The organism is Bacillus sp. FDAARGOS_1420 (assembly GCF_019344915.1).
GTDB classification, from domain to species: Bacteria; Bacillota; Bacilli; order Bacillales; family Bacillaceae_G; genus Bacillus_A; species Bacillus_A mycoides.
This window is the reverse complement of the sequence record NZ_JAHWJB010000002.1, coordinates 1095759-1326444: the sequence shown is the minus strand read 5'-3', so window position 1 is coordinate 1326444 and position 230686 is coordinate 1095759. Positions and strand designations below refer to the sequence as shown.

Here is a 230686-nt window from a genome sequence, read left to right as displayed (position 1 = left end):
AGTTGTTCTATTCTATCTTTCGGTATAAACGTAATAGCTAAACAATCTGTATAACGATATTTTTCTTGCAACTTATCATATTCCACAAGAATCGGTTCCAAGAAATTCGGATCTTGAATATAAAAAGCTTGCAGTACATCGTCATAACCAGAAAGCACTTGTACATGGGAAGCGTGCTCAATATCTATACTTAATAAAACGGGAATACCTTGATTGAGTAATCTCTTATAATTTTCCTCATTCCCTTGAAAATAACGATATTCGTAACCTTGCTCTTCTATATATGTAACTGTATCTGAAAACTTAGAACCTGTTACATCAAAAATATGTTGTGCAATTTCATCTTGCGTACGTTTTTCTCCCCATACCCCTAACATCATTTCCAAACTTGTCGGAACGCAATAGTTATCCTTTTGTACAACCGGAACTATCGGTAAACGAACCTTTTTTCCATCAGGATTTTTTTCTATATGATGATATAGAGAATTTTTCAAACTCTTTTCACTTTTCAATAGCGCTTGCAAATCGTGAATATTATTCATTTTATAAAATGCTTCTGCACGTAAATGTATAAAATAAGTTGTATATGCATGATGCGGAAGCATATGATTAATTTTATCTATTACCGCTAACATTTCTTCATAGCGCTCTAAATCTAATAAATATTTTACTTTTTCAAAATAGAAATATGGTACTTGAGGAAACTTTGCAATCGCATCATTAATGAGTTGTAACGCTCGCTGCTGTTCACCTTTATATGCATATAATTGCGCCAATAAGTACGTAGCTAACTCTTCACAATCTTTATGCTGCTGACCGGATAAAAGTTGTTCCTCTGCCTTCTCCCACTCACCAGTCTGTATATATAAGTAGCCCCATTTATCAAAAACTGCACGTGTACTATACTTTTCCGCCTTTTGCATATAGGCATAGGCCTCTTCATTTCGCTTCATATCTAACAAACATCTAACTAACGTAAAATATGCTTTCGTTAAAACATCCGCATCAGTTTCCTCTTCATTTACCTTTTCCAAAGAATCTTTTAACAATTGTTCAGCATCAAGAATTTTACGTTCATCAATTAATTCATCACAATATAAAGAGAGCGTTCTCATATTTGGGAACTTTTTATATGTATAACGAATTAAAAAGGAGCTATATTGATGCATCAAACCTTCATCAGCGAGACGAATTAATGTATCAAACTCCTTAGCTGACGAGACGTTAGAAAGCCATTTCTTCACGTATGATAACTTATTCGTTTCTTTTATATGCGCAATTTCATTATTTATCTCATGTAATCCATCTACGAATCTCTTTTCTTTCAAACAAATCTCTAATTGCTTAAAATCTAGCATGCATTCACCTCAAATTATTATTTATACTGCCATTTGCAAGCAGTATTCTAACCTACTTGCTTAGATTTTACACATCATATAGTATGCATTCAACTAAAACCTCATATAATGAACGATATTATTTAATATTATTCAAGTTTATAACTAAATATCTTAAAAACGATACTTTTTCTCGTTATTTTGTTTAATTTGATGAAATAATATGTATTATTCAAAGATGAGTTTTATCTTCTTTTTTGAGGCTTCATTCAGTGGATGAAATTATATTAACGATTTCCTGAATATATATTGTAACTTACAATAGATCAACGATTTGATAAGATATATCGATTTACCGAAAAAAATGACAATCATCCTATCTTTTATTTCACTTATCAAATTTTAAATCCATAAAAACACCGTAATGATCACTTGGAAATACGTGTGATGAAGTTAATGCTAAATCTCCAAATACAGATACATTTTCTATATTTAGAGATTCAAACGAATCCTTCTCTTGTATCAAAATCCAATCATATCGTTCTTCTTGCTTTTCATCCCCTATTAAATTTGTATTCTTTCCATAATCTAAAGTTGGCTGAGCAAGAATGTTATCTTGATTTTCTTTAAGCTGAGCCACGTCTATCCATTGATTACTTATTAAGTATTGATGCACCCCTGAATGTGGTTCATCATTAAAATCACCACATAATAATTCGTAGCCACTAACTCTGTTTTTAATCCAATTATTCACCGTATCCAATTGCTCTTGTCTTACCTTACTAGATTTCCAATTTAAATGAACATTCGTTATCCCGATCTTATACTCTTTATATTTTAACATGATTCGAATGGCACAATAATTCGATTCCTCTATATCTGTTTCCCAAATAGCTTCTTCAGCTAAGATAGGAACTTTACTTAAAAAAGCTAGCCCTTCATCTGGAGCATCTGGATACTCTTTAAATACACAAACCGGATATCCAGTTTGATCTGCTATATACTGCGCAACATTTTTCTTGGGTCCATAAGTAACACAACTTCTAACTTCCTGTAGAGCAAGAATATGCGGGGAAATATTGCGAACCTCCTCACAAATGGCTTCTAATCTCTCAAACCAAAAACTCTCGTGATTCCATATATTGAAAGTAGCAATTCGAATTACATCACTACAATTTAACATTTTATTTCACCAAATGTAATTTTCATATTCGGAGCATATACTAAAAATGCATGTATATGAAACACTTCAAAAAATCGTAGTTCTGCTTCATATTGAGCAAGCGCTTCAGCAAATGTTAATCCCCGACTCATTAAACGTTCTATAAATTGCTGTTTATCACCCGGATTGCCTGCAATCCCCTCTTCTTTTAGAGAATTATATAATCCTTGCTTATCATTTTGATTTAAATTAGAGTCTAAAAAATTCACTTTATCACTTACTCTACATTCAATATTTTTAACACCTAATTCACTTAAATACATAGGTATTTTCATACCGATATTTCCATCTTTACCGTTTCTCTGTGTGTCCCTTTCAAATAATTTCTGCAAAATACCTATCTGGATAATTTCCGATTGATTCTCTCCATCTAATACGTATGAAGACATATTTGACATCCAATGTGGTTCAAAACAGATTATTTTACCACCTTGTTTAATTGAATGTATCATCTTCTCTAGCATCGTTTTTGGGGAACTCATATGTAATAAGAAAGCATGACTGACAGCTATATCATATTTATTTTCCAATTCAATTTCTGTAGCATCTCCTTCAATAAATTCTGATTCATATGGAAGCGAATGAAACAACTCTCTCGCTTCAGCTATTAATGCTTCCCCGCTATCAATGCCTGTATACTTTGATCCCTTTGGAAGCAATGGCAACAAAACTAAGCCTAAATAACCATACCCACAACCGTAATCAACAATATGTACCGGTTCAGAAATCTTCCAAACTGTATTTACTAAAAAACTTAAATAATCGTCATTGTAATATAAATCTCTCGTATTTCTTAAATACGCTAGCTTATTATTCCAATCATACTCTTTCAGGTCCAGCACCTCCTTTTATATACAAAACTAAAGTTCTCCATTTAATAGTCACATTCCTACACTTCTAATAAAAAAAGCTAGTATACCTTAAATGATACACTAACTTTTCCACTCACATAATTTAACAATTACAATCAGTATAATCGGTACAAGCTAATGTACTGCAATCACAGTTTCTATGTTCGTCATTTCTTTTTAGGTGAAAATAGAGTAACACAATAAATATTGTACAAATAACAAAAGCAATTATTGCTTCTATATTTCTTTCATAAATGAGAAAACTAATCCCGCTTCCTCCTGAAATAAGAATTAAAACTAAGTAGATCCAAAACATGTAAAGTTCTCCTTCCGTTAATATATGCTTTTAGATGTTATCCATATAATGCTAGAGGCAATAAATAGCCCCATACCATTACCGCTTAATAAACCAGTCGTTACTCTTAGTAAATTTGTGCTGCTTCTCCATTTCCATTTTTGGGTGAATCCATCAATAAGTAACGGAATTTGAGCGGAAAATGATAGTATTATTGCAGGCAGAAACGAAGGTGTCATATAAAAATAAATTGGAAACATTAAAATACCGATAAACATGCCTGTACAACGCGCACATAAAGGTATGTACTTTTGTAGTTTAAGAAAACTTCTTTCCGGTAGTCTATGACAAGGAATATGTAAAATGAAAGCTCGAATCAATACGGACCATCCTCTCTACAAATATTTTAATTGATTTCGCAACATAATTATAGAGTTCTTACACTTCGCAGCGTATAACTCTTTATAGATAAGAGTTTATTTAAGAAAATACAAAAAGACAAGACAGGCTAACAATCGCCTGTTTTGTCTTTTTGTTACTCTATATTACGCTTTAATTTGATTTGTAGTTTATTAGTAAAGTAATGTGAATATTTCTCTCGGCGCATAAGCACAAAATTTTCATTTTACATCTCCTCAGGTGCCTCCACCCCAAGTAAACGTAATCCCTCTTTTAATACAACCGTCACAGCGTAAGCTAATGCGAGTCTACTCTCTTTCTCTTCGTTCTCTTCTAATATACGAACATTTCCATAATATTTATTGAACGCTTGTGCTACATCTAATACGTATTTTGAAATAATAGATGGCTCATTTTTGTTGAAGGCCGCCTCAATTACTTGCGGGAATTTATTAAGTAATTTTACGACACTCCAGCTATAATCATCTTTTAATGCAAACGTACAAGTTTCAAATTCTACACTTTCTTTTCTTAAAATTGAACAAGCACGCGCATGTGTGTACTGTACATATGGTCCTGTTTCCCCTTCAAATTTCAACATATTTTCTAATGAGAATTCGATATTATGCATACGCTCATTTTTTAAATCGTGGAAGATAACTGCTCCAACACCGACTTGTTTTGCCACTTCTTCTTTTTGTTTTAAATTCGGATTTTTCTCTTCAATATTTCGTTCCGCAAGCGCAACAGCTTCTTCTAACACTTCTTCTAATAAAATAATTCTGCCCTTACGTGTCGACATTTTCTTACCATCTTTTAATATGAACCCGAACGGTACATGTTCCATACCATCAACCCAAGTATAGCCTAGCTTTTTTAATACAGTGAAAAATTGATTGAAATGTAAGCTTTGTTCTGGGCCAACTACATATAGCGCTTTATCAAATTCGTATGTGTTTTGACGATACAATGCCGCTGTTAAATCACGCGTTGCGTAAATGGTAGCACCATCTGATTTTCTAATTAAGCAAGGCGGCATACCTTCTTTTTCTAAATTAACGACTAATGCGCCTTCTGATTCTTCAAGTAAATCGTGCTCTTCTAAAATCCCAATAAAGTCTTCCATTTTATCGTTATAGAAAGCTTCTCCTTGAAAGTTTGTAAATTCCACACCGAGAAGTTCATAAATACGAGAAAATTCTTTTAAAGACTCATGACGGAACCAATTCCAAAGTTCGACTGCTTCTTCATTTCCTTCTTCCAGTTTTTTAAACCATGAGCGTCCTTCTTCTTCTAGTTCTTTGTTCTCTTTTGCTTCTTCATGAAACTGAACATATAACTTAAATAACTCACGAATTGGATCCTCTTTAACTAATGCTTCATTTCCCCATTTTTTATATGCAGTAATTAACTTCCCAAACTGCGTGCCCCAATCGCCAATATAATTGATTCCGACAACTTCATAGCCACATTTTTCGGCGATATATTTCAGCGAATTACCAATCATTGTAGAACGTAAATGCCCCATTGAAAAAGGTTTCGCGATATTAGGAGAGGAATAATCGATAACTACCGTTTTTTCACATCCAAAGTGATTTTGACCGTACTCTTCTTTCTCCGCTAAAATTATTTTTAATACTTCATCACTTACTGTTTCACGATTAAAAAATACATTTACATAAGGACCAACAGCCTCTACTTTCGTAAAGAACGGATCATTTAATTTCTCCGCCAATTCCTTCGCTATAATAGCTGGTGATTTTTTATATTGCTTCGCTAGTGAAAAGCATGGGAACGCTGCATCTCCGAATTCATCTTGTTTTGGTGTTTCGATTAAATCTAAAATTTGATTTTGCGTTAATTCATTCGTAAAAATATTCGATAAACTTTTCGCAAACTGCGTTTTATAATTCATACTATAACCTCCTTATTTTTTAAAACACAAAAAACTCGTCTCTAAAAAAGAGACGAGTTTTAACCCGTGGTACCACCCTTGTTGTTCATTTCGAACCACTTTCCCGTTTATAACGAGGACAGGGGGCCTCGGCTTACTCTACTATTCATTCAAGAAGCATCTCCGAAGTGCGTTTCATCTTTTTCTTCCGCGCTAGGCTCACACCATCCCCAGCTCGCTTTCCTTCTGAAAAAGACTACTCTCTTCATCACAGATAGTATATTTAATTAATTATTGCTTATTATACATCTTTTCAAACAATTAGCAAGGGTCAATTACACCAAAGTGAAACTTAGCACTTTTTCTTTTGTATACGTGAAAATTATGTTTTTCAAATCTAGAACTACGAAAATGATCTTTCAGAACGACACGCTTTCTCGCCACACGCTTCGCTTCCGCAATTGTTTCGTCAGTAATATCATGATACAAAGCGAAGTGTTTTAATCCTTTTATTCCATCTGATTCTATGACCGTTTCTTCAAACATCGGATCAAGGTAAACGACATCATAACTATTATCTTCACATTGTGTTAAAAATGCGTAATGCTCCGTTTGCTTCACATCGATTCGTTGCATTGCCTCATCAATTTCAGAAACAGATGAAGACCATGTTTTCAAACCATTTTCCATAATATAAGCCATATACTCATTGCCTTCAAGTCCCGTTACTTTTCCGCTTTCACCAACAATATAACTAGCTACAATACTATCTGATGCCATACCGAGCGTACAATCTAATACTGTCATTCCGCTCTCTAATTGCGTGGCTTGTACAAACGGATCGTGTTCTCCGCGCATTAATCTTTTCACACGAAACATCGCTGAGTTTGGATGAAAGAAAAACGACTCTTCCGTTCCTCTCGGATAAATAGCTAATCGATTTTTTCCTACAACAAGTACATCTTGTTCATATTGCTCATGTAGTTTATGTACTGGTATGTCATTACGTTTAACGAAAGAACGATTTAATTCTGCTGCTACCTTGCTTGCATAATCTGTCATTTCTTTGTTCGTTCTTCCTGCTGTTGTTACTATCATTTTTTCACCTCTATATAAAGAAAAGAGGGAGATTTACTCTCCCCCTTCTTTAGCAATTCTTTTCAAAAGCTTGTTCTAAGTTTGTAATAATTTCGTCCATTGTTGCGCCTTCAATTTCATGACGGTGAATGAAGTGAACAACTTCTTTTCCTTTTAGTAATGCCATAGATGGTGAAGATGGAGGAATTTCTCCGAAGTATTCACGCATTTTCACAGTAGCATCTTTATCTTGACCTGCAAATACAGTTACAAGATGATCAGGTTGTTTTTCAGCACGTACAACCGCTTGACCTGCTGATGGGCGTGCTAAACCAGCTGCACAACCACAAACAGAGTTTACAACTACTAAAGTTGTACCTGATGCATTCTCCATAAATTTTGTTACAGCTTCTTCTGTAGTTAACTCTTCAAATCCAGAACGCACTAACTCTTGGCGCATTGGAATTACCATTTGACGCATGTATTCTTCATATGCATTTGACATCTTGTATCTCTCCTTCAACTTTCATTCCAAATTTATCATATCACGCTCTATTAATAGGTGCAAAAGAAAGATAACGATGATCTCATTTTTTTGTAGGGATTTCACAAACCCCTTCACGACAGTGTCCAACTGGGACAAGTTTTCTATTGTTGGCAATATAATCGTATACTTTACTTCCAAATCCAAGTACGATAGATAGTTTTATAAAAGGTACTGCAAACCAATAAGATGGAACGGCCTTTGCTAATACGTTAATGCTATGAATTCCGTCATACCACTTATTATTTTTCAAAATATACAATCTTTGCTCCATCTTACTTTGTAATTCTTGAGAAAGTTCATACTTCTCAACTACATCTTCCTCTCGAAATGAAACAAATTTCATCTTACCCTTTTTATCTAATCTTTTCGTACGTTCTGCAACCGCCGTACACATCGGGCACCAACTATCATAGAAAACAATCATAAACTATTCCCCTTTACGAGACTCCGTCATTTGCTTCCATACTGATCCTTTTGCTTCTTCGCCGCCTTCAATACGTTCTAAAGCTAAACGTGCTTGCATCGCCACTTCAAACTCCGGATCATCTTCTGCTGCTTTTAGTGCCGGAATTGCACTTTCATCACCAAGTTCAAATAAGAACATTGCTGCACGCCAGCGTACTAATTTACTTGAATCTTTCAGAGATTTAATCATAACGAACATCGCTGCTGGATCACCTACATCTGATAAACAATCTCCTGCTGTACGACGAACACTTACTGAACGATCTAATAACGCTTTATATAATAACGGCAATACTCCATCACCTTTTACCATACCTAAATAAGCTGTTGCTAAACGGCGGATAGATACTTTCTCATCATCTAATGCCATTTTCAATACCATCATATCTTCTTCCGTTGGATCCATTTGTTCTAAAGCTGCAAAACGGTTTTTCCAGTCAGAATCTTTCATCATCGCTTCTGTTACTTTATATGGCTCACGCTTTTGAATCGTTACTTCAACAGCACCTGCTTGATTTAATAATTCTTTAACCGTTTCATTTACACGTTCTTCTGAATAAGCAGCAACAATTTCTTCTACTACTTCTTTCCCAATTTCTTCAAAATTACCGTAACGTGTACTTTGTTCTACCCATTTGCGCTCTTTCACAACGTTAGGTGCAGACATTTGCACTTTCATAATTGATTCTTTAAAACGATCTGGTAAGCCAACACGCTCTTCTGAGGTTCCATCTGTTAACTTCACTTGCATCGGAATTGTAAAGAACATTTGAACAAACACTTTCACTTCTCCAAAATGAGAAAGTTGTTGTTCTTCACTTTCTTCTACTACCTCTTCGCCGAAAACAGCACGAACTTGTTGTAATAAAACTTTCCAGTCATACTTCGCATTTCGCTCCACTGCTAAAAAGTCGGCTACATGATATACACCTTTAATGCCTTCAATTTTCAAAATTTCTTGCACTTGCATTGGTGCTTGTTCTTTATTTTCATTTGTATAATTATTACGCGCTCCTGATGGTAATACTTCATTCAAAATAACTTTCATTGTATTTGGACTTGGCGTCGGTTCAATTGCTTTGATCTTCACGTAAAAAACTCTCCTTTATTGCGTGTTCTTAGCTGTATTGTAACATGTTACCCCTCTATACTCCTACTCGGATGCTTAATTTTACTAATTCCTCTTCTACATTTTTAGAATTTCAATTATTTCTATTTTCACCTAATCGTTCCGGAACTATAGTTAAAAGTCTAATTGACAATAACAAAAAAAGGTATTAATCTCAACTCATAAAATGACCATGGTCATTTTATGAGTTGAGTCACTTAATTGTGGAGGGATAACAAATGAATAATGTCATGATTATAGGTGGTGGTATTGCTGGTCTTTGCGCAGCAATTTCCTTACAAAAAATAGGCTTAGATGTAAAAGTATATGACAAAAATATTGAAACTACTGTTGCTGGTGCAGGTATTATCATTGCCCCAAATGCGATGCAAGCACTTGAACCATATGGAATTTCTGAGCAAATAAAAAAATTTGGCAACGAAAGTGACGGTTTTAACCTTGTATCCGAAAAAGGAACTATATTTAGTAAATTGACCATTCCAGCTTGTTATCCAAAAATGTACTCCATTCATAGAAAAGATTTACATCAATTGCTACTTTCCGAACTACAAGAAGGTACTGTTGAATGGGGAAAAGAGTGCGTAAAAATAGAACAAAATGAAGAAAACGCCTTAAAAATATTATTTCAAGATGGTAGTGAAGCACTCGGCAATATACTCATTGCTGCAGATGGTATTCATTCTGTCGTTCGAAAACAAGTAACACAAAGTGACGGTTATCGTTATGCCGGTTATACGTGTTGGCGCGGCGTAACTCCAGCTCATAGTCTATCTTTAACAAACGATTTTATTGAAACTTGGGAAACAAACGGTAGATTTGGTATCGTCCCTCTCCCAAACAACGAAGTATACTGGTATGCGCTCATAAACGCTAAAGCTAGAGATCCCAAATACAAGGATTACACAACAGCAGATTTGTATAATCATTTCAAAACTTACCATAACCCCATCCCATCTATTTTAAATAACGCCTCTGACGTTGATATGATTCATCGTGATATTGTAGACATTATTCCAATGAAACAGTTTTTTGACAAACGCATCGTCTTTATTGGGGATGCTGCCCATGCACTTACACCTAATTTAGGCCAAGGAGCTTGTCAGGCAATTGAAGATGCTATTATTCTTGCTGAATGCATCAAAAATAATGCCCACTATCGCCAAGCATTTATAGAATACGAACAAAAAAGACGAGAAAGAATTGAAAAAATCTCAAACACTGCGTGGAAAGTTGGAAAAATGGCGCAAATAGAAAGTAAACCTTTAACTATACTAAGAAACCAAGCAATGAAACATATTCCGAAATGGATTTCTAATAGGCAAGCACATGAACTATACAGTTTTCATTTATGACAAACTCCAACGAAAAGTATGAACGGAATTCTCTCTATCCTTCTTTCAATTGTATTAAACAGTAAAATTAGGAGGCATGAAATAAGATTTCATTTGAGATACTCTAATAAACAGATATAATTGTTTGTATTAGGAGTCGATTATATGCTTAGAGAAACGAGAAAAAAAGAATTAAAAGAACTTATATTCCTAAAAGCAGTACAGCTCTTTCAAGAACGTGGGTACGAAAATGTAACGGTTCAAGATATTACTACTGCATGCGGGATTGCAAAAGGAACTTTCTTCAACTACTTTCCGAAAAAAGAAAACATATTATTATTTTTAGGTGATTCTCAAATTGAACTATGGAATGAAAGTTTAAAAACGTATGAAAATGTGGAACATCCAAAAGAACGAATCAAACTTGTTTTAGGAGACTTACTAGATCGCTTTACTGGACATGGAGAATTAATGAAGCATGCTGTTTTTGAAATTATTAAATCTAACTACTTAGTAGAAAATGAATTAAAAAGTATACAACAGCTACAAGAAAGTTTGTCTTCAATTATTACAGCAGCGAAAGAAACAGGAAAATTAAACAGTCAATGGGATATAAATATTATCACTTCTACTATTATGAGTACTTATTTTTATACACTCATGTCCCAATCCCTATTAAATTCTAATGAAACAAATCCGAAAAATATACTCAATCAACAGTTAGATGTTGTTTGGGAAGGTATCAATCAAAAATAATAGAGGGCTATGCTACAAAGCCCTCTTAACTTTTAATACTCTTTACATCTTATTGCGATGCCCCCTCCCTCCTTCTCTCCAGAAATGTAATGCTCTCAATCAGAACTTCAGTTCTATATACTCTCTTTCCTTGTTCATCATCGTAATTACTCGTATGAATACGCCCTGTAATCCCAACAAGTGAGCCTTTCGTACAATATTCTGTTACATTTTCAGCCGACCTTCTCCATACAACACAATTAATAAAATCTACTTGTTGCTCACCTAAACTATTTCGAAAACCTCTATTCACCGCAACACATATTCGTGCATAAGCGACACCTTGTTTTGTGTAGTATAATTCTGGCTCCTTTGTCAATCTACCGATTAATACAACTCGATTCATCATAAGTTATACCACCTCACATATTTTTCTTCATTGTAAAGAAAAATGTTGGAAGGGTAAAAAGCGCAAAATGATATGTTTGTAAGCAAAAATTATTACTTTATATCTTACAAATCAAAAAAAGAAACCCTACATAGTTTAAACATGTAAGGTTTCCAAAAATATTATACTTCACTGCAAGATATGTAATATCCTCCGCGGGCCATCTTTATTTCAGCGCGGTACATTACATTTTCTAAGTAGAAAGTAATCGGTTTAACTTTACTCTCAAATTTCAATTGTTCATTACATTCTGTCGCATGTCCTTCAATAGCTGAACGAATGACTTCTGCTGACGGATATGTTAAAGCGTTATCTAGTTCTATGAAAAAACTTTTAGAAAATAGTTTTTTCATAATCCCTTTTTTCTCTTTCATCATATTCCATCCCCCTTCAATTTAAGTCGCCAACATCCATATTTTCAATTTATTTTTAAAAACAAAAAAACCTGCACATTTCATGCAGGATTTTTTTATTAGTCATTTTTCGTAAAGTAAGAAACGAAACGAAGAATTTCTAAGTATAACCATACTAGCGTCATCATTAGACCCATTGCACTGTACCACTCCATATATTTTGGAGCTTGACTACGTGCGCCACTTTCGATTAAATCGAAATCTAGTAATAGATTTAATGCAGCAACTACAATAATAACTGCACTAATGATAATACCGATTGTACCGCCCTGGTGAATATATGGAACTGTAACACCGAACATGTTTAGTAAGAATACAATTAAATACATAACCATAATTCCCATTGTCGCTGCGATTACACCTGTGCGGAATTTATCAGTTACTTTTACTACGCGTGTTGCATACAACACTAGCATTGCAAATAGAATTGAAACTGTTAGTAAGACAGCGTTTAAAACGATAGTATCGCCAAATTTCATTGTATAAATCGCTGAAATACTCCCTAATACAACCCCTTCTACCGTTGCATAGATTGGCGCACCGATAGGTGAAATGCGCGGGAAGAATATAGACGCAAATGCGACGATTGCCGCAATAACTAAAGCGCCAATTAATACTGGCATCTTCATCGTACCTTGCGTCATCTGTATGTATGAATAGACAGACGTTGCAAGCAGCAAGATAAGCATGATAAACGTTTTGCCTACTGTTCCGCCAATAGTCATCGCAGAAGTATTTGCTCCCTCTTTACGGAATGCCTCTTTTTTCAACATTGGATTAGATGTTCTCATTTTTTCCCTCCTAAAATAGGTTCTACCAATAGTGTAAAGTTTTTCTCTTTACTTTTCAATATATGCAGCTTGTTTTTATTTTAATCCTTCAACGATGTCGGATAGTTCACTCCATCGTTCCATCGTTTTTTCTAGCTCTTCTTCTATCTTCTGCCCTGCTTCAGATAATTCTTGGGCCTTTGTGAAGTCAGATCCAACATTCGTAAGTTCTTCTCCAATTGATTCAAGTTTCTCTTCTAGTTGTGCAATTGTATCTTCAATTGTTTCCCATTCACGCTGCTCATTGTAAGAAAGTTTACGTTTACGTTGTTGTTTCGGAGCCTCTTCTACTACTTTTTTCTCCTTTTGAACTTCTGCTTTCTCAATGAGTTCTCTCGTTTTTTCCATTTCTAAATACTCTGTATAACTACCTAGGAATTCACGCACTTCGCCTTCGCCAGTAAAGATGAACAATTCATCTACTACTTTATCTAAGAAGTAACGGTCATGCGATACAGTTAAAACGACACCTGGGAAATCTTCTAAATAATCTTCTAGCACTGTTAATGTTTGTGTGTCTAAATCATTCGTAGGCTCATCAAGTAATAGTACGTTTGGTTCTCCCATTAAAATACGCAATAAATATAACCGTCTTCTTTCGCCACCAGATAGTTTACCAAGCGTTGTTCCATGTGAATGCGGTAGGAATAAGAAACGTTCTAGCATTTGAGATGCGCCAATTACTTTTCCGTCTGTCGTATGAATAACTTCCGCAATTTCTTTAATGTATTCAATCATACGCTGGTTTAAATTCATCTCTTCATTTTCTTGCGTATAATAGGCAACTTTTACAGTTTGTCCTACTTCAATTTCACCACTATCAGGAGAGAATTTTCCTGCAAGCATATTTAATAGTGATGATTTTCCGCTTCCATTTGCTCCGATGATTCCGATACGATCACCAGGCTTCACAATATGATTAAAGTTATGTAATACTGTTTTATCACCAAATTTTTTCGTTACATCTTTTAATTCAAGTACTTTCTTTCCTAAACGACTTCCACTTAGTGCAATATCAACTGATTGCTTCGCTGCTGGTCCTTCTTGTCCCTTCAGCTCATCAAAACGCTGAATGCGCGCCTTTTGTTTCGTAGAACGGGCTTTTGCACCACGGCGAATCCAAGCAAGTTCACGACGATATAAATTTTGGCGTTTTGATTCTTGTGCCGATTCTTGCTCTTCACGAAGTGCTTTCGCTTCTAAAAATGTACTGTAGTTTCCTTCGTAGCTATACAGTTTACCGTTATCTAATTCAAAAATACGGTTTGTCACACGATCTAAGAAATAACGATCATGGGTTACAAGTAATACCGCACCTGTATATCTTGCTAAATATTCTTCTAACCATTCAACTGTCTCATGGTCAAGATGGTTCGTAGGCTCATCCAAAATTAATAAATCAGGTGTTTCAATAAAACATTGCGCCATTGCAATACGCTTTTTTTGTCCACCAGATAGGTTTCCAACAGTTGCTGTAAAATCAGTAATTCCTAATTTCGTTAATAACGATTTTGCATTCGCATTTGCTTCCCATGCACTCATCGCATCCATACGTTGCTGCACTGCAAATAATTGTTCCTGTACTTTTTCATTACTTGGATCTTTTTCGATATTTAATAACGATTGTTCATAATCACGAAGAAGACGAATTAAAGGTGTATCACCATGGAACACTTGCTCTAATACTGTTAGTTTTTCATCAAACTCTGGTTGCTGTGATAAATAACTAATTGTATATCCGCGTGAATGCGTCATATCACCTGTATCAGGAGTTTCTAATCCTGCAATAATTTTTAATAACGTTGATTTACCAGTACCGTTTACACCGATAATTCCGACACGTTGTCCTTCTGTAATACTACATGATAATCCATCAAATAACGGTTTTTCTCCGTATGATTTCGATAAGTTCTCCACAGTTAACATTTTCATATTTGTGCATTCCACTCTTTCATAAATTGTTCAATAAACTGTTCCATATAACGATGACGAACTTCAGCCTCTTGTTTTGCTGCGTTCGTGTTCATTAAATCTTTTAGTTTTAAAAGCTTTTCATAAAAATGATTTAAAGATGGATCATTATTTTTTCTATATTCATCTTTCGTCATCACTTCTCGAGGAGGGATAGTTGGATCATACATTAATCTCCCTTTCGCTCCTCCGTATGCAAACGTTCGAGCTATTCCAATTGCACCAAGAGCATCTAAACGATCCGCATCTTGAACAATTCTACCTTCAAGTGACTCAACTGTGCCACCATGACCGCCCTTATAAGACATATTGGCGATGATACGAAGAACATGCCTACTTTCCTCTTCTTCAACACGTAACTCTTCTAACCAATCAGAAACTTTTTTCATTCCTGCTTCTTCACTCTCATTTAACTTCTCATCTGCTACATCGTGAAGTAATGCTGCCATTTCAATTATAAAACGATCTCCCCCTTCTTGCTCGGATAAAGAAATCGCCAATTTATGTACGCGTTCAATATGATACCAATCATGCCCACTCGCATCTTTTTCTAAAATATGCTTTACGAAAGTTATTGTTTTTTGTATTTTTTCTTGTTTTATCATTTTATCTTCACCCAGTTACTTATTGTAACACGCCCGCATTTTTTCATCACATATTTTCTTGTCCGCCCATACACTAGGTGGTAGGCATCATTATGAAGGAGGAATAAAAATGTTCTATAATAACCAACCGCCTTACCCACAACAACCTCTTTATCCTCAACATCAGGAACAAAGATATGCTGAACAATATGAGGAGCAAGAGACACAACATCAAGAGCCACAATACGAACAAAATCCATACGCAACACCGCAAAATCAAGAAACTGAATATCCTCAAAACCCTTATGACACACGTCCAAATTATGAATATCCTCAAAATCCATATGCATCACCACAAAATCAAGAACAACAATATCAGCAAAATCCATATACAGCACCGCAAAATCAAGAACAACAATATCCTCAAAATCCATATACAGCACCGCAAAATCAAGAACAACAATATCCATATCCAACTCAGCCACAACAACCACAATACCAACAACAAATGTATCAACCCAACTACGACGCACGTGTCTCACCACCTAAACCACCAACAATTGATCCGACGCAACCACAAATTTTACCACCTGGGCCGACTTTAGATATTACACAACCACAAATTTTACCACCTGGACCTATTACAGAACCAACGCAACAACAAATCCAACAAGTTGTCGGTACACAGTTTTTACCTTTAAAGAAACCTGTACTTGATTTCGTAAAACCTTGGGTAGATTACGGCTTGAATGAAGCGAAACATACATCACACAAACATGCTTTAACAGAAGTTGCTGCGATTATGTTCTTAGTTGGTAAAGGATTCAACCCAACGATTGCTCATTATATTGTAGAATCTTGGGAGAAGAATGAGCAGTTTTAGAATTGTTGATTTTAAAAAACATAAAAACCTCAAAAATGCCAAATCCCTTATGTCACAAAGGATTTGGCATTTTTAAGTTTCTAGAAAAACCCGCTAAATATAAAGAGGAATTAAAAGTCATAAATCCGGTCCAATACTGTATCCACGCCTAAGGAACTGTCAAATGAAATAACGTGTCTAACTTTTTGGAGTCTATTGACCTTTTCAAATCCCCTTATATTAATGCTCACTATTAAGACCTTCTCCTTCTAGGACCTACAATTAATTTGATTGCTGTTCTTTCTTGATTATCGATAGTAACCTCTTGAAACGCTGGAACAAGCACCAAGTCAATGCCACTTGGAGCTACAAAACCTCTTGCAATCGCAATTGCTTTAATCGCTTGATTTAAAGAACCAGCTCCAATCACTTGGATTTCTACTTTGCCACTTGCTCTTAGTACACCGGCTATTGCACCTGCCACTGAATTCGGACTTGATTTTGAGGATACCTTTAATATATTTTCCATGTACGTTGCTCCCTCTATTATTTAATCTCTCTTTTCTTACTGTTTGAAATATAACTAACGTATCTTTAACTACTATTCAAAATAAATACAAACAATTCTGTATAATTACATTCATTCGATATTTTTTGCCTTCTTCCTGCACAACTACATAAATAAAAAGCGACGACTAAGTTAAAAACTTAATCATCGCTTTATCCATTTCTCTGTTTCACTAAAATGCTGTCCTTTAAATACTTCTCTTCTTTACTTTGGCGATATACTATCTTAAAGTTTAAATACTTCAACATTTTAAAACCTTGGATAGAGTTATCTGCTAAATATTCATCCTTTTTCTTTTCCAAAATTTATCACATAGAATATTCTAACTCCATTTTTTTGAAAACTATATCCCCTCATTAGAGTACTTTATATTATGCCAGTTTTTTATCCTAAATCTATTACCTTATATATGGACAAGTATACACGCCAATTGCTTTTCGATTGCATAAACTACTATGTGTTATACATTTATTAATAATAGGAGGTAATATATTGGGTTCATACTATCATTCTTCAAGTTCGTATAAAAGATCTTCATGCCACTCTTCTTCTAGTTCATATAAAAAATGTTCGTGCCATCAATCTTCCAGTTCGTATAAAAAATGTTCATGCGACCATTCACATAAATCATCTAAGCCTGCTTACGGCACTTTTTGGCAAACTGAGTTTATAACTGTTCCTTTTGGCGGTTCTTTTCCGTTTAATCACGTTGGCCCTTTAGCAGGAGGAGTTTCCTTATTAAATCCGACTACTATACAATTTAGTAAAGCTGGTGATTATAGAATTTCTTTCATTTCAAGTATTAACACTACGTTAAATCCTGTATTTCCCCATATTCCAGTCATAACTATATTTTTAAATAATAATCCACTTGCTAATAGTCAAGGTGATTTCGCTTTTCAAATGAATACTTCATCAAATAACGAATGCCTTCAACTAGTTGGCGAAACTATTGTTACGGTGCCTGCTAATTCAACTCTTCAACTTAGAAATAATAGTGGTTTCAATCATCAAAGTATTGTAACTTGTGATAATGGTATAAATTCAGTTGAATTAACAGTTACAAAACTAAGTTAATACTATTCCCTCACATTCAGATACTAATTTAGTATCTTTTTTTATTGCATAACGTTTTTTTGATTCCTATCGTCCTCTTATACAACATAAACTCCCATTTCACTTTTCTATTCATCTAATAAACATGAAAAAGTGCCGAAATCCTTCTGCCACAAGAATTCGGCACTTTTTTTATTAAAACCGATTCATTCTTTCCTACTTCTCCACATAAACCGATTTAACTATCGTACGATTATAAGGTTGTCCTTCCTTATTCATTCCTTTTATATCAATTGTAACGTTATATACACCCGGCTGTTCTATATTTTTCAAAGCACCTGTAAATGTAGTTGTATTAATGTTTTTCGATTCATTTGATTCAGAAACTAATTTTCCATCTTTATTAATTACTCGTACTGTTACTGAAAGATCGCCTTTCATTTCTGGAGCTACAGGTGATTTTTTGAGTTTATACTCTGCTTTATTTACTTTAACCTTTGCCGGCATTTGAAGGACAAACGGAGCATCTTTTTTGTAATCGGTCACGATTAAATATGCATCTTTCTGCTGCTTCGCCATCATTTTAACTTGCCATTCTCCTTCTTCCATTTTATCAAATTTAAATGTTCTTATAGTCGCTCCTTTAAAGAAAGATTCACCTTCACCAGTAGATACAGCACTATCTTTATTTGTATAAACTTTTCCTTTTGGAGATATTAGTTGTATTTCTACATCCGAAGAAGCTGTTAAAACAGAAATTACCCCTTCTGCCTTTTTATCAACTGCGATAGTTTGCCCTACCCACTCATTTTGTGACAACTCTCCTCCTAAAATAGATTGATTAGAAGTTGTGTTTAATTGTTCTACCTTATCCTCTGAACTATTACTCGGGGCTAATAAAGCTGGTACTGGTACATTTACTGTCCGTAAATATGGTTCAATTCGTGCGAAAACAGCTGAACCTTTTCGGATATTATCATGATCAAACCGTGAATCTGTAAATAAATGTGTTCCATATGGTAACTTAGCACTCCATTCATTCACTAACCCATCATTAGAACCGTATGATGACAAATACAACCCGCCCATAGATAATGCTGAAAAAACAGGTCCCCAGCTTGTCCCAGTAGCCGTATAGTAACGGTTTAATTTAGCTGCAGGATTATTATCTATTGTAGAACGAAACTTTGCCATTTCACCTATTTGTAATGAATATGTCCCATCATCTTTTTGTCCTAATATAGAGGCAAGCCATCCTGCCCACCAACTATATGATAAATCTGCTAAATTGGATCCGTAATGCGGAGTGGCAAGCGTAATAACATTTCCAACAAATCGATTCGCTCCATATCCAACTAACGCAGCTTGTGTATCAATACCACCTTTACTGTGAGCTACAATATTTACTTTTTTGCCAAAATGATTATAAATCTCTTCAAGCTTTTGTGCTAACAATTTTCCATTGTCCCATTGGCTAGCTGATCCTTTCCCCGCGGCATCATATAATTGAATAAATACAGTTTGATAGCCTGCTTTCAAAGCATAATCGTACATATCATTCATCTCATGATATACTGTCTTTCCATACCAACTATCCGCATTACCATTTCTTCCTTGTACAAAGAGAATTGGTGGTTTATTCTCATCATAATTAGCAGGCTTCTGGCCTAAAAACCATTCTCCAGGAGTAAATACTTCTTGATTTGGAAAGCCAGTCTTAAGCTCTGTTACAACCTCCGCGTGTACATTTGCACTAAAAACCAGCGGACTCATAAAACAAAGTACAATAAATAATGCGATACTCCTTTTCATAATTCCCATTAACATCCCCCTTTTTCTCCTGAAAGAAAACGCTACCATTCCGTTGAACACCAATTGTTTTAAATTCCATTTAATCAATTACTTTTACGTTACAATATAATAAGAAATTAATAGCCGCATTCCTTTCTTATCAAACGTTATTCTCTCAACATTTCTTCATTCCTTTTTACAATAAGCGTTTTGAATATTTCTCAATAAAGCTTTCTCTTTACAAAAAAACTGCGTATAAAAGGTCTCTTTAATAACCTTTTATACGCAGCTTCTTTGTTTAAAACTCGATGATATACTCATCATCATATTTATCGTATTGCAAACCCGCTCCTATTTTGAATTCTGTAACTTGATCTCTTAGAAATGGTGCATCTTCTATTTTACTAGTTGCTATTTCAATCCCATATTTTTTTGTTAAATGCGCTAATTCTATTAAAAACCATTCTCTTCGTAATACGACTGGAATATCATACGTTCGTCTTTTCATATATACTAGCACCTCTTTTATTTTCATTATTGAAAAGAATATCACTTCTACTTTCGATACACTTTTTAAAACTATCGTTCATCATCAAAGGCCAATGAAACATTATAGTATATGCATGTCCGTTTTAAACGTGCTATGGCAAAAATAATATTAAAAAACTCATTTAGTTTACATAAAAAAATTATGTAATAGTAAAAGGATAAGGCTTGTCCCTCATCCTTTTACTATCAAAAGCTAAATTAAGAACATCTTGGTACACCTAAAGCTAAGAATAAACCTGCTACTCCTGCTGTAATTGGCACTTTCAACGTAATAACATCATCTACTTTTGTTACTAAAAAGTAAGCATTCCCTTCTTGTAACACGCAATTCACTAATAATTGAAATTCCATACAAATCTCCTCCTTTCAATCGATATACTATAATTTATGAAATCTCTTTCAAAAAGTAATAGTAAATACATCTATTTTTTCCTTATATATAAAATAAATGTTTATATGTCTATTAAAATATTAATTTTCTAAATTAATATAAAACGTGTAATATCCAATAAATTCCTATATAATCTATAGAGAAAATCTTACAAATGGAGGTATTAAAATGGCAGTTTTGAGTAATATTGGTGCAGCTTTATTTTTTATTGCTATCATTCTTTTAATTTTATGTATCATTTCATTCTTTAAGAAAAATGGAAAAGCAAAACAGTATGGTCGTCCTACTGTTATTCTTTTTATGATTTCATTTCTCTTAATAGGAATGGGCACTACAAAATCTGAACACCCAGTCATCGATTTCTTTGCTACTTTAAGTTTGATTTTATTTATTTTTTTCCTTGTTCTAGCAATCTTATCCGTAATTAAAAAGACAGGTGTAGCAAAAAAACAATTTATTATCACAGCTATTTTATTTGTCATTTTTGTTGCGCTATCAGGTATTTCAAGTCCTTCTTCTGCAAAAACGACAGCAACGAATAAACAAGTCGCTTCTAATAGTGAAGAGAAAAAAGATGACGAAAAGAAAAAGGAATTAGAAAAGAAAGAGGCGGACGAAAAAACTCGTAAGCAAGAAGAGGAGAAACGCCAAGCTGAAGAACTAGCTCGTAAGCAAGAGGATGAGAAACGCCAAACTGAGGAACTAGCTCGTAAGCAAGAAGAGGAGAAACGCCAAGCTGAGGAACTAGCTCGTAAGCAAGAGGATGAGAAACGCCAAGCTGAAGAACAAGCCCGTAAACAACAAGAAGAGCAACAGCGTCAAGCTGATGAGCAGGCTCGTAAACAACAAGAAGAACAACAACGCCAAGCTGCTGAGCAAGCTCGGAAACAGCAAGAAGAGCAACAACGTCAAGCTGATGAGCAGGCTCGCGTACAACAGGAACAACAAAAAGCACAGCAAACTCAAACAAAACCTGCTTCAGGAAATACAAGTAACGCATATTACAAAAATTGTGATGCAGTTAGAGCTGCTGGGAAAGCTCCTTTATATAGGGATCAACCTGGCTATAGCTCTAAACTTGATCGTGATGGCGATGGAATTGCATGTGAAAAATAGTAGTAAAAAAGAAGCTTCTAGTAAGCTTCTTTTTTATTATGAGAAACTATTACGACAAATCCCCCTCCTCTTCCTTTTATAAAACTCATTTTTTTATTCTCAAAAATGACACATAAAAAGTGATTTCAATCACCTCATTATTTTTCATTTATCGCTATTCTTAATTTAGATATTACATTTAAACTTTATGGAGGCATTCATATGGAACATACATTTACTGAAACTTCAATTGTTGGTGAGATTGTTACGCAATTCCCGAAAGCTAGCGACCTTTTTAAGTCATATAGAATAGATTTTTGCTGTGGTGGTAATAGACCACTTATTGATGCAATTAATGAAAGAACTTTATCAGCTTCTGAAGTAATTACAGAGTTAAATACGCTTTATCATAATACGAAACTATTAAATGAATCTGAAATTGATTGGAAAAATGCTTCTTATCGCGAATTGATTGATTATGTAATTAATAAGCATCATCGCTATTTAAATGAAGAGTTGCCACAGCTAAGTCCATATGTAACGAAGGTATTACGTGTTCATGGGGCAAATCAGCCTCATTTAGCTCAAATTCATAAGCTATTTCATGAACTTAAAATGGAATTAGAACAACATTTAATTAAAGAAGAAACGGAAGATTTCCCGTTAATTTTAGAATTCGAACAAAATCCAACTGATGAAAACTATGCAAAGTTACGTAAAGTAGTAGACGAGTTGGAGAATGAACATAACCACGCTGGCAATATTATTAAAGAACTTCGTAAGGTGACAAATGATTTTACTCCACCAGAAGGCGCTTGCGGCACTTATCGACTTGTTTACCAACGTCTTGAAGCGCTAGAGTCTGATTTATTTGAGCACATTCATTTAGAAAATAATATTTTATTTCCACGTGCAATTTCAAGAGCATAAATAAAGTGCAGGACATGAGTATAAATGCTCATGTCCTGCTTTTTCATTGCGTGAAAAATATTCATGCTTCCCCTCTACCCTATAACCATATTCCCTTTCGCTTCTCCCTTCACATAAATCCGAATTTTAACAATTTGTGAACCATTATAAAAATGTGATAAATATCACATCTCCCTCTTTTTTAATTTTCTATAATAGAAATATAATCCTTTGTTCAATATTTCACATAAAAAGGGGAAACGAAAATGAAAAAACGTTTAGTTATGATCGGAAATGGTATGGCTGGCATACGCTGTATGGAAGAAATATTAAAACATGATAGTGATTCATATGAGATTACTATTTTTGGAGATGAACCACATCCAAACTACAATCGCATTATGCTCTCTCATGTTCTACAAGGCAAAACAAATATGCAAGATATCATTATGAACGAACATAGTTGGTACGAAGAAAACGAAATAACTTTATATACAAACGAGAGAGTTCAAAGTATTAACCGCGAGGAAAAGGTCATTGTCACAGAAAAAAATCGTACTCTTACATACGACAAACTCATTATCGCAACAGGTTCTAGTGCTTTTATTTTACCAGTTGAAGGTTCCACCCTTCCTGGTGTAACAGGATTTCGAACAATTGAAGATACACAATTTATGATGGATACCGCTAAAGAAAAGAAAAAGGCCGTTGTCATTGGTGGTGGATTACTCGGTTTAGAAGCCGCAAGAGGTCTTATTGACTTAGGAATGGACGTACATGTTGTTCATTTAATGCCTAGCTTAATGGAGCAACAACTAGATACGAAAGCAGCTTCCCTATTGCGTGAAGATTTAGAAGCGCAAGGCATGAAGTTTCTAATGGAAAAGAAAACTGTAAAGATACTTGGTACAAATCATGTTGAGGGTATTCAGTTTGAAGATGGTGAAATTGTAAATTGTGATTTAATCGTGATGGCTGTTGGAATACGCCCGAATACCCATTTAGCAAAAGATGCTAGTTTACTTGTAAATCGCGGCATTGTAGTCAACGACTATATGCAAACAAATGATGAATCCATTTATGCTGTTGGAGAATGTGCGGAACATGGCGGTATCGCATATGGACTTGTTGCCCCTCTTTATGAACAAGGCGTAATATTAGCAAAACATATAACGAATTTACAAACTAATGGATATGCGGGCAGCATCGTCGGTACGCAATTAAAAGTTGCAGGTTGTGATTTATTCTCTGCTGGTCAAATTTATGAAGATGATCAAACGAAAGCAATTTCAATCTTTGATGAATGTAAACGTTCCTATAAAAAAGTATTAATTCGTGACAATAAAGTCGTCGGTATCGTTTTATATGGTGATACTGCTGATGGTACACGCCTCTTTAGCATGTTAAAGAAAGAAGAAGATATACAAGAATATACAGCCGCTTCCCTTCTTCACAAAGCTGGTGAGGAAAGTGAACTTAACGTTGCTACAATGAGTGCCGATGACACTGTGTGCGGTTGTAACGGTGTTACAAAAGGTGCAATTGTTCATGCCATTTTAGAACAAGACTTAACAACTTTTGATGAAGTAAAAGGATGTACGAAAGCCGCAGGATCTTGTGGTAAATGTCGTCCTCTTGTTGAACAAATTTTATCTCATACACTTGGAGATGCTTTTGATGCCTCAGCACAATCTACCGGTATGTGTGGATGTACAACTTTATCACGTGATGAAGTCGTAGCGGCCATTCACGAGAAAGGTTTAAAATCGCCAAAAGAAGTACGAAATGTTCTTGGTTTTGCCCATGAAGACGGCTGTTCAAAATGTCGTCCTGCTTTAAATTACTATTTACGTATGGCGATTCCGGAAGAATATGCAGATGATAAATCATCCCGTTACGTTAATGAAAGAATGAATGGTAACATCCAGCATGATGGTACATTTTCTGTTATTCCACGTATGTACGGAGGCGTTACAACCGCAGATGATTTAATGAAAATTGCTGAAGTCGCAAAAAAATATGACGTTCCTCTCGTAAAAATTACAGGTGCGAGCCGAATCGGCTTATATGGTGTTAAGAAACAAGATTTACCTAACGTATGGGCTGACTTAAATATGACTTCTGGATATGCGTACTCAAAATCACTTCGTAATGTAAAATCATGTGTTGGTTCTCGCTTCTGCCGATTCGGTACGAAAGATTCATTAGGACTTGGTATGCTACTTGAACAATCATTAGAAATGGTAGATACACCTCATAAAATGAAGATGGGTGTAACGGGTTGTCCACGTAACTGTGCGGAAGTACTGACGAAAGATTTTGGCGTTGTTTGTGTCGAAAATGGATATCAACTATATATCGGCGGAAATGGTGGTACGGAAGTACGTGAAGCTGATTTTGTAATGATCGTCCCTACTGAAGACGATGTTCTTCGCATCGCTACAGCTTACATGCAGTATTATCGTGAAACTGGTATTTACGGAGAGCGTACTGCCTACTGGACAGAACGTTTAGGCTTCGATCACATAAAAGAAATACTACAAGATGCAAGTATGGTTACTACGCTAAATGAACGTTTCCAAACAGCTCGTAGCACATATACGGAAGCTTGGGGACAAGCACTAGAAACGAAGTCTTTAAAAGCGATGTATGAAGTAGAAACTGTGAAATAAGGAGCTGTGATCTATATGATACAAACGAAAGAAAAAATAAAAGTTATGCGTGCGGAAGACCTTCCTATTCAAATCGGTAAAGAGGTACAAATGAAAGGTATGTCTATCGCCCTATTCCGCCTTTCAAATGGTGATATTCGAGCTGTAGAAAATCGGTGCCCTCATAAAAATGGACCGTTAGCGGAAGGAATTGTATCTGGGGAATTCGTCTTTTGCCCACTACATGATTGGAAAATTTCATTACTAACAGGTGAAGTCCAAAAACCTGATGACGGCTGTATCCAAACGTACGAAGTAGAAGTTATTGATGGTGACATTTATATAAACATGTAATTTACGAAAGGAAGCCTCCTCTGGCTTCCTTTTAAATAAAAAATGATGAGGTGCGATTATGAACGGATATGTATATTTAGTTGGTGCAGGACCAGGTGATGAAGGGCTTATTACAAAGAAAGCGATAAATTGCTTAAAACGTGCAGATATTGTCTTATATGACCGCTTATTGAACCCTAACTTTCTTAGCTATACAAAGCCAACTTGTGAACTTATTTATTGCGGTAAAATGCCAAAGAATCATACTATGCGTCAAGAAATGATTAACGCCCACCTCCTTCAATTTGCGAAAGAAGGAAAAATCGTTGTCCGCTTAAAGGGCGGAGATCCATCTATTTTTGGCCGTGTTGGTGAAGAAGCAGAAACTTTAGCAGCAGCGGACATTCCATACGAGATTGTGCCAGGTATTACAGCTAGCATCGCCGCTAGTAGTTATGCAGGTATCCCCCTCACCCACCGTGACTATAGTAATAGTGTAACTTTACTAACTGGACATTCGAAAGGTCCTTTAACCGATCATGGAAAATATAACTCATCCCACAATAGCGACACAATTGCCTACTACATGGGTATAAAAAACTTACCTACAATTTGTGAAAACTTACTACAAGCAGGAAAACAAGAAAATACACCCGTAGCAGTCATTGAGTGGGGTACAACTGGAAAGCAACGCGTTGTCACAGGAACACTTTCAACCATTGTTCCTATCGTCAAAAACGAAAATATTTCTAACCCTTCCATGACAATTGTTGGTGATGTCGTTTCCTTACGGGATCAAATCGCTTGGAAAGAACGTAAACCATTGCATGGTAAAAAAGTTTTATTTGCATCCGCAACAAATAAAACCAGTTTCATGAAGCAAAAGTTACAAGAATGCGGTGCAGAAACATATCAAATTCCAACTTTCAAAAGGGAAGAATACACATTAACATCTGAACAAATCAATGAAATTTTTAACGTTGATCGCCTTGTATTTTGTTCAGATGAAAGTGTAGAAATCTTGATGCGATCATGTAGTAAACACCAGAAAGATATTCGTTCCTTACAAGCAAAACTGCAGTATATGAACGTTGCCACTCAAGAAAAACTGATGCAATATGGGCTACTAAGTAAACAAGCAGAGTTCTCTTCCGATACTACTGTTTATTTAGGCAGAAATATTAATCGGATTGCTTTTATTCAAGAGAAAATTGGTGCTGGCTCCTATATGATGACTCATGAGTATACAATTGATCATCGTTTCGATGAAGTCCATTCTCGTATGCTTTCTGAATTCTCATGGGATAGCATTGTGTTTGAAGGGCGTGCCTCAATTGATACATTTTTATCAGAAATAAAACGACTTGGCTTTATCGATATTCTTACTCTTCCATTCTCGTATACCGACGTTCCAACTTTACACTATGCAAATAAAGTCGGGTTTCATAACATCGATCATCAATTACAAAATATTATTATGAAGAAAGACATGGTGGTACGATGAAAGGAATTGTATATGTTGGACACGGTAGCCGACTACAAGAAGGTAAAGAACAATTCATTCACTTTATTCAATCTGTTATGAAAGAACGTAACGAAAGAATTCAAAAAATAGCTTTTCTTGAACTAACAACTCCTACCATTCAGGATGCGGTTACAGAAGCAATAATACAGGGGGCAACTGAAATAATGATTGTACCTGTTTTATTATTTGCGGCAGCTCACTATAAACGTGATATTCCTTTTGAAATAGAGCAACTACAAAAGAAATATCCACATATAACATTTTCAGTTGCACCACCTTTTAGTACGCATCCAAATATGGTGGAACTTGTAGTGAAAAGAATACGTGAAACTATGCCAAAGCAAGGTAGTAGCGTTTTACTCGTAGGACGAGGTAGTAGTGATCCACAGCCGATACATGAGTTACAACACATCGGAGCAGTTGTCGAACAAAAACTCGGTATGCCAGTATGTTGTTCCTTTTTAACGAAAGGAACTCCCTCTTTTACCGCTGAGCTCAAGACTATAACATCGACTGCGTCCCATGTATATGTCATGCCGTATCTTCTCTTTACTGGATTGTTGCTTCAAAAAATTAAGTTGCATACAAAAAAATATGATCACGTTACGACTTGCAACTGTCTTCAGTTTGATACATATATGAAGTTAACATTATTAGAACGAATGGAGGAATGTGTGTATGTATAACATGTGCCCTCTTATGTTTAATTTAGATAAAAAAGTAGTTGTTATAGTTGGTGGTGGTAAAATCGCATATCGGAAAGCGTCTGGATTAAAAGATACAGGCGCTTTTGTCACCGTTATCAGCCCAGAGATTTGCGAGGAAATGAAGGAACTTCCTTATATTACTTGGAAGCAAAAAACTTTTAGTAATGATGATATTAAAGATGCTCACCTTATTTATGCAGCTACAAATCAACATGATGTCAATATGATGGTCAAACAAGCCGCACATGATTTCCAATGGGTTAACGTTGTAAGTGATGGCGCAGCATCATCCTTTCACACACCTGGTGTCATCCGAAATGATGAATATATTGTAACGATTTCAACTTCCGGTAAGGATCCATCGTTTACGAAGCGGATGAAGCAAGAATTAACTTCTGTCCTTCCTAAACTTATAAAAAGGCTTTCTTGTACACATAAATCGTAATCTAGCTCTTATCTAACTATGAATTTACTTCGGACAAACGTTTTTTAGAGACGTTTGTTCTTTTTATTATTAAACAAATAATTGACACTCCTATCTCTATGACTAACGTCAATGGAAGTCCTTTTCAAGTACCCTAGACATGTAAGAGGCGGAGTGCCTTTATCTAATCGTTCCTTTAAAGTTCTCGATTGTGGAATTAGATTTAAGTTCATAGATTTATCTCTTAATATCTTTATCTGTAGGCAAAACAATTGCAGCTATTATATAAAGTAACACCGTAAATCCACTAGTAAAAAAGGCTGATAATGCAGTTACTATTCGAAGGATACTAACATCAATTCCATATTTATCGCTTAAGCCACCTAATACACCTGATACTTGTTTATCTTGAGTGGACTTATATAATTTTTTCATCTAAACACCCCGATCCAATTAAGTATTTGTATGCTAAAAATTAGTTCTATCTTCGGAAGAGATTTAAACTTTCTTTAACTAACCCTTTAATTGAATAACATCTGATATCTATATTTTAACATAAAATTCCACAAAACTTCTGTTTTTCATTTTTAAACCACATTATTTTAGAATACAAGTGTTTGTTAAGTTAGCAATAAAAAACATATCGAAGCCTATTACTAAAAGAACCCTCCTAGATTACTTTAGGAGGGTTCTTTTTCTTTATTAATGATTCTTTAACATCACTAACAGCTTCTCTTGGCTATACATCCATACTGTAATGATTAAACAAGCAAGAGCGACTTCTGATAACGCCATAAATCCAATTGCATAATGACCTGTTAGTTGGAATAGTAACGTTAAAATTAATGGTGGGAAGAACCCTCCTAATCCACCTAAAGCTGACACAACCCCATTTACAATCCCTGCTTGCTCAGAGAAGTACATTGGAACAAGCTTAAAGATTGTACCATTTCCAATACCTGCACAGAATGCGACTAGTAAGCAACCAAATGTATACACGTTCATACTAGGCATGAATGATAAAACAATACCAGATAGTGTTAAGCCGATAAATACGAAGATTAATATTTTAAATGGATTAAATTTATCACCGAGCCAACCACCAATCGGGCGCATCATTGTTGCTAATACGATGAATCCAGCTGTCCGCATGCCTGCATCTACTTTCTCTAATCCGAAGTGAGATACTAAAAAGTTTGGTAAATATACTGTAAATGCAACAAATGATCCAAATGTTAAAAAGTAAAAGATACATAGAAACCAAAGTTTTTCATTTTTATATACACCTTTTATTTGTTCCATTAATGGTGTATTCACCTTTTTTTCCTTACGATCGCCTAATAAAAAGTTCATAAGTGCAAATGCTGCAAGTAAAACTAAATAACACTGTACTGTTGTTCTCCAGCCAACTGATGTCGCAATTACAGGTGCTAAAAATGAAGTAATTGCTGTTCCAGCGTTACCCACACCGTAAATACCATTTACAAAACCGTGACTCTCTTTCGGGAAGTATTTCGGTAGAGAAGTTACTCCTACAGAGAATACAGCACCACCAATCCCTACAAATAATCCACCAATAATTAAATCCATCATAGAATTGGCAACACTAATGTAAAAGACAGGGAATAATAAAAGTATAAAACTAATAAAGAACAATTTCCTTGCTCCGTAACGATTTGTCCAATAACCAATTGGAATGCGAAGAATAGAACCTAAAATAACCGGTACTGCTGTGACCATAGAAATTTGTCCCGCAGTTAATGGAATATCCGCTTTAATATATGGCATTAATGATGATAAGATAACCCATACCATAAAACCGATAACTAGATTAGAAGTTTGTAAACTTAATTGAAAATTAGGACTTTTCATCCTGTTCCCTCCTATGTATGCATAGTTATATTCATTCTCTCCAGCCTAATCACGTCCTAACATGATTAGGCTGAAAAGAATCAACCACCACTTACTGGCGGAATCATTGCTACTACATCGCCAGTTTGAATAATGTCATCCTCATTTGCATACTCTTCATTTACGGCGACCATTATCTCGTTTGAAATCGCTACGCTGTATTTCTTAATGAGAACTTCCTTTACTTCAGCAACCGTAATATTTTCACAATCTATGTACAAGGCCGGCTTACTTGCTTCTTCTTGCAAATGTGCAAATAATAGTACTTCAATCATGTTCTCATCCCCCTTTCAGGCTCACCATTTGCATATGCTATTTTCTCTAACTGATCACCTATCCATGACTCACCATCTTCCCAAAACTCTTTCTTCCAAATCGGAACAATTTGTTTTATACGCTCCATAATATATTCGTTCGCCTCATAGGCTGCTTTCCGGTGTGGTGTTGAAACGGCGACAACAACAGCAAAATCAGAAATTTCCAATGTACCAATGCGATGTGTAATTGCTACATATGTCCCAGGCCACTTCTCTTCTACTTCATTACCAATTTTCTCAAGCTGTTTTTCCGCCATTGTTTTATATGCTACATACTCTAAATATAGCGTACGACGTCCTTTCGTAAATTCTCTGACGGTACCAATGAAAGTAGTAACCGCACCACACTCACACCGAATTACTTTGTTTGTAACTTCTTCAATTGAAATAGGTGTATCAATTACTTCATAATACGTATGTGTCATTTTGCACCTCTTACCTTTGTATAAGTTAGCAATCTATTTTTCTATTACTTGTATGATCGAAGTGGTTCTTTCCACGGCCACTCACTTCCTATGTTCGATTCCAATAATAATACCGAAACAATTATTCCTGCTTCAAATCCTCTCGTTCCTCCCGGCAGAACGATAAATGCATTCGCCTCTGCAAGTGAAGAAATTGCACTAGATTTATCTAAACCAACTGGTGTAGCTTGCAATTGGCCATCTACAATTTCTACTCTCCCTCTTACAAAACGAGTAAATGGGTTTACTTTTGGAAAGTCTTTCTGTAAAATTGCTTCTGCTCGATATACGTGCGGATCTTTTCTATGCAAATATGTTCCAATGACTGGCCGAACATATAATTCACATCCGACATAACAAGCTGAAGGATTACCAGATAGACCAAATAATAGTTTTCCTTCTAGCTCAGCTACAGTTGTCACACTTCCTGGTCGCATCGCTATTTTGTTGAAAAGTACATTAGCTCGTAATCTCTCATAAATAGCAGGTAAATAGTCATAGTCTCCTACCGAAACGCCACCAGTTGTAATTAAAATATCGACTTCTTTTATTGCTCTTTTTACGGTCTCATAACACGTCTCTAAATCGTCAGCAAATTGTCCATAATAGCGTACAATTCCACCTGCTCGCTCAATTTGAGCAGCAATCATATAGGAATTACTATTTCGAATCTTCCCCGGTTTAAGCTGTTCATGTACTTCTAAAAGTTCACTTCCTGTCGCTACAATTCCAATAACCGGCTGTTTTACAACATGTACGGAACTATAACCAAACGTAGCAAGAAGCGCTGCTACTCCAGGTTTAATAGAAGTCCCTTTTTTCACAAGTATGGCATTTTGTTTTACATCTTCTCCTTTAAAAGAAATGTTATCACCAGCAGCGAAAGAGCGTTTTAATTTCATATAAGTCTTTTCTTTTTCTTCAAATCCTTCCGTTAGCTCTAACATAACAACCGCATTACATCCTGCTGGAATTGCAGCTCCTGTCATAATACGGACAGCTTGAAATGCTTTCACCTCTTCTCTAAAAACAGAACCTGCCCCGATCTCACCAATCACTTCAAACTGAATCGGGTTACTGCTATTTGCTTTTTTTGTATCTTCCGCTCGAATCGCAAATCCGTCGTACGGAGAGCGATCGAAATGCGGGACATCATGATCTGCAATAACATCTTCTCCAAGCATTCTACCGTAGCTGTCTATAAGAGAAACCTTTTCTATTTCACCTTGATGAGCATACTCCATTATGCGTGCAACTGCTTCTGCTACTGGAATTGGTTTACGTTTTTCTAGCATTCTTTTTTCGCCTCGTTTTGATAAGGATAAACTCTCTTTCTGTTCATCCTATATATTTTGCGTATAATCGTTTTGCCATTTTCATATCATTAGTCCCATGAATAAACGCTCTGCCGTCTGTAAATAAAACAACACGATATTCATCTACTAGAAACGATAGTAAATATGGAGTTTCTTTGACACTCCTGCTTTTTTGTAAGCGCTTTTGAATTTCTTCTAAATTAAGAACTCGCTTTATCCCTGGACGGATTTGAACCGTATTCCTTCCGCATAGCACTTCTATTTTTATTTGTGCTTCAAATGTTAAGCTTGGATACGTTCGTGATTTCCCACAAGATGGACATGTACTTTTTTTCTGCCTGTTTACTTTTAATGAGATACATTGATTGTTCCAAATATCAAATGATAACATTGTTCCTCGCAACGCCTTATAATCGTCCACCAATATTTTCATCGCTTCTGTCACTTGGTGAGCAACGACCATTTGTACAGCCGGCTGAATGATTCCTGTTGTATCACATGTTGCACCGCCCATAGGATGATCCATTAGACAGCGAAAGCATGGTGTTTCCCCCGGAAGAATTGTATACGTTACACCGTAACTTCCAATGCATCCACCGTATATCCAAGGTATATTTTCTTTTTGCGACATGTCATTTATAAGTAGGCGCGTATCGAAATTGTCAGTCGCATCCAATATAAGATCCACTTCTTTTGTTAACTCTTCTATTTCTTGCATTGTGACATCCGTTACAATTGGTACAATTTCTACTTCAGAATTAATCTTTCTTAAATGTTCTGCCGCTGCAATTGCTTTTGGTTTACACTGCTGTGCATCTTCTTCTATATATAACTGTTGCCGCTGTAAATTACTCCATTCGACGTAGTCACGGTCAGCAATTGTCAACTTCCCAATCCCCATCCTAACGAGCGCTTCCGCATTTGCAGCTCCTAGTGCACCCGCACCGATTAGGAGCACATGTTTTTTTCTTATTTTTCTTTGTCCCATTTCACCAATTCCAGAAAACAATACTTGCCTTGAATATCGCTCTTGCATAGGGAATCCTCCTTTCGCTATCCACCAATATAAGACATTTCAACTTTTGGACGTTTATTTGTACTTTCAGCCGTTCTTTCATCCGAATACCGATCTGTTCTGCACTCCCATGTATGTTGGAGAATTTTTAATAGTGATGCATCAGAAATATTTTCTCGAAGAAGCGTTCGCAAATCAGTTCCTTTCGTTCCAAATAAGCACGTAAAAAACTTACCGTCTGCCGATATACGAGCTCTCGTACAAGAGGAACAAAAAGATTCAAAAACAGAAGTAATAAATCCAACTTCTGCATCGCTCCCTACATATCGATACAATTTCGCAACTTCTCCAAAGTAACGAGGTTTAACAGGCTCAATCGGATATACACGATTAATTTTCTCTATTAATTGTTCCTTCGTAATAACTTGTTCAAAGTTCCATCCGTTCGTACTGCCCACATCCATAAATTCGATAAAACGAAGCTGAATTTCTTGTTCTTTAAAATAACGAGCCATAAGAAGAATTTGACTATCATTCATCCCTTTTTTTACGACCATATTTACTTTTACTTCTAATCCAGCTGCCTTTGCTGCTTCAATTCCTTTCAATACAGGTTTTGTACTTACATTTCGTCCATTAATTTTTCGGAAGACATGATCTTCTATCGCATCTAAACTAATGTTTACACGTTTTAATCCCGCTTCTTTTAATGCCCTTGCCTGTTTTGCTAAATGAATACCGTTTGTTGTGAGTCCAATATCCTTTAAGCCTTCTAGCTTTGCAAGCCTTGCAATTAACTTCGGTAAATCTTTACGCAATAAAGGTTCACCGCCAGTAAGTCTAATTTTATTAACACCCATACTTATAAATAATCTCGCTAACCTTTCTATTTCATCGAACGTTAATAAAAACTCTTCCTGTAAAAAAGCATAATCAGGTCCGAACACTTCAGCTGGCATACAGTACGTGCACCTAAAATTACAACGGTCAATAACTGAAATACGTAAATCTTGAAGTGGCCGCTCTAAAGAATCTTTCATCTTCTCGTGCATATATATCCCTTCTTTTCTACTGCAATCATTAGTAAGCTTTCAAATTTTTTATTTGCCTTCATTATAAAAAAGAAGCTACATATTCAATGTGACTTTTCTCACATTACTCTCCCCATTCAAAAATTCTTCACAAATCTGTTCGCATTTTGTTCACATCTTCAGTCCCTACTCCTTACGGTCATTGAAATTTTACAACAATTTTGAAATAGCTCTTGCATTTTCAGCATACTTACACTCAAAATAGGAAATGTATTGCTTATAAGAAGAAAGGTGATTGCTGTGACAAACAGTATGAAATTATCTCAAGATTTAAAGGAATTACTTGCATCTGTTGAATATAAAATGCAAATTAAAAAAGGAAGTTTTATTTTTCAAGAAGGTATGGAGGCAACCGAACTCTATATCATCCACTCCGGAAAAGTACAAATTAGTAAACTAAGTGCTGATGGGCAAGAGTTGACACTCCGTATTTGTTCGGCATATGACATTATTGGAGAATTAACATTGTTCACGGACGATGCGAAGTATTTATTAAATTCAAAATGCCTTGAAGATGTTGAAGTAGGCGTTATAAAGCGTGAAGCGTTAGAAAGAGAATTACTCCAAAAGCCCGCACTTGTATTTGAATTTATGAAATGGATTAGTGAACATTTAAGAAGAATGCAAACGAAGTTCCGAGATCTAGTATTACACGGCAAAAAAGGTGCCTTGTATTCTACTCTCATTCGAATGACAAATAGTTATGGTGTGTTAAAAGAAAATGGGATTCTCATCGATTTACCATTAACGAATCAAGAACTTGCAAACTTTTGTGCAACTTCGCGTGAAAGTGTAAATCGAATGTTAAATGATTTGAAAAAAAAAGGTACGATTTCTATTCATAAAGGAAAGATTACAATCCATGATTTACAATTTTTAAAATATGAAATTGCTTGTGAAGATTGTTCTGCCTCTGTTTGTAGCATAGAGTAGCATCGTATTTAGATGCTACTCTTTTTTTCATATTAAGCTACTTATTAATTTTCACGTACACGGTCACCCCTCTATATAAACAAAGACGAGACCTTCCATATTAGGCCTCGCTTCATTTTAGCCGCTAGCTCTTATCCGTTTACAGGGGCATTATTTTTTCAATTCATTAGGAATACGTCTTCTGTAAATCACATAACTACGGCTTAAGTATTTAATTGGGGCACTAAATACATGGACAAGTCTAGTAAATGGCCATACTGCGAATAGACCCATACCTGCAATTATATGAATTTTAAACCATACTGGTACTTCCATCATATATTCAACTTTCGGTTGGAAAATAAAGAGACTTCGGAACCACGGACCGATTGTTGTACGATAATCAAACCCCTTTGAGTCGATATTTAAAAAGGTTGAAGAAAGTCCCGCTAGCATTACGATTAATAATAAAATAAGCGCAATATAATCTCCCTTTGTACTCGTTGCAATGATGCGTTTTACTGTTACACGGCGGTACGTTAATATAATTAAACCGATGATAGAAGCAACACCTGCCGGAAGCCCGAAACTAATTGCTACTACATGATACATATGCTCAGAAATACCTATTGAACGGTATACGGACTCTGGAATTAAAATCCCCATAACATGACCGCCAATTACGAACATTATCCCAAAGTGGAATAATAGACTTCCGATCCGGAGCATTTTCTTCTCTAATAGCTCGCTAGATTTTGATGTCCAGCCAAATTGATCATAGTTGTATCTGAAAATATGTCCACCGATAAAGATTGCAAAAATGATATAGGGAAACAGCACCCATAAAAATTGATCCATCATTTTGACAACACTCCTTTCTAATTCGTCTGTACTCCCCATGCATCGATAGCTAGGAGAACGGCTGCAAGAATTGGTTCGTGCATACAGTTTGCTTCTTTTAATTGCACGTGCAGTGCTTGTATATTTTCTGTGTATTTACTCATAATTGGTTCACTATCTTTTTCGTTTGCATTTGCAAGAAACTCAAGTAAAAGTGGTAAATAATCAGGTAGTTCTTTATCTGTTACGTTAAAACCAGATTTTTGATAATGCTGTTTTAACTCTAATAATTCAATTCCACGCTCTCTTTGTTCACCTGTTTTCATGTAGGTAAGATACATATTTGTCTTCTTTCCAAAGTCGAATGTATAGACGTAAGAATCAATAAGTTGATTGTCTGTTTTATTTAGCGCTTCTTTTATAAATGTTGTAAGTGATGCTCTGATTTCTTCCTGTTCAATTTCTTGAATCTCTTCCTGTAATTCTAGTAAAGCTTCCCTCCAACCTAGTTCAGGATAGGAGAGAAGAAAAGAAGAACAAGAAAAAGCTGTTTGTAAACTTTGTTTCATAGTTTTCTGCCCCCTTTTTTTAAGAAATTGTCGTACAAGAGCCTGGCCCACCTGCGAAAGATAAACCACAACTTCCTTGCTCGCTATATAAATCTGCAACTTGTTCGCGGTGAGACGTCGGGATAACAAAGCGATCTTTATATTTCGCAATAGCAAGAAGACGATACATATCTTCTACATCTTCTTTCGTTAAACCGAGTTTTTTTAATACAGCTTCATTTGGTTCTTTATTAATTTGCAATGCTCTCATATGTGTTCGCATGACAGCCAATTTTTTCAATGTAAGACGAATATGTGATTCATCTCCTGCAGTGAGTAAATTCGCTAAATATTGAATTGGAATACGCATATTATCAATAGCAGGGAAAATCTCTTCTGCTTGCCAGTTACTACCTTTCCCCTCCACCATGTTCATAATTGGGCTAAGCGGCGGGATATACCAAACCATTGGCATTGTACGATACTCTGGATGAAGAGGTAGAGCGATTTTCCAATCGATAATCATTTTATAGATTGGCGACTGTTGTGCCGCTTTAATCCATTCTTCAGGAATCCCTTGTTTTTTCGCTTCAGCTGCTACTTCTGGATCATTTGGATCTAGGAAAACAGTAAGCTGAGATTCATATAAATCTTTTTCATTTTCAACAGAAGCCGCTTCTTTTACTTTGTCAGCGTTATATAGCATTACCCCAATATATCGAATACGTCCTACACAAGTTTCAGAACAAATTGTTGGCATACCAGCTTCAATACGAGGGAAACACATTGTACATTTTTCAGCTTTATTTGTTTGCCAGTTAAAATATACTTTTTTATACGGACAAGACGATACACAAAATCTCCATGCACGACATGCATTTTGATCCACAAGAACAATCCCATCTTCCTCACGTTTATACATCGCACCCGATGGACAAGAAGAAACGCAAGATGGATTCATACAATGTTCGCAAATACGTGGTAAATACATCATAAAGACATTTTCAAAATCCGTTTTAATTCCTTCTTCCATTTTCTTGACGTTCGGATCTTGTAACCCTGTTATATGTCCGCCTGCTAAATCATCTTCCCAGTTTGGACCCCATTCAATTTTGTCGATAAATTCACCCGTAATTGCTGATTTCGGACGAGCAACTGGTTGATGCTTACGCTGCGGGCTATTTGTTAATGTTTCATAATCATAATTCCAAGGTTCAAAGTAATCATCAATTGTTGGCTGATCTGGATTGTGGAAAATATTCATAAGACGCTTCATTTTCGAACCGGATTTCAGCTGAATTTCACCATTTTTCAATTCCCAGCCGCCTTTGTATTTCTCCTGATTTTCCCATTGTTTCGGATAACCAATTCCAGGTTTCGTTTCTACGTTATTGAAGTACATATATTCAGCACCTGGACGATTCGTCCAGGTGTTTTTGCATGTTACGCTACAAGTGTGGCAGCCGATGCATTTATCTAAGTTCATTACCATTCCGACTTGCGCTTTAATCTTCAAGCCAATCTACCTCCTTCAGTTTACGGATTACAACGTTTAAGTCACGCTGGTTCCCAGTCGGACCATAATAGTTAAATCCATAGCTTAATTGGCCATATCCACCAATCATGTGTGTTGGTTTAACGTGAATACGGGTTGGACTATTATGTGTTCCCCCGCGGGTGCTTGTTAATTTCGTACCAGGCACGTTAATGTGACGATCTTGCGCATGGTGCATAAATGCCATCCCCCTCGGTATACGGTGCGTTACAACAGCACGTGCTACGACTACGCCGTTACGGTTAAAGCATTCAATCCAATCATTATCAGCAACACCAGCTTCATTCGCATCATCTTTATTCATCCAAACAGTTGGACCACCTCTAAACAGCGTTAACATTGGCAATGAATCGAAGTACATACTATGAATCGACCACTTATTATGCGGTGTTAAATAGTTTAGTGTAATTTCTTTCCCTTCTACTTCAGGGCGTGATTTACGGAATGGTTTATGTTGCAGTATTGGTTTAAATGTTGCCATCGTTTCGCCAAATTCTTTCATCATGTCGTGATCTAAGTAGAAAGATTGTCGACCAGTTATCGTTCTCCAAGGGATGAGACGTTCAACATTTGTTGTAAATGGTGAGTAACGGCGTCCACCTTTTTCAGAACCAGTAAAGGCCGGAGAAGTAATTACTGTTTTAGGCTGCGCTGTAATTTGTTCAAATGTGAAGCATTCTTCTTCACGTTCTTCTGCTAAGTCACGTAGTTTTAAATCGGTTTGTTTTTCAAGCGCTTCCCATGCTTTTACCGCCATATGACCGTTTGTTGTAGAAGAAAGTGTTAATACCGCCTCAGCAGCATTAATTGCTTCTTTTATGTCTGGGCACCCCTTCGCAATAGAATCCGTTCGAACAACTCCTAATCGACTCTTTAATTGCTCATATTCTTTTTCTGCCGACCAAGAAATCCCTTTCGTACCAATCGGTTGTTTTCCGGTATTTGGTCCAAGCGCTGTCATTTTGTCATAAATCGTTTTATAATCTCGTTCGACAACATGAATTTGCGGCATTGTTTTACCTGGGATCGGTTCACACTCACCTTTGCTCCAGTCTTTAATCTTACCAAGTGGTTGCGCTAATTCTTGCGGTGTATCGTGAAGAAGTGGTGTTGCAACGACCTCTTTCATTGGTTCAAGATCGATTTTCTTCGCTAAATCTGACACAGCTTTAGAAAGAGCGGTGAAAATATCCCAGTCAGAGCGTGCTTCCCACGGTGAACCGATTGCTGGATTAAATGGATGCACAAATGGATGCATATCCGTACTGCTTAAATCATGTTTTTCATACCAAGTTGAAGCAGGTAAGACGATATCAGAATAAAGCGCCGTTCCAGCCATACGGAAATCTAAATTAATGAGTAAATCTAACTTCCCTTCAGGTGCATCTTCATGCCATTTAATTTCTTCTGGTCGTAATGAATCGCTATCATCATTCATTAATCCGTTTGTTGTACCTAATAAATGTTTTAAGAAATATTCGTGCCCTTTACCAGAACTTGAAATTAAGTTTGCACGCCATACGAATAAGTTGCGCGGGAAGTTATTTTTATTATCTGGATCTTCAATTGCAAATTTCAGCTCTTTTTCTTTTAATTTTTGTGCAACATATTTTCCGATTTCTTCTTGCGTTGTTGCACCAGCAGCAACAGCTTCTTTATATAATTCAATTCCATTCTTCTCGAATGTTGGATAAGAAGGTAACCAGCCAAGTCGTGCTGCTAATACGTTGTAATCACCGTGATGTTGATAACGAGAGTTGCCCTCAACTGGTGATGCTAAATGTCCAACAGGTGTATCTTCATAGCGCCATTGATCTGTTACGAAATAGAAGAAAGATGTACCGTTTTGTAATTTCGGTGGCCCCTGCCAATCTTTCGCCATCGCGATTGTTTGCCATCCTTCTGCTGGTCGTAATTTTTCTTGACCAACATAATGTGCCCAACCGCCGCCGTTTACACCTTGTGCCCCAACGAGAAGAACAAGATTTAAAACTGCACGATAAATCGTATCAGAGTTAAACCAATGGTTAATACCAGCTCCCATAATAATCATCGAGCGGCCATTCGTATCAACTGCATTTTGCGCGAACTCACGAGCAATTTGAATAATAAGCTCTCGCTTTACTCCGGTCATTTTCTCTTGCCATGCAGGTGTAAACGGTACATCATCATTGAAATCTTTCGGTTCTTGCCCGCCAAGACCTCGGTTCACACCGTAATTTGCTAACGTTAAGTCATATACAGTTGTAACGTACACTTCGCCTTCTTCTGTCATAACTTTTTTCACTGGAATTGTACGTTCTAATATTGTATTTCCATCATCAGAGAAGTACGGAATTTGCACTGTTTCAACACTATCTTCCATTCCAAGTAAAGAAAAACGCGGATCAATCGTTTCACCTGTCTGTTCATCTTCTAAACGCAAGTTCCATTTCTTCTCGTTATCCCAACGTGATCCCATTGTGCCGTGAGGTGTTGCAAAATCTTTCGTGTTATCGTTCCAAAGAACAGGCTTCCATTCTCCTAACTTTGTTTCACGTCCAATATCAGTAGCATTTAAGAAACGATCAGCGACGAATTGATCTCCTTTTTGTTTCAATGTGACAAAGAAAGGAAAATCAGTATATTGCTTCGCATACTTTGTGAAGTATTCCACTTGATTATCTACGTAAAATTCTTGTAAGATCACATGCCCCATTGCCATCGCAAGTGCACCATCTGTACCTTGTTTCACACTAATCCAATCATCTGCAAACTTTGTAGACTCGGCAAAGTCAGGACTTACAGAAACGACTTTCGTTCCTTTATATCGAACCTCTGCTAAAAAGTGAGCATCTGGCGTTCTCGTCATCGGTACGTTTGAGCCCCATGTCATAATGTAACCAGAGTTATACCAGTCACTACTTTCTGGTACATCAGTTTGATCACCCCAAATTTGCGGAGAAGCCGGTGGCAAATCAGCATACCAATCATAAAAGCTAAGCATCGGTCCACCCATAAGTTGCATGAAACGGCTACCTGCAGCGTGACTTAACATCGACATAGCTGGAATTGGCGAAAAACCAACATTGCGGTCTGGACCGTATTTAATTACTGTATAAAGTAAAGAAGCTGAAACAAGTTGTAATACTTCATCCCAATTCGCACGAATGAATCCCCCTTTACCACGCGCCTGCTTATACTTACGTGCCTTTTCAGGGTTTTCCACAATGCTTTTCCAAGCATCTAATGGTGACTCGTTATTTTGTAGTTCTTCTTGCCACATTTCCCAAAGCACACCACGTACATATGGATATTTCACACGAAGCGGACTATAAATGTACCAAGAAAAGCTCGCTCCACGCGGACATCCTCTTGGTTCAAAATCAGGCATATCAGGACCTGTAGTCGGATAGTTAAGCTCCTGCCCTTCCCATGTTACAATTCCATCTTTCACATAAATGTTCCAACTACAAGAACCAGTACAGTTCACGCCATGTGTAGAACGAATTACTTTATCATGCTGCCAACGCTTTCTATACACATTTTCCCATTCACGATCTTCATATGTTTCTTGTGTATGATTATCGTTATAACGATCTATTGGTGAAAAATATTTTAAACGTCTCATTAATGCTGAAGGTTTCTTCTTCATACTGTTCACTCCTTTAGTACGTCTCTCTTACATACCCTTACTATAAAAGAGGTTGTAAAATACAGATGTGACATTTCGCACAGTTCAAGAGATTGTCATAAATTCATTTGGAAATCGGTTTAAGGGGAAACATTTATAAGTAAAGATTACTTTGTTTTGTTGTGAAGATTTCGGTCAGCGGTGGGCTTATTAGGAGAATAGTATTTGGAGGATTCACCTTTTTCTGCATAAGAAAAAACGCAGGAGAAATTCCTACGTTTTTATATAAATATATTAAAAAGAGTTTTGATACTACTTCAATAATGCTATAAGGAATTTACTTTTCTGCAACGATACTATTATCAAGACATATTTTATATAAAGTGAAACTTTAATGAGCCCGCAAATAGAGGGATAAAACTACAAATCATTATTTACTGTATTGCCCTTAATTACGGAAACAATTATACTAGATGTTATCCGCATATATAATCTGAATATTCATAAAATTACGAGTAGGATTCCCTTTGGGGACATAGAAATTATAAAGTATATCACCATGATTTTTTAACATTTAAGTTTTTCCTATTTATATAAGTTCTCAATATGAACTTATATAAACCATTCCTACTTACCTCTTAGATTACTATTATACTGCATTAAAATGAAGGAACTCCTTTTCTTTAACATAAAAATGAATTAGAAAAGATAATAAAATTAGGAGGATTACGATGCCCCAGCTTGATTCATTACATCCCATAGTAGAAAAAATAATCACCAATATTGAAAAATTAATGGTCGGAAAACGACAAGAAACGCTCTTAGCTTTGACAGCTCTCTTAGCTGAAGGTCATGTACTATTAGAAGATGTTCCTGGCGTTGGGAAAACAATGCTAGTACGTGCTCTTTCTAAATCAATTGATGCTGATTACAAGCGTATTCAATTCACACCTGATTTACTGCCGTCAGATGTAACAGGTGTTTCTATTTATAATCCAAAAGAACTCCAATTTGAGTTCAAGCCTGGACCGATTATGGGGAATTTTGTACTTGCTGATGAAATTAATCGTACATCTCCAAAGACACAATCTGCCTTACTTGAAAGTATGGAAGAAGGCACTATCACAATAGATGGCATTACAAGATCGTTACCAAAACCTTTCTTTGTAATGGCTACACAAAATCCGGTCGAATATGAGGGAACATATCCTTTACCAGAAGCTCAGCTCGATCGTTTCTTGTTGAAGCTAAGAATGGGATATCCTACACCAGAAGAAGAATTTGAAATTTTAAACCGGATGGAAAAAACAAATCCACTCTCTCATTTACAAGCTATTACTACAATAAAAGAATTACTTTATTTACAACAAAGCGTACGGGAAGTAAGCATGGACAAAGCAATCAAGCATTACATTGTAAAACTTGTTACTCAGACGCGTTCTTATAGTTCTATACAGCTAGGTGCAAGTCCACGCGGCTCAATCGCTTTAATGAAAGCTTCACAAGCTTATGCATTCATCCATGGCAGAAATTATGTTATTCCAGACGATGTTAAATTTTTAGCTCCTTACGTTTTAGCTCACAGACTCATTCTAAAAATGGAAGCAAGATTTGAAGGAATAACAGGAGAACAAGTTATCGCCAAAATCGTTGCACGAACTACCGTGCCGACTCAAAGGACGAAAAACCTTTGATGAAACGACTACTACGAGCACTATATCACGTTACGAAGTTATTGCTAATACCTTTATGCCTAGTCTTAACATTTGTGTACGCTATGCTTCAAGGAGGATTTGTAAGTTGGTTTTTGTTTTACAGTACGATTCCTATTGGTCTTTATTCACTACTATTTCCCTTCTACGCTTTACGAGACGCTGAAGTAAAACGAATAACAAACAAAAACGAATATGTAGCCGGAGAACAACTTTTAAGCACTATTACAATAAAAAGAAAATTTCCTTTTCCCTTACTTTATTTAGTTATAGAAGATGAACTACCATCACAATTTACAAGTTGTAGACAAACAAAGATGAATAAGGTAATACTCTTTCCAGGATTAAAACGAAATATTTCGTTTCAATATGTGATTGACACAATCCCTAGAGGAGAGCACACTTTTTCAAGCGTACGTGTCAAAACTGGTGATCTATTCGGTATGATGGAGAAAGAAGTAACTTTTTCAGTTCCAGATACATTTTTAGTCTATCCCCAGTATGTAGATATAACGTATCGACAATTGGAAAATCATTTCGAACAAGGGGCACTTTCAGCAAATATAAATTTAGCAAAAGACTCTACAATCTCTGTCGGTGTCAGAGACTATAAACCTGGTGACCGCTTTTCATGGATTGATTGGAAAGCAACTGCCCGAACAAACAATATTATGACGAAAGAGTTTGAACAACAGCGCAGCCATAATATTATGATATTTATGAACAGAACTGAGTCCCCTCTATTCGAATCAGTCGTAACGTTTACTGCCTCTATTGTGAGGGCTGTCTTGAAGCAAAATTCACCAGCATCATTCGTGTCTGTCGGAAAAGAACAAACTATTTTCCCTTTAAACAATGGAGATACTCAGTTGCAACAAATCTTTTTTCATTTAGCAAAAGTACAAGCAGACAGTGTATTCCCGCTCTCCCGGAGTGTAGAAATGGAATTAAGAAAAATTTATGAGCCCGTAACGATTATACTCGTGACAAGCGATCTTTCTCCCGATATTCAAAAGGCGGCTAACTTTGCTGCTATAAAAAACAGAAAATTAATGGTGTTTGTCGTGAAAGAAAAAGCAAATCAACTCTCACATCGAGAACTAAGTATTCTAGAAACTCTACAAAAACGAAAAATATTTGTAAATGTGGTTTATGGGAACCGGTATACAAACGTGTTTTTTGAGGTGAGCAAATGATAACATTACAGGCAAAAAAACAATTGGATATGACTAGATTTTTCATGCATGCATGCGCATTTCTACTTTTACTAGAATGGCTAAGGCCCCTTATAGGTATTACAAACGTAGGTAGATTAGATATTTTTGTAATATTTATAGGAATTTGCTTCACTCTCTCTTTTTTTCAAACAAGGTGGCAGATTCCAATAAAGATCGTCACGATTTTATTCATCATTCATTTCCTGTATTATAAAAATGCTTTTATAAATCCATCTTGGCTAACGAAATTTTTTTCTGATATTTCTCGAAATTCCTCCCTGTTATTTCAAGGGAATTTGCTAGATATTTCTCCAGTTTTTCCAACCCTTTTATTTTTTTTATCATTTTGGTTTTTGAGTTCTTTCATCTCTTTTTGGATGATTCATAAAAAACACGGGTTGTTATTTCTTATATTGACTATTATTTATATCATAATTTTTCATAACTTACATTTATACAATGCAAACTACGCTATTATTCGTACTGTTGTCATCGGCTTTTTTATGCTTAGTCTTCTTCAAATAGAACGAATAAAAGAGATTGAACACTTACAAAATTATGCTAGAGTAATCTCAAAATTACTTAGACCTCTTACAATATTTATTGTATTGTCAGCAACCATCGCATACTTTGCTCCAAAATTTGGCCCTCAATGGCCAAACCCAATGGATTTTTCAAAATTCAACACATCTGAAGCAAGTAAAGAACAAGAAGTTTCTAAAATTGGATATGGTCTAGATGACTCGCAATTAGGCGGTCCTTTTAAGCCGGATAATACAATTATTTTTACAGCACAAACGCAAAACAAACAATATTGGAGAGTAGAAACAAAAGATTTTTATACAGGAAAAGGCTGGGAGGTTTCTGAAAACCCGGAAAAGGTTTCTTTTAAAAATAAAAACGACGTCGTGAGTTGGTACGAACAAAATACAAAAACGGAGACAACCGAAGCAACAATCACCATGCAAAAAAGTTATCCTCACCTTACCTATCCAGCAGGATTAGTATCAGTTGATGCTTCTTCTGATGTATCATACAGCGTTGACCCATTTTCAGAAAAAATCTATACGATGCACGGAGACTCTTCTACTACTTTAAACTCGTATAAAGTAACATATGAGATTCCGGAGTTTTCCATAGAAAATTTGAAATCTGTAAAAACGAATGAAGGTCATGAAACAAGTCCTTATTTCATGACAAAGTACACACAACTTCCCGAATCATTACCGCAGCGAGTAAAAGACTTGGCTGTTAATCTTACAAATGATAAAGGCAACCGATATGATAAAGTATTAGCTATTGAAAATTACTTCACAGACAACTCTTTTGTATACGAAACAATGAATGTCTTATTTCCTTCCAAAAACCAAGATTATGTAGATCAATTCCTTTTCGATACAAAAAGCGGATACTGTAATAATTTTTCGACTTCTATGATCGTCTTACTTCGTTCTGCCGGGATTCCCGCTCGCTGGGTAAAAGGCTATACAGAAGGAACTCTTGAGAATACACTTGCTAGTACAGAAGGTGAGAATATTTATAAAATCGAAAACAATAACGCACACTCTTGGGTCGAAGTATATTTCCCAGGATACGGATGGATTCCATTCGAACCAACAAAAGGATTTACCAATCCCTATAATTTCACAAATAATACTCCTGCTTCTACTTCACAAAATAACGAAGTAAATAATTCTAATAACGAGCCAATACACCAACGGAACAATGAAGCAAAGCTCAAAAATTTAATAGAAAATACACAAGAAGCCTCTACTAAAAAGATCGAAAATTCTAAAAACGAGTTTTCTTGGTGGTACGTATTCCTCTCTACGATGCCGATTAGTATCATCGGATACATTCTCTTCACCACTAGAATGAAATGGATTACATTTTTTATTATTCTTTTCTATAAATACCGAAAAGATGATGCTGTTTATCAAAAAGCTTACGGTGCACTTTTAAAACAATTTGCGAGAATCGGCATACCACGGGGTGAAAGTCAAACATTCCGAGAATACGCTCTCCACATCGATACACTTTACAATTCGGCCGATATGCAACAACTTACTTTCAGTTATGAGAACGCTATGTATCAAAAGGAACAGGCCGCAGCCGAATGGAAGACATCCGTACACTTATGGGAAGTGCTTATGAAAAAAGCAGCTTCTCTGCCTAAATCAAACGACTACGATAGAGTGATTTAATCTTGATAATGTGAGTTTAAAGAAAACACCTCAAAGAGCTACTTTGTTCTTTGAGGTGTTTTTTAGTAAACATAATAGATAGCTAACTCCTAATTATTCCCCAAGCACCTTCTCAATCTCAACCTCTAAATCCACCGGCTTCGTCTGCGGCGCAAAACGCCCTACTATTTTCCCGTCTTTTCCAATTAGAAACTTAGTAAAGTTCCATTTCACTGCTTTCATACCGAGTAAACCTGGTGCTTGTTCTGTCATGTATGTATAGAGGGGATGCGCTTTATCACCTTTCACATCAATCTTCGCAAACATTGGGAAGTTCACACCGTAGTTCAATTCACAAAAACTAGTAATATCAGCTTCTGTGCCTGGTTCTTGTCCCCCAAATTGATTACAAGGGAAACCGAGTATTTCTAGTCCTTGGTCTTTATATTTATCATATACTTCCTGTAACCCTTTATATTGTGGTGTAAATCCACATTTACTAGCTACATTTACAATAAGAAGTGCTTTTCCTTCGTAATCTTTTAACGATTTTTCTTCTCCTGTTATTGTTTTAGCTGAAAAATCATAAACTGTCATTGTTCATACCCCTCTCTTCACTATCATTCTATGTTTATACTATACTACATTCGTGAATATACAGCTCTTATTACGTATTCACATACCGTAATGATAGCGCTTTATTTTCGTTCGAAAGTTCGACACAATATACTAGACTTTTATGATGGAAAGTTTTACAATTAATTTGTGAACAAAATGTGACAGTTTATATTTCCATTATAATAGAAAAGGATGGTGTTCATTATGAAAACTGCACAACATGAAACGATTTCAAATCGCGAGTTTTATTTCGTACTATATATGATGTTATTGTATGTTATTGGCTGGGTAATCGATGTAAATGGTTTATTTTTAAGCTCCTACTTTAATTTAGCAGGAGAAATTATGCTTCCGATCGTTGGCGGCATTGTTGGACTGTTCGTTATGTCTATCAATAAAGAACAAACGAAATAACTACATTACAAAAGGGCAGAAGACGAGCTTTCGTTTTCTGTCTTTTTCTGTTTTTAGCGTATAATAGATACATACCGTATATAAGGAGTGGTAAGTATGAAAAAAGTAGAACAACTATCTTCTCATCTATATCTTATTGATGATTATGACTTACAACATATTGAACGAACAGGTACTTACGTTTTATTAGGTGACGATATTACTTTAATTGAAACTTGTGCAGCCCCTTCTCTTCCGTATATTTTAGACGGCTTACAACAATTACATATTAATTTAAATGATGTAAAAAACATTATCGTTACACATGTTCATTTAGATCACGCCGGGGCTGCTGGTTTAATGATGGAAAAGTGCCCAAATGCTACTTTATTTGTGCATTCTCGCGGTGCTCGTCATCTGATTGATCCAACAAAACTAATTCTTGGCGCAAAAGCTGTGTACAAAGAAGATTTTGATAAACTTTTTGATCCAATTCTTCCAATTGAAGAAGAACGTGTTCGTATTGTACAAAATGGTGATACGTTAAAAATTGCCGAAGACCGTACACTTACATTTTACGATACACCGGGACATGCTAAGCACCATATTAGCATTCACGATTCATTAACAAATGGCATTTTTACTGGCGATACAATAGGAATTTACTATAGAGAACTCGCAGACCTTGGTGTAGAACTATATTTACCATCAACGTCCCCTTCACAATTCCAACCAAATGCGATGATTGCTTCTAAAAACCATATTCAAAGTATGAATGTAGATACTATTTATTTCGGTCATTACGGCGCATCTGCTAATGTTACAGAAGTATATAACCAACTGGAACATTGGTTACCTATTTTCGTTCATACTGGAAAAGAGGTCTTTGAACAGTATAATGATTTCGATGAAGCGACTAAAGCTTTACAAACTGTATTAATGGATAAAATTTCTTCTCACCTTACAAAGTTAAACGTTCCATCAGATCATTCCGTTTATAACATTTTATATCTAGATATAGAAATTAGCGCAATGGGCATTATTGATTATTTCACGAAGCAAGAAAAGGCAAACTCCACTATTAACTAACAGTATAAGAAGAGATATACAACAGTAGTTATTGTATATCTCTTCTTTTTTTGAATATATTTTGAGTAAAGGATGGTGGAATGGAATGCAAAAAGTGATACTATACCTCTGCTTTACATTATTTATCGTCTTATTATTATTTGTCGGAGTAAAAATTCAATTTTATTTAGATACAGACGCGCAAGTGAATTTTAACGTTTATCCAAGATTATTCTACTTTACACTCTTCCCTCTTATAGTTGGCATTTTATTACGATTCCTTCAATCTATTAATCATTCAATGAATAAACAAAGCTGGAGCTTTCAACCGGATAAATTTATTGCTATTACAGTGCCTACACTATTCATTTCCTTTTCCCCTGCATTACTCTTTTCACCACTTGGCGAATACCTACCTTATTTAGCTAATATTATTCTCGTGAACACAACTTTCGTTACTATAATTAGCCTAATTGCGGGTTATTCACTATTAGATTGTTTTATACAAAAGGACAATGCAACTATGAAAAAATATAATTGATGACCAATTTTTTAAATGCCGTTGGTTATGGTGGTTTATTTATAAGTGCAATACTCCTTGTAAGAGTTGCTATACATACAGTAAGGAAATTTATGTAATAACAAAACGAGTATGAAATCGCATAGATTTTATACTCGTTTTTTATTGTTCATATATTTAATTGACAATAGGAAATTTATGTTAAACTTAAGAAAATCGTGCACTAAATCAAAATACATTTCAAACAAGGGAGACTTATTATGAAAGTAGGGACTTTCTCGTTTCTAACGTTTATCGCAAGTATATGTTCTTTCTTTATTTTAAGAGGACCTAATGCAAATTTAACTTTAATTATTGCGATTCTAGTTATACTTTCATTACTCGGTATTATTTTTGCGATCGCATCAAAGAATTGGCTATTTAAAATAGTTGGTACGGCATTAAATGGAGTCATACTAGTATTTGTATATTTCTTATCGCTAGCAAAAGGAATAGGTGGTTAATATATTTACGTTTCAATAAGAAAAGCTCACAGCTTAAGCTATGAGCTTTTTTACTTATCTCACCTTTCCATCTACATACTCCATAAACTGTTCTGCTTTAATAAATCTTTCTTTATACGCTTCAGGTACTTCTTCTACTGTTATCCCACCGCTCGATTTCGCTTTTACTAATATGGTTTGATATGACATTAACGCTTCCATATATTGTTCATACTCTTCTGAAGTTAATACTTCTTTACTAGATTTATGGCCATTTAATTTATCAAAATACGGCTGAAGCTCCATTTCTACCTTTTTCAATTCCTCTTTTTTAGCTGGTGATAATTGATCATAATCAATATTACCGTTCGAATCCCCGTACTCAAGCTTTGCATTCGTTAATTTCTTTAGTTCTTTTGTAAACTCTTCATATTCTTTTGCACCCATTTCATTTTCCGCTTGTGACAATTTCGCACTAAAGCGCATGTATCCTTCTAATGTTATAGCTCCGGCATGCTTCTTTAAGTTTTCAAAAGATCCGTATATACCATCTGCCATAATAGATTGATAAGCAAAACCAGTCGTCGGGATTAAAAATGCGGCTGCAAGCACTCCTGCGATAAGGCGCTTCTTCCTTTTGTTCCCCCCTCGCTTCATTTTTATTTGAACAATTACTTTTTCTTTTAACTCCGGCGGGGCAATAATCCCCTTCGCTTCTTCTTGTATAGATTCTCTAACTTTACAATCTAAGCTCATTTCACATTCCCTACCTCTCCTAAAAAGATTTTTTCTACTTGTTCTTTTTGGCGTAGTTTCTTTAATGCCGCATGAATTCTAGACTTCACGGTACCGATTGGAATATGTAATATTTGTGCTACTTCTTCTTGAGAGTAATCGTGTAAGTATCTTAAGATAATAACTTGTTTCAATTTATACGGTAACTTATGAATGAGTTCGATTAATTTTTGGTTTGATATTTTACTTACAACATCGCTAGAAAAATCAATTTGTACTGGTTTTCTTTGCTCTTCTGCTTTTCTTACAATTCGCAGTCGCATCCACCTCTTTCTTCTATAAGAATGGATTTGTTTAATCGCAAGTCCAATTAACCATGGACGAAATGGCTTCTCACTATCATATTTACGAAGCGATTCATATAGCTGTATGTATATTTCCTGAACGACATCATCTATATCTGCTTTATCCTCTATTAAAAAATGTGCTGTCTTATATATTTCTTGAATCGTTTTATCATACAATTCGCTATATGCTTCTTTATTACCTGATAAAGTTAATTGGATTAAATCTGAATACACTGTTTCACCCTTCATGTACCATCCCTCCTTTGTCCTACACTATATATTGGCAAGAAAACGATATTTCGTTCGATTTCTTTCAAAGTTTTTTCAAATAAATTAATATAATGATGCAATGACTTCATAAGCTTCACTTATAACCTTGCATAACAATTATATAATTTTCCAATTCCTAATGAAGATTTAAAATAATATATATAGTCAAATTTAGGAGGATGTATATGAAAGCTATCGTTGTAACGTCGTTCGGTAGTCCTGAAGTAATGAAATATACAGATGTGGATATGCCGGCTATTTCAGACAATCAAGTGTTAATTCGTGTTGTCGCTACTAGTGTTAATTTCGCCGATATTAAATCACGCTATGGCAAAAAAGGAAACAAAGCATTACCTTTTATTCCAGGTATAGATGTAGCTGGTATTGTAGAACACGTAGGTTCTCAAGTGAAAAATATTCATTCTGGACAACGTGTCATCGCTTTCCCTCAAAACGGATCTTACGCAGAATACGTTGTCGCAAACGAAAATCTTACTTTCGTTTTACCTGATGAAGTCGATTTTCAAGCTGCAGCTGCCTGCCCTATCGTATCTTTTACAAGCTACAATTTACTTGCAAATGTTGCAAGACTTCAACAAGGTGAATCTGTTCTAATTCATGCAGCTGCTGGAGGAATTGGTACTACAGCGATTCAACTTGCAAAACTATTAGGGGCTAAAAAAGTTATCGGTACTGTTGGAAGTGAAGCGAAAAGAAAAATTGCTTTAGATGCTGGCGCTGATTATGTTATTTGTCATCAAGATGAAGATTTTGTAGAGAGGGTAGATCAGCTTACAAACGGAGAAGGCGTTAATATTGTTTTAGATTCTATTTCTGGTACTGTGTCCGAAAGAAGTTTAGACTGCCTTGCTTATTACGGTCGCCTCGTCCATTTCGGCAATGCTAGCGGAGAAGTTGGTAGTTTTCAAACGAAAGATTTACACGCAAGTTGCCGTTCTATACTCGGTTTCAGCTTTGGCACTACACGGAAAAAACGTCCTGAATTGCTTCAAGAAACTGCGAATCAAGTTTTCCATTATTTACGCGATGGAAGTTTACAAATTAAAGCTACGAAATCTTTTCCCCTTCAAGATGCAGGGAAAGCACATGAATGGGTCGAAAGTAGACAAAGTACAGGGAAAGTAATACTACACGTTCAGACAGCTCCCTAAAATGAATACATGAAATAGAGGTGTTATTCATGGGATCACGAATTATGCATATCATTATCGCGAGCGGTATTGCTGAGAAACTTTCTATTCAAGATAAAACTTCTTTCTTACTTGGTGGTGTAGCTCCTGATGCTGTTCATTCAAAAGAAGAAAAAGGAGCTTCCCATTTTTACGCTGGTACAACGAAGAACTATACGAGAAGAATAGATTATGATTCATTTATTCATAAATACGAAGATCATATAGATTCCCCTTATATTTTAGGTTATTATACCCACCTCATTGCCGATGATAATTGGCTAAGCGGCTTTTTTCTACCTTGGCTTAAAAACAGAATAGAAAACGACGAAACTATCACACCTATGTACTATAACGATTTTAAATTATTGAACGCACAATTGTTGCATCATTACGATAAAGAACAGCAGCTCTTCACCCTACTTAATCAAGAGGCTAACATTGTGAATATAGAGGAGGTTTCTAGAGAGAATGTTTTAGCTTTTCGGCAATATATTTTTGAAGATATGCTATATCCTGAGCAACACTTGCACGAAAACTTACAAGTATTTTCATTTGATCAAATCGTTGGTTATATTGAGACTGCAATTGAAAAAGGAACATTTTTTATAGAACAACTCGTTAATAAAAAATTGACTTCAAATATTTAATCCCCCTCATTATTTACGAGGGGGATTTTCACATAACTATATAATTATTTTTTTCCATTACTGCAAAGTAATTCCCTTCACTATCAGCAAAGTTAAACACTTTACCAGAAGGCATAGTTACCATTTCGCCAACAGTAACATTTTTATTTGTTAAATCTGTATATAATTGGTCAAGATTTTCTGAGAAGAACATTAAAGATGGTGTACCAAGATTCAATTCTGGGCTCATTTTCGAAATAACTTCTTTATTATGTAGTATAATGCTCGTTTCTGCACCCTTAGTCGGAGCGATTTCAATCCATTTCATTCCTTGTTTGTTATCTTCCTCTGCAACTACATGAAACCCTACCTTTTCCGTCCAAAAATTTACTGCCTCATCTTGATTATTTACATACAACATAATTTGTCCGACTTTATGAATCATTTGTTTTCCCCCTAATGGTTTTTATATTCTATGTAGGTTTCTACAGGTGCTATTATTATTCCTTTTGAGTTTATATGTACTTCTTCACAAAATTTATCGACCTACTCATCCCATTCAGTTCGTCAAAATAATCATTTCTTTCAATCATGTTATATCCGTCGAATCCAATTTCATCTAATACCTTGAAGAATATATCGAAATCTACTTCACCATTTCCTACTGCTACTTCTATATACTTACTTGAACTATCACTTTTCACTCCTTTACAATCTTTAATATGAGTTTGTACTATATAATCTTTTAATAGTAATAAACCTTCTACCGGATTTTCATTTGCATCACTTATTAAATTTGCTGGGTCAAAGTTAACAGCTAGTCCTTTTGAATTTATAGTTTCTAAAAATCGTTTTAACACTAATGCTTTTTCAGACCCCGTCTCAATAGCGAAGACTCCTCCAAATTTGAATGCTAAATCCCCTATCTCGTAACAAACTCGTTCCATTTTATCATAGGACTCACTTTTTTCATTATCTGGAACTTTCCCGATATGAGCGGTTATTATCTTTGCTCCCAGATCCAAACCTCTGTCAGTAATGTATTTAAACTGCTCTATTGCACTGTCAACTTCCGTTCCTATAATTCCATTTTCTCCAAAGTTAATTGCTAATGATGGAACCTTTATTCCATTAAAAGATAACCTTTTCTTGAAAGTAGTCCATTTTGCCTTTGAAATATTAGCTAAATTGAAGTTCTTATTCATAGCATATAATTGAATATATTCTAAATCCCATTCCCTTGCTTTTTGTATTCCTTCGTTTACTTCAATATGTTTCGTATTCAAAAACATTCCTAATTTCCTATCCATATATGTACCTTCTTTTTATTATTTCGCATCAGTTTAATATTCGACTCTCTTTACATTACTTCCTTGTACAAACTAAATGAGAAATGATTCACCTTTATCGATATTTCTTATAAGATAGGTACATTTAAATTTCCTTTGTTATTCAATTACAAACAAAAAAGACGTAACTACAAATAGTTACGCCTTTCTCTTTATTTATCTAGGCTTTTTCTTTGGTGCCGGTGGTTTCGATTCTACAAATGTTCCTTTGAACATTTCTTGTTTCGTAAACACGATACCTAATTTTTTCGCAAATTGAAGTAATTTACGCTCTTCTTGTTCTGTTACAAGAGAAACAACTGTTCCTTCTTTGCCCATACGTCCAGTACGTCCTGAGCGGTGAATATATTGGTCTACTGTGTCTGGTAACTCTAAGTGGATTACGTGTGTTAAATCATCGATATCTAATCCACGTGCTGCAATATCAGTAGCAAGTAATATTTCTAATTTCCCGCTACGGAACGCGCGCATCGTTACTTCACGCTCTTGTTTGCTTGCCTCTGCATGAAGTGCTGCTGCTTTCATTTTACGGAACTTCAGTTTTTGAGTAATTTCATCTAAACGGAATGGATCATTTAAGAAGGCAACTGCTTTTACATTTCCCATATGCATAACCCTTCTAATATAATCATTTTTTTCACGACGCTCACAAACGATATACGTATGTTCAACTAGGCTCTGTGCCTCTGAACGTGTTACACGTACTAATTGTGGTTCAACTGTCAAATCACGTGCCGCATCTTCTGCAGCTTTTGTTATTGTCGCCGAGCAGAATACTAATTGACGATCGCGCATCGTTGATTTAATTACATCAAGTACAGCACCCATCATCTTTTGTTTTACAATTTGATCAAACTCATCAAATACAATCGTTTTCACTTCATGCATCTTTAATTTTTTCATACGAATCAATTCTAAAATACGTCCTGGTGAACCGACAATAACTCTCGGATGTTTCTTTAATTTTTCAACTTGGCGCTTAATATCCGCACCACCAATTAAAGACGCACCTGAAATATCAGTTCCCGCTGTAAACTTTTGAACCTCTTCATGAATTTGCATAACAAGTTCACGAGTTGGCGCTAAAATTACAACTTGCGGTTGTTTAACTTCAGGATTAATTTTATGTAAAAGTGGTAATAAGTACGCTAATGTTTTTCCTGTTCCAGTTGGAGATTCAGCAATAACGTCTTGTCCTTCTAAAATAGTTGGAATCGCTTGTTTTTGAATTTCAGTAAATTCTTTAAAACCAGCCTTCTCCCAAGCTTGTTGTAAAAATGGTTGCATATCTTTTATCATTTGTTTTTCTCCTTTATCTCTATTTTTGAAGAAAATGTTGTATTGTTCGCACCGTTTCTATCATGTGTGAAATAACAGCTATTAAATCATCAACATGGTCTTCTGTAATCGATTTTTGAAATAGAACCTCTACCTTATTATGATATGAAATCGCTTGCTTATTATATTCGTATGAAATTTTTTGCGTAATCATTCGCTCTTTTCCCCATATAGAATGCAATAAAGTTTCAATTTCTTCGCATCCTATCTCTGGTTGCTCCATTTCGAACGAAAATTCCAGCTTCATTTCACAACCTGGTATAAACTGAGGTACTTCTAATATTTCACCTGATAAATTCTTTGCATCAACAGATAGTGAAAATGTCGCCTCTACCATCGTTTTAAATGTTTCTGTTAGTTGAAATGAAATACTATACATACGACTTAATGAAGCAAGGTCCATCACATCTTTTCGATCCGTTACGAGAATATCACCGTGTAAATCGAAATCATAGACAGCTCCTTCCACAATTACCTTTAAATTTTCAAAAGCAGTTGGATCAAACATAATTCCCTCCAAAAAACAGGCGCCTTTCGATGGAAAGGCGCCACTTGATGTATATATAGTTTACAGATAAACGAGATGAATTACAACCTTTTAGAATAAACCTACTGCTTTTCCATCTTCATTTACATCCATTTGTAGTGCTGCTGGTTGTTTAGGAAGGCCTGGCATTGTTAACATTGTTCCTGTTAACGCAACGATAAACCCTGCACCGATAGATGGTTTTAATTCACGAATTGTAACGATAAAGTCAGATGGGCGACCTAATTTTGTTGCATCATCTGAAAGAGAGTATTGTGTTTTCGCCATACAAATCGGTAGGTTACTCCAACCTTCTCCTTCATATTGAGCTAATTGCTTACGTGCTTTCGGAGCAAATTCAATATCTTTTGCGCCGTACACTTTTTGAGCAATTGTACGGATTTTTTCTTCTAATGGTAATTCTAATTCATAAAGTGGTGCGTAGTTGTTTTCACCTTTTTCAATTTCTTTTAACACTTTCTCAGCAAGGTCAACTCCGCCTTGGCCACCTTTCTCCCAAACTTCCGTTAAGGATACTGCATAGCCACGCTCATTGCACCATTCTTGTAAGTATGCAACTTCTGCATCTGTATCAGTAATGAATTTGTTAATGGCAATTACGAAAGGAACACCAAAGCTTTGAATTGTTTCAACATGCTTCTGTAAGTTCTCCATACCTTTTGCTAACGCATCTACATTTTCTTCTTTTAATTGATCTCTCGCCACACCACCGTGCATTTTAAGCGCACGAATAGTCGCAACAATAACTACCGCTTCTGGTTTAATACCAGCTGCACGTGCTTTAATATCTAAAAACTTCTCGGCACCTAAATCTGCACCGAATCCAGCTTCTGTAATAACATAATCACCTAATTTTGCTGCCATTGTCGTAGCGATAACACTGTTACAACCGTGAGCGATATTCGCAAATGGTCCGCCATGAATGATAGCTGGTGTATTTTCTAATGTTTGTACTAAGTTCGGTTTTAATGCATCTTTTAATAGAAGCGTTAACGCACCTTCTACGCCTAAATCTTTAACTGTTACAGGTTGATTTGAAAAATTATAAGCGACAACAATGCGAGATAGACGAGCTTTTAAATCTTGAATATCTGTTGCAAGGCAGAATACGGCCATAATTTCAGATGCTACTGTAATATCAAAACCGTCTTCACGCGGTACGCCTTGAACCGGTCCACCAAGGCCAATTACTACATTACGAAGGGCACGATCATTTAAGTCAACACAGCGTTTCCAAACGATTTTACGCGTATCAATTCCAAGTGTGTTTCCTTGTTGGATATGATTATCAATGAACGCCGCTAATGCGTTATTGGCAGTTGTAATCGCATGAATATCTCCAGTAAAGTGAAGGTTAATATCTTCCATTGGTACTACTTGAGAATAACCGCCACCTGCTGCTCCGCCTTTTAATCCCATTGTTGGTCCAAGAGATGGTTCGCGAAGTGCAATTACTGTTTTCTTACCAATTTTATTAAAAGCTTGACCTAAACCAACTGTTACTGTTGATTTACCTTCTCCTGCTGGAGTTGGGTTAATTGCTGTTACTAAAACAACTTTACCGTCTTTCTCATCTTGTAAACGCTTAAAAATATCAAGAGATAACTTGCCTTTATAGTGTCCGTATGGCTCTAGTTCTTCTTCTAAAATATTTAAATCAGCTGCAATTTCTTGAATCTTCTTCATACTTGCTTCTTGTGCGATTTCAATATCAGATTTAACTGTTGTAGTAGTTGTCATGTACCCTAGTCCCCCTTTAATTGATTCTGATGATATTGTATCAGTTTTTTGTATTTTCTGCACTTATTTACCTCCTAAAACCCTTCAATTTTGTCATACGTTTTTTAACATAAATACCCATAAAAATGTTAACGCTTGTTGTAACTCTGTAGGTAGCTGACCTAACATCTTCTCATTTACTCCGCGCTTATATACGCCGGTACCATCTACAACTTCAAATCCTTGTTCTTTTGCTAACTGTTCAAATTCCCAAGGCATCATCGTATTGCAAACAACGTCTTTGCCATATAGGCGCGAATAACTGTTCTCTCTCGGTTTTGCTGTCGGTCCTAAAATTGCAATACATGCGTATCCATCTTTCTTTAAAACACGCTTTATTTCATTTAATGCTCGCAACGGCTCCTCGGTCCATTCTAAAGAATTAATTGCCATAATTGCTTCAAATTTCTCATTTTCAAATGGTAATGAAGAAAGATCACCTTTTATAAAAGATAAGTTTGGGCCTTCTCCGCGCTCCTTACCCTTTTGAATCATAACTTCCGATAAGTCCACCCCAACCGCTTTGTACCCAGTAAGACTTAATTTATATGTACCATACCCATCACCACAGCCAACATCTAACACTTGTACTTCCTTTTCCACGTACTGCTCAAAAAATGGAATGATTGTACTCCTGCTCCCGCTATCCCACATTTCTTGACTATTTTGATTCCAAAACTCTGCATTGTTATCCCATTTTTTCTCTGCCGATTCATGCCAATTAAACTTCGCCATACATTCCCCTACCTTCACGTATTATCATTCATTTCATTCTACATCATGTTCCAAAATCCCTGTTTATCTTCATAAGGAGATAAAGTGAAACTTTAATCAGTGGGGGTGTTTGTTCGTCCGCCACTGATTATTATTTGAACCAATCGGGCTTTTACGGGCAGCCCGACTCCCATCTAACTTCTTTGCTCCAGCCGAATTTTGAGGTGGGGGTCTTACTGCACGGCAAATAGCGGGATAAACAGGATACAACGGAATCTATTTTCTCCAATTTTTGCTTTACTTGGGTTTAACTCATACTCATGTTCTGCTTCTTATGAAAGATACTATAGATACACCCAATTGAAAGAGAGGGATGTACATGCGAAGAAAGAGAAATCATCATTTTAAAAGTGGTGAAAAAAACGAAGAGTATGCAGCTGAAATATCTCCAGCTGGTATTCCGATTAGACATGAGCGCAAAGAAATTGCAAATGAAATAGAAGGTACAAACACCGGTGCAATGATAGGCTATGTCGCATTATTTCTTTCGTTATTCTCCATTGCTTTTTATCCTGTTACACTCGGCTCCCTTGCTATTTTAGTTGGCTTGTTAGCTGTCAATTTTGGGGCAAGAACACTTGGATATACCGCAATTGGTTTTGGCAGTTTTTCTGTTTTATTCACTTTACTATATCCGCTTGCTTTATCAGCATTTTAAAAAAAACACACCAAGTTATACTTGGTGTGTTCATTCATGATACAACATGATATGACCGCATCCACAACAATGCTTCGCTGTAATTTCTTGAAAAACCGGATAATTTTCTTCATCTCTATGCTCAATAAACACCTTTTCAAATCGGTACATGTTTGGCGCATATGCCCAATCTTGTTTCGTACGTGCATATAATGTTGAAGAAAAAAACTCCTCACCACCACAAACGATACATCCCTTCTTCATCAATACCCCTCCTATGCTTGTCTTACTTCATCTATATGAACATAAGCATAAAAAAAAGACCTTCTATTACTAGAAAGTCTTCTCTGAAACAAAAAGAAATGTACCGAATATACCTACTCCGCTATATTCTTTCATAACACCCGCTTCTGTTTTATACGTTTGCTTTACAGTCATAAAGAAAACACCATTTCGTGCATCAATACTTTCAAACTGTAATTTCTCTTTTTTTTCATCTACATTTTGCGTGCATTCAAAGCTACTCTCATCACATTTTAATGCATACTTATCCTCTAAATACAATTTAAAATCTGATTCTTTCGGACAAGTTATAAGTAATATTGCCACGAGAATAATACTTACAATACCCACAATTGTATAATATTTCTTCATTTGTTCTCCTTTCAAAAGACAAGAAAACTTGACTTCATGCGCCAAGTTTTCTTAGTCTACAACCCATTGCCACTCTTGTTCTTTCTTATCAAAAATGAGCCAACCCGTTTCTGTTGCTTCCGCTTTCAATTCATCGATATTATCTAGTACCTCATCCGTACTTTCGAATGATCCTACTACATATACCGGAATTTCAAGACCTCTTCTCGACTCAATTTTCCCCGCTAAATCAATGTATAACCCATCTTCCATTAACGGCATAAGCCCAAGGATAACTTCCTTTGAAATTGCTGGGAAAATTTTTGATTTTTGGAAGAAAGTAAAACGTTTCTTTCCAAACGAACCGAGTTTATATGGAATCACTTTACTCAGCATTCCTACAAAATCACCGATTCTACGGTAATACACTTTGTTGTACCAACCGTCATCATGTGAAAAATAAACGAATCTATTCTTCAACAATGGGAAGAACGTTCTTCCAAGTGGTTCTTTTTTGTGAGCCAAATATAATAATTCTGCAATTTCTTTTGGCTCTAACTCATCTAAATCGCTTGCATCATCGAAATCTACCCAACAAAATTCATCAAATTCATCAATCTCTGCTTGAATGAGTTTATGTATGTTTTCTTCCTCAACATATTCAAATAAAGTATGATAATGAAAATCTGTCCACTCAAAATTATGCTTTAAAAGCAATACTTGATGAAGCGGTGAAGGGATGTTACTTGCAAACTCTTTAAACGTAATTCCAGATGTAATAAAACAATGACCCCGACGATTACCATTAATATATATCATATTGTTTACTTGGTCAGATCCTCCAGACAAAGCACCTAGCCACCTTCGTTTTATATGTTTCAATTCTATAGCATATTTTAACATGAAAAATTTTAGAAACATAGAAAAAACTTCAAAAACTATTTACAATTTCATGTGTTTTATTACATACTGATTACAAGAAAAAACGCCTGCTTATGAGCAGGCGTTTTTAAAGGATATCATCTGGGTTTTGAGGGTGATTATTTCCCTCTTTCTTTTCTTCTTTTTGGAACATCGATTGAATTTTATCAATTGTTTGCGGAGCTAATTCAATTATTTTTTCTGCTAAATGTGTCGCATTTTGTAGATGAAGAATATTTATCCCGTCTTTATTCACGACTAGAAATGCTACTGGTGTAATAGAAACACCACCCGCGCTACCGCCACCAAATGCAGGGTTACCGTTCGCTCTTTGTCCATCATTCGTCTGGAAGTCAGATCCTCCTGCTCCAAAACCGAACGCCACTTTAGAAACTGTTAACACTACACCACCGTCAGCCGTTTGAACAGGCTCCCCAACAATCGTATTTACATCGACCATTTCCTTCAAATTTTCCATTGCTGCTCTCATTAATCCTTGAATTGGATGATCCACCGTTCATAACCTCCTTTGTCATATCTTTCCTAGTTTTTCCGAAACTTTGTGAACTAAACATAAAATTTTATATTGATTTCAAAAATAAAAAGTTGTAATATTTAGAAAAAATAAAAAAGAGGTCGATTTACTGTGCTCAAAAAATTAACTCAAAATGATCATGAACAAGTACTTTCTTTTCTAAAAGAAGAAGCAGCAATGAATTTATTTATTATTGGTGATATTGAAGCTTTCGGTTATGATACAGACTTTCAAGAACTATGGGGAACATTCGAAAAGAACGGAACATTAAAATCGATTTTACTCCGCTTTCACGATACATTTATACCGTATAGTAAAGAAGAGTTTGTGGTTACTGACTATGAGGCACTTCTTGCCGCATATAAGCCGCTTAAACTCTCTGGCAAGTCAACTATTGTAGAAAGATTTGAAACTGCTCCAAGTGTACAACTAGGCGCCAAAAATGAAATGTATTTTTGCGAATGTCTAAATGACAGCAACTTACCTAGCACACCAATTCATGAAACAATTAAACTTGCCTCACTCGATGATATAGAACGAATTATGAAATTACGAAGTGACATCGCTGAATTCCCGGCTGCTAATGAATCAGAAAAAATGTTAAGGCAAGCTATCGAAACAAATACAGGACGTACATATTATATTGAAAAAGACGGCGCAATCATCGCATCCTCCTCAACTTCCGCTGAAAATTCATTATCCGCAATGGTAGTTGGTGTATGTACACACCCGGATTACCGCGGAAATGGATTTGCTTCACTCATATTACAAAAAATGATTCAAGACTTTACGAAAGAAGGCCGAACACTTTGTTTATTTTATAACAATCCAGCTGCTGGACGAATTTATAAACGACTAGGGTTTAAAGATATTGGAATGTGGACGATGTACCGATAATAAGGGCTACTCTATATACAGAAATAGTTGTCACTTAGCAATAAAAGCAAATTACAAAAAAATTTCACACCGTTATTATGAAGATGAAGAAACTACTTGCGGAGCCATGACTCTAACTAAAAAATGTTATGTATTCAAACTAAATTTGGATAGATAAACGTCCCAATTGTTACATATAGTCTAGCAATTGGGGCTGCATTTTTATGCTCTAATTCTCTCCAATACAACTAGAAATAATTATTAAACATTCACCACACTAATCTCTCTAAATATTCCATCATGATACAATTAGAAGTAATTGCATCACCTAAAACCTCCTCAACTTTCGGTCTTTCATTCACTTACTTAATCATTTATTATTTTCATATTTCTTTTTATAATTTACATACTCTTTCGTAGCTTCTTGATTATTATCTTTTTCACTACTAAAATACACATATATTTGCTGACTATGTGTTAACATTTTACCTTCATCATTTTGCCTCTTATAGTCAATTGAAATTGTTAATTCTGTTATTTGCATTGGGTGTTTTTCATTGTCTATTGAATCGTTAAAGTTAAGTACAATTGATGCATTTTCAAATTTATCATATTGCAATTTTAATTTATCATTAATTATTTCTTGAATTTGCGCTTCTGTTAAAGTAAATCCAACTGAATTTGGTTCATTAATTTTTTTTCTGTTACCTCCTGCTTTCAGTTTTAAATCCCCTACACCTTGTAATCTATTAAATATCAATTTCACAGGAGTAACATCCAAATTTGAATCAGATCCTTGACCTTTTCCGTTTTGATACAGCAAGTTTATATTATATTTTTCTTCTTCTTTATAATTATTATTCTTATGTCTATCCTTTTCATCTTTTGTTTTACTTGTTATTCTTTGAGACGTTATTCCATATAACAATTTTTCTTTCAAATTATATATACCTTCAGTAGTTTGATACAGCGTATTATAATGGTTTTCATCACCATTTGTTTCTATAGTAAAATCAACAACTCGTTCTTTCACATACGCATATCCATCATCACTCGCAGACATAACCTTTCTCATATCCCCTTCATCCAAAGCTTTGACAAACGGCTCATAATCTATCTTTTTTTCACCAAAACTACACGCACCTAATAGAATCATTACTATCATAATAATTATTTTATTAATTAATCTTTTGGTCACATTAATCACCTATATAATTAAAATGTCTTTGATAGTTCAAATAGTCTTCTTTTATTTTATTATTACTTTTTTTATCATTAAAGCTTACAAATATTTCCTGTTGTTTTAAAACATTTTCTTTCTTTACACTTACAGCTATTCTTATTTCTAATAGTCCCATAGATCCTTTCTTTGAATCTTTTATAGCATTAAAGTGCAATCCAATTGAGCTACCAATAAATTCATCATATTCTAACTTTAATTTATCGTTTAGTACTTGTTGAAACTGAGATTCTGTTAGACTATAACTAACAATATTCGGTTCATCGAATCCTTTTGTATCTTCTGACGGTTTTAAATCTTTTATTCCCTGTAAGCGATCCATAATTAATTTAACAGCGGACACATCAAATGCTGTTTTTACCGTCTTCACTTCCCCACCTTCATACATAATATTAGTATGATAAATTTCTTCTTCTTTGTAATTACTAATATCCGCCTTTTCTTTTTCATTTTTAATATTTGTAGCTATTTCCTCCGTTGTTTCTCCAAATAATTTTTTCTCAATCGTATTATAAATCCCCTCTGTTGTTTGATAGATTGTTTTACTATGAGTACCGTCTTCTTTTCCCTCAAAAATCCCATATATGCTTCTCTCTTTCACATAAGCATACCCATCATCACTCGCAGACATAACAGCCTTCATATCCCCTTCATCCAACGCCTTTACTAGTCTCTCATGCTCTATCTTCGTCTCCCCAAAATCACATCCACTTAATAAATTTGCTGCTATTGACATGACTATCATCATCTTAACTTTTTTCTTTAACTTCATACTGACACCCCGTTGGTTACTGGTTCATTATATTCCCATTTTGATAGTAGTACACTTCACCTTTACTTACTGGTGTTTTTTTACTCATACAGATTATATTGAAGATACTTTAATTTTTAATAGCATCGATTTATATACAAGCCCTAATTGCTTATATTTTCTATTCGAATTTTCAGAATCCAAAACTTATTTTATTTCTTTCGCTTTCTTTTCCTCTCTCTCTTTATAACGCTTTAAGAATTCCTGGCGTTCTCTTTCATGTTCTTCCCATGAAATATAAAATGATGGAAATTTAAATCTACAATAGGCTAATAATTGGAACTCAGCTGCGCCTATGGCTATCGCGTACATGATGAACGTAAATATAAAGTAACCAAACATTATGCTCAATGAGTAATTATTTTGTATATAAATTAAAACAAGAAGAATTAGTACATAAATTGCCACACCAAACATTACATTTTTCTTTGCCTTATTAAAAAATGAAGTAGATCTTTCTCCCATACTAAATGCACCTTTACTTGCTTGTTTAAAAGTATCAACTGTTGTTACACCATGAACAAGTATTGCTCCTAATACTAGTAACCTACATAAATAAGCGTAATAAAATTAATAGAATAATTACTCATCCCTGGAAGAACAAATGCCGTAAGACCTATAGTACCTAACTGAAACGCATATAATAATATCACCAATGTCTGGAGCTTTTGAAATTTAAAACGTACCTTAGGGATCAGATATATAATAAAAAAGATTACTTGTAGGCTATATAACAACAATTCCATTCTGACTATTACTGTGTCAAAAAGAGTCGGATAGTAATCCCAGCCAAATCTAATTAATGCTCCAAAAATAAAAAGCATCAATAACGAACTATAAAGCATTCCACCAAACATAAACAACATAGCTCCTTCTGGGCTTAAACGATGTCTACATGTTATTTTAAATTCATCTAAATCTTCTTCTTTTATGTTCCACATTTGTTAACTCTACCTTTCCCCGAACTATAGTATATTACCAAAATAAAGATGCAATTTTCTTAGTCACTAATTTCACATCTTTTATTTTCATCGCCACTCTTAACCATCTCTTTTGTTGTACTGCACCTTATATTTTAAATATTCCTGTCTCGCATCTTGGTTATTATCCTGTTTTCTATTAAAATACGTTATTATTTGGAACATATTTTCTACTACTTTTCCATCCTCATTCTTTTCTTTAAAGTCTATATCTATCCTCATTTGCAAAATTTGTTTTGGATTTTTTGGGGCATCCAGGTGCAATACAATTGTTGCTCCATCAAATTCATCGTATTGTATCTTTAATTTATTATTAATAATATTTTTAAATTCAGATTCAGTTATTCGATATCCCACTGAATTAGGCTGATCAAACTTTTTTATATCATCCTCGGGCTTCATCTTTAGTTTCCCTATCCCATTACGATCTACAATTAAGTTCACGTATGAAACATCTAGATTTGAATCCGGACTTTTCACCTGTCCATTTTCATACTTAACATGAGTACTATAAATAGTTTCTTTTTTATAATTTTCATTTGTCCTTTTTCCCTTGTCTTTTTCTATATCAGTCGCAACTGTTTGTATCGCCTCTCCATATAAACTTTTATCTTTTGTATTATATACACCTTCCGTAGTTTGACGAATTGTTTTACTGTGCTCTCCATCTTCTTTTTGCTCAAACGTACTATAAATACCTCTTTGGGTCACATAAGCATACCCATCATCACTCGCAGACATAACTGTCTTCATATCCCCTTCATCCAACGCCTTTACTAATCTCTCATACTCTATCTTCGTCTCCCCAAAACCACATCCACTTAATAAACTTGCTACTATCGACAAAACTATCATCATCTTAGCTTTCTTCTTTAACTTCATACTGACACCCCGTTGATTTCTCTAGGCATTTTTAGGTTCATTACATTCCCATTTTGATAGTAATATAGTTCACCTTTACTTACCGGTATTTATTTACTCATACAGATTATATTGAAGATACTTTAATTTTTAATAGCATCGATTTATATACAATCCTTTATTGCTTATATATTCTATTCGAATTTCCAGAAACCAAAACTTATTTTATTTCTTTGGCTTGCTTTTTTCCCTCTCTTCATAAAGCTTTACTCTTTTCTGACGTTCTCTTTCATGTTCCTCCCACGAAATATAAAATGATGGAAATTCAAATCTACAATAGGCTAATAATTGGAACTCAGCTGCACCTATGGCTACCGCGTACATTATTAGAGTTCCTCCCGCATACAATCCTAAAATATTTAGTGTATAATCATTATGCACATAAATTAAAATGAGAAGAGTTAACACATAAATTACAGCAAACTTTATTGCAATCCTCTTTGTTTTACTAAAAAATGAAGAGGATTCTTCTCCCTTATTAAATGCCCCTTTACTTGCCTGTCTAAAAGTATCAATAGTCGCTAAAATATGTAAAATGACTGCACCTAAAAATAATAACCCAACATACATTAATGTAATTTGATCAATTGAATAATTTGATATTCCAGGGATTATCAACATTGTAAATGTTATAGTACCTAGCTGAAACGCATATAATAGTACCACGAGTGTTTGTAGTTTCTGAAATTTAAATGGCATCTTAGGAAACAGATAAATAATTAAAAAAATTACTTGAAGACTATAAAGCACTAACTCAAGGCTAACAATTATTTTATCAAAGAGAGTCTGGTAATAACTCCAACCAAACCTTATTAACCCTCCAATAAGAAAAAACATTATTAATGAAATAAAAAACAGCGTTCCAAACACAAACCCTGTAGCCCAATCGGGACTTAAGCGATTCTTGCAAGTACTTTCAAATTCATTTAAATCTTCTTCTTTTATATTCCACATCCAGCTTTTTCACCTTCTATATAGTTTAAATAATTCTCATACACTTAAATTCTATTTCACCCTTATTTACTTTTCGTTTTGAATTTTTTATTTTGTTTTCGAGTTCTCCCACGCATTCTCTCATTTTCTTCCCAAGTCATATTAAATGATTTAAATTTGAATCTACAGTACACCAATAGCTGGAATTCTGCTGCACCAACGGCTACTGTGTACAGTAAAACAGTACCTATTACATATCCAATCAAAGTAGCAATCGCATAATCATTATGAAAATAAATCAAAATAAGTAGGATTAATGTGTATATTGAAGCCACTTTCATCATAGTTTCTTTTGTTTTACTAAAAAAGGAAGCAGATCTTTCATTCATTCTATATGCACCTTCACTTGCCTGTTTAAACATATCAATCGTTGTCACAATATGAACAATCACTGCTCCTATAAATAAGAAACCTACATATACTAATGTAATTCCGTCGATTATATAATCCGAAATTCCAGGAAGAATTAAAGCCGTGAATAATATCGTACCTAATTGAAATGCATATAATAATACGACAATCGTTTGAAACTTTTGAAATTTAAATCGATCTTTTGGAAATGAATATAGAATTAAAAAAATTATTTGCAAGCTATATAGCACAAGTTCAATTTTAACAATTGTTTTTTCGAATAAAGTAGTATAGTAGTCCCAACCAAACGTTACTAAATTACCAATAAGAAAAAACATCATAACTGAAACGTACACTATTGTTCCTATCATAAAACCTAAAGCACCCTCAGGGCTTAATCGACTTTTACATGTCACCCTAAATTGATCTAAATCTTCTTCTTTTACTTTCCACATTCAAGTGCCCCACCTTTAACCACATTCACTTAAACCATATAGATTAAAAATAAAAACCTTCTCATTTTAACGAAAAGAGAAGGTTTTCTTGCTGTTATACATTCATGCCATATTCAAAACTTTCCCTCTTCAAATAACGTATTATAGTTGTTAATCTTTGAAATTTTATTTTCGCTATTAATTTAGGCATTTTTACTTTTCTTAAAAAATACCAAATATGCAAATAATGACGAGATTAAGAGGAATACACCCGCCCCTATACCCTCATATATTTTAAAATAAACAGCAGCAATTATCACAAATATTGACATTATTATTATTAGAATCATTGTATATTTCATTATAAATTCTAACGCTTTATAGATAGATACTATTGTCCTTTCAAAAAAACTTTTCTCTGTTTCCGAAACATTCCGATCCTTATTCAAAATAACACCTTCTCCTTTTTACAAATTGACTTTTGAATAAATTTTCCCTTTCAAAATAAGAACAAAGCGAACTGCAGAACGTAACTACTACCAATACAGATTGTTCCAAATGAAAAATCTCATGTCGAAATATTTAATCAATTACATATAGATCTTAGAATAAAAAACCTCCTCATTCTAACGAGAAGAGAAGGTTTTATTAATCTCAGATATTCTTACATTATAATAATGATTCTTTTTGAGCTGTTTCATAGTGCTCTGCTATTTTTTTACACATCTTTTTATATTCCAGCATCCACTCTGCTATTTCTTCTATCTCTTCATCAGTGGATTTTTTCTTATATTTAAAACCAATCACTTTCATATCCGAAAACACTTCTTCTTCCATTTCTTCATCTACCGGAATACATTGGATAATAACTTTTGTTGTGTTTGAGACTTGTACAAAAATTTCAAATGTACCAACAAACATAGCAACCGTTCGGAATAATTCTTTATTACTCATATATAAAATTCTTGCAAGTTCTTCTGCAATTTCAGGGTATATAAACAATACATCAATCATTTCAGCAGCTATTATGCAATCATCTACTGATACTTTCTCCAATATTTGTTGCTTAATTAATTCCCCTGTTTTATCCTCACACTCTTGTTGAAAATACACAGTTTTTTCTTTTGAAAATAACCACATATGTAGACCCCTTCCTACTAAAAACAACAATTAGAACTCTTAATTCAAGAATACCTTTATCTTCTTCTATAAAACGGAACTAAAATCAAGCTTTTACTTTTCATATCTCTATTACTAAAAGTACACTAAATTATTATTGTGTATCCACTGCAATTTTTATTTCAACATACTGTAGTTCTTCATCACCACTAAAAATATGATAAATAGGTGAAATCATATCAAGTTCATTATCTTCCATATACTGAAGCATCTCAGCATATGCATACTCGGTTAATGTTTCATACTCTCCTGTCAATCGTTTCACAAGCATGTCATCTACATAGTAATAGCTTCTAAATTTCATTGTTTCTAATGGTGGAACTTTATCCTCATATATCGGCATAAATAATTCAATATACATATTTTCATCTGAAGGAACATTTTTCAATGTATAAAATAGTGGACCTTTTGCTGTTAAGTTCGCTTTTTCTATTTCTAGCATAAAATCATCAATCGAATCTTTCATATAAGTATAATGAATATAGTATTCTTTTGAAACAACATTTGCATATGCAATACTTTGCCCTTCTATAATCATTTTACGGTTTCACCCACTTCTATAATAGGAGCATAAATATCTAACCATGTATCACCGTATACATCTAAGCATACATGATAAAAACTACTATCTAATTTAATATGGTTTTGATTTGCCACCTCGTGTATTAAATTATACACATCTTCAATATCACCATCTTCATCCGTAAAACGCACACTTAAAGCATCTTCAATTATTAAACCATCAATGTATTCATATGCAGAATCTTCCCCCAGTTCCACACGTTCATTTACCGGAACACAATATGTATATTCACCATATGCTGGTTCATTTTCAAGTGGTTTATATTTAAAGAGAACCGGTCCTACTGCATAAATCCCATTACGAATAACTTGATTTCTCAGCGCAATAGCAGGTAGTAACCAATCTTCTTTTTTGACGACTTGAGTAATACTAATTAAATTTAATAGTGATAATGCTTTATATTGAACTTTCACAACATCTACTCCCCTTATCTTTATTTCTTTCTATTTCGAATAGAAATGTGCAATTTCTCATTTAATACACATAAATTAACAATTTATGCTATAGCAAAAATTCATTTCTTTTATTATCTACTTTTCGATTTGTTTTTTTTATTATATTTTCTAAATTTCTGTCGTTCTCTCTCATTCTCTTCCCATGTCATATTAAATGATTTAAATTTAAATCTACAGTACACCAACAATTGGAATTCAGCTGCACCAATAGCTACTGCATACATAATCACTGTAAATATTAAATAGCCAAACATTGTATCTAATGAGTAAGAACTATTTACATAAATTAAAATAAGTAGACTTAACACATAAATTACAGTTCCTTTGAGCACATTCAATTTTGTTTCACTGAAAAATGAAGTAGCTCTTTCATCCATACTAAACGCACCTTTACTTGCCTGTTTAAATGTATCAATTGTTGTGACAATATGAAAAACAACTGCTCCTAACAATAATAAACTTACAAAAATAAGTGTATTAGAATTAATTGAATAATCGCTCATCCCTGGAAGAATAAAAACCGTCCATCCTATAGTACCAAGTTGAAATGCGTATAATAATACGACAAGCGCCTGTAGTTTTTGAAATTTAAAACGAGCTTTTGGAAATAAATATAGTATTAAAAAAATTAGTTGAAGGCTGTACAATACAAGCTCCATACTAACAATTACTTTCTCAAAAGGTTTTGAATAGAAATCCCACCCTGTTTTAGTTAATGCTAAAATAATAAAAAACATCACTAATGAATCAAAAATTATCGTTCCTAGCATAAACCCTGTTGCACCCTCAGGACTTAAACGCCTTCTACATGTCATTCGAAATCCATCTAAGTCTTCCTCTTTTATATTCCACATAATCTATCTGCACCTTTCTTGTAGCCTAATTACCAAAATAGATCCCCAAGTTTTTTTGTTAATTTTTTGACCCCTTTTTTAGTAACATCAATTATACTATCCCCTCCGAGCTGGCTAAATTTTTTATTCATTAAATATACAGCACCCACTGCAACACCAGCTCCTACAACTGTTCCAATAGGCGGAAGGAAAAATGCCCCCGCTACAGCCCCAGTTGCAGCTGCTCCGGCGTTTGCCCCAACATCAACTGCTGAGTCTGTCGTTATATCTGCTATATCATGGAGTTGCCACCCATCTTTTTGAGCTTCTGCGATGTTATTTCCAACTGACACAACCGCTCCAAATATAGCTGTTCCTTTTAAAACCTTACCTGTTTTTCCAAGTTCTTTGAATGCTTCTTTCCATTGCCCAGGATGTAAATCTTTTAACCCTTTTACATACTCTGTTTTAAACGAACTCCATCCCCTTTCTTTAATTGCAGTAGGTAGCCCTTTTTTACTCCAATCCTGTTGGAACTTTTGAAAATCTTGAAATTCTGGCAATTTATAAATCCCTTTTCTTGCTTTTCTTACTTGTTCATTCGTAATTCTCGAATTTTCTACCCCATCCAATTTAAGTCCATTTTTTATATAACGAAATATACTATCATCACTACTATCCATCTTAAGTAGTTTATACACTTCCACTAAATCTTCTTTTTGACGTGTTGATAGTGTAAACTTCCCTTTTCCTTTTCGACCATTAGAATCAAATAAAACACTTAAATCATAGTTCTTTTTGGCATAATACATACGAGCAAAAGCGGCCACCACAAATTTACCACCCTTTTGTCGAATATCAAACGTCGTCATGCTATCCGAAATACCATTTATTAAGTTTCCATTCCATCCACCAGCCATAATTTTTCCGACTATCTTACTAGAAAAATCTCCATTGGCTGCTTGTATTTCTTTCATTCCCTTGTCTAATGAACTTAATGTTTCATTAAAATGTTGAAGTTCATTTTGCTGACTATTATACGTTTCTAATTTTTCTAGCGTATCACTAACTTCCTTTTGACTTTTTTGGACCCCTTCAGAAATCCCTGAAGATGATGGATACTGAGTTGGGACAATGTCCGCTATAGTTGCTATAGTTTGTTTTGCTTCTTCATTAGATCGATCAAATTCATTGCTGTAACCATTAATTTTTTTCTTTACATTATCTAAATAGTTCCCATAAATCTTTGTATCACTATCACTATCAACTGTACTATTAAAAGTTTCTATTGCTTTTTGAAATTCATTTTTCAACTCTTCCGCTGCAATTTGAAATCCAGCAATCGTAGTACCATGTACTCTAGAAAAATACCCCTTTATTCCATCTGCTGCTTTCCCTTGAAAAGAATTAAGTTGGTTCAAATCATCTATTTTCCCTAATAAAGTTTCAAAATATTGATTTAGTTCGTCAGCACTTGTTTGAAATTTTTTTTGTAATTCGTTTACTTCTTGTAATTCAATATTTTTATCCACGTTTCTCTCCCCTTATTTCATTTTTACGTAGAATGTTTTTCTAGTGCTGCTGTATACCAACTTTTAGTTCTTGCCCAAGTTTTGCATCTTTCTCTACTATTTTTGCTCCAATTTCTTGCACTCTACTTATATCATTTTCTAACAATTTCTCATATCGCTGAACTTTCTGTGAAAGTTTTTCAATCGCTTCACAATATTTTTTTAGTTTACTTAAATTCGTACGATGTAACTGCATACCATTAAATTTAGTCTTACCTAAATCACTAGCACCACTTTTCAATTCACTTACTTTCGCATCAAATACCCCTTTATTTAATTTAATTTCCCCCATTTATCATTTCCCCGCCTTCTGTACTTCTACTTGAATACTAGCGTCAACTATTGAAACACTTCTACTTAGAGAAAGAATACTAGACTCACATGCAGCGATTTCTCTTTCAAGCCGTCGTATAGCTTGATCGATGTCTTCTTGCACTCTCCCTAGTTCTCCGATAAACCTCCCTAAATTAGAAATGACTTGTTGTTCATACATTTCTTTAAAAGTAGTTGCTCTTTGCCCCTTCCAACTACTCTCGTTTATTTCTAAAGACTTAAACTGCTCTTGATTTTGTTTAATTGCTTCAAGATTATTTACAAATTTCCCTTTAGCAGTTATTAGCCTTCTTAGTTTCATTTGTAATTCAGCCAATTGCCCTTGTTGATGACTTATACTACTTAACAAACCAGATTTTTGACTATTTAATTCCTCTATCCCCATGCAAATCCCCCCTTAAATAGTTGGCACTTTAATTCTAGTGGCAAAACGATTTTCAACAAAATACCCTTCAAATGGATTTAATTTTGTACTACTTAAATCTTTATTAGATACATCGAAGACCATTTGGCCTGATGATTTTCTAAGTAAAATAACATGAGATTGCGTTTTTATTGTTTTTGAAACTAAGTCGTATCGACTGTCAATTGAATCAACATCACAGCCAATTACGAAGTGGATGCCCATAAATGCACCATTTGTTATTAATTCCGCCAAACTGTATATATCGCTATCTTCTAAATTACTTAAAATATCATTTACATCTGCAATTACGATTACAATCGGCTTAAATTTCTTAATAAATTCTGCCGGGTTCACTGTTTCACTTGATGCTTCTTGCTCCTCTTTAAACGCCGCTTCTCTCGATTTATAAGCATTTGTAACTTGTTTAATCGTTTTCTCGATTCCTGTTTTTTCAGCTACATATAAAGCAGCGCTCTCTCTATAGTTTGAGAAATTGCGTGTTCTTGTATCAATTAAACCTAGGTCAAAGTGACCACTGTCTGCTAACTGTTGAAGGAATTGATGAACTACATTTTCAACTTCATCTTTCTTAATTCCCCCTACAACAATATTAGACGCTTCCGTTAAATCTAATTCGAGAGGTGTAACGCTTTCTGTTTCTACACCAAATGTTAGTTTGCCTACTTCAATAATTTTCCTTGTTTCTGGCCATGCAATAAATTCTTTGTATTCCAGAACTTCAGGTACCATAGGGATTGCCTTCGGTCTTTCTCCATCCCAGAAGGAATCCATCTCTTTTCCTTCAGCTTGTATATTTTCAATTCGAGTAAGTACATCTTCTCCCTTTGTCGGTAAAGCTGTTTGGAAGATTGTTGGTTCGTCAATTTTAACTAAACCACGTCCTGCTAATTCTTCAATTTTCAACTCTGTTCTTCCTACAATAGCTCTAGATTCTGCCTCATCTATCATATATAGAGCAATTTGTAGTTTAATATTTGTATTTACTTGTACTCTCAATGCATTTTGACGTGTAGCCGTAAGCATTAAATGAATTCCTACTGCTGCCCCTTCACGTACAATTTGTGCAATAATGCGTTCAAAGTCTTCTACAAATCCAGCTTCTCTAACAGAATCATAGCTATCTAACGTAATTAATATTGTTGGTAATACTTCTTTACTAGCTCTCTCATACATTTCAAGACTCGCGACGCCATATTTACTTAGCAATTGCTTTCTATCTTTTAATAGGTCTTCTATGCGACGAAGAAACTTCTCGCATTTTTCAACTTGGTCTAATGTAATGATGTCTGCCACATGCGGTAAATATTTTAATGGCATTAAACCATTTGTTCCGAAGTCTAATAAATACACATGCAAATGCTCCGGACTATGCTGACGAGCTACATCCATAATGACTGATTGTAAGAATGTTGATTTTCCGTAGCCTGGACTTGAGAAGACCGCTACGTGTCCGTCTTTACTAATATCTAGTGTTAATGGTGTTTGTGATTGTAATTCAGGCTGATCTAGTAGACCAACTGTTGCTTTTAATGGTTTCTTTTCTTTCGTCCATGCTTCTTTGAACTGAATAGCGTGTAAGTCTTGTAAATATACGCTTTCTGGAAGTGGTGGTAACCACGGTCTAACTAACGCTTCAATTTCATTTATTTCTGCGTAATCGTGAATGTAGTCAATAACAGCATCCAGTTCAGACGGTACGCTTATTACTTCTTTACTGCTACCAAGTCCACTTAAGTCTTCACTTAATATTTCATATTGTCCTAGATCATTTATTGCATAGATTGTTGCGTCTAAATGTTCTTTATCCTCTTTGTTTTCTACATAGTCTGCTCCGCTCCAAGCTGATTGGAATAGTTCATAAATTTCATTATTCCCAACTTGTAAGTACGCACGTCCTGGTAATGTAATTTCAGCAGCATCTGGTGTTTTTAAAATTTCATTACTATCTGACGTATTTTGAACTTTTAATGCTAGTTTGAATTTCGAGTTACTCCAAATTTGATCATCTACAACACCACTCGGTTTTTGCGTAGCTAATATTAAATGGATTCCGAGTGAACGACCGATACGCGCTGTTGAAACTAACTCTTTCATAAATTCTGGTTGTTCTGACTTCAGTTCCGCGAATTCATCACTAATTAAAAATAGATGTGGCATCGGTTCACTTACTAAGCCCTCTTTATACAATTTTTGATATTGATTAATATGGTTTACATCATTTTCCCCAAATAATCGTTGTCTTTTTTGTAATTCAGCTTTAATTGATGCGAGCGCTCTCATACTTTGTGCTCCATCTAAGTTCGTAATTGTTCCTAATAAATGCGGTAAGTTTTTGAATAAATTCGCCATACCGCCGCCTTTATAGTCAATTAGTAGAAAGGCTACTTCGTAAGGATGGAAATTGACTGCTAGAGATAAAATATACGATTGTATAATTTCCGACTTACCTGAACCTGTTGTACCTGCTATTAACCCGTGTGGTCCATGTGCTTTTTCGTGTAAGTTTAAGTTTACGATATCTTCTTTACCACGTAATCCAAGTGGTACAGCTAAAGATTTATGCGCTGCATTTTTCTCCCAGCGACTTGTGATATTCAGTTCTTTTACTTTCTCAACACCGTACATTTCTAAAAATGTTACACTTTCTGGAATACTATTTTTTAAGTTTTGCAAATGGTTTAACGGTGCCAATGCACGTGAGACATCTTCTAAATTGAACCCTTTCGGTACATGATTCAATTTAAATTGACGGTTAACAAGCTCTCCTTGTTCTAAGATGATGTTCCCTTGTCTTGCATCTCTTATATCAATTACCGTTTTCACGTGCTCCGGTAAACTCTGCATAACATCTTGTACAAATACAAGTGATACACCTAATTGACTCGGATCAGCATTAAAGAATTCCATAACAACATGGTCTAGTATTAGTTTTTCATCTGTAATGAGAACGACATAGTGCGGTGCAAAATACATTTTTTCATTAGTTGAACTTTTTTCATCTAGTTTTAATTTTCGTTCTTTCAATATTTGATACAAACTATTTAACACTTGATCACGACTACGATCATGGTATACAAATCCACGTACATTTATATCTCGAACACTTCCATGAGGTAGCCAGCGCATCCAATCCCATTTTTCTTTTTCTTCTTCAGGAAAAATAGTAATAAACTGCAAGTCATAATAACTATGGAATAACGCGGTTTGCACAACTAATAATTGTAATTGTTCTAACACTAAAGAGCGTTGTCCAATATAGCCAACCGGTCCATTTATCAAGTCTGTTACAACAGGTACATCTTCCAAAGAAAGATAACGCTGTCTTAGTTCACGTGCTATATCAATTAATTCATCTTTCGTTTGACTAAATTCTTCTTCATTAAATTGGATTTCAAAACTCGTATTAGCTTGTCCTGTCCCAACGCTAAATGTTAAGAAATCATGATGTAGCATTGTTTTTTCATATATACGTGGATTTACTTGCACAGCCATATTACGTATTACTTCAACATTTGGATTATGAAATTGTAATGCATGACGCTGCTTTTCACTTTCTGCATGTAAATCTTTCGTTTTTTGTTTTATATACGCTCTATAACTTTTATCACGTTCAACAATGTCAATTTTATATTGCTTTAAATTTTTTATATAAGATGTGACAGAAACAATAATCGTTACTAATGTCATCGCAATCGATGCAATAATAAACATTCCATATTTCATAAAGATAGCAAGTAATACTGTTACGACAATCATGACAAGAGATGGTGCAATAATTCTCGCCAAATGCTCAGTCGGTTTTGACGGCATACTTGAAGGTTTTGCAATTGTCATTTTCTCTTCTGGTTCACGGTAAATAATACGTGGTGAACGATGATAGTCTGGATAACCACTTTGATAATTCGTTTCGGATTCTACTAAAATAGGTAACGTAGATTTAACGTTCTCTTCTGAAGACAATACTTGAATATCTTCACTGCCTATCTCTACTAAAACACCATCAAAATATAATTGATCTCCTGCTTCTAACATAGCGCTATCTTTTAGCTTCGTATAATTATGAAATACATCCCCTTCATATACGTTTACTCTAAAAGAATCGTACAACGTTTCACGAGATAGCATTAAATCCGCATTTGTCCCGGTAATAGAAATATCATCATAACTGTTTTGACTAATTGTAAGAGAATGTTTCGTACCCATATCAAACACTTTAGTTGTACCAATAATAGATATAAAGATTTTCAAGCTCACATCTTTAGTTTTTCCAATCTCAAATTCCTTATTGAACTCTATTAATTGATTTTGTACCATCCAAGCGTTCACTTCATTATTCCACTTTAACTCTACTTCTTGTTCTAAACTTGGATTCGTAATATCATTTGTCCACTCTTTTCCAATCGACACTATTGATTGCTCATTTGGATGTAATGTGCACTTATATATTTTGTCTCCATAAGTCAATACTAATAGTTGCTCCATCCGTGTTCACTGCTCCTTTTCAACTGTCTCATCAAGTGCTTGCTTACTCTTTTTTCTCTGTGTCCGACAAGTCTTTATCGCTTGATGAATTACCATATTTCTTTTTATACTCATCTAATTGTTGCTCATATGTTTTTAACTTTTGATCACGCTCTTCTCCTGACAAGTCCGGATTATTTTTCAGCGATTCAATTTGTTTAACAAGGCCGTACATAATAAGCTGCGGATCATCAAGTGTCTTAGCTAAATCTAATGATTTACCAAAATCACCTTTTCCGTTATACATCCAATAAAGCAAATACTTTTCATCACTTTTCAAACTAATATTTTTCATAATTGCTTTCTTTTGATTTTCACCTAGTTTTTCAGCTGTAATGTATGCAAATGCTAACTCATATTTAGACGCAACCGGTAATGATTCAAATTCCTCTTCATTTAATTGAGTAATTACTTTGTCATAATCAGTTGCTATGAAATTCGCATTTGCTTCTAATAATTTATTTTGATAAGGAAATTTTATAAAAGTGAAATATATTAAAGGAGCAGCTAAAATCACAGTCGCCGCTATGAAGGAAAAAGCTAAGTATTTAAACGATTTATAGCTTTTTTTAGGTACTAACTGCATATTTTTTTCTGTTTTTGTTTGTTCCTTCTCAAAGCTGTCATCAAGAAATTGCAGTAATGCATCTAAGCTTTCCATTTGAGCAACCGTCTGTTCAAATGTTGTTTCTTTTGCATCTTTTAGTAACCCAGCATACAAATCATCAAAATTGTGCTTTTGGGAGAATAAAGCGATAATTAGACACTTATATTGTGTTAAAAATTGCTCTTCTAACAACGGGGTTGGTGGAACAATATCTCGAATTCCTCTATGTATAATACTTGGCATTAAATTAGCATTAAAAACTATATTGTCCGGATGTAAAAAGAACGTGATTCGTTTATTTAAATATTTACGAAACTGCGCAACATTTCGAAGCAGTCTTAATTTCTCATTTCTTCCAAAACGGCTAAGATCGTCCCACTTATATAATTTTTTATCCACTTGAAATATAAAAGTAAACATATCATCCGTTTCTTCTATCGTTAATGGTACAAACTCAGATGATGCGCCCGTAATTATATCGAATTGACGGAAGTCTTTTATACGTGTTTGAGATTTTGTCATCTCCAATTCCCAATTTTCTTTTTCTATTTGAAATTGATAGTTCATTGCACCAATTTGAATTGTTTTTTCCGTCATTTTTATCCTCTTCTCCTTTTCTTTATAACCCGTAATAACTTATTTTCAAATAACTAAAAGTATAAAATATTCTTTATAAAACTTGTAAAATATCTCCATCTGTTATTTGGTGATCGATTAAACGATCATTATCTGTTAAAATAATTGACTTATTTTTCACTTTAATCACAAAATGTGAACCTTCATGATTATCAACCTTTAGCGTATCTAATAAATTTTTCAATAAATATTTAATAGATTGATGATTCGGAATACGCAAATCGTATGTATTTCCATTCCATTTACTAAAATCTACCGTTACATTAATATGTGTTTGTATTGCCATTACTTTACCTCCAACTTTTGCGAAGAACTGTATAAATACCGATGCAAATAAGTACAATGCCACCGCCAAATAATAATATTATTGTTGTACTAATTGGCTTTTCATTCATTGTTTCATTACTCGCTACTTCATCTGCACTTTTTCTGACAACGTATTCACTGCTAAACAAACTATTTTTCGTATCTTTAACACTATTTATTTCTTTTTGTTTTATAAAAAGAGAATCTCGTAAAGCTTCCATATCTTTTTGTTCTTTCTTTTTCTTTTTCTGAATTTCTTCTTCTATTTCTTTATTAAATAACTCAATCGATGCTTTATCTAATTCCGTTTCCTTATGTTCCTTTTTATTTTTTTCCTGGTCGCTTTCTTCAAGTCGATCCACTTTAAACTTAATCTTCCCATCATCACCAAGATAACTGTCAGCCGCGCTCCTTATCGGTAGCGCGACAAACAGTAAAAGGATAGAGAGAAATGATAACTTAGCCACTATGCTCCATTGTTTGATCATTTACTTCTTTTTCCTCCCATTTCTTATGCCATACAAATAGATTACTAACTAATCCGATAATGGCAATTACAAACAACACGATGAAAATAGCTTTTCCAGTATCTTTACCGCTAATAAAATCATTTAGAAAACTTTCTATATACTGAAGTGGTGAGAACTGACGTACCTTTCCAACAGACGACATTTGATCTACTTTACTTCCAACTGCTTCAGTTAAAAATAGGTACATACTTAAAAATACTAATAGAATAAACATCCCTACCATTTTTATTTGTCGTAATAAGTATGTTGAGACCAATACAAACGCCATCATAATGATTGTGATAAACGCAATCCATAGTAAACTTTGATCTTGACCGAACTGTAAAAGACGTCCAGAAATGATACCTATACTAATTCCTTCCACAATTGATATACCGAATGCCACTACTGTAGTTGGTACATTCATATCAATTAATGAGAATTTCTCTTCAAAATGATCTGATTGCGTTCGTTTCTTTTCTTGATTCGCAATTGCGTATGCTGTAAATAACGCAACAATAAAACAAGTTAATACAATTAAATATGGTGTAAAAGCATTACCAGCTACAATGACTCCATCATTTTGTTTCTGAACTGGACTAGATAAAAATTGATATAACATTTCATTTTGGCGATCACCAATTCGGCTATTAGCCAAAATTTTAGTAAAGTTTTTGGAGAATGATTTATCATCGTCCATTTTCTTTGTAAAGTCATTTAATAATGAATCAGCCTTTGAAACAATTGTCGTTCCACTGTCTTGAATTTCTTTTGCTTGTCCATTAATTTGATCAAATGTTTTATATACATCGTCTGATGTTGTTAAACTATGCTTCGAACTCTCGACCAATGACTGACTTTGCATCATTAATGATTTAATACCAGAATCTAACGATAAAACAGCTGTTTGCTCACCAGTATTATTTGTTGTTAGCACTTGCTGTTCTTCAACTAGCTTTAAGCTACTCTCACGCCATTTCGCTAAACCTTTTAAATACTCTCCTAAATTTTCATTCATACTAGTTGCTTGCTGCGTCGTTACATTTAATTTCTCCGCTAGTAGCATTGAATTTTGATCCGCACTAGTAATGAATTGTTGATAAGAGTCTATTTTTTGTTTTAAACCTGTCATATCTTGCTTTACTTCTGTCGTAATACTTGATGAAACAAGATTTGAAATTAAATCAATTAAGCTTTGTTTATTTAATACGTAGTACAAAGATTGTTCAGTTGCAATTGCATCTAAACTTCCCTCTTCTAGCTTAGGACCTACATCTTTCGTTCTTAAATCAATCCCATAATACATTTCGTACAGACTAATTAAACCTTGATAACTTTCAACTGTATCTACTGCTTCTTTTATTAATACACTAGATATATTTTTTGTTAATTCTTCTGATTTTTGATGTACAACTTGATTCGTCGTACTTTCAATAGTCGTTGAGTTACCACCTTGATTTTGGTTTCCTCCGTTACCTGTTCCAGGGTCTGGATTTCCTTCATTACCTGTTCCGGGGTTTGGGTTTCCTCCATTACCTGTTCCAGGGTCTGGGTTTCCTCCATTACCTGTTCCAGGGTCTGGGTTTCCTCCATTACCTGTTCCAGGGTCTGGGTTTCCTCCATTACCTGTTCCAGGGTCTGGGTTTCCTCCATTACCTGTTCCAGGATCTGGATTTCCTCCATTACCTGTTCCAGGGTTTGGGTTTCCTCCATTACCTGTTCCAGGGTTTGGGTTTCCTCCATTACCTGTTCCAGGATCTGGATTTCCTCCATTACCTGTTCCAGGGTTTGGGTTTCCTCCATTACCTGTTCCAGGGTTTGGGTTTCCTCCGTTACCTGTCCCAGTTCCACCTTCTTGGTTTCCTCCGTTACCTATTCCAGATCCACCTTCTTGGCTTCCTCCGTTATTCCCTGTTGTATTTTCCATTTTTTTGATAATAGGTTTTTTAGCATTGTGTACTAACGGTATAATGCCATACTGTGATTTATGAACCACATTTTCCACCTTGCTGTTTTCAGTTTGTGTTCCTTTATCTTCTTTATTAGGTTCTTCTTTTTCAGAACTAGTTTCTTTTTTATGATTCCCACTCAATTTCCAGTCCCACATTACAGGAGAGAAAACATCTATATTGATGTTTGGATTTTTTAACTTCACATGCAGATTAATCTTTATATCCCCTTCATTACGAGGAGGTATTGTAATTTCTCCTGCTTCGCTTTGAAGAAAGTCACTTGTACGATCCACATCATCAATATGTAAAGCCCCTGTATTTCCATATAGTTCAAATTCTTCTGGAATATTTATCTTCAAGGTTTGTGAAGATTCCATTTTAATTACGTTCGCCGTATCACTAAATGTAATTCCCTCTTTATAAAGTCTATCCTTTACTTCTTTAATGGCATTTCCTAAAGATATTTTATTTACAGGGTCATAATAAAAATTATTTTCTTTATTATATTTATTTGTAAATTGGATTACATTTTGCAGTTGTAATTTCGTTGCATCTGGCAATTCACTTTGAACGATTTCTTCCATGTTTAAACTAGGTAATTTTGCAATTAAACTTTCGATTTGTTTCTTTATTCGAACATCTGGTTGTTTCATTAATGTATTTATAAAGATCTCTTGCTTTCCATCGTTCGACATAGATTGCTTTAACTTTTTAATTATCGTCCCTTGAATATCACTCTCTAACTTTCCTGCAAGTTCTGTATCATATTCTGATACTTGTTTTTTTACATCTGTTAAATATTTTTGCATTGCTGAAGCATCAGCTAAAATATTTGGTTCTTTCTCTGAAAGCATAAATTGATTTGCAATAATTTTATTTGCCGATTCCAGTGAGCTTAACTGCTTTAAAGCATCACCTGCACCCATCTCACTCATAGATTGATTAAATTGACTCGAAAAATTATTAGCTAACAAATTATTATCAGATTGCATTTTTTGAAAGTTATTAAAACCTTCCAAATAAGTATTATTAGATTTATTTCCTTCATCTAATGTTTGACCAAACCCTTTTAAGACATCCTGAAATCCTTTAAAACTATTAACAGAAATTCCTGTATAGTCTTGTACCGTTTTAAATTGATTTGTATAATTTGCCAACGGACTATGTACATCTTTTTTGTACATAGTTGTTTGAACGTTTCCTTTTTCAATTATTTTGCCTATATTATCTTGTGCACCTTGCAACTTACCGATAATACTTGCAAAATAAACGTCGATGATTTGCTTATTGAAATCCTCTAAAATTGTAGACGCCGTATTTTCAGCCTCAGCTTTCAAATCTTTATTCCCAGTTGCATTTACTTTGTAGTTTAACGTTAATTTCTCTGGTAGTTCTGAATCAATCGCAACAGCTTTCCTAGAAAAATCATTAGGTATTACAATCATCATATTGTAATTATTATTTTTCAAACCATTTTCTGCTACTCCGCGACTAACTACGTACCATTCTTGTTTCGTATTTTTATTTACATTTTTAACAAATTGATCTCCAAACGCTATTTTATTCCCTTCAAATACAGTTCCTTGATCTTCATTTACTAATGCAACTGTCATTTTTGGCGTGCTATTCTCATTAGCTTTCTTAACATTTTGATTTAATGCTAAATAGGAGACTCCTGTTGATAGCACAAGAGCTAAAATAATAAACAACAAGATGCTCCACTTAAACTTTTTCACTACTTATCACTCCTGCGGCTGCGAGTCTATTAAGTTAAGGACTCCTTATCTTACTCTAGTTTTAAAGCAATTTAGCCATACAACAAAAGTTGCATGGCTAAATTATATATTTCTTTTGCCCGTTTTTATTGTAGACCGAAATTACGAGAAAGATCTTCGTCGTGTCTAGCAACAGCCTCTGCAGTTTTATTAAGCTGCATATTAATTTCTTGTAATAGCTCTGCGAAGTTTTGTACTTTTGGTTTTAATTGATTGAACTGTTGATCAAAACCTTCGAAAGCACGACCTTCCCATTCTCCTCTTAATTCATTTTGTAAGTTTTGTAACTGACGTAAAATGTCCTCAATTTGATTTGCACCTTGTCCATATCGAGTCGCTTTTGATTTAAGCTCCTCTGGTGACATACGAATTTGTCCTGCCATTATTAAATCCCCCTTAAAATTTTAAAATAGTAAAATTAACCCAAAATCAATTCTACAAATTGATTATATCAATAATTTAAAAATTTCTAAATAAAAATATGATATTTTTCCAAAATTTCTCTTTTAATATAATAACATTATATTATATAATATAAATTTATTGTTTTTTTTAAAGGACTGCTAAGCGTTTCTACCTCTATTTAATAATAAAAAGAAAACTTTTTTTGCCCAAAATTCAGAATATAACCTTTACAAATTACATACTGATTTTCTTTTTCTTGTTTCTTCGCCCACTTAAAATCGTTTTCTCACTTCAACGTCATGATTACTTGTCTTTCAACGAAGCCAAAATCTTCGTACATTTCTTTTGCAAAGTTCCCTCTAAATACATTCAAGCGAATTTCTGAATACTTTTCTTGTAGTTCCTTAATCCCAGCTTTCATTAGTTTTCGTGATAATCCTCTCCCGCGATACTCTGAAAAAACATACAATTCATAAATAAAGCCGAGTTTTTTACGAGAGAAATAGTCCACATTTTCTCCTATTAGTATCCATCCCACTACTTTATTTTCTTCCTTTGTAACTATATAATATGCCCCTTTTTCTACTAAAGGTTTTGTAATTTCAATCGCTTTTTCCGTACTTAGTTGACAATTCCCTCTCGTTCCTTCGAAAAGTGATTGAGCTGCATAATGTAATATTTTTTCCGTTTCTTTCTCATTCGCTTTTGTAATCATTCCTTTCTCACTCCTGCCCTCTAATCATCATTGAAATACCATTTTCAAGACCGTCTGACTCAATTACAATTGCCATCAATCCTTTTTCCGTACTTGTTTCATGTAACTCACCCTTCTCCCAAAACACAGCTTGTCCAGCTTCTACCTTCACTTTTTCTTTATCTGCCCCGCATACATATCCTTCACCATCCACAATAAGAAGCGGCTGCGACACAACTGCTTCATGATATCCGATAATTCCATTCTCTTGTAAATGCATAGCGCCGATATGTATATTCCCTTGATAGTTTAATATTTTCGACATTATGAAATTAGATTGAAATACTGATATGTGCTTTCCCATTTTTTCGCTAAAGTCAAATATTTTTATTCCTGCTCCTCCCTATATGTATAAAACCATCCTTATTGTCTGCATCAAATGTCCTTCAAAATCTTCTTCAAATTGCTCTAATTCGGCAAAACCCTTCGCTTCATAAAAGCGCTTTCCTTTTTCGTTTGCTGCTTCTACATGAATGTACATTTTTCGAATTCCGTTTAATGCTGAAATTCCTTTTTGTAATAAAGCACTTCCTATCCCTTTTCCTTGCTGATCTGGTAACAAATAAATCGCACCTAATTCTGCTTCATTTTGCAGTCTAACAGGTGAAAAATTCGCAAATCCAATTACTTCTCCCTCTTCTTCTGCAACGAATAAATGTGTATTTTTAAGACGATATTTCATTTTTTCATCAGAATATGCTTCCTCTAAAAAACTATCTTGAATCTCTCTCGGAATAATTCCTTCGTAAGTATCATGCCAAGCTATTTTTGCTACGTTTTGTACAGCATGAATATCTTCTTGCTTCATTTCTCTAATTACATATGTCATCTCGATGTCTCCATTCTCTTTAAATTATATTCTGTTAATATACTAGAAGAAATGGCAAAATCATTTTCATAATTTACCTTAATTAATTTTAACTTCTCAATCGAAGCTAGTGTAACATCAAACTTTTCATATATATATTCCATTACACTTAAAAATTGATTTAAATTTAACCCATTTGCAATCGTGCAATGCGGCACCCATTTTCCTGGTACGTAATATGACTGTAGATTATCATGAAAAACTTTGAAATAATCATGATAAGAATGATGAAGTCTTAATAACTCATCGGTAATGGTTGGTGCTAGAAAGATCGTTCCGTTAGTAGGAAAAGTTCCAACAGAAGGAAAAGTTACAGTGGAGATGTTCTCTTGAAAAGCTACAAACTCCTCTAATCTCTTCGTATATAAATTAATATCTAACTCCTTATAATCAGCCAATGTTATATGTGGTTCTACTCCGGCTAGTTCATTTGTTTCAATTATATTCGTTAATTCATTTTGCAATTCTCTAACTTTATTAGTAGACACACAATCAAATGTAGCAATGATAGCGTACATGCTTCCTCACCCCTTCGTTACACATAGCACTTCCCATTCTTCACGAATCATTCCCATTCGAATAGAATCATAGTATGTCCCGTTATAATATCGGCATTTTCGCATTCTTCCTTCTAAGCTCATTCCTATTTTCTCTGCTACTTTCATCATTCTTTCATTGCCAGACCAAGTTGTAAGCCCTACTCTACCAATCTCCATATTTTCAAATAGTAAGTCCCTATATAATGTTAATGCTTCTGTACCATATCCACCATTCCAGTATGCTGGGTCATAAATTACGATTCCCATTTCTAACCAACGCGTCGGTTTATGCTCCCAATAAAATCCGACTGTCCCTATAATTTGACCGTCATTTTCGACAATTAAATTCGATAGCGGCTCTTCTATTAAACGTTTTTGTGAGTTTTCTTTATATCGCGTGTATTCTTGCATTGTTATTGGAAAGTATGGTGCATCCCATTTTTTCCACTCTGGATTTTCTTCTTTATATATGAAGCTCCATAATGTTTTGATATCTGATTCTTTTATTGTACGAATTGTAACTTTGTTCCCCTTTAATATAACGTTTTGCATAATTTCCTCCTACATTCCTCTTTATTTCATATACAATTATAATATTTTTTCAGAAAAATCAAAACAAAACTCCACTCTATTTTGTATAATTTTGTTATATGATACGAATTATTTATATAAATTAGCCAATTTTTTCGAGTTTAATTTAGAAACTGTACTTCGGAAAAAATTAGATGAAGTACGAGCTCGTAGCATAGTTAATAAAAAATAGGAGGTTATACCCCTCCTATTTTAGCTAAATATTGTATTCCCCTTCTTTTCTACCTCAAGTAGAATTCCTTTCTCAATCCAGCCTTCTACACCATCTTTTTTAATTAAATCATATCCCATGCAGCTATCATCAATTAAAGAAACTGTATCCCCTTTTCTAATACTGATTTGCGCACAAGAAATATCCGTTTTCACTGTATACTCACCTGATTCAAGTTGCTTTATATACTCGTTTTTCACATGAAGTAATTCATTTGTTCCTAGTTGTTTACATACGGTAAAACCTTTCATTCTCTCCACAGGCTTTATGTAATAATGCGGATATATAACCCCGCCCTGCATTACTGAATTCGCATTAAAATCGGCCAATACCTCATACTGTGGAAAATGATCTACATATGTATAAGAAAACGTATCACCTAAAGTTGTCCTCTGTATAATAAATGCGTTTAATTGCCCTGCTTCTTTAATCGCATTACCACCATCAATCGCAATAATTTTTTTCTCCTTATCAATAACTGGATTGTTAGACGGCGCCTCTTCGGAATAGTTCACAACAGGCCAATGTCCAACAATTACGTACTTATCCGCTCTATGTGACTTATTAAAAAACTCTGGCATTGCAATTGCATTTTTCCTGTCTGTTTGTCTCCAATTCTCTCTATCTTCAAGACCAGCATGTACAACGATATAATCTTCTGTTTCAATCGCTGTCGGCAATTCTGTTAGCCACTTTATTTCTTTTGAAAAATGGCTCATCAATATGTTTTTCACTTCACGAATATCACTTTCTTCATTAACTGTAATGTTCAATTTCCCTAGCCATTCATTAAAAATTGTATTTTTTCGCGTACATAAATAATTTATTAGCGCAGGATTTTCATTTACAAGCGCTTCAACTACAACTTCACAATTCCCTTCAACTACATAAACATTTGGCTTGCTAACTACTAAATCCATGACGTAGTTTACTACGCCGATGCTATCGTTCCCCTTCTCACAAAGGTCGCCATTTATAATTAAATAATCATCATCTTTAAAATTAACTTTATGTAGTAGTTCCTTAAAAAGATCTAATTCTCCATGAATATCAGAAATAATGATGACTCTTACATCATTTGGTATAGATAATTTCTTTATTTTTTCCAAGTATAAACGCTCCTAACATTCTCTAAATACAATATCGCCTTGTTAATTTCTAATATTCGACAAATTATATTACTAGACCTGTTCCTAGCTCAAATCTGTAAAAGAAAATAGGTTCCATATATTTTTACACACGGAACCTACTTAATATTATAACTCTTTATAAAAAGAATAACTTACCTTATCATAGCCTTCTCTTTCATAAAAACGATGGGCATCAACTCTTGGAAACGCTGATGTAAGAACGATAGAACTGCACCCTTTTTCTCTCCCCCATTTTTCTACATATGACAGAAGAACTTTACCATATCCTTTCGATCTGTGAGCTTCCGCAGTTACAAGGTCATATACGAAAACATGTTTCTCATTATAAAAGTTCGTACAAATTGCTACACCAGCAAGACAAACAACTTCATCATCTTCATTCTGTAACGAAAGTAGTTTATAATTTTCTTCTTTCATTTTTTGAAATAAAGAACTTGCTTCTTCTCTTGAAATTTTTGTTCGTAATTGCTGTAATACAGGGAATACATCATGTAAATCAGCTTCTGTTACTACTTCTCTAATATTCATTATAATTCTCCCCTTGCTATTTATTAAATTTTCTAAATGTTATATCATCATTATAAAAAGTAACTGCCCTTAACTTAAGTGACAGTTCGATTATTTTTTATATGGCCAGTTTTTAAAGGAGAATTCTTAAAATGGATCTTACTATCCCATTACAATTAGAAAGTAAAACACCAATTTACTTACAAATTTACGAATATATGAAACGAGAAATTTCTCAGGGATTACTACCTGCCGGTACACGCCTTCCTTCTCATAGAAATTTAGCGATACAACTTAATGTTAGTCGTATTACTGTTGAATCTGCTTATCAACAATTACTAGCTGAAGGTTATGTAGAAAGTAAACCGAAACGCGGGATTTTTGTTGTGGAAGTTGATATTGATGTCATTCAAAATAAACAACACGTTGCGTCAAACAGCGCTAACAATATTAAAAATGAACAATATGACTATGATTGTAGCCAAGGCCTTATTGATCAAAAAGCTTTTCCAATTACAAACTGGAAAAGAGCATTACAAGAAACTTTATTCCAGTATGAAAATGAATTATTTGCTAAAGAAGATCCTCAAGGTGAGTTCGTTCTACGAGAGCATATTTCAAAATATTTATACCATGCACGCGGGGTACATTCTTCACCTGATCAAATTATTATCGGAGCCGGTACACAGCCTCTTCTTTGGCTACTACTTCAACTGCTTGGTTCAAAAAAAGAATACGGAATCGAAAACCCTGGATTTCACCGTATAACTGCCATGATTCAAAGTTCTGGTCTTCCTGTTCACCCTATTTCATTAGACGATAAAGGGATTCGTATTTCAACTTTACTTGAATCACGTTCCAATGTAGCATACGTCACTCCATCACACCAATTTCCTCTTGGAATGATTATGCCATTATCTAGAAGGCTCGAATTATTAAAATGGGCCAATGATTGCGGAGGATATATTATTGAAGATGATTATGACGGAGAATTTCGTTATGTAGGAAAACCTATTCCCTCTTTACAAGGACTAGATTCAAATGAACGCGTTATTTATATGGGAACTTTCTCGAAATCCTTCTTACCTTCTTTGCGAATGGGGTATATCGTTTTACCAACTCACCTATTAAAAATCTATACAGAGCTGGAAGGTAAGTTTAAACAAACTGTTTCCACAATACAGCAACTCGCTTTTGCAACCTTTATTCACAATGGTGATTGGGAGCGCCATTTGAACCGTAGTCGTACGTTATATAAAAGAAAGCACACATTACTAGTTAAATCTATCAAAAATGAAATGGGATCTCGTGTTCAAATACTTGGCGAACAGTCTGGACTGCATATCGTACTTCATGTTCATAATGGTATGAACGAACAAGAACTGATTCATACTGCTGCAAAACAACAAATCAAATTATACCCACTCTCTACATATGATTCTGTACATAATTTAAGGGAGGCGTCATATGTACTACTCGGTTTCGGCAGCATTCCCGAAGATAGTATCGAAATTGTAGTCAAATTACTAAAGGAAGCCTGGTTCCTTTAGTAAAATAACTCCACATAAGTTATACTTATGTGGAGTTATTTTACACACTATTTTTCTGATACGTCTCCTGATCGAGCAGTCCTTCCTGGACGCTTAACACCAGTTGTTTCTGTTGAATAGGAAGCTTCAATTATAGCGGTTGGATCTACAGAGAGAACGAGATCTTTCATTTTTGGATAAATGAAACGGTTTGTAATACAATAAATGATTTTCTTGTGCTCTCCTAAAAAACCACCTTCTCCATGTAGATACGTAACGGATAATTGCAATTCTTTCATAAGCAAATCGCCTATTTCTTTATTTTTCCCAGAAATAATCATAACGCTCTTTCCTTGATTAATACCATCTAATATGAAATCAATCATTTTCGTAACAATATAGAAAATTGCTAATGAGAACATCGCTTGCTCAATTGAAAATAAAATAGCAACAAATACAAAAATAACCGCATTTACAGCAAGTAAAAATGTACTAATTGGTACTTTAAAATGCTTGTTCATCCAAACAGCTAACATTTCTGATCCATCAATTGCTCCGCCCATTTTTACAACGATCCCAACACCAACTCCAAATAGAACTCCTCCGTAAAGTACAATTAATAATTCCGAAGTCGTAATTGCTGGAAATGGTTTTAAATAAATCAATCCGAGTGTTGTAACAACATTTGCATAGGATGTACGGATGAAAAACTTCTTTCCCATTACCTTTGCAGTAAATAGTAAAATCGGGATGTTAAGTCCTAAAAACACTCCGTAAAGCGGTAATCCAGCAACTTTATTTGCCATAATAGCAATGGCCGTTACCCCACCATCTACTAATCCATTAGGTGCTAAAATAAGCTCTAGTGAACCCGCTACAATAATGGAGCCAATTGTTAATAATACGTATTCAAATAATTTTTTCATTCATTACCCCCAAAACTTATGTATTTTCTTAGTATTATTTTAACGTAATTTTACTACTAATTCAAAGATATGAGTTTATATACACAAAAGTTTCACCTTTACAGTGATTTTTTATGTAATTTATTTATAAAAACACACTTACATATTACAGTAAGTGTGCTCCAAACATTTATTTAAGTTTTAAGTATGAATTCATTTTCATTTTTAATATTTCATCAACTGCCCTATTATACCCACCAGCATTTCGAAGTGACTCTCCAACTTTACGACTATTTTCCTTAAACGTTACATCATACGTTACTTTCTCTACAGCTTCACGTAACGATTCAGAAGTTAATTCTTTACGATTAAGCCTTATTCCAGCTCCTACTTCACTCACTCGCTTCGCAACTAAAGGCTGATCTCCTGTTACCGGAATTACAACTAATGGGACACCGTAATATAGTGCTTCACTTGAACTATTCATACCACCGTGTGTCACGAATACATCAGCAAGCTGTAATACTTCTAATTGCGGCACATAATTAAACAACTTAAAGTTATTCGGAATGTTTTTAAATTGACTTATATTTATCTTCTTACCAACAACTAATATGACTGTCGCTTCTACATCTTTAAACGCTTCAAAACATTTTTCATATAGCTCAGGTTGTTCATTAAAAACTGTTCCCATAGAAATGAAAATCAATTTTTTATCTTTTAAATCTTCCATAGGAAAGCGCCCTACTTCTTTACGCGTAGCAATTGATGGGCCGACAAACTTATACGATTCATCGAATACATCTGAACGCGGCTGATATTCCTTTGAAGTATATACAATAGTAATATCACCAGGATGGTTCATAATATCATACATACTATTACATTTCATTCCATACTGTCTATTCCATTTTTCCATTCCTGCTAAACAAGATTGATACAATGGATTCGTTTCATCTACTTTTCTTGATTCATGTTCATCGTTAAAAGTAATGTACTGATTAAAAGCAAACGTTGTACAAGAAGAAACGCTAGGTAATTTTAAAAAATTGGCTATAATACGTCCTACTGGAAAATGATTATCGTATATCAAGTAATCATACTTTTCCCCTTTTGTTTCTTCTACAATTTGAGTAACAATACGCTCTGATGCTTCAATCATATGAGACAGCATCGTCAAAGGACTCCCACCTTCATTTACTCGCTCCATAATATTAATTTGAGAGAGGAAATTCTCAAACACTCGGAATTCTGCACCTGTTTCTTCAATCTTCTTTCTATAATCTTCAATACAATACGAAACAACTGTCTCCCCTCGCCGAATTAACTCACTTACAATAGCTAAAGTCGGATTTATATGACCTTCTCCAGGGAAATTTATTACGAGTACATTTGCCATAATATTCTCTCCTATCTAATATAATTAATAGTTAATCATATTAATTAATTTAAAACTATTAAGTAATCTATTCTACTTCTTCATATATTTCTCTTCATTTTATTATTGAGAAATATTTTTCATAACCTACATTATAACTCTTATAAAAGTAGGCTTAACCTTTCATTTATTGAAAAATACGGGATTTATATTCAGGAATTTTTACAGATTTATCGTCAGAAACATTATTTTGATAATTCATACAAAACTAGAAAAATATAATTTTCACACTGATTTCTCACCATAAATTTATTTAAGTTCTATGTTGTCCCCATCATTATCCACTTGGTACATATTTTGTTATATAATGAATTTATAGAATTTACAGAATAAGGGGACCTTTCATGCTACAACAACTATTCACTTCACCTATTTTATCTGTTCAAACTTTACACCCAGGCTATGTAGACCATGCAAGCGACGTGTTTCTTGTTAAAACAGAAGCTGAAGAAGTTATTGTTCGTTCCTCAAAAATGACTGAAGAGCCCAACAATGATTTTTGGTGGGGATGTAAAAATCTTTTTGGAATTGATCCAAGGCATGTACATCATTTAGAAACAATACACGCATTATTGAAAAAGCATACTACCTTACCCATCCCGACTATTTTGCAAAAACATGTTTTAAATGAGCGAGAGTATGTAATCGTCGGAAAACTAACCGGAAATACGCTGCAATCATTTATCGAACAACCTGATTCTATTTTATTCAGCCTTGGAAAAGGACTAGCAGAAATTCATTCGTTTCAAGCAGAGTTTATAGGAAACCCATCAAATACTTTCCACATTCCACTAGAAGAATTTAAGTCTCACATATTAAAAGTCAGTAAAGATCTTGTAAATAAGTTCTATTCCGATAACGCGAGCATCCAAAACGCATTCCATACTTTTGAGTCACAGCTCTCTTCCTTGCCGTCACCGAAGGAATCTACACTTGTTTTAATTGATATGGATCCTACTCAGTTTTTATCAGATGGTCAATCTATTACTGGTTTAGTAGATACAGAAGCTTATGCGGTTGCTCCTCGAGAGTTTGATTTTATTGGATTAGAATATGTATTTACAGAAAAAGAGGCTCATGCTTTTAAACAAGGTTACGAAACCATTATGCCCATTCCTCGTCTTGAAGAATGTAGACATCCCTATCGATATTTGTACCGGTTATTATCTGTTCAGGGCAGTGTGGAGTTAGACAAGTGGCTAAGTCATCCATCCTATTTTTAAATACGAATGAGAGGGATTATGAAATGAATATTGAACAAAAGAAATCTTTAACAGAAAACGAAATTCAGCAAATGAAAGATTTATCTCATATTTGCGGACAACACGATCAAATTGATTACTCGTCAGATTTACATATAAACTTTTTAACTGCCCGTAATATAGAAGTGGTAAATGATTTTCTATTTTATGATGATACTCAATTAATCGGTGCATTAAGTATGTATGACTTTGAGAGACCAACAAAACTGGAGTTAATAGGGTTTGTTCATCCGAACTATAGGAAACAACATATAGGCACTACTCTTTTACAAACCGCAATGAAAGAAATACAAAAAAGAGAGGCAGATGAAGCCCTTCTTATAATTAATGGTGACTCTATTTCGGGGAAATCATTTGCAAAACAAATGAACTTTCCTTATTTATACAGTGAATACGGTATGAAGTTCAAAACAAACGAAGCACAAAAAACATTGAAAAATAATATTAATCTTACCGTTGCATCTTCTGAATTACTTCCTGATCTTATAGAAATCGCTAGTGAAGCTTTTGGAGATTCGGCAGCAAATACATCCACATGGTTACAAAAGATGATGAATTCATCTTCCCATCAAGTTTACAGTGCTCTTATCGATGAAAAAGTGATAGGAACGATTACAGTTACTGAGCAAGAGCAATCTACTACACTATCAGGATTCGCCGTTCATCCTTCTTATCAAGGTAAAGGATATGGTAAAGATATTCTTAGTTATATGGTACGTACACTTATTACAGAAGGAGTTTCAACAATTGAACTAGACGTCGAAACGAAAAATAACAATGCTTTAAAACTATATACACAATGTGGTTTTGAAATTATGACAAAGTATGATTATTATAGATTGTTGGAATAGGAGTGACTTTTCTATCGAGGAAGCATGTTATTTTAGAGACGAAATTATTACCTCTTTAAAATCTGTAGGATGTAACAATATACAACTACACGGTATAAATAGAACATTTTTCATTTGTCAAAAATAAAAAAACTGAATCATATCGATTCAGTTTTTTCTTATTTTTTTCTTAATATATTTACAACCGCAGTCGTTTCATCATTTTTTTTATAAACACGTGGAATTCTTCTATCCAACATGCATGTAACTTCATAATTAATTGTACCTAACATATCTGCTATTTCTTCCACCGCAATCTCTTCTTCACCTTGTTTGCCGTAGAATACAACTTCGTCTCCTACTTGTACTGGCATTGCATTTGTAACATCTAGCATAAGCTGATCCATACAAACACGGCCAATTACAGGTACTCGTACTCCGTTTATTAGTGCATGCCCTTTATTAGATAGCTGACGATTATAACCATCAGCATAACCAATCGGTACAGTTGCAATCCATTCTTCGCCCGTTGTTACATAAGTATTCCCATAGCTAACACCACGATTTTTCTTCGCATGTTTAACATGAGCTACTTTTGATTTTAAAGACAACGCTGGCTGTAAGGAAGCAACTGTATGATCCACTTCTCTTGAAGGATACATACCGTAAATTCCAATACCGACACGAACCATATTTTGAAATGTGTTACTAAGTTCCATTGATCCTGCACTGTTTGAACTATGAATATATGGAAAATGAATTCCTAATTCTCCCGCTGTATTTACAGCTTTCTCAAACAAACTTGTTTGCATATTTGTATAAGTTTTATCTATTTCATCAGCGGTAGAGTAATGTGTAAACATCCCTACTACTTCTACATATCGCATACGTTTTAACTCTTCAAAAAACGGTTTAACTTCTTCTTCCTGTAAACCAATACGGCTCATTCCTGTATCAATTTTCACATGAATTCGCACTTTCTTTTGAAGATGGTTTGCAACTTCATCTATACCTTGTAAATCTTCTACTCTATAAACAGTCATCATAACGTCGTATTGAATTACATCTTCTACAGCTGCTACTGGTGTATATCCTAAAATTAAAATAGGTACAGTAATTCCAGCTTCTCTTAATTCAATTGCTTCATCTACAAATGCAACTGCAAGTTGGTTTATTCCTGCTTCAATAGCCGATTTCGCAACTTCAACTGCCCCATGACCATACCCATTCGCTTTTACAGCAGCCATCATCGCAATATTTTCATCATTCACACGTTTTTTAAATTCTTTTACATTATGTTTTACAGCATTTAAGTCAACTTCAACAATTGTATCTCTTCCATATTTCAAGCTCATTGGTCTAACTCCTAACTCAATAATTACATTCCATTCTATTTCACGTTTCATATGACCTTTTACAATATAATACTTTTCACTATGCTAGTCAAACTACTAGAATTTTCGGAATTTTGAGTATGATATAATACCCTTAAGAAACTATTATATACGGAGGTGAGAATAATTACAATGTTTGTTCCATCTGCATTGAATCAAGTTAAAATTGCTATCGATACTTCCATTCAAATACTGAGCCAGTATACTGAAAGTGACCTGAAAATAAAGCCGATTGAATCAAAGCGGTCATTATTTGAAATGTGCACACATCTTTCCCTTATTTTCCATGCTGATTTACTCATATTAAATGGTATTACGAAAAAAGACTTACATACCTTTTATATAGAACAAACACCAGAAACAATTACTCAAATACAGCAAACGATGATACAAGGGTACGATTTACTTTCTAAAACTTTTTTATCCTATTCCAATGAAGAATTAGCGGAAATTATGACTGCTTATTGGGGTATTTCTTACTCTCGATTCGAATGGTTACTTGAAATCGTTGCACATTTTTATCATCATCGCGGGCAAATTCATATTTTATTATGTGAGCACATTAAAGATCCTAACATACCTTTATTTCAATAAAGGTATGTTAGACGACATTAAACTTCTTTAAGGCAAATAAAATACCACCTTCACTCGCCTTCTTTGTAACGAAATCAGCTCTTGTTTTTAACTCTTCTCCACCATTCTCCATCGCAATTCCTAGTCCTACATACTGTAACATCTCAATATCATTTCCACCGTCACCAAAAGCAATTGCTTCTGATTTACAAATTTTCAGATGTTCCAATACCTTTTGAATTGCAGTTAGCTTCGATACTTTACTATCTTCCAACACATTCATAACGTAACCATGAAAACGTTCAAACGTAAGTGCTGGATATCTTTCAAAGAATTTTTGAGCTTCTGTTTCATCAGCATACAGACATACACAATAAATCTCTTCTGATAAGTTTCTAACTTTGTCAGGATACCGCTCTAAATTTAACGTTTCATTTAATGCTCGTATTACACGTTCGTCTTTTGAGGCAATACCATTCATTACAAATTCCTCTGTAAAATAAGAAACACTGTGACCATGTAATTCAGCGAAATTTGAAATATCATGAACAATTCCTCTTGAAAGTACCGATTTATGTATAACTTCATCAGCACATTTTATATGTGCACCATTTGCAGAAATAAACGTATTTATGCCTAGTCCCTCAAATTGTGAGCATAAGCTATATGGTCTCCCTGTTGTAACAACTACTTGTATTCCTTTATCTATTAATCTTTGTATCGCTTCTTTTGTACTTTCGTGCATACTTCTGTCAATCTCACTTAAAAGAGTACCATCAACATCAAAAAACACTACTTTGTACATAGGTCTTTACATCCCGTCCAAATGATTCGTATCATTAATGAAATGTACCGTTTTTTGTTCACCATCAATTTCAATTAAGCTTATTCCCGTATCTCCTATTTTAAAGTAATAGTCCATTGAGATTGGCATTTTGAAAAATGCACGTAATATACTATTCATTACACCACCATGTGCAACAATTGCAATTCGGTCATATGTATTCTCTGTCACGATTTTAGAAAAGATTCCTTCTATTCTCATTCTAAATTCAATAAATGATTCACCGTGGCGTATTAATATTATTTGCATATTTCCCCTGCTCCCTCATTTAATATTCACAAGATTCCATTATATCACATTCTTACCTTTCCATAACAAAAAAGAACGGTCTCCCGTTCCTCACCCATTTACTTTCTCTGCATCGTTCCAATAATACTTACTCAATGCTTCTGTTAATACATCAATCGTGTTATATAATTCATCCAATGTATTATCAACACCACCAACTTCAATTAACATTGCGTTTTTAGATAAATCTTGATTATAAACACCATTTCCATCTTTTTTATACTTCGGAAAAATCCCTCTACTTAATCCGTAATAATTTTCATCTAAATAACTATTGATTGCTCTTGCAATTTTTTCATTTTCAGCACGCCCTTCATTTTCCATCCCAATTATAAAATATAATCTTGCATACGATTTCCCGTTAATTACTTTTGTTGTTACCTTCTTCCGCTGATCATCACGGTGTATATCAATCGGAAACGCAATTTTATTATTTTGTGCTAATGTTTCTTTTACATATTCATGAGACGCTTTATATGATTGCGGCCATTTCCATTTTTTACTCGCTAATAAATCCCCCATATTCGTTTTATCATGAACTACCGGAATTCCTTGTCCTTCAAGTTGTTCTTTCATACGTTTCCCTAGTAAGGACACATTTACATCTGGACTTGATGGATCGGTAGCCCCTGGTAATAACGGAAAGAAAGATTCCCAGCTATGTGTATGATAAATATATACTGCACTTTCACCTTTTTTCGCTCCGTTCTTTTTCTGAACCGGATTATTCTTTTCAGCTTCTGTAACTTTATCTTTTGCTACTTCTCGCTCTTTCGTTACTTCTTCAATCGGTACACTAGATTCATTTGGGATATTCGTAAAGTTTGTCCCTTCCCCAGCTACGATAATGTTAGAGTAATACTTTGACATACCAGGCACTTCTTTACCGACAAACGTTCTTAAATCTTTAATTTTCAAATCCGTCGCCATCGAGAACATTAAATTTCCAAATGACTCCCTTTTATTCTGCTTAAAATAATCAAATCCGTAATAGCGATTCTCACTTTCTATCATTTGAACAAAACCTTGCATCGATACTTTTCCAAACCATTGATTCGCGTAATTCGATTTCATTGTATGTAAAAGCGACGTCAAAATCGACGCAATAATAATTATGACTAGTGCATATAGAAAGAGTAACGAGATTAGTTTCTTCCCATGTATACGGGTTGCATACTTTTTCACTGTATCACCTTCTTTATACATGGATATGTACAAGCCTTTCGTAATATACGCAAAAAAAAGAGAAATGGCATCCCATTTCTCTTCCTCACTCTTATTGTTCTTTTTCTGTATCTGACGAAGGTAATTTCTTCGTTTGTTTCTCTTTAAAGATTTCCCCAATTGCCCCAAGAGTACCAAGTGTTTCAATTGCATTAGATGGAATAAATACTTTATTTGCTGGGCCTTTTGCAACCTCAATCAATGATTCAAATGATTTATAAGCAAGTACGCGCTCATCTAAATCTGCTGCGCGAAGTAATTCAATTCGGTTTTGTTCTGCTTTTGCAATTTCCTCAATCGCTCTCGCTTCCCCTTGCGCTTCTAATTCTTTCGCTTCTCGTATACCTTCCGCTTCACGAATACGCGCTTCTTTATCCCCTTCAGCCATTAAAATTTTACTTTGTTTTTCCCCTTCAGCACGAAGGACTTTATCTTGTTTCGCTGCTTCAGCTTCTAAAATGATCGCACGTTTATTACGTTCTGCTTTCATTTGTTTTTCCATTGATACTTGCACATCTTTTGGTGGATTAATATCGACTATTTCGACACGCTCAATACGAACGCCCCATTTTTCTGTCGCTTCATCAAGTGCTAAACGAATTTCTGTTGAAATTTTTTCACGACCTGATAATGTTTCATCAAGCTCCATTTTACCAATAATTTGACGCATTGTTGCAGATGTAATATTACGAACACCATATTCATAGTTTGAAATACCATATGTCGCAAGCTCTGGTTCAACAATTTGATAGAAAATAATTGTATCAATTTCTACTTGTACATTATCTTTCGTTATTACCTTTTGTGGTGGTACATTCGTTTGTTGAATACGTAAATCGTGATATACACGAACGCGGTCTACAATTGGGATTAGAATATTTAATCCAGGGTGCATAATCCGTTGAAATTTACCAAACCTTTCAACGACCCCAACTTTTTGCTGAGAAATAATTTTAATTGTCAATGCAATAAATACAACGACAATCAATGCGAAAATAATCGTTAACGTTAATGCTACTGCCATATTTATTCACTCTCCCTTTTCACTTGTAAAATAGTACTATGCCTCTGTATAACAACGATTTTTTCTCCAGCATCAATAGGAGTATCCGAAATAGCTGTCCAAGTATCTCCATCCACTTTCACAATACCGTTCACTTCACTTGTAATCGTTTGCATAACAATTCCCTTTTTACCAACAAGTTTATCTACTGTATCAGTAAAACCTTTTGCTTCTCGAAAGTTTTTAGAAATTCTTTTCGTAAAGAAAGTCAATGTTAAACTTACAATCGCCCCAACAACAACTTGTAAAAATAGTGCATCAGGAGCAAACAAAGCAATAAGACCTCCGACAACAGCTCCAATTCCAAGCCAAAGCATGTAAAACGTAATCGACAACATTTCTGCAATAAATAAAATACCCGCTATTATAAACCAAATCACCCATCCAGCCATATGCAACCCTCACTTTCTTTCTCATTTTCTATATGTATATGAAGAAAAGAATGGTTTATCCGCCCTTTCTCATAGAGGGGGCGTTTGCTACAAGCTATTATATGTATTCGCTGTTACAACAAGCATTAATAAAATGCTATATTAATATATTCTTCATTATACACGAAAATCCCTTTCAAAAAATGACAAAAAATTTAATTCTTTCAAAAATATAACTTACAGATTATAATGATTAAAATTAAAATTAAAAGCAGTATTGATTTGAAAGGTGGTATTCTTATTGCCTAAACGTTCACTAACTTACTATTTGGGCTCCAAAATATGCATTACTCTCGCTGACATTGTATACATAATGATTATTACAACTCACATCTATATTACAACTAGATCAGCTACAATTACTGCTCTTTTTCCATTATTACAAGTTATCACAAATCTTATCGCGAACACCTCTGCACCACTTATAATGAATCGGTTTCCATCTTATTCATTGCTATATACTCTACAATGGATTAAAACAGCTCTTTTAATATTGTTAATGATATTATTTCCTATACTATCAACAAACATTTCTGCTCTTTTAACTTTTGTTATTTTCATTTCATTATGTAGTGGCTGGAGCGCTCCTCTACTATACGCAGTTATCCCGCGCTTAACACCACAAGAAAAATTAGTAAAAGTAAATAGTGTCTTTTCCTTTTCAACACAAATTATACAAGCCGCTGCATACTCATTTACAAGCATAATTGTTCTTCTCATTGGCGTTACTTCGACACTCATGATTAATAACATATTGATGATTTTCGGATGTATTACATTACACCTTTCATTACAATCTATACAAGCTGAACGAGTAGCAGAACCCACTTCTTCGAAAACTACTGCATTATTAGAAGGATGGAAACTGTTATTTCAACACCCATCTCTGCGCATCGTTACAATTATGGACTTAATTGAAACTTTCGCAGGGACGATATGGATCGGTGCTATTACGATGGCATATGTAACGACTGTTCTTCATAAAGGCGAAGATTGGTGGGGATATATTAACACAAGTTATTACGTCGGCACATTAATTGGCGGGATATTAGCGTGGAAAATGAGTACATATATTCAAAAAAATTTAATACGCTCCATGGCGATAGGCTCTCTTATGTTTAGTATTCTTACATTTTTATATGGTATGACAAGTAGCGGATTTATTGCTCTATTTCTTTGTGTTCTAATGGGACCATGTTATCAAATTAGAGATATTTCTCAAACGACGGTTTTACAATCAAGCGTCACTCCTTCTTTATTAGCGAAGATGTATACAGCTCATGGTGCACTTCTCTCGACAGCTTCTGGTCTTTCTATGCTTAGCGTTGGAATTATTACTGATATGTTCGGCGTTCGTACTATTTATATTATCGCCGCTTTTCTTATTTTATGTTCTGCTTGTTTATCCTTTAACTTATTAAAATATCAGAAGACGGAGCAGAAAGATATTTCACTTTAATCAATAAAACAAAAAGGACAGGAATTCCTGTCCTTTTTGTTTTATTCTATTCATGACAAGTTGGGAATCTTCCTATGTTTTGTCGCTTGTTCAAAAGCATATGCTAGTTTAATTAATGCCCCTTCACTAAAAGCAGCACTTGCAAGAGTAATTCCAAAAGGCCTCCCATTATCCATATATCCCGCAGGCATTGCTATAGACGGATAACCTGCTTTCGCACATATAGTAGATCCTATATAAGAAGGGAACAGTATCGCATCAAGATTATATTTTTCCAATGCAAAATCAATACCTTGTTTCTGCGAAAAGTATATATCTTCTAATCTTGCCTTTAAATATTCAGGATTTCTTAACGTATTAGGAAAATCTTTTTTTCTTTCTAACTTAGTTTGTCCATATTTCAAAGCTCTTTCTGCTATGTTTTTATTAAACTCCATTAACTCCGAAATAGAATGTACTGGAATAGTAGAAGGTAATTTAGAAAGATAGTTATCTAAGCTATGCTTCAGTTCATAAAGCGGAACTCCCCAGCTCCATTCTCTATGAAAAGATGGAATATCAATATCTTCTACTATTGTCGCTCCCTTACTACGTAAAACTTGAATCGTTTCCTTAAACAATTTTTCATCGTATTCTCCAGATTCATAATAATCTTTTGGCGCATTGCTAAATACACCAATCTTCGCCCCCTTTAAACCGTTAGCATCAAGATAAGATGTATAATCTTGATATGCCATGCCTTCACTTTTATGAGTGGCTACATCCTTCTCATCCACCCCAGTTAGACTCCCTAGTAAAATAGCAGCATCTGTTACTGTTCTAGCAAATGGCCCAGCTGTATCTTGTGAATAAGTGAAAGGAATAATTCCACTACGACTAATTAACCCAACAGTCGGCTTAATACCTACAACCGAGTTTTGAACAGCTGGGCTCAAAATAGAAGCATCTGTCTCTGTTCCAACGGATAATACAGTAAAGTTAGCGGCAACTGCTATAGCAGACCCTGTACTTGAGCCACCAACGAACATATCATCCTTTCCTGTACCGTAAGGATTAATTGTTTGACCACCTCTAGCGCTATATCCAGCCCACATTTCAAAAGACATTGCATTTGCTAGTTCTGTCATATTTGTTTTACCTATTATAATTGATCCTGCTTCTCGAAGTTTTGTAACGAGAAATGCATCTTCACTACTTATATTTTGTTCTAGGGCAATCGTACCAGCACTTGTATGCATCGAGTCATTCGTTTCAATATTATCCTTAAGTAAAACAGGTATACCATGTAATGGACCTCTTACACCTTTTGTCTTTCTTTCATAATCTAACGCTTCTGCAATAAAGATAGCATCTGGATTGATTTCTAAAATAGAATTGATTTTCGGTCCATCTTGGTCATACTTTGCGATTCTATGAAGGTAATACATGACTAGTTCTTTTGAAGTTAACTTCCCAGCTTCCATTTCCTTTTGAATATCATGAATTGTTAATTCTTTTTGCAGTAGGGTATTGAACTGAATTTCCATTTTCATTCTCCTTTTATAAGTCCTTTTATATATGACGTATGTCTATTACTTTTTCATTTTCTCCGCTCCTCGTATTAACAACTACTATCCCTATACAGGAATTCAACTCGCCAGTTTAAAAACCTTTAATTTCCAGAGAAATAAAAAGAGTCTGAAACGAATACAATATCGCCTCAGACCCTTTTTATTATTTTACATATACCTCTTCTAACAAATGTAAAAACTCGCCTTGTTTACCTGCTAATTCAGGGCATTTGTTAATATCAACCCACTCATAACAAAATACTAAACCTTTGTCTTCCTCACCAGCACTTACTATATGTTCCCACGTATCTTTCACATCTGTTAATAATGAAATATGGAAAAAATGACGTTTTTGATATTCCTTTTTTTCTTTCATATAAATAATGTAATCAGAAAGGAAGCGCTCGATACAAAAATGGCGTAGTCCTGACTCTTCTTGTACTTCACGTAAAATTGCTGCCTCTAACGTTTCGCCTTCATCTACTGTCCCGCCTGGCACTTGGATACCAGCCTCTCGTATATCACGATGTTTAAAAACGAGTAGTTGCATAACCCCTTCTTTTTCTCTCGTAATATATGCATGTACCTTTTTCTTATATAACATCGTCATCTTAGCCCACTCCCCTCAATTCATTACTGCGTTACTTCTTCAATCGTCAGTTGGTTTTCATATAAATATGTAGCTTGCGGATTCCCAACATACCGTACATGCCACGGTTCATAACGATAACCGGTAATCCCTTCTTTCTCTTTCGTATATCTAATAACAAAACCAAATTTATGGGCATTTTCAGAAAGCCACTTCCCTTCTTTCGTCTCCCCAAAAACAGTTTCTAGCTGAAATTTAGCAGATTGAGATGTAATATCCATAGCTAGTCCTGTTTGATGTTCACTCGTACCAGGGACTGCACTAGACATCGCTGTCTTTGCTTCTCCATCTTGTCTTTTATACATCGTATTTAATGCTTTTTGTCGATCAAAAGATCTAAATCCAGAGACTGCAAAAAGGAAAATCCGCTCCTTATTGGCTTGCTGAAACATTTCCTCAAGTGCCGCCGCTGCCTCTTTCCTCATCTTTTTCTTCTCTTGATCACCTTCACTAGAGTAACGTACTTTCGGAACAACTAAATCTGGCGGTCTATACCCATCTGGTAAACGCCTATTTTTATTCACAAGTACAAGCATCGAATTTGGATTACTAATGACTGCGATATCCCCATCCATATTAGCAATCGTTTCTTTAGCTTTCGGAAATATATTATTTACATTTACTTCCTTCGCCTCTTGATCCTTGTACATCTTATAATTTATTCCTGCTACTCCAATGATCAGTATCATCGCTACGATACCAAGTAGTGCCCATCTTTTTTTCATATAACGACCTCTTATTTTAATAATTTGGCCATTTCATACTCATCGACACCTTTTCCATCGATGATAAGAGCAGATTTTTTGACACCTTCTTGTTCAAATCCAATTTTGCTATATAATGCCTTAGCTCTTGTATTGTGGGCCATTACCGTTAATTCTAAACGCCATACATCATGTAATCTTGCCCACTTCTCTACTTCTTTAAACAGACTCGTTCCAATACCTCGGCCACTATACTCTTGCAAAATACCAATTACAATGCCTGCCACATGTCTCTTTCTTTGAACATCATTACCATTGGCTAAAATAAATCCAACTACTCTATCATCTTTAACTGCTACAAATATTGTTGCATATTCATTTTCTATAAAACGGTGGACCATCTTTTCTTGTTGCTCTACTGTCGTTTTTCTTTCCCCTGGTTCGTATAACATAAATTTCGTTTCTTCGTCTAACTGCTTACTTAATTGTAAAAATGATGCTGCATCTTCTACTCTAACCTCTCGTATCACCTTGATCCCCTACCCATTCTGTTAGTTAAAAATTTTCCTTGTAAAAAGATTTTCTCCACTATTCCGAAAATTCCTTTTTAAATTCCTTACTATAAATAGACAAATTTCGATATCAATATAATAATAGGGAATTTTGTCTATAATGTGACATTTATTTCTACCTATAGATTATGAACAAACAAAAAAAACGTAAGCTTCTTGCTTACGTTTTCCCCATATTAACGAGTATCCTGATTGATGAGGGCTAATAATCAGTTGGATGAACACTCCGGCTAATTAAATTCCCACTTTATCCATTCACTTTTTCAGCTTGCCAAAAATATTCTCCAAATGCCTTAGCAAGAGCATCAATCGATCGATTCAATTCTTCATCTGTATTATCTACGCCACCAACTTCAATTAAAATCGCCTGTCCTGATAAGTCTTGATTATAGACTCCATTTCCTGTTTGGAAGCCTTTTTGAATAACACCACGGCTCACTCCTGGATATTTCTTATTAATTTCCTCATGAAGAGCTGTTGCTAATTGTAAGTTCTTTTCATAATTTTTATTTCCTTTCCCAATTACAAAAGCAAGCTTTGCATATGATTTATCTCCAATTGTTTTTGTCGTGACATTTTTCCGTGCACTATCACGGTGCAAATCGAAAAAATATTGGAGTTCTTTATTACCGGCCATCGCTTCTTGTACAATTTCTCGTGACAGTTTATAAGAACTATTACTGTTTAATCCTTTACTTATTAACTTTTGGCCGACATCAGTCTTATCGTTAGTAGCACCTATACCTTCACTTTCCAGTTGTTCCCGAAAACGATCTCCAACTATTGAAATATTCGTTACAGAACTCGTTGCTTTATTCGGATCTGGGTCATTCGTTAAGTTCAGTAACGGCAAATAAGATTCCCAACTATGTGTATGATAAATGAATGCAACTTGTCTTTTTCCCGTCGTTTGAGATGGTTGTTTCTTCTCTTTATTCGGATCAGGCTTAGGAACTTGTCCAGCTTCTCCAGTCCGTTCCTTCACTACTTCTTCAAGAGGAACACTCGATTCTATCGGTAAGTTGGAGTAATTTGTTCCTTCACCTGCTATAACGATTTCTGTATCATATTTCCCAAATCCCGGAAGTTCTTTCCCGACAAAACTACGTACATCATCAAAACGAATATTCGTAGCCATCGAAAAGAGGAATGAAGAAATAGAAAAGTCTTGATTCAAATTCCGGTACTCCTGTGTAAAATAATGATTCTCCTTCCCAATAACGTACATGTAACCATTCATTGATAACTCATTTAACCAATTATATAAATACGTTGACTTTGTCTCTTTCATGGAAGTTACCATTACACTAATAAGAAAGAAAGTCGCTAATACCGTAGTAATAATAAATATAATTAACTTGCGTACACTTGTTAATTTCACGTAAAAAAAGCCTCGATTCATACTATCACCCTCTCTATTTCAAGTTATGTACAAGCTCTAGAGAATAGACCGCTTAAATTTCGGCTATATTGTTAATGAGGTGAAATGAATTGAAGCTACTAATAGGAACATTACCAATCGTCTTATCATTTATTTTTTATTTGTTTGCTTTACATCCTAAAATTCGTATTGTGCTACATATTTCCGCATACTTAGCACTGTATGTACTCGGGACAATTATTTCTATTAATATATATGATGTTTTAATACAAAATTTAGTTTTCATGACAAGCATTCATGGAATTTTACTGAATCCATTTTTCCTTATTGCAGGAGCGTATATAGGAACATACACTTTATACTTACTTTTGTCTTACATTATTACAAATATAAAAAATGGAGCGTAATGAAATGCAACCACCGTTCATCTGTCATAAATGTAAAAAAAGAATAACGAGAAGGAAAGATCTTATTACCTCTACATGGCATTTCCGCTTTTATTTATTTCACAACACTTGTTTCAAAAATCAGCAATTATTTGTCTCACGTTTTATTCCTATAAATACACTCTTTGGTTTCTTTCTTATTATACATGGGCTTATTGCTGGCAGCATTTTAATGTTCACGGAGCCATCTATCGTTTGGCTTATTTTTTTACTTCCTATCTTATATCGGTTTCTTTCCTATTATTACGTTGAACGTTTTTTCTCTAAATAACTAGTAGACTGACCTCTAGGGATGCTTAAACACTCCCATTCATTTTCTTTTAACATTTTACCAATGTAAATGATTTGTCCAATATGTAAAGCATAATGAGAAATTTGCCTTTCGATTGCTTGCATGACAGTGTACTCTTCTCCGCGAATGTATACTTTCTGCAGAACATTCTCTGGCGTTAAATTATCCAAAGCTTCAAAAACATACTCCCATCCTTCTTGCCACACAGTAAGAGCTTCTTGTTTTGAATTGTAGCCTCCCTCAAATTCAACATCTCGATTACGATCTGCTTTTTCACCATCAGACGTTAAAAAATCCGTCCATCTTGAACGCATATTACCATGTAAATGCTTAATGATAATCGCAATACTATTCGTATCTTTATGAGAAGACCACATTATTTGTTCATAAGATAATTGAGAAAGTACACGTTCTCCTTGTTTTTGTGTTGCCTTGAAATTCGAAATGGCACATTGTAAATATTCTCGTCCGATATCCATGTTTACCCCTACCTTCACACTAACTAATTTTCGTTCCATTTGGCAATTCCATATTAGGCTGAAGCAACACAACATCACCAGCTTCAGGAACTCCACCTAATACAAGCACTTCCGATTTAAATCCAGCTACACGCTTTGGCGGAAAATTTACAACAGCAACAATTTGCTGACCGATTAAGTCTTCTGGATTATATCTCTTCGTAATTTGAGCACTTGACTGCTTGACCCCAAGCTCCCCAAAATCAATTTCTAGTTTAATCGCTGGCACTCTCGCTTCTTTAAATTCCTCTGCATGTGTTACAGTTCCAATTCGTAAATCCAAAGTCAAAAAATCTTCAAAACTAGCCATTTTATCATTCCTCCCAATTATTACTTAGACAAAATACAAAAATCCCCTTTTAAAAAAAGAAAGGCGCCTAAGCACCTTTCTTTTGTAATTCACTTAATTCATTTGATTTATAGAAGAAGAACCCGAGAATCCCGCCAATACATGATGGGATTAACCATCCTATTCCTTCTTTATATAATGGTAACATTTGTAGAACATTAGAAATTGCGTCAATTTTAATATTCGCACTTTCTAAGCCATTAAATAAACTAATTGACAATGCACCTAATATTGCACCAATATAAATTGTATTTCGCTTTCCAATCCATTTATGGAAATATGAAAGTACGATTAATACAATTGCAACTGGATAAATAATCATTAACACAGGTAAAGTGACTGCGATTAATTGTGTTAAACCTAAGTTAGATACAATTAAACTAAACACACATACCATTGTTACAATCGTTTTATGCGAAAGTTTTGGGAATACGTTTGTAAAGAAGCCCGCACAAGCAGATGTTAATCCAACAGAAGTTGTTAAACAAGCGAGTATAATAACAAGTCCTAATAAAATTTTACCACTTGTTCCATATAACTCATTTACAACATTCGTTAAAATAAGTCCACCATTCTCTGAGATCCCAAGTGATGTACTTGTTGAACCAAGATAAGCAAGTGATAAATAGATTAACGTTAAACCAAGTACAGCAATAATACCTGATACAATTGTTATTTTTGCAACTTGACTACTCTCTTTTATTCCTTTAGAGCGGATAACTTGTACAACGACAATTCCAAATACGAGTGCGCTAATTGCATCCATCGTTAAATATCCTTGAATAAATCCACCAAAGAAAGCATTTTCTTTGTATGCCGCTAGCGGCGCAGCTGGTTCTCCAATCGGATCAATAATTGCCTTTCCGACAATAACAGCAACAATCAATACTAACAATGGTGTAAGAAATTTCCCGAACCAATCCACTAATTTAGATGGATTTAATGATAAATACCACGTTATTCCGAAGAAAACTATAGTGAAAAGAAATAGCATGTACCACTCAGAAACCATTGTCTCTGATAGAAATGGCTTCATACCCATTTCAAATGAAACAGCTCCAGTACGCGGAATCGCGAAAAATGGTCCAATCGCTAAATAACTAATCAATGGGAAAATAAACGCAAATATAGGGTGAACTCTAGAAGATAGCGCTTTCAAGTCCCCCTCTACAAACGCGACAGCTGTTACAGCTAATAGGGGTAATCCGACTCCCGTTACAAGGAATCCAATTGTAGCAATCCAAACATTTTCTCCTGCTTGTTGACCTAAAACTGGCGGGAAAATTAAATTTCCTGCCCCTAAAAATAGTGCAAATAACATTAAACCAATCGCTACCGTATCACCTGGCCTTAAACGTCCCTTCATGCTTTTCATTTGCATAGCACTTTTTCATTGTTTATCTCTCTTTTCACAATATGCTATGCATCCTCCTCTCTGCTCAAGATGATAAAATATGCCCCTTACAAAGCAATGTCTTTCTCCATAATTTCTCCATTCCCCTTATTCTTACTCTAATTATTAATTTTTGATTTTTTTGAATATTCAAGTCATTAGAGTGTTATAACGTGGAGTTTAGTTGTCAGACCTCTTTGTTTTTATCACACATATAGTAACATATTTGGCTGAAAAATAAAAACATATTTTTAAATAGAATTTTTTGAAAATCAAAATTATCCACACATACCTCCTTTATTTATTTTATTACACAAATTTTTTTAGAAATTTACGATTTTTACATTTTATTATATTTGAATATTTTTATACGAAAGAAAGTAAAAGCCATCAAAAAATAAGATGGCTTTTACTTGTTAGTCTATCGTTTCAACTTCACGTGGATTATTCATCTCTTCAACATACACAACTCTAAATCCATGATCTTCTAAATCCTTTAGCAATGTTTCTAATTCACTATCTTCAAACTCTTCTCCCAATGTAAACATTATTCTACGTACTAATAAAGCATCATTATCAAAAGTCATTAAGCTTTGAATACCAGTGTATTTCTTTAGCACTGTCGATAATTTTTGAATGGCCCCATTATAATCTTGTGTTCCAATCATGACAGAATATTTACTAGAATGGACTCCCCATGCATCTTCTAATAACTCAAAAACTTTTTTATGCGTTAAAATCCCCAGGAAAACTCCTTTTTCATCAACTACTGATAAATAAGGTAATTTTTTTATTGTAAAAAATACTTTAAAGAACGAAGAATCTTCTCTCACATATCCTTCTTTATCATTTAATATTTGTACTACACTCTCTTCAAGTGAACCTTTATATTCTAAAATATCTACTTTATATATATTCCCTAAGTATTTCTCTTTTTTTTCATCTAAAACTGGTACACAACGATACCCAGTTTTATTTAAATGCTCCAGTGCTTCCCCTATCGTAATTGAACTTGAGCAAAATAACACTTCCCTTTTCGGCACATAATTTCCTTTAATCCTCATAAACAGCCTCCTTATGTTAAAATACTTTCTGTGCCATAACTATATTATATTTTCAGAAAAAAATAAATATATTATTTTATTTTTCTGAAAATTATTCATTTTTCCGTCATAATTTATTCATGAATCATTCACTTGTACTCTCTTCAGCATCAAAAATCCCTTCTGAATTCTGGATCACTTTACTGCATCATTGTACGGACCTAATTGCTTTTTAGAAAAACAATGATTTGTCTCCTTACTTTTCATTAACATATTTCCTTTTATAATTAAAAAATAGGTTGCTACTAGAAAATAGATCAGCCCTAATATCCAATCCAAATTTGTAGCTAGATTGTGTAAAAGAACATATCTCATATATGCATAACCAATCGGAACATGTAGTAATACAACCGCACCTAATCCCGGATTGTATATTGTTTTAGCTTTTATATTCGCAAAAATACCATGCCATATGAATTGAAAAAACCCCATTAAAATAGGTGCCATCCCAAGCCATATTATATTTTGAAAGAAAACCGGAAGTAAATAAAAAACATACGCAATCAAAATATTTATTACCATAGCAGATTGCGTATTTAATGGATAGCGATCTGGTATATCACTTTTAAATATAACTACATTGAACAGACCAGCGAAATAACCTGGCCAACGATACTCTTCAAATTGATGCACTAAAATGGCTACAAAACTTAACGCTAACAGTACTTTTATTTCACTTATTTCTCCCAAATTCGCGACTAAACAAACAACGACAACAATAGCCACAACTAACCCTATATCATACCAATGCTTTCTAAAGAAACTAACCATCGCTATCACCCACTATCTCAATTTTTATAAAAATAGCGTTCAAATAGGAAATCAATCTGTTTTTCTATAGGCAGTACTCTTATATCTGCCCCTGATTCAAGAATTGGCATCATTAATGCTGGAAGAAAAATGGATCCAAATATTTGCACTGTCATCATCATTAAAATTTCCTGATCCGTTTCATTTGTTATTTCGCTCAAAATATTCTTCACTTTACTAAAACCTAGCCTCTTCAAAAAATCTCCATATTCGTATTGAGATGTAAATACCGTAGTTCCCATTGCAATAATCTTCCTGACTAACTCAGGATATTGCCGGATTACTAGTACATAATCAAATAAAAATATTTTTAATCTTTCTTTCGCTGGTACTGTAATATCATCTAAAATAGAAAAAGTGCCTTGGAAGCTAATTAACAAAACTTTAATCGCCTCACTAATCAACTTTTCTTTTGAACCAAAATGGTAATTTACAAGCGCAATATTTACATCTGACAATGATGCAATTTTCCTTATCGTTACCCTTTCAAAACCTTCGTTTTTAATTAACTCCAAGGTTGTATTTAAAATCTTTTCTTTCGTTGATATGTTTTCATTTCCCCCCAACTTATCTCCCCCTCTAGAATTTATCGATTAAACAATGATTTAAACACTGTTTAACTTTATGGTATCACTTTCCAATTTGAAAAATCAATTTAATCCTTTCGACATTTACCTACATTTCTTTTCATTCATCCCATACAAAAAACGTGAAAATGCTAAACTGTTCACGTTTTTTGTATGGATGCTGTTATATACCCTCTCCTGCTTTATATCCCACACATAAAATAAATTTCTAAAAATAATTTAAAACTATCCATATACCAATACGTAAAGAAAAATATATTGTAACTTCCTCTGAAAAAAGCTAAAATAAGAATAAGAATTTTCTGAATATTATAAGAGTAGGTGATTGTATGTCCTTATTGCGCTCACATATATGTAAATTTATAGCCGGTGTTTTGATTATTTTTGTCATAAGTCCCCTTCCAGCATTATTCATTACACATAATTACTCCTACTTAACTGGATTTGTAAGCATTTTTCATAATTTAGCACAGCCTTCTTCCATTTCAATTCCAACAATTGATTGGATGCATGAGCCTATCCTTTTCTCAGCAAGTCAGCTTGTACATACACAAAATATACTACATACCTCTAACCATTCGTCACCACTGTTCCCCTACATATGGGAAATATATTTTTTATCAATCGTTCGTTTCACATTCACTCTTGTAATCGGTTTCTTTATAAGTCTAGGAATTGGCCATCTATTTTTAAAAGCACCAAACTCATTAAAAAAGTGTAGTTCTTTATTTCGCTGGATACCGTATTCTTTTGGCACTGTGATATTACAATGTTCAGTCCTATTATCACTTCTCTACATATCTAAATTCATAAAGTTTCCTTTCTTCTCTTCTTTTATCATCGTATGTAGCACTTCTATGATAATCGTTATGCAAGCAATTAAAAAATGGCTACCGTTCTTAAATACTACTAATGAATACGAAATAAAAAATTCATCTTTCCTTGTTGATACGTTATTTATTGCGCTTACTTCCAATCATAAATCTATTTTGAGTTCCATTATTCTTTCATTCGTTTTTATGGAATGTATTTTTCATACAAACGGACTATTACAATTTATCGTCCAATTTGGTAGAAATGCACCTATAGTTGTCACAATTGGTTTATTACTACTTTATATTCCATATAGCATCTTATCGTTTCTCCAAGCTTTATGGACAACAAACCACTCTAAACAAAACACGTATACTTTAACTAGAAGTATTTCGAAACCATAACATAGAATAACCGTCTACTTAAATTAAAAGTAGACGGTTATTCCTATTATATAGAGGACAAAATAACAGCAAATTAAAAAAACTACTATAGAAACCTACCATTATTTACCCATTTTCTTTGACTAATCTTTTCATTTGGATTTATTATAAAAGTATAACATAATTACAGGAGGTGACATCTTTATTCCAAATTAGGAATAAAGAACACACTTGGACATATTAAATATTTTTCTCATCTTTATACTTATCCTTATTTCTGGTTTTTTCGTTGCTTCAGAATTCGCTGTCGTAAAAGTACGAAAAAGTCGAATTGACCAGCTTGCTAATGAAGGTAATAAACAAGCATTAGCTGCAAGAAGCGTTTTATCTAACTTAGACGTTTATTTATCCGCTTGTCAGCTTGGCATTACTATCACCTCTTTAGGACTTGGTTGGCTTGGTGAACCAACTGTGGAACATTTACTGCGACCACTATTTGAAAAAATCAATATTACTGGAACAATGGCTAACACGTTATCCTTTATTATTGCTTTTAGTGTGATTACTTTTTTCCATGTTGTATTAGGCGAGTTAGTTCCTAAGTCTTTCGCAATCCAAAAAGCTGAAGCAATCACATTAAAATTTGCAAAACCGCTTATTTTATTTGATAAAATTATGTATCCGTTCATTTGGCTTCTCAATAGTGCAGCTATATTTTTCACAAAATTACTCGGTTTAGAGCCTGCGAAAGAAAATGAACTTGCCCATTCCGAAGAAGAACTACGACTCATTTTAGGTGAAAGCTATAAAAGCGGCGAAATTAATCAAACCGAATATAAATATGTAAATAATATTTTTGAATTTGATGATCGTGTTGCTAAAGAAATTATGGTACCTAGAACTGAAATGGTTTGTTTATCTACTGAAAATACGTTAGAAGAAAATATGAAAATCGTTGCAACTGAAAAGTATACACGTTATCCTATTATTGAAAAGGATAAAGATGATATTATCGGAATGATAAATACGAAAGAGATTTTTCATAATCAAACAAAAGGCATTTACAAACCACTTGATGCCTACATACATCCTGTTTTAACTGTATTTGAAACAGTTCCCATTCGTAAAACGTTAATACACCTCCAAAAGAACCGCGTACAAATGGCGATTGTTATGGATGAATACGGTGGAACTGCTGGCCTTTTAACGATGGAGGATATTCTTGAAGAAATTATCGGCGAAATTCAAGATGAATTTGACGCAGACGAATCACCGATGATTGAAAAGCGTACTCCTAAGCTTACTGTTTTAGATGGGAAAGTACTCATTTCTGAAGTAAATGATATGTTTGGCCTACATATCGATGAAAGTGACTTAGATACAATTGGTGGTTGGCTTCTCTCTCAAGCAATTGATTTAAATATTGAAGCTGGCTATTCAGTTGAATATGATGGTTTTCAATTTAAAGCATTAGAACTTGATGGGCATCAAATTAAAAAGATTGCTGTACATAAATTAGATACTACAAAGGAGTTATAAAGTGACTGTTTTACTAACAATTTGTATCATTGCTTGTTTCATTGTTTCATTTCTTGCCTTTATATACCCCATTATCCCTGGCATCCTTGCCGTATGGGCTGGCTATTTCATTTATCATTTTGGAATAAATGGCGGAGAGTTAACGACATCTTTTTGGATTATTCAAGTCATTTTTACACTCTTCATTTTCGTTGCTGACTTTATTGCAAATGGATACTTCCTAAAAAAATACGGTAGTACAAAATCGGGCGAACGTGTTGGTATGGTTTCTATCATTGTTGGATCGTTCTTCTTCCCACCATTCGGGCTTATTATCATACCGTTCTTATCTGTATTTATTACGGAACTAATGCATAAAAAGGCGCCAAAAGACGCCCTTTTAGTCGGAATTGCAACTGTAGTCGGTTTTTTAAGTAGTACAGTAGCGAAAGCAATTCTCCAAATCATTATGATTATCATCTTTGTATGCTATATCATTTTTTAGCCATCCCTATTTTGGGATGGTTTTTTAATATGAAATACCTACTCGACTTTTCTCGTATAAGCTTTTATTACGTAAACTCCATGTAAAATGAGCTGTATCACCAACTGTGATTTTCGATCCATCTGTTGGCAACATATCTTGTTCAGTTCGATATACACCGGTTACATCACCATCTATTAAATGCGTCGGACAAACAACAGTCCAACATAGTTTACTATTATTCAGCGCTTCATAAGCAGCTAAATGATCTTCCGCAGCTGTTGTCATTTTTCTTTTCGATTCTTTTGATTGGAAACGATATATACTTGGGTTTGTTCGTGCTTGTAAAATACCAGCAGTTCCTATTGTAACAATTTTCTTTATGCCCTCTTCTTCCATTTGCTTTATAATAATCGGTACACTCTTCTCTAACGTCCCATTCCGATCAGTTCCAAGAGCACTAATTACAATATCACATCCTTTAATCGCTTCCTTTATATCATCTCCGCTTAATACATTTCCCTTAATAACTTGCAACCTTTCATGCTCTATTTCCACTTTACTCAAATCACGAACTAATACCGTTACTTCATATGAATCTTGTAATGCCAATTTCATAATTTGTGATCCTACTCTACCTGTCGCTCCTAATATGCATACTTTCATATATTATCCCCTCTTCAATTCTTTCTCTCTATTTTTCCCTAATACATACAAATATACAACAAAAAAGCTTCCTCGTTTATGTGAGGAAGCTCTATTATTTATTTCTTTTCTTTCGAATCAGAAGACTTGTCTGTTCCGCTTGTTTCTTTATCTTTCTTTTCATCTTGCTGCGAAGTTGTGTCATCCTCTTTCTTTTTATCCCCATCTTTACTACAACCTACCATTAATAAAGAACTTGCAAGTGCCATAGCAGTTAATGACTTAACCCATTTGTTCATTTGCGTTTCCTCCCTTTGATAGAATATGTACAATCCCATATTACTCTTTTTTTTTAAAGGGAAGATTTAAAAATAGTAAAGATACAGTAAACTTTTGTAAATTTTCGGATAACACAGCCAATCCTTAATCCTCCCATTCTAATTAGACATAAAAAAACTAAGGCGCCTTTCATTCCACCTTAGCTTTTCACGCAAATTTTTCACTTTCATATACATGTTTAATCTTATATTCCTTCTTCACAACATATTGCCAAACACTATAAGCATAACGATTCATTTTCACAAAACAATTTTCCAGAAAAGAACGAAACTCCGGGTTCGCAACTTCTACTGCCACTTGAGCAAACTTTAATGCTAATCGTTTCAAATGTGTAATATAACAAATAGCAATCCCAGTATCCCCTGTATACTCATTATCTGTTTCCCTATCCATTTCAGTAAATTCCGGCCACATTTGTTTACAAGTTATATGTTGTATATTTTCTCCTTCTTGAAAATTCACTTGTTCATTATATGCTTGTAACATATACGGCAAATGATGCTGCAAAATATCTTTTAATTCTTCATCTCGAACCTTGCTCGTGTATTCTCCAACTTTATATATAAGTGTGTAACTATATGTCATCAATTCTTTCATACAATCCATTAAAGCGCCTCCCTTCCTATTTCATCTCTATACTATAAATATGATGCGATAACATTTGATATTCTTGCTAGAAACCAATCCCATCTACTAATTTTCTCAAAATCTTCTTCAGAAAATCGTTTTGATTTATGAAAGTCTTCTTTTAATCGACTCCAGACGTCAGCAACGACTGTCTTATCATATATGAAACAGTTAGATTCGCTATTTAAGTAAAAACTTCTATTATCAAAATTTGCTGTACCAATATCAACCATTTCCTAATCGATGATTGTTACCTTCCCATGAAAAAATCCATTTCGATATTGATAAATCTCCGCTCCAGCATCTAACATGTCTTTCAGATAAGGATAGGCAGCCTGTTTTAGCAATACTGCATCACTTTTAAATGGGACGAGGATTTTTACATGGACACCACGATTTAATGCATCTTTCAGCCCCTTCACCATTTCTTTACTCGGTACAAAATATGGTGTAGCGATAATTAAAGAATGTTTTGCCTTCTTTAAAAACGCTCCATACTCCTTCCATAAACCTTTTCCATTCGAAAATACGTATTGATATTTTACATTTCCTTGTACAGGTAACTCTTGATGTATAGGAAACTTTTCTCCCGTATCTTCTTGCCAATCTTCCGCAAACTTCCGTTCCATATCAGTAGCTCCATTCCCTTCGATGCGTACATGATAATCACGCCACGGACCAAATTTAGGATCCTGTCCAAGATATTCCTTTCCGATATTGAAGCCACCAATGTACGAAACTTTCCCATCTATAGTAACAATGCGTCTATGATTACGTTGATGCAAAGAATAAAATAAGTTTTTTAATTTAGGTTTTTTACTAAATGTAAACTTCACGCCTTTTTCTTTTAATTGATTAATTATCTTTCTCTTAAGCTTATATCCGCCAATGCGGTCTACTGACAATTTCACATCTACTCCGCTAGATGCTTTTTTCTCTAATAACTGTAAGAATTCTTTACTTACCTCATCTTTACCTACAATATAAAAATGAATATATACATTCTTTTCTGCACGATTTATATCCTCAAATAAGCTTCTATATAACTCATCACCGTTCGTATATACTTGAAAATCCCCTGATCGGATTTTTTCTAATTCATATCCACTAGCCATTTTCTTCCCCATTTCCACATCAACGTTCATCCATATGAATACACCTATAAAACAAATTATTACAATTAAAAAGTGCTTCATGGATACGTTCCTTTCTCTAACTACTGTTATTCCTATATCTTTCCTTTTTTAAAACATTATCATACAAAAAATATGTCATTGCATGATATACGTCCATATCAAACAGGAGCTCATCTGCATATTGTATGTTGTATCTTAAAATAAAAGGAGGAAATAACAATGGGCTTCGCACATGGTAATGGATTTGCGCTACTAGTCGTATTATTTATCCTCTTAATTATCGTCGGTGCTGCTTGCTTCTGCTAAGCAGTTATTGTAGTACGATATGGGGATGAAAAAACTATAAAAGCGGACACCTATTTTTAGGTGTCCGCTTTTCATTTCAAAAATCTCCTAACCTATTACAAAATAGTACCACTAGGAAAGTATTTCACATCAAAAAGTTAGCAGTGTAGCTACCTTCTTACTCTCTGCCTTACGAATATGGCGCTGTTCTGCACGTGACACAGCAATTCGATGCAATTCTTTCTCCTCTTCTGTCTCAGGGACAACACGCGGTACAGGAACTGGATTATTCTCCTTACTAAGCGCAACAAAAGTAACGAATGAAGTTGCTGCTACACGTTTTTTACCTGAAATTAAATCTTCTGCTACTACTTTCACAAATATCTCCATAGAAGTTCTTCCCGTCCAAATTACGAAAGATTCATAACTAACACAATCTGAAGAACGTACTGGATGTAAGAAATCTACCCAATCCATAGACGCTGTGACACATTCCATTCTCGAGTGTCTCGTTGCTGAAATTGAAGCAACCATATCCATCTCCGCCAATATCTTTCCACCAAATAGCGTGTTATGATCATTTAAATCCGTTGGAAATACTCGACTCGTTTTAAACACTCTTGATTCATTAGCTGTTTTACCCTTTACTTCAGTCATTGTTATCACCCCTTTAATTATTTATCTCTAATATCCCAATATACACTACACCTCATGAACTACACGTTTAATATTAACAATTTTTAGAACTTTTAGTCCACAAAAAAGAACCGATTTTATCAATCGGCTCCTCTAAATACATATTGTTCTTTCGGCTGTTCAACTTTATTCCATTTCGTTACTTCTAACACTGGAATATTCGCATGAAACGGCTGATAAAATTCAGTTGAAATTTCTCCCTCTATCTGAATCCAATCATCATTTTTCCACTCTACACCTTCTGGTTTTTTAACTAACATACCATATACACCCGAATCGGCAACACAATGTATAATGCCGAAACGGAACAAGAAATATTGTTCCTTTTTAGAAGAGTCATCTCGGAAAACAAATCCTTTATAAGACAGGGTTTTACCAGTAAATTCACCAGGATAATTATAAATTGTCTCCATACCCTTTAAGAAATCTTCATCTTTTAAAGTGATATTATCTTTCGTAACAAACTCTTTCTTCCCTTTTTCCATTACACCACGGTATCCTTCTTTCCCGTAATAAATGCTCGTGTCAGGTCTTAGAAATTGCCTTGTCATAAATGGATCTTTACTTTCTGCTTGCGCTACTGGAAAATGGAATCCCTTCGCCTTAACAATATCGGAATCTAATGTTGCAATTGGGAAAAACAATCCTGTAATGATTGGAAAACAGAATAACGTGTAAGAAAACACTTTTTTCCACCATGTATTCTCATCTTTCGAATGATCATGCCCGCAATGACTATGATCACAACTACAATCATGTTTCTCTTTTTCTTTTTGATGTTCTTTTTGGAAAACGATAATAATTTGTACAATCGTTAAGAAACCTAAAATAATAGCTGCAGTTTTTGATAAATAGGCGTACTTCATATTTATATACTTCGTAATATTACCGGAAATATGAAGCTGTCCAATTAAAATTGTAAAACCTAATAATATATATGCTCGAAACATAACCTACCACCCCATCGCATAAATGAGTAGTGAGCTTGCATAAACAACAAGTGTAACTGTAACCGTCACAACAATTACAAATTTTGTTTTAAATGTCGCAAGCATCATAAACATATTTTTAATATCCACCATCGGTCCATATACGAGGAACGCGACAAGTGACGCTGTTGAAAATGTACTTTGGAACGAAGAAGCAATAAATGCATCCGCCTCTGAACAAAGTGATAAAATGAAAGCAAGTCCCATCATTACAGCTGATGAAGAAAACGGACCTTGTCCAATAGCAAGCAATGTTGAAGTTTGTACAAACGTTTGAACTGCAGCAGCAATTAACGCTCCTAACACTAAGTATTTTCCCATTGAGAAAAATTCCTCAACAGCATGTGTACATACATCCCACATTTTTGTACGTAACGGACGCTTATGATTCACTTCTGGGAAGTGATCATCTCTTAATTGATGTTCTTTAAACATAAATGATAATATAATTCCAACGATAATTGCTACGATAATCGCTACAATAGAACGATACCATACCATGTGCATACTACTTCCAAAAGCAACATATGTTGCAAATAATACAACTGGATTAATAATCGGTCCAGTTAACATAAATGCAATTCCTGCATACGGTGGAACCCCTTTTCCGATTAATCGTCTTACAATCGGAACAATTCCACATTCACATCCAGGAAACATCATACCTAAAAAAGTAGCTAATAAAACAGACAGAAATCGGTTTTTAGGCATCCATTTTGCCACCATATCTTCTGTCACAAACATTTGAATGAATCCTGAAATAAATACACCAATTAGCACAAAAGGAAGTGCTTCGATTAATATTGAGATAAAGATTGTATTCATTTGCAGGAATGCTTTCGGTAATTGAAAAAATTCCATGATGTATTTCCTCCAACTTTTCATTAACAATATGTAATTTTAACCCCATTTCATTATTTGAACAAGAGTTATATGGAATTCATAACCTTCATACACATTACATTTCACAAGTTATATTCTGTTCCAAAATTGAGATTTCATAGCAAAAAAAGCTGCGCTAGCACAGTTTTATAACTATGCTAGCGCAGCTTTCCTATCATTAAAAGTAACGTTTCTTCCAAAAAACAAATGCTAAAGTGAAAGATAATGTTACACATATTATAAGTACAATTACAAAACCATGTGCTTCCCCTTCAAACGGAACCTTTACGTTCATTCCAAAGAAACTAGAAACCATCGTTGGTAATGATAAAATGATTGTAATAGAAGTCAACAGTTTCATAACACTATTTAAATTGTTAGAAATAACCGAACTAAATGTATTCATCATTCCACTTAAAATGTGACTATATATTTCCGCCATTTCAATAGCCTGCTTATTTTCAATTAATACATCTTCTAGTAAATCTTGATCGTCTTCATACATTTTCAAAAATGTACTGTTTCGCATTAATTTTTGAATTACAATTTTATTTGCCTTTAATGATGTTGTAAAATAAACTAAACTTTTTTCAAGGCCGAGCAATGTGAAAATTTCTTTATTTTTCATCGACTTATTTAATTGGTGCTCTAAATCGATTGTTTTTCGATTAATTTGCTTTAAGTATCTTAAATAATAAGTAGAAATTGTATATAAGAGCTGAAGTGCGAAGCGCGTCTTTTTAAACGTATAAAATTCTTTAATACGTTGATTAATAAAGCGTTCAAAAATTGGATTTTCTTCTAAGCAAATAGTAACAAAACAATCTGGCATTACAATCATACCTATTGGAATCGTGTCATAAATTGAATTTCCTTCTTCATCATGTCTGACTGTCGGAATATCCACGATAATTAAAGTATTATTGTCTTCCTTTTCAATACGAGAACGTTCTTCATCATCCAAAGGATCTTTAATGAAATCTAAGTCTACATTTAAAGTTTGTACTAGATACTGAATTTCTTCTTCTGTTGGATGAAGTACATTAATCCAGCAGCCCTTTTGCATTTCCTCAATCTCTTGTAGTTTTCCGTTTCGGTCTGTTAAATAAATATTTAACATACTATCACCCCGATTCTTTTTACATGTGGGAATCTACCTCACTTAAACAACAGTTTTTGAACCGCTATTTTCAGCATATGAAACAAACGATTAAATTTCAATAGAAAAATTATTTTGAAAACGTTTTTTTAAGAAAAATCTTGTAAACATAGAAAAAGACAGAGTGTTCTCTGCCTTTAAAAAAGCTTATGTTGCCTTTATAACATATTTAGAAAGCATCCACAAGTTAAAGCCGACCGAAATCGTATAGCCAGCGTATGTTGAAATGATAAAACTTACATAATCAAAATACGGTAGCAATACAATATTTAAAACTATCTTCACAGTTATTCCGATTACTAATCCTAGCACTGTTTTCTGTTGTTGATTAATTCCTTGTAACATGGCAGCGGTTACTGTAAATAGTGAGAATAGTATACAAGCAGGAGCATAGTACTGCAAAATAATACTGCCCATCTCCGGATCATTTCCAGCACCAAATAAAAGAGTATACACTGGTTTTGCTAAAATCATCATTCCAATCGCCGCCGGTACGGTAATTCCTACCACTAATAAATTTGTCCTCGTAAAATGTTTGTACAGTAACTTCACATTCCCTGCTGTATAGGCTTTTGTCATCTCAGGTACGAGAGACATACTAAAAGCAGTCGCAACGGAAACCGGGATAAGTACAACCATCTGGACAAGACCAATTATCGCATTAATCTTCTCCGCTTCTCCTTGCATATACCCTATTTGTATAAGTAGTTTATTAATTGTAAATGTATCAATCGTCTGATATAACGGAATCGCTAATCCAACTACAACGAAAGGAATAGAATATGTAAACAGTTCTCTATACAACGAAAAAAAAGTTTTCGTCGTTTGTGGTATACTGGCAATCTCTTTTTTCTTTAAATGTTTTCTCCTTCTCATATAATACGCACTTAAAACACTTAATCCACCTAGTGCTCCCATAAATGCTCCAAACGTTGAAATACCAACTGCCAACGAAACAGAAGCTTTTATAACATATAAAACGACAAAGCTTCCTATCAAAATAGTTAAGACCCGAAAAAATTGCTCTACAACTACACTGAGCGCAGAAGGTCCCATAGATTGAAAACCTTGAAAGAAACCACGTAACAAGCTCATTACAGGAACGAGTATTAACGCAAAACTTACAATTTGAATATTGTGCGTGACAGCTACCACACTATTCCCCGACTGATCATTTCCATCAATCACAAGTTTAGCTAAATGTGGTGCTAACATATATAATGCTAAACAAGAAATAACGCCCATAATGACCATAAAAACGATACCACTCTTTAGCACTCTCTTAACAGTGTGATAATCATTGAGTTGATCATATTTTGAAACCATTTTTGAAACGGCAAGTGGTAATCCCATCGTTGCAATACTAAGCATAATTGTATAAGGACGGTATGCATACGTATATAATACGTACCCACTCGTACCCACCATTGCTGTAAATGGTATAACATATATAAACCCTAACATTTTAGATATCATCGTTGCCATCGTTAAAAATATCGTTCCACGTAAAAACGGTAATCCTTTCATCACATTCCCCCGCTACGCTTTATTATTACACATTATGGACAACTCCTTTTTTTTAGAACCCAAACAATTAAAAAAGCCAATGAAAAATCATTGACTTTAACGCGCTGCTTTTTTCTTTTTTAAATACTTTAAACCGAAGTATAGAGCAACAAAGAGAACAGCTCCTATAATTATGTAATGTGTGTAATCAGATGCATACTCTTTAATGTGTCGCCAATTTCCACCAAGCTTTTCACCTAAGTATATAAATAGTATTGACCATGGGATAATCGCAACTACTGTATATAGTGTAAATAGTTTTAACGGCATTTTAGCTAATCCTGCTGGAATAGAGATTGCATGACGTACTACTGGGATAAAGCGTGCAGAAAAGATTACTCCTGCTCCGTAACGCTTAAACCAACCTTCCGCTATGTCTAAATGGTGTTTATTAATAAGTAGATATTTCCCATATTTCTCTACAACCGGACGCCCTCCGTAATATCCAAGCCAGTATAAAAAGATTTGGGCTAAAGTACCACCAATAGTTCCGGCGATAACTGCACCGACAAAACTAATTTTACCATCCGCTACTAAAAATCCAGCATACGAAAGTACAATTTCACTCGGGATAATTTCAATCATTAAAGCTAGTGCTACTCCAAAGTATCCTAGACTTGCAAAGAATTGCAATAACTGATCTATTATGCTTGCTAACATTTTCTTTTCTATCTCCTTTTTCTTCACATACCATCCCATTATCACATAAAGATTGGCATCTGCCAATATCTTCATTTTAACAATATGTACAATTCTAGCAGTATTAATCTATTATTTTTTCTTTCTGCGGGTCTTTCATGTAGGCAAACATTTCTTTAATTTGCTCTTCTGTATTTCTAGCAATTGATAAATTAGGCAATTCATTCTCATCAAAAAACTCCACATCTTCTGTTTCAATACTAGTTTTCTTTTCGCCACCAATAATCTTACAGCCAATAAAAATTTTATATACATGTGTTGCTGAAGGCGATGGTTGATGTTTTTCTTTATCAAATATAGCGAGTAGCTTAAAATCATCCACTTCATAGCCCGTCTCCTCTAAAACTTCTTTTGCTGCTACTTCTGTTGGCGTATAACCAACATCAGCCCATCCACCTGGCAATGCCCATTTCCTATCACTTTTTTCTTTCACAAATAATAGTTTTTCATTTTGAAAAATAACTGCCCGTATATCAACTTTAGGTGTTTGATAGCCTGTCTCACTTGCAAATAAATTCTCTACTACTTCCCAATCTGTCTTTGTATAATGTGACATCATTGAAACTGAAATGTCCCGTAATTGTTGAAAACGCTCTATATCATATACATCCTTAGAATACGTTAAACCCGCTTGAGCTATAGATTGTATTTGTTTTACCCAATCAATCCACTTGACCGTCATGTTTCCACATCTCCATTCTTTATTAAGTAAATATTACGTCAATTAAATTGATACATCTTTATTATACAAAAAAAGAGATTGATAATGTTCCAATCTCTTTCAAAATTAATCCAATTCATGTAAGTGGTCTTGTATATACTTCCTTCTTTTATTTATATATTCATCAATCATATCAGCTTCTTGATCAAATGTTTCTAATTTTTCTTTCATATATGGATCTTGTAGTAAATATGGACGAATCGATTCACACAAACCTTCTACTTTCGGCATCATAAACGAAACGGTAAATTGTTCTTCTAATATTTCTTCCAAAATACTTCGGTATTGTTTTCTAAATACAGGTATATCTAACAATCTTGCACTTAACGTATTATAACCTTGAATACGAATATATTCATGATTAAGTGGTCTCCCTTGTACATCTCGCCCCCAAGTCGCATCATAATCCCACGGTATCACTTCAAATAAATTTGTCTCATCGTTATGATATAGTGCATAGTTATGAACGAAACCATCAAAGTTTTGCGTAAAAATAACTCCAGCTAACCATCGTAAATATTTATCTACATGTAGAAACTTCCCGATTTCTTTTTCATAATCTTCCCTCGACAAAGTATTCGCTTGAAATACAAATTCACTCAGTTGTTCTTCACTATTTTTATTCGAATATTTAAATTCATAACCCGCAAAGAGCTCTGTCTTAACATCTTTATCTCGCTCACTCATTAACGAAAAATTCGCATCATCATCTATCGCATAATAAATAGAACCACTCGGTAACCCTCTATTTTTCAAAAAGTTTTCATCAACTGATTCTAACTGTAAATACACACCTTGAATTTGACCATTAATTTTTATAAATACATGTTGTGATTTTGGCGAAAGCACACCAATATCATGAAAAAAATCTAAAGATAATTTATTTCGTATGAGAGACGGATCCATAAACTCAGAATTCAAATGAAACTCTTTCGCGCCTTGAAATTTTTTCGGTTTATAAAACATAACATGATAAGACTTTTTCTCAAATTCGCGAATATGAGCCCCTCGGTATACGATATCAATGTCATACTTCTTTTTTCCATAAGTTAATTTTGCTGGCACTGGACTATCTGACCAAATGTCCTTTTTCAATTCCACTAAGTACATTGGATGAACAAAAAAATCATATGAAGGCAGCATGTTTTCTCATCCCTTCTCAGTTCTCTTCATTCAATGTATGCGCCTTGTCTTGTCCATACATCCGCTATCATCTATTTATATAAAATTACACTCTTGTCCTGTTCAGAAAGAAGTCGAATCTCATATCATGTTAAGGAAAAAGAATACCTTTTCAATTTAACACTCGATAAGGAGGATTTCTATGAAACGTGATATTAGAAAAGCTGTTGAAGAAATCAAAAGTGCTGGTATGGAGGATTTCTTACACCAAGATCCAAGTACTTTTGAGTGCGATGATGATAAATTCTCTCATCATAAATGTACAACAGGGTGTAAATGTACAACAGGGCGTAAATGTACAACAGGGCGTAAATGTCCAAGAACAAGATGTACTCGCGTAAAACATTGTACTTTCGTTACAAAATGTACTCATGTTAAAAAATGGACGTTTGTTACGAAATGCACTCGTGTGCGCGTTCAAAAATGGACGTTCGTTACAAAAGTGACGCGTAGAAAAGAATGCGTTTTAGTTACAAAACGTACTCGCAGAAAGCATTGTACTTTCGTTACAAAATGCATACGCTTTGAAAAGAAATTTTTCTGGACAAAACGAAGTTTCTGTAAAAAATGCGAATTCTTCCCTCACGGACACGGTAGCTCTTGCGATGATGATTGTGATCATGGTAAAGACTGTCACGATGACGGGCACAAATGGAATGATTGCAGAGACGGACATAAGTTCCCATCTTGCAAAAACAAGAAATTCGATCACTTCTGGTATAAAAAACGTAATTGCTAGTTTTTTATGTCCACCAAAAAAGGTCGCTTTGCGACCTTTTTTACGTTTACTGAAAATGACTTATATCTGCAAATTGTTTTACTTTACCACGGTTTTCATCAAATTCAATCACACTAAGGCTCGCGCTATGCATAAATGGCTCTTCCCATACATGTTCAATTTCAAAACCTGCAAAATGCCCTACGAGTAATTTCGCTGCTGCAGCATGAGTAACTATTAAAATATTTTCTCCTTTATGCTTTTCTAAAAGAAAGTGTATCCCTTCAATTACTCTTTTATGAACGGCCGCAAAGTTTTCCCCTGATGTTGACTGAAAAAGATGTGGTTCATTCCAAAATAAATGTACTTCTTCTGGATATTGCATTTCCAAGTCAGCAATTGTTTGCCCTTCCCATATCCCCATGTTTATTTCATAGAAACGTTCATCTTCTATAATTGGAAGATCGCGTTCCCCTTTAATCAATTCGGCAGTATGAAGCGTTCTTTCGCTTGGACTACTATATATGGCATGGAGTGGTAAATCCTTCATACGCTCCCCTAATTGTTTCGCTTGTATCATACCATTCTCTGTTAATGCTGAATTTTTCCGTCCTTGCATCCGCCCTGCTACATTCCATTCTGTCTCACCGTGCCTTGTTACATATACCGTTGTCTTCATTTCATGCCCCCTTACCATTTCGGCCGCGATTCCCACGGCTCTACTCTCCCTACAATCCATTCTGTGCATTTACTTTCAATTCCTTTTATAACTCCGTCAGCAATCTCTTCATGAGTAAGCCATCTTGCATATGTATCTTCTAAAATAAACCCTAATATAATTCTATAATAACTACATAATGTCCCACCTATTTTTTGTGACTTCGTACGCGATGCACTACTACCTAATATATGAAATAAACTATACTTTTCCGATGACAATTCAACCTCATTACAAATGAGTGATAACGCATCCTTCGCACTTGAGTGTATCCATGCAACAACTAATGTAATTGGGCCATTTCTCTGAATTGTACTTTTAATAGCTAGCTTTACATCTTCATTATTATGATAATCTAAAGGAAGACATGTAATATTTTTTGGTGCGGAACTAGCTTGTTTAACATTTTCTAATTTCACTTCATCTCGTCCAATAACAGACACACGAAATCCTTGATCACAAAGCCACATAGAAACTTTCTTTAACATTCCTGTTCCACCAATTACAAGCGCATGCAACTTCTTCCCCCCTTAGTAAAATATCATATGAGGTTTCTCATCTCTATAATAATTTAGACGGTCTTGTAACGTCCCTGAATGAAACTCAAATTTATGACCATCAGGATCAACAAAATATATAGACTCACAATCTCTCACATCACGCTCTCTTCCTTGTAAAATATGAACTTTATTTTCTTCTAATCGCTGCAGTAAGCGTTCAAAGTCTTCTTGTTCAACAGAAAATGCGAGGTGCGTATAAGATTGATGAATCTCCTTTCTTGGAATATGTGTTTCTTCATTAAGCGCTATCCATACTCCACATATATTAAAATATGCAAGTTTTCTCCCCTTGACTAATAATTCTCCTTCCAATACTTTCTCGTAAAATGTAATAGAGTTTTCTAAATTGGACACTGAAAAACAAAGATGATTGATTCCCTTTAACAACTCTAATTCCTCCTATACAAATAAAAGATGAGCGAAAATTCACTCATCTTTTATTATACTATTTCTTTGTAATATATGCCCATTTATAACTGAAGTCTCCACCAAACGTATGGTTAGCGATACCTTTTACATATGTCTTCTCTAAATAAGCCGTACTTTGCTGATACGTAGGTGAGATTGCAGCATCTTGACCAATTAAGATTTTTTCAGCTTCTGCAAGTGCTTTCCAGCGTGCTGCGTCATCTTTTAGTAGTTCTCCTTTTGATTTTGCTACTAAATCATCGTACTTCGGATTTGAATAATCCATTTCATTAAATGAGCTTCCAGTAACGAACATATCAATATATGTCATTGGGTCTGGATAATCTGGACTCCATGCAGATAATGAGAATTCATATTCAAATTTCTTTTCTAAATCTAACTTCTGCTTATATGGTTGTTGCTTCAAATTCACTTTAATACCAGGTAAGTTTTTCTCTAATTCTTCTTTAATAAAGTCGCCCACTTTTTTACGACTACCGTTATCATCATTTAGTAATTCTACTGTAATTGTATCTTGACCAAGTTCTTTCTTCGCTTCTTCCCACAGTTTTTTTGCTTTCGCAGCATTATCTTTACTGTCACGGAAATTTTTATTTACAGTACGGAAGTCTTTTCCATCTGGTCCTGTCGTAAACTTTTCAGGTACTAAGAAATACGCTGGCAATGATCCATCATTCAAAATTACATCCGCAATTCCTTTTTTATCGTACGCTAAATCAATCGCCTCACGAACCTTTTGATTTTTAAACGTTGCATTTTTTTGATTAAAACGTAGGAAATACATACGTGGGTCTAGCTTCGTTTTAAATTCATCTGGTTTATTCTTTTTATATTTGTCTACAAACTCAGAACTTAAAATGACACGATCTGCTTGATCACTATCATATAAATTTACCCCAGTACTTGTCTCTTTTACTATACCCACATTAATTTCTTGTAATTTTACAGCATCTTTATCCCAATAATTTGGGTTTTTCTTTAACTGGTAACTTTGTTCATGTTTCCATTCACTCATTGTAAATGGTCCATTGTACAATAATTTATCTGCTTCTAATCCGTATTTATCCCCTTGTCCTTTTACATACTTTTCATTTAATGGGAAGAATGTAGGGAACGAAGTAAGCTCAAGGAAATAAGGTGCTGGTTGCTCTAATTCTACTACCAACGTTTTATCATCCTTCGCTTTAACACCTAATTGATCCGACGGTACTTCTCCTTTATTTACTTTCTGTGCATTTTTCACATCAAATAAAATAAATGCATATTCTGCTGCTATTGCTTTATCTAATGTACGTTGCCATGCATATACAAAATCTTGTGCTCGAACTGGATCACCATTTGACCATTTTGCATCACGTAATTCAAATGTATATGTCTTTTTATCTTCACTAATCTTCACGTCTTTGGCCATACCTGGAGTTGGTTTATTATCTTTATCTAGACGATATAATCCTTCCATTGCATTTACAAATACACGGAAAGATACAGAATCTGTTGATTTAGATGTATCCATTGAAGGAATTTCAGCTGTTTCTAGTAAGTTTAATACTTGCTTATCCGCTACTCCCTTACCTGCTTCTTTCTTCGTTGTAGATGCCTTCTCCCCATTTCCGCAACCTGCAACCAATACACTAGCCGATAATGCAACTGCAGCAATCGTTGTTACCTTTCTCTTCATTCTTCCTTCCCCCAATCTATATGTATAAGTTAAAACTTGTATAATATATTTTATTATACAAAAAATTCTGATTATTTTAAATATTTATTTTCATAAAAAGAAAAAAAGCGGTCAGAAATTGCTTTCCCTCCGCTTTGTTGAATAGCATTTACTTGCAATCCATCCTCTATTTCAAACGGATTTTGAACCTTGAATATTTCTTCCATCATCTTCAAAAACTCTTCTTCATTTTTAGATTCACCATTAATCGTAAGGGAATATGGCTCAATTTCACTCAATTTATAATCAACAATAAATTGAATTGTAACTTTTTGTCTTGGCATCCCTGGGCTGTATCCTTGAAATTCTACTAATTCCATACCTTCCGAACCACGATAGTATATCCACCCTGAATTTTGAAAATAGCTTTCAAACGATTCACCAATCGAAAAGAACGGATATTCATAAAGCGAACTTGTACGTACTTTTTGTATAATATCTCGATCAGTCGGAAAAAAGAAATGACTGAAAAAAATACTAGCAACTGCTAAAATAGTAACGATTGTTGCTCCCATTTTACTCGTTCCACCACTATCACGGATGAGATAATTTTCAACCGATTCATCTTTAATTCCCCGTGCTTTTATTCGATATATACGCCTTTCTGCAAATTGATAATATAATCCATTTGCAAAAATCCCCATCCCAAATAGAATGAAAATGAGTAATAAAAACGTAAGAGGCACCATATTAACGATTGGCAACGCTACGTTGAACCCCATATAATAAGAAAATGCATCACATGCTACTAATAACAGTATAAATAAAGCAGCAGGTACGTAATACTTGCGATATCCAAGCCAACCTACATTAAAAATAGCAGCCAGACCATTCCAGCTCCACCTAGCAATTCGCTTATTCTCAAGCTCCCATTTTCTTTTGTAATATGGATATTGTCTCCCTACATATACTTCTAATTCTTTGTCTATTAGCGAGCTTTCTTCACCTTGTTCATTATGCAGGTTTCGTTGACAATTTGCACAATTCAGCTGATCATTAATACAAGGTCGCCCACAATTTATACATTTCAAAACAATCCCTCTTTCCATCCATACTTCATTGTGAACTACCCACCACTTAGTATCTCTTGCGAGCTTACCCCGAAGTGGGGGCTTCTCGGTTCATCGTTACTTTTGATAGCTAACGAATTTGTCTTAGGACAGCCGAGCTAACTCCCTCGTTCCAAAGGTTGTTTCTTACGATTTATTTAAAATACCTTCATGTTTCAATAACCACTCTTTCCTCCATAAACCACCCGCATACCCAACAAGTTTTCCACTCTTTCCTATTACACGATGGCATGGAACGATAATTGAAATTGGATTCCGGCTATTTGCCCCTCCTATCGCTCGTACAGCTTTCGTATTCCCAACCTTCTCCGCAATATCTAAATATGAAGCACTTACGCCATACGGAACAGTGTAAAGTGCATCCCATACATTCTTTTGGAATGGTGTTCCTTCAGCAGACAATGGAACTGTAAACTCTTTTCTTTTTCCTTCAAAGTATTCATCTAATTCATTTATACATTGTTCAACAAGTTCATTTTTATGTTCTTCTTTTCTATCTTCAACAAATATAACAGACGTAATTCCTTCTTCGTTCGCTGTAATTTCTAACAAACCTAATTCACTATCATAATAAGCCTGGTACATATGTCATCCTCCAATTCATTACATATTATTTATTGTAACACGAATAGACGAAATTTTTCGTATAAGCGTTTTATTAGGGAAACAAAAAAGAGGATGATACAATGTAAGAAAATTCAATCAAGGGGGATATTTGATGGAGTTTCAACTCTTTTCACCTTATACAATTAAGGACGTTACGCTAAAAAACCGTATCATTATGTCACCTATGTGCATGTATTCATCAGAAAATGAGGACGGCCAAGTAACTAATTTTCATCTCGTCCATTATGGAACCAGGGCTGCTGGCCAAGTAGGTTTAGTTATGATTGAAGCAACAGCTGTGTTACCTGAAGGACGAATTTCTAGCAAAGACTTAGGCATTTGGGATGATACTCTAATTGAAGGCTTACATAAAACGACAACATTTATACATAATAACGGTGCAAAAGCAGCCATTCAACTCGCTCACGCCGGAAGAAAGGCTGAATTAGAAACAGATGCTTTCGCTCCCTCAGCAATTCCGTTTAACGATAGAATGAAAATACCATTAGAAATGAATAAAAAGCAAATTAAAGAAACTGTTTCTGCTTTTCAAAAAGCAGCTTTACGCTCTAAACGAGCGGGGGTTGACGTTATTGAATTACATGGTGCTCACGGTTATCTTATTAATGAATTTCTTTCTCCGCTTTCCAATAAGCGGACTGATGAATACGGGGGCTCACCTGAAAATCGCTATCGTTTCTTACGCGAAATCATCGATGCTGTAAATGAAGTTTGGAACGGACCGTTATTTGTTCGTATTTCAGCAAATGATTATCATCCTGACGGGTTAACGGTTCAAGATTATGTGCAGTATACAGGATGGATGAAAGAACAAGGGGTAGATTTAATCGATTGTAGTTCTGGTGCTGTTGTACCCGCACATATTGATGTGTATCCTGGTTACCAAGTACAATATGCTAAACATATTAAGGAGCATGTTGACATCGCGACTGGTGCGGTAGGATTAATTACAACCGGATCACAAGCAGAGCAAATTTTAAATAATAACGAAGCAGATTTAATTTTTATCGGACGCGAGTTACTTCGTAATCCATACTTCCCAAGAATAGCTGCCAATGAACTTGGCTTTGAATTAAAAGAACCATATCAGTACCGACGAGCACCCGGGAAAATTAAAACTAATAAGTAAAACCGAGAAATTATTCTTCTCGGTTTTACTTATTTTATTTCTATAATATCGTTTGAACTATAAATATGAATACCAGATTCTTCACGTAGCGCTGTTATATACATTCCTTTCGCCACATCTTTAGCTGAAATTGGTTTATACTTTTTAAAAGCCCCTTTAAATATAAACGGAAGAATACGAGATAATTTCTCAGCCATTCTTTCCCCAAAACGATATTCTTGTCGATTTCCAACTAATAATGACGGCCTGAAAATATGTATGCCACCAATAACTAGCTTTTTCAGCTCCTCTTCCATTTTCCCCTTCACTTGCGAGTAAAAGAAAAATGATTTAGGTTTTGCTCCCATTGATGAAATAACAAGAAAATTTTGCACACCTTGTTTTTCAGCTAAGCAGGCAGCTCGTAATGTATATTCATAATCTACTTTTTTAAAATTCGACTTCGACTTCGCTTTTTTTATCGTTGTTCCTAAGCAACTAAAAACATCATCTACTGCAAAAAATTCTTTGTATTCCTCTAATACTGAAAAATCCACCTGTTTCTGTTGCAATTTCTCATGCTGTAATTGTAATGGTTCTCTTACAAAAATAGTAACCGAATCGTAGTAATCTGAGTCAAGTAATAGTCGTGTTATTTCTTGTCCAACTAGCCCACTTGCGCCAAGTACTAACGCTGTTCGCTTATTCATATATGTGTATACCTCTTTATTTACTATTCTCTCCTATAGCTAATCGTCGCTAACAGGAGTTTCCGTTCTCCCATTTTACCATAAGTAAAGCACTATGCGTACGCATAGTGCTTTACTTACTCTTTTTTCTTTTCTTTTTCCTCCATTGGTAATTTCGTTATTTTTGTAGCATCCCCTAAATTACTTATTAGTCTTCTTAAAAAAATTAAAACAAAAGATAATGGCAAAACAACCGCAAGTATTAATAAGATAGCTTCCATGAAGTAACCCAAGCGCTCATCCCCTTTTTTCTGCTCCCTCCCAATATATGAAAGTAACATTGTCACATATGCACCAATCATAAAAATTAATACCTTTCTTTTTGACAAATTTATAACAAAAACAAATCGTAATGATTATTATTTATTGCAACTTTCATAAAGATGTATTATACTAGGTTCGCAACCTAAAACGTAATTATTCCGTTTTGTGTTAAAACGATATTTTCTTCTTATATTTGGAGAAAATATAATTGTAAAAAAGAAAAGAGGAGAATTATATGCCTAAAAAATTAGCTCTATTTTCATTTATACTTATTTTCACACTCATCTTTGCTGGATGTTCTAACAACAAAGAAGGTGCGGCGAAAAAAGATGGGAAACTTTCTGTTTATACAACCATTTTCCCACTCGCTGACTTTACAAAAAAAATCGGTGGTGATTATGTAAATGTAGAAACAATTTACCCACCTGGTGCGGATTCTCATACATTTGAACCAAGTCAAAAACAGACTGTACAAGTGGCGAAAGCCGATTTATTTGTTTATAACGGCGCAGAATTAGAACCATTTGCCGAAAAAATGGAAAAATCATTAAAAAAAGAAAACGTAAAAATTGTAAATGCATCTAAAGATATCGAACTTCGTGCTTCATCTGAAGAAGAGCAGCACGATCATGGAGACGTTCATAAAGAAGATGAACATCATCACGATAAAGACCCACACGTTTGGATAGATCCTACTCTTGCGATGAAACAAGCAGAAAAAATTAAAAATGCACTTGTAGAATTACAGCCTGAACATAAAAAAGAGTTCGAAAAAAACTTCGCGGCACTACAAACAAAATTTACTGATTTAGATGATCAATTTAAAGCAGTTGTTGCAAATGCAAAAACGAAAGAAATATTAGTTTCACACGCAGCTTACGGCTACTGGGAACAACGATACGGTTTGAAACAAATTCCAATCGCTGGAATTTCAGCATCTGATGAACCATCTCAAAAACAGCTTGCTGACATTACAAAAACAGTAAAAGAGCACGGTCTACAATATATTTTATTTGAAACATTCTCTACTCCAAAAGTAGCATCAGTTATTCAAAAAGAAACAGGTACAAAAATTTTACGCTTAAATCACCTTGCTACTATTTCTGAGGATGATGCAAAGAACAATAAAGATTACTTCACATTAATGGAAGAAAACGTAAATACTTTAAAAGAAGCAACAAGCTAATCAACTATATTTTCTAGGCAGCTGAATATGTCATTCAGCTGCCTTTTTATGTATTTATCCTTGACTTGATCGAAATAACAAGTAGAATTATCCATATTAGCTTGTAAGCTATACTAATTTAGAAGGTGAGTTGGAACTATGAATCTTCACATTTGTGAAGTAACAGCAGCAAATTGGCGTTCAGTAGCTGCCTTAAGCGTAACAAAAGACCAGCAGCAATTTATTGAAAGTAATGCGTTTTCCTTAGCAGAATCATTATATGAAGAAAACGGAACGTCAGTAGGCTTATATGACAAAGAAACACTCGTTGGATACGCAATGTATGGATGGTATTCCCAAAAACATGAAAGCGTATGGTTAGATCGTTTTATGATTGACCAACAATTTCAAGGAAAAGGATACGCAAAACGTTTCCTTCGCTTACTAATTCAATTCTTGCAACAAAAATTCGAATGTAAAATAATTTATTTAAGTTTACATCCTGACAACAAACACGCAATGGGACTATATGAGTCATTTGGCTTCCGTTTAAATGGGGATATTGATGACGAAGGTCCAGTTGTAGGTGTTGTAATGGAATTACTTATAGATGAAAATACAAGCCTGTGAAAACAGGCTTTTTATTATTTATTTATTAATGTCACATTTTCTATATTTAATTTCTTCTCCCTATGTGCTTCGCTTTTGCAATCTAGTATTATCTCCGTAAAATGCTCATCCGATTGAATTAGATAAATCATTTGATTGTTTAAACGTATTACTATTTCTTCTTCTTCATTTGTAACATCTGAAAATAGACAACTAATAATGTCTCTATCTCCATTTGTTATTTCTCCATATAATTTCACCGTATTTATTCCTGTAATTCCCTGCTCCAAACTATTTGGATTCATATATTTCTCCATATATTCTCTGCTCTTTTGATCGTCCATTTGTTGTAGAAAGAATTGAAACGGCATCCCCTTCATCGGCTGTATGTATGCATTTTTCCACGGCATAGTTTTCTTAAATAAATTAAAAAACCACTTGTATTGTAATGGTTCTGGTTTTGTAATTCCAATTCCACCTTCTATCATTTTCCCATACACTTTATCTATATTTTCAACATCAATTGCCAGTCCGATAAGTCCCCTATGGCCATCACAATATTTCTGAACCCACTCTTGTACCCAACCACCCCCATCTTTTGTTTTTATTCTTACTAATTCTAAATATTCTTTTCCAATCCATATGTTAGATACTTTAAACCCTTTCGTTCCCTTTCCCCATTTCGGAACATATGGAAGCCCGATAGAATGTACATTTTTAATCGTTTCCTTATTTTCTTGTATTTCTTTATTTACATTTATAACAAGATGATCGATTTTCATATTCTTCCCACCACATTTTTATTTTTTTAATAGTTTCTCTAACCTATGAATAAATCGAAGTTGCATCTCACATTGTTCATACATATTTTCGAAAATTAGTTTCACATACGCTGGCGCGTTATCTTTTAGTCTTTCTCCTTCCCTCATCTCTTCATAAGTAGATCGTATTTCACTTTTCTGCTCTTCTAAAGCTTCTAAAACCTCCTCTCTCATACTCTCTTCTTCTGACAGAAATGTTAACGCTGTATATAGATGTTTTGGAAACATAACTGAAGTTTTTTGAAACGACTCCTTTAATAACCTTTTAAATTCTTGACTTCCCTTGTCTGTAATACAATATATCGTTTTCGACCGTTTTCCGGTCATTTCAATTGCTTTAACTTGAATGAAATTTTCATTTTCCATTTTTTTTAATGCGTGATAAATAGAAGCTGGGAAAACTTCCGCCCATTTATTACTTTGCACCATATTTAGCGCCTGCTGTATTTCATAACCAGATAGCGACTCCCTTTTAGTAAGCAATCCAAGAATCATTAAACGCACCTTTTCTCCCCCTACCCCTAATGAAATACTAAACATTTAGTATTTTCAGATTACTTTAATACAAATTCCAATTTTAGTAAACAAAAAAAGCCTGCAATATACGCAGACTTATTTCACACACTCTTGGAAATGTTCTTGGAACCATTCTTTATTAATATCTTTTCCGATAAACACTACTTCACTTACTCGCTCTTCGCCCTCTTGCCACTCTCTATCGTACGAAGCGGCAAACAGTGTATGCACACCTTGGAAAACAATACGTTTATCTACTCCATCAATAGATAAAATTCCTTTGTAGCGATATAAATGCTCCCCTAGTTCTTGAACAACAGCTGACATCCACTCATTCAATTTTTGTAAATCTAACGGACGTTCTTCACGTAGTACAAACGATTTTACACCTTCTAGATGGTTATGTTCTGTATGAGGGTAAATTTGCAGCGTATCTTTCGTTTTAAACGTTTGAATTTGTAATAACGATGGAATATCTACCTCACAGTTAGTCGCCTCGATTAACTTTGCAGTCGGGTTAATTCCTTGAAGTTCATGCAAGAGATTTTCTTTCTCATTTTCTTCAATTAAATCTAATTTATTAACTAACACAACATCAGCAAAGGCAATTTGTTCTTTTGCTTCTAGTCCCTTTTCAAAATGTTTATGTATATGATAGCTATCTACAACTGTTACAACACCGTTAATTTGGTATGCAGATTGAATAACTGGATCTAAAAAGAAAGTTTGAATAATCGGACCTGGATTTGCAAGACCTGTTGTTTCAATTACTAATCCATCAAAGTCCATTTTCCCTTCTGCTTTCACATCCAGTAATTGTTTTAAAGCAACAAGTAAATCTTCACGCACAGTACAGCATAAACAACCGTTTGTCATTTCCATAATTTCTTCTTCAACGTTCATAATTAATTGATTATCGATACCAATTTGCCCTATTTCATTTACAATCACTGCTAATTTCTTGCCGTGATCCTCTGATAAAATTCGATTTAATAATGTCGTTTTCCCTGATCCAAGAAAACCAGTTAGTATTGTTACTGGAATCATTCCTTACATCTCCTTATAGCTATATGTTTCTACATTATAGCATATAGAGAAAAACGTTTTTGTAGCAAAACATATTTATTGTATGTACAACCGGGTAACTATATAATAATATGTAGCAAGAAAGCCTTTTCAAAAATATTATCATTCATCAAGGGGGTACTTATAATGGAACGAGTTCAAATGGCCGAAACACTAGAATTTTCTCGTATTATTCAAGGGTTCTGGCGTTTAGCAGAATGGAATATGACAAAGCAAGAGTTACTTTCTTTTATTGAAGACTGTATGGATTTGGGGATTACTACTTTCGATCACGCTGATATTTATGGTGGGTATACGTGTGAAGGATTGTTTGGAGAAGCGTTACAATTAAAGCCTTCCTTACGCGAAAATATGCAAATCATCACTAAATGTGGAATCGCTCCCCCATCACCTAAATTTCCAGAGCGATATGTTGCTCACTACAATACGAGTGCTGAACATATAATAAAAAGCGCGGAAGATTCATTACAAAACTTACATACAGATTATATTGATGTATTGCTCATCCATCGCCCAGATCCATTTATGAATCCAACTGAAGTGGCAGAAGCGTTCTCACGCTTAAAGCAAGAAGGCAAAGTTCGCCACTTCGGTGTATCTAACTTTTTACCTTCACAATTTAATATGTTAAGTTCGTATTTAGATTTCCCGCTCATTACAAATCAAATTGAAGTATCTGCGATGCAAATGGAGCATTTTGAAAAAGGTACGATTGATTTATGCCAAGAAAAACGAATTAATCCAATGATTTGGTCACCTCTTGCTGGTGGAGAAATCTTTACTGGCCAATCAGAACGCGCCGTACGTGTACGTGCAACTTTACAAAAAATTGCTACTGAGCTAGGCGTTGATAGCATCGATACTATTATGTATGCATGGTTACTTGCTCATCCAGCTAACATGATGCCAATCGTTGGCTCTGGTAAATTAGATCGTGTGAAAACAGCCGCTCTTGCTACAAAAGTTAACTTAGACCGCCAACAATGGTTTACAATTTTCGAAAGCTCTAATGGACATCCTGTACCATAATAAACAAAAAGAAGAGCTGTTTCTTTACAGCTCTTCTTTTTCATATGTATTTCTCGTCATTGCAAATACACACATATCCCTTAATCCATTTCCATCCACCGCAACACTCGCGCTTTCTAAAGTACCCTCTAATTTAAAGCCTAATTTCTCTGGTATCGCTCTACTCTTCTTATTTAGAGAATCACAACGGATTTCTACGCGGTTTGCTTTCAATTCAGTGAAAGCATAATCTGTTATACCTTTTGCAGCCTCTACCATATAGCCCTTTCCACTAAACCTTGAATCAATCCAATACCCGATTTCAAATTGAGGTATATCCCAATTAATACGATGTAATCCGGCAGATGCAATAAATTCACCTGTTTCGTTCGAAAAAACTAGTAATCTCAAATCTTCACGCTGCAAAAATTGAATATGCGATTTTCTAATACTCTCTTCTATTTCTTCCTCTGTTTGCTCTTTTTGTGCAAAGACCATCCAAGGTTTTAATTCTTGTATTGAAGCTTGAATTGCGTCATATACAACTTTACCATCACCTGGTTTTGGCATTCGAATAAACAGCCTGTCAGTATAAAATTCAGAAGGAAAATCGAATAATAACGGATTCACTGTAAACACTCCCTATAATTCTTTTATATATAATAATATCCATCTCAAGTTATACAGTAAAGAAATTTCTGAATTTTAAACTTTTTAATCATTCACTTCCATCGCTACACGAACTCCAGATTCAATCGCACCTTGAATCCATCCGTGATACAGCGTTGTATGATCACCAGCAAAATATATTCTCCCCTCAGGTTTTACAATGACTGGCTGTAATTCTGATTCTTGGCCAGCTTGAAATAGTGCAAACCCTCCAAGCGCATATGGATCTAATGTCCAACTCTTTGATATTCCAGACATGAACTCATCATATACTTGACCACCTAATATTGTTGCTAAATTTTGTAGTGTGTAATAGATACGATCCCCCTTTGATAACCCATCCCATAACAACGCATCATAAGACCATGTATAGCTTCCTAACATCATAGCAGGCCCTTTCTCTCCGATTCCATGGCTTGGATAATACGCATAACGTATAGGAAGATCTGTTATGATTCTCCCACCTAATTGCCCTTGTTCCTCCCAAAAACGACTTTTAAATTGAATTCCTATTTTTGTAGCTGGCATATAACGCAATTCGCGAATTGTTTTCCACTTCGCATGAGATATCGAATCAAATGGATCTACTTCTACAAATCGCATTGTTGAAAAAGGAATTGTAACAATAACTAAATCCCCTGTAATACTACTATATTCAAAAGTTTCCTCGTTCCGGTAATAGGCTGTTACACTATTGGCTTGTTGATGAAGCTTCATTAATTTTTGATTATATATAATATTTTCTTCTAATTGTGGTAAAAAAGACTTTGGTAATCTATCATTCCCACCTATTATTTCGCAAAATCCGCTCTCCTCTTGCATAATATATAAAAAACGTAACGTCTCAACGAATGACCTTTCTAAAAAACCTTCTAAATCTAATAGAACACCTATCATCTCAATCGTTACTGGCGAAAAATACGTATTATATTGATAAGGATGATATTTTAAAAATTGACCTGTAGAATATCTCCCAAAATCCTTTACTACAATATCCCAATTTTTCTCTGGGTTCTTTTTTATAAAATTTATAATGGGCTGTACCGCTAACATTAATAGTTCCTCAGACGTTTTCCCAACTTCATTCATTTCCACAGGATATCTTAAAATACTTGGATCTTTTTCGTATTGTTTTAATGTCGTTTTCCGACCATTTACGTAGATAATATCTGTCTCATTCCTATTAATAAAAGGGCTCACCTGTAGCCCAAACTTTCTTATATATGCCATCGTTAATGTATGCGAATACGGAATTCTCATTGCTCCAACATCTAAATATAATCCGGTATCTTCCATCCTAACTGTCTCTATGCGGCCACCTACACGGTTGTTCGCTTCAAAAACCTTCACTTCATGCCCTGCTGCTTTTAATAAAGATGCCGAAACTAATCCAGCCATACCAGCTCCTACTACAATGATTTGTTTCGGACGTGTCGTCTTCTTCAATCCCTTATTTATAACTTTTAACGTTTCATCCATCTCATTGTTAAACATTATATCTTTCTGCACAATCCCACCCCTTACTTCATGAAATACAAATTAGTGGTTTAGTGCATTTTATTCATAAATTCACTTAAACATAACACCACCACAATTTGAAAATTCACTAAAAATACATAAGGTGCAGCTCTCCCCCTTCCACATGCTTCATATGATAAACATACAGATAGTAACTGTATGGAAAGGATGGATACACATGAAACGTACTTACGATTATCAGGCTACAAAAAAACATTTAGAATTTAAAAAACAGCATTTATGTAAAAAACTCACTAGCGTTAAACTAACTGAAGAAGAACGCAAGCAAATACATTTAGAAATTGATAACTACGAATATATATTAAACTTAGTCGAAATGAATCATTATGAACGAGGGTTTTCTCATTAAAAGCGGATAAAAAATTATTCACTTTTCCTTTTGAGCATTTCATTACGCATTTTTCGTAAGTAAATATATAATAGGATGTACATTAAGATTGAGAGGTATATTCTATGATCAAATTAAGTGTATTAGACCAATCACCTATTTCAGATGGTAGCACAGCAGCCCAGGCTATTTCGCATACAGTTACGCTTGCACAAGAAGTTGAGAAACTCGGATTCACACGTTTTTGGGTATCCGAGCACCATAATTCAATTAGCTTAGCTGGTTCAAGTCCAGAAATACTCATTTCACATATTGCCGCGAAAACTGACCGTATTAGAGTTGGTTCTGGTGGTGTTATGCTGCCACATTATAGTCCATATAAAGTTGCCGAGAATTTCCGCGTTTTAGAAGCACTTTATAGGGGCCGCATCGACCTTGGTGTCGGGAGAGCGCCTGGTGGTATGCCGATAGCAACTCGCGCACTTCAAGAAGGTAAAATGGTCTCACTTGATCAATATCCAGAACAAATTGCAGATGTTGCTATGTACTTACATGATCAAGTACCAGAAAACCATCATTATGCAAACTTAAAGGCTACTCCAGTTATCCCAACATCTCCTGAAATGTGGATGCTCGGTTCTAGCGGAGAAAGTGCAATGATTGCCGCAAAGCAAGGCGCTTCTTTTGCATTTGCACAGTTCATTAACGGATACGGTGGCCCTGAAGTAATGAAGGCTTATCAGGAACAGTTCCAACCTTCTTATTTAGGAGATAAACCAAAATCAATCGTCTCTATTTTTGTTATTTGCGGAGAAACGAATGAAGAGGCGGAAAAAATTGCTTCTAGTTTAGATTTATCAATCTTATTACTAGAACAAGGAAAACGGACTACTGGTACTCCTTCTATTGAAACTGCTCAAAATTATTCGTATAGTGCTTATGATCTATTCCGCATAAAAGAAAATCGTCAACGTATGATTGTCGGTGATCCGTCTTCTGTGAAAGAAAAAATATTAAACTTAAGCAAAGCGTATAATACTGACGAATTTATGATTGTCACGATTACTCATCAATTTGAACATAAATTAAACTCTTATCGCCTATTGGCAGATGCTTTTAATTTATAATAACGAAAAGGAGATGCATCACATATGATGCATCTCCTTTTCTTACTACTAATCAATTGTTTTTGCTTCCTATATATTCAATAGCTTCTTTTAATAACTCATCAAAATTATGAGGATAATCATGATTTAAGTTAGGCACAACTTTATAATTATGTTCTATATTTTTATCCTTTAATAACTTTACAAATTGCTGTGTACCTTCAAAACAATCTTCATCTTGATCCCCACATATTATATATCCTTTTATGCTTTTATCATGCAATATTCCAATCATTTCTTCCCATTCTTCCATTTCCGGGAGCCACGGTGCCACAAAAATAAAACCGTTCACTTCTATTTCACCTTGTAACATGGAATGTAACGCTACTCTTGCCCCAGCAGAAAAGCCACCAATAATAATATTCCCAAATGTTTTATTCACTTTAATCTTATTGTAATGTCCTTTTAACTCTTCTCTTCCTCTTTCGATATTATCCCAAACATATCCATCTGAAAATTGAATTTGGGAAGATTGAGGCAATGCTAGCATAAAACCTTGTTCCATTACAGAGTTCCAATATGGTTCTATTATTTGTATATTTTCTTGATCCCCATGCAGTGTTATTAGTAGATTTTCAGTTTGTTTGCTGTATTTATATTTCACGTCTGCTTGTTCCGATTTCTTTGCTAATTCTTCTCTTTCTTTACATAATTGAACCATTCTATGAAACTCTTCAAATTTATGTAGTGGTTTTAAATCATCATCGGAAATTAAATACTCACTTCCGTACCAAAATCCATTTTCTATAATTGCTTTCTTCATTAAATGCAACGCTTCTTCTTCAAGTCCTGCTGCACTTGCTAATGCATATTTAAAATTATATATTTGCGCTTCATTACCCATTACATCTTTAGCATTATTCATTATATAAGAATACGCTTCAAAACTTCCTTTATTTGCATAACAATGTAACGTTTCATTTAATAACTTAATATAAGTCATACTATTTTTCATATAGAAATTCCCCCGTAACCTTTTATAATAATTGTTTCTCCAACACTCCTAGCATTCTAGGGTCACGGTATAAGTAAATTCTACAATTCAACTTAACAATACCTGATTCTCAGAATGATATTTAATAATTAATATATGTATACGCATAATACACCACTCCTTCCTATCCACTAGTTGTAGTATAAAATTAAATAGACTGAAAAATCAATGTTTTAACAACAAAAAAAGACAACAATATATTATTGTTGTTCTCATAACATCTATCCACTATTCTTTTTTTTCTTATCTGGTTTACTTGAAACTAAATAATGCTTTTCTGAAATATATAAGTCTCTTTTTAATATACGATTTAAATATGGTCCTAGTTTCACTCCGCATATGAGCTGATCTTCGCTATCTTCAACAATTGGGAACATTTCTTTTTCTGTTACATATTGATCTACGGCCTTTTGTACGATATCAATTTCTTTAACTAGGTTTAAATTTCCTTCTGTATGCTCAAATACCTCCAGCGTTTCCTTCGTTATCAGAAAACAATTTGTTGGAAATGCAGGTAAATAGGGCTTTAACAAATCATAATTTACTGTGTAATCATCATTTACTAAGACTGTATAAACGATATTAGCATTTGTTTCTAGAAACTTAGCCATTGCTTGCTCTAATTCGTCTTTCGTAATTTCCCGCTCTTCTTTTCCAGTTCTGAAAAAGCGAAACATCGCATCTCCTCCCTTTTACTATATTATAGCATAAAAGAAAACTGAAAAATTATAAAAAACTCTATTGAAAGAATTTTTCAATAGAGTTTTTCTTTAATCCATTTATGTTTATTTTAAGAATGCACTTAACATCCATACATGTTGTTCTAATGTCGTATGAATTGCTAATAGCATATCAGCCGATGTTTCATCACCAGCTTCATCAGCTACTTCCATACCTTCTTTTAATTCTTGAATAAGTGCAGAAAAATCGTTTACTAAAATTTGCACCATTTCTTCTGCAGACTCTTTGCTTGTCCCTTCGACTACAGTTGAAGTTGCTAAATACTCTTTCATTGTCGCTAACGGTTTTCCTTCTAACGCTAAAATACGCTCTGCTAATTCATCAATATATGTTCCCGCTTCATTATAAAACTCTTCAAATTTCTCATGTAATGTAAAGAAGTGCGGTCCTGTCACATACCAATGATAATTATGCAGTTTGACATATAATACATTCCAGTTTGCTACCTGCTTGTTTAATACTTCAACAACATTCGTTTTCGTACTCATACAATCCACTCCTCTTATCATGTTACTATCTTTTAATGACCTAACTTCATTTTACCATACATTCCCTATTCTTTTGAATGAACAGCTTATATGTAACAAAGTTTTAACAACCTTATTATTTCCCTAATATCATATAATTCATGTATCCTTTCAACTACTTCATATGTCTAATTGTCCAAGCTCACACATATGCATAATAGTAAGTCAAGCTCATCATAGAAGAAAGAGGGATAACATGGACAATCAACAATGGCAAGTAGCAAAGAAAGTCGCTGCTACTTATATCGGAACGGTCGTTGGAGCTGGATTTGCTACGGGGCGAGAAATTGTTGAATTTTTTACAGTTAACGGATTGTACGGAACCATTGGCATATGTATAAGTGGATTTTTTTTTATTTGGCTCGGTACAAAAATGATGTTACTTTCATCACAAATCGGGGCATTTTCAGCGCAAGAATTTAATAAATATTTATTTGGGGATGTATTTGGAAATGTCGTAAATACTTTATTATTACTCGTATTATTTGGCGTAACTAGCGTTATGTTATCAGGAGCCGGGGCAGTATTTGAAGAACAACTTCGTCTCCCGAGACAACTTGGTATTTTCATCACAGTCATCGCCTGCCTCATTATTGGGAGCCGAGGATTACAAGGTGTTTTTGAAGTGAATACACTTGTCGTACCTATTATGATGATTTTCATTATCGGACTTGCTATTACAACCTTTATTCATGGTACAACTCCTATTATTGACACCGTTCCTACAGAAAGTTGGAATATGAAATGGATTACTAGCCCTATTACATATGTTGCATTAAATCTGTCTCTCGCCCAAAGTGTTCTCGTCCCATTGGCCAGTGAAGTAAAAGATCGAAAAGCTATTTTATGGGGTGGTATTTTAGGCGGCGCGGGGCTTTGCTTTATTTTATTATGTAGCCATTTAGCAATATTATCAGTTGAACAATTTTATCAATATAACATCCCAATGGCTGAAGTTGTAAGAAGGTTTAATGCAACTTTCCATTTTTTCTTTGTTCTTATCATTTTTGGTGAAGTATTCACAACATTAGTTGGGAATATATTCGGAATGACAAAACAAATGCAATCCATTACCGGATGGAAAAGTAATAACATTATTTACTTCATATTACTAATTAGTTATTGCTTTAGTTTCATTGGATATAGCGAATTACTTCATATTCTATACCCTATTATCGGTTGGGTGAGCATCATTTTACTACCGATTATTGCCTTTAAACAACTTCAAAAAACATAAAAAAACATCCGTGTATACGGATGTTTTTCATCTTCATTCGCAGTCTTCACATACTTCCCAGTACGGCCCCATTTCTACTGCAAGATATGGCTTTAATTGCAAACGAATCATTCGACTTGGCATGCGTTCCAATACGAATTGAATGCCGTCTTCCTCTTCATCCAACTCAACTTTTGAAATAGCAATTCTTTGCATAGTAGTAATAGGGCTTCCATCTTTATATAAAGTGATTTTCACCTCATCATACTCATTAAAATACAATTCAACATTCATTTGCTTTTTTAACATTTCATCAACAATTTCATAATTATCATTTTGTTCCTGGATTATATATTTCCAGCCGCCTCTATCTAATTCTATCGGAGCAGCTTGGAATACTGTCATCAAATCCTCGTATAGCATAAGATAACCCCTCTCTTACTAAAAAACGATGAGTATTTTATATACCCTTTATCTCTATCACTATCCATGTTTATTGTACCATATATCACAAATCTTACCGCATTCATTTGCTTTATAAACACATACAAAACATATAGTATTTTCAGTTCACTCTCTATTCACTAGTATGTTCCCTTACTGATAACTTATCACTTTCCTTATTTCCTACAAACTACTTATAAATCTTGAAAAACCACAAAAAAGAAGAGTAATTTATATCACTCTCCTCATAAGATTTTTCCTGTAGCTGCTAATGCTAACACTATAATTAAACTTGCAAATAATAGTGATACAATTAAACTAAAAATCGGTAATATTTTCTTTTCATTATTCTTAAATAATAACCTTAAACTAAGAATGATATTTAATGGAACAAATATAAAATAAAAGTATTTAACGATTTGTAATGAGCTATTTGAAAGTGTTTTAAATACAAACACTTCAATTAAAAAAGCAACAAAGAATAAAATGCTTAACCAAAACGAGACATAGCTAAGCCAAGAATATCTTTTCGTTCCCCAATACACTCCCATACTGATCTCCTTTAAACGTAGTATATATTATATTAATTATACACCCGCTTAACAAATTCCTCTATTTTTCGACAAACATTAAATGCATTGAACCTCTAATCCGTTTATCAGCTAAAAGACTGTCTCTAATAGCACTAATGCTATTTTGAGACAGCCTCCCCTTTTTATACTTTAAATCTTTCAATTAATACTTGTAACTCTTCAGCCATTTGAGATAGTGTACCAGCTGCAGAACCAATTTCCTCCATGGAAGCTAGCTGCTCCTCAGCTGACGCTGCAACACTTTGTGTACTCGTCGCATTATTTTGTGCCGTCATAGCAATTTGACCAACCGAAATAGATACTTCATTTGCACCTTTTGACATCCCATTAGCCGTTTCAACCATCGTTTTAATTTGGTCAGCAATTTCATTTGTAGATTGTAAAATTTCAGTGAAATTTTGTTTCGTTTCATTTGCAATAACAAGTCCAGATTGCACTTCTTCATTTACATTATTCATAGATTTTACTGTCTTACTCATATCATCTTGTATTTCACAAATTAATTTACTAATTTCACTTGATGATACACTAGATTGTTCTGCTAATTTTCGTACTTCATCAGCAACAATTGCAAAGCCTCTTCCATGCTCACCAGCTCTTGCAGCCTCAATTGCTGCATTTAAAGCTAGAAGATTTGTCTGATCTGCAATATTTTGAATAACTTCTAAAATATCACCAATTTGCTTTGATTTGTTATTCAACAACTGAATAACAGCATCTGACTGTGAAACAGATTCCGCAATAGATTGCATTTGATTTACTGTTTTTCCAACTAGCTTTCCACCATCTTCTGCTTTTTCGCGAGTGTGAGCAGAAGCAGTATTAATAGATGATGAGCTATTTGCTACATGCTGAATCCCTTCTGTTACATCAAACAGTAACATAGCACCATTTTCTACGCTTGCTGTTTGCGTCGTTGCACCACTTGATATTTCATCCATTGCTGATGTAATTTGTTCAGTCGCTTCACTCGCTTGTCTCACACTTGCTGTTAACTCTTCAGATGCAGCTGCAACATGCCCTGCTGAAGTATTAATTCTTCCAATTAATGTACGTAGTGAATGAGTCATCTCATTAAAACCTTTCGCAAGTTGTCCAATTTCATCATTTGAATGTATTTGAATCGTTTGAGTTAAGTCCCCTTCGCTTATTTCTTTAGAAGTGACAACTAATCTCTTTAAAGGTTTGGTAATAGAAAGTGTCACGAAATAAATAAGCACTCCACCTACAACTAATGAAATAAACATTACAATTAACATATTATAAAATACAGGTTGAGCAGCTTCAACTATTTCATTTGAATATATCGTCCCTGCAATTTTCCAACCTGTTTTTAAATTTGTCGCGAATATCATTTTCTTTTCACTACCACCATAAGTGTATGAAAAAGTGCCATGGTTATCTTCGTATATTTTCTTTCCCCAAGAATCATCTGCCTTGTCACCCGATTTTTCTTGAGGGTGAGCAATTATTTTTTGTTTTCCATCTAAAATGAAAGCATAGCCTTTTTTACCAATATTGATTAACTTTGTTGTTTTTAATAAATTATCTAAGCTTAAATCTACCGCAATAACACCATTTTTATCTTCAGTTTGTTTTGCGATTGTTACGACAATATGTCCATTCCCTTGTGCCTTATATGGTTCAGTGACAACAATTCCACCTTGCTTATTCACTGCATCTTTATACCAAGAACGCGCTGTTGGATCATAATCTGCTGCCATTTGTATATTGGGTTCTTGTACAAATTTTTTATCGTTTCCAGCAACATACACTTGTTCTACATCTTTGTTCAAACTAATATATTGGGATAATGTTTTTCTTAGCTCATCCTGATTATCCCCTTGATACATATCACTATGAATCACTCGTGCAAAATTATTTACATCGTTGAATTTCGCTTCAATCATTTGATTGATTAAATTATCCAATATTTTTATATTATCCTGAGCGCTACTCATAATTTGTGATTCAAAATTCTTTTTAGCTGTTTGATACGACATGCCCCCAATAATAGAAACTGCCGCAATTAATATAACAAAAAAGGAAATTAATAGCTTTTTTGCTACTTTCATATCTCTAAACCAACTTACTAGTTTACTCATTATAAACCTCCTGCATTTCAATATTAAGCTTTAAAGATTAAATAGAGCTAATTTTGAATATATCCCATTCCTTAGTTTCTATTTTTATAACTTGTTTTGATGAACACTTTGTAAAGTTTAAACAAATTAATTTCTTTTGTCTATATATACGAATAACATTATTATAAAATTTACAAATATAAAAAACCAAAGGAACAAGCCCTTTGGTTTTTTACATTTTTTTATGTTGTTTAGAAACCTTTTTCCATCTATCTCGTTCCGCTCTTGCCAGAGTAATGTTTTGTTTTCTCATAACATATGCCAATTCTCTTTGCAGTTTTTTATAGCTTAGTAAGCGCTCTACGGGTATAGTTCCGTTATCTATAGCACTTCGAACTGCGCATCCTGGTTCACCTTCATGTTTACAATCTCGAAAGCGGCAAGTATTTGCAAGATCTTCAATATCGGAAAATGTAGTTTGAATTGCCGTGCTTCCTTCCCAAAGCTGAAGTTCCCTCATACCAGGGGTATCAATTACTAAACCGCCACTCGGTAATTGGAACAATTCACGGTGAGTTGTCGTATGCCTTCCTTTACTATCTTCTTCACGTATATCTCCGGTTTTTGCTACATCTGTTCCTATTAATGCATTTAATAAAGTAGATTTCCCTGCACCTGAAGATCCAACTAAAGCAATTGTTTTTCCTGGTGAAACAAATTGTTGCAATAATTCTATTCCGACGTACACTAAGCTATCAACAACAAATATAGGAACACCGATTGCTACCGCTTCAGTTTCTGCAATTTTCTGTTCCACATCTTCACATAAACTACTCTTCGTTAAAACAATAACAGGCATTGCACCACTCTCATAAGCCATCAGCAAATAACGTTCCATCCTTCTTACGTTGAAATCATGGTTAAGTGCATTCACTAAAAATAGATAATCTACATTTGTTGCGATAATTTGTTCTTCAGTTCTGTTACCAGCTTCTTGTCTTGAAAAAGAACTTCTTCTCGGAAAAATACGGTGAATAATTGCCTTTTTCTCATTTTCTATTTTCTTTATATATACCCAATCCCCAACTGCCGGATAATCTCCCTTCGTTAACGCTTCATGACGAAACTTCCCAGACAGTTCCGCTACATATTCACCATCATTACAAATAATCCGATATATATGCTTATGCTCAAGTAAAATACGCCCTACTTCATAGTTCTCTACAGCTTGTTCTTCAAAAAAAGAATCCCATCCGAAAGATTCTAAAATATTTTGATCCAAATTGATATCCTCCCTAGTTTGAACTTAGTGGAAGGATTGTGCGCTCACTTATAGAGTATCGCCCTTTCCGTCCACCTTTGTATTTGGTTTATTATTCATATAAGTTAATTTCGCCATAATACATCACCCCGTTCTAATTTTAATTACTCTCATTATATGGAATATCCCATTAAAAAGCTACCTTATTTAACGTAATTTTCAAATAACTTATTTTTTAGCATTTTAATTTGTCCGCGATGACTAATTTCATCTTCTAGCACATGAAACCAAAGGTAGTGCTGATTATACGCTACGCCATTAGGCCACTTTCTTTCTGACATTAGCCATTCGTCAACCTGTTCACTCAAGCACTTTAGTGTTTCTTCTCTCAATTTTTGCAAAAGTTGTACATAATACGGTATGTCATAGCCACGAATAGATTTCCCTGCTTCCCCTAAATACAGTGCATCTTCCCATATTTCTAATTCTTCTTTTGTAAAGTCACGCTTTTGAAATGAAATAAGCTGATGTGCTTTTTCAATAGCCGCTATATGCTTTAGTAACGCTCCGATGGAATTCCCTCCACTCGGCATAATTAAATCTAATTGCTCAACTGATAGATCGTTTATTTCCTGTAATGTTACAGCCCTCGTATGTTCCAGCATGCTTACTAATTCCCCTATATTTTTTGTATAACCATCTACACTTCTTATTCGATAATCTATATTCATATCACGCACCCCTTTCTACATTCATATTAAGGAATAACCGCTTCATATAATAGACTGAAATATATCAGATTTTTCTGTTATAATTAAATTGAATACGGAATAAACCTAAACAAACTTTCTCAATATGCTTATATGAAATATTAAAAGGAATCAATATCAAATTATCGAATCTTATTCACTAAAAGGAGTGGATTCGATGGAAATGTATCAATGGCTAACCGCTGTTCTCGTTGGTGGCATTACTGGCTTCGTTTCCCATCTGATCAATAACCAAGGCAAGTTATTGCTTCCACGCCGTTTAAAAACTTTTTTTCATTTTGGATTTTTAACTGATATTTTTACAGGTAGCCTCGCCGCACTTCTTGGACTCGTTTTATTCGATGTCACCTTAATAAAAGAAATTATAAAAGTCTCCATTGTGACCGCTATTTCCGGTCAAACGTTTTTACTTCACCAAGCTCTTGGTGGTGAACAGGCTAAAAATACGCAAATTGGGAAAGCTGATGAGAAAATCCAAGAAATTGACAAACTATTACGACGTTAGTCTATACTTTCTCTAAAAATTATTGTTATAATAAAAAATAAATATTTTCTATTGCGTCGTTTGTCAGAAGAAAGGGTGTTTCGTATGACAAAAAAGAAAATAGAAGATTTCTTAACAAACACCGAAAAAGAGAAACTGCTAGAAAACTATAAATGTTTACGAGAAGCCCGCACAAAAAGCGAAGCTAACTATTTTGGTGAAGCAGTAAACCATCTATTAAATAAAGCAAAACAACGAATTATTAATGATGCAGGCATACATGATGAAAATGCAGCAACTGTTCAATCAAAGAGAAAAGCACTGTTTTAGCTAAAACAGTGCTTTTTATTACGGCATTTTTCACATTACTTTCACATCTATTTCACAAATATAAGTATTCCTATATGTTAAACTAAGTATATCCTTTTCCAAGGAACTATATGCCGATATATAAATCCCTATCTCTTTAGGGATTTTTTGTTTTTTGAATTTCTTCGATTTATTTTTAAAGGCTTTATGATGCAATTCCTGTTTCACTATCTTCATTAAGCTTTTCACTTTTTCTAAACAAAAATAAAGCTCCTATATATAGTAACGCAGTAAAACTACCTACAAGTATAAAATTGTGAGATGCTGCAAATAACATTCCTGCTATTGCCGCTCCAATCATTTGGCCAATATACATAGAAGCATTAGCAAGAGCGGCTCCTGTTCCCCTTGCTATACTAGACATATTTTGTAAGCACCCCATCATCAATACAAACAAAATTCCTGTCACAAAAAATAAAACAAAGAAAAATAACTCTACAAACATAATGTTCTTTAAATGAGGAAGTATGACATATAGCACTGCTGTAAATAGAATTCCACCATAGAAAGAAAGGTTATAACCAATTTTATTTACGATTCTCGGCCCAAAAATGTTACCGGTCAAATTTCCTAATCCTAATACGAGCATAGCTGTTCCTATTTCATGGACTTGTAAGCCAAATTGAATGGAAAGCCATACACCCAAAAATGAAAATGCAGCAAAATTACCAGTTTGAAAAACAAAATATGCAAAATAAGAAAGTGAAACCTTTGAATCTGTAAGTAATTGTTTATAGCGCTTTAAGATTTTTGTTTTACTTCCACCTATATGAACCGGTTGTATTTCTGGTAATACTACATAAATAAGAATGACAAGTAGTGCTGATAATATACCAATGATGAAGAATGGTGTAGTATAGTGTATCATTGCTAAATACGACCCTACTGGTAGCCCTAAAATTTGAGAGATTGATAACCCTGCTGTTGCAATTCCAATTGCTTTTACAATTTGCTTCTTCTCTATAAGGAGCGGAATAGATGCCCACACTTGTGGAGATACAAAAGCTGCACTTATACCTGCTAAAAATCTAAATGTTAGCATCCATAAAAAACTCGGTGCCATTCCACACAAAAATGTACTTAATGCAAAAAAACTCATTCCTAATACCATCACTTTTTTTCTGTTTAAGCCATCTGATATAGGACCAGCGATAAGCGCAAATCCAGCGTATCCTAAAGCATATGAACTCACCATCCATCCTGATAATTCAGTTGATACATGATACACCTGTTGTAATGTCGGCAAAAGTGGTGAAATTAAGAAAGTATCTGTACCAATCATAAACATTATCGTAAAGAATACAGCTAGCACTCTTTTCATTTAAACCTTCTCCTTTTATATAAAAAGAGGGCCCTATCCCTCTTTTCAACTAATCTTCTAATATAGATTCAATCTCTTTCATAACCTTCTCATTCAATGAAACTTCCACCGTTCTTACACTTTCTCTTATTTGCTCTGCTCGTTTCCCACCAGGAATAACAGTATCAATTCCTTTTTTGTTTAATAACCACGCTAAAGCTAAATGCGATACTTCGAGATTCTTTTCTTTAGCTAAGCCTTTTAACTTCTCAACTTTCTTAAAGTTACTCTTATATGTATTTTCTTCAAATAGATTTACACTTTGACGCCAATCGCCTTCGTTCAATTTGAAATCTTCTGTATATTTTCCACCTAGTATCCCAAAGGCAAGAGGCCCGTACGGAATAAATGAAATACCTGATTCTATACAATATGGCAAAAGTTCTTCCCCAGCAGCACGATCCAACATATTATACGGTGATTGTACAACATCTATATGTCCGTGCTGATTCGCTTCTTTTAGTTGCTCTACATTTACGTTAGATATTCCAATTGAGCGAATTTTCCCTTCTTCTTTTAGGCGAGTAAGCTCTCCAATTGAATCTATGTAACTTGTTTCAGGATTTGTAAAATGTAAATAATATAAATCAATATAATCAGTTTGTAATCTTCTTAAGCTATTTTCCACAGCATTTCTTAAATAGCTTCGTTCATTATTAATATGAACCTCTCCATTTAATAACGGCTGAATTCCACCTTTTGTAGCAAGTACAAACTCGTGGCGTTTTCCTTTTAATACTTCTCCTACCAATTCCTCTGATCTACCGAAACCGTATGAATCTGCTGTATCAAAAAATGTAATCCCTTGCTGAATTGCTTCTTCTATTAATCTTTTTCCTTCTTCCTCATTCACATCAGCATATAAATTATGTCCCCCAACAGCGTTTGTTCCTAACCCCGACTTCGAAATATTTAGTCCTGCCTTTTGCAATTTTGTATACTTCATTTTTTATCCCCCTATATTTCTATTGTTCGATTATATTCGAACAATAGAAATATACCACTTTATATGTTATAGTGCAAATATATTAACTTATACAAGCAGGTGAAAAAATGCGTACTCTCTATCATCCAAATCGAGAAGAAATTCAATTCTCTTCTGTCTTATATGCACTTAGCGATCAAATTCGTTTACAAATTGTAACTATGCTACTAGAGAAAAATGAACAATCTTGTGGTGCGTTAAACATTCCAATTGCGAAATCAACTTTATCTCATCATTTCAAAGTTTTACGTGAATCTGGTGTTATGTATACACGCCTTGAAGGCACACAACGTTTCATTTCAATTCGTGAAGATGACTTAAATGCTAGATTCCCCGGTTTATTAGACGTCGTAATACATGCAACAGAACCGTACTAAAAAACATCTCATATGAATATGAGATGTTTTTTAGTAATTACTATTCTTTTAATAAATCTATTAATCCATTCCCTTCAGATGTACGTTCATACCCTAAAGGTACAGTCCTTTTTATAAGTTGCGCATATATTTCCGGCTCTGATAATTTTCTACCATACTCTCTCTCACACTGCTTTATGAGAAGTGCTAGCGCCCCAGCGACATGCGGCGTCGCCATTGAAGTACCACTTAATACCGCATATTTCCCCTCTGGATACGTAGACAGTATTTCATCACCCGGCGCTACTAAATCAATTTCTTGATTTGAATTACTAAAGCATGAAATTTTCCGCTCTAAATTAACAGCACCTACTTCAATTACTTCAGAATAAGCACCTGGAAAATCTAATTCTTCCGTATCATCGTTACAATCTCCATCATTTCCTGCAGCGCACACGACAAGTACGTCTTGTTTTACCGCATTTTGAATAGCTTCATGTAACTCTGGTACATCTTGCGGACCACCAAGTGACATTGAAATGACTCTAACTCTTTCTTTATTAGGCCCTCTCCAATTTACTGCATAATGAATGGCCTCAATAATTTGCTCATAACTCCCAGAACCATCTCCCGCTAAAACCTTTAACACTAACATTTTAGCAAGTGGTGCGACTCCTAAAACACCAACACCATTTTCAGTCGCTGCAATTGTCCCCGATACATGAGTACCATGCCCATTATTATCAAGATAAATATTGGGATTTCCTTCATAATCTTTTGTGAAATTTCTCCCACCAATAATACGATCTTTTAAATCTACATGATTTACATCACAACCTGTATCTAAAACAGCAACGACAATGTCTTTTCCTTTCGCGCTCTTTTCCCATACTTGCGGAGCATGAATCAATTGTACACCTGGTGGAATTTCATTTACTTGTTCAACCACTTTATTTACAGTAAACGGAATTAATTTAATGCCTTTTTGTTTATTCGCTGTACTACTATTCATCGTAATCCCTCCTGAAAATATATTATTTTCATTTCAGACCACTATTGAATGCGTTTAGATTTAACATTCGTTTTATTCGTTCCATTTCCCTTCCTCTCAAATGTTTCTCAATAAACAAAAGAAAAGGACCATTAATGGTCCTTTTCTTTTTCAGTTTTTCAATAGAATAATATAAAGTGAAACTATAATCAGTGGGTGGTGTTCATCCCCCACTGATTATTAGCCCTCACCAATCGGGCGTTTACGGGCAATTGATCTCCCACCTAACTTCTTTGCTTCAGCCGAGTTTTGAGGTGGGAGTTTTACTGCCCACAAATAGCGGGATAAATTAAGACTAAATCTTACTCTTGTTCAAAAACTGCTCAATTTCTTTTATTACATGTTTTGCGCCTTCTATACTAACAGTAATGTTTCCATTTGCTAATGAAATATTTTGATCTGAAACATCACCTGTTATTTGACAAGCATTGTATGGTTGATATTTTTGTAAAATGACTTTGTCTTCTTCTACAAAAATTTCAAGTGGTGATTTGATTTGTATTCCTAATACATCCCGTAATTCTTTAGGAATAACTATCCGTCCCAATTCATCTACTTTTCGAATAATTCCTGTTGCTTTCATGTTACTCCCCCCTTACTCTCTATTATTTTTTTCACCTCGCTATTTTCATTTTATCACTATATATTTGGTAATGCCTTACTCTTTTTAGAAAATATAGTACAAAAGTTAAAAAAACACATTTAACGAATATTCAATCTTTCTTTCAATTGTTTTAAATAACGCGATCGTATAATTAAGAAGTATACAACTTGAATACCTACGAAAATACTTAATACAATTGTATTTTCTTTAAACAGTGAGTACTCAAACATTTGTCCTAACGCAGTTAATGCTACTGCCCCATGTAATGTTGCAACTCCAACTGGAACGAAGAATAAAAGCGCTAAGCGGATTGTGACTACTTTCGATAATTCCCCTCTCGTCAATCCAACTTTTCGAATCATTTCAAATAAACGAGTATCGTCCTCCAAATCTGAAAATAAACGGAAGTAAAGGAAGCTTCCTGCACAAACGAAAAATACAATACCAATAAAGAAACCTACAAATAAAATGGGTCCTGCGATTTGTAGACTTTGATTTTGATCGTACTCTTCTGCACTAAACGTTGAATGTTCTTCATAAGGCTTAATCTGATTCGTAAGCTCTTTACCAACCTCAATTTCATCTTTCGCGGATTGTGTTTTATACATATAATCTTTTTCTTCTTTAAATCCATCTTGTAATGAATCATATTGATTTTTAGAGATTACATACACATTACCTCTTAGTATTTTACTTAATGAAGAAGTATTAACTTTTTTCACATTTAAAGGTTCATTCATATTTGGTAAAGTAATTTCTTTTCTTTCTTTCATCGGTGGTCCGGGTATTTCGACTGACAAAAATAAAGCCTCTTTATTTGATACAGTATTAAATGGTTCTCCTGTTAACTTTGCATATTCTTTATAATCTGATTCTTTTATAAAAATGGCGCTTCTTAACGACTGCTCCTCCGTTTTCTTCGATGAAATATTTATTTTTGAAGCTGCTATATTATGTTTCTTTAATCCTTCGTCAATGATTTTCAGATGCTGTGACTCATTGCTATTACCTTGCTTAGACTGATAGTGAAACGCAATTGGTCTGTCCATAATTTCTTTCGTCATCGAAGCAAACCCAACCAATGTACCTATTGCTGAAAATGCTACTGTTGAAATAATTGTTACAATAAAGAACATCCTTGCATTATCTCTCATACGGTATGCTAAATCTGACAAAGTAATAATATTTGTCTGTGTCCAATAGAAACGTTTGCTTTTTTTACATAATCGAATAATAAAGACGCTCAACTGCTTGTACAGCAAATACGTACCAATAATGACTACCGTTGTAACAGGAATCATCATTATAAATACCATTGCACCATATGACATAAGAGCTCCTGCATAACCAGCGCTAAGCAATACTACTGCTAATATAGAAGAAATTATAGATGCCTTCGGTTCTGGCTTCGCCTCTGCTGATCCTCTAAACAATTTCATAATTTTATTTTTACGAACCATTCCTGCACTAAACAATGAAATGATCATAAATAATACGAAAAACATAATACTCGTTACAACAATCGCTTTCATCGGTATGTAATAGGATAAAGAGATATCTAGTTTTAATATCATCGGAGCTACAAATATTAATATCCCTGAAAACAACATACCTGAAAGAATCCCAAAAATTATTGCCCCTATTCCAATCATTATATTTTCAAAGAAGATAAGACGCTTTAATTGATATTTCGTCATACCTAGCATCATTAAAATTCCTAGTTCACGCTTTCTCGTTTTTAAAAACATTCCCATTGAATATAAAATAAAGAAGAATGTAAATAAGTAAATAATAGACTGCGCAAAAGACATACTTACGAATACGTACCGTCCTAATTCTCCAGCACTTAATGCCGGATGAAACGCAAAAAATGAATACACAAAAAAGGCCATAATTGCAAATGCACTACTCAAAAAATAAGCTGAGTATGTTCGTCTATTTCGCGTTACATTTCGAAATGCGAGTTCTCTAATGTTCATACTACTTCTCCGCCCTTCTACTAACTATACTTTTATATTAGTAAAGTTCGGAAATACCTTCCATCGATTCAAATGACAAAAACCTTACATTATTGAAAGGTTTTAAACAATTGCTTATATAAAACAGTTTCATTATAATGACTACATTCATACACGCATCCTATTGTATATTCGTTAGTTTTGCGAAATAATAAAGGATAGAAGTATGTACCAATATACATATAAACTTATTTACCGCTTTAATATGAATAGGAGGAAAACATAATGACATTACAAGAACAAATTATGAAAGCATTACATGTTCAGCCTGTAATTGATCCGAAAGTAGAAATTCGTAAACGAATTGATTTCTTAAAAGATTATTTAAAAACTACAGGTGCAAAAGGATTTGTACTTGGAATTAGCGGCGGACAAGACTCTACACTGGCAGGACGTTTAGCACAGCTTGCAGTCGAAGAAGTTCGTAATGAAGGTGGTAACGCAACGTTTATCTCCGTACGTCTTCCATACAAAGTACAAAAAGATGAAGATGATGCACAATTAGCATTACAATTTATTCAAGCTGATCAGTCTGTTGCTTTTGATATCGCTTCAACAGTTGATTCTTTCTCAAATCAATACGAAAACTTATTAGGCGAATCATTAACAGATTTCAATAAAGGGAACGTTAAAGCGCGTATCCGTATGGTTACACAATACGCAATCGGCGGACAACAAGGGCTACTCGTTATCGGAACTGATCATGCTGCTGAAGCTGTAACAGGTTTCTTCACAAAATTCGGAGATGGCGGTGCAGATTTATTACCATTAACGGGATTAACGAAACGCCAAGGACGTGATTTATTACAAGAATTAGGTGCAGACGAGCGACTTTACTTAAAAATGCCAACAGCTGATTTATTAGATGAAAAACCAGGTCAAGCTGATGAAACAGAGCTAGGCATTACTTACGATCAATTAGATGACTATTTAGAAGGTAAATCCGTTCCAGCTGACGTTGCTGAAAAGATCGAGAAGCGTTACAAAGTGAGTGAACATAAAAGACAAGTACCAGCGTCAATGTTTGATGATTGGTGGAAATAGAACATAAAAAAGAAGCTAATCTCATTTAGCTTCTTTTTTATACGTTAACGATATACCCCTACTCTTTTCTCTAATAAATCCTGCAAGCAATCTTCATGTTGTTTATTAAACAATGGCGGCATTTTGTCTAAAGGGAAAAACTGCAAATCTAACGTTTCATCACCGTCTATTTTTGTATTCCCTCCAACGATTGAAAACTTAAAGAATATTACAATTGCCTGTGCCTGATCTCCATTCGGATATGCTTGAAAATATTTCGTATACACACCAATGAGCTCATCAATTTTCACATCATATCCTGTTTCTTCTTTTATTTCTCGAATCGCAGTTTCTGCCGCAGATTCCCCGATTTCCATTGCACCGCCTGGAAATCCCCAAGCATTAAAGTCTCCTCTTTTTTGCAGAAGCACTTCACCAAATTCATTAAATACACAACCTCCTGCAAAATTCAAAATAACATAATCATGTCCTATTTTTTCACGTAATTCCTTTATATAATTCGCCATCTGCTTCTCCTTTTTATCCATCTTCCATTATTCTTTTTTATCTTTTTCAAGCAATTCAATAATCCGATCTAACTTCTGATTCATATTAATCACATGTTGTTTTTTCATAGTGTTGTTTTGCAATAATCTTTTAATGAACAGAGTAAATGATACAAAAAACAAAACGATAAGTCCGATTACTAGACAAAAATATATCAATGCAAATATATTATTTTCGAACAAATTCATTCAGCTATCACATCCTCTATTTTCAATTATTTTATCACATAATTCTAAATAGTCACTAGAATTATACTCAAACGTAAAAAGAGCACCTTTTAAAGATGCTCTTTTTCATTAATACGTAAATGTAATTGTCGCTAATGAATAACCTGCCATTGCACTATATGGCGCAACTTGATAAGATACACGCTTTGCACCTTTTGGCCAAGTTATTTCATCTAGTACTTTCTTTATATCTTGCATCGTTCCATCCATGGACTGCTTATATCGTACTTCTACTTTTTCTGGCTTGGAAGCAAATTGTTGCTGTAATTTTTTCTTAAACTCATTGTAATTTTCCGCTCCGTATTGTGCAGATAAATACTTTAAATTTGTTTCTTTTAACATTTGTTCATATACAGCAGTTTTTGAACTACCGGATTTTATTTTGTTTGTTAATTCACCAAAGTAACTTGTAGTTGCCGCTGGGTATTTACTACGATCCCATTCGTGGTCTTTGCTTAATTGTTCATCAGACATATTAAAATATGAATATGTTACGCGCCCAGCTTTATCAGGGACTGGATCATCGAATGTAGTATCAAGGTGGTACCACTTGTTATCAATGTTCACTAAATTCCATGCGTGAGCTTGTCCATTCCCTGTACCTGTTACAATATGATTTTGAATACCTGCTTCTTTTAGTAATTGATATGTTAACAATGTATATCCTTGGCAAACGGCAGAACGATTCGCTAACGCTTCATACGCTGTATATGCTTGATAAGAAGTATCATATGATACTTCTTTCACAACATAATCATGAATAGCTTTCACTTTTTCATGTTCATCCATGCCTTGTTTAATGATAGAATTTACAATTGCTTTCACCTGAGACTTTACATACTGTGTTTGCTCTTTTGATTCACGATACTTCACTTGTAATGTAAATGTATAATTCCCTGGCATCCCTTTTATAGAATATTTAGTAGACGCTACATTATATTTTACATACTCATCAGCATCTACAATTTTATTAAACTCGCCATACAATTGGTCCATAATATTTCTAGCATTTCTATCTTTTGTTTTATATGTGATTGTAATATTTTCTTCTCTATTATCAATCTGTTTTTTTAATTCTTTTCTGAAATCATTTAACAACTTTGCATCTGATTGTGTTGTCACTGTAGTCGGATTCGTAGCCGCATAAGATACAGCTGACGCCTGTAAGCCTCCCATTACTATAGTTGAACAAAGTGCGGCAGCTGTCACATACTTACTTGTCTTTCCCATCTTGTCACTCCTTACATTCTATAACTATACAAAAAAGTATCGTATAGTTTCAGAGTATACAATACTTTTCAAAATAGGTCATATGAGATTATGCATATTTAACATTTTTAAAAGGGTTGTTCTTTTAGAAAAAGAACAACCCTTTTTTTAGCAAGTTTGCAACACACAGCATGTATTTTCAAAATGGCGATTTTTCAAGTCTTCATTTCCAATACAGAAATAAAGCATCCCTAAATCTCCCCACATCATATTACAATTTTTAGTATCTGAATCAATTTGGAATAAGAGCGTCATATGCTGTGGATCTATCCCCATATATTGTCCAGTCTCGTACAATACCTCATCTTGTACAGAGAATGGTTCTCCAAACATTTGATGATTATCATAGTTGTCTGGGATTAGCTCTTCAAGTAATTGCAAGAAACGATCTGAATCCGCCTCATCTTCAATGAAAAGCTCCGGTAATTTATACGTCAGTTCAAAAGTAATTGCACACTGGTTATATTTCGCTTGTATTTCATCTGCTCTACGTAATTGCTCTACAGGGATATCATAATAAATTACACGTCCAGCTTCGGTTGGATCCACATCTTCTTCAAAGTAATTTTCAATACTAAAGAAATATAACATCCCTGTCTTAGGAAGATTGTGATCCATACCAACGTTTTGTAAATCACTTAAATTAAATTGTGCGATAAAACGTAACGGATTCTCTTTGTATGTTGGATATTCAAATGTATTTGGCAAATCAGGAACTCCGCCCATTTTCGAACTGCCTATCGCAATTATTCCCTGTTGTTTTGGCACAACTTTTACACAAGGAAATACAGTATTAATAAGTTCCTGTTTCAAATGTGTTAGTTCATATTTATCAATTAATATTTCAATTTTCTGTTCCATAAATTCTCCTTACATTTACATACTTATTTGTATCATAGCACAAAGATTATACTTCATTCATTGTAAATTCAACAAGCCCTCCAAAAAACGGGCTTATCCCTCGTACGCGAACAAGTTTAAAAAAGCATAGTATACATTGTTCCTACAAACACGATAGTTCTTTATTTCTTCCAGTACATTTTCCCCTCGTTCATTTTTATTTTTAATTTAAGGAGGAATTCCACATGGGTTACGGATATAGTTGCGGCGGTTACGGCGGTGGTTACGGTTACGGCGGTAGTTGTGGTGGCGGTTGTGGTTATGGAGGTTTCGCTTTATTAATCGTTTTATTTATCCTTCTAATCATCATTGGAGCTAGCTGTTGGGGCGGCGGATTCGACTGCTAGTAAACTTAAAAACTATTGTAAAAAAGCGCGTACAATACGTGCTTTTTTGCCATTTTCAAATTTCCCATCTGAAAGGAAGTATGTTTAATGAAGATTGATGGTGTTTTCGAGGGAGGCGGTGTACGCGGAATTGCGCATGTGGGGGCAATTTGCGCGTTAGCCGAAAAAGGATATGAATGGGAGCGCGTAGCTGGAACATCAGCTGGTTCAATTATCGCAGCGCTTTTAGCAGCTGGATATTCTTGTTCCGAATTAAAAACAATAATAACCGATATTGATTATAATAAATTTATGAAGAAAACTTTTCTTGATAGAATCCCGTTTATCGGTAAAGGAATAAGTGCATGGTCTACTCTAGGTATTTATTCCAATGTATTTATAGAAGAATGGCTTGAAGAATTACTGCGAAAAAAGGGCGTTCACTTATTTACAGATCTACCTGATTTAAACAAACTCAAAATTATAGCTTCTGATATAAGCAACGGTAAAATGGTTGTCTTCCCCGATGATTTACCGAACTATGGATTTTTAAATTATCGCTTCTCTATTGCTAAAGCTGTAAGAATGAGTAGTACAATCCCTTTCTTCTTTGAGCCAGTAAAATGGAGAACACCAAAATGGAAGCAGCCTTGTTATATGGTTGATGGCGGGATTTTAAGTAATTACCCAATTTGGATTTTCGACTCCCCTACCTCTCCTCGCTGGCCGACTTTTGGATTTCATTTTGTAAAAGATGAAATTCAAGCTGATCCTGCCCATTATAAAGAACCTATTTCCATGTTCAAAGGACTATTTAAAACAATGATGCAAGCTCATGATTTACGGCATTTAGATAAAGAATCAAAAGCAAGAACAATTACAATTCCTACAGGGACAATTACAAGTACAAATTTTGAGTTAACGAAAGAAGAAAAAGAATGGCTGTACAATTCTGGTTATAACTCCGCAAATAAGTTTTTACAATCTTGGAACTTCAGACAATATGTTAATGAATATAGAGACGGAAATCAGGATCGAAAAACAAATCGATTTTTCCGTCAACTTGACTCATAATACTTTTATTTTCATACGAGAAGACTTGACGCTTTAATAGTAAATAAGCCTAGTAATTTCATATATTACTAGGCTTATTTATCTCCTACATACCACACACATTGCTTAAGGATAAGTTAACCCTTCAGCTTCTTCCGCGGTAATTACTATGTAACGGTTTCCGGTTCTTAATCCTAACAGTTCTGCTTTTTCAACTGCATCCTGTTTTGTCTCTGCATAAGCAGCTAAATATTTATCCCCATCGATAATTTGGCAAATCACATATTGTTTCATGTTTTTCTCCTTTTACCCTTTAATTAATTGCGCAACCTTTTTTATTCCAACTTCAATTTCTTCTACAGTTGCATAGGAATAAGAAAGACGTAAAAATTGGTTAGCACTTCTATCATACAAAGTGCCTGGGTTTAACAACACCTTTTCTTGTAAAGCTTTTTCAAATAAACTACGATTCAAAATTGGTAGATTTATATGTAGCCAAATGTAAAAGCTTCCTACTGGCTCATGCCAAGTTGCAATGCCACTACAATACTTTTCTAACATACTTATCATAAAATCTCTACGTTTTTTCAATTCACTTCTTACAAACTGTAAATGTTCATCATACAATCCATTTTCAAACCACTCCGCTGCAATCTGCTGGGATATAGAACTTGAACCATAATCAGTTTGCATTTTTATATCTGCTAATCTTTGAATAACGGATTCTGATCCAACAACCCACCCAATTCTTAAACCAGGACTAATGACTTTGGACATACTTCCAATATGTAGCACGATACCATTTTTATCATATGCCTTTAAAGGCTTTGAAACTGGTGCATCGAACCATAAATCTTGATATACCGCGTCCTCAATAATAGGTAATCCAATTTCATTACATATCTCCATCACTTCTTCCCTCTTCTTAGCGTTCATACTAAAATTGGTCGGATTATGAAAAGATGGGATTGTATATAAAATAGATGCGTTAAATTGTTTCTTATATTTTGTAATGTATGAAGTATTTATACCATTCTCATCCATTGGTATTCCAATCAAGCGCATTCCTGCTGATTGAAATACATTAAGCGAATATAAATATGATGGTTTTTCTAATAAAATTGACGCTCCTTTCGGAAGAAGCCCCATAGAAATAAGCTGCAATGCTTGAATTGCCCCTGAAACAATTAAAATAGAGTCAGGAGATACATATACCCCATGCCCTTTTAAATATTCCGCAATTTTTTCTCTTAAATGGAGATTTCCTTTCGGTTCCTCATACCCGAGTGGAACATTTGATTGTAAAATTTTATTAATAATATCCTTCATCTTTTTCTCAGGCAAGAGACTCGGTGAAAGTTCACCTGTTCCTAATCGAATTACATTGGGAGTAAATTCAGCTTGATTAATCTCTTGTACAGCAGGAAGATTCGGATAATGAAGTCCTGTTTCTACGTAAGACTGCCAGTTTGGAGGCGGGGCATATGTTGAAGTATTCTCACTATTTTTTATAACAATTGTTCCCTTCCGTCCATTCCCCTCAATGTACCCTTTTGCTATTAACTCATCGAAAGCCATTACAATTGTACTTCGGTTCACTTCAAACGCATGCGCCAAAGCTCTTTGTGAAGGTAATTTCGTTCCAACTGTCCATTCCCCATTAACAATCCTTTCTTTTATATAAGATTCTATTTGTTTATATAAAGGAATAGACGAAGACATATTAGGTTTCCAAACGAGCCTTTCCATTATCTCACCTCACATATTTTATGGTTGGTAACCTATCCAACCATATGGATGGATACAAATTTTCATTTCTTCTATACAATATACACTATCATAATTAATCAAATTAAGTAGGAGGTAATCTGATGAGTGAAGCAATTATTCACGGTATCATCCTTGCATTTGGTCTTATCATTCCATTAGGTGTCCAAAATGTTTTCGTCTTTAACCAAGGCGCTAGTCAACCAAATATTTGGCGAGCTGCTCCTGTAGTCTTGACTGCATCTATATGTGATACATTATTAATATTAATTGCTGTACAAGGTGTCTCTCTTGTCCTCTTAACTTTCTCTTGGTTAACAACCACCTTGTATATGATTGGATTTTTCTTTCTTATGTATATGGGCTGGGTTATTTGGAGAAGCGATCCTTCAAATGATGTAAAACAAGAAAAACATACTAAGATTAGTAGTGCAGGCCAAGGCATTGGTTCGCACTACTATTTTTTATATAGTAGAAGTGAAGAAAGGGTCGTGTATGCTTTAGGATTCTGAATCCGTAAAAAAAACTGACCTTCTTCACTTACCTTATTTGAATCAGTTTTTAGTATGTTGGTCCTCGAGATCGTGTATAAGAAATGGGAATCGATAAGTGTAAGATGAAGACTTCAACTTTACGTCAGGAGGAACCTTATGAGACACGTAATTGCATTTGATATCAGTATGGGTAAAAGTTATATGGTCATTTATAATGCACAAAAACAATGTATCTTTGAAAAAGAAATCAAACATTCAAAGTCTGAATTTGAAGAGCTACAAAAAAAGATACATGAGCTTACCAATGAAACTGGCAAATCACCTGAAATTGTGTTCGAAGCAACAGGCATTTATTCCAGGCAGCTAGAACGATTTATGCAAGATAACCAATATACATATTGTCTATTAAACCCCTTAGAAGCAAAATTACAATGTGATTCCTTACGGATTCATAAAACGGACCGAAGTGATGCACATCGACTAGCCATTACTCATTTTACAGTTACCCGAAGGGTATCTCATAGAACGGACCACTTATTCCATCAGTTAAAGTCTCTTTCGAGATTTTATAGCGAACTGGATGGAGAATTATCGATGATTCGTAGTCGTATGCACAAAGTAATTCAATTAACATTTCCTGAATTAGAAAAAATGTTCACTAGTAAATCGGATCTATTTTTAAATTTTGTTCAACTATTTCCCCATCCAGATTGTGTTTTAAATCTTTCTAAAACAATCATAAAAAATCGTATTCGTGCCAATACCAATAAAAAAATATCAACTATCATGGCAGAGAAAAAGGCAATTCAAATACTTGAAATAGCGAAAAATTCCTATCCAGCCGTTTCACAAAATGATGTCCTATGTGATCAACTCAAGGTATACGCAAGGCGTTATCAAGAACTTCTTCATCAAAAGGAACATTGCATTAACAAGATGGTACATCTTGCCGAACAACGTGCAGAATATAGTATCATTTTGAGCCTTCCTGGAATTGGGCCAAATACAGCTGTACGTTTAATGGCTGAAATAGGAGATATTACTCGTTTTGCGAATAACAAGCAATTGAATGCATATGCCGGTATTGATATACGTCGCTTTCAATCCGGTAAAACTTTTTATAAAGATAAAATTAATAAACGTGGAAATAAACATTTACGAAAACTACTTTTCCTGATTATCCAAAACATGATTAAACAACGGCGTTACGGGCGAAATCACATTATAGGGTACTACGATAAATTAAAAACGCAACCCTATAACAAATGTCATAAAGTTGCGTCCATTGCGTGTGTGAATAAGTTACTGAAGCTTCTCTTTCATCTTATTACACACGATATACACTATGATTATCGGTTAACGGCCTAATATCATAGTTTTATTCATCATATCATATCTCCCCCTAGTAAAAAAACGAATCATATTAGGGGTATTTAGTATGCGTTATACGTGGATACATGTGTGATATAGATTTTTGGTACTCAATCCATCAAAAATCTATAAATACAGGTTGACTAATCGTAAGAAAAGCATGCCTTTAAAAAATCAAATTATTTTCGCCGCATCAGTTTCATTACTAAATCCACACGCAATTTTAGACACAATTGGTGTAATCGGAACAAACTCTATACAGTACATAGGAAGTGAGAAATGGGCTTTCACTTTTGCAACAATTATAGTTTCTTGGATCTGGTTTATTAGTTTAGCTTTTGCTGGAAAATTTCTAAAAGGATTTGACTCGACAGGAAAAACGATTATAGTATTAAATAAAATTTCAGGGCTAATCATATGGGGAGTCGCACTTTATATGTTAAAACAAGTTGTTTTTCCTAACTAATTAAAGAGAATTGCATGTTATGTAATTGGCATGCAATTCTCTTTCGCATTATGAAGTTGGTTCCGGTTTCTGTTTTAACATCATTTTATCTTTTGCTGGTTTAATCCAAATAATTGCTATGACAGCACCAATAGCAGCGAAGATGCTCGTTAAATAAAACACTTCATGGTCTGCCCCTTTCATAAAAAAAGAATACAGGGGTGGTCCAGCTGCTACACCGATAAATCGCATTGAACTATAAAATGACGTAACTGTCCCCCTCTGCTCTTTTTCAATCCCTTGTGTAATAAGAGCATCTAGACATGGTAACACCATACCAATTCCTCCACCCATAATAACGAGACAAAGAAGTAGCAAATAGATTCCTTTTAGAAATAAAGGTAAGAAGACAGATGCAGCAGCCAGTAAAAATCCAATATAGATACACTTTTTCATAATATCTTGTTTATCTCCAATTTTTTTACCAGCCATATATGAGCTAAGTGATAGTACAAGTAAAGGAATAGCGAGTACACACCCTTTCCATATACCATGAATATCGTACTTCGACTCCAGTATAGTTGACAGATAAAAAAGTATTCCGAATAAAATAAGCATAATAATTGCACCTAGTATAAAAATGGCAATTAACCATCTTCCCTTTTCTCGAAACGTAGAGATAATAGATTGAATAAATTCTTTAAGTGGTGGGACTTCTTCTTCTTGTTTCTTCGCCTTTACTAGTACCAGTAGTAAAACAATCGATATTACACATAAAACTGGAATCGCCCAAAATGGTAAGAACCATACAATAGCTGCAAGAGCTGATCCTAATATGGGACTCAATACTTTTCCAAATGTATTTGACGTCTCAATGATTCCTAAACCTGCACTAACCTGTTTTTCATCTTTGTATAAATCACCGACACATGGTATGACAACTGGCATAGCACCAGCAGCACCTATCCCTTGAATTGCTCTTCCGATAAGAATCCAAACGTAAGGGTTATCAACTTTCCATGATACCCATCCCGTTATCGCTCCTCCAATAGCTGCAATTAATAAACTTGGAACCATTACCATCTTTCGTCCCCATCTATCTGATAAATAACCAGCAATCGGTATAAGTATAATTGCAATGATAGAATAAATTGTAATTATCATGGATACTTGGAAAGATGAAATATGTAATTTCTTTTCAATGGTTGGCAGGATTGGAATAAGCATTGAATTACCTAGCGTCATAACAAGTGGAACTGATGCAAGTGCAATTAAACAACAGTTTTCTTTTTTTAACATGTTGATTTCGGAACCTTTCATCATATATTTCTTACCATATAATAGCCCTGCTGGAAATTATGTTTACATTCCACCAGGGCTATTTCATCTTTACTACTTTCCATTTACAACAAAAGAAATTGGGTAAAATATAGCATTACTCCTATTCTTTGAATCCTGTTCACAATATATCCATACCAATTAATTGAAAATAAAAAAGAAAGGAAGAATCCTTCCTTTCTCCTATAACCTTCTACATTTAGCGAGTATATCCGCCACCAAGCTGTTGTTCTGCCATCGCTACAAGGCGTTTTGTAATTTCACCGCCTACAGAACCGTTTGCACGTGAAGAAGTATCAGCTCCAAGCTGTACACCAAACTCTTGTGCAATTTCATATTTCATTTGATCTAGAGCTGCTTGTGCTCCATGTGATGCTAATTGATTAGCGTTACGATTTCTAGCCATTACCGATCACCTCCTTATATATATTAAACTGTATCAAATCCGAAATTAAATACATGGTAATTTTTGGTTATTGATAAAATAAAAAAAAGTCTCCTAAACGAGACTCTTTCATCATTTCACCTTATGAACTTACTACTTCTAATTTTCTATTCGTTAATGCTTTCATTTCTTCTTTCAATATATCTTTCGCATTATGCCCAAACCATTCAAGCGAAGCAAAATGATCAGTATCTCTCACTTCCCGGATGATTTCATCATAGTTTACAATACCTTCAAATAATGGAACCATTCCTATACGACTTCCAGCAGCGGCATATACATTATTTGGTTCAAACACGTGTAAATACTCCGCTGATGATATATTCTTAAAATGGTAATGTTGTATCCACGGCTTTAATCGATGAAAACTATCTACAGGGTCTGCACCAGACTCCCATATATGAAGAAAATCAAGGTTTATTTTTAAATATGGATGATTTACTTCTTCTAACAATTTCAAAGTAGACGGCAAAGTATCCGTTAACGTATTTGGATGTGTTTCTAATAGTATATACATATTATGCGGAGCAAATAGATCACAAATCATGCGAATTCGCTTCACATACTCTTTTCTCTCTTGTTCCGAGAAATCCTCACTACCTTTTTGCCCGGCAAACGTACGAATTTTATTTGTATTAAACCAATTAGCTAGTGTTACCAGCTGTTCACATTTTTCCATCGTTTTTTGAAAATCCGCTAATAATGATATGTCCAAGTAATCACTTATCATCGTAACTTCTAAATTTTTATCCTTTAAATAATCTATTTCTCGTTCTGTCGTTTCACGCTCTTGTATATATAAATTTTGTGCATGGGTCCCCCACAACTCAATTCCTTCAAAACCGTTTTCATATGCAAATTGAACAATATCAGTAAATGAAATTAGTTGATGGCGAAATGAAATTGTACATAGCGAATATTTCATTGGTTTGAACTCCCTTATCTTAAATTCAATGAACTTGTATTAGTTAAGAAAGACTGATTTGTTGTAATTTCTTTCCATAACAGAAACTGTTTCTCTAGTTCATCCTTGATTTGCAGTTCAATTGTATTCATTTCATCAAGTTTTTCAACAATTGGTAATAACATATCTTTATTATTTGTCATTGCCATTTTAATAGCACGGTACTGTACATTTGTAAATCCTTGTACAATGTCTTCCACTCGATCACACCAATAATCAAATTCTTGCTCCGAATATTGTAAAGTTTCACGGAAGTATGCAAAGGCATGTTCATAGCTATATTTACGTATTGCCAATACGGGTATTTGCTTTACTGCCGTTACGAGCCCGGAAAGTGAATACCCACCCTCTTCATTTACCATTTTTATTATTAATTTTTTTAATTCCATTGTTAGTTCATTATCATCTTTTTTGAATGTTTCCATGAAATAACTTTCTACCATCTCTTGTGTTGGCTCCTGAATTCCTTCTATATCAATGAAATAGCCTCCACCAAATGGGTTGTCTTTAACAGAATGGAGCACTTTTTCTCTTTCCATATTCCCTTCCCAGCGAAAATCAGGATCAAGCATGAACCATTCGTCTTCTTTCTCTGTCTTCGATATCATTAAGTAATGCGGAAACGGTTTTTGATGAAACTTATTTTCTCTCTCAGGCAATAAAGACATATCAACCATTACAATTACGTAACGATTTTCCGGCTTATTTTCTACTAATTCTAAAAATGTTTCTACATTGCTACTTTTATCTTTTGAATGATCGTACCATTCGTTCACTTTTATCCCATACAATTTTTCATACCAAAGCAAGTAGTTATCATGGTTAATGTTTTCGGAATGATAAGAAATAATCCCGCCTTCTGTTATATCAAAGTCTCCATCCCATAATCCGAAATAAAATGGACGGAAATCTATATCACTACGCCTTTTTATAATTTCACAAAAACAACTCACTAAACAGTGAACTTTAATTGAAGTCATACTCTCATCCACTTTCTTAAATTTAATTATTCATATTTGCTGCTTGTAACGGCTTTAACTCTTCCATAAAGTCAAGCAAAGATCCTACTGTAAGAAACGCCTTTGGATCTATCTCATCTTCTGGAACACATAACTTTAATTCCATTTCAATGTATACAATAAGCTGTAACATCATTACCGAATCTATATATAAATCTTGATTTAAACGCATCGTTTCTTCTAAATGTGTTACATTTTTCAGTTCCATTTTTTCTCTCATAATACTTAAAACTGCTTCTTTTAACATTTCACGACTCATGTTGTTATCTCTCCCATCTCTAATAACTTCCGACTTACTTTCCCTGTTTTATTTTTCGGAATCTCTGCTACATTTTCAATTTCATGTGGCACTTTATAAGACGGTAAATGCTGTATGCACCATTCTCTTATTTGTACTGGTTCAATACGAGAGACTACTTTCGCTTTTACTATTTCTCCCATCACAGGATGCTTGCCCCGGTATACAATTGCCTCCTGAATACCTTCTAATCGAAGCATCGTTTCTTCCACTTCTATAGGAAATACCTTTAGACCGGACACATTAATAACATCATCTATTCGCCCCATGAAATGAAGGCCTTGCTCAGATCTATAACCTAAATCTTTTGTATAAATCTCCTTTTCAGCAATTTTCACTACGATTTCTTCAGGTTCATCTTCATTTGAACCTATGTTAATACTTACATGAGGAAGTGGTTTTCCTAAATCCAAATGTGTTTCCATAGCATGACATATACTAATGCAACCAGCTTCAGAACAGCCGTACTGCTGCATCATGTATTTCGTCATGCCCTTTAACTTATAAAATAGCGTTTCTGACAAAGGTGATCCTGATGTCATAATTTTATGAAACTGAAAAGTCCCTTGTGGAAAACTCCCCATAATATGTAACATAAGTGGTACTGCGTATATGATATGTTTTTCGGTATTACGAACTATATTTAATGCGAATTTAGGGTTTTTATTTGTAATGATTATAGGCTTACTACCTCTCGTAATTGCTGATAACGTGCCACAAATTAATCCGTATGAATGTGAAACTGGAGCCATTACAATTGGCACTTCGTCTTCTTCACATTTTAAAGCTTCATTGTAAGCAGCAATTTCTGTTTCAATTTCCGTCCATGCTCTACGAATCAGTTTTGGCTCTCCTGTTGTACCTGAACTATATTGCAATAAAGACGGTTCTTCTTGTAATAGATTTGGAACTTCTAATTTTGTAAAGTCGTTACTTTCTCCGTATAAAAGTGCAGTACACTTTGCGCGCTTTGCCATTTCAATAGCTGTATCCTTTGGCGTATCTTCATGAATAAGTAGTACAGATGCTCTTTTTTCTTTTAGGAAAAACACAAGCGTAATAATATCGAATGGATCTTTCAGACAAAATGCAAATCTATTTCCTTCTGCTTCTTGAAATTGTTCCACTCCCTCGTAACCTTGTAATCTCAATTCAAAATCATATTTGCTAAATTCTTGTTTATTAACGATTAGCATGATTTCCCCCTGTAACAACTGATTTTTGTATTGTAAGTTGCTTTGCTCTATACAATGGATTTGGAACTTCATGAACAAGCGATTCCACATCCATATATAAACGACGCTTCGTTAATTGCTCTGCATGAAATGTAGGTGCATATAATTGTAATGCTTCAAAACGTTCTTTCAAATGCGAAAATCTTTCAAAATGATCTTCTATTTCTTCAACAAGAATGATCCAAAATTGTTCCTCTTTCAACTGATACTCATCTGCCAGCACGAAAGCCAGTTCACCTAGATTGAATAGGAAAAGCGCATCTAAAACCATTTCTTGTAAACATTCAATACGGTCCATTTCAAAGAAATCATTCATTTGACCATTCGCATATGTTTTATGCATTTTAGTAAAGTCAGGACGTTTTTCGAGTTCTTTCAAAAATGGACGATAAAACTCCAGTCCTTCATGAAAATCTTTTAGTGCAATACGGACTGGTATTCCCTCTTCATGAACTAAAATCATGTTTTGTCCATGTGATTCTAATGCGACTCCATGCTCTACAACGAGGTGTACAACTGGGATAATTGCTTTTTGAATAAGCAATTGTAACCAGCTTTCTACTCCATATCTCTTTAACCACAAATCAATAGTTGGTGTCCCATTTTTTCCCTTGGCATATAAACCGTTAAATGGGATTGCCTCTTCTTTCTTATCTAAATATTTGTGAACGCTTTCGCGCCAAATACATCCTAATGAGCCATACGTAGCTTTTTTATTCGCATCGTACGTAACACTCGAAAATTCATTTAACAAAATTAAACGCGATTCATCCCTTAAATAAGGGTCATGATTTACTATATCTTTTAACCAATTCGATATAGCAGGTGCACTCACAACCGAATGTGGTTTTAATGTACGGATAGTTGAAGTATTGAGTAAATTCATTGATAACTTTACATATGGTTTCTCTCGATTCGTAACATTTCTTAATGTCCGCATCGACTGCTGCGCGCAATAATCATCTTCTGATTTCCCTAAATAAATAATATATTTATCCTGTATATGGTCAGTATAATTCGGAATAATAAAGTTCTCCCACTGCCAAGGATGAACAGGTATAAACATGTACTTCTTCGAATCACAGTCCATTGTTCGAATACGATCCATATACTCTTCGATTTTCTTTTCACCAATTTCTTCTTTAAAGGTACAGTTATAACTCTCTTCACTTTCATATCCTACAGTCGTATATTTCTCATGAACTGCAATCCATATAATTTTCATTGGTTGCATAAATTCAAATCCATATTGAAAATTATCACGATATTGAAACCCGATGCGTGCTTTATAACTAGGATGATACGGGTGTCCATCTATTAAATGACTTTCAAGCTCATCATAAGATTTCGCAAGATAGTCTTCTTCACAACTTCTCTCATATTGTGCAATCGTATCTTTAAAGATTGTTTGTTCTAATTCTTGAATAAAAGAATCCAATTTCGTTCGATCCACTTGAACAATCCGAAAAATCTCCTGTAAAAATTGTGAAACTGATTGTATTTCTTCTTCCTCATCTTGAACTCTCATTATTAATGAGTCATGTAAACAAATACGCCCAAATGTCATACGTTCTTGCCCATAGCATTGGTACATTACATTTTGATCCTTTTCATCAAGACCTTGTATAATAAAAAGTATTTGCTCTCCCTTTTGTATACGAATCGGCGTAATGATTTCTTCATAAATTAACGATTCTACTAATTGCCGGAATACTCTTCTTCTTACTGAAATGTACTCTTTTGATTGGAGTGCCTTCAATATTTTCATGTGATAAACTTCTTCTTTCATAAATCCCTCCGCTATAATACGGAATATCAAATTCCATTATTTGTATTACGTGAAATTTTAGCACTACTTATGAACGAACAGCCACTTCTCTAACGAGTGGATTATCTACTTGTACATAAATTGCTTGCTCTAAAGGATTTGTCAGTTCATCAACATCGAAAAATCTCGTTAGCAAATTTGCTTTACATGCCAATTTATTTTCTTCCAACAATTCACTTAAAAATGTAGAAGGTTCGCGGTTATATGGACGGAACGCTTCAAGTACAGACCTTAATTCCGAAAGAAGAATTTCCTCCTTTATTAATCCTGCTGTACCAAAACCGTTAATTAGTCCAAACATATGATTAAAAATTAAATAGTAACGAAATCTTTCATCTACAATGTAATCGTCATATAAATTCCCAGTACGTTCGCCAATACCCGCTAGTTCATTATCTAGCACTGACTTCATTGAATTGCAGAAATAAAAACCTTGATTATCACGGAAGTAAAACTTAACTGGATAACCATCTTTCAATTGAACAACACTATTTTGTTGATGCGCTTCTAATGCAACGCCATAACGTAAATACATCCATACCATCGGCTTTAAAGAGATATTCATATATCGTCTAAACCACTCTAAACTTACTTCTTCACAGCTTCTACCTTCTAAATCCGCTAAGTGATGAATAATATTCGATAAACGAGTACGTTCTCCCGGTATAGCATCTTGAACTAGTCCTGCAATTAAAGTAACGTCATTTGCATGTTCACTATAAAAAGGATTCTCTCGAATAATCACTTCAAATCCAGACTCTTTTGCTCCATAATTTAAGGTAATAAAGGCTGGATCACAAATAAAATCAAAACCTGGATACTTTTCTAGTACTTCACCAATCGACGTATTTAACATTTCCTTCCCTTCAAGGCCACTCTCAAGTTCCTTCAACTTATTAATGCGCATTGAATTTGTTACTTTCACCGGAAATGAAAACTTAAGCATATATTTCGAATGAGGATGATATAGCGTCCTAAGTGATGATGTTGCCATATAATACTTACCTACGGGACCCATATACTCAAGTACTCCTTGATTTATCCACTCTTGTACATAAGGTTGATGTAATAGCCATTCTGCTTGTAGCGGATGGATTGGAATTAATGAATATTCATCTTCTTGACAGTACTCTTCAATAAATTCTTGACCTACCTTTTCATCGTTCTTTAATTCCTTTTTTATCATCGCCGTTGTAGAATCTTGTAACAATGACTTTTCACTTACTATACTTTTATGTGCCCGAAAATAGTGAAGTTGGCACTCCCCTTTTAATTCAGGAGAATACATGGAACTTTTCCAATCCAATATACCTTGTCTACTCTTTGGTGTAGGATGAGTTAAATGTCCAAATAATAAAGATTGCTCCGCCTCAATAAAAGTTGTATGGAAACCATATAATGCAGATGTATCTTCTGCTCTTTTTTTTGTAAATTCCTCAATATTTTGACAACTACGAATAACTCGAAGCATAAGTTCAGCAGGGTTAGTTCCTTCTCCATAGTTGATAGACATCTCTTTTATTAAAAATGTAATAACTGTAACGTAATCTGCTTTTATAACAGTTTTAGTTTCTCCGATTTGATAATAAAACTGTTCTCCAAACAAATGGCGATCTGTTGATGATTTATATATAACTTCTCCATACAAAGTAACCTTCTGTGCCGATAGCCGACAACATAAATATGTGGGGACTATATTTCTATTCAACGTATTACTGAAGATACTTTCTATTCTTTCATCCTCTGTAATCCATTCTCCACTCCCTGTTTCTCTTAAATAACAGTTTAAAAAGCTTTGTATTGTTGCATGTTCCGCGATTTGTTTCGCATGCTGCATACTGCTCCTCCTCTTTTAGACGAACACTATCATTTTTTTGTAAAACTTCTGACAGTTGAATTTTATTATCAACTATGATTCTAATTGATAATGATAATCATTTCAAGAAATATTTCAGAATTTTTTTATCTAGCTAAACTTTTCACCTTTTCAAAACATTTAATCCGGCAACAAAAAAATACACCAATATAATAATTGATGTATTTTTTCATTCTCGCAGATTAAGTTTACATAATAATATTATCGTATTCTAATTTGATAGTGATTTGTATAAACAATCCATATCTCGCCAAGCATATGCTATTTCTTCTACATTTAGTCTTTCTAAAAGTTTCGTGTCAATTTTTTCCGGATTATATTTTTCATAAAACTTTTTAGAAGGATTATTAGCAACAACCCAAACTAACAGAGATTGCATATTATCTTTTTTACATTCCGATAGCAATGCTTGAAATAATCTTTGTCCTATCTTCATTCCTTGATATTTTTGTAAAATGTATATTGCATATAATTCCCCATCACAATTATATGTACCTGTTCTTTCAACTCCCCCATCGATAAATCCGATAATTTCCCCAGTTAACGTCTCTGCTACAAATCTATATTGTAGATTGTCTTCTTTTTGAAAAATGTTTTCCCATTGCTTTTTTCTTTGTTCAAATGTTAAATTTTCTAAAATTTCGTTAGCGAATATCCCAGTATACGTTGTTTTCCAACTATCCACATGCACTTTCGCTATTGCCGCAATATCAGATTTCATTGCCTTTCTAATATGTATCTCCACCATACTCATCCCCCTTAGAAAATAATTATAGCAAAATGTTTTGTATGCATTAAAAAAAGAGTGAATTTTCATCACTCTTTTTATCTACTTTCAACTTCTACTGAAACAACATGATCGATTTCTTTTAAAGAACTATATAATTCAGTTGTATATAAATCTTCTGGAGCTAAAATGACCATTTCCAATTGCTGAGATGCCCCATTATCAATATCTTTAATTTTCACTCGTTTCACTTGCATATTTAAATTTTTAATTTGCTTAAAAATCCCGTCTAACTCTCGATGTTTGTTTACGGTAATTTTTATAGATAAGTCCTTTTGTCTTAATGAATAAGGGCCTGCAATTTTCACAATTTGCGGAAGTACGTTAATCGCTAATATAATTAAAATCATAGCAACCGTCGCTTGTATATAAAACCCTGCACCAATCGCAATACCTAGTGCTGAAGCGGCCCATACCATAGAAGCTGTCGTTAATCCTGAAATAACGTCATTATTTCTTCGTAAAATTACCCCTGCTCCAAGAAAACCGATCCCACTAACAATTTGAGCAGCGAGACGCATTGGGTCCATGTTTGTATGACCCGGTACAGAATAAACATTCACTGATTCAATTGAAACCATTGTAATTAAACAACTCGCTACGGAAATAACCATACTTGTTTTCACACCAAGCGGTTTATTCTTTAGCTGCCTATCTATTCCGATGAATAATCCTAAAAAGAGTGCTAAACCTAATTTGAATAAAAATTCATATGACATAAATTCTTCTCCTTACTTTACAATGTTTCCCTTCGAATATTTTACTATAACTCTTTTATGATATCAATTCCAGTCTTTTCTATTCATTTAACGACAAAAGCCGAAAAAACATTTTTTATTATAATGTTTTTTCGGCTTTTTCTATAGATTTTTTATCGGGATTAAGATACTTCTTTATTTTTGTTCTTTAATTTTAATTTGTGCATCTTTATAAAATGCTAACTTATTATCATTATACTCTTTTGTATGTTTATTAAATTGTTCTTTTGCCTTTTGCGCTTCCACATTTAACTCATTAACAGTTTTAACTTTTTCACCAATTTCTTTTAACTTCGTTTCTTTTACTTTTAATTTTTCATACAGTTCTTTTTCAGTCGCTAACGCCTTCGTGTAATTCTCATTCATCTTTTGGAAGGCATCATAACGATTTTTATACGATTCTTCTACTGTTTTTGCTTGTTTTTGTAATTTTTTATCTTCGAGTTTTTCAATATTTTTTTGAACGGGTGTCGTTTCTTTCTGCGCTTTTTCTAACTGTTCCTTCTCGTTTTTCAATACTTTTTCACGCTCGTCTACATTTGCAGTAGCTTGCTCTATTTTCTTTGAAACTGCTTCATTATGCTCTTTACCTTCTTGTAAAATTTGAGAATAAAGTTCTTGTCCTTGCTTTTCTAACTTCTCTAATTTTTTTGTGTCATCTGCTAAAGATTTTTCTTGTGTAGATGCTGCTTCAAAAGCCGTAAATAAATTTTCTTCTGGCTTTTCACCGAAACAACCTGATAATAATCCTACTGATAATGCTCCAACTACTGCTACTTTTCCATATTTCAACTTCAATTCCTCCATTACATACGGTTATCATGCCAGAGGTTCACGGGGAAGTGATTCTCTTCATGATATGCTTCAAACTCATAACCTTTTTCTTTTAGACCCTTTAAAATTGCTGGCACAGCAGCAACTGATTGCGGGTGAATGTCATGCATTAAAATGACTTCTTGCGGTTTTGTTGCACCAGCTAATACATTTTGAGCGATTTGCGCTGCCGCTGCATCCACTGGTACTTTATTGTATTTCCAGTCTAAAGAGTCAATTGTCCAGTCCCACACTTTAAGACCACCCTCTACTACTTTGTTTCGAAGGTCTTCATTTAAACCAGGCTTCGACCCGTATGGTGGACGTGTTAATTGAGGTGATTTTCCAATAATATTTGCGATTAAGCTTTGATCTTCTTTCATTTCATTAACATATTCGCCATTTTTATATAACTTCGCAAAATTGTGTGTCATACTATGCATTCCAACATAATGTCCTTCTGCATTTTCACGTTTTACTAAATCAGGAAACTGTTTTACATTCGCACCAATTAAAAAGAATGTCGCCTTCGCATCATGCTGTTTTAACATATTTAATAATTCAGCCGTATATTTTCCTGGCCCATCATCAAATGTAAGATAAGCAACTTTTCTTTCCATTCCGTTAAAACGACTTGGCGCCGTTTTATTCATTTCAACTTTCTGTTGTTCACTTGCAAGCTGCACTATATTTTCTTGCTTCGCAACAGCTTTTGCTGGTGAAGTAATAGATTGAAACATGAAATACCCAATAGCTACTATTGCAATCGCTACTGAAACAACTGCAACTCGTTTAATTTTAAAAGCCTTTTCCATTCTATCGAATTCCTCTCCCTATTAATCTTATATATAAATCACCCAATATAATTATACATCTATTTATTTTATTACACTATATAAACAATCTAAAATATGAATTATAATGGGAGTTTTATCAAAATTGTTGTTCCTGCCTCAACAAGCTCTTTATTCTTTTCATACCAATTCTTGATTGCACTATGTACAACTTTCAAGAAGATTTGTTTTAACCTGTTTGATCTTCCATCAATTCGCTTTCAACTTGCAATGAGATGAATTTATTTCCTCTATTTTAGGAGTTAATTACCAAATTCTTTCCTCTAGTATATCGTACAATTGCACCTTTTGTTTATATAAATTAAAATGATTTAACTGTAGACGTGAAAAAACTAGTAGCCCTTCTACTAAAAATAAATGAAGCAGTCCATTTCCATAAAAAAAGATTGGCTGAGGCCAACCTTTTTTTATACTTATTCATTTCGATTTGGTTTTGGTGTAACACCTAAATGCGCATTTAACTTATTCGAAATATCTTTTACATTCTTTTCATTTGGAATGTAATAATAAATACCACCAATACGTTTATCTGTTCCTTCTATTTGCATCTTTTCCATTTGCAAATCAGAGCCTGCCATATTTTTCGTAATAGCAAGCATATCATCAAACGTTAAGTTTGTTTTCATATTTTTATCAACTGCATCAAGTAAAGAGCCCATTTTACTAATAGATTGAACAGACATTGCTTTTTTCGCAATTGCTTCAATTACAAGTTGTTGTCTTTGACCACGCATTGTATCACTGTCAATTTTACGCGTTCTCGCAAGTGCAAGTGCTTGTTCACCATTTAAATGTTGGTAACCTTTTTCTAAATGAATCATACCTGCTTGGTCTTTACTATCTTGTTCAGTGAAAGTAACAGGTACATCAATATCAATACCACCAATTGAATCTACAATTTGTACAAATGACTCAAAGTTAAACTTCACATAATAATCAACTGGTACATTTAAAAATCTTTCCACTGTATCTCGTGTACTTTCAACACCACCAAATACGTGTGCGTGTGTAATTTTATCTAATTTTTTTCTAGATGGAATATAAACGCGTGAATCACGCGGAATACTTACTAATTTAACTGACTTATCATCTTTATTAATTGTCGCTAATAAAAGTGCATCTGTTCGAACCGCTTCACCATATTGGCTTTTTCTCATTTCGCTTCCATCGACACCCATGATTAAAATCGAGATGTTATCCTTTAAAGGTTCCACTTCTTTGTCCCTTTTTGATGACTTATCAATTTTTGCATATGCATCACTTACAACAGCTTTTGCTTTGTTATATATAAACGATCCATATCCTACTCCTCCAAAAATAAGTAGGAAAAATGGAATTAAAATGAACCATTTTATTGATTTTCTTTTAGAACGTTTTTTACTGCTTCTCGTATCTTGTTCTAATTCAGAGCTCATGTTCATTCTCCTCTCTTTCTCTTTTCCTAGTATAATGTATGTCTAGTAATCTTCATATTGAATTTCCTTTCAATCACCTTACATTTTTGTAAGGTTACATCATGAATCCAATATGTATTCCATTTCACATTATACTCTCGTGCTTATTTTTGGCAAGTCACTATTTATCAACTTCAAAAATTTAACACTTCAAAACGTTCGAATTTACAGATTTATCATTCTGTTATTTGCAGGTAGTAAGACTTTCACCTCATAATTTAGCAGGAATAAAAGAGTCAAGTTTGTGCCGTGAAATTTTGATTGGTGATGACTAATAATCAGTGAGGGATAAATCCCCCACTGATTAAAATTCCACTTTATTATTTCTCATTTGGTGTGTATATCATTTGCTTTCCATTATTATAAATTAAAGCTGATTTTGCTTTTATTTTCGTTTTTTCTATTTCCACATCATTATTAGAGAAATTCACAATAATTTTAATCTCTTTTCCATAAGAAGCAGATTGTACTAACTTATCTTCTGACAAATATGCAAAGTTCGTCATTTCTTCTTTTACTGCCTTTTCATGAACATCATTCCAAACTTTCAGATGCTCTTTAATTTCTTTTTTATGCTTATTCCACTCTACTTCATCTAAATGGTACAACGGAGGAACATTATACAATAACTCATATAACATACGATTTCCAACCTCGTCCTTTACCTTCAAACTTCCCCATTCCCAGTGGTGCGTTGTAATAACCGAATCATTGTATACTAGTTTATATAATGGCACCGAATATACTGGATTTAAATATACTTGCTTATATTCTTCTTTTAACGGTACTTGTTTTGCATATTTTTCTGGAACATTTTGATTTGGTGACCAATATCCACCGACATAATACGGGCTTGTTTTATTTTTTCTCATATCTTCATCGTCCCACTTAATAACTGGTGTTTCAATTCCATGAGCAAATGCAATCGTACTACTTGCAAAATCATTTCCGCCCTCAGAGCCAACTACCATACCTTTTTCTTGTGCAATATAATCCATTCGTTTTAATCGTGCTTGTAAATCTTGTTCTTGTGTCGTTAAATGTTTTGCCGAATAGTCATCATAAATTTCGCCCGTCGCGTCACAATCAATAAACCATGAATTATATTTCGGGCCATTTTGTAATATATCGTTCATTCGTTCTTTTACACTAGGAAGTGATAATGTCGGATTTAATTTTCGGCCTCTCCCTAAAAACCCTTGCACTTTCTCACCATTTTTCTTCGTTACAGTGGCTTCTTCATATAACGATGGGTCATTAAAGGAAGCTGTGTTCCAATTTTTATCACCTTTTTCGTGAATAGAATGGTAAGAATCATACGGACCAACTAAATATCCCATTTCCTTAGCTTCTGTAACGAAATTAGGCTGCATAAATCCTTGTTCCCAGTTCGGTAGACCAATCCACGCTTTGTCTATCCCTACTTTTTTCATTTCCTTTATTATATCCGTTCCATCTGCTTTACCCCATTTACTTACTTCTTCAACTGCATCACCGAGTACTGACTTTAATAAATGTTTATTTAAGCTATACAGCTCTGTCTTCGATAAGTGATCTACACCTTTCTTTAATAACACACTAGCTTCCTGATTAACTTTCGGGAAAACATCCTCTTTATACAATTCCTTCATAGATAATACTTCGTTTGTATAGCGTAAAATAACATTTTTTTGGTACTTATCGATAAAGTCTTGTTTACTCACCTGCTCAAATACATTCAATTCCCCAGGCTCTGAACTATTCTTTTGAATAAGCTCTTTTATATGGCTAAACACCGGGCTATTTATTTGCTCTCTTAGCTTCGGCCAATTCACGTTACTTTCTGATAAACCATTTTGATTCCAAAAGTAAAAATGAGCTGCCCCGTAAAGTTTTTCGATTTCTTTATTTTTTCTTGCCTTTTCTTGTAATGTTTTAAATTCACCTTTTCGAGCAATATTATCCTTATACAGTTTAGCAATACTTACTGCATCATTATTTGTCACATATAATTGAAATCCATATGTTTTATTTTTATTTATACTCGGGAATTCATGTGTAAAATCAAACCCTATTTTCGGATCTGAATGAAATTTCAATTCATTATTAAACATATTGTTCGCAATATATACGATCGAATATTTAGAACCATTTAATGCAAAAAACTTCATAGAAAATGATTCAGCAAATGAATATTCATCATCCTTTAAAAACTTCTTCCAATTCTCATCATTACTCGGAATTTGCTTACCTTCCCATAACGGAAGTGTATAATTTTCAGCTTGCACTTTTGGCCATGTAAAACTTTCTGCACCAGTCGATTCCACTTCAATATTTAAGTGGTCTTTTTTCTTTTCTAAATTTACTTTTACTTTTTGATCCGGATATTCCCATGATGTATGATCCTTGTCTTTTTTCAAATTCGATACCTTCATTTTTGGTAACGGTTGTGATGCCTGTTCTTTTACACCATCATGTTCTACAGTTAACGTAAAAGTCTCAGGATTTACATCGTAAGTAAAATCTTTATACGTCGCTTTCTTTATTTTAGACTCTTGTAAAGCATCATTACCTTTTACATCACACCCGACTAAAGTCGAAAATGACAATGTTGTAAGAAGACATATCGCTATCATTTTTTTCATCTTCTGCACCTCCACCAATGAATATACAGGAGGTTTGTTACAGGAATATGGCAAAAAAATAATAGAGCTAGCATTATGCTAGCTCTATTATGAGCAAAAAAAATTTACGTATAACTATAATCTGTTTAAAGAAAATATGTAATACAGTGGGACTTTAATCCTTGTTTTTTTATTCTCACTAATAATTAGATCAAGCAAATCTAAATTCCATCAAGCTTTCCTTAACTGAAAAAGTAACTATATATAATATATCCTAAAACTAGCACTAAAATTAATATCCCTGTACCTTTCCAATTCATACCACCTGTCATATCAGCGGGGCTACCTGATTCCGCCCCGTTGAGTCCATCATTCAAAGAACCGGTAGGATTATTTTTCAATTCACCTTGTCTCATGCGTTCTCTTTTTTCTTCTGGTGACTCTTTTGAACTCATATAATCACCTCTAAAATTAATGTTCATTCCGAAAAATCCCCTTTAAAATAGATTCTCCATAACGTAAAGAAAGCTAGCGATGCTAGCTTTCTTTATAATCCAATATGTTCTTCCTTATTTACAGTAATCCCTTTATGATCAATTTCAAGCTCACATACTTTCATAGCTGCAAATACTCTCGCTAATTGGTCAGCTATTTCTTTACGCTTCTCGTACGGAGTTAAAATAAAAATGGATGGTCCCGCACCACTAAGCGCTGTGCCATATGCTCCAAATTCCTTTGCACATTTACGAATTGATGGTAATAACGGTACAAGTTCTAAACGATATGGCTCGTGGAAATGATCTCGTTCCATCATTTCACCTACAACTTCCCACTTCTTTTGACATAACGCAGCTACTAATACGTTGCTTATCGCACTAGCTTTAACTGCTTCATGAAACGGAAACATCTCTGGTAATACAGATCGGCTTTCATCTGTATTTAGCTCTTCATTTGGAATAAGAGAAATTACGCCTAATTCCTTACTTTCAATTCTTACAACCGAAACATTCTTTCCATCAAGTGCTCCGATTACAGTTCCACCTAAAATAGAAGCAGCAACATTATCTGGATGCCCTTCAAAATTTGTAGCAATTTGAACCTTTTGATCAGTTGTTAAATGTAAATTTCCAAGTTGATTCGCAAGCTCTATTCCTGCTACAATCGCTGATGCGCTACTTCCTAGCCCTCTTGTCAGCGGAATATTACTAGTAACTTCTATTATATGGGGTGATAAAGAAGGACATACTTTACATGCCGTGCTAACAATTAAATTCTTATCGTCTGTTGGAATTGAATCTTCAAAGGAATGGATTACTTGCCATTTATCCGCTTCCGCCTTTACCAGCACATCTAAATATAATGACAATGCTATTCCTACTGAATCAAATCCAGGTCCAACATTTGCTGTACTAGCAGGGACACGAACTCTTACTGGTATCACGACATAATCACCCCTTTTATATGATCTTTAATTTGTTCTATATTATTTGAAACACTTGCAATGTCTAATTTATTAGAAGAGATAGCGATATCAGGATCTTTCAAACCATTTCCAGTTAATACCGCAACAACTGTTTCGCCTTTTTTGATTTTTCCAGATTGAACATGTTTAATTACGCCGGCTAATGAAGCATTTGATCCTGGTTCAGCAAAAACTCCTTCCGTTTTTGCTAACAATCTATACGCGTTTAAAATTTCTTCATCTGATACCATATCTATTTCACCATTAGACTGTTCGGCAGCTTCTACTGCATATGACCAACTTGCCGGATTACCGATGCGAATCGCTGTTGCAATTGTTTCAGGTTCTTCAATTACATGTCCTTTTACAATTGCCGCCGCTCCTTCCGCTTCAAAGCCGTGAATTCTTGGTTTCTTATAACCTTTTTCTTTCTCGTATTCACAGAATCCCTTCCAATATGCTGTAATATTCCCTGCATTCCCAACAGGGATAGCTAGAACATCTGGTGCACTTTGCAACTGGTCACAAATTTCAAATGCTGCTGTTTTTTGCCCTTCAATTCGGTACGGATTCACTGAGTTTACTAATGTAATCGGCTCTTCTGCAGCAATATGTCTTACAGCTTTAAGTGCATCATCAAAATTCCCTTTTATTGAAATGATTTCAGCTCCATAGGCGACCGCTTGCGCTAATTTCCCATGCGCAATCTTTCCTTCTGGGATTACGATAATACATTTCATTCCGAGGCGTGCCGCGTATGCGGCAGCTGATGCTGATGTATTACCTGTAGATGCACAAATGATAGCCTCTGAACCTTCTTCTTTCGCCTTTGCAACTGCCATTACCATACCACGGTCTTTAAAAGAACCTGTTGGATTCGCTCCTTCATATTTTCCGTATAACTGAATCCCTAATTGTTTTGATATATTTAATAATGGAATAAGAGGTGTGTTCCCTTCCATTAAGCTAACATCAGGTGTGTTTTCATTCACCGGTAAATAAGAAGCGTACTGTTTTAATAGTCCTTTATACATATTGTTTTTCCTCCTCAATAATGTAGTAGCTGTTTATTTCACTTGCGACAGCTTCTATCGCTCCTAAAACTCGTTCGAATTGATATTTTGAAGTGTGATGTGTCACAACAACGACTTCTGCAAGTTCACGATTCAAAGGTAATTGGATAACCTCTTTTAAACTTACAGAATAACTAACGAAACATTCTGTTATTTTTTGCAACATCCCAGGCTCATCTCGTAATGAAATACGTAAGAAATATTTCGAAACTACTTCTTCATCTCCTTGTAATTCGTACGGTTCTGGTTCTTTTAACACACTTTTATTTTTCGGAACTTGATTCATATTTTTAACGATTGAAATAATATCACTTACTACAGCAGAACCAGTTGGTAACTTCCCAGCTCCAGGTCCGTAAAACATCACTTCTCCTACTGCTTGACCGTGAACATACACCGCATTAAATTCATTATTCACATTCGATAGCGGATGATGACGTGGTAATAAAGTCGGTTCTACACTTAAGTGAATGGATGATCCTTGTTTTTCAGCTTTACCAATTAATTTCATTGTAAATCCTAATTTTTCGGCCATCTCTAAATCTTCTTTTTCAACCTTTCGAATACCTCTAACTTGAACATCATCTAAAGAAACATTCATCGAAAAACCTAAGTTTGCAAGAATTGCTACCTTTCTCGCAGCGTCTAGTCCATCTACATCCGCTGTCGGATCTGATTCTGCAAACCCTAATTTTTGCGCTTCCTGTAAAGCCTCTTCATACGACCATCCATTTTGACTCATCTTTGTTAACATATAATTTGTTGTTCCATTTACGATTCCCATTATTTTTTCAATTTGATCTGAAGCTAGCCCGTCTGATAATCCTCTTAATATTGGAATCCCACCGGCTACACTCGCTTCGTAACATAGGTCACATTCATTTTTATTTGCCAGTTGCAGAAGCTCCGCACCATATACAGCCATTAAATCTTTATTTGCTGTTACGACATGTTTCTTACTTTGTAAAGCCTTAACAATATGCTCTTTCGCTTCTTCAATTCCGCCCATTACCTCTACTACAATATCAATATTTGAATCATTTAGAACTTCATCGACATTACTTGTTACTACGATTCCATCAATGCAAACATCACGTTCCTTTTCCAAATCACGTACAACGACTGTCTTTACCTTCACTTCATACCCTGTATCAAGTGCAATTTTTTTATAATGTTCTTTCAAAATATGGACAACCCCACTTCCGACAGTACCTAACCCTAATACCCCAACATTAATAACGTTATTCATCTTCTAATCTCCTCCTAAAATTTTATTTTTTATCTCTATCAATCACCTTGCTCTGCCATTTTTTCATGCAGGTGATGGTTATTTCCGTACGTACTAATCGTTTCATGTTACCGCACCTCCTCGTATGATAAAATTAGGTTTTTTAGGAAAGGGATTTACCTATAAACCCATGAGTATCTAGTAACTATGGGATACTTATATTTGTAGATAGAGTGGTACCGGTCACCCCCTTGAATCTTGTATTCGGTTGAAAGATTGGTACCTCTTTCTAATAAGTAATTTACGAATGAGTTGGATGTTGATGGCTTTCTTAGTCATTCTTCGTATCTCTTACGAGGTAGTAGCACTTATTAGTTCAGAGGAACACAAACACTATCTAACATTTATTAAAATAGGAGTGTACACGATGTTGTATTTAGGTATTGATATTGCCAAACATAAGCATTATGCATCTATTATGGATTCCAACGGGAATCCTGTGGAAAAACCATTCCCAGTCTATAATCATCGAAAAGGAGGCCAAGCATTATTAAAGAAAATATATCAACACATTGACGCCCCAACAGAAATTAAAATCGGAATGGAAGCGACTGGACATTACTGGTTAGCATTATATTCCTTTTTATTAGACCATGGGTTCTCAGTGATTGTACTGAACCCAATTCAAACGAACGCGTGGCGGAAAGGAACCGAGATTAGAAAAAGAAAAACAGATGCCATTGATGCGACAATGATTGCTGATGTCATTAGGTTTGGTAACTTTTTAGAAACGCCTCTTGTAGATGAAAAGATGTTTGCCCTCAAACAACTCAGTCGCTTTCGTAATTCTCTCGTAAGTAGTATGGGTGATCTAAAACGTAAATCACTTGTCGTATTAGATCAAACATTTCCTGAATATCAAAAAATGTTCTCAGATGTTTTCGGTAAAACTTCCACACAAATTTTACTGGCGTACGCTTCTCCCAGTGACTATGAGAAAATATCTATAGACGATTTAACCCAAATAATCGAACAAGCAAGTCGTAACCGACTAGGAAAAGAAAAAGCACATCAAATCATTGAATCTGCCTCTCATTCGTTTGGTATTACTTTCGGTAAAGAAGCATTCTCATTTCAGCTAAAAATGTTAATGGAGCAAATCCACTTTATTGAGATTCAACTCAAACAATGTGAAGAACAAATGGATGAACTCCTTATTGAATTGGATACCCCCATCACTACAGTACCTGGCATTGGACCTATTTTAGGTGCCACTATACTAGGTGAAATTGGAGATATCAAACGATTTGATAAACCTTCAAAACTTGTCGCTTATGCGGGCATTGATGCCTCTGTATCCCAATCGGGCCAATATAACTCGACTAGCATGTCCATATCAAAACGTGGCTCTTCCCATCTACGTAGAGCATTATTTCAAGCTGCCGTTACTGGTTATAGATACGATCCAATTTTGAAAGCCTTTTATGAAAAGAAAAAACAGCAAGGAAAGCATTATTACGTTTGTATCTGTGCAGTAGCCAGGAAATTATGTCATATTATTTACGCTATCTTAAAAAACAATAAACCTTATAAAGTCCCTATACCTATCGCCTAGAAATCAAGTTAATACCTTGATTTTTTTAACCTTTTCTCAAGGATTATTTGGTGTGCACTTTTTTCAGTGAGCACTTCCATTATTTATTCTGCATTTCACCCTTGACTTTTCATAGTTGGTCTTTCAAAGTAATAAAGTGAAACTTTAATCAGTGGGGATTTTGTCCATTCCTCACTGATTATTAGCTGAACCAATCGGGCTTTTACGGACAGTTGATCTCCCGTCTTACTCCCTCGCATCCGCCAAATTTTGAGATGGGAGTCTTACTGACCGTTAATGCGGGATAAAAAAAACACACTCATCCCTAGGAAAGGGACGAATGTGTTTTCGTGGTTCCACCCTTGTTCCAACCTAGACTTACTTTCTTCTAGATTGCTCAAGTTCAGATAACGGCTGATACCGTCAATAATTACTAGATTACTCGTTCACTATTGAAGTTCAAAGGTGGTAAGATCATTTCTCGTGTTAGGAAGCTCACAGCCTTTGGCTTCCCTCTCTGTAAACCGTAAAAATGTTCTCATGTCCTTATCGTTACATTTTCGCTCATGTTTATTTGTTAACTCATTATACTCGCATAAAAAACAAAATCAATACTATTTTTAAATTATTTTAAATTTTCAATCTTAAAAACTATAAAAAAACACACTCATCCCTAGGAAAGGGACGAATGTGTTTTCGTGGTTCCACCCTTGTTCCAACCTAGACTTACTTTCTTCTAGATTGCTCAAGCTCAGATAACGGCTGATACCGTCAATAATTACTAGATTACTCGTTCACTATTGAAGTTCAAAGGTGGTAAGATCATTTTTCGTGTTAGGAAACTCACAGCCTTGGCTTCCCTCTCTGTAAACCGTAAAAATCATCTCATGTCCTTATCGTTACTTTTTCGTTCATGTCTATTTGTTAATTTATTATAGTTATGAAAATTTTAAAAAGCAAGCCTATTTTCACTCACTATTTTAAAGATACTTTTTTATTATATTTCACAATAACATTTTACAAAGACTTCTCTTATTACCTATATTTTAAATTTCTAACTTGTAAATCAGCAGTTCATATATAAATAATTCATTCTAAAACGAGAAGCCTCCTACTTCCTAAAACTATATTTATAAAATATTTTTAATACAATCTTTTCGTATAACTTTCTTCTAAAGAACGCGCAACATCCTCTTCTGAAGCATTCACTTTCGCATGCTCTAATAACATCTTCGCTGCTGAAGGTAGCTCTTTTTTATTTAACCACGATTCTGGATCCCACATTTTTGAACGTATAAAAGCTTTTGCACAATGGATATAGCACTCCTCTATCTCAACAACAATTCCAAGTAACGGATTACGTCCATTCGCCTGCATTTCTTTCAAAATTTCTTCATCGTTTGTAATATATGCTGTACCGTTTATTCGGAGTGTTTCCCCAAGACCAGGAATAAAAAAGATTAACCCTACATTTGGATTTGAAATAATATTTAAAATTGAATCTATACGACGATTGCCCGGCCTTTCTGGAATGATAATTTTATTATTATTTAATACATATACAAATCCAGGTGCGTCTCCTCTCGGCGAAGCATCACACTCTCCTAATTTATTTGCAGTAGATAATACTAGAAAAGGAGATTTAGACAGAAAATCTACGCAATGGTGATCTAGTGATGAAATAACTTTTTTCAAAGCTCGCTCACTTGGTTGCCCTAATATTTGTCGTAATTCTTCCTCAGTTGAAATTATTGATTTTATTTTCTTACTCTCTATCTTCACTAATAATCACTCCTTTTTCTTTATTTTCCAAAAATTCAATACAAATATTGTATAATAAAATTTGCAGAAAGGGGAATTTAAATGACAGAGTGGTTAACAATATTTGATCCTGAAAGAAATACACTTGGAAAGAAATTACGTGATGACGTGCATCGTGACGGTGATTGGCACGAAACATTTCATTGCTGGTTTGTAGAAAAAGATGCTGAGGATATGTTCTTATATTTCCAATTACGCTCTAAAAATAAAAAAGAAGCTCCAGGTATATGGGATATTACATCCGCCGGACATATTATGCATGATGAAGATGTACAAATTGGCGGTCTACGTGAAATTGAGGAAGAATTGGGTCTTTCCTTCCAAACGGCTGATTTAACATACAAAGGAATCTATAAAATAAATTATGAAATTTCAAACCTTACTGATCGTGAGTTTTGTCATATGTATTTTCACAATGTAATAAAGCCACTTCCATTTGCACCAGGTGAAGAAGTAGACGATGTGATGAAAGTACATGCAACTTCTTTTCTACAACTATTAAAAAGGGATATTTCATCTATAACGACTATTTCTGCTCTAAACAGTAAACCGATAACAATAACATTTGAAGATATTTATCCGTATGATCTTGAATACTATGAATTTGTTGTAGAACAAGGCAAAGAATTGCTAAAAAATAATAGTTTGTAAATAAAATATGACTCCCAGCTAATAATACTCGGGAGTCATGTTTTTTCCATTATTTCTCAAGTTTCTTTAAGCTTTTCTCTACTCGTATGATTAAACGTATAATTAACAATAGCATGACAGCCATAATCACCGCTGTTGTATGGGGATATCTAAACAATATACTAATAACACTTCCAATTAACATCATAATAAATCCATTTTGATTCATCACTTCTGCACTATACTTGTTACCTGCATCCCATAATTCCTTATTTTTCATAGACCGTTTCGTACGATAACCGTATGCTGCGTTAATATCCGTCGGTGGATTTTTTTGAAGAATAAGTGCCGCAAGTATAAATATAATACCAATCAATATGCTCATTCCTATGTTTACTAGTGCATCCATCAATTATATCCCCCCCCTAACTTACACTTTCATCATACGATAAAACCCTGTATTTCCCAATTGATAACGCATTTATTTCCTTTCTTTCGATGTCTGGAACATACTTGGAAGTGTTACAAAACGTGCTCCTTTCGTTTTTAACTGTGGAATGATTTTGTCTAGCGCCTCTACTGATCCTTGTAAATGTCCACCTGGAGTTGAATGTTGAAGTATAACACTACCTGGAAATGAATTCCCTAACACATTATTTGTAATTGTATCAGCACTTACACCTTTCCAATCAACCGTATCAACACTCCACTGTACAATCATAAAATTTTGTTCTGTCGCCCACTTCAATTGATTTTCAAGTATTTCACCGTACGGCGGACGTATAAACTTCGGTGCATAACCAGCTAAACGATTTAATATTTCTTCCGTTTTTATAATTTGATTATGGTACTCAGCCTCATTTACTTTCGCTAAATTCGGATGACTATACGTATGATTACCAATTACATGCCCTTCATTAGCGATACGCTTTACTACATTTGGATACCTTTCTGCATTTTCACCAAGCAGGAAAAAAGTAGCTTTTACATTATGTTGTTTTAACTTATCTAAAATTTTTGGCGTAAATACTAAATCTGGTCCATCATCAAATGTAAGAGCCACTTCTGCTTTATTGTATGGTCCTGAAAATGCATACGCATATTTTTCGGCCCACGAAAATGGTGTCCATGACCCTCGATCCTCTTCTTTCATTTCGGCTTCATAATTTTGAGGAACATGTAATGCGTATGGCATCGCATTTACATAGTCTCCATAATAAAATGAATGATATGGCATATAAGCATACGAAATATTGCGTTCTAGCCCCAAAGGAAATGGAACGAACATTTCTGGTGAATAAAAATAATACATGATAAAAACCTCCCTAAAATTTCATATGTGATTCAGCTGCACTTTGTTAGAGAAATTCTTATTCATGAACAAAAATAAGACTGTCCGTAATTAGGACAGTCTTATTGATTTATATACTTAATAAATTACTTTACTATCTTTCGGTAATTTTCTTACATGCTTTAAATAACTCGACACTTTGTCATCGGCATCTTGCGGATATTGATATTCATAAGTGTTAGCAATTTCGTTCGCAACTTTCCTAAATAAATCACCCATTACGAAAAATGAATCCCAAATGTTTTCATATTCTGCATTTGAAAATGTCCTTTTAAACTGCTCCCAGACATCTTTTTCAACATATTGTTCGAAATACTTTCCAAACTTCCCAGCATTAACTGTAAACTCTGTTTTCATACCGATATGCCACTCTAGCATTACAACCAACATATCTCGTACAGGGCCTTCAAGCATCCCTTTCGCATAAGAAAGTTCCTCGCGCCACAATCCTTTTCCTACATTTGTACTGCACCACCAAAATTCATTACAGCAATCCAAAAACTCTTTTTCTGTAGGCTTTTTTATCGTGTAATCATTATCGTTTGCTGGTGCAAACTCGCCAATACAATTATCTTTATCAAGTAGCAATTTACTTAAACTATCCTGTCCAATAAATTTATTTATTAAATCCACTGGAACTAGCATTAAATCAATCCGGTTTCCATCCATAAACTGCATTAAATACGGAAATTTCCCGTCTTCATCCGCTGGAACTAACGACATTTCTTCCGGCATTTGCACAATCATTATTTCTCCAAATCTATTAATCCAACTATGATTACACGTAAAAGATTGTATATCTTTTACAACATAAATAATATCATAGTCTTGAAAACAATCTTTTTTCACATTTGGATTCACACGTGACCCATTCATGATGACAGCTCGAATTCTTTCATCCTCTTTTGCTGTATTTATAATTAAGTCTAGCATTTCTTTTTCCGTTCTCATCTACTCACAACCTCCAATTTTTTAATATAACATATAGCGTTATGTATATCGGAGGGCCACGAGCTAACTGCGTTGTACACGATACACGTTATAATTGTTCAAACATCTTTTTCATTCCACTTATCTCCTTACATCATTCTTTAACGACTGCCATTACAAATCCATCGTATCCTTTACTTCCGACAGTTTGAAGCGCTGTAGCACTTACACGTGGCTCAGCAGCTATTATCTCATAGAAACGACGTATCCCTTGTACACGAGGATCGCTGCTAGTATTGTCAATAACTTCTCCTTCACGTACTACGTTATCCCCAATAATTACAGTACCAGGGCGTGATAGTTTCAGTGCCCATTCAAAATAAGCAGGGTTATTTTGTTTATCCGCATCTATGAAAATAAAATCAAATGGTTCATACTTCTCATTTTCTATTTGTTTTAAAGAATCTAACGCTAATCCTAATCGTATTTCAATTCTATCATTCAAATTGGCACGCTCAATATTGCTCCGTGCAATTTCAGCATGCTTTTCACTTGCTTCTAATGTAACAATTCGCCCTCCAGATGGCAATGCTCTTGCAAGCCATATTGTACTATATCCGCCTAGAGTGCCAATTTCTAAAATGTTACGAGCTCCTTGGATTTGTACTAATAGTTGTAAAAACTTCCCTTGAGTTGGCGATACATCATGTGCCGGCAAATTAGCTGAAGCATTTGCTTGAAGAACTTCTTCTAATGTAGAATCTTTTGGTATTAATACATCACTCATATATTGATCAACAGCCGTCCATTTCTCAATCGTACTCATGTAAATACCATCTCCTTCAATTTTCCAATGCTTTTCTACCATTTATATTTGATTATACCAAAAATTCTGTCCTATAAACAAAAAGAAAGAAGGGACACCCACTCCATTACAGAATAGATATCCCTTCTTTTGTTTATAAATTCAGCCCTTACGGATTAGTAGACCAAAGTCCTGCTGATTTAATAAATGTACGTTTATTTAATTTCAGCTGCGCTACGATAAACTCTGCAATATCTTCCGCTTGCATTACTTTATCAGGGTTTCCATCAGTTAATCCTAAGTCTACAGCCACGTCAGTTGCTACTGTACTTGGAGTTAAAGCTGTTACACGGATATTATGTTTACGAACTTCCATTGCTAATGATTCTGTTAAACCAAGAACACCAAATTTAGAAGCACTATATGCACTTGTTACAGGTGCACCTTTTTGTCCTGCTGTAGATGAAATATTAATAATATCACCAGATTGTTGTTCAATCATACTTGGTAAAGCTGCACGAGTTGCATAGTATACACCCATTAAGTTTACTTGAATGATTTTTTCCCAATCAGCAACGTCTAATTCTAAAAACTTACCGAATTTAGAAATACCAGCGTTATTAATTAAAATATCGATAGATCCTAAACCGTTTTTTAATGTTTCAATTGCAGTAGTTACCTCTTCATATGAAGATACGTCAGCAGTCGCAATAACAGCTTTTACGCCTTCTGCTTCTACTTCTTTCGCAACTGCTTTTAAGTTTTCTTCTGAACGAGCTAAAAGACCAACATTTACGCCTTCTTTCGCTAATGCGATCGCTACAGCGCGACCAATCCCTCTACCTGCTCCTGTAATTAAAGCATTTTTCCCTTGTAATAATTCTGCCAAGTGTAACACTCCTTAATCTTCTCAGTTGTTTATTATATTAAAAGTGTATCTATGTTTATGTAAAAAGGCAATGATGCACTTTTATGTGCGTAGGTTACTTATAGGTAACTATAGTAATGGTAAATGCATTTTTAAAGAAAAATAGTGTTAGAAGGCCTCCTTCTAACACTATTTTTCTTCATGATTTGGAATACGCACAATAAATTCTGTACCATTTCCTTCTACACTCTCAACTTTTATTTTTCCTTGATGAAGGTCGAGTACTTTTTTTACAATTGCTAGACCTAATCCACTTCCTCCATAAGCACGGTTTCGTGAAGAATCCGCTTTATAAAAACGTTCAAAAATATGTTGTTTCTGTTCTTCGGATATACCAATTCCCGTATCATGAATACTTACTTCCAAGAATTCCTTATGTTCTTTTAAATGAATTGTAATCGTGCCACCATTTGGTGTGAATTTAATACTGTTATGAATTAAATTAATCCATACTTGGCTCATACTTTCTTTGTCTGCAGTAACACACACTTTATCCATATCGAGATCTAACTCAAGTCCTTTTTCATCCCAAAGAGGCTCACTATTTAACACAATTTGTTTCAACTGTTGATCTAATCGATAAGTGGCTCTTTCTGGTGAATACTCCTCTGACTCTAAAAGTGTTAGCTTCAATAAATTTTGACTCAATTTAGATAATCGCGTTGTTTCAGTTTCAATAATAGTAAGATAATGTTTTCTTTTTTCAACTGGTAGATTATCATCTTGTAGCGCTCGAGCAAATCCCTTAATAGATGTTAATGGCGACTGTATTTCATGAGAAACATTCGATACAAATTCTTGTCTCATTTTCTCCATTGCATTAAGTTCATCCGTCATATCGTTAATACTTTTTACAAGCACACCAATTTCGCCATCATACTTTTCTTCATTCCGTATTTTTACAGAGAAGTCCCCTTTTGCAATTTTTTGTATCGGTTCAATGATCGTCCAAATCATCGCCTCTCGCTTCGGTCTCATTAAAATCCCGATTAATGTCCAAATAAGAACGATAAAAACAAAGCCGACCATATCACTAATTAGAAAACTAATAAAAGGCGATACGTTTATTTCAAAAGCTTTCATTAGACTAGACGATACAAAAAAGGCTATCGACCAAATTATAGTAAGAAAAGCAAAGAGCGCTACTATCGCCCCTATTACTTTTAACATCTTCATCTTACTCATTCTTTCTCTTTTTCTCATTTACTTACCTCTAAGCGATACCCTAAGCCCCTTATCGTCCTTATACTAAACTTCGATAGCTCTTCTTGAAACTTTTCACGCAACCGATTAATATGAACGTCTAGCGTGCGTTCATTCCCTTCAAAATCATATCCCCATACGTCTTCTATTAATTGCTCTCTTGAACAAGTTCTTCCCGCTTTAGATCCTAATGTAAAGAGCAACTCAAATTCTTTTAGCGGCAGCGTCACCGTTTGTTCTCCGGCGTTAACTTCAAATGTTTTACGATTTAACAGTACATTCCCAACTTGAATAGATTGCGATACTGTAATTTGGTAACGTTTCAATAATGCCTTCACTCTCACAACTAATTCTAAAGGATCAAATGGTTTTACAAGATAATCATCTGTTCCGAGGTGAAATCCTTTTACTTTTTGAGATGTTTCACCTTTAGCAGTCAGCATAAGAATTGGGATATCATAGTATTTTCTTAATTCATAACATAAATCAAACCCATCCATATTTGGCATCATAATATCAAGAATCGCCATATCGACTTTCACTTCTTCTATTTTTCGAAGAGCATCTAATCCATCAACGGCCTCATATGTTTGAAAACCTTCTCGTTCCAAAAATACAGAGACAAGTTCTCTAATGTGCGGATCATCATCTACAATTAAAATTTTGGATATCAAGGAATCATATCCTTTCTGCTTAACATACTTTTTGGCACTCTAAAATCAACAATCAGTGAAGTGCCCCTTCACTGATTGTTTTCATTCTATAATGCTCCTTCTTTAATTTTCAATTGTTGCATTGCAAATTCACGGTACATGTCATGTGTCCGTAATAACTCATCATGTGAGCCACTTCCTGTAAGATTCCCTTTTTCAATAAAGATAATTTTATCTGCATCTACAACAGTAGAAAGTCTATGCGCAATAACTAAAGTTGTTCTACCTTTCATTAAGTTATTTAACGCCTTCTGAACAACCGATTCCGATTTACTATCAAGACTTGAAGTCGCTTCATCTAACATAAGGATTTGCGGATTTCGTAGTAACGCTCGAGCAATCGCAATTCGTTGTCTTTGCCCTCCAGAAAGCTTCACACCACGCTCTCCAACTTCTGTTGCGTATCCACTTGGTAAATCATGAATAAACGCATCAACATACGCCATCGCTGCTACTTTTTCAATTTCTTCATCCGTCACTTCACCCTCAACACCGTAACAAATATTATCACGAATCGTTCCATCAATTAACGGACTATCTTGTGAAACATAACCAATTTGACGTCGCCATGATTGTAATGAATATGCTGTAATTGGTTCTTTCCCTAATTTTATGAAACCACTAGTTGGCTCATAAAAACGTTCTAACAGCGAGAATAAAGTTGTTTTTCCGCTACCACTTGGTCCTACAATCGCCGTTACTTTTCCAGATTCAATCGTGAAATCGATATTTTCCAACACTTTCTCTTCTTCGTTATACTCAAAATGTACATTTTCAATAACGATCGACTGCTTCGCATTTGTAACATTCATACCTGTTTCATGATCTTCTACTTCATATTCTAAAATCGTATTAATTCTTTCGGTTGCACCAATTGCTTTTTGAAACTGAGTAAAGAACATAGATAACTGACTCATCGGCATAATAATTTGAACTAAATACAAAATAAATGCTACAAGTTCACCTGTTGTTAATGCACCACTAGAAACTCGCATTCCACCATACCCTACGATAATAACAAGCAATGCCATTAAAACAAACGACATAACAGGTGAAATTAATGCTTGCACTTTTCCTTCTTTCAAACCAAATTGCAATAATTTTTGGATACCTGTATTACCTGTTTCATATTCTTTTTTTTCCGTATTTGAAGATTTTACTAAACGAATTTCTGATAGTACTTGTGTTAATACACTAGTAAAAGAAGCCGTTTCATCTTGAAGTGCTTTTGAAATCTTATACATTTTCCGTCCAAGTGGAACTAAAATTAATACCGATAATGGAATAACCGTTAAAAGTAAAATTGTCATTTTCCAGTCTAAAACAAATAATACAATTAATGACCCAATAATTGAGATACCGCCTGTTAATAAGTTTGACAAATGCTCAGAAATTAATGTTTTAACAACACCTGTATCATTTGTCATACGACTAATTGTATCTCCCGTTCTGTTTTGATCATAATAAGACACTGGTAAAATAAGTACCTTTTTCCACAATCGTTCTCTAAGTCCAGCTACAATTTTTTGTCCAATATAATTCAGTAAATAAATTGACAATCCTGCAGCAATTGTTTGAATAATAAAGAATGCAATTAATCCAACAATTTGTCCCGTACTAATTGAAGAAAGTGAAAAATTATCAACTAAACCTTTTGTCAGCATTGGAATAAACAAACTCGCTCCAGTAGAAAGTAAGCTCATTATTAATGCAAAAATAAGAATGCCTTTCGGTGGATTTGTATCTTGAATGAGACGTAAAAACTGCCTCCAATTCCCTTTTTTCTTTTCTGTATTCCTAACTTCCATTGTCGTTCATCTCCTCGTTATAAACAAAACTATTCTTTCTAAAACTAGAATACGCTATAAATGTAAACTGAATGTAAACACACTTTTTTCTAATTTTACAAAATATACATATAAACTCATCTTTACAACAAGTATAAATATCTGATATTATTACCTGGTACTTATTATTATTCTATGTAAATTATAGACTACGCATAGAAAATATATAACTAATTTTATCAATTAGCTAATTTAAAACACTATATAAATCTCCAGCATTGAAAGGAGTATCCTTTTTGCAAACAAATAAACATTCCGAAAAGGAAACAATCATTTTTATTCATGGATTAGTTGGAAATCGCCGCGCCTTCAAAAAAGAGCATAAACGATTTTCTGCCTCCTACAACATTATAACTTATGATTTATTAGGTCACGGCGACGATAAAGGAGAAGCTATCGACTTTTCAATACAGCGCCTCGTAGATCAATTATTGAACTTGTATGAAAAAGAGGGAATTAAAAAGGCTCATATTTGTGCTCTAAGCTATGGCTGTTATATCTCTACGACATTTGCACAAATGCATCCAGAAAAAGTATTGAGTATTTGTCATATTGGTGGACATTATAATAACCCTTCCCGTTTATATAATGTTTTTCAGAATTTTTGGGAAAAACGTGGTGATGAATATTCATCTTGGCTTTCTCAGTATGCTAGTACTATTTTTCCAAGTGGAATACTAAGGGCAAATCCATTCGCTGTTATTTCACGAAATATTTATTACCGTTTCGGATTACAATTACACTCGTCCATTATTGCTGAGTCATTACGACACCGCTTAGAATTCGACTTAAAATCTAAATTAAAAGCACTTCCCCATCCTATATTATGGGTGATGGGAGAACATGATCATCTCTATAAATCTTGTCTCTTTGATTTGAAGTCCATTCTTCCGAACGTTTTATATAAAGAAATTCCATTAGCAGGTCATGCAGCAAACTTATTCCGTCCAAACTATTTTCATGATTTATATGCTAAGTTTTTGCATGGAAAATTGACATAAAGTGAAACTTTAATCAGCGGGGATTTGTCCATCCCCCGCTGATTATTATCCCGCAAATAGCAGGATAAATACTACTATACTGTTAGTTTATCCAACTATGAAAAAGGCTTCCCAAGTTTCCCTGGAAAGCCTTTTCTCTATACGAAAAGTATATAAAATACTTTTTCTTAGTATGCTTTTGTGTAACCTAATAGGTGCTTACTCCAGTAAGAGTTGCTTACAGAGCTAATGCGTACGCCAGTTGCGTCAGTTTCTGCACTGATGAACTGTCCATTACCTAAGTAAACGCCCATGTGAGAAGGACCTGATTTATAAGTATTTTGGAAGTATACTAAATCACCTGGTTGTGGACTGTTAGTCTTTGTTTTAGAGCTCCAGTATCCAGCAACTGTTTGACGAGCGCCTTTATGACCAGTTTGATTTAATACGTAGTGAATGAATCCACTGCAGTCAAAACCAGCAGGTGTTGTACCAGCAGTTCTGTATGGTGAACCATTTAAAGATCTAGCGAATCCAGCGATTGAAGATGTATCTCCACCTGTTGGTGCTGTTGGTTTTTGTACTTGGTTCGTACCTTGGTTCGTACCTTGGTTACCACCAGTAACTACATTGTTCACTCCGCCTTTTACAAACTTAACAAAGTCTGCACTTACGTAACCAGTGCGGCCATTATGGTTAATTTTATACCAACCATTTTCAGCGCCAGTAACGTTTAATACTGTACCATTTGTTACCCCACCAATTACAGGGTTATATGTAGCTGGACCTGTACGTACTTTTAAAGCACCTGTGTTAACAACATATGATCCACCAGTTTGAACTGTAGTAGTATTGTTGTTGTTTGTAGTTGGTTGCTGAGTTTCGTTAGACACAGCTGAACCACCTTTTGTTACGAAGTCTTTGCTTACGTATCCAGTTCCACCATTGAAGTTAATTTTAAACCAATCTTGAACTTCACCTACAACTTGAACTGTTTTTCCTTTATTTACAGAACCTAAAACAGTATGAGATGCACTTGGGCCTGTACGTACGTTTAATGAAGAAACGTTTACTGTGTAAGTGCCTGTTCCTTGCTGAACAGTAGTAGTAGTTCCTTTGTTGCCACCAGTTGTTACGAAGTCCCCACTTACATAACCTGTTTGACCGTTTACACTAACTTTGAACCAACCATTTTCTTGTCCAATTACTTGAAGTACTTGACCTGATTTCACTTTAGAAATAACGTCATGTCCTGTACCAGCACCTGAACGTACATTTAATACATCAGCTGTTACTGTGTATTTTAATTCAGAAGTTGTTTCTACCGTTTTTGTTTCAGTTACAGTCGTTTGAGTTTGAGTTTGAGTTTGAGTTTGAGTTTGAGTTTGAGTTTGAGTTTGAGTTTGTCCATTAATTTCTTTTAGCGCATCATTTGAAACTTGTGCATGAGCAGAATCCATTCCAGGAACTGCTACACCTACTACAGATGCTGCTGCTAAACCTGCGATTACTTTTTTCATAAGTTGTCTTTACTTCCTTTCCCTACTATCCTCTTGAGAAAACTATAAACTTAGTACTTTACAATATTATCAAAGTAAAATATTCATCCAGTTCCATTTTTTAGCAAGAGTTTTATTTTTCATACATCATTTATTTTAAACGATTGAAGTGAATTTAGTGTGAACTTCATGTGAACTTTATCATTAAACAGTGTGTTTTTGCAATGCTTTTTTCAAATTTCTTATGTATTTCATTGAAAATTCGACATTCCATTCATTATCTTAATATATATTTTTCTTTTGCTATCCACTTTAAAAAATTCTATTAATCTAATACAATGAAAAGAATATATTTTCTAGTAAAGTCCCTTCCATGAAGCATACTCTTATCATGACAAAAAATGCTTTTTTATCAATAGTATAATATTTTCAAAAAACTTTTTTTGATATATCCATCGTTTTTAAAAAAATTGACGATTTGTAAGATTTAACCCCAAAAATCCTGTTCTAATTTGACGAAAATACACATTCCACTATCTATTTTTCACTATCCATGGAATTTTCAGGATATTTATATTATCATATATAAAGTAGGATTTTAATCCATACAAATTTTATTCACCCCACACTGAAACCAATCGAACTTTTACAGGTCGGTATTCTATACGTATCATTGAATTTTGATATGGAAGCCTTACTGCCCGCAAATAGTGAGATAAAAAAAGGAGATATATTTATGAAAAACATAATAGATGATCCTATAAATAAAAATATAGAACTGTACTATGCTTTTTTTCAATTCGTTTCAATTATAACATTACAAAAAGTATCAACTATTGAAACACGTAAAAACAAATTAAAAAATCAGATGAAAAATTCCTACAAAAAAAATCCTTACTACTTATAAAAGGTGAACAGATTATATCTCTGTTCACCTTTTATTTTTTATTTTATTTGTAAATTTTCACACGAGTTTCTAATGGCTGATATTCTTTATCTCCTGCCGAAACTACCGGTTTACCAAATGGCATTTGCGCAGTTAACTTCCAGTTTTCAGGTACATCCCATTCTTTCCTTACTTCTTCATCAATCAACGGATTATAATGCTGCAATGTAGCACCAAAACCTTCAATCTCTAATGCTGTCCAAATCGCAAATTGCAACATTCCAGAAGATTGCTGAGACCATGTAGGAAAATTATCTTTATATAGTGCAAAGTTCTCTTGCAAACTTTCTACTACTTTACTATCTTCAAAATACAAAACTGTCCCATAGCCACTTTTAAATGCATTCATTTTCTCTTCAGTAGGTGCAAAATTATTTTCTGGTACAATTTTTCGTAACGTTTCTTTCGTAACATTCCATAATTTGTCGTGTTGTTCACCTAGTAATACAACAACTCTTGCACTTTGAGAATTAAAAGCCGAAGGTGTATGTTTCACAGCATGATAAATCACTTCTTGAATTCTTTCATCAGAAACTACTTGCTCTTTACTAATCGCGTAAATAGATCTTCTGTCTTCAATTGCTGAGTAAAAATCTTTTGCCATTACAATTCCCTCCAATTTTTCATTTGAGGCAGTATCATATGTACGAAGCATATAATGCCCCTTGAACTTATTATTAAGTTAAGAACTTATTATTAATAAGTTCTTAACTTAATAATATCAACAAACAAAAACAAACTCAAATGATATCACTTAAGTTTTTACTTCCTATACGTCAAAGAAAAAAAACAGTTTATCGTCACCAAAATCAAGGTTCAATAAACTGTCTGTCTTATTTTTATAACAATCTCATTTACTTCTTTCTTCACCTAATTAAGTAATTGAAATGCATAGGACATTAATTTATTTGTTTCTGTAAAACGTTTTGTTTTACTTTTTGTCCCCATAACAACTGTAATAATACGATTATCGCCTTGTTTTGCAGTACCTGTAAAACAATACCCTGCGCTATCTGTAAATCCTGTTTTTAATCCGTCTATTCCTTCTATATATAAAGCTTTATTATTTTTGTTTAACATCTCATTTGTGTTTGTAACATTAATATTATTAAATGCTAACTGACTTTGACGTAAGTGAGTCACTTCTAATATCTCTGGATAGTCTTTTATAAGATGATACGCTAATTTCGCTACGTCAGCTGCTGTCATTTTTGTTTCACTTCCGTCGGGCTCCTGCAATCCGGAAGCATTTGCGAATTTAGCTTTATCTGACATTTCTAACTGCTTTGCTTTTTCATTCATAAGTTGAACGAAGTTTTTTTCTGTCTTAGCTACATGTTCCGCTAAAGCGACAGCCGAATTATTAGCTGATTCAATCATTAACGCATGATATAAGTCCTTAACAGTTAATGTATCATTTGCTTGCATCGGGATTTTTGCACCCTCTGTTTGTGCCGACTTTTCACTTGTTTTCACTGGATCTTCCCAGTGGACTTTCCCATTATGTATACTCTCTAAAACGAGATATGCTGTCATCATTTTTGACATACTAGCAGGGGCAACAGCTTCATTTTCATTATTTTGATAAATAACTTCTCCATTACTCGCATCGATAATAATAGCTGCTTTTGCATCAATTTCTGGTGGTATATATTTTGGTGGAACTACTTTTTCAGATAGCCCTGTTTTAGGTAGCTCTGCCACTTGTAAAGGCTGAGTATCTACATTTATTTCACTCTTTTGAACCCCTTGGAAAAAGAACCAACATATACCCAGAATTACTACTAATAGGATTGTTAATCTTCCCCATTTTAACCGCTTCATTCTAAAACTCCTTTAGCAACCTTTTATACACTCATGTTTAACCATAACAACAATTACTTTATATCGTCAAGGTAAAAAGTATATTTATTCATCTACAGCAATTATAATTTCAACCTCGTTCTCTTTTTCATATGTGTTACACTAAAAACAACAAAATATAAGAATATTCAATAACATCGAACCACAAAAACACTATATAATAGAAAGGATTTATACAAATGATACTTCCAAAAGCATTGAAATATGGCGATACAATTGGCATCTACTCTCCCTCTTCACCAGTAACCTATACTTCTCCAAAGAGATTTGAGCGAGCAAAATTATACTTAGAACAGAAAGGTTTTCATATATTAGAAGGTTCACTAACAGGTCAATATGATTATTATCGCTCCGGGAGCATTAAAGAACGTGCTGATGAATTAAATGACTTGATTAGAAACCCTAACGTCTCTTGTATCATGTCGACAATTGGGGGACTGAATTCAAATTCATTACTACCTTATATTGATTATGAGACTTTTCAAAAGAATCCTAAATTAATGATTGGCTATTCAGACACAACAGCATTATTACTAGGAATTTATGCAAAAACAGGAATTCCTACATTTTATGGTCCAGCACTTGTTCCTTCTTTTGGTGAATTTGAGCCTTTCGTAGATTGCACGTACAAATATTTTGCGGATACTTTATTAACTGATCAACACCTTCCTTACAACATAAACCAGCCATTATTTTGGTCAGATGAATTTATTAATTGGGAAGAAAAAACGAAAGAAAAAGATCTTCGACCGAACAATTGGATTTCAGTAATTGGTGGGAAAGCTACTGGACGTATTATTGGTGGGAATTTAAATACTATACAAGGTATTTGGGGTAGCCCCTATATGCCACTTATTCAAGATGGTGACATTCTCTTTATTGAAGATAGCTCAAAAGATGCAGCTACTATCGAAAGAAGTTTTTCATTACTTAAAATTAACGGCGTTTTTGATAAAGTTTCAGGTATCATCCTTGGAAAACATGAGCAATTTGATGATTGTGGTACAAATAGAAAACCTTACGAAATATTATTAGAAGTATTACAAAATCAAAAACTTCCTTTTCTAGCCGATTTTGACTGTTGTCATACTCATCCAATGATTACTTTGCCAATAGGTATTCAAATAGAGATGGATGCAACAAATAAAACGATACAAATTATAGAACAGTGGAAAATCTAACTCTACTAGCTCTATTATTTTCAGCTCTAAAGCTACGCATTGCCTCCTATTGTTTTACATTAGAAGACATGATACTATATATTTTGGAATGTGAAGGAATAAACAAAAATCATTTCAATATGCCTTCTATATAATAAGAATCTATTGATTATATACAGCGAGTTTACACGCGTGTATATAAATGTAAAAGAGAGTGAATATATGAAACCAACTATTAAAAACTATGTATTTTTACATGTGGCCTTCTTGATATATTCTATCATTATGGTTTACATGAAATGGGCATCTCAATTCCCTATTGCATCAATTTCATTTTTTATTGCTTACTTCGGACTTGTTGTACTTTTATTCGGATATGCAATTCTATGGCAACAAGTCATTAAGAACTTTGAAATTTCTAGAGCATATTCACACCGTGGAATTATAATACTGTGGTCAATGCTTTGGTCAGTATTCCTATTTGGAGATACGATACAGTGGAATCACATACTTGGCGCAGCTATTATTATCGTCGGAATTGTGGTGGTGACAAAAGATGAATAGTTATATGTTATTATTGATATTTGGGATAATTTTAGCCAATTACTCACAAATATTATTAAAAAAGGCTACTTTACAACAATACGATTCTAGAATAAAAGAATATGTGAATCCTTATGTTATCATCGGCTACTTTTTATTTGTAATTAATGCCGGATTAAATGTGATCGCCTTAAAGGGCTTGGCATTAAAGCAAGCATCTGCATTAGAATCATTAAGTTATATCATCATTTTAATTTTCAGTTGGTACTTCCTAGGGGAGAAAATCACGAAACGAAAAATCATTGGCAACATTATTATTGTCATTGGTGTAATCATCTATTGTATTCAATAACAAAAAGATCCGTTTATGATAAACGGATCTTTTTGTTATTGCCCTAAATTTTGAACCTTATCTTTCAAATCACCAACTTGTTCTATCGTCTGCATAAGCTCAGAGTTTTTAAACTGCTCTACATTCATTTTTCCTTCCTCTATCTTTGTCATAGATGTATCAATTAATGTATTTAACTTTTCATTATAACCGACGATTTGCTGGTGAAGATCCTTCGCTACATCTGGTGGTGTTAATTCATTAAAAGCTGGTATATCTTGTTTGATTTCAGTAAGTTTCGTTTCTAGTTCTTTCCGGGCTTCCCCATCCTTAACAGCCTTTTCAGCTAATGCTGGCGCTTCATTTGCAAATGCACTTATTTCATTTACATAGTCTGTCGCTTTTTGAGCGTAATCTATGGAGTTCTTCCCTTCCTCTACTAGCGAACATCCCATCAAACCAATTGAAACTACAATTGAAAGTAACATTGTTTTTGTAAACCTCATTTTTACCTCCTAAATAATTTCCATACTTTTATTCATTTATAAACACTTTATTTTCTTCTTATACACTTTATCACATCATATCTTATTTTTTAATCTTCCTCTTATACATTCTAGAAAAATCATTATTATCCTGTTCAACATGTACCTCGAAACTATCTTCATTTAAATATAAAAACAGACATACTTATTTTTCAGTACGTCTGTTTTCCAGGTACGTATAACTCTCACTAATTAAAGTTTCTCTTTATCCTCTCACATGCCCTATTACTGTTATAATATCTATGTCTATATGTACACTAATAATATCTTCTATAATGTCTGTATATCCTTGGCCTAAAGGTGTTCCGTAATGTAATAAAATTTCTTTTTTTTCATAAACTGACTTCGGTACTGTAAAAATAAATTTCCTCAGATTCCGCTCATCAGCAGGCTCCAAAATTAAAACAATGCCATCCTCTTCAAACATATAATCACGCCTTCCAACAATCCATTCACTATGGCTCAAGTATTGCCTTGAAAGGATAGATTTTAAACACCCTTTCTAACAATATATAACCATTTCATGATCAAATAGCTTATACGGCTTATATGATTTCACCACAAATACAAAAAAACACGAACCTTGAACTACCAAGAATTTGTGTTTTTTTGCATTTCATTCCTATATGCCTTTATCAAGCTCATATAACCTACGATATTTCTCATTTTCTTTCAGTAGCTGTTCGTGACTACCTTGCATAGCGATTTGGCCACTATCAAGGAAAATAACTTCATCTACATGTTCAATTCCTACAAGATGATGTGTAATCCAAATAACAGTCTTTTCTTCTGTTGCAGAAAACATTGTTTCTATTAAGGCTAATTCCGTTTTAGGGTCTAAACCGATAGTCGGTTCATCAAGTACAATGATTGGTGTTTCTTGCATAAGAGTTCTTGCAAATGCTACCCTTTGCCTTTCTCCGCCAGAAAACCTCTTTCCCATTTCATGCATTTTTGTTTGTAATCCATCAGGAAGAGAAGCAATGTGTGGTGCTAGCTGTGCTTTCTCTAAAGCTTTCCATATCTCTTCATCATTAGCCTCTGGTTTACCGATCCGCACATTATTTCCAATTGTCGTATCGAATAAATGTGGTTTTTGGTTTAATACAGAAATATATTTTGACAAAAAATCTGTACGAGCTTGTTCACCATTCAATATAACTTGGCCATTCACCGGACGTAGTGCCCCAGTTAACAATTTTAGTAAAGTAGATTTCCCTGTTCCACTTCTACCTAAAATAGCAATTTTCTTTCCTGCCTTTATTTGCAATGATACATCTTTTAATACAGGTTCATTACTATCCGGATAATTATACGACACATTACTCAGTTCGATATCTACATGTTTTGATACAACGTATTCTTTATTTACAGGTAACTCCTTACCCTCATCCAAAGCGCTCTCACTTTCTAGGCCATTAAGCCGATGAGCAGATTCTACATAAGATGGAATTCGATCGATAGCATCTGATATAGGGATAAGCGCATTTGTCACAGATAATGTCATTAATACGAAAGCTGCGATAACTGTAGGTGCAATCTGTTCACTTGCCGCTGCATTTCCAGTCCATATAATCATTGAAATGACTACAATACCTACTGTTAAGTGAATGAGACTGTCTCGAATATGGTACCAGCGTTTCACGCTCTTTTCTGTCTTTAACAACTGGACATTTTGCGCTACATACTCATTAATAAATTCATCTTTTCTACCACTCGCCTGCCAATCAGATAACCCAAATACAGCATCTGTCAATTGTTGATACAAACGATTTCTTCCTCGCTTCAAAGCAACATGATGTCGTTTCATCAAAAGTAGTGATACGAATGGGAGAAGAAAAACAATAACAGCTAACATACAAGCTGCGATAAGTGCAAATACTAAGTCAAATGCACCGATAACAATTACGAAAATGCTATATACAACTAACGCTAATATACTAGGGAATATTGTACGTAAATATAGATTCTGTAAATGTTCAATATCCTCAGACAATACACCTAGTACATCACCAGTTTGAAAGCGTGAGCGGAAAAATAACGCCTGTGGTTCTACAATTCTATATAGTTTCGTTCTCATTTTTTCTAATATACGTAATACAACATCATGCCCAACTAAACGCTCTAAATAATGAAAGACCGCTTGTCCTATACTAAATGCACGCGTTGCGACAATAGGAACATATACAGCCATTACATTTTCCGGTCTGAGAGCAGATTTAGAAATTAAATAACCTGAAATGAAAAGTAACATCGCACCCGAACTAACTCCAAGAAGCCCAAGGAAAATAGTCAAAGTCATTCTACCTTTATTTTGCTGTATATAAGGCTTAATCCAGTTACTCATCGCGCTCCCCTCTCTTCGCTATGAAAATGTAATGTCTCATTCGTTAAAAGTTCTTCATATGTTCCGCTTTCTATAATTTTCCCTTTATTAAAAATAAGAATATGATCCATTTGCTTCATCCAATGTAGACGATGTGTTGCAAGAAATACTAACTTACCTTCAAACAGACGTAACATCGATTGCTTTATTTCAAATTCAGTTTCAATATCAAGATGTGCTGTAGGTTCATCTAATAAAATGATTGGCTTTTTACTTAAAAGGGCACGTGCCATAGCGACACGTTGTTCTTGTCCGCCACTAAGCATACGTCCACCTTCTCCAATTCTTTCGTACATCCCATGTGGTAATGATTCAACGAGCGAACGAAGACCAACTTCATTAATAACTCTCTCAACTTCTTCATCAATTGTATTCGTTTCATAGAAACAAATATTATCTTTTAATGAAAGCGGAAAAATATAAGGTTGCTGCGGAATATAAGCAATATTTTTTTGCCAATCTTCTCGAGTAGATTCACCAATTTCCACACCATTTACTAACATCTTCCCACCCGAAGGAGGTAGAAATCCTGCTAACACATCGATTAACGTTGATTTCCCTGCCCCACTTTCACCAATAATGCCTATAGCACCGTTACCCTGCCAAGTAAAATCAATTCCCTCTAATATAGCCTTTTCAGATTCATCATTATTTACTTTTACATCTTGTAATTTCAAACTACTAGAAGAATTCCATACTATATCTACATTTGAATCTTTCTTTTCTATTTCTTTTTGTTTCTGTAGAATTTCTTCTATTTGCTCCATTGCAAGTTGTCCATCTAATGTAGCATGATAATTCGCTCCAACTTGCTTAATCGGCAGAAAATATTCCGGCGCTAAAATTAAAATCGTAAGAGCTGGCAACAGTATAATTGTCCCATCTATTAACCGTATCCCTAATCCAACTGCTACAAATGCAATTGATAAACTCGTAAAGAAATCTAATGCAAAAGAAGAAAGAAAAGCAACTCGCAAAGTACGCATCGTTGCTTTTCTATATCGTTTACTTACTTTTTCAATCTTTCCTTCGTGCTGTTTACTTTTCCCTAAATACTTTAATGTTTCTAATCCTTTTAACGTATCTACAAAATGATTAGAAAGTACACGATATGTCTCATATTGGCTATCCGCCATTTTCTGCGCTGCTAATCCTAGAAGGATCATAAATATGATCACAATTGGAATCGTTACAACTAAAATGATTCCCGACTCAATGTCCAGTGTAAAAACATATAGAACAATTAGCCCTGGAACGATACTACTTCTAATCATTTTAGGAATTGTCAATTCAATATATGTTTTAAATTTCTCAATACCTTCTATCGATAAAGTAACCAGATGACCAGTCCCATTCGTTTGGACAAATCTCGGCCCTAACGTAAAATATGCTTCTATTAACTGTTTACGTAATGCAAATCCTGTTTTTTCAGCGAAACGCTCAACCAATATTTGCGATGTTCGCACTAACATTTGGCGTGCTGCAAACGTGATCCCAAAATAAACAGTTTCACTTAGCACAGCTTGCACTGTTTCTCCATGAAATAAAAATGTGATTGCTCGTGCTAAAAACACTGTCTGCGCAATGATACTACACGCCTCTAGAATGCTAATAAGACTTAAAGTTACATATAAAACTCGGCTACCAGGATACGACGGAAGTCCTCTTTTTCTTTTCATTAGTACTCCAAATCTTTGTCTGACTTAACAGGTTGTCTAAATACATAGAAACTCCATATTTGACTACCGATAACAAACGGTAAAATCGCAAGAGAAAAATAGCTCATCAGTTTTAATGCATAAGGTCCTGATGCCGCATTATAAATTGTCAAATCATTTACCGCTCCTAATGAGCTAATCATGACACGCGGGAACATACCGATGAACACACTTGCACTTAACAAAATGATTGTTAAACTCGTCATAAAGAAAGCCCAACCATCTCTTCTTCTTTTATTTAATAAAGTAGAAACAAATAGCGCTACAAAAGCTCCAATTGGAACCATTAGCCACTCTGAACCATGTGCGGTGAAAATATCTGTTTTCCATAACCCTACAGCTGCAAAAACAAGAAGTGTTATTAATGCAAAAGGTGCAATCTTTGTCGCGGCAATACGTGCGCGTTCTCGTAATTTTCCTGTTGTACGTATAGTAAGGAATTGCAAACCATGAACAATACATAGAAGAAGAAACATAACTCCCCCAAGTAACGCAAATGGGTGAAGTAATTTCATAAATCCGCCTACCATATTTTTACTTCCATCAATTGGTACACCTGTCATAAAGTTTGCAATTGCAACTCCCCAAAGTATAGGAGGTAGCAAACTTCCAATAAACATGCCCCAATCCCAGAAACTCTTCCATTTATGATTTTCTATTTTCGCACGGAATTTAAAGGAAACACCTCTTATAATTAATGCAAGAAGCATAAACACAAATGGAATATAAAACCCACTAAATAAAGTTGCATACCAGTGCGGGAATGCCGCAAACATAGCGCCACCAGCACAAACAAGCCATACTTCATTTGCGTGCCAAAACGGCCCAATTGTATTTAAATATATACGTTTTTCCAAATCGTTTTTCCCTAAAAACCTTGAAACGATTCCTACACCAAAATCGAAACCTTCAAGTACAAAGAAGCCAACGAATAAGGTTGAGATAATTAGAAACCACAACTCATTAAGAGATAACATACTCTTCCTCCTTATCAAATGGATCATGGCTTTGATAATCCTTTTTCGTTTTCTTATTCGCATGTCCTTTAATGATACGAACGAATAAGTAAACAGTAATTCCTCCAACAATTAAATATAGTGATGTGAATGAGACAAGAGAGAATAATACTTCTCCAAATGAAACGTTTGGAGATACAGCATCTTCTGTTTTCATAACACCGAAGACAACCCAAGGCTGACGTCCCATTTCAGTCATGATCCATCCTACTGTATTACCGATAAACGGTAGTGCAATTGCATATACCATTATTTTTAAATACCAAGGGTTTTCAGTTAAGCGATCTTTTCTTGATAAGAACCAGCCGTACATTCCTAAAAGAAGCATGAATGTTCCACTCATTACCATCGCTCTAAAACTCCAGAACATAGTATGTACTGGCGGAATATAATCTCCAGGTCCATATTTTTCTTCATATTGTTTTTGAATTTGATTCATCCCTTCAACTTGACCGCTAAATTTATCATATGACAATAGACTTAGCATATAAGGGATTTGAATTTCAAACGAATTTTCTTTCTTCTCTGTATCAATTTTTGCAAATACTGTAAATGGCGCTGGATCCTCACTCGTATTCCATAATGCTTCAGCTGCTGCCATTTTCATCGGATGTGACTTAATTAAATTTTGTGCTTGTGCATGACCGAAAAATAATACCAATGCAGTTGTAATTGTTCCAACAACGATAGAAACTCGGAACGATTTTTTAAACACCGCAGTTTCTTGACCTTTTGATATTTTCCATGCACTTACACCTGCAATAAAGAATGCACCAGTTGCAATTGCCGCTGTAATTGTATGCGGGAATTGTACCCATAATTGTGGATTTTGAATAATCGCCCAAAAATCATTCATTTGCGCACGTCCATCTGCTGCCATTTCATATCCTACTGGGGCATGCATAAATGCACTTGCAGTTAAAATCCAAAATGCTGATAACATTGTTCCTATTGAGAGGAGCCAAATACATAAAAGGTGAACTCGCTTCGGAAGTTTATCCTCACCGAATACCCATAAACCTAGGAATGTAGACTCAATGAAAAATGCTAATAAACCTTCAATTGCAAGTGATGGTCCGAAAACATCACCAACAAAACGTGAATACGTTGACCAGTTCATACCAAACTGAAATTCTTGTAAAATACCTGTTACTACACCTACTGCGAAGTTAACAAGGAATATTTGTGTCCAAAACTTTGTCATCTTCTTATAAATTTCTTGTCCCTTTACCACATACAACGTTTGCATTAACGCAATGATAAAAGCTAAGCCTATAGACAGCGGAACGAAAAAGTAATGAAAAATCGTTGTTGATGCAAATTGTATTCGTGCCAATTCGAGCGTTTCCATGCTAAAGTCACTTCCTTCATATTTTTTTATATCGTAATATCGATTGAATTGTATGAATTCACTTCATAACGAACAATTCAATCATTTGGAAATACAAAAAGATAAATTCGTTTATGTACTTTCTGAAAATATAGATTGTCAGTTTTTTAGATAATTACAAAAGAACTTTCTTCATACGATTTACCTTTTCACTATTTCAGTAGTGTTTTATTCGTTAATCGAATTGTATAATATACTTACATAATAAATTCAGGTGATTTTTGACGTATTATTGACAGGATTTTGTCTGAAATATGTCTTTTGTAATTTTTTTGAATTAGATTTTTCACATTTTAAAAACGTACTTTTCAAACATACAACACACTCTTATATCAATTATTATTATGTTTTCCTCTTCATACGCTTGACTTTCCTCTTGAAAAATGTCCTCGAATCAAACCTGAAAACACGTTAGATTTTTGTCAAGAGAAAAATGTATTTCCAAAATTCAAATCAACAATATTGTTATTCACAAATAGAAAAAAACTCCCCTTTCTCTAGACATAAAATTCGTTTTTTTGTCATTTTTCAAACTGACTAAATAAAAAAGTACCGAGAATAGATTATATTCCCGGTACTTTTTTATTTATTTCGTTGTATATTTTCTAACAGCCGGCATAATTTCAGTAGCAATTAATTCAATGTTTTTCTCAATCTTATCAAATGGTACACCGCCAAAATCAATCTGTGCCATAAAACGTTGCTGTCCAAATAATTCATATTGATAAAGCATTTTTTCAATAATTTGTTGCGGGCTACCAATCATTAACGCATCACGGTGATCTACTGCGTTAGTAAATTGTTGTTTTGGATACCCACCACCGCGTAGCGCAAGCATACCAGCATTAATATGAGGATAATATTCACTAAGTGCATCTTGTGAATTTTCTGCTGTATAAAATAAACTTGTTGTCGCAATTGGTAATGTTGCTGGATCAAAACCACTTTGCTCAGCTGCTTCACGATATGCATCAACCGAAACTTTAAAATTAACAGCTGGGCCACCAAGTGTCGTAAGCATCATTGGTACACCTGCGCGTCCTGCCTTAATTGCACTAGCAGGTGGCCCTCCAACAGCACGCCAAATTGGCATATTGTTATTTTTAGCTCTCGGTATAATTGCCACATGTTCAAGTGGCGTTCTAAACTGCCCTTTCCATGTTACACTTTCTTCTTTATTTATTTTTAATAAAAGATCCATCTTCTCTTCAAATAGTTCTTCATAATAATTTACATCGTAACCAAGTAAACTATATCCCCCAATACGAGATCCACGACCAGCAACGATTTCAGCACGACCACTAGAAATTAAATCAATTGTGGCAAAATCCTCATATACACGAACCGGATCTGACGTGCTTAATACTGTTGCGGAACTCGCGATTTTAATGTTTTTCGTAGCTTGTGCAATAGCTCCTAAAATAACTGTATGAGCTTGCGTTGTAAAATGCGCTTGATGACTTTCACCGACAGCAAACACATCAATTCCAGCTTCATCTGCTAACTTAGCTGTTTCAATTAGTTCATGAATTCTTTTTTCTGCACTTATTTTCGAACCATCATGCGGATTTAAAATATGATCTCCAATTGAATATAATCCAAATTCAATTCCCTTACTTGTATCAATACGGTATTTTTCCATAGTTGCTCTCTCCCTTTTAATAAAGCGGTATTAATTTCTCTTCAATCTCTTTTCTTCTCTCTTCTAAAAATGGTGGTAAATCCAGCTCTTTTCCTAATTCTTCAACTGTTGAATCTACTGTAAATCCTGGGCCATCCGTCGCAATCTCAAATAAAATGCCATTTGACTCACGGAAATATAAACTTTTAAAATAAAAGCGATCGATAATCCCTGTTGATTGGAACCCTTTATCTTTCACCGCTTCATTCCAATAACTCAGTTCTTCATCATTTTTCACACGAATAGCTAAATGATGAATACTTCCTTTTCCTGGTCTTTCACTCTCTCCCTCTTGCTGTTTCACCAAAATTTCTCCAAAAGATTGACCATCAATAGATTGATAAATCCCCTCATCGTCTGAACGAGATACTTCTTTATAACTAAACAAACCTGTTAATGTTTTTGATAATTTATTTAAACTGCGCACTGTCATTTCAACTGTTCCCATGCCTAAAATACGATGATTCTGCTCTACAGAAGATTCATCCCATGCAGTCCAATATTCAGGCACCTCTTCATCTTTATTATTTAGCAGCACTAACCGTAGACCATCTGGATCTTCAAAGTGCAGTGCGTCTCTTCCGGCGTAAGTTGTAATTTCCCCATGCGCCACCTGGAGTGACTCAAAACGTCTCTTCCAAAATGTAAGACTTTCTATTGAAGGTACGAGCAAGCCTATTTGTGTTATTGCATTTGTACCACGGATTGTTCTACCTACATTCGGCATTTCAAAAAATGATAATTCAGTTCCGGCACTCCCTGTTAAATCACCATAAAACAAATGATACATAAATGGATTATCTTGATTGACTGTCTTTTTCACCCGGCGTAATCCTAAAACATCTCGATAAAAATTATTATTCGTTTTCGCATTTTTAGTCACCATAGAAATGTGGTGATGTCCTGGAATTGTATACATAAAACTTCCTCCTCTTTATCACTTGATTAGTCAATTGATTAAGTAAAAAAAATTACTCATTCGGTAATTCTTTTTTTTCACTATGCTTATGAACTTTTGACATCAACTCGTATAGTATTTTCTGCTCTTCTTCATTTAATACATCATCAAAAAATGATGATTGAAATGCAAGTTGCTCTGGCAATGCTCTTTCTAAAGCCGCTTCCCCTTGCCCTGTAAGACTAATTGTTTTCGTTTTCCAATCTTGTTTTCGTATAATATATCCTTCTTTTTCAAGACGTGTTAACATTCGAGAAATACCGCCTTGTGTAACGGTAACCTTTTCTGCTAACTCCATTTGTGTTAATGGCTGATAAGTCCGTATTTGCAAAAGCACATCAAATTGGGCTGTTGTTAAATCAAAACGTTTTAAAAACTCATTTGACATTTGATTACTTTGGTTCGTAAATCGTATTAAACGTAGCCATATTAACGATCCTATCGTATTTTCACGCATGTTTCATCACTTCCTAGCGTTGATCTTTCTATCACTTTACCACTCAAGTGATAGTAATGCAAGTAGAAATATGTTAAAAATACCTCCCAAAATCATTATTCTTAACTTTCCATTTCATTCATTGCTATATTTAAAGCTGCCACAGCTTTTGGCCAACCAACGTAAAAAGCCATATGTGTTATTAATGCAACTAATTCATTCTCCATTATCCCATTTTGTTTAGCTAGCTTCAGATGAAATGATAATTGTTCTGTATTACCAAGACTGATTAGCGCCGACAATGTACATAAGCTTCTTTCTCTTAATGTTAAAGCGGCATCCCGCCACACTTCCTCAAATAATATCTCTTCACTATAATGAGAAAATACAGGTGCTATTTCTCTCATTTTCTTTGGAATATAAAATTCAATTGGTTCATTCATCATTTTGCTCCCTTCATTTTTACCAATTGTGCCATCCCTTGACCAAATGACCAGTTTTCAGCAGCTGTCTCATGTAATGTAATAAAAATGTCAGTAACTTTTACGTTGGAACATTCCGAAACTTCAAAGGATATAGATTGATACAAACCTTTTTTCTGTTGTACTGTTCTTCCAGGTCCACATGTAATAGAAACATGAATCATATTCTCAGTTCTCATTTCTCCTCTTTCCAACAAATAATATGGATTATACAAAAATTGATTTCGTTGATAAGGTAAAAATATTTGAAAATAATCATTTTCAGGGATGTTAAAATGTTCAATTAATGAAAGATGGATACATTCACCTATCTTTTTCAACTCTTCTTTATTTACTATATCTTCATGATAATAAACGTTCACAAAAGGCATACATTTTCATTCCTTTTTCTTAATTTAGCATTCAACAACATATCCTCATGAAATATGTAAAATCTCATAAATAGTAATATCGTCCATTACATCTATTTCAGGCTTTTCCTTATAAAAACTGAATTGACTATATCCCCACTTATCCGGATTATAAACTATTACATTTCCTAAACATTTTTCTATGTTTTGCACATTTTCATTTACTTTATTTAATTGCGTCCCAATCAGCGATTTACTTTGAGAAATACTCCCTGCATATTCAACAGCATATCTACTTTTTCTAAAATCATTACTTAAATTAACAACTAATGGAACACCTATATTTATTTGTTGCCATCCAAACGATTGCAAAATATTATCGTAATACCCTTCGAATATAAATTTGTTCATCCCTTCATGACCATTCCACATATATAAAGGTGCATAACAGTTATAGAAATTCCCATCCTTACCTGTCTCAGTAATTAAATAAGCCTTAAAATTTAGTTCTTGAAAACCATCAGTTTTAAACCCATTATCCTTTACCCTTTTTTTAATAATCTCCATGTCATAATCCTTTGGTAAAATGACCTTATATTGCATACCAATCATGTTTATCACTCACTTTCGATCTTATATACATAATGATAAACCGATGATTGGCTGACGTAAAATAGGTATAAATTATGTTTGATATCATTTATAATGATACCGTATAAGGGGCTGAAATGAATGGAAATAAATGATCTTATTATATTTAAAACTGTAGCTAACGAAGGATCTATTAGTAAAGCTGCTAAAGAGCTAGGCTATGTACAACCAAATGTAACTGAGCGAATCAAAAAATTAGAACAAGAATTAGAAACACCTTTACTACATAGAGATAACAAAGGTGTCTCCCTGTTACCTTCTGGTGACATTTTATTAGACTACACGAATAAAATATTAGCTCTTTTAGAAGAAGCGAAAGATGAAATTAAAACAAGTGCTTCTTCTTATGTAATAGCGACGTCACAATCTATTTTGATTAATTATTTAAGTATGCGTATTAAAGAAAATTTCAGGAATTATCAAATATATATAGAAAGTAGTAGCCATTTACAAAAACTACTACAGCAACAAAAAGTTGATATGGTCATAACTTATGAGGATTATCCCGACGCAGCGTTTAAAAAAGTATTCACCACTTCAATTTCTGTAGGCTTATTAAAAGCGAAAGAACAGTGTAACATTGACTTTTCAAAAGAACTTTTCTTTGTTAGTAACGATAAAAAGTGCCCTTTTAGAAATATGACAATACAATTTCTAAAAGAAAACAATCTATCTCAGCATCAACTTCAACAGTTAGATTCTTATTCGCTTATTGAAGAGTTTATTATTGAGGGAAATGGGATAGCTTTTTTACCGATTAGAAATGATAAATTAGTTCCAGTTGAAAATGTCGCGGTTGAAAAACTACCTATTAACTTCTTTACAACTCGAGACTTAGATAAAGTGATTCCAGGTGAACTATTTAATTAATAAAGAGGCTACACTTGTCGTATTTTACGGGTAAATAGATATCCCTTTTCGAATCGCTAATATAACTTCATATACTATCGTACGGCCTAATAAAATAAAAAGGGATGTTACCTAGTTAATATGTTTAACTACTAGGACATCCCTTTTCATCTTGAAGACTTATTTTACACGTTCTGCTCCACCCCTGTGCTCTTCTCCTTCTTATCCCTTTTAAAATTCTTCAACTTCTTAACTGTTCCAACTAACCCTTTCGGAAAAACTAGAAGCACGATAATGTATAATAAACCAAGAATAATCGTCCACCTTTCAAAAATCGGATACTCTGTAGCTAGTTCTGATAAATAATATTTCAATGATTCAATAATCCCCGCTCCAGCAATAGCTCCGATTAACGTTCCAACTCCCCCAATCATTGTCATCAATAATGCATTTAATGTCATTTCAATTGAAAATACAGTTGTATTAACAAAGCGTAAAGTGATAACAAATAAACCACCGCTAATCGCTGCAACTACTCCTGCAACAACACTAGCAATAATTTTATAATGAAGCACTTTATAGCCAAGTGCTTCAACTCGTTGTTCATTTTGTGAAATCGCCTTTAACACTTTCCCAATTGAAGATTTTGTGAAAAGACGTAACAAGATGAAAATACTGATTAGACATATAAATGTTATATAATAAAATGTAAAACGATCACGGAATATATCTGGTACACGAAATGTAAATCCATCTCCTCCGTGAGTCAGTGAACGCCATTTTTCAGCAAGTACAAAAAACAGCTGGGAAATAGCGAGCGTTAACATTGCATAAAAATGACTTTTCAGCCGTAAAGAAAGCAAACCGATTATATAACTAACGATGGCTGATACAATAATTGCGGCTGCTATTCCTATAAAAAAGTTCATTATAGACACCCCTTGCCGATCAAATAAGAGTGCCACACCGTACGCCCCTATTCCAAAGAACATACAATGACCGAATGAAACAATACCCGTATATCCAAGGAGAACATCAAAACTCATAGCGAAAATAGCAAAGATGAAGATTTGAGTGAACAAAATTAACAAGCTCCGTGAATCATTTACGAATGGAAATACACTTAAACAAATGAGCATAAATACTCCGAAGTATACTTTAATTCGATTTAATGTGCTGTTCACCATTTCACCCCTTTTCACCAACAAGTCCCGTTGGCTTCACTATTAAGAAAAATAGTAACATTAACATATTGATTGCAAGTGATAAATCCGGTATAAAATATGCTGTAAAAGCACCAGCTAATCCAACAATTAAAGAAGCGAGCGCTGAACCTTGTACGCTACCTAACCCCCCAATGATAACTACTATAAAGGCTAAAATTGCATACTGCATACCCATCTCAGCGAAAATAACTCCTGAATATGGTGCTAGTAGAAAACCACCTAACGCCGCCATCCCTGCTCCTAATAAAAAAACAAACGAGAATATCGCTTTTACGTTAATTCCGAGAGCTTGAACCATCTCTTTATCCATTACACCAGCGCGAATCATAAGTCCTATCTTTGTTTTTTTCAGCAGCAATAGTAAAGCGATGTAAATTAGTATCCCAACTAAAATAACGAATAGACGATATTTAATTAATATAACGCCTTCAAATGTATAACTACCTTGTAACCATAACGGTAATTTAGCACCAATTGGATTTGGCCCCCAAAATACTTTAATACATTCACTAAGTACAAGCATTCCTCCAAGCGTCACAAGAAGCTGGCGAACATGATTTCCATATACCGGTCTAATAAGGAATCTTTCTAAAATGAATCCAAGAAACATCCCCATAGAAATTGCTCCAATTAAAGCGAGTAAATAGCTTCCAGTTGTATTAAATATCCATACACCTGTAAAAGCTCCCCATGCAAATAACCCACCATGTGCGAAGTTTAGAACGCTCATTAAACCGAAAATAAGTGAAAGACCTGACGCTAATAAAAAAATGAGCATCCCTGTTGAAATCCCATTTACAAATAAATTGATTAACACATCCATCCTTCTCACCCCGGATTCATGTTAAGAGATTCCTAAATATTTGTGACACATTTCCTTATCCTCTTTTAATTCATGCATAAAACCGTTATGAACAATTCTTCCGTTATCCATAATATAAAAGTAATCACCAATTTGACTAGCCATCATAAAGTTTTGTTCAACGAGTAAAACTGTTGTTTTCTCTTTCATTTTCAAAATGGCTATCATTAATTTTTCTATCATAATGGGCGACAAGCCTTTACTCGGCTCATCAATAAGTAATAAACCATCACTATTAATAAATGCTCTTGAAATTGCTAGCATTTGCTTTTGCCCTCCGCTTAAGAGTCCGCTTTTTTTGTGCCAAAATTGCTTTAAATCTGGAAATAATTCAAGCATCCAGTCTATTTTTTCTTCCGCTTCTTCTCCCTTCCCCCTAGCAAGAGCGAATGTTTCTTCTACTGTCAGGTCGTGAAAAATACCTTGATTTTCTGGTACATACCCTATTCCTTTCCTTGAAATTAAATGTGTAGATAATCCATTTACTTGTGTACTATCATAATAAATTTCACCATGTGCGATATGGTGAAATCCCATAACCGAACGTAATGTCGTAGTCTTCCCTGCCCCATTTCTTCCAAACAGTACAGTAATCGTTCCTTTCTCAACAGTAAGAGATACCCCTTGTAAAATATGAAACTGATCTAAATACGTCTCTATATTATTCACTTGTAATAGTGCCACTATATAATCCCCCTAAATAAGCACTTTGTACACGCTCATCTTTCATCATTTCTTCGGGCAAACCTTCAGCCAATAACTCTCCATGGAATAAAACGATAAGATGGTCTGACAAACCTAGTACCATATCCATTTTGTGTTCAATAAGTACAATTGTACTCTCTGGATGTTTCTTAATATTTTCAATCACTTGTAAAATAGCCGGTACCTCCTCAACTGATATACCTGCCGTCGGCTCATCAAGTAGTAACACATCCGTTTTTAAAGCTAATAACATCGCAAGCTCTAACTTTCGTTTTTCCCCATGCGCTAGATCTTTCGCTAATACATGTTCTTTCTCGTGAAGTAATACTGTTTTTAAGAAACGTCTCGCCTCTCCAACTTGTTGCTTAAATTTTGCCGAACTCGGAAAAAAACTATAGTAATCTTGCACAAATGATTGAACACTTAAACGAACATTTTCAAGTACCGTTAACTCTGGGAATATATTTGTAAGTTGAAAAGAACGACCAATTCCTAATCGAGTACGATCCGAAATTGATAAATTTGTAATCTCTTGTCCTTTAAAATATACTTCACCCTTTGTTGGAGAAATTTGTCCACTTAGTAAATTGAATAGCGTTGTCTTTCCTGCACCATTTGGTCCAATAATTGAAATGAGCTTTCCTTTTTGTACTGTTAAATTCACATCCTTAATAACATGATGCTCGCCAAAAGATACGCAAAGATTTTTCGTTTCTAGCAAATGTGTCACGAAATCCCTCCCTTTAAAGCTTTAAGTATGAAAGAAATACGTATAAAGAGGGTGTACTCCCTCTTTATACGTAAACAACAGAAAATTCAGTCTATTTATTTTGAACTTGGGGTTCTGTCTCTTTCATCGTTAATTCTCGCTCTAATACTGGCACCGGATAATCAACACCATCTTGCTTTTTCAATGTGATAGAATAAAGTGTCTGCATCGCTTGGTGATCTTTTTCTCTAAACTTCATCTTTCCTTTCGGTGTATCAAATTCCATTCCTTCCATTTTCTTAATCAATGTATCTACATCTGTATCACCTTTTGTTTTCTTTAAAGCTTCTACAATTGAAATTGCCGCTGACATTCCTCCTGCTGTAAATAAATCTGGCACCGCACCATTAAATCGTTTTTTATGTTCTTCAACTAACCAATCATTCACCTTATTTTTCGGAAGTGTGTGATAATAAACAGAAAAACCTTGCATTCCTACTAACGCATCCATCGTTTTTAATGCCGGTATATCTGGTGCACCGGTAGAAATTTTAATACCCTGCGCTTCCACATTCATATCTTTTAACTGTTTCCAAGGTGAATTTGCCCCTGCCCAAACGATAAATAAATAATCCGGCTTTGAGCTAATGATATTTTGAATATTTGCAGTGAAGTCAGTCGAATTCGTATCCGCGTATTGCTCGTTTACAATATTCGCACCTAATTTCTTTGCTCCAGCTTTAAATGCCGCAATTCCCTCACGGCCGTAAGCATTATCTTGTGCTAACGTTGCTATTTTTACATCTTTTTTAGCAATTGCCGCAGCACCAGCGACTGCATCTTGAGATGAATTTCTACCTGTTCTAAAAATATATTTATTCCAGTTCTTCCCGGTAATACTATCAGCGACTGCTGGTTCTACAACCATTATTTTTTCATATTCTTCAGCAAGTGGTAAAACCGCTAATGTATCACTTGAACTAGACGATCCGACTAAAAAATCGACTTTCTCTTCTTCTAATAATTTCGTAGCTTTCTTAACCGCTACATCGGCTTTCGTTTCCGTATCTTCTACAACAAACTTAATCTTCTTCCCTTCCACTTTCCCAGTTCCACCCGTTGCATAGTCTAACCCTAATTCAAATCCGTTCACTGTTTGTTTTCCATATGATTCTAATGGACCTGTTAATGAAGCAAGAACCCCTACCTTAATCGTCTTTTCATCCTCTGTACTTGTTTTCTTTCCTGAACAAGCTGCCGTTATTAATAACGAACCTAACACACAACCAGTAGCCACCATTCTTAGCCATTTACGTTTTTTCATCGACATTGTGATCCTCCCCATATTTTACTTTCTGATAGAATCAAACAAGCCAAAGTTACCCATCCGTAATTATGACTTTTCCTTTGAATAATATAAACGAGATTGTTAGTATACATGTATCTTCTCCGATTTCCATTAAACACCTTTACAATTTCATATAAATATTTTATTCCTACCTATACCGCATTCCCAAACTATTAAACTTCTATCCTTTCTAACAAGCATTTTGAGTCTCCAATATTAATTAGCTTTCTTAAAAAATTGAATTCTTTGGAGTAAACCATCTGTAATAATGATATTCCCTTGACTATCCACATCTATTCCTTGTGGTGAGAAAAACTGCCCTGACATACCATTAAAACTTCCAAAAGACTCTAAAAAATCCCCATTTTCATTGTAAATATTCACACGATTATTAGAAGTATCTGTGACATATACCGTATTATTTATATCGATTTCAATTCCTATTGGCAAAAAAAGATCTCCTGGACCCTCTCTCCAATTTTCTAGTGGATCTAAGTTTCCAGCTCCATGATTTGCACCCCATTTTGTAAGAAAATTACCCTCATTATCAAATTTTTGAACCCTATTATTAATCCGATCAACAACATAAACATTATCTTTTGAATCAATTGCTAATTGCATAGGTTGAAAAAACTCTCCCTCTCCACTTCCTTTTCTCCCCCATTCTTTCATATATACAAAGAATGGATTAAATTTTTGAATACGATGATTTTCTGAATCAGCTATAAATATGTTTCCTTTACTATCAATAGCTATTCCAGATGGAAATTGAAAAAAACCTGGTAATACTCCAAATGAACCATATGAAGCAAGCGCTATCCCTGAATTGGTGAATTTTTGGATACGATGATTTACAGAATCAGATACATACACATTATTGTAACGATCCGTTGCAATCTGTCTTGGAACAAAAAACTGTCCTGGAAGACTTCCGAACCCAAGTGGCCCACCAGTACCAAATAAACTTCCCCACTTAGCAACAATCTTCCCAGATATATCATATTTCAAAATTCGATGATTAAAAGAATCAGATACAAAAACATTTCCATTCGTGTCTCTTTCGACATCATAAGGTCCTGCATATTGTGTATTTCCATTCCTTTCATTACCTATGGTTTTCTTCATTACCGCTGTTAGGCCTACCTCATTATATAAAAGTACACGATTATTTCCCGTATCCGTTATATAGATATTCCCTTTACCATCCGGAAGAACTTGATTAGGATAAACAAACTGAAAAAAGTTACCTACTGTATATAAAAATTGATCTTTATTTGTAAATTTCATTATCCGATTGTTATATGTATCTGCTACATATAACGATCCAGATGTTGAGTCAAAATTTATTCCTCTTGGATGGTAGAATTGATATGGGCCTAAACCTGCAATTCCTGTTCCGATTACTCGCTGAAACTCCCCTTTTTTATCAAACACTTGAATACGATTGTTATATGTGTCTGCAATATAGACCTCGTCTTGTTTATTTATCGCGATTCCTTGTGGTAAAGCCATTTCTCCATTCGCCTTTCCATAACTCCCTATTGTTTGAATATACTGCCCATCCGGGCTATATTTTTGAATACGATGATTGTATTCATCCGTAATATAGTAATTGTTATCGCTATCTACTGCAATTTCCCTAGGAAACGAGAACTGCTCACTTCCTTTACCTTTTGTGCCCCAACTTTTAATAAATTGAAACTCCTCATTAAATTTTTGAATACGATAATTCGCTGTATCCGCAACTAAAATATTACCTTCTTTATCAACAGCAATACCAAATGGCATATTGAACTGTCCCGGACCTTCACCTAAAGTTCCTATAGCATCAACAACTTCTCCATTCTTATCTATTTTCAAAACCCTATTATTCCCCATATCAACAACATACAAAAATCCTTTTGCATCCCTTGCCATCGCCACTGGTGTCCTTAATAACTTAGAAGTATCTAGCTCACTCCCCCATGATTTCACATATTTTACAGCAGAGGCACTTCCTACAGAAGCAAACATCCCTAGACTCACAGTAACAATGAAAAAACAACATATAATTTTTTTGATAAAATCCATGCTTACTACCATCTAATCACAGTAGCTGCCCAAGTATACCCAGTACCTGCACTAACAGCCACTGCAATATCTCCAGGCTGTAATTTCCCTTGCTCATTTGCAAAATGAAGACCTATACATGGGTCAAGTGCTGACATATGCCCATAATGATCTAAATATACAACTTGCTCTTCTACTAAGCCCAGCCCCTGTAACAATTCTATTAGCATAGAGCGTTTTGTATGCAGTGGTAACAATACTTTAATATCTTTAGGAGTAAATCCACTTTTTCTTAACGCCTCCCGAATAACCTTATCAAAATTAGGGGTTGAAATTGGATCTAAACGTTCTTTCATACTAATAGGATCTATTACATCAATATAATGTTGTCGATTCTCAACTGTATCATAGCTCGCAACCTGCTTCGATCCACCAGCTGGAATACGAACATCGTCATGAAATGAACCATCCGTTATAATCGCACTTCCTAATATTTCACCGTTGCTAGCTCCCTTTTTTACTAAAGCTGCACTTCCGCCATCAGCAAAATTAAACATAAAACGTGAGCGTGGATTATCATAATCTACAATTTGAGATTCTTTACATCCACCTACTAATAATATATTTTCAATTGAGTTATCAGAGTAGAGCATATCTTTTGCGACTTTAAGAGCAATGGGAAAGCAAGAACTAACATTCATAATTTCAAAAGCATAAGCATTTTTCAATCCAAGTTCATGCTGAATTTTTGGGGCACTAGACCATACGTGGTAATCTTTATGTGGACTACCAAAATAAATGACTACATCAATAGATTGAGGATCTACTTGTAATAATATTGGCTTTGCAGCAGCAATAGCTAAATCTGATGCATGCATCGTTTCGTCTGCGATATGTTTTTCATATAACCCAAACTTTTCTATAATAATATTCTCAGGAATACCTGTTTTTTTAGATAAATCCGCGGCCGTCTCTACGTCTTTTGGGAAGAAAACACCAGTTGCTTCAATCCCAATTCTCATTAGACAATTCCTCCTTCTTTTGGCACCATCATAGTCGCTACACCTGTTAACACTAAATCTCCTTTTTGGTTATGACACTCAGTTAACAATTTCAAAACTCTCTTTTCTATCATAAATTCTTGTACTGTTGCCGTAGCTGTAATCGTATCTCCTATAAAAACTGGCGCTGTAAATTTAATAGTTTGTTCCATATAAACGGAACCCTTTCCTGGTAAATGAACGCCTAACAATTGTGATAATAAACTAGAAGTTAATAAACCATGTGCGATTCTTTGATTAAATCTAGTTTGTTTCGCATACTCATGATCAATATGAATTGGATTAAAATCCCCACTTAAACCTGCAAATAGTACAAAATCTGTTTCCGTTATTGTTTTACTACATGATGCCTGTTGACCGGAACTATACATCGTCATCTTTTCACCTACTTTTCAGTTGATTTGCCAACTGTGCTTTTTGAATTTTACCAGTTGCATTTTTAGGCAATTCCTCTAGAAACACAATTTCTTTTGGAACTTTATATTTGGCTAGAAATAAACGACAATGATCAATGACTTCCTTTTCATTTAATACACTGCAACTCTTTTTCACAATAAAGGCGATTGGAATCTCTCCCCACTTTACATGTTGTGTACCAATTACTGCTACCTCACATACTTCTGATAGTTTATTAATAACTTGCTCTACTTCAAGGGGATAAATATTTTCACCACCGGAAATTATCATTTCTTTTTTTCTACCGACAATGTATACAAAACCATCTTCATCAACTCTAGCTAAATCTCCCGTATATAACCAACCATCTTGAATCGTTTCTTCTGTTGCATCTGGCCGATTCCAATACCCTTTCATTACATTTGGTCCTCTTATTATTAACTCTCCAACTTCACCAATCTCAACTTTATTTTTGTTTTCATCAATAAGTACATAATCACAAAACAGAACAGGTTTTCCAATTGAGCCTACTTTACGTCTTGCATCTTCTTCTGAAAGCATAAATACGGTTGGTGATGTTTCAGTCATACCAAAGCCTTGACCAAATAAAAATCCTCTATCTATAAATTCTCTCATCAACTCTTCTGGACATGGTGCACCACCGTTATAAAACCAGCGAACTGATTGTAAATTTGTAGTTTCAAACTTTGCGCAATTAATTAATGCTTGGTGAATTGTAGGTACTCCCATTACAACAGTCACTTTATATTTTTCTATCATAGAAAGAGCTATGGTTGGCTCAAATTTTCTCGGAACAATGATTATTCCACCTGCAAATAAAGTTGGAAATGCGAATAAACCAATCCCACCAATATGAAATAAAGGCAATAACACAATGGAGCGGTCATGAACAGTTAGGTCAATCGCAAATGTATTATTAAGCGCATTCCAAAACATATTCTCTTGTGTAAGTACAGCTCCTTTCGGTTGTCCTGTTGTCCCCGAGGTATAACATATAATAAAGGATGCGCTTTCATTTATCTCTTCAAAGTTGTCAATTTTTCTATCTTCTATTTCTTTTAAACTTTTAATCGAAATAACTCTTTGTACATATGTTACATTCTGCATTGACAGTGCCATATTTTGAAATGTTTCCTCTACAAATAAAACTGTAGCTCCACTATCTTTTAACTGAAATATAAGTTCATTTTCTGTTAACCGTATATTCAGTGGAACAGCAATACATTCTACCTTTGCTATAGCAAATAAAAGCACAATATATTCCAAGCTATTTTGTGATAAAATAGCTATCCTCTCTCCTTTTTGCACATTTAAGTCGTAAATTAAATATGCTGCTACTTTACTTACATACTCATGTAACTGTTTATATGTCATTTCCTCCTCTTCTGTAATAATGGCAATGCGATCTGGATGTAAATAGGCCCGTTTTTCAATCCAATAAGCAATGCCTTGCATATTTTCCCCACTCCCTTATCTCTTTCTCAATCCTTCAAATATTAATGACATCGCTGCTTCAAATACATCTTCCGGAACATCTTTCTCTTCCCAATAGCCCCATCGCATTCCTAAAAATTGACCAATTGACATAAGACAATACGCAATTGTTTCTTTATCAAG

At 34.4% G+C, this 230686-nt stretch carries 239 protein-coding genes, 7 pseudogenes and 3 other annotated features (2 of these 249 only partly in view); of the genes and pseudogenes, 60 read left to right on the top strand and 186 right to left on the bottom strand.

The features are described 5' to 3' along the window. The 10 genes from I6L50_RS17140 to I6L50_RS17100 all read right to left on the bottom strand — a co-directional run. Nucleotides 1–1358, bottom strand: partial view of a bacteriocin-processing peptidase family protein gene (locus tag I6L50_RS17140; protein WP_219302146.1) — the beginning only. It extends 2845 nt beyond the left edge of the window; 1358 of the gene's 4203 nt are visible here — the first part of the coding sequence; its start codon is at nt 1356–1358; the stop codon falls past the left edge of the window. A gap of 367 nt (nt 1359–1725) precedes the next feature. Beyond that, nucleotides 1726–2520 (bottom strand): endonuclease/exonuclease/phosphatase family protein, encoded by a 795-nt coding sequence (locus I6L50_RS17135; RefSeq protein ID WP_219302145.1) that lies wholly within the window; start codon nt 2518–2520, stop codon nt 1726–1728. Continuing rightward, nucleotides 2514–3398 carry a methyltransferase domain-containing protein gene (locus I6L50_RS17130; RefSeq protein WP_219303715.1) on the bottom strand — a complete coding sequence of 295 codons (885 nt, stop codon included), beginning with the start codon at nt 3396–3398 and terminating at the stop codon, nt 2514–2516. Before I6L50_RS17130 ends, I6L50_RS17135 begins: the two co-directional genes overlap by 7 nt. A gap of 115 nt (nt 3399–3513) precedes the next feature. Further along, a complete protein-coding gene (locus I6L50_RS34890) occupies nt 3514–3726 on the bottom strand; it encodes a hypothetical protein (RefSeq protein ID WP_033709025.1) in 213 nt (70 codons plus the stop codon). Between the two features lie 17 nt (nt 3727–3743). Beyond that, entirely contained in the window at nt 3744–4085 is a 342-nt protein-coding gene (locus I6L50_RS17125; protein WP_002141578.1) for a DUF2085 domain-containing protein, read from the bottom strand. 245 nt (nt 4086–4330) lie between these two features. Further along, a complete protein-coding gene (gene argS / locus I6L50_RS17120) occupies nt 4331–6019 on the bottom strand; it encodes an arginine--tRNA ligase (protein WP_219302144.1) in 1689 nt (562 codons plus the stop codon). 45 nt (nt 6020–6064) lie between these two features. Then, nucleotides 6065–6279: a binding site (T-box leader), on the bottom strand. A gap of 40 nt (nt 6280–6319) precedes the next feature. Next, nucleotides 6320–7096: a class I SAM-dependent methyltransferase gene (locus I6L50_RS17115; RefSeq protein WP_219302143.1), complete on the bottom strand. Its 777-nt coding sequence runs from the start codon at nt 7094–7096 to the stop codon at nt 6320–6322. 49 nt (nt 7097–7145) lie between these two features. After that, nucleotides 7146–7580 (bottom strand): BrxA/BrxB family bacilliredoxin, encoded by a 435-nt coding sequence (locus I6L50_RS17110; RefSeq protein WP_219302142.1) that lies wholly within the window; start codon nt 7578–7580, stop codon nt 7146–7148. 82 nt (nt 7581–7662) lie between these two features. Next, entirely contained in the window at nt 7663–8046 is a 384-nt protein-coding gene (locus tag I6L50_RS17105; RefSeq protein WP_219302141.1) for a thiol-disulfide oxidoreductase DCC family protein, read from the bottom strand. A 3-nt stretch (nt 8047–8049) separates the two neighbouring features. Beyond that, a complete protein-coding gene (locus I6L50_RS17100) occupies nt 8050–9177 on the bottom strand; it encodes a conserved virulence factor C family protein (RefSeq protein ID WP_219302140.1) in 1128 nt (375 codons plus the stop codon). Between the two features lie 257 nt (nt 9178–9434). On the opposite strand from I6L50_RS17100, the gene I6L50_RS17095 reads away from it, so the two are divergent. Together I6L50_RS17095 and I6L50_RS17090 are read left to right on the top strand one after the other, a co-directional pair. Next, on the top strand, nt 9435–10568 hold the full coding sequence (locus tag I6L50_RS17095) for an FAD-dependent oxidoreductase (RefSeq protein ID WP_219302139.1): 1134 nt from the start codon (nt 9435–9437) through the stop codon (nt 10566–10568). A gap of 144 nt (nt 10569–10712) precedes the next feature. Then, the gene (locus I6L50_RS17090) at nt 10713–11303 is read left to right on the top strand and encodes a TetR/AcrR family transcriptional regulator (protein ID WP_219302138.1); all 591 of its coding nucleotides are present in this window, start codon (nt 10713–10715) and stop codon (nt 11301–11303) included. A 49-nt stretch (nt 11304–11352) separates the two neighbouring features. Here the strand turns inward: I6L50_RS17090 and I6L50_RS17085 are convergent, their stop codons facing one another. The 5 genes from I6L50_RS17085 to I6L50_RS17065 all read right to left on the bottom strand — a co-directional run bounded on the left by I6L50_RS17085 (nt 11353) and on the right by I6L50_RS17065 (nt 15549). Then, nucleotides 11353–11691, bottom strand: a complete 339-nt coding sequence (locus tag I6L50_RS17085; protein WP_002141572.1) for a single-stranded DNA-binding protein — start codon at nt 11689–11691, stop codon at nt 11353–11355. A 161-nt stretch (nt 11692–11852) separates the two neighbouring features. Next, complete coding sequence (locus I6L50_RS17080; RefSeq protein WP_061688393.1) at nt 11853–12107, bottom strand: DUF4318 domain-containing protein; 255 nt, start codon at nt 12105–12107, stop codon at nt 11853–11855. A gap of 95 nt (nt 12108–12202) precedes the next feature. Further along, nucleotides 12203–12934 carry a Bax inhibitor-1/YccA family protein gene (locus I6L50_RS17075; RefSeq protein ID WP_113937752.1) on the bottom strand — a complete coding sequence of 244 codons (732 nt, stop codon included), beginning with the start codon at nt 12932–12934 and terminating at the stop codon, nt 12203–12205. A gap of 75 nt (nt 12935–13009) precedes the next feature. Beyond that, nucleotides 13010–14905 carry an ABC-F family ATP-binding cassette domain-containing protein gene (locus tag I6L50_RS17070; RefSeq protein WP_002127139.1) on the bottom strand — a complete coding sequence of 632 codons (1896 nt, stop codon included), beginning with the start codon at nt 14903–14905 and terminating at the stop codon, nt 13010–13012. Then, nucleotides 14902–15549, bottom strand: a complete 648-nt coding sequence (locus I6L50_RS17065; RefSeq protein WP_219302137.1) for an HD domain-containing protein — start codon at nt 15547–15549, stop codon at nt 14902–14904. The genes I6L50_RS17070 and I6L50_RS17065 overlap by 4 nt, the downstream gene beginning before the upstream one ends. 109 nt (nt 15550–15658) lie before the next feature. Here I6L50_RS17065 and I6L50_RS17060 point away from each other — a divergent pair, with 109 nt between their 5' ends. Continuing rightward, nucleotides 15659–16411: a hypothetical protein gene (locus I6L50_RS17060; RefSeq protein WP_219302136.1), complete on the top strand. Its 753-nt coding sequence runs from the start codon at nt 15659–15661 to the stop codon at nt 16409–16411. Between the two features lie 232 nt (nt 16412–16643). On the opposite strand, the gene I6L50_RS17055 is transcribed toward I6L50_RS17060, so the two are convergent. Then, a complete protein-coding gene (locus tag I6L50_RS17055) occupies nt 16644–16919 on the bottom strand; it encodes a stage V sporulation protein S (protein ID WP_002035358.1) in 276 nt (91 codons plus the stop codon). 531 nt (nt 16920–17450) lie between these two features. On the opposite strand from I6L50_RS17055, the gene I6L50_RS17050 reads away from it, so the two are divergent. After that, nucleotides 17451–18035 carry a hypothetical protein gene (locus I6L50_RS17050; protein WP_002127124.1) on the top strand — a complete coding sequence of 195 codons (585 nt, stop codon included), beginning with the start codon at nt 17451–17453 and terminating at the stop codon, nt 18033–18035. A gap of 195 nt (nt 18036–18230) precedes the next feature. Here I6L50_RS17050 and I6L50_RS17045 read toward each other — a convergent pair whose 3' ends face one another. The 3 genes from I6L50_RS17045 to exsG form a co-directional block, all read right to left on the bottom strand. Next, complete coding sequence (locus I6L50_RS17045; protein WP_374108387.1) at nt 18231–19841, bottom strand: lipase family alpha/beta hydrolase; 1611 nt, start codon at nt 19839–19841, stop codon at nt 18231–18233. Between the two features lie 262 nt (nt 19842–20103). Beyond that, a complete protein-coding gene (locus tag I6L50_RS17040) occupies nt 20104–20313 on the bottom strand; it encodes a hypothetical protein (RefSeq protein WP_002085943.1) in 210 nt (69 codons plus the stop codon). Between the two features lie 239 nt (nt 20314–20552). Further along, the gene (gene exsG, locus I6L50_RS17035; protein WP_000395676.1) at nt 20553–20705 is read right to left on the bottom strand and encodes an exosporium protein ExsG; all 153 of its coding nucleotides are present in this window, start codon (nt 20703–20705) and stop codon (nt 20553–20555) included. A gap of 208 nt (nt 20706–20913) precedes the next feature. Here exsG and I6L50_RS17030 point away from each other — a divergent pair, with 208 nt between their 5' ends. The 7 genes from I6L50_RS17030 (at nt 20914) to I6L50_RS17000 (ending at nt 28410) form a co-directional block, all read left to right on the top strand. After that, nucleotides 20914–21861 carry an excalibur calcium-binding domain-containing protein gene (locus I6L50_RS17030; RefSeq protein ID WP_219302134.1) on the top strand — a complete coding sequence of 316 codons (948 nt, stop codon included), beginning with the start codon at nt 20914–20916 and terminating at the stop codon, nt 21859–21861. A 201-nt stretch (nt 21862–22062) separates the two neighbouring features. Beyond that, nucleotides 22063–22770: an iron-sulfur cluster repair di-iron protein gene (gene ric / locus I6L50_RS17025; RefSeq protein WP_219302133.1), complete on the top strand. Its 708-nt coding sequence runs from the start codon at nt 22063–22065 to the stop codon at nt 22768–22770. 245 nt (nt 22771–23015) lie between these two features. Beyond that, nucleotides 23016–25421 (top strand): NADPH-nitrite reductase large subunit, encoded by a 2406-nt coding sequence (gene nirB / locus I6L50_RS17020; protein WP_219302132.1) that lies wholly within the window; start codon nt 23016–23018, stop codon nt 25419–25421. Between the two features lie 15 nt (nt 25422–25436). Further along, entirely contained in the window at nt 25437–25754 is a 318-nt protein-coding gene (gene nirD / locus I6L50_RS17015; protein WP_061689857.1) for a nitrite reductase small subunit NirD, read from the top strand. Between the two features lie 58 nt (nt 25755–25812). Next, nucleotides 25813–27237 (top strand): uroporphyrin-III C-methyltransferase, encoded by a 1425-nt coding sequence (locus I6L50_RS17010; protein WP_219302131.1) that lies wholly within the window; start codon nt 25813–25815, stop codon nt 27235–27237. Beyond that, nucleotides 27234–27944, top strand: coding sequence for a sirohydrochlorin chelatase (locus I6L50_RS17005; protein ID WP_219302130.1), 711 nt, complete (start codon nt 27234–27236; stop codon nt 27942–27944). Before I6L50_RS17010 ends, I6L50_RS17005 begins: the two co-directional genes overlap by 4 nt. Further along, nucleotides 27937–28410, top strand: a complete 474-nt coding sequence (locus I6L50_RS17000) for a precorrin-2 dehydrogenase (RefSeq protein WP_219302129.1) — start codon at nt 27937–27939, stop codon at nt 28408–28410. The genes I6L50_RS17005 and I6L50_RS17000 overlap by 8 nt, the downstream gene beginning before the upstream one ends. 216 nt (nt 28411–28626) lie before the next feature. Here I6L50_RS17000 and I6L50_RS16995 read toward each other — a convergent pair whose 3' ends face one another. The 7 genes from I6L50_RS16995 to moaA form a co-directional block, all read right to left on the bottom strand. After that, entirely contained in the window at nt 28627–28824 is a 198-nt protein-coding gene (locus tag I6L50_RS16995; RefSeq protein WP_000737853.1) for a PspC domain-containing protein, read from the bottom strand. Between the two features lie 267 nt (nt 28825–29091). Next, nucleotides 29092–30261, bottom strand: a complete 1170-nt coding sequence (gene narK / locus I6L50_RS16990) for a nitrate transporter NarK (protein ID WP_002031603.1) — start codon at nt 30259–30261, stop codon at nt 29092–29094. A gap of 80 nt (nt 30262–30341) precedes the next feature. Next, nucleotides 30342–30575 (bottom strand): molybdopterin converting factor subunit 1, encoded by a 234-nt coding sequence (gene moaD, locus I6L50_RS16985; protein ID WP_219302128.1) that lies wholly within the window; start codon nt 30573–30575, stop codon nt 30342–30344. Next, on the bottom strand, nt 30572–31042 hold the full coding sequence (locus tag I6L50_RS16980) for a molybdenum cofactor biosynthesis protein MoaE (protein WP_219302127.1): 471 nt from the start codon (nt 31040–31042) through the stop codon (nt 30572–30574). Before I6L50_RS16980 ends, moaD begins: the two co-directional genes overlap by 4 nt. 44 nt (nt 31043–31086) lie before the next feature. Continuing rightward, complete coding sequence (locus I6L50_RS16975; RefSeq protein ID WP_219302126.1) at nt 31087–32376, bottom strand: molybdopterin molybdotransferase MoeA; 1290 nt, start codon at nt 32374–32376, stop codon at nt 31087–31089. 43 nt (nt 32377–32419) lie between these two features. After that, the gene (locus I6L50_RS16970; protein WP_219302125.1) at nt 32420–33433 is read right to left on the bottom strand and encodes a molybdopterin-synthase adenylyltransferase MoeB; all 1014 of its coding nucleotides are present in this window, start codon (nt 33431–33433) and stop codon (nt 32420–32422) included. A gap of 17 nt (nt 33434–33450) precedes the next feature. Then, nucleotides 33451–34464 carry a GTP 3',8-cyclase MoaA gene (moaA, locus tag I6L50_RS16965; protein ID WP_219302124.1) on the bottom strand — a complete coding sequence of 338 codons (1014 nt, stop codon included), beginning with the start codon at nt 34462–34464 and terminating at the stop codon, nt 33451–33453. Nucleotides 34465–34743: 279 nt separating this feature from the next. On the opposite strand from moaA, the gene I6L50_RS16960 reads away from it, so the two are divergent. Continuing rightward, the gene (locus tag I6L50_RS16960; protein WP_219302123.1) at nt 34744–35436 is read left to right on the top strand and encodes a Crp/Fnr family transcriptional regulator; all 693 of its coding nucleotides are present in this window, start codon (nt 34744–34746) and stop codon (nt 35434–35436) included. A 150-nt stretch (nt 35437–35586) separates the two neighbouring features. Here the strand turns inward: I6L50_RS16960 and narI are convergent, their stop codons facing one another. The 4 genes from narI to I6L50_RS16940 are packed head-to-tail and all read right to left on the bottom strand — an operon-like array spanning nt 35587 to nt 41992. Further along, nucleotides 35587–36276 carry a respiratory nitrate reductase subunit gamma gene (gene narI, locus I6L50_RS16955; protein ID WP_113938590.1) on the bottom strand — a complete coding sequence of 230 codons (690 nt, stop codon included), beginning with the start codon at nt 36274–36276 and terminating at the stop codon, nt 35587–35589. Nucleotides 36277–36293: 17 nt separating this feature from the next. After that, nucleotides 36294–36824 (bottom strand): nitrate reductase molybdenum cofactor assembly chaperone, encoded by a 531-nt coding sequence (narJ, locus tag I6L50_RS16950; protein ID WP_219302122.1) that lies wholly within the window; start codon nt 36822–36824, stop codon nt 36294–36296. Between the two features lie 19 nt (nt 36825–36843). Continuing rightward, nucleotides 36844–38319, bottom strand: a complete 1476-nt coding sequence (narH, locus tag I6L50_RS16945; RefSeq protein WP_219302121.1) for a nitrate reductase subunit beta — start codon at nt 38317–38319, stop codon at nt 36844–36846. Then, nucleotides 38309–41992, bottom strand: a complete 3684-nt coding sequence (locus I6L50_RS16940; RefSeq protein ID WP_219302120.1) for a nitrate reductase subunit alpha — start codon at nt 41990–41992, stop codon at nt 38309–38311. The genes narH and I6L50_RS16940 overlap by 11 nt, the downstream gene beginning before the upstream one ends. Nucleotides 41993–42702: 710 nt before the next feature. Between I6L50_RS16940 and I6L50_RS16935 the strand changes: the two genes are divergently transcribed. The 3 genes from I6L50_RS16935 to I6L50_RS16925 are packed head-to-tail and all read left to right on the top strand — an operon-like array spanning nt 42703 to nt 47104. Then, nucleotides 42703–43665: an AAA family ATPase gene (locus I6L50_RS16935; protein ID WP_113938586.1), complete on the top strand. Its 963-nt coding sequence runs from the start codon at nt 42703–42705 to the stop codon at nt 43663–43665. Next, nucleotides 43665–44879 carry a DUF58 domain-containing protein gene (locus I6L50_RS16930; protein WP_219303714.1) on the top strand — a complete coding sequence of 405 codons (1215 nt, stop codon included), beginning with the start codon at nt 43665–43667 and terminating at the stop codon, nt 44877–44879. Before I6L50_RS16935 ends, I6L50_RS16930 begins: the two co-directional genes overlap by 1 nt. After that, nucleotides 44876–47104, top strand: a complete 2229-nt coding sequence (locus tag I6L50_RS16925) for a transglutaminase TgpA family protein (protein WP_219302119.1) — start codon at nt 44876–44878, stop codon at nt 47102–47104. Before I6L50_RS16930 ends, I6L50_RS16925 begins: the two co-directional genes overlap by 4 nt. 93 nt (nt 47105–47197) lie before the next feature. Here I6L50_RS16925 and bsaA read toward each other — a convergent pair whose 3' ends face one another. Further along, on the bottom strand, nt 47198–47680 hold the full coding sequence (gene bsaA, locus I6L50_RS16920) for a glutathione peroxidase (protein WP_002065095.1): 483 nt from the start codon (nt 47678–47680) through the stop codon (nt 47198–47200). Nucleotides 47681–47905: 225 nt separating this feature from the next. Between bsaA and I6L50_RS16915 the strand changes: the two genes are divergently transcribed. The 4 genes from I6L50_RS16915 to I6L50_RS16900 all read left to right on the top strand — a co-directional run bounded on the left by I6L50_RS16915 (nt 47906) and on the right by I6L50_RS16900 (nt 50185). After that, nucleotides 47906–48115: a DUF3925 family protein gene (locus tag I6L50_RS16915; protein WP_002127081.1), complete on the top strand. Its 210-nt coding sequence runs from the start codon at nt 47906–47908 to the stop codon at nt 48113–48115. Nucleotides 48116–48202: 87 nt separating this feature from the next. Beyond that, on the top strand, nt 48203–49183 hold the full coding sequence (locus I6L50_RS16910; protein ID WP_219302118.1) for an MBL fold metallo-hydrolase: 981 nt from the start codon (nt 48203–48205) through the stop codon (nt 49181–49183). An 85-nt stretch (nt 49184–49268) separates the two neighbouring features. Then, nucleotides 49269–49703 carry a hypothetical protein gene (locus tag I6L50_RS16905; protein ID WP_113938559.1) on the top strand — a complete coding sequence of 145 codons (435 nt, stop codon included), beginning with the start codon at nt 49269–49271 and terminating at the stop codon, nt 49701–49703. 239 nt (nt 49704–49942) lie between these two features. Next, on the top strand, nt 49943–50185 hold the full coding sequence (locus tag I6L50_RS16900) for a hypothetical protein (RefSeq protein WP_219302117.1): 243 nt from the start codon (nt 49943–49945) through the stop codon (nt 50183–50185). 54 nt (nt 50186–50239) lie between these two features. Here I6L50_RS16900 and I6L50_RS16895 read toward each other — a convergent pair whose 3' ends face one another. Next, nucleotides 50240–50920, bottom strand: a complete 681-nt coding sequence (locus tag I6L50_RS16895; protein WP_219302116.1) for a DUF3600 domain-containing protein — start codon at nt 50918–50920, stop codon at nt 50240–50242. Beyond that, nucleotides 50917–51495 carry a sigma-70 family RNA polymerase sigma factor gene (locus tag I6L50_RS16890; protein ID WP_219302115.1) on the bottom strand — a complete coding sequence of 193 codons (579 nt, stop codon included), beginning with the start codon at nt 51493–51495 and terminating at the stop codon, nt 50917–50919. The genes I6L50_RS16895 and I6L50_RS16890 overlap by 4 nt, the downstream gene beginning before the upstream one ends. Nucleotides 51496–51701: 206 nt before the next feature. Between I6L50_RS16890 and I6L50_RS16885 the strand changes: the two genes are divergently transcribed. After that, nucleotides 51702–52688, top strand: coding sequence for a quinone oxidoreductase family protein (locus I6L50_RS16885; RefSeq protein ID WP_219302114.1), 987 nt, complete (start codon nt 51702–51704; stop codon nt 52686–52688). 29 nt (nt 52689–52717) lie between these two features. Continuing rightward, complete coding sequence (locus I6L50_RS16880; RefSeq protein ID WP_219302113.1) at nt 52718–53356, top strand: zinc dependent phospholipase C family protein; 639 nt, start codon at nt 52718–52720, stop codon at nt 53354–53356. Nucleotides 53357–53384: 28 nt separating this feature from the next. On the opposite strand, the gene I6L50_RS16875 is transcribed toward I6L50_RS16880, so the two are convergent. The 6 genes from I6L50_RS16875 to I6L50_RS16850 all read right to left on the bottom strand — a co-directional run bounded on the left by I6L50_RS16875 (nt 53385) and on the right by I6L50_RS16850 (nt 59083). Continuing rightward, nucleotides 53385–53780 (bottom strand): VOC family protein, encoded by a 396-nt coding sequence (locus I6L50_RS16875; protein ID WP_219302112.1) that lies wholly within the window; start codon nt 53778–53780, stop codon nt 53385–53387. A gap of 70 nt (nt 53781–53850) precedes the next feature. Then, nucleotides 53851–54645 carry a sugar phosphate isomerase/epimerase family protein gene (locus I6L50_RS16870; protein WP_219302111.1) on the bottom strand — a complete coding sequence of 265 codons (795 nt, stop codon included), beginning with the start codon at nt 54643–54645 and terminating at the stop codon, nt 53851–53853. A gap of 195 nt (nt 54646–54840) precedes the next feature. Then, a complete protein-coding gene (locus I6L50_RS16865; protein WP_219302110.1) occupies nt 54841–55983 on the bottom strand; it encodes a DEAD/DEAH box helicase in 1143 nt (380 codons plus the stop codon). Nucleotides 55984–56002: 19 nt separating this feature from the next. Next, nucleotides 56003–56530, bottom strand: a complete 528-nt coding sequence (locus tag I6L50_RS16860) for a hypothetical protein (RefSeq protein WP_002065080.1) — start codon at nt 56528–56530, stop codon at nt 56003–56005. Between the two features lie 90 nt (nt 56531–56620). Beyond that, the gene (locus I6L50_RS16855) at nt 56621–58309 is read right to left on the bottom strand and encodes a formate--tetrahydrofolate ligase (protein ID WP_277958626.1); all 1689 of its coding nucleotides are present in this window, start codon (nt 58307–58309) and stop codon (nt 56621–56623) included. Between the two features lie 93 nt (nt 58310–58402). Further along, entirely contained in the window at nt 58403–59083 is a 681-nt protein-coding gene (locus tag I6L50_RS16850; protein ID WP_219302108.1) for a class I SAM-dependent methyltransferase, read from the bottom strand. Nucleotides 59084–59441: 358 nt separating this feature from the next. Between I6L50_RS16850 and I6L50_RS16845 the strand changes: the two genes are divergently transcribed. Further along, on the top strand, nt 59442–59780 hold the full coding sequence (locus tag I6L50_RS16845) for a hypothetical protein (protein WP_001253195.1): 339 nt from the start codon (nt 59442–59444) through the stop codon (nt 59778–59780). A 30-nt stretch (nt 59781–59810) separates the two neighbouring features. On the opposite strand, the gene I6L50_RS16840 is transcribed toward I6L50_RS16845, so the two are convergent. The 4 genes from I6L50_RS16840 to ytfJ form a co-directional block, all read right to left on the bottom strand. Next, on the bottom strand, nt 59811–60023 hold the full coding sequence (locus I6L50_RS16840) for a hypothetical protein (RefSeq protein WP_002012518.1): 213 nt from the start codon (nt 60021–60023) through the stop codon (nt 59811–59813). A 69-nt stretch (nt 60024–60092) separates the two neighbouring features. Next, the gene (locus I6L50_RS16835) at nt 60093–60413 is read right to left on the bottom strand and encodes a hypothetical protein (RefSeq protein WP_002165916.1); all 321 of its coding nucleotides are present in this window, start codon (nt 60411–60413) and stop codon (nt 60093–60095) included. Between the two features lie 51 nt (nt 60414–60464). After that, entirely contained in the window at nt 60465–61241 is a 777-nt protein-coding gene (locus tag I6L50_RS16830; RefSeq protein WP_002085994.1) for a hypothetical protein, read from the bottom strand. A gap of 160 nt (nt 61242–61401) precedes the next feature. Next, nucleotides 61402–61827, bottom strand: coding sequence for a GerW family sporulation protein (gene ytfJ, locus I6L50_RS16825; RefSeq protein WP_113938551.1), 426 nt, complete (start codon nt 61825–61827; stop codon nt 61402–61404). A 132-nt stretch (nt 61828–61959) separates the two neighbouring features. On the opposite strand from ytfJ, the gene I6L50_RS16820 reads away from it, so the two are divergent. Continuing rightward, nucleotides 61960–62745 (top strand): GNAT family N-acetyltransferase, encoded by a 786-nt coding sequence (locus tag I6L50_RS16820; RefSeq protein WP_219302107.1) that lies wholly within the window; start codon nt 61960–61962, stop codon nt 62743–62745. 349 nt (nt 62746–63094) lie between these two features. Here the strand turns inward: I6L50_RS16820 and I6L50_RS16815 are convergent, their stop codons facing one another. The 27 genes and pseudogenes from I6L50_RS16815 to I6L50_RS16690 all read right to left on the bottom strand — a co-directional run bounded on the left by I6L50_RS16815 (nt 63095) and on the right by I6L50_RS16690 (nt 89188). Continuing rightward, nucleotides 63095–63922 carry a DUF3952 domain-containing protein gene (locus I6L50_RS16815; RefSeq protein ID WP_257475396.1) on the bottom strand — a complete coding sequence of 276 codons (828 nt, stop codon included), beginning with the start codon at nt 63920–63922 and terminating at the stop codon, nt 63095–63097. Nucleotide 63923: 1 nt separating this feature from the next. Next, nucleotides 63924–64736 (bottom strand): DUF3952 domain-containing protein, encoded by an 813-nt coding sequence (locus I6L50_RS16810; RefSeq protein ID WP_219302106.1) that lies wholly within the window; start codon nt 64734–64736, stop codon nt 63924–63926. A gap of 186 nt (nt 64737–64922) precedes the next feature. Then, nucleotides 64923–65716: pseudogene (locus tag I6L50_RS16805) on the bottom strand (hypothetical protein). 99 nt (nt 65717–65815) lie between these two features. Then, nucleotides 65816–66637: a DUF3952 domain-containing protein gene (locus I6L50_RS16800; RefSeq protein ID WP_219302105.1), complete on the bottom strand. Its 822-nt coding sequence runs from the start codon at nt 66635–66637 to the stop codon at nt 65816–65818. A gap of 204 nt (nt 66638–66841) precedes the next feature. Continuing rightward, a complete protein-coding gene (locus tag I6L50_RS16795; protein WP_201033687.1) occupies nt 66842–67630 on the bottom strand; it encodes a hypothetical protein in 789 nt (262 codons plus the stop codon). A 62-nt stretch (nt 67631–67692) separates the two neighbouring features. Continuing rightward, entirely contained in the window at nt 67693–68475 is a 783-nt protein-coding gene (locus I6L50_RS16790; RefSeq protein WP_219302104.1) for a hypothetical protein, read from the bottom strand. A 182-nt stretch (nt 68476–68657) separates the two neighbouring features. Further along, nucleotides 68658–68903 (bottom strand): hypothetical protein, encoded by a 246-nt coding sequence (locus tag I6L50_RS34885; protein ID WP_002186029.1) that lies wholly within the window; start codon nt 68901–68903, stop codon nt 68658–68660. Nucleotides 68904–69123: 220 nt separating this feature from the next. Beyond that, nucleotides 69124–69594: a hypothetical protein gene (locus I6L50_RS16785; protein WP_219302103.1), complete on the bottom strand. Its 471-nt coding sequence runs from the start codon at nt 69592–69594 to the stop codon at nt 69124–69126. Between the two features lie 133 nt (nt 69595–69727). After that, on the bottom strand, nt 69728–70171 hold the full coding sequence (locus tag I6L50_RS16780) for a DUF5085 family protein (protein WP_033730227.1): 444 nt from the start codon (nt 70169–70171) through the stop codon (nt 69728–69730). Then, nucleotides 70168–70629, bottom strand: coding sequence for a DUF5085 family protein (locus tag I6L50_RS16775; protein ID WP_002127051.1), 462 nt, complete (start codon nt 70627–70629; stop codon nt 70168–70170). The genes I6L50_RS16780 and I6L50_RS16775 overlap by 4 nt, the downstream gene beginning before the upstream one ends. Nucleotides 70630–70742: 113 nt before the next feature. Next, nucleotides 70743–71525: a hypothetical protein gene (locus tag I6L50_RS16770; RefSeq protein WP_219302102.1), complete on the bottom strand. Its 783-nt coding sequence runs from the start codon at nt 71523–71525 to the stop codon at nt 70743–70745. A gap of 29 nt (nt 71526–71554) precedes the next feature. After that, nucleotides 71555–73036 carry a T7SS effector LXG polymorphic toxin gene (locus tag I6L50_RS16765; RefSeq protein WP_219302101.1) on the bottom strand — a complete coding sequence of 494 codons (1482 nt, stop codon included), beginning with the start codon at nt 73034–73036 and terminating at the stop codon, nt 71555–71557. A 40-nt stretch (nt 73037–73076) separates the two neighbouring features. Continuing rightward, a complete protein-coding gene (locus I6L50_RS16760) occupies nt 73077–73367 on the bottom strand; it encodes a TIGR04197 family type VII secretion effector (protein WP_219302100.1) in 291 nt (96 codons plus the stop codon). A 3-nt stretch (nt 73368–73370) separates the two neighbouring features. Continuing rightward, nucleotides 73371–73793 (bottom strand): YwqH-like family protein, encoded by a 423-nt coding sequence (locus tag I6L50_RS16755; RefSeq protein WP_219302099.1) that lies wholly within the window; start codon nt 73791–73793, stop codon nt 73371–73373. Between the two features lie 12 nt (nt 73794–73805). Further along, the gene (essC, locus tag I6L50_RS16750; protein ID WP_219302098.1) at nt 73806–78317 is read right to left on the bottom strand and encodes a type VII secretion protein EssC; all 4512 of its coding nucleotides are present in this window, start codon (nt 78315–78317) and stop codon (nt 73806–73808) included. A 43-nt stretch (nt 78318–78360) separates the two neighbouring features. Beyond that, complete coding sequence (essB, locus tag I6L50_RS16745; protein ID WP_219302097.1) at nt 78361–79560, bottom strand: type VII secretion protein EssB; 1200 nt, start codon at nt 79558–79560, stop codon at nt 78361–78363. A gap of 73 nt (nt 79561–79633) precedes the next feature. Beyond that, on the bottom strand, nt 79634–79885 hold the full coding sequence (locus I6L50_RS16740) for an EsaB/YukD family protein (RefSeq protein ID WP_219302096.1): 252 nt from the start codon (nt 79883–79885) through the stop codon (nt 79634–79636). 4 nt (nt 79886–79889) lie between these two features. After that, on the bottom strand, nt 79890–80393 hold the full coding sequence (essA, locus tag I6L50_RS16735; RefSeq protein ID WP_219302095.1) for a type VII secretion protein EssA: 504 nt from the start codon (nt 80391–80393) through the stop codon (nt 79890–79892). Then, nucleotides 80365–84102 (bottom strand): type VII secretion protein EsaA, encoded by a 3738-nt coding sequence (esaA, locus tag I6L50_RS16730; protein WP_257475395.1) that lies wholly within the window; start codon nt 84100–84102, stop codon nt 80365–80367. Before esaA ends, essA begins: the two co-directional genes overlap by 29 nt. 125 nt (nt 84103–84227) lie before the next feature. Next, entirely contained in the window at nt 84228–84524 is a 297-nt protein-coding gene (locus I6L50_RS16725; RefSeq protein WP_000918598.1) for a WXG100 family type VII secretion target, read from the bottom strand. A gap of 308 nt (nt 84525–84832) precedes the next feature. Further along, nucleotides 84833–85261 carry a GNAT family N-acetyltransferase gene (locus I6L50_RS16720; protein ID WP_219302094.1) on the bottom strand — a complete coding sequence of 143 codons (429 nt, stop codon included), beginning with the start codon at nt 85259–85261 and terminating at the stop codon, nt 84833–84835. A gap of 7 nt (nt 85262–85268) precedes the next feature. After that, entirely contained in the window at nt 85269–85631 is a 363-nt protein-coding gene (locus tag I6L50_RS16715; protein WP_219303711.1) for a cupin domain-containing protein, read from the bottom strand. Between the two features lie 12 nt (nt 85632–85643). After that, nucleotides 85644–86129 carry a GNAT family N-acetyltransferase gene (locus tag I6L50_RS16710; protein ID WP_201051972.1) on the bottom strand — a complete coding sequence of 162 codons (486 nt, stop codon included), beginning with the start codon at nt 86127–86129 and terminating at the stop codon, nt 85644–85646. Beyond that, nucleotides 86126–86686, bottom strand: a complete 561-nt coding sequence (locus tag I6L50_RS16705) for a 2'-5' RNA ligase family protein (protein WP_219302093.1) — start codon at nt 86684–86686, stop codon at nt 86126–86128. The genes I6L50_RS16710 and I6L50_RS16705 overlap by 4 nt, the downstream gene beginning before the upstream one ends. A 6-nt stretch (nt 86687–86692) precedes the next feature. Next, nucleotides 86693–87259 (bottom strand): GNAT family N-acetyltransferase, encoded by a 567-nt coding sequence (locus I6L50_RS16700; protein WP_219302092.1) that lies wholly within the window; start codon nt 87257–87259, stop codon nt 86693–86695. 231 nt (nt 87260–87490) lie between these two features. Continuing rightward, nucleotides 87491–88618, bottom strand: a complete 1128-nt coding sequence (locus I6L50_RS16695) for a metallophosphoesterase (protein ID WP_219302091.1) — start codon at nt 88616–88618, stop codon at nt 87491–87493. 147 nt (nt 88619–88765) lie between these two features. Next, entirely contained in the window at nt 88766–89188 is a 423-nt protein-coding gene (locus I6L50_RS16690; RefSeq protein ID WP_113938543.1) for a GNAT family N-acetyltransferase, read from the bottom strand. Nucleotides 89189–89319: 131 nt separating this feature from the next. On the opposite strand from I6L50_RS16690, the gene pdxR reads away from it, so the two are divergent. Beyond that, nucleotides 89320–90717 carry a MocR-like pyridoxine biosynthesis transcription factor PdxR gene (pdxR, locus tag I6L50_RS16685; protein ID WP_219302090.1) on the top strand — a complete coding sequence of 466 codons (1398 nt, stop codon included), beginning with the start codon at nt 89320–89322 and terminating at the stop codon, nt 90715–90717. A gap of 47 nt (nt 90718–90764) precedes the next feature. Here the strand turns inward: pdxR and I6L50_RS16680 are convergent, their stop codons facing one another. Continuing rightward, nucleotides 90765–91622 carry a YitT family protein gene (locus I6L50_RS16680; protein WP_060749812.1) on the bottom strand — a complete coding sequence of 286 codons (858 nt, stop codon included), beginning with the start codon at nt 91620–91622 and terminating at the stop codon, nt 90765–90767. 169 nt (nt 91623–91791) lie between these two features. Next, nucleotides 91792–93000 (bottom strand): macrolide family glycosyltransferase, encoded by a 1209-nt coding sequence (locus I6L50_RS16675; RefSeq protein ID WP_219302089.1) that lies wholly within the window; start codon nt 92998–93000, stop codon nt 91792–91794. A gap of 383 nt (nt 93001–93383) precedes the next feature. On the opposite strand from I6L50_RS16675, the gene I6L50_RS16670 reads away from it, so the two are divergent. The 3 genes and pseudogenes from I6L50_RS16670 to I6L50_RS35855 all read left to right on the top strand — a co-directional run. Beyond that, entirely contained in the window at nt 93384–94262 is an 879-nt protein-coding gene (locus I6L50_RS16670; RefSeq protein WP_113938540.1) for a phosphotransferase, read from the top strand. Between the two features lie 23 nt (nt 94263–94285). Continuing rightward, the gene (locus tag I6L50_RS16665) at nt 94286–95152 is read left to right on the top strand and encodes a GNAT family N-acetyltransferase (RefSeq protein ID WP_113938539.1); all 867 of its coding nucleotides are present in this window, start codon (nt 94286–94288) and stop codon (nt 95150–95152) included. Next, nucleotides 95145–95279 (top strand): annotated as a pseudogene (locus tag I6L50_RS35855) (class I SAM-dependent methyltransferase); the annotation flags it as partial. The gene I6L50_RS16665 and the pseudogene I6L50_RS35855, both read left to right, overlap by 8 nt. Nucleotides 95280–95310: 31 nt before the next feature. Here I6L50_RS35855 and alr read toward each other — a convergent pair. Then, nucleotides 95311–96486 carry an alanine racemase gene (alr, locus tag I6L50_RS16660; protein WP_219302088.1) on the bottom strand — a complete coding sequence of 392 codons (1176 nt, stop codon included), beginning with the start codon at nt 96484–96486 and terminating at the stop codon, nt 95311–95313. Nucleotides 96487–96657: 171 nt separating this feature from the next. Between alr and I6L50_RS16655 the strand changes: the two genes are divergently transcribed. Next, the gene (locus I6L50_RS16655; RefSeq protein WP_219302087.1) at nt 96658–97119 is read left to right on the top strand and encodes a DinB family protein; all 462 of its coding nucleotides are present in this window, start codon (nt 96658–96660) and stop codon (nt 97117–97119) included. Between the two features lie 7 nt (nt 97120–97126). On the opposite strand, the gene I6L50_RS16650 is transcribed toward I6L50_RS16655, so the two are convergent. From I6L50_RS16650 to I6L50_RS16630, 5 genes and pseudogenes are all read right to left on the bottom strand, one after another. Continuing rightward, on the bottom strand, nt 97127–97903 hold the full coding sequence (locus I6L50_RS16650; protein ID WP_219302086.1) for a Cof-type HAD-IIB family hydrolase: 777 nt from the start codon (nt 97901–97903) through the stop codon (nt 97127–97129). A 6-nt stretch (nt 97904–97909) separates the two neighbouring features. Further along, a pseudogene (locus tag I6L50_RS16645) lies at nt 97910–98170 on the bottom strand (histidine phosphatase family protein); the annotation flags it as partial. Nucleotides 98171–98281: 111 nt separating this feature from the next. Further along, a complete protein-coding gene (spoIIP, locus tag I6L50_RS16640) occupies nt 98282–99415 on the bottom strand; it encodes a stage II sporulation protein P (protein ID WP_307896995.1) in 1134 nt (377 codons plus the stop codon). Nucleotides 99416–99506: 91 nt separating this feature from the next. Further along, nucleotides 99507–100478 carry an SPFH domain-containing protein gene (locus I6L50_RS16635; protein WP_002012471.1) on the bottom strand — a complete coding sequence of 324 codons (972 nt, stop codon included), beginning with the start codon at nt 100476–100478 and terminating at the stop codon, nt 99507–99509. Nucleotides 100479–100480: 2 nt separating this feature from the next. Continuing rightward, on the bottom strand, nt 100481–100909 hold the full coding sequence (locus tag I6L50_RS16630; protein ID WP_219302084.1) for an NfeD family protein: 429 nt from the start codon (nt 100907–100909) through the stop codon (nt 100481–100483). Nucleotides 100910–101189: 280 nt separating this feature from the next. On the opposite strand from I6L50_RS16630, the gene I6L50_RS16625 reads away from it, so the two are divergent. Then, nucleotides 101190–102407, top strand: coding sequence for an MFS transporter (locus I6L50_RS16625; RefSeq protein ID WP_219302083.1), 1218 nt, complete (start codon nt 101190–101192; stop codon nt 102405–102407). A gap of 50 nt (nt 102408–102457) precedes the next feature. On the opposite strand, the gene I6L50_RS16620 is transcribed toward I6L50_RS16625, so the two are convergent. From I6L50_RS16620 to spoIIP (I6L50_RS16600), 5 genes are all read right to left on the bottom strand, one after another. Then, nucleotides 102458–103933 carry an amidase family protein gene (locus I6L50_RS16620; protein ID WP_201067013.1) on the bottom strand — a complete coding sequence of 492 codons (1476 nt, stop codon included), beginning with the start codon at nt 103931–103933 and terminating at the stop codon, nt 102458–102460. A gap of 187 nt (nt 103934–104120) precedes the next feature. Continuing rightward, nucleotides 104121–104567: an NUDIX hydrolase gene (locus tag I6L50_RS16615; RefSeq protein WP_002127013.1), complete on the bottom strand. Its 447-nt coding sequence runs from the start codon at nt 104565–104567 to the stop codon at nt 104121–104123. 23 nt (nt 104568–104590) lie between these two features. Next, nucleotides 104591–105331, bottom strand: a complete 741-nt coding sequence (locus I6L50_RS16610) for a M15 family metallopeptidase (RefSeq protein WP_219302082.1) — start codon at nt 105329–105331, stop codon at nt 104591–104593. An 11-nt stretch (nt 105332–105342) separates the two neighbouring features. Next, nucleotides 105343–105840: a GNAT family N-acetyltransferase gene (locus I6L50_RS16605; RefSeq protein ID WP_219302081.1), complete on the bottom strand. Its 498-nt coding sequence runs from the start codon at nt 105838–105840 to the stop codon at nt 105343–105345. A gap of 289 nt (nt 105841–106129) precedes the next feature. Beyond that, on the bottom strand, nt 106130–107284 hold the full coding sequence (spoIIP, locus tag I6L50_RS16600; protein WP_219302080.1) for a stage II sporulation protein SpoIIP: 1155 nt from the start codon (nt 107282–107284) through the stop codon (nt 106130–106132). Nucleotides 107285–107373: 89 nt separating this feature from the next. Between spoIIP (I6L50_RS16600) and I6L50_RS16595 the strand changes: the two genes are divergently transcribed. Next, entirely contained in the window at nt 107374–107670 is a 297-nt protein-coding gene (locus I6L50_RS16595; protein ID WP_002012463.1) for a hypothetical protein, read from the top strand. Between the two features lie 4 nt (nt 107671–107674). After that, a complete protein-coding gene (locus tag I6L50_RS34880) occupies nt 107675–107980 on the top strand; it encodes a permease (RefSeq protein ID WP_257475394.1) in 306 nt (101 codons plus the stop codon). Here the strand turns inward: I6L50_RS34880 and I6L50_RS16590 are convergent. The 6 genes from I6L50_RS16590 to I6L50_RS16565 form a co-directional block, all read right to left on the bottom strand. Beyond that, entirely contained in the window at nt 107953–108519 is a 567-nt protein-coding gene (locus I6L50_RS16590) for a DUF1572 domain-containing protein (protein ID WP_219302079.1), read from the bottom strand. The two genes, I6L50_RS34880 and I6L50_RS16590, sit on opposite strands and share 28 nt — an antisense overlap. Continuing rightward, the gene (gene csaA, locus I6L50_RS16585; RefSeq protein ID WP_113938296.1) at nt 108500–108829 is read right to left on the bottom strand and encodes a chaperone CsaA; all 330 of its coding nucleotides are present in this window, start codon (nt 108827–108829) and stop codon (nt 108500–108502) included. Before csaA ends, I6L50_RS16590 begins: the two co-directional genes overlap by 20 nt. 67 nt (nt 108830–108896) lie before the next feature. Next, the gene (gene brnQ4, locus I6L50_RS16580; protein ID WP_395923305.1) at nt 108897–110234 is read right to left on the bottom strand and encodes a branched-chain amino acid transport system II carrier protein BrnQ4; all 1338 of its coding nucleotides are present in this window, start codon (nt 110232–110234) and stop codon (nt 108897–108899) included. 443 nt (nt 110235–110677) lie between these two features. Then, nucleotides 110678–111325, bottom strand: coding sequence for a cyclic di-AMP binding protein CbpA (cbpA, locus tag I6L50_RS16575; RefSeq protein WP_002012458.1), 648 nt, complete (start codon nt 111323–111325; stop codon nt 110678–110680). A gap of 174 nt (nt 111326–111499) precedes the next feature. Next, nucleotides 111500–112144: an HXXEE domain-containing protein gene (locus I6L50_RS16570; RefSeq protein ID WP_113938294.1), complete on the bottom strand. Its 645-nt coding sequence runs from the start codon at nt 112142–112144 to the stop codon at nt 111500–111502. A gap of 8 nt (nt 112145–112152) precedes the next feature. Beyond that, nucleotides 112153–112740: a TetR/AcrR family transcriptional regulator gene (locus I6L50_RS16565; protein WP_219302078.1), complete on the bottom strand. Its 588-nt coding sequence runs from the start codon at nt 112738–112740 to the stop codon at nt 112153–112155. 350 nt (nt 112741–113090) lie between these two features. Here I6L50_RS16565 and I6L50_RS16560 point away from each other — a divergent pair, with 350 nt between their 5' ends. The 3 genes from I6L50_RS16560 to I6L50_RS16550 all read left to right on the top strand — a co-directional run bounded on the left by I6L50_RS16560 (nt 113091) and on the right by I6L50_RS16550 (nt 115980). Next, complete coding sequence (locus tag I6L50_RS16560) at nt 113091–113978, top strand: hypothetical protein (RefSeq protein WP_113938293.1); 888 nt, start codon at nt 113091–113093, stop codon at nt 113976–113978. A gap of 210 nt (nt 113979–114188) precedes the next feature. After that, on the top strand, nt 114189–115496 hold the full coding sequence (locus tag I6L50_RS16555; protein ID WP_113938292.1) for a hemolysin family protein: 1308 nt from the start codon (nt 114189–114191) through the stop codon (nt 115494–115496). Nucleotide 115497: 1 nt separating this feature from the next. After that, nucleotides 115498–115980: a DUF456 domain-containing protein gene (locus I6L50_RS16550; RefSeq protein WP_000217328.1), complete on the top strand. Its 483-nt coding sequence runs from the start codon at nt 115498–115500 to the stop codon at nt 115978–115980. Nucleotides 115981–116004: 24 nt separating this feature from the next. On the opposite strand, the gene I6L50_RS16545 is transcribed toward I6L50_RS16550, so the two are convergent. From I6L50_RS16545 to cls, 4 genes and pseudogenes are all read right to left on the bottom strand, one after another. Then, complete coding sequence (locus I6L50_RS16545) at nt 116005–116625, bottom strand: NAD(P)-dependent oxidoreductase (RefSeq protein ID WP_219302077.1); 621 nt, start codon at nt 116623–116625, stop codon at nt 116005–116007. A gap of 98 nt (nt 116626–116723) precedes the next feature. Next, nucleotides 116724–116903, bottom strand: a complete 180-nt coding sequence (locus I6L50_RS16540; RefSeq protein ID WP_002065008.1) for a hypothetical protein — start codon at nt 116901–116903, stop codon at nt 116724–116726. 187 nt (nt 116904–117090) lie between these two features. Continuing rightward, nucleotides 117091–117549, bottom strand: coding sequence for a spore coat protein (locus tag I6L50_RS16535; RefSeq protein ID WP_113938290.1), 459 nt, complete (start codon nt 117547–117549; stop codon nt 117091–117093). A gap of 32 nt (nt 117550–117581) precedes the next feature. Further along, a pseudogene (gene cls, locus I6L50_RS16530) lies at nt 117582–118766 on the bottom strand (cardiolipin synthase). Between the two features lie 159 nt (nt 118767–118925). Here cls and I6L50_RS16525 point away from each other — a divergent pair. Beyond that, a complete protein-coding gene (locus I6L50_RS16525) occupies nt 118926–119012 on the top strand; it encodes a YjcZ family sporulation protein (RefSeq protein ID WP_000505094.1) in 87 nt (28 codons plus the stop codon). A 129-nt stretch (nt 119013–119141) separates the two neighbouring features. Here the strand turns inward: I6L50_RS16525 and I6L50_RS16520 are convergent, their stop codons facing one another. The 8 genes from I6L50_RS16520 to cotH form a co-directional block, all read right to left on the bottom strand. Beyond that, complete coding sequence (locus I6L50_RS16520; protein WP_219302076.1) at nt 119142–119648, bottom strand: acyl-CoA thioesterase; 507 nt, start codon at nt 119646–119648, stop codon at nt 119142–119144. 119 nt (nt 119649–119767) lie between these two features. Then, nucleotides 119768–120637 carry a TIGR03943 family putative permease subunit gene (locus I6L50_RS16515; protein ID WP_002012447.1) on the bottom strand — a complete coding sequence of 290 codons (870 nt, stop codon included), beginning with the start codon at nt 120635–120637 and terminating at the stop codon, nt 119768–119770. 3 nt (nt 120638–120640) lie between these two features. Next, on the bottom strand, nt 120641–121537 hold the full coding sequence (locus I6L50_RS16510; protein WP_219302075.1) for a permease: 897 nt from the start codon (nt 121535–121537) through the stop codon (nt 120641–120643). Nucleotides 121538–121736: 199 nt separating this feature from the next. Beyond that, nucleotides 121737–122678 (bottom strand): magnesium transporter CorA family protein, encoded by a 942-nt coding sequence (locus tag I6L50_RS16505; protein ID WP_000932386.1) that lies wholly within the window; start codon nt 122676–122678, stop codon nt 121737–121739. A gap of 186 nt (nt 122679–122864) precedes the next feature. After that, the gene (locus tag I6L50_RS16500) at nt 122865–124244 is read right to left on the bottom strand and encodes a putative polysaccharide biosynthesis protein (RefSeq protein WP_219302074.1); all 1380 of its coding nucleotides are present in this window, start codon (nt 124242–124244) and stop codon (nt 122865–122867) included. Between the two features lie 96 nt (nt 124245–124340). Continuing rightward, nucleotides 124341–124943 carry an undecaprenyl phosphate transporter UptA gene (gene uptA, locus I6L50_RS16495; protein WP_000881203.1) on the bottom strand — a complete coding sequence of 201 codons (603 nt, stop codon included), beginning with the start codon at nt 124941–124943 and terminating at the stop codon, nt 124341–124343. Between the two features lie 103 nt (nt 124944–125046). Next, on the bottom strand, nt 125047–125664 hold the full coding sequence (locus tag I6L50_RS16490) for an NUDIX hydrolase N-terminal domain-containing protein (RefSeq protein WP_113938285.1): 618 nt from the start codon (nt 125662–125664) through the stop codon (nt 125047–125049). A gap of 105 nt (nt 125665–125769) precedes the next feature. After that, nucleotides 125770–126846 (bottom strand): spore coat protein CotH, encoded by a 1077-nt coding sequence (gene cotH, locus I6L50_RS16485; protein ID WP_000937998.1) that lies wholly within the window; start codon nt 126844–126846, stop codon nt 125770–125772. A gap of 181 nt (nt 126847–127027) precedes the next feature. Here cotH and exsB point away from each other — a divergent pair, with 181 nt between their 5' ends. Then, nucleotides 127028–127624 carry an exosporium protein ExsB gene (exsB, locus tag I6L50_RS16480; protein ID WP_002193076.1) on the top strand — a complete coding sequence of 199 codons (597 nt, stop codon included), beginning with the start codon at nt 127028–127030 and terminating at the stop codon, nt 127622–127624. Between the two features lie 46 nt (nt 127625–127670). Here the strand turns inward: exsB and I6L50_RS16475 are convergent, their stop codons facing one another. The 6 genes from I6L50_RS16475 to I6L50_RS16450 all read right to left on the bottom strand — a co-directional run bounded on the left by I6L50_RS16475 (nt 127671) and on the right by I6L50_RS16450 (nt 132682). Further along, entirely contained in the window at nt 127671–128282 is a 612-nt protein-coding gene (locus I6L50_RS16475; protein ID WP_002012438.1) for a phosphoserine phosphatase 1, read from the bottom strand. Nucleotides 128283–128293: 11 nt separating this feature from the next. Beyond that, entirely contained in the window at nt 128294–128839 is a 546-nt protein-coding gene (locus I6L50_RS16470) for a short-chain dehydrogenase (protein ID WP_219302073.1), read from the bottom strand. 12 nt (nt 128840–128851) lie between these two features. Beyond that, entirely contained in the window at nt 128852–129268 is a 417-nt protein-coding gene (gene fosB / locus I6L50_RS16465) for a FosBx1 family fosfomycin resistance bacillithiol transferase (RefSeq protein WP_219302072.1), read from the bottom strand. 58 nt (nt 129269–129326) lie between these two features. Continuing rightward, entirely contained in the window at nt 129327–130988 is a 1662-nt protein-coding gene (locus I6L50_RS16460; RefSeq protein ID WP_012260774.1) for a peptide ABC transporter substrate-binding protein, read from the bottom strand. Between the two features lie 71 nt (nt 130989–131059). Next, a complete protein-coding gene (locus tag I6L50_RS16455; protein WP_113938279.1) occupies nt 131060–132058 on the bottom strand; it encodes a DUF2628 domain-containing protein in 999 nt (332 codons plus the stop codon). Between the two features lie 165 nt (nt 132059–132223). Beyond that, the gene (locus I6L50_RS16450; protein WP_002086069.1) at nt 132224–132682 is read right to left on the bottom strand and encodes a methylated-DNA--[protein]-cysteine S-methyltransferase; all 459 of its coding nucleotides are present in this window, start codon (nt 132680–132682) and stop codon (nt 132224–132226) included. Between the two features lie 133 nt (nt 132683–132815). Here I6L50_RS16450 and namA point away from each other — a divergent pair, with 133 nt between their 5' ends. Beyond that, complete coding sequence (gene namA / locus I6L50_RS16445; protein WP_219302071.1) at nt 132816–133853, top strand: NADPH dehydrogenase NamA; 1038 nt, start codon at nt 132816–132818, stop codon at nt 133851–133853. A gap of 29 nt (nt 133854–133882) precedes the next feature. Here the strand turns inward: namA and I6L50_RS16440 are convergent, their stop codons facing one another. Both I6L50_RS16440 and I6L50_RS16435 read right to left on the bottom strand, forming a co-directional pair. After that, nucleotides 133883–134542: an oxidoreductase gene (locus tag I6L50_RS16440; RefSeq protein ID WP_002031464.1), complete on the bottom strand. Its 660-nt coding sequence runs from the start codon at nt 134540–134542 to the stop codon at nt 133883–133885. A gap of 116 nt (nt 134543–134658) precedes the next feature. After that, nucleotides 134659–134883: a hypothetical protein gene (locus I6L50_RS16435; protein WP_219302070.1), complete on the bottom strand. Its 225-nt coding sequence runs from the start codon at nt 134881–134883 to the stop codon at nt 134659–134661. Between the two features lie 197 nt (nt 134884–135080). On the opposite strand from I6L50_RS16435, the gene I6L50_RS16430 reads away from it, so the two are divergent. After that, the gene (locus tag I6L50_RS16430) at nt 135081–136031 is read left to right on the top strand and encodes a metal ABC transporter substrate-binding protein (RefSeq protein ID WP_113938277.1); all 951 of its coding nucleotides are present in this window, start codon (nt 135081–135083) and stop codon (nt 136029–136031) included. A 138-nt stretch (nt 136032–136169) separates the two neighbouring features. Continuing rightward, entirely contained in the window at nt 136170–136640 is a 471-nt protein-coding gene (locus I6L50_RS16425) for a GNAT family N-acetyltransferase (protein WP_113938276.1), read from the top strand. A 14-nt stretch (nt 136641–136654) separates the two neighbouring features. Here the strand turns inward: I6L50_RS16425 and I6L50_RS16420 are convergent, their stop codons facing one another. The 3 genes from I6L50_RS16420 to I6L50_RS16410 all read right to left on the bottom strand — a co-directional run bounded on the left by I6L50_RS16420 (nt 136655) and on the right by I6L50_RS16410 (nt 139003). Further along, nucleotides 136655–137401 (bottom strand): VOC family protein, encoded by a 747-nt coding sequence (locus I6L50_RS16420; protein WP_219302069.1) that lies wholly within the window; start codon nt 137399–137401, stop codon nt 136655–136657. A gap of 18 nt (nt 137402–137419) precedes the next feature. Then, nucleotides 137420–137944, bottom strand: coding sequence for a PadR family transcriptional regulator (locus tag I6L50_RS16415; protein WP_002086081.1), 525 nt, complete (start codon nt 137942–137944; stop codon nt 137420–137422). A 108-nt stretch (nt 137945–138052) separates the two neighbouring features. Then, on the bottom strand, nt 138053–139003 hold the full coding sequence (locus I6L50_RS16410) for a CobW family GTP-binding protein (protein ID WP_002135825.1): 951 nt from the start codon (nt 139001–139003) through the stop codon (nt 138053–138055). Between the two features lie 165 nt (nt 139004–139168). Between I6L50_RS16410 and I6L50_RS16405 the strand changes: the two genes are divergently transcribed. Further along, nucleotides 139169–140071 carry an aldo/keto reductase gene (locus tag I6L50_RS16405; RefSeq protein ID WP_219302068.1) on the top strand — a complete coding sequence of 301 codons (903 nt, stop codon included), beginning with the start codon at nt 139169–139171 and terminating at the stop codon, nt 140069–140071. A gap of 24 nt (nt 140072–140095) precedes the next feature. Here I6L50_RS16405 and I6L50_RS16400 read toward each other — a convergent pair whose 3' ends face one another. Together I6L50_RS16400 and I6L50_RS16395 are read right to left on the bottom strand one after the other, a co-directional pair. Then, the gene (locus I6L50_RS16400) at nt 140096–140680 is read right to left on the bottom strand and encodes a GNAT family N-acetyltransferase (RefSeq protein ID WP_002126982.1); all 585 of its coding nucleotides are present in this window, start codon (nt 140678–140680) and stop codon (nt 140096–140098) included. An 84-nt stretch (nt 140681–140764) separates the two neighbouring features. Next, a complete protein-coding gene (locus I6L50_RS16395; protein ID WP_219302067.1) occupies nt 140765–142228 on the bottom strand; it encodes a flavin monoamine oxidase family protein in 1464 nt (487 codons plus the stop codon). A gap of 187 nt (nt 142229–142415) precedes the next feature. On the opposite strand from I6L50_RS16395, the gene I6L50_RS16390 reads away from it, so the two are divergent. After that, complete coding sequence (locus I6L50_RS16390) at nt 142416–142607, top strand: DUF3896 family protein (RefSeq protein WP_219302066.1); 192 nt, start codon at nt 142416–142418, stop codon at nt 142605–142607. 104 nt (nt 142608–142711) lie between these two features. Beyond that, a complete protein-coding gene (locus tag I6L50_RS16385; protein ID WP_219302065.1) occupies nt 142712–143713 on the top strand; it encodes an LLM class flavin-dependent oxidoreductase in 1002 nt (333 codons plus the stop codon). 52 nt (nt 143714–143765) lie between these two features. Here the strand turns inward: I6L50_RS16385 and I6L50_RS16380 are convergent, their stop codons facing one another. The 3 genes from I6L50_RS16380 to I6L50_RS16370 form a co-directional block, all read right to left on the bottom strand. Beyond that, nucleotides 143766–144707: an alpha/beta hydrolase gene (locus I6L50_RS16380; protein WP_219302064.1), complete on the bottom strand. Its 942-nt coding sequence runs from the start codon at nt 144705–144707 to the stop codon at nt 143766–143768. Nucleotides 144708–144967: 260 nt separating this feature from the next. Continuing rightward, nucleotides 144968–145423, bottom strand: a complete 456-nt coding sequence (locus tag I6L50_RS16375) for a DUF3939 domain-containing protein (protein WP_219302063.1) — start codon at nt 145421–145423, stop codon at nt 144968–144970. 108 nt (nt 145424–145531) lie between these two features. Beyond that, the gene (locus I6L50_RS16370) at nt 145532–145975 is read right to left on the bottom strand and encodes a Dps family protein (RefSeq protein WP_002135813.1); all 444 of its coding nucleotides are present in this window, start codon (nt 145973–145975) and stop codon (nt 145532–145534) included. Nucleotides 145976–146210: 235 nt separating this feature from the next. On the opposite strand from I6L50_RS16370, the gene I6L50_RS16365 reads away from it, so the two are divergent. Beyond that, the gene (locus I6L50_RS16365) at nt 146211–147251 is read left to right on the top strand and encodes a YkvI family membrane protein (RefSeq protein WP_002031445.1); all 1041 of its coding nucleotides are present in this window, start codon (nt 146211–146213) and stop codon (nt 147249–147251) included. A 33-nt stretch (nt 147252–147284) separates the two neighbouring features. On the opposite strand, the gene I6L50_RS16360 is transcribed toward I6L50_RS16365, so the two are convergent. The 5 genes from I6L50_RS16360 to I6L50_RS16340 all read right to left on the bottom strand — a co-directional run bounded on the left by I6L50_RS16360 (nt 147285) and on the right by I6L50_RS16340 (nt 152343). Continuing rightward, complete coding sequence (locus I6L50_RS16360) at nt 147285–147653, bottom strand: DUF3979 family protein (protein ID WP_002135811.1); 369 nt, start codon at nt 147651–147653, stop codon at nt 147285–147287. Between the two features lie 266 nt (nt 147654–147919). Beyond that, nucleotides 147920–148225 (bottom strand): hypothetical protein, encoded by a 306-nt coding sequence (locus tag I6L50_RS16355; RefSeq protein ID WP_113938269.1) that lies wholly within the window; start codon nt 148223–148225, stop codon nt 147920–147922. Nucleotides 148226–148389: 164 nt separating this feature from the next. Beyond that, nucleotides 148390–150372, bottom strand: a complete 1983-nt coding sequence (locus I6L50_RS16350; protein WP_113938268.1) for a HAMP domain-containing methyl-accepting chemotaxis protein — start codon at nt 150370–150372, stop codon at nt 148390–148392. Between the two features lie 211 nt (nt 150373–150583). Beyond that, complete coding sequence (rsgA, locus tag I6L50_RS16345; RefSeq protein ID WP_219302062.1) at nt 150584–151633, bottom strand: ribosome small subunit-dependent GTPase A; 1050 nt, start codon at nt 151631–151633, stop codon at nt 150584–150586. Nucleotides 151634–151815: 182 nt separating this feature from the next. Then, on the bottom strand, nt 151816–152343 hold the full coding sequence (locus tag I6L50_RS16340; RefSeq protein WP_219302061.1) for a DinB family protein: 528 nt from the start codon (nt 152341–152343) through the stop codon (nt 151816–151818). 196 nt (nt 152344–152539) lie between these two features. Between I6L50_RS16340 and I6L50_RS16335 the strand changes: the two genes are divergently transcribed. Then, nucleotides 152540–152887 carry a DUF4257 domain-containing protein gene (locus I6L50_RS16335; RefSeq protein WP_000426320.1) on the top strand — a complete coding sequence of 116 codons (348 nt, stop codon included), beginning with the start codon at nt 152540–152542 and terminating at the stop codon, nt 152885–152887. 84 nt (nt 152888–152971) lie between these two features. Then, nucleotides 152972–153196, top strand: coding sequence for a hypothetical protein (locus I6L50_RS16330; protein WP_002064959.1), 225 nt, complete (start codon nt 152972–152974; stop codon nt 153194–153196). Between the two features lie 184 nt (nt 153197–153380). On the opposite strand, the gene I6L50_RS16325 is transcribed toward I6L50_RS16330, so the two are convergent. Beyond that, entirely contained in the window at nt 153381–154556 is a 1176-nt protein-coding gene (locus I6L50_RS16325) for an MFS transporter (protein WP_219302060.1), read from the bottom strand. A gap of 49 nt (nt 154557–154605) precedes the next feature. Beyond that, nucleotides 154606–155541, bottom strand: coding sequence for an aldo/keto reductase (locus I6L50_RS16320; RefSeq protein ID WP_219302059.1), 936 nt, complete (start codon nt 155539–155541; stop codon nt 154606–154608). Nucleotides 155542–155648: 107 nt separating this feature from the next. On the opposite strand from I6L50_RS16320, the gene I6L50_RS16315 reads away from it, so the two are divergent. Then, complete coding sequence (locus I6L50_RS16315) at nt 155649–155957, top strand: ArsR/SmtB family transcription factor (protein WP_001259916.1); 309 nt, start codon at nt 155649–155651, stop codon at nt 155955–155957. A 40-nt stretch (nt 155958–155997) separates the two neighbouring features. On the opposite strand, the gene I6L50_RS16310 is transcribed toward I6L50_RS16315, so the two are convergent. The 3 genes from I6L50_RS16310 to I6L50_RS16300 all read right to left on the bottom strand — a co-directional run bounded on the left by I6L50_RS16310 (nt 155998) and on the right by I6L50_RS16300 (nt 159570). Further along, a complete protein-coding gene (locus tag I6L50_RS16310) occupies nt 155998–156948 on the bottom strand; it encodes a serine protease (RefSeq protein ID WP_063217742.1) in 951 nt (316 codons plus the stop codon). 334 nt (nt 156949–157282) lie between these two features. Continuing rightward, on the bottom strand, nt 157283–157570 hold the full coding sequence (locus I6L50_RS16305; protein ID WP_002012401.1) for an AbrB/MazE/SpoVT family DNA-binding domain-containing protein: 288 nt from the start codon (nt 157568–157570) through the stop codon (nt 157283–157285). A gap of 119 nt (nt 157571–157689) precedes the next feature. Next, nucleotides 157690–159570 carry an ABC transporter permease gene (locus I6L50_RS16300; protein WP_219302058.1) on the bottom strand — a complete coding sequence of 627 codons (1881 nt, stop codon included), beginning with the start codon at nt 159568–159570 and terminating at the stop codon, nt 157690–157692. A 264-nt stretch (nt 159571–159834) separates the two neighbouring features. On the opposite strand from I6L50_RS16300, the gene nadE reads away from it, so the two are divergent. Then, nucleotides 159835–160653, top strand: a complete 819-nt coding sequence (gene nadE, locus I6L50_RS16295) for an ammonia-dependent NAD(+) synthetase (RefSeq protein WP_219302057.1) — start codon at nt 159835–159837, stop codon at nt 160651–160653. Between the two features lie 44 nt (nt 160654–160697). Here the strand turns inward: nadE and I6L50_RS16290 are convergent, their stop codons facing one another. From I6L50_RS16290 to I6L50_RS16275, 4 genes are all read right to left on the bottom strand, one after another. Further along, entirely contained in the window at nt 160698–161159 is a 462-nt protein-coding gene (locus I6L50_RS16290; RefSeq protein WP_002141378.1) for an NUDIX hydrolase, read from the bottom strand. Between the two features lie 27 nt (nt 161160–161186). Then, nucleotides 161187–161387, bottom strand: coding sequence for a DUF4083 domain-containing protein (locus I6L50_RS16285; RefSeq protein ID WP_002141377.1), 201 nt, complete (start codon nt 161385–161387; stop codon nt 161187–161189). Nucleotides 161388–161495: 108 nt separating this feature from the next. Beyond that, entirely contained in the window at nt 161496–162656 is a 1161-nt protein-coding gene (locus I6L50_RS16280; RefSeq protein ID WP_219302056.1) for a transglutaminase domain-containing protein, read from the bottom strand. Nucleotides 162657–162803: 147 nt separating this feature from the next. Next, on the bottom strand, nt 162804–163556 hold the full coding sequence (locus I6L50_RS16275; protein WP_219302055.1) for a YwqG family protein: 753 nt from the start codon (nt 163554–163556) through the stop codon (nt 162804–162806). 224 nt (nt 163557–163780) lie between these two features. Between I6L50_RS16275 and I6L50_RS16270 the strand changes: the two genes are divergently transcribed. Together I6L50_RS16270 and I6L50_RS16265 are read left to right on the top strand one after the other, a co-directional pair. Further along, complete coding sequence (locus tag I6L50_RS16270) at nt 163781–163942, top strand: YjcZ family sporulation protein (protein WP_113938258.1); 162 nt, start codon at nt 163781–163783, stop codon at nt 163940–163942. An 87-nt stretch (nt 163943–164029) separates the two neighbouring features. Then, on the top strand, nt 164030–164995 hold the full coding sequence (locus I6L50_RS16265; protein WP_219302054.1) for a patatin-like phospholipase family protein: 966 nt from the start codon (nt 164030–164032) through the stop codon (nt 164993–164995). Between the two features lie 105 nt (nt 164996–165100). Here the strand turns inward: I6L50_RS16265 and I6L50_RS16260 are convergent, their stop codons facing one another. Together I6L50_RS16260 and I6L50_RS16255 are read right to left on the bottom strand one after the other, a co-directional pair. Continuing rightward, a complete protein-coding gene (locus I6L50_RS16260; protein WP_002012388.1) occupies nt 165101–165268 on the bottom strand; it encodes a DUF3933 family protein in 168 nt (55 codons plus the stop codon). A gap of 12 nt (nt 165269–165280) precedes the next feature. After that, complete coding sequence (locus I6L50_RS16255) at nt 165281–166723, bottom strand: aminotransferase-like domain-containing protein (RefSeq protein ID WP_219302053.1); 1443 nt, start codon at nt 166721–166723, stop codon at nt 165281–165283. A 122-nt stretch (nt 166724–166845) separates the two neighbouring features. Between I6L50_RS16255 and I6L50_RS16250 the strand changes: the two are divergent. The 3 genes and pseudogenes from I6L50_RS16250 to I6L50_RS16240 form a co-directional block, all read left to right on the top strand. Then, nucleotides 166846–167154 (top strand): annotated as a pseudogene (locus I6L50_RS16250) (LysE/ArgO family amino acid transporter); the annotation flags it as partial. Nucleotides 167155–167391: 237 nt separating this feature from the next. Further along, nucleotides 167392–168603, top strand: coding sequence for an IS110 family RNA-guided transposase (locus I6L50_RS16245; RefSeq protein ID WP_219302052.1), 1212 nt, complete (start codon nt 167392–167394; stop codon nt 168601–168603). 178 nt (nt 168604–168781) lie between these two features. Continuing rightward, a pseudogene (locus I6L50_RS16240) lies at nt 168782–169072 on the top strand (LysE/ArgO family amino acid transporter); the annotation flags it as partial. A gap of 48 nt (nt 169073–169120) precedes the next feature. Here the strand turns inward: I6L50_RS16240 and bcbE are convergent. From bcbE to I6L50_RS16150, 19 genes and pseudogenes are all read right to left on the bottom strand, one after another. Beyond that, nucleotides 169121–170371, bottom strand: coding sequence for a bacillibactin exporter BcbE (gene bcbE, locus I6L50_RS16235; protein ID WP_080220952.1), 1251 nt, complete (start codon nt 170369–170371; stop codon nt 169121–169123). A 217-nt stretch (nt 170372–170588) separates the two neighbouring features. After that, nucleotides 170589–170795, bottom strand: a complete 207-nt coding sequence (locus I6L50_RS16230; protein ID WP_000113539.1) for an alpha/beta-type small acid-soluble spore protein — start codon at nt 170793–170795, stop codon at nt 170589–170591. Nucleotides 170796–170916: 121 nt separating this feature from the next. Beyond that, nucleotides 170917–171759 carry a sugar phosphate isomerase/epimerase family protein gene (locus tag I6L50_RS16225; protein WP_113938254.1) on the bottom strand — a complete coding sequence of 281 codons (843 nt, stop codon included), beginning with the start codon at nt 171757–171759 and terminating at the stop codon, nt 170917–170919. Nucleotides 171760–171773: 14 nt separating this feature from the next. Further along, entirely contained in the window at nt 171774–172778 is a 1005-nt protein-coding gene (locus I6L50_RS16220) for a DUF6005 family protein (protein ID WP_219302051.1), read from the bottom strand. Nucleotides 172779–172800: 22 nt separating this feature from the next. Next, nucleotides 172801–173076 (bottom strand): petrobactin biosynthesis protein AsbD, encoded by a 276-nt coding sequence (asbD, locus tag I6L50_RS16215; RefSeq protein WP_219302050.1) that lies wholly within the window; start codon nt 173074–173076, stop codon nt 172801–172803. Further along, nucleotides 173073–174311, bottom strand: a complete 1239-nt coding sequence (locus I6L50_RS16210) for an AMP-binding protein (RefSeq protein ID WP_219302049.1) — start codon at nt 174309–174311, stop codon at nt 173073–173075. The genes asbD and I6L50_RS16210 overlap by 4 nt, the downstream gene beginning before the upstream one ends. Further along, the gene (locus I6L50_RS16205) at nt 174298–176139 is read right to left on the bottom strand and encodes an IucA/IucC family protein (protein WP_219302048.1); all 1842 of its coding nucleotides are present in this window, start codon (nt 176137–176139) and stop codon (nt 174298–174300) included. Before I6L50_RS16205 ends, I6L50_RS16210 begins: the two co-directional genes overlap by 14 nt. Nucleotides 176140–176206: 67 nt before the next feature. Beyond that, nucleotides 176207–178015, bottom strand: a complete 1809-nt coding sequence (locus I6L50_RS16200) for an IucA/IucC family protein (RefSeq protein ID WP_219302047.1) — start codon at nt 178013–178015, stop codon at nt 176207–176209. 250 nt (nt 178016–178265) lie between these two features. Beyond that, on the bottom strand, nt 178266–178802 hold the full coding sequence (locus I6L50_RS16195; RefSeq protein ID WP_113938248.1) for a GNAT family N-acetyltransferase: 537 nt from the start codon (nt 178800–178802) through the stop codon (nt 178266–178268). 77 nt (nt 178803–178879) lie between these two features. Next, the gene (locus I6L50_RS16190) at nt 178880–179560 is read right to left on the bottom strand and encodes an MgtC/SapB family protein (protein ID WP_002012374.1); all 681 of its coding nucleotides are present in this window, start codon (nt 179558–179560) and stop codon (nt 178880–178882) included. 174 nt (nt 179561–179734) lie between these two features. Beyond that, entirely contained in the window at nt 179735–180391 is a 657-nt protein-coding gene (locus I6L50_RS16185; protein WP_002135778.1) for a YkyA family protein, read from the bottom strand. Between the two features lie 14 nt (nt 180392–180405). Next, on the bottom strand, nt 180406–181227 hold the full coding sequence (locus I6L50_RS16180; protein ID WP_088039235.1) for a peptidoglycan-N-acetylglucosamine deacetylase: 822 nt from the start codon (nt 181225–181227) through the stop codon (nt 180406–180408). 134 nt (nt 181228–181361) lie between these two features. Next, a pseudogene (locus I6L50_RS34875) lies at nt 181362–181617 on the bottom strand (sensor histidine kinase); the annotation flags it as partial. A 62-nt stretch (nt 181618–181679) separates the two neighbouring features. Further along, nucleotides 181680–182681 carry an LCP family protein gene (locus tag I6L50_RS16175; RefSeq protein WP_113938245.1) on the bottom strand — a complete coding sequence of 334 codons (1002 nt, stop codon included), beginning with the start codon at nt 182679–182681 and terminating at the stop codon, nt 181680–181682. A gap of 359 nt (nt 182682–183040) precedes the next feature. Further along, a complete protein-coding gene (locus I6L50_RS16170; RefSeq protein WP_219302046.1) occupies nt 183041–185344 on the bottom strand; it encodes a glycoside hydrolase in 2304 nt (767 codons plus the stop codon). A gap of 221 nt (nt 185345–185565) precedes the next feature. After that, nucleotides 185566–185778 (bottom strand): DUF6366 family protein, encoded by a 213-nt coding sequence (locus I6L50_RS16165; RefSeq protein ID WP_219303710.1) that lies wholly within the window; start codon nt 185776–185778, stop codon nt 185566–185568. A 92-nt stretch (nt 185779–185870) separates the two neighbouring features. Beyond that, on the bottom strand, nt 185871–186764 hold the full coding sequence (gene thrB / locus I6L50_RS16160) for a homoserine kinase (protein ID WP_219302045.1): 894 nt from the start codon (nt 186762–186764) through the stop codon (nt 185871–185873). Beyond that, complete coding sequence (gene thrC, locus I6L50_RS16155; RefSeq protein WP_219302044.1) at nt 186761–187819, bottom strand: threonine synthase; 1059 nt, start codon at nt 187817–187819, stop codon at nt 186761–186763. The genes thrB and thrC overlap by 4 nt, the downstream gene beginning before the upstream one ends. Further along, the gene (locus I6L50_RS16150; protein WP_219302043.1) at nt 187812–189107 is read right to left on the bottom strand and encodes a homoserine dehydrogenase; all 1296 of its coding nucleotides are present in this window, start codon (nt 189105–189107) and stop codon (nt 187812–187814) included. The genes thrC and I6L50_RS16150 overlap by 8 nt, the downstream gene beginning before the upstream one ends. Before the next feature lie 406 nt (nt 189108–189513). Here I6L50_RS16150 and I6L50_RS16145 point away from each other — a divergent pair, with 406 nt between their 5' ends. Further along, nucleotides 189514–190701, top strand: coding sequence for an IS110 family RNA-guided transposase (locus I6L50_RS16145; protein ID WP_219302042.1), 1188 nt, complete (start codon nt 189514–189516; stop codon nt 190699–190701). Nucleotides 190702–191009: 308 nt separating this feature from the next. Then, nucleotides 191010–191242, bottom strand: a binding site (T-box leader). 115 nt (nt 191243–191357) lie between these two features. Continuing rightward, nucleotides 191358–191589 (bottom strand) — a binding site (T-box leader). A gap of 234 nt (nt 191590–191823) precedes the next feature. Here I6L50_RS16145 and I6L50_RS16140 read toward each other — a convergent pair. Next, a complete protein-coding gene (locus I6L50_RS16140; RefSeq protein ID WP_219302041.1) occupies nt 191824–192462 on the bottom strand; it encodes a pyridoxamine 5'-phosphate oxidase family protein in 639 nt (212 codons plus the stop codon). An 81-nt stretch (nt 192463–192543) separates the two neighbouring features. Between I6L50_RS16140 and I6L50_RS16135 the strand changes: the two genes are divergently transcribed. Next, the gene (locus I6L50_RS16135; RefSeq protein ID WP_219302040.1) at nt 192544–193152 is read left to right on the top strand and encodes an NUDIX hydrolase; all 609 of its coding nucleotides are present in this window, start codon (nt 192544–192546) and stop codon (nt 193150–193152) included. A 49-nt stretch (nt 193153–193201) separates the two neighbouring features. Here I6L50_RS16135 and I6L50_RS16130 read toward each other — a convergent pair whose 3' ends face one another. The 8 genes from I6L50_RS16130 to I6L50_RS16095 form a co-directional block, all read right to left on the bottom strand. Then, a complete protein-coding gene (locus I6L50_RS16130; RefSeq protein WP_219302039.1) occupies nt 193202–193540 on the bottom strand; it encodes an SdpI family protein in 339 nt (112 codons plus the stop codon). A 72-nt stretch (nt 193541–193612) separates the two neighbouring features. Continuing rightward, entirely contained in the window at nt 193613–194443 is an 831-nt protein-coding gene (locus I6L50_RS16125; RefSeq protein WP_016094238.1) for a peptidoglycan-N-acetylglucosamine deacetylase, read from the bottom strand. A 117-nt stretch (nt 194444–194560) separates the two neighbouring features. Then, nucleotides 194561–195433: an aminoglycoside 6-adenylyltransferase gene (locus I6L50_RS16120; RefSeq protein WP_219302038.1), complete on the bottom strand. Its 873-nt coding sequence runs from the start codon at nt 195431–195433 to the stop codon at nt 194561–194563. A gap of 133 nt (nt 195434–195566) precedes the next feature. Further along, on the bottom strand, nt 195567–196238 hold the full coding sequence (locus I6L50_RS16115) for an O-methyltransferase (RefSeq protein WP_219302037.1): 672 nt from the start codon (nt 196236–196238) through the stop codon (nt 195567–195569). Between the two features lie 148 nt (nt 196239–196386). After that, on the bottom strand, nt 196387–197106 hold the full coding sequence (locus I6L50_RS16110; RefSeq protein WP_219302036.1) for a 3-ketoacyl-ACP reductase: 720 nt from the start codon (nt 197104–197106) through the stop codon (nt 196387–196389). A 168-nt stretch (nt 197107–197274) separates the two neighbouring features. After that, entirely contained in the window at nt 197275–198348 is a 1074-nt protein-coding gene (hitS, locus tag I6L50_RS16105; protein ID WP_002135757.1) for an envelope stress sensor histidine kinase HitS, read from the bottom strand. Continuing rightward, complete coding sequence (gene hitR / locus I6L50_RS16100) at nt 198345–199022, bottom strand: envelope stress response regulator transcription factor HitR (RefSeq protein ID WP_219302035.1); 678 nt, start codon at nt 199020–199022, stop codon at nt 198345–198347. The genes hitS and hitR overlap by 4 nt, the downstream gene beginning before the upstream one ends. A gap of 86 nt (nt 199023–199108) precedes the next feature. Then, nucleotides 199109–200869 carry an ABC transporter ATP-binding protein gene (locus I6L50_RS16095; RefSeq protein ID WP_113938236.1) on the bottom strand — a complete coding sequence of 587 codons (1761 nt, stop codon included), beginning with the start codon at nt 200867–200869 and terminating at the stop codon, nt 199109–199111. 275 nt (nt 200870–201144) lie between these two features. Between I6L50_RS16095 and I6L50_RS16090 the strand changes: the two genes are divergently transcribed. Beyond that, nucleotides 201145–201909, top strand: a complete 765-nt coding sequence (locus I6L50_RS16090; protein ID WP_002135756.1) for an alpha/beta fold hydrolase — start codon at nt 201145–201147, stop codon at nt 201907–201909. 167 nt (nt 201910–202076) lie between these two features. On the opposite strand, the gene entFM is transcribed toward I6L50_RS16090, so the two are convergent. Continuing rightward, nucleotides 202077–203408 carry an enterotoxin EntFM gene (gene entFM, locus I6L50_RS16085; protein WP_219302034.1) on the bottom strand — a complete coding sequence of 444 codons (1332 nt, stop codon included), beginning with the start codon at nt 203406–203408 and terminating at the stop codon, nt 202077–202079. A 715-nt stretch (nt 203409–204123) separates the two neighbouring features. On the opposite strand from entFM, the gene I6L50_RS16080 reads away from it, so the two are divergent. After that, entirely contained in the window at nt 204124–204294 is a 171-nt protein-coding gene (locus I6L50_RS16080) for a hypothetical protein (RefSeq protein ID WP_002086168.1), read from the top strand. 43 nt (nt 204295–204337) lie between these two features. On the opposite strand, the gene I6L50_RS16075 is transcribed toward I6L50_RS16080, so the two are convergent. Together I6L50_RS16075 and I6L50_RS16070 are read right to left on the bottom strand one after the other, a co-directional pair. After that, on the bottom strand, nt 204338–204937 hold the full coding sequence (locus I6L50_RS16075; protein ID WP_113938303.1) for a nitroreductase family protein: 600 nt from the start codon (nt 204935–204937) through the stop codon (nt 204338–204340). Nucleotides 204938–205203: 266 nt separating this feature from the next. Continuing rightward, the gene (locus I6L50_RS16070) at nt 205204–206157 is read right to left on the bottom strand and encodes a D-alanyl-D-alanine carboxypeptidase family protein (protein ID WP_219302033.1); all 954 of its coding nucleotides are present in this window, start codon (nt 206155–206157) and stop codon (nt 205204–205206) included. A gap of 218 nt (nt 206158–206375) precedes the next feature. On the opposite strand from I6L50_RS16070, the gene I6L50_RS16065 reads away from it, so the two are divergent. From I6L50_RS16065 to I6L50_RS16055, 3 genes are all read left to right on the top strand, one after another. Then, nucleotides 206376–207377, top strand: coding sequence for a S66 family peptidase (locus I6L50_RS16065; RefSeq protein ID WP_219302032.1), 1002 nt, complete (start codon nt 206376–206378; stop codon nt 207375–207377). A 201-nt stretch (nt 207378–207578) separates the two neighbouring features. Then, nucleotides 207579–207920 (top strand): EamA family transporter, encoded by a 342-nt coding sequence (locus I6L50_RS16060; protein WP_002086172.1) that lies wholly within the window; start codon nt 207579–207581, stop codon nt 207918–207920. After that, a complete protein-coding gene (locus I6L50_RS16055) occupies nt 207913–208251 on the top strand; it encodes an EamA family transporter (RefSeq protein ID WP_002165951.1) in 339 nt (112 codons plus the stop codon). Before I6L50_RS16060 ends, I6L50_RS16055 begins: the two co-directional genes overlap by 8 nt. Before the next feature lie 35 nt (nt 208252–208286). On the opposite strand, the gene I6L50_RS16050 is transcribed toward I6L50_RS16055, so the two are convergent. From I6L50_RS16050 to I6L50_RS15995, 12 genes are all read right to left on the bottom strand, one after another. After that, nucleotides 208287–208736 (bottom strand): DUF6376 family protein, encoded by a 450-nt coding sequence (locus I6L50_RS16050; protein ID WP_219302031.1) that lies wholly within the window; start codon nt 208734–208736, stop codon nt 208287–208289. Nucleotides 208737–208980: 244 nt separating this feature from the next. Further along, nucleotides 208981–209202, bottom strand: a complete 222-nt coding sequence (locus I6L50_RS16045) for a hypothetical protein (protein ID WP_063217781.1) — start codon at nt 209200–209202, stop codon at nt 208981–208983. Between the two features lie 195 nt (nt 209203–209397). Continuing rightward, nucleotides 209398–211122: a thiol reductant ABC exporter subunit CydC gene (gene cydC / locus I6L50_RS16040; RefSeq protein ID WP_219302030.1), complete on the bottom strand. Its 1725-nt coding sequence runs from the start codon at nt 211120–211122 to the stop codon at nt 209398–209400. Next, entirely contained in the window at nt 211119–212840 is a 1722-nt protein-coding gene (gene cydD / locus I6L50_RS16035; RefSeq protein WP_219302029.1) for a thiol reductant ABC exporter subunit CydD, read from the bottom strand. Before cydD ends, cydC begins: the two co-directional genes overlap by 4 nt. After that, nucleotides 212840–213856 (bottom strand): cytochrome d ubiquinol oxidase subunit II, encoded by a 1017-nt coding sequence (gene cydB, locus I6L50_RS16030; protein ID WP_002141342.1) that lies wholly within the window; start codon nt 213854–213856, stop codon nt 212840–212842. The genes cydD and cydB overlap by 1 nt, the downstream gene beginning before the upstream one ends. Beyond that, nucleotides 213843–215246: a cytochrome ubiquinol oxidase subunit I gene (cydA, locus tag I6L50_RS16025; RefSeq protein ID WP_002031333.1), complete on the bottom strand. Its 1404-nt coding sequence runs from the start codon at nt 215244–215246 to the stop codon at nt 213843–213845. The genes cydB and cydA overlap by 14 nt, the downstream gene beginning before the upstream one ends. 625 nt (nt 215247–215871) lie before the next feature. After that, nucleotides 215872–216927, bottom strand: coding sequence for an LLM class flavin-dependent oxidoreductase (locus I6L50_RS16020; protein WP_219302028.1), 1056 nt, complete (start codon nt 216925–216927; stop codon nt 215872–215874). A gap of 16 nt (nt 216928–216943) precedes the next feature. Next, nucleotides 216944–217885, bottom strand: a complete 942-nt coding sequence (locus tag I6L50_RS16015) for a ring-cleaving dioxygenase (protein WP_219302027.1) — start codon at nt 217883–217885, stop codon at nt 216944–216946. 52 nt (nt 217886–217937) lie between these two features. Further along, nucleotides 217938–218381, bottom strand: coding sequence for a MarR family winged helix-turn-helix transcriptional regulator (locus I6L50_RS16010; protein ID WP_113938227.1), 444 nt, complete (start codon nt 218379–218381; stop codon nt 217938–217940). 101 nt (nt 218382–218482) lie between these two features. Then, the gene (locus I6L50_RS16005; RefSeq protein WP_235661805.1) at nt 218483–218806 is read right to left on the bottom strand and encodes a carboxymuconolactone decarboxylase family protein; all 324 of its coding nucleotides are present in this window, start codon (nt 218804–218806) and stop codon (nt 218483–218485) included. Continuing rightward, entirely contained in the window at nt 218803–219213 is a 411-nt protein-coding gene (locus I6L50_RS16000; protein ID WP_144512433.1) for a tautomerase family protein, read from the bottom strand. Before I6L50_RS16000 ends, I6L50_RS16005 begins: the two co-directional genes overlap by 4 nt. 45 nt (nt 219214–219258) lie before the next feature. Continuing rightward, nucleotides 219259–219804, bottom strand: coding sequence for a DUF4865 family protein (locus I6L50_RS15995; RefSeq protein ID WP_219302026.1), 546 nt, complete (start codon nt 219802–219804; stop codon nt 219259–219261). A gap of 120 nt (nt 219805–219924) precedes the next feature. Between I6L50_RS15995 and I6L50_RS15990 the strand changes: the two genes are divergently transcribed. Beyond that, entirely contained in the window at nt 219925–220713 is a 789-nt protein-coding gene (locus tag I6L50_RS15990) for a LysR family transcriptional regulator (protein ID WP_219302025.1), read from the top strand. A gap of 164 nt (nt 220714–220877) precedes the next feature. Here I6L50_RS15990 and I6L50_RS15985 read toward each other — a convergent pair whose 3' ends face one another. The 10 genes from I6L50_RS15985 to I6L50_RS15940 form a co-directional block, all read right to left on the bottom strand. Then, a complete protein-coding gene (locus I6L50_RS15985) occupies nt 220878–221831 on the bottom strand; it encodes a branched-chain amino acid ABC transporter permease (protein WP_219303709.1) in 954 nt (317 codons plus the stop codon). A 49-nt stretch (nt 221832–221880) separates the two neighbouring features. Continuing rightward, a complete protein-coding gene (locus tag I6L50_RS15980; RefSeq protein WP_219302024.1) occupies nt 221881–222741 on the bottom strand; it encodes a branched-chain amino acid ABC transporter permease in 861 nt (286 codons plus the stop codon). Between the two features lie 21 nt (nt 222742–222762). Then, nucleotides 222763–223464, bottom strand: coding sequence for a branched-chain amino acid ABC transporter ATP-binding protein (locus I6L50_RS15975; RefSeq protein WP_001196706.1), 702 nt, complete (start codon nt 223462–223464; stop codon nt 222763–222765). Continuing rightward, complete coding sequence (locus I6L50_RS15970; RefSeq protein ID WP_000149306.1) at nt 223442–224215, bottom strand: ABC transporter ATP-binding protein; 774 nt, start codon at nt 224213–224215, stop codon at nt 223442–223444. Before I6L50_RS15970 ends, I6L50_RS15975 begins: the two co-directional genes overlap by 23 nt. Before the next feature lie 91 nt (nt 224216–224306). Continuing rightward, nucleotides 224307–225524 carry a substrate-binding domain-containing protein gene (locus I6L50_RS15965; protein WP_078178798.1) on the bottom strand — a complete coding sequence of 406 codons (1218 nt, stop codon included), beginning with the start codon at nt 225522–225524 and terminating at the stop codon, nt 224307–224309. Between the two features lie 234 nt (nt 225525–225758). Beyond that, complete coding sequence (locus tag I6L50_RS15960; RefSeq protein ID WP_219303708.1) at nt 225759–227555, bottom strand: 6-bladed beta-propeller; 1797 nt, start codon at nt 227553–227555, stop codon at nt 225759–225761. Between the two features lie 62 nt (nt 227556–227617). After that, on the bottom strand, nt 227618–228613 hold the full coding sequence (locus I6L50_RS15955) for a 3-oxoacyl-ACP synthase (RefSeq protein WP_219302023.1): 996 nt from the start codon (nt 228611–228613) through the stop codon (nt 227618–227620). Continuing rightward, nucleotides 228613–229029: a MaoC family dehydratase gene (locus I6L50_RS15950; RefSeq protein ID WP_002064880.1), complete on the bottom strand. Its 417-nt coding sequence runs from the start codon at nt 229027–229029 to the stop codon at nt 228613–228615. Before I6L50_RS15950 ends, I6L50_RS15955 begins: the two co-directional genes overlap by 1 nt. A 4-nt stretch (nt 229030–229033) precedes the next feature. Then, nucleotides 229034–230524 carry an o-succinylbenzoate--CoA ligase gene (locus tag I6L50_RS15945; RefSeq protein ID WP_219302022.1) on the bottom strand — a complete coding sequence of 497 codons (1491 nt, stop codon included), beginning with the start codon at nt 230522–230524 and terminating at the stop codon, nt 229034–229036. Nucleotides 230525–230539: 15 nt separating this feature from the next. Further along, nucleotides 230540–230686: the final stretch of a TetR/AcrR family transcriptional regulator gene (locus I6L50_RS15940; protein ID WP_219302021.1), read on the bottom strand. It continues 459 nt past the right edge of the window; 147 of the gene's 606 nt are visible here — the last part of the coding sequence; its start codon lies beyond the right edge, outside the window — the gene reads right to left on this strand; it ends in the stop codon at nt 230540–230542.

Bases quoted from the DNA above. Each gene is read 5' to 3' on its own strand.
- I6L50_RS17055 (WP_002035358.1), bottom strand. From the start codon at position 16,919: ATGGAAAATATATTAAAGGTATCCTCAAAATCAAGTCCGAATTCAGTG.
- brnQ4 (WP_395923305.1), bottom strand. From the start codon at position 110,234: ATGAAGGGACGTTTAAGGCCAGGTGATACGGTAGCGATTGGTTTAATG.
- I6L50_RS16320 (WP_219302059.1), bottom strand. From the start codon at position 155,541: ATGAAGTATACAAAATTGCAAAAGGCAGGACTAAATATTTCGAAGTCG.
- spoIIP (WP_219302080.1), bottom strand. From the start codon at position 107,284: ATGAATCGAGGCTTTTTTTACGTGAAATTAACAAGTGTACGCAAGTTA.
- I6L50_RS16355 (WP_113938269.1), bottom strand. From the start codon at position 148,225: ATGGGAGTGTATTGGGGAACGAAAAGATATTCTTGGCTTAGCTATGTC.
- I6L50_RS16020 (WP_219302028.1), bottom strand. From the start codon at position 216,927: ATGGAAAAATACCGTATTGATACAAGTAAGGGAATTGAATTTGGATTA.
- I6L50_RS16380 (WP_219302064.1), bottom strand. From the start codon at position 144,707: ATGAAAAATAGTATGACTTATATTAAGTTATTAAATGAAACGTTACAT.
- I6L50_RS16440 (WP_002031464.1), bottom strand. From the start codon at position 134,542: ATGAATAAGCGAACAGCGTTAGTACTTGGCGCAAGTGGGCTAGTTGGA.
- I6L50_RS16940 (WP_219302120.1), bottom strand. From the start codon at position 41,992: ATGAAGAAGAAACCTTCAGCATTAATGAGACGTTTAAAATATTTTTCA.
- I6L50_RS16290 (WP_002141378.1), bottom strand. From the start codon at position 161,159: ATGGCGAATTATATAAAGGAATTACGTGAAAAAATAGGACATGATTAT.
- I6L50_RS16225 (WP_113938254.1), bottom strand. From the start codon at position 171,759: ATGAAATATTCGCTATGTACAATTTCATTTCGCCATCAACTAATTTCA.
- I6L50_RS17110 (WP_219302142.1), bottom strand. From the start codon at position 7,580: ATGTCAAATGCATATGAAGAATACATGCGTCAAATGGTAATTCCAATG.
- I6L50_RS16335 (WP_000426320.1), top strand. From the start codon at position 152,540: ATGGAAATGTATCAATGGCTAACCGCTGTTCTCGTTGGTGGCATTACT.
- I6L50_RS16690 (WP_113938543.1), bottom strand. From the start codon at position 89,188: ATGAATATTAGAGAAGTAGTAACAGAAGCTGATTTACATGATGTATTC.
- I6L50_RS16475 (WP_002012438.1), bottom strand. From the start codon at position 128,282: ATGAAGACAACGGTATATGTAACAAGGCACGGTGAGACAGAATGGAAT.
- I6L50_RS16325 (WP_219302060.1), bottom strand. From the start codon at position 154,556: ATGAAAAGAGTGCTAGCTGTATTCTTTACGATAATGTTTATGATTGGT.
- I6L50_RS16840 (WP_002012518.1), bottom strand. From the start codon at position 60,023: ATGAAGAAGGGATGTATCGTTTGTGGTGGTGAGGAGTTTTTTTCTTCA.
- I6L50_RS16810 (WP_219302106.1), bottom strand. From the start codon at position 64,736: ATGAAGTTAAAGAAAAAAGTTAAGATGATGATAGTCATGTCAATAGCA.
- nirB (WP_219302132.1), top strand. From the start codon at position 23,016: ATGAAAAAACGTTTAGTTATGATCGGAAATGGTATGGCTGGCATACGC.
- I6L50_RS17135 (WP_219302145.1), bottom strand. From the start codon at position 2,520: ATGTTAAATTGTAGTGATGTAATTCGAATTGCTACTTTCAATATATGG.
- I6L50_RS16330 (WP_002064959.1), top strand. From the start codon at position 152,972: ATGACAAAAAAGAAAATAGAAGATTTCTTAACAAACACCGAAAAAGAG.
- narJ (WP_219302122.1), bottom strand. From the start codon at position 36,824: ATGAAACAAAGTTTACAAACAGCTTTTTCTTGTTCTTCTTTTCTTCTC.
- exsG (WP_000395676.1), bottom strand. From the start codon at position 20,705: ATGGAATTTCAATTATTAGTGAATTGCGTGTTACAAGAAGGGAATGCT.
- I6L50_RS16710 (WP_201051972.1), bottom strand. From the start codon at position 86,129: ATGACATATGTAATTAGAGAAATGAAGCAAGAAGATATTCATGCTGTA.
- I6L50_RS17010 (WP_219302131.1), top strand. From the start codon at position 25,813: ATGAACGGATATGTATATTTAGTTGGTGCAGGACCAGGTGATGAAGGG.
- namA (WP_219302071.1), top strand. From the start codon at position 132,816: ATGGAGTTTCAACTCTTTTCACCTTATACAATTAAGGACGTTACGCTA.
- I6L50_RS16305 (WP_002012401.1), bottom strand. From the start codon at position 157,570: ATGAAAGCAACAGGAATTATTCGAAAAGTAGATGAATTGGGACGGATA.
- hitS (WP_002135757.1), bottom strand. From the start codon at position 198,348: ATGAGAAAAAGAGAAAGAATGAGTAAGATGAAGATGTTAAAAGTAATA.
- I6L50_RS16410 (WP_002135825.1), bottom strand. From the start codon at position 139,003: ATGATTCCAGTAACAATACTAACTGGTTTTCTTGGATCAGGGAAAACG.
- I6L50_RS16055 (WP_002165951.1), top strand. From the start codon at position 207,913: ATGAATAGTTATATGTTATTATTGATATTTGGGATAATTTTAGCCAAT.
- I6L50_RS16970 (WP_219302125.1), bottom strand. From the start codon at position 33,433: ATGCAAGAGCGATATTCAAGGCAAGTATTGTTTTCTGGAATTGGTGAA.
- I6L50_RS16385 (WP_219302065.1), top strand. From the start codon at position 142,712: ATGATCAAATTAAGTGTATTAGACCAATCACCTATTTCAGATGGTAGC.
- I6L50_RS16095 (WP_113938236.1), bottom strand. From the start codon at position 200,869: ATGGAAGTTAGGAATACAGAAAAGAAAAAAGGGAATTGGAGGCAGTTT.
- I6L50_RS15950 (WP_002064880.1), bottom strand. From the start codon at position 229,029: ATGACGATGTATAGTTCCGGTCAACAGGCATCATGTAGTAAAACAATA.
- I6L50_RS16560 (WP_113938293.1), top strand. From the start codon at position 113,091: ATGTCCTTATTGCGCTCACATATATGTAAATTTATAGCCGGTGTTTTG.
- cydD (WP_219302029.1), bottom strand. From the start codon at position 212,840: ATGAAAAGAAAAAGAGGACTTCCGTCGTATCCTGGTAGCCGAGTTTTA.
- I6L50_RS17115 (WP_219302143.1), bottom strand. From the start codon at position 7,096: ATGATAGTAACAACAGCAGGAAGAACGAACAAAGAAATGACAGATTAT.
- I6L50_RS16045 (WP_063217781.1), bottom strand. From the start codon at position 209,202: ATGTTTGAAGAGGATGGCATTGTTTTAATTTTGGAGCCTGCTGATGAG.
- essA (WP_219302095.1), bottom strand. From the start codon at position 80,393: ATGATCAAACAATGGAGCATAGTGGCTAAGTTATCATTTCTCTCTATC.
- I6L50_RS16995 (WP_000737853.1), bottom strand. From the start codon at position 28,824: ATGAAAAAATTATATAAGTCCACTCAAGATAAACAAGTATCAGGTGTA.
- essB (WP_219302097.1), bottom strand. From the start codon at position 79,560: ATGACGGAAAAAACAATTCAAATTGGTGCAATGAACTATCAATTTCAA.
- I6L50_RS16835 (WP_002165916.1), bottom strand. From the start codon at position 60,413: ATGAAGAAATATTATACAATTGTGGGTATTGTAAGTATTATTCTCGTG.
- I6L50_RS17040 (WP_002085943.1), bottom strand. From the start codon at position 20,313: ATGAAAAGACGAACGTATGATATTCCAGTCGTATTACGAAGAGAATGG.
- I6L50_RS17070 (WP_002127139.1), bottom strand. From the start codon at position 14,905: ATGAAAATGTTAACTGTGGAGAACTTATCGAAATCATACGGAGAAAAA.
- I6L50_RS16900 (WP_219302117.1), top strand. From the start codon at position 49,943: ATGAAAGTAGGGACTTTCTCGTTTCTAACGTTTATCGCAAGTATATGT.
- narI (WP_113938590.1), bottom strand. From the start codon at position 36,276: ATGATGGATCAATTTTTATGGGTGCTGTTTCCCTATATCATTTTTGCA.
- I6L50_RS16360 (WP_002135811.1), bottom strand. From the start codon at position 147,653: ATGCTATACGAGGATTTGATGACAGTATTCCAAGCTGCTCCGATAGAA.
- I6L50_RS16650 (WP_219302086.1), bottom strand. From the start codon at position 97,903: ATGTACAAAGTAGTGTTTTTTGATGTTGATGGTACTCTTTTAAGTGAG.
- I6L50_RS16165 (WP_219303710.1), bottom strand. From the start codon at position 185,778: ATGAGTTCAAAAGAGTCACCAGAAGAAAAAAGAGAACGCATGAGACAA.
- I6L50_RS16115 (WP_219302037.1), bottom strand. From the start codon at position 196,238: ATGAGTACGATTGAGAAATGGACGGCTGTTGATCAATATATGAGTGAT.
- I6L50_RS16075 (WP_113938303.1), bottom strand. From the start codon at position 204,937: ATGGCAAAAGATTTTTACTCAGCAATTGAAGACAGAAGATCTATTTAC.
- I6L50_RS16310 (WP_063217742.1), bottom strand. From the start codon at position 156,948: ATGAATAGTAGTACAGCGAATAAACAAAAAGGCATTAAATTAATTCCG.
- I6L50_RS17000 (WP_219302129.1), top strand. From the start codon at position 27,937: ATGTATAACATGTGCCCTCTTATGTTTAATTTAGATAAAAAAGTAGTT.
- I6L50_RS16860 (WP_002065080.1), bottom strand. From the start codon at position 56,530: ATGTTTGATCCAACTGCTTTTGAAAATTTAAAGGTAATTGTGGAAGGA.
- I6L50_RS16420 (WP_219302069.1), bottom strand. From the start codon at position 137,401: ATGAAAATCGATCATCTTGTTATAAATGTAAATAAAGAAATACAAGAA.
- I6L50_RS17060 (WP_219302136.1), top strand. From the start codon at position 15,659: ATGTTCTATAATAACCAACCGCCTTACCCACAACAACCTCTTTATCCT.
- I6L50_RS16615 (WP_002127013.1), bottom strand. From the start codon at position 104,567: ATGACGATGTTATATAAGAAAAAGGTACATGCATATATTACGAGAGAA.
- I6L50_RS16390 (WP_219302066.1), top strand. From the start codon at position 142,416: ATGAAACGTACTTACGATTATCAGGCTACAAAAAAACATTTAGAATTT.
- I6L50_RS16795 (WP_201033687.1), bottom strand. From the start codon at position 67,630: ATGTGGAATATAAAAGAAGAAGATTTAAATGAATTTGAAAGTACTTGC.
- I6L50_RS16760 (WP_219302100.1), bottom strand. From the start codon at position 73,367: ATGGGGGAAATTAAATTAAATAAAGGGGTATTTGATGCGAAAGTAAGT.
- I6L50_RS16870 (WP_219302111.1), bottom strand. From the start codon at position 54,645: ATGGATAGGAAATTAGGAATGTTTTTGAATACGAAACATATTGAAGTA.
- I6L50_RS16905 (WP_113938559.1), top strand. From the start codon at position 49,269: ATGCAAAAAGTGATACTATACCTCTGCTTTACATTATTTATCGTCTTA.
- I6L50_RS16980 (WP_219302127.1), bottom strand. From the start codon at position 31,042: ATGACACATACGTATTATGAAGTAATTGATACACCTATTTCAATTGAA.
- alr (WP_219302088.1), bottom strand. From the start codon at position 96,486: ATGAGCTTGAAATATGGAAGAGATACAATTGTTGAAGTTGACTTAAAT.
- I6L50_RS16145 (WP_219302042.1), top strand. From the start codon at position 189,514: ATGTTGTATTTAGGTATTGATATTGCCAAACATAAGCATTATGCATCT.
- I6L50_RS15945 (WP_219302022.1), bottom strand. From the start codon at position 230,524: ATGCAAGGCATTGCTTATTGGATTGAAAAACGGGCCTATTTACATCCA.
- I6L50_RS16190 (WP_002012374.1), bottom strand. From the start codon at position 179,560: ATGTCATATGAATTTTTATTCAAATTAGGTTTAGCACTCTTTTTAGGA.
- I6L50_RS16370 (WP_002135813.1), bottom strand. From the start codon at position 145,975: ATGAGTACGAAAACGAATGTTGTTGAAGTATTAAACAAGCAGGTAGCA.
- I6L50_RS17095 (WP_219302139.1), top strand. From the start codon at position 9,435: ATGAATAATGTCATGATTATAGGTGGTGGTATTGCTGGTCTTTGCGCA.
- I6L50_RS16180 (WP_088039235.1), bottom strand. From the start codon at position 181,227: ATGGAAAAGGCTTTTAAAATTAAACGAGTTGCAGTTGTTTCAGTAGCG.
- I6L50_RS16265 (WP_219302054.1), top strand. From the start codon at position 164,030: ATGAAGATTGATGGTGTTTTCGAGGGAGGCGGTGTACGCGGAATTGCG.
- nirD (WP_061689857.1), top strand. From the start codon at position 25,437: ATGATACAAACGAAAGAAAAAATAAAAGTTATGCGTGCGGAAGACCTT.
- argS (WP_219302144.1), bottom strand. From the start codon at position 6,019: ATGAATTATAAAACGCAGTTTGCGAAAAGTTTATCGAATATTTTTACG.
- I6L50_RS16230 (WP_000113539.1), bottom strand. From the start codon at position 170,795: ATGGCTAGAAATCGTAACGCTAATCAATTAGCATCACATGGAGCACAA.
- pdxR (WP_219302090.1), top strand. From the start codon at position 89,320: ATGGATCTTACTATCCCATTACAATTAGAAAGTAAAACACCAATTTAC.
- I6L50_RS15960 (WP_219303708.1), bottom strand. From the start codon at position 227,555: ATGTTTGCTTCTGTAGGAAGTGCCTCTGCTGTAAAATATGTGAAATCA.
- I6L50_RS16590 (WP_219302079.1), bottom strand. From the start codon at position 108,519: ATGGAACGAAAATTAGTTAGTGTGAAGGTAGGGGTAAACATGGATATC.
- I6L50_RS16285 (WP_002141377.1), bottom strand. From the start codon at position 161,387: ATGAATTTGTTCGAAAATAATATATTTGCATTGATATATTTTTGTCTA.
- I6L50_RS16925 (WP_219302119.1), top strand. From the start codon at position 44,876: ATGATAACATTACAGGCAAAAAAACAATTGGATATGACTAGATTTTTC.
- I6L50_RS17065 (WP_219302137.1), bottom strand. From the start codon at position 15,549: ATGATAAAACAAGAAAAAATACAAAAAACAATAACTTTCGTAAAGCAT.
- I6L50_RS16700 (WP_219302092.1), bottom strand. From the start codon at position 87,259: ATGCAAAACGTTATATTAAAGGGGAACAAAGTTACAATTCGTACAATA.
- I6L50_RS16375 (WP_219302063.1), bottom strand. From the start codon at position 145,423: ATGTTTCGCTTTTTCAGAACTGGAAAAGAAGAGCGGGAAATTACGAAA.
- I6L50_RS16670 (WP_113938540.1), top strand. From the start codon at position 93,384: ATGCTACAACAACTATTCACTTCACCTATTTTATCTGTTCAAACTTTA.
- I6L50_RS17105 (WP_219302141.1), bottom strand. From the start codon at position 8,046: ATGATTGTTTTCTATGATAGTTGGTGCCCGATGTGTACGGCGGTTGCA.
- I6L50_RS16850 (WP_219302108.1), bottom strand. From the start codon at position 59,083: ATGGCGAAGTTTAATTGGCATGAATCGGCAGAGAAAAAATGGGATAAC.
- I6L50_RS16780 (WP_033730227.1), bottom strand. From the start codon at position 70,171: ATGATTATAGAAGGGCAAAGTATTGCATATGCAAATGTTGTTTCAAAA.
- I6L50_RS16875 (WP_219302112.1), bottom strand. From the start codon at position 53,780: ATGATTCATAAAGTCGGACAAATTATGTTGTATGTAAATAATCAAGAT.
- I6L50_RS16010 (WP_113938227.1), bottom strand. From the start codon at position 218,381: ATGCGTGAAAATACGATAGGATCGTTAATATGGCTACGTTTAATACGA.
- I6L50_RS16170 (WP_219302046.1), bottom strand. From the start codon at position 185,344: ATGAAAAAAATGATAGCGATATGTCTTCTTACAACATTGTCATTTTCG.
- I6L50_RS16280 (WP_219302056.1), bottom strand. From the start codon at position 162,656: ATGGGAAAGACAAGTAAGTATGTGACAGCTGCCGCACTTTGTTCAACT.
- uptA (WP_000881203.1), bottom strand. From the start codon at position 124,943: ATGTTAGCAAGCATAATAGATCAGTTATTGCAATTCTTTGCAAGTCTA.
- moaA (WP_219302124.1), bottom strand. From the start codon at position 34,464: ATGCACGAGAAGATGAAAGATTCTTTAGAGCGGCCACTTCAAGATTTA.
- I6L50_RS16785 (WP_219302103.1), bottom strand. From the start codon at position 69,594: ATGTGGTTATTTTCAAAAGAAAAAACTGTGTATTTTCAACAAGAGTGT.
- I6L50_RS15995 (WP_219302026.1), bottom strand. From the start codon at position 219,804: ATGATTGGTATGCAATATAAGGTCATTTTACCAAAGGATTATGACATG.
- I6L50_RS16340 (WP_219302061.1), bottom strand. From the start codon at position 152,343: ATGAATATAGATTATCGAATAAGAAGTGTAGATGGTTATACAAAAAAT.
- I6L50_RS16800 (WP_219302105.1), bottom strand. From the start codon at position 66,637: ATGAAGTTAAAGAAGAAAGCTAAGATGATGATAGTTTTGTCGATAGTA.
- I6L50_RS16515 (WP_002012447.1), bottom strand. From the start codon at position 120,637: ATGTTTCGAGCATATATATTATTAGGTTTTACAATTTTAATTGGACAG.
- I6L50_RS16270 (WP_113938258.1), top strand. From the start codon at position 163,781: ATGGGTTACGGATATAGTTGCGGCGGTTACGGCGGTGGTTACGGTTAC.
- cydB (WP_002141342.1), bottom strand. From the start codon at position 213,856: ATGTTATCTCTTAATGAGTTGTGGTTTCTAATTATCTCAACCTTATTC.
- I6L50_RS17085 (WP_002141572.1), bottom strand. From the start codon at position 11,691: ATGATGAATCGAGTTGTATTAATCGGTAGATTGACAAAGGAGCCAGAA.
- I6L50_RS16070 (WP_219302033.1), bottom strand. From the start codon at position 206,157: ATGAAGCGGTTAAAATGGGGAAGATTAACAATCCTATTAGTAGTAATT.
- I6L50_RS16435 (WP_219302070.1), bottom strand. From the start codon at position 134,883: ATGATTGGTGCATATGTGACAATGTTACTTTCATATATTGGGAGGGAG.
- I6L50_RS16705 (WP_219302093.1), bottom strand. From the start codon at position 86,686: ATGTACGCTATCATTGCTACATTTGATTGTGTGTCTACTAATAAAGTT.
- I6L50_RS15985 (WP_219303709.1), bottom strand. From the start codon at position 221,831: ATGCTCATTTGTTTAAGTGTATTTCCATTCGTAAATGATTCACGGAGC.
- I6L50_RS16000 (WP_144512433.1), bottom strand. From the start codon at position 219,213: ATGCCTTTTGTGAACGTTTATTATCATGAAGATATAGTAAATAAAGAA.
- asbD (WP_219302050.1), bottom strand. From the start codon at position 173,076: ATGAGTCGTGAAATGTTAAAAGAAGCAGTTTTAAGTATTATGAGAGAA.
- I6L50_RS16120 (WP_219302038.1), bottom strand. From the start codon at position 195,433: ATGAGAACGGAAAAAGAAATGCTAGACTTAATTATAAATACAGCAAAA.
- I6L50_RS16635 (WP_002012471.1), bottom strand. From the start codon at position 100,478: ATGGCAGTAGCATTAACGTTAACGATTATTTTCGCATTGATTGTCGTT.
- I6L50_RS16930 (WP_219303714.1), top strand. From the start codon at position 43,665: ATGAAACGACTACTACGAGCACTATATCACGTTACGAAGTTATTGCTA.
- csaA (WP_113938296.1), bottom strand. From the start codon at position 108,829: ATGGCTAGTTTTGAAGATTTTTTGACTTTGGATTTACGAATTGGAACT.
- bcbE (WP_080220952.1), bottom strand. From the start codon at position 170,371: ATGAAAGGTTCCGAAATCAACATGTTAAAAAAAGAAAACTGTTGTTTA.
- I6L50_RS16665 (WP_113938539.1), top strand. From the start codon at position 94,286: ATGAATATTGAACAAAAGAAATCTTTAACAGAAAACGAAATTCAGCAA.
- I6L50_RS16740 (WP_219302096.1), bottom strand. From the start codon at position 79,885: ATGGCAATACAAACACATATTAATGTAACGGTAGATTTTAGTAAATGG.
- I6L50_RS16060 (WP_002086172.1), top strand. From the start codon at position 207,579: ATGAAACCAACTATTAAAAACTATGTATTTTTACATGTGGCCTTCTTG.
- I6L50_RS16790 (WP_219302104.1), bottom strand. From the start codon at position 68,475: ATGTGGAAAGTAAAAGAAGAAGATTTAGATCAATTTAGGGTGACATGT.
- I6L50_RS16720 (WP_219302094.1), bottom strand. From the start codon at position 85,261: ATGATTACAAAAGCGAATGAGAAAGAAACGGAAAAAATATTACATTAT.
- I6L50_RS16885 (WP_219302114.1), top strand. From the start codon at position 51,702: ATGAAAGCTATCGTTGTAACGTCGTTCGGTAGTCCTGAAGTAATGAAA.
- I6L50_RS16065 (WP_219302032.1), top strand. From the start codon at position 206,376: ATGATACTTCCAAAAGCATTGAAATATGGCGATACAATTGGCATCTAC.
- I6L50_RS16540 (WP_002065008.1), bottom strand. From the start codon at position 116,903: ATGAACAAATGGGTTAAGTCATTAACTGCTATGGCACTTGCAAGTTCT.
- I6L50_RS17045 (WP_374108387.1), bottom strand. From the start codon at position 19,841: ATGTTAATGGGAATTATGAAAAGGAGTATCGCATTATTTATTGTACTT.
- I6L50_RS16005 (WP_235661805.1), bottom strand. From the start codon at position 218,806: ATGATGAATGAACCAATTGAATTTTATATTCCAAAGAAAATGAGAGAA.
- bsaA (WP_002065095.1), bottom strand. From the start codon at position 47,680: ATGACAGTTTATGATTTTTCAGCTAAAACAATAACAGGAGAAGAAAAA.
- I6L50_RS17005 (WP_219302130.1), top strand. From the start codon at position 27,234: ATGAAAGGAATTGTATATGTTGGACACGGTAGCCGACTACAAGAAGGT.
- I6L50_RS15980 (WP_219302024.1), bottom strand. From the start codon at position 222,741: ATGGATGTGTTAATCAATTTATTTGTAAATGGGATTTCAACAGGGATG.
- I6L50_RS16610 (WP_219302082.1), bottom strand. From the start codon at position 105,331: ATGAAAAAAAGATGGGCACTACTTGGTATCGTAGCGATGATACTGATC.
- I6L50_RS16935 (WP_113938586.1), top strand. From the start codon at position 42,703: ATGCCCCAGCTTGATTCATTACATCCCATAGTAGAAAAAATAATCACC.
- I6L50_RS16210 (WP_219302049.1), bottom strand. From the start codon at position 174,311: ATGCTAATCGTTAATAAACAAGAATTTAGCAAATATGATTTTGAATTG.
- I6L50_RS16275 (WP_219302055.1), bottom strand. From the start codon at position 163,556: ATGGAACAGAAAATTGAAATATTAATTGATAAATATGAACTAACACAT.
- I6L50_RS16915 (WP_002127081.1), top strand. From the start codon at position 47,906: ATGAAAACTGCACAACATGAAACGATTTCAAATCGCGAGTTTTATTTC.
- I6L50_RS16620 (WP_201067013.1), bottom strand. From the start codon at position 103,933: ATGGAAATTCAGTTCAATACCCTACTGCAAAAAGAATTAACAATTCAT.
- I6L50_RS16655 (WP_219302087.1), top strand. From the start codon at position 96,658: ATGTTTGTTCCATCTGCATTGAATCAAGTTAAAATTGCTATCGATACT.
- I6L50_RS16895 (WP_219302116.1), bottom strand. From the start codon at position 50,920: ATGAGCTTAGATTGTAAAGTTAGAGAATCTATACAAGAAGAAGCGAAG.
- cbpA (WP_002012458.1), bottom strand. From the start codon at position 111,325: ATGAGGATTAAAGGAAATTATGTGCCGAAAAGGGAAGTGTTATTTTGC.
- I6L50_RS16630 (WP_219302084.1), bottom strand. From the start codon at position 100,909: ATGGCTGGATGGGTGATTTGGTTTATAATAGCGGGTATTTTATTTATT.
- I6L50_RS16315 (WP_001259916.1), top strand. From the start codon at position 155,649: ATGCGTACTCTCTATCATCCAAATCGAGAAGAAATTCAATTCTCTTCT.
- I6L50_RS16855 (WP_277958626.1), bottom strand. From the start codon at position 58,309: ATGACAACTACTACAACAGTTAAATCTGATATTGAAATCGCACAAGAA.
- I6L50_RS16865 (WP_219302110.1), bottom strand. From the start codon at position 55,983: ATGATAAAAGATATGCAACCATTTTTACAACAAGCTTGGGAGAAGGCT.
- I6L50_RS16255 (WP_219302053.1), bottom strand. From the start codon at position 166,723: ATGGAAAGGCTCGTTTGGAAACCTAATATGTCTTCGTCTATTCCTTTA.
- I6L50_RS17090 (WP_219302138.1), top strand. From the start codon at position 10,713: ATGCTTAGAGAAACGAGAAAAAAAGAATTAAAAGAACTTATATTCCTA.
- I6L50_RS16490 (WP_113938285.1), bottom strand. From the start codon at position 125,664: ATGACGGTCAAGTGGATTGATTGGGTAAAACAAATACAATCTATAGCT.
- I6L50_RS16050 (WP_219302031.1), bottom strand. From the start codon at position 208,736: ATGAGGTTTACAAAAACAATGTTACTTTCAATTGTAGTTTCAATTGGT.
- cydC (WP_219302030.1), bottom strand. From the start codon at position 211,122: ATGAGTAACTGGATTAAGCCTTATATACAGCAAAATAAAGGTAGAATG.
- I6L50_RS16520 (WP_219302076.1), bottom strand. From the start codon at position 119,648: ATGACTGAAGTAAAGGGTAAAACAGCTAATGAATCAAGAGTGTTTAAA.
- I6L50_RS16770 (WP_219302102.1), bottom strand. From the start codon at position 71,525: ATGTGGAATATAAAAGAGGAAGACTTAGATGGATTTCGAATGACATGT.
- ric (WP_219302133.1), top strand. From the start codon at position 22,063: ATGGAACATACATTTACTGAAACTTCAATTGTTGGTGAGATTGTTACG.
- narK (WP_002031603.1), bottom strand. From the start codon at position 30,261: ATGAAAAGTCCTAATTTTCAATTAAGTTTACAAACTTCTAATCTAGTT.
- I6L50_RS16525 (WP_000505094.1), top strand. From the start codon at position 118,926: ATGGGCTTCGCACATGGTAATGGATTTGCGCTACTAGTCGTATTATTT.
- moaD (WP_219302128.1), bottom strand. From the start codon at position 30,575: ATGATTGAAGTACTATTATTTGCACATTTGCAAGAAGAAGCAAGTAAG.
- I6L50_RS16150 (WP_219302043.1), bottom strand. From the start codon at position 189,107: ATGAATAACGTTATTAATGTTGGGGTATTAGGGTTAGGTACTGTCGGA.
- I6L50_RS34890 (WP_033709025.1), bottom strand. From the start codon at position 3,726: ATGTTTTGGATCTACTTAGTTTTAATTCTTATTTCAGGAGGAAGCGGG.
- I6L50_RS15990 (WP_219302025.1), top strand. From the start codon at position 219,925: ATGGAAATAAATGATCTTATTATATTTAAAACTGTAGCTAACGAAGGA.
- I6L50_RS16015 (WP_219302027.1), bottom strand. From the start codon at position 217,885: ATGTATACAATTCCAGGACATCACCACATTTCTATGGTGACTAAAAAT.
- I6L50_RS16125 (WP_016094238.1), bottom strand. From the start codon at position 194,443: ATGTATTATTTTTATTCACCAGAAATGTTCGTTCCATTTCCTTTGGGG.
- I6L50_RS16500 (WP_219302074.1), bottom strand. From the start codon at position 124,244: ATGAAAGGATTACCGTTTTTACGTGGAACGATATTTTTAACGATGGCA.
- I6L50_RS16675 (WP_219302089.1), bottom strand. From the start codon at position 93,000: ATGGCAAATGTACTCGTAATAAATTTCCCTGGAGAAGGTCATATAAAT.
- I6L50_RS16450 (WP_002086069.1), bottom strand. From the start codon at position 132,682: ATGTACCAGGCTTATTATGATAGTGAATTAGGTTTGTTAGAAATTACA.
- I6L50_RS16135 (WP_219302040.1), top strand. From the start codon at position 192,544: ATGACAGAGTGGTTAACAATATTTGATCCTGAAAGAAATACACTTGGA.
- I6L50_RS16845 (WP_001253195.1), top strand. From the start codon at position 59,442: ATGCGAAGAAAGAGAAATCATCATTTTAAAAGTGGTGAAAAAAACGAA.
- I6L50_RS16425 (WP_113938276.1), top strand. From the start codon at position 136,170: ATGAATCTTCACATTTGTGAAGTAACAGCAGCAAATTGGCGTTCAGTA.
- I6L50_RS16545 (WP_219302077.1), bottom strand. From the start codon at position 116,625: ATGAAAGTATGCATATTAGGAGCGACAGGTAGAGTAGGATCACAAATT.
- I6L50_RS16880 (WP_219302113.1), top strand. From the start codon at position 52,718: ATGGGATCACGAATTATGCATATCATTATCGCGAGCGGTATTGCTGAG.
- cotH (WP_000937998.1), bottom strand. From the start codon at position 126,846: ATGCTGCCTTCATATGATTTTTTTGTTCATCCAATGTACTTAGTGGAA.
- I6L50_RS34880 (WP_257475394.1), top strand. From the start codon at position 107,675: ATGCAACCACCGTTCATCTGTCATAAATGTAAAAAAAGAATAACGAGA.
- I6L50_RS17030 (WP_219302134.1), top strand. From the start codon at position 20,914: ATGGCAGTTTTGAGTAATATTGGTGCAGCTTTATTTTTTATTGCTATC.
- I6L50_RS16510 (WP_219302075.1), bottom strand. From the start codon at position 121,537: ATGGAATTTTTTCAATTACCGAAAGCATTCCTGCAAATGAATACAATC.
- I6L50_RS16365 (WP_002031445.1), top strand. From the start codon at position 146,211: ATGGACAATCAACAATGGCAAGTAGCAAAGAAAGTCGCTGCTACTTAT.
- I6L50_RS16200 (WP_219302047.1), bottom strand. From the start codon at position 178,015: ATGCAGCATGCGAAACAAATCGCGGAACATGCAACAATACAAAGCTTT.
- I6L50_RS17080 (WP_061688393.1), bottom strand. From the start codon at position 12,107: ATGATGAAAGAGAAAAAAGGGATTATGAAAAAACTATTTTCTAAAAGT.
- exsB (WP_002193076.1), top strand. From the start codon at position 127,028: ATGAAACGTGATATTAGAAAAGCTGTTGAAGAAATCAAAAGTGCTGGT.
- I6L50_RS16175 (WP_113938245.1), bottom strand. From the start codon at position 182,681: ATGAGCTCTGAATTAGAACAAGATACGAGAAGCAGTAAAAAACGTTCT.
- I6L50_RS16430 (WP_113938277.1), top strand. From the start codon at position 135,081: ATGCCTAAAAAATTAGCTCTATTTTCATTTATACTTATTTTCACACTC.
- essC (WP_219302098.1), bottom strand. From the start codon at position 78,317: ATGGAGCAACTATTAGTATTGACTTATGGAGACAAAATATATAAGTGC.
- I6L50_RS15955 (WP_219302023.1), bottom strand. From the start codon at position 228,613: ATGAGAATTGGGATTGAAGCAACTGGTGTTTTCTTCCCAAAAGACGTA.
- I6L50_RS16405 (WP_219302068.1), top strand. From the start codon at position 139,169: ATGGAACGAGTTCAAATGGCCGAAACACTAGAATTTTCTCGTATTATT.
- I6L50_RS16205 (WP_219302048.1), bottom strand. From the start codon at position 176,139: ATGAAAGAAGAAGTTTATCACATGAAAATATTGAAGGCACTCCAATCA.
- I6L50_RS16725 (WP_000918598.1), bottom strand. From the start codon at position 84,524: ATGGCAGGACAAATTCGTATGTCACCAGAGGAGCTTAAATCAAAAGCG.
- I6L50_RS16460 (WP_012260774.1), bottom strand. From the start codon at position 130,988: ATGAAGAGAAAGGTAACAACGATTGCTGCAGTTGCATTATCGGCTAGT.
- I6L50_RS17075 (WP_113937752.1), bottom strand. From the start codon at position 12,934: ATGAGAACATCTAATCCAATGTTGAAAAAAGAGGCATTCCGTAAAGAG.
- I6L50_RS16755 (WP_219302099.1), bottom strand. From the start codon at position 73,793: ATGGGGATAGAGGAATTAAATAGTCAAAAATCTGGTTTGTTAAGTAGT.
- thrC (WP_219302044.1), bottom strand. From the start codon at position 187,819: ATGTATAAAGGACTATTAAAACAGTACGCTTCTTATTTACCGGTGAAT.
- nadE (WP_219302057.1), top strand. From the start codon at position 159,835: ATGACATTACAAGAACAAATTATGAAAGCATTACATGTTCAGCCTGTA.
- I6L50_RS16680 (WP_060749812.1), bottom strand. From the start codon at position 91,622: ATGAAAAAATTATTTGAATACGTATTATTAACAATTGGCTCCATTATT.
- I6L50_RS16080 (WP_002086168.1), top strand. From the start codon at position 204,124: ATGAAAAACATAATAGATGATCCTATAAATAAAAATATAGAACTGTAC.
- I6L50_RS16890 (WP_219302115.1), bottom strand. From the start codon at position 51,495: ATGAAGGGTGAAACAGTGTATTCAGATTTAATCCAATTAACTTTATCA.
- I6L50_RS16505 (WP_000932386.1), bottom strand. From the start codon at position 122,678: ATGTTAAATATTTATTTAACAGACCGAAACGGAAAACTACAAGAGATT.
- I6L50_RS16350 (WP_113938268.1), bottom strand. From the start codon at position 150,372: ATGAGTAAACTAGTAAGTTGGTTTAGAGATATGAAAGTAGCAAAAAAG.
- I6L50_RS16975 (WP_219302126.1), bottom strand. From the start codon at position 32,376: ATGCTAGAAAAACGTAAACCAATTCCAGTAGCAGAAGCAGTTGCACGC.
- I6L50_RS16245 (WP_219302052.1), top strand. From the start codon at position 167,392: ATGAGACACGTAATTGCATTTGATATCAGTATGGGTAAAAGTTATATG.
- I6L50_RS16195 (WP_113938248.1), bottom strand. From the start codon at position 178,802: ATGGTGGAGATACATATTAGAAAGGCAATGAAATCTGATATTGCGGCA.
- I6L50_RS16130 (WP_219302039.1), bottom strand. From the start codon at position 193,540: ATGGATGCACTAGTAAACATAGGAATGAGCATATTGATTGGTATTATA.
- I6L50_RS16300 (WP_219302058.1), bottom strand. From the start codon at position 159,570: ATGAACATTAGAGAACTCGCATTTCGAAATGTAACGCGAAATAGACGA.
- entFM (WP_219302034.1), bottom strand. From the start codon at position 203,408: ATGAAAAAAGTAATCGCAGGTTTAGCAGCAGCATCTGTAGTAGGTGTA.
- I6L50_RS16535 (WP_113938290.1), bottom strand. From the start codon at position 117,549: ATGGATTGTATGAAAGAATTGATGACATATAGTTACACACTTATATAT.
- cydA (WP_002031333.1), bottom strand. From the start codon at position 215,246: ATGGAAACGCTCGAATTGGCACGAATACAATTTGCATCAACAACGATT.
- I6L50_RS15965 (WP_078178798.1), bottom strand. From the start codon at position 225,524: ATGTCGATGAAAAAACGTAAATGGCTAAGAATGGTGGCTACTGGTTGT.
- I6L50_RS16260 (WP_002012388.1), bottom strand. From the start codon at position 165,268: ATGAAACAATATGTGATTTGCCAAATTATCGATGGGGATAAATATTTA.
- I6L50_RS16220 (WP_219302051.1), bottom strand. From the start codon at position 172,778: ATGACTTCAATTAAAGTTCACTGTTTAGTGAGTTGTTTTTGTGAAATT.